At 62.1% G+C, this 230686-nt stretch carries 208 protein-coding genes and 7 pseudogenes (2 of these 215 cut by a window edge); 97 read left to right on the top strand and 118 right to left on the bottom strand.

Features of this window, described 5'->3' with window-relative positions; all coding sequences use genetic code 11:
- The 12 genes from NUH86_RS02775 to rimP all read right to left on the bottom strand — a co-directional run.
- Window position 1, bottom strand: partial view of a sensor histidine kinase gene (locus tag NUH86_RS02775; RefSeq protein WP_267251165.1) — a 1-nt sliver only. Its footprint begins 1013 nt before the window's first position; only 1 of the gene's 1014 nt is visible here; its start codon straddles the left edge of the window (only 1 of its three bases is visible, at window position 1); its stop codon lies beyond the left edge, outside the window.
- 142 nt (window positions 2–143) lie between these two features.
- Window positions 144–2492, bottom strand: a complete 2349-nt coding sequence (pnp, locus tag NUH86_RS02770; protein WP_267251164.1) for a polyribonucleotide nucleotidyltransferase — start codon at window positions 2490–2492, stop codon at window positions 144–146.
- A 247-nt stretch (window positions 2493–2739) separates the two neighbouring features.
- Window positions 2740–3009, bottom strand: coding sequence for a 30S ribosomal protein S15 (gene rpsO / locus NUH86_RS02765; RefSeq protein ID WP_022681215.1), 270 nt, complete (start codon window positions 3007–3009; stop codon window positions 2740–2742).
- Between the two features lie 15 nt (window positions 3010–3024).
- Window positions 3025–3975, bottom strand: coding sequence for a tRNA pseudouridine(55) synthase TruB (gene truB, locus NUH86_RS02760; RefSeq protein WP_267251163.1), 951 nt, complete (start codon window positions 3973–3975; stop codon window positions 3025–3027).
- Between the two features lie 71 nt (window positions 3976–4046).
- Window positions 4047–4628 carry a thymidine kinase gene (locus NUH86_RS02755; RefSeq protein ID WP_267251162.1) on the bottom strand — a complete coding sequence of 194 codons (582 nt, stop codon included), beginning with the start codon at window positions 4626–4628 and terminating at the stop codon, window positions 4047–4049.
- 11 nt (window positions 4629–4639) lie between these two features.
- Window positions 4640–5533: an alpha/beta hydrolase gene (locus tag NUH86_RS02750; protein WP_267251161.1), complete on the bottom strand. Its 894-nt coding sequence runs from the start codon at window positions 5531–5533 to the stop codon at window positions 4640–4642.
- A 123-nt stretch (window positions 5534–5656) separates the two neighbouring features.
- Window positions 5657–6064: a 30S ribosome-binding factor RbfA gene (gene rbfA, locus NUH86_RS02745; RefSeq protein WP_267251160.1), complete on the bottom strand. Its 408-nt coding sequence runs from the start codon at window positions 6062–6064 to the stop codon at window positions 5657–5659.
- A gap of 150 nt (window positions 6065–6214) precedes the next feature.
- A complete protein-coding gene (infB, locus tag NUH86_RS02740) occupies window positions 6215–8815 on the bottom strand; it encodes a translation initiation factor IF-2 (RefSeq protein ID WP_267251158.1) in 2601 nt (866 codons plus the stop codon).
- Between the two features lie 71 nt (window positions 8816–8886).
- Window positions 8887–9543, bottom strand: coding sequence for a DUF448 domain-containing protein (locus NUH86_RS02735; protein WP_267251157.1), 657 nt, complete (start codon window positions 9541–9543; stop codon window positions 8887–8889).
- Window positions 9544–9690: 147 nt separating this feature from the next.
- Window positions 9691–9924, bottom strand: coding sequence for a tautomerase family protein (locus tag NUH86_RS02730; RefSeq protein WP_267251156.1), 234 nt, complete (start codon window positions 9922–9924; stop codon window positions 9691–9693).
- A gap of 6 nt (window positions 9925–9930) precedes the next feature.
- Window positions 9931–11502: a transcription termination factor NusA gene (gene nusA, locus NUH86_RS02725; protein ID WP_267251155.1), complete on the bottom strand. Its 1572-nt coding sequence runs from the start codon at window positions 11500–11502 to the stop codon at window positions 9931–9933.
- A gap of 13 nt (window positions 11503–11515) precedes the next feature.
- Window positions 11516–12040, bottom strand: coding sequence for a ribosome maturation protein RimP (gene rimP, locus NUH86_RS02720; protein ID WP_267251154.1), 525 nt, complete (start codon window positions 12038–12040; stop codon window positions 11516–11518).
- Between the two features lie 168 nt (window positions 12041–12208).
- Between rimP and NUH86_RS02715 the strand changes: the two genes are divergently transcribed.
- Window positions 12209–13339: a PQQ-dependent sugar dehydrogenase gene (locus NUH86_RS02715; protein WP_267251153.1), complete on the top strand. Its 1131-nt coding sequence runs from the start codon at window positions 12209–12211 to the stop codon at window positions 13337–13339.
- Window positions 13340–13429: 90 nt separating this feature from the next.
- On the opposite strand, the gene NUH86_RS02710 is transcribed toward NUH86_RS02715, so the two are convergent.
- From NUH86_RS02710 to tpiA, 3 genes are all read right to left on the bottom strand, one after another.
- Window positions 13430–15064: a CTP synthase gene (locus NUH86_RS02710; protein WP_267251152.1), complete on the bottom strand. Its 1635-nt coding sequence runs from the start codon at window positions 15062–15064 to the stop codon at window positions 13430–13432.
- Between the two features lie 91 nt (window positions 15065–15155).
- On the bottom strand, window positions 15156–15527 hold the full coding sequence (gene secG / locus NUH86_RS02705) for a preprotein translocase subunit SecG (protein ID WP_267251150.1): 372 nt from the start codon (window positions 15525–15527) through the stop codon (window positions 15156–15158).
- A gap of 115 nt (window positions 15528–15642) precedes the next feature.
- Window positions 15643–16383: a triose-phosphate isomerase gene (gene tpiA / locus NUH86_RS02700; RefSeq protein WP_267251149.1), complete on the bottom strand. Its 741-nt coding sequence runs from the start codon at window positions 16381–16383 to the stop codon at window positions 15643–15645.
- A gap of 192 nt (window positions 16384–16575) precedes the next feature.
- On the opposite strand from tpiA, the gene NUH86_RS02695 reads away from it, so the two are divergent.
- Both NUH86_RS02695 and trpE read left to right on the top strand, forming a co-directional pair.
- Complete coding sequence (locus tag NUH86_RS02695; protein ID WP_267251148.1) at window positions 16576–18525, top strand: peptidylprolyl isomerase; 1950 nt, start codon at window positions 16576–16578, stop codon at window positions 18523–18525.
- Window positions 18512–20041, top strand: coding sequence for an anthranilate synthase component I (gene trpE / locus NUH86_RS02690; protein ID WP_416365338.1), 1530 nt, complete (start codon window positions 18512–18514; stop codon window positions 20039–20041). Before NUH86_RS02695 ends, trpE begins: the two co-directional genes overlap by 14 nt.
- Window positions 20042–20082: 41 nt before the next feature.
- On the opposite strand, the gene trxB is transcribed toward trpE, so the two are convergent.
- The 6 genes from trxB to NUH86_RS02660 form a co-directional block, all read right to left on the bottom strand.
- The gene (gene trxB / locus NUH86_RS02685; RefSeq protein WP_267251147.1) at window positions 20083–21045 is read right to left on the bottom strand and encodes a thioredoxin-disulfide reductase; all 963 of its coding nucleotides are present in this window, start codon (window positions 21043–21045) and stop codon (window positions 20083–20085) included.
- Between the two features lie 226 nt (window positions 21046–21271).
- The gene (locus tag NUH86_RS02680; RefSeq protein WP_267251146.1) at window positions 21272–22009 is read right to left on the bottom strand and encodes a peptidase; all 738 of its coding nucleotides are present in this window, start codon (window positions 22007–22009) and stop codon (window positions 21272–21274) included.
- Between the two features lie 24 nt (window positions 22010–22033).
- Window positions 22034–22903, bottom strand: coding sequence for a transglutaminase family protein (locus tag NUH86_RS02675; RefSeq protein WP_267251145.1), 870 nt, complete (start codon window positions 22901–22903; stop codon window positions 22034–22036).
- Between the two features lie 14 nt (window positions 22904–22917).
- Entirely contained in the window at window positions 22918–23850 is a 933-nt protein-coding gene (locus NUH86_RS02670) for an alpha-E domain-containing protein (RefSeq protein WP_267251144.1), read from the bottom strand.
- Between the two features lie 4 nt (window positions 23851–23854).
- Window positions 23855–25264, bottom strand: coding sequence for a circularly permuted type 2 ATP-grasp protein (locus NUH86_RS02665; protein ID WP_267251143.1), 1410 nt, complete (start codon window positions 25262–25264; stop codon window positions 23855–23857).
- Window positions 25265–25630: 366 nt separating this feature from the next.
- Complete coding sequence (locus NUH86_RS02660; RefSeq protein WP_217988781.1) at window positions 25631–26845, bottom strand: MFS transporter; 1215 nt, start codon at window positions 26843–26845, stop codon at window positions 25631–25633.
- A gap of 130 nt (window positions 26846–26975) precedes the next feature.
- On the opposite strand from NUH86_RS02660, the gene NUH86_RS02655 reads away from it, so the two are divergent.
- Complete coding sequence (locus tag NUH86_RS02655; RefSeq protein ID WP_096061629.1) at window positions 26976–27845, top strand: nickel/cobalt efflux transporter; 870 nt, start codon at window positions 26976–26978, stop codon at window positions 27843–27845.
- A gap of 13 nt (window positions 27846–27858) precedes the next feature.
- Complete coding sequence (locus NUH86_RS02650) at window positions 27859–28125, top strand: metal-sensing transcriptional repressor (RefSeq protein ID WP_096061628.1); 267 nt, start codon at window positions 27859–27861, stop codon at window positions 28123–28125.
- 136 nt (window positions 28126–28261) lie between these two features.
- Here NUH86_RS02650 and NUH86_RS02645 read toward each other — a convergent pair whose 3' ends face one another.
- Together NUH86_RS02645 and NUH86_RS02640 are read right to left on the bottom strand one after the other, a co-directional pair.
- Window positions 28262–28627: a hypothetical protein gene (locus tag NUH86_RS02645; RefSeq protein WP_096061627.1), complete on the bottom strand. Its 366-nt coding sequence runs from the start codon at window positions 28625–28627 to the stop codon at window positions 28262–28264.
- A 117-nt stretch (window positions 28628–28744) separates the two neighbouring features.
- Complete coding sequence (locus NUH86_RS02640) at window positions 28745–28960, bottom strand: hypothetical protein (RefSeq protein WP_255245629.1); 216 nt, start codon at window positions 28958–28960, stop codon at window positions 28745–28747.
- Between the two features lie 501 nt (window positions 28961–29461).
- Here NUH86_RS02640 and NUH86_RS02635 point away from each other — a divergent pair.
- From NUH86_RS02635 to NUH86_RS02620, 4 genes are read left to right on the top strand one after another with little or no spacing between them, the layout of a single operon-like run.
- Window positions 29462–30763, top strand: coding sequence for a TolC family protein (locus NUH86_RS02635; RefSeq protein WP_096061626.1), 1302 nt, complete (start codon window positions 29462–29464; stop codon window positions 30761–30763).
- Entirely contained in the window at window positions 30760–32013 is a 1254-nt protein-coding gene (locus tag NUH86_RS02630) for an efflux RND transporter periplasmic adaptor subunit (protein ID WP_096061625.1), read from the top strand. The genes NUH86_RS02635 and NUH86_RS02630 overlap by 4 nt, the downstream gene beginning before the upstream one ends.
- Window positions 32010–35432: an efflux RND transporter permease subunit gene (locus tag NUH86_RS02625; RefSeq protein WP_267251140.1), complete on the top strand. Its 3423-nt coding sequence runs from the start codon at window positions 32010–32012 to the stop codon at window positions 35430–35432. The genes NUH86_RS02630 and NUH86_RS02625 overlap by 4 nt, the downstream gene beginning before the upstream one ends.
- Window positions 35432–37852: a cation-translocating P-type ATPase gene (locus NUH86_RS02620; RefSeq protein ID WP_096061623.1), complete on the top strand. Its 2421-nt coding sequence runs from the start codon at window positions 35432–35434 to the stop codon at window positions 37850–37852. Before NUH86_RS02625 ends, NUH86_RS02620 begins: the two co-directional genes overlap by 1 nt.
- A gap of 119 nt (window positions 37853–37971) precedes the next feature.
- Here the strand turns inward: NUH86_RS02620 and NUH86_RS02615 are convergent, their stop codons facing one another.
- The 4 genes from NUH86_RS02615 to NUH86_RS02600 all read right to left on the bottom strand — a co-directional run bounded on the left by NUH86_RS02615 (window position 37972) and on the right by NUH86_RS02600 (window position 42243).
- On the bottom strand, window positions 37972–38865 hold the full coding sequence (locus tag NUH86_RS02615) for a ribose-phosphate pyrophosphokinase (RefSeq protein WP_096061622.1): 894 nt from the start codon (window positions 38863–38865) through the stop codon (window positions 37972–37974).
- Window positions 38862–40403: a thymidine phosphorylase family protein gene (locus tag NUH86_RS02610; protein ID WP_096061621.1), complete on the bottom strand. Its 1542-nt coding sequence runs from the start codon at window positions 40401–40403 to the stop codon at window positions 38862–38864. The genes NUH86_RS02615 and NUH86_RS02610 overlap by 4 nt, the downstream gene beginning before the upstream one ends.
- Window positions 40400–41812, bottom strand: a complete 1413-nt coding sequence (locus NUH86_RS02605; protein WP_267251139.1) for an MBL fold metallo-hydrolase RNA specificity domain-containing protein — start codon at window positions 41810–41812, stop codon at window positions 40400–40402. The genes NUH86_RS02610 and NUH86_RS02605 overlap by 4 nt, the downstream gene beginning before the upstream one ends.
- A gap of 131 nt (window positions 41813–41943) precedes the next feature.
- Window positions 41944–42243: a DUF411 domain-containing protein gene (locus NUH86_RS02600; protein WP_323749001.1), complete on the bottom strand. Its 300-nt coding sequence runs from the start codon at window positions 42241–42243 to the stop codon at window positions 41944–41946.
- On the opposite strand from NUH86_RS02600, the gene NUH86_RS24705 reads away from it, so the two are divergent.
- On the top strand, window positions 42136–42372 hold the full coding sequence (locus NUH86_RS24705; RefSeq protein ID WP_323749026.1) for a hypothetical protein: 237 nt from the start codon (window positions 42136–42138) through the stop codon (window positions 42370–42372). The two genes, NUH86_RS02600 and NUH86_RS24705, sit on opposite strands and share 108 nt — an antisense overlap.
- Before the next feature lie 50 nt (window positions 42373–42422).
- Here NUH86_RS24705 and NUH86_RS02595 read toward each other — a convergent pair whose 3' ends face one another.
- The 6 genes from NUH86_RS02595 to NUH86_RS02570 all read right to left on the bottom strand — a co-directional run bounded on the left by NUH86_RS02595 (window position 42423) and on the right by NUH86_RS02570 (window position 47204).
- Window positions 42423–42773, bottom strand: coding sequence for a DUF305 domain-containing protein (locus NUH86_RS02595; protein WP_267251137.1), 351 nt, complete (start codon window positions 42771–42773; stop codon window positions 42423–42425).
- A 306-nt stretch (window positions 42774–43079) separates the two neighbouring features.
- Window positions 43080–44081: a copper resistance protein B gene (locus tag NUH86_RS02590; protein ID WP_267251136.1), complete on the bottom strand. Its 1002-nt coding sequence runs from the start codon at window positions 44079–44081 to the stop codon at window positions 43080–43082.
- Entirely contained in the window at window positions 44078–45874 is a 1797-nt protein-coding gene (locus tag NUH86_RS02585; protein WP_267251135.1) for a copper resistance system multicopper oxidase, read from the bottom strand. The genes NUH86_RS02590 and NUH86_RS02585 overlap by 4 nt, the downstream gene beginning before the upstream one ends.
- Before the next feature lie 51 nt (window positions 45875–45925).
- A complete protein-coding gene (locus tag NUH86_RS02580) occupies window positions 45926–46489 on the bottom strand; it encodes an RNA polymerase sigma factor (protein WP_096061615.1) in 564 nt (187 codons plus the stop codon).
- Entirely contained in the window at window positions 46486–46926 is a 441-nt protein-coding gene (locus NUH86_RS02575) for a periplasmic heavy metal sensor (protein WP_096061614.1), read from the bottom strand. Before NUH86_RS02575 ends, NUH86_RS02580 begins: the two co-directional genes overlap by 4 nt.
- On the bottom strand, window positions 46923–47204 hold the full coding sequence (locus NUH86_RS02570) for a hypothetical protein (RefSeq protein ID WP_141249473.1): 282 nt from the start codon (window positions 47202–47204) through the stop codon (window positions 46923–46925). Before NUH86_RS02570 ends, NUH86_RS02575 begins: the two co-directional genes overlap by 4 nt.
- Window positions 47205–47332: 128 nt before the next feature.
- Between NUH86_RS02570 and copC the strand changes: the two genes are divergently transcribed.
- The 12 genes from copC to NUH86_RS02510 all read left to right on the top strand — a co-directional run bounded on the left by copC (window position 47333) and on the right by NUH86_RS02510 (window position 61885).
- On the top strand, window positions 47333–47728 hold the full coding sequence (gene copC / locus NUH86_RS02565) for a copper homeostasis periplasmic binding protein CopC (RefSeq protein ID WP_096061613.1): 396 nt from the start codon (window positions 47333–47335) through the stop codon (window positions 47726–47728).
- A gap of 5 nt (window positions 47729–47733) precedes the next feature.
- Window positions 47734–48645, top strand: a complete 912-nt coding sequence (gene copD, locus NUH86_RS02560) for a copper homeostasis membrane protein CopD (protein ID WP_267251134.1) — start codon at window positions 47734–47736, stop codon at window positions 48643–48645.
- Window positions 48646–48747: 102 nt separating this feature from the next.
- Window positions 48748–48963 (top strand): DUF2933 domain-containing protein, encoded by a 216-nt coding sequence (locus tag NUH86_RS02555; RefSeq protein ID WP_267251133.1) that lies wholly within the window; start codon window positions 48748–48750, stop codon window positions 48961–48963.
- An 11-nt stretch (window positions 48964–48974) separates the two neighbouring features.
- Window positions 48975–49625: a methyltransferase family protein gene (locus NUH86_RS02550; RefSeq protein WP_267251132.1), complete on the top strand. Its 651-nt coding sequence runs from the start codon at window positions 48975–48977 to the stop codon at window positions 49623–49625.
- Window positions 49626–49712: 87 nt separating this feature from the next.
- Window positions 49713–52073: a heavy metal translocating P-type ATPase gene (locus NUH86_RS02545; RefSeq protein ID WP_323749000.1), complete on the top strand. Its 2361-nt coding sequence runs from the start codon at window positions 49713–49715 to the stop codon at window positions 52071–52073.
- Window positions 52070–53293, top strand: a complete 1224-nt coding sequence (locus NUH86_RS02540) for an acetate/propionate family kinase (RefSeq protein ID WP_267251131.1) — start codon at window positions 52070–52072, stop codon at window positions 53291–53293. Before NUH86_RS02545 ends, NUH86_RS02540 begins: the two co-directional genes overlap by 4 nt.
- 4 nt (window positions 53294–53297) lie before the next feature.
- Window positions 53298–55682, top strand: coding sequence for a phosphoketolase (locus NUH86_RS02535; protein WP_267251130.1), 2385 nt, complete (start codon window positions 53298–53300; stop codon window positions 55680–55682).
- A complete protein-coding gene (locus NUH86_RS02530; RefSeq protein ID WP_267251129.1) occupies window positions 55679–56290 on the top strand; it encodes a histidine phosphatase family protein in 612 nt (203 codons plus the stop codon). The genes NUH86_RS02535 and NUH86_RS02530 overlap by 4 nt, the downstream gene beginning before the upstream one ends.
- A 225-nt stretch (window positions 56291–56515) precedes the next feature.
- Entirely contained in the window at window positions 56516–57892 is a 1377-nt protein-coding gene (locus tag NUH86_RS02525; RefSeq protein ID WP_267251128.1) for a hypothetical protein, read from the top strand.
- Between the two features lie 70 nt (window positions 57893–57962).
- Window positions 57963–60386, top strand: a complete 2424-nt coding sequence (locus NUH86_RS02520; RefSeq protein ID WP_267251127.1) for a heavy metal translocating P-type ATPase — start codon at window positions 57963–57965, stop codon at window positions 60384–60386.
- A gap of 63 nt (window positions 60387–60449) precedes the next feature.
- Window positions 60450–61403: a phospholipase D-like domain-containing protein gene (locus tag NUH86_RS02515; RefSeq protein ID WP_267251126.1), complete on the top strand. Its 954-nt coding sequence runs from the start codon at window positions 60450–60452 to the stop codon at window positions 61401–61403.
- Window positions 61292–61885, top strand: a complete 594-nt coding sequence (locus tag NUH86_RS02510; RefSeq protein ID WP_323749011.1) for a phospholipase D-like domain-containing protein — start codon at window positions 61292–61294, stop codon at window positions 61883–61885. The genes NUH86_RS02515 and NUH86_RS02510 overlap by 112 nt, the downstream gene beginning before the upstream one ends.
- Before the next feature lie 169 nt (window positions 61886–62054).
- Here NUH86_RS02510 and NUH86_RS02505 read toward each other — a convergent pair whose 3' ends face one another.
- The gene (locus NUH86_RS02505; RefSeq protein WP_267251124.1) at window positions 62055–63212 is read right to left on the bottom strand and encodes a glycoside hydrolase family 130 protein; all 1158 of its coding nucleotides are present in this window, start codon (window positions 63210–63212) and stop codon (window positions 62055–62057) included.
- A gap of 95 nt (window positions 63213–63307) precedes the next feature.
- On the opposite strand from NUH86_RS02505, the gene istA (NUH86_RS02500) reads away from it, so the two are divergent.
- On the top strand, window positions 63308–64822 hold the full coding sequence (gene istA / locus NUH86_RS02500) for an IS21 family transposase (RefSeq protein WP_267251123.1): 1515 nt from the start codon (window positions 63308–63310) through the stop codon (window positions 64820–64822).
- Window positions 64809–65240, top strand: a pseudogene (locus NUH86_RS02495) (ATP-binding protein); the annotation flags it as partial. The gene istA (NUH86_RS02500) and the pseudogene NUH86_RS02495, both read left to right, overlap by 14 nt.
- Before the next feature lie 46 nt (window positions 65241–65286).
- Here NUH86_RS02495 and istB read toward each other — a convergent pair.
- Window positions 65287–66147 (bottom strand): IS21-like element helper ATPase IstB, encoded by an 861-nt coding sequence (gene istB, locus NUH86_RS02490; RefSeq protein ID WP_067739292.1) that lies wholly within the window; start codon window positions 66145–66147, stop codon window positions 65287–65289.
- Entirely contained in the window at window positions 66144–67406 is a 1263-nt protein-coding gene (istA, locus tag NUH86_RS02485; RefSeq protein ID WP_067739295.1) for an IS21 family transposase, read from the bottom strand. Before istA (NUH86_RS02485) ends, istB begins: the two co-directional genes overlap by 4 nt.
- Before the next feature lie 149 nt (window positions 67407–67555).
- Here istA (NUH86_RS02485) and NUH86_RS02480 point away from each other — a divergent pair.
- A pseudogene (locus tag NUH86_RS02480) lies at window positions 67556–67888 on the top strand (ATP-binding protein); the annotation flags it as partial.
- A 342-nt stretch (window positions 67889–68230) separates the two neighbouring features.
- Window positions 68231–68677, top strand: a complete 447-nt coding sequence (gene trxC / locus NUH86_RS02475) for a thioredoxin TrxC (protein ID WP_267251122.1) — start codon at window positions 68231–68233, stop codon at window positions 68675–68677.
- Window positions 68678–68762: 85 nt separating this feature from the next.
- Here trxC and NUH86_RS02470 read toward each other — a convergent pair whose 3' ends face one another.
- The 3 genes from NUH86_RS02470 to NUH86_RS02460 form a co-directional block, all read right to left on the bottom strand.
- On the bottom strand, window positions 68763–69167 hold the full coding sequence (locus tag NUH86_RS02470) for a DUF302 domain-containing protein (protein ID WP_267251121.1): 405 nt from the start codon (window positions 69165–69167) through the stop codon (window positions 68763–68765).
- Window positions 69168–69286: 119 nt separating this feature from the next.
- A complete protein-coding gene (locus tag NUH86_RS02465; protein ID WP_267251120.1) occupies window positions 69287–69988 on the bottom strand; it encodes a VIT1/CCC1 transporter family protein in 702 nt (233 codons plus the stop codon).
- 172 nt (window positions 69989–70160) lie between these two features.
- Window positions 70161–71333, bottom strand: a complete 1173-nt coding sequence (locus NUH86_RS02460) for an MFS transporter (RefSeq protein WP_267251119.1) — start codon at window positions 71331–71333, stop codon at window positions 70161–70163.
- A 155-nt stretch (window positions 71334–71488) separates the two neighbouring features.
- Between NUH86_RS02460 and NUH86_RS02455 the strand changes: the two genes are divergently transcribed.
- The 4 genes from NUH86_RS02455 (at window position 71489) to NUH86_RS02440 (ending at window position 74692) form a co-directional block, all read left to right on the top strand.
- Window positions 71489–72361 (top strand): nickel/cobalt efflux transporter, encoded by an 873-nt coding sequence (locus NUH86_RS02455; protein WP_267251118.1) that lies wholly within the window; start codon window positions 71489–71491, stop codon window positions 72359–72361.
- Window positions 72362–72374: 13 nt separating this feature from the next.
- Window positions 72375–72641: a metal-sensing transcriptional repressor gene (locus NUH86_RS02450; RefSeq protein WP_267251117.1), complete on the top strand. Its 267-nt coding sequence runs from the start codon at window positions 72375–72377 to the stop codon at window positions 72639–72641.
- Window positions 72642–72872: 231 nt separating this feature from the next.
- Window positions 72873–73454: a TMEM165/GDT1 family protein gene (locus NUH86_RS02445; protein WP_267251116.1), complete on the top strand. Its 582-nt coding sequence runs from the start codon at window positions 72873–72875 to the stop codon at window positions 73452–73454.
- A 155-nt stretch (window positions 73455–73609) separates the two neighbouring features.
- Window positions 73610–74692, top strand: coding sequence for a site-2 protease family protein (locus NUH86_RS02440; protein WP_267251115.1), 1083 nt, complete (start codon window positions 73610–73612; stop codon window positions 74690–74692).
- A gap of 46 nt (window positions 74693–74738) precedes the next feature.
- Here NUH86_RS02440 and NUH86_RS02435 read toward each other — a convergent pair.
- Both NUH86_RS02435 and NUH86_RS02430 read right to left on the bottom strand, forming a co-directional pair.
- Window positions 74739–77412 (bottom strand): annotated as a pseudogene (locus NUH86_RS02435) (cation-translocating P-type ATPase).
- A gap of 26 nt (window positions 77413–77438) precedes the next feature.
- Complete coding sequence (locus NUH86_RS02430; RefSeq protein WP_267251114.1) at window positions 77439–78503, bottom strand: NAD(P)-dependent alcohol dehydrogenase; 1065 nt, start codon at window positions 78501–78503, stop codon at window positions 77439–77441.
- 246 nt (window positions 78504–78749) lie between these two features.
- Between NUH86_RS02430 and NUH86_RS02425 the strand changes: the two genes are divergently transcribed.
- From NUH86_RS02425 to NUH86_RS02415, 3 genes are all read left to right on the top strand, one after another.
- On the top strand, window positions 78750–79331 hold the full coding sequence (locus tag NUH86_RS02425; protein ID WP_267251113.1) for a hypothetical protein: 582 nt from the start codon (window positions 78750–78752) through the stop codon (window positions 79329–79331).
- 72 nt (window positions 79332–79403) lie between these two features.
- On the top strand, window positions 79404–80246 hold the full coding sequence (locus NUH86_RS02420) for a universal stress protein (protein ID WP_267251112.1): 843 nt from the start codon (window positions 79404–79406) through the stop codon (window positions 80244–80246).
- 67 nt (window positions 80247–80313) lie between these two features.
- The gene (locus tag NUH86_RS02415; protein ID WP_267251111.1) at window positions 80314–81141 is read left to right on the top strand and encodes a universal stress protein; all 828 of its coding nucleotides are present in this window, start codon (window positions 80314–80316) and stop codon (window positions 81139–81141) included.
- A gap of 56 nt (window positions 81142–81197) precedes the next feature.
- Here NUH86_RS02415 and NUH86_RS02410 read toward each other — a convergent pair whose 3' ends face one another.
- Together NUH86_RS02410 and NUH86_RS02405 are read right to left on the bottom strand one after the other, a co-directional pair.
- Entirely contained in the window at window positions 81198–83276 is a 2079-nt protein-coding gene (locus tag NUH86_RS02410) for a TonB-dependent receptor (RefSeq protein ID WP_267251110.1), read from the bottom strand.
- Between the two features lie 275 nt (window positions 83277–83551).
- Window positions 83552–84007, bottom strand: coding sequence for a ferritin-like domain-containing protein (locus tag NUH86_RS02405; RefSeq protein ID WP_267251109.1), 456 nt, complete (start codon window positions 84005–84007; stop codon window positions 83552–83554).
- A 276-nt stretch (window positions 84008–84283) separates the two neighbouring features.
- Between NUH86_RS02405 and NUH86_RS02400 the strand changes: the two genes are divergently transcribed.
- Both NUH86_RS02400 and NUH86_RS02395 read left to right on the top strand, forming a co-directional pair.
- Window positions 84284–84598, top strand: a complete 315-nt coding sequence (locus tag NUH86_RS02400; protein WP_267251108.1) for a TraR/DksA family transcriptional regulator — start codon at window positions 84284–84286, stop codon at window positions 84596–84598.
- Window positions 84599–84833: 235 nt separating this feature from the next.
- Window positions 84834–86141 carry an acetyl-CoA hydrolase/transferase family protein gene (locus NUH86_RS02395; protein WP_267251107.1) on the top strand — a complete coding sequence of 436 codons (1308 nt, stop codon included), beginning with the start codon at window positions 84834–84836 and terminating at the stop codon, window positions 86139–86141.
- A 137-nt stretch (window positions 86142–86278) separates the two neighbouring features.
- Here the strand turns inward: NUH86_RS02395 and NUH86_RS02390 are convergent, their stop codons facing one another.
- The 7 genes and pseudogenes from NUH86_RS02390 to NUH86_RS02360 all read right to left on the bottom strand — a co-directional run.
- The gene (locus NUH86_RS02390; RefSeq protein ID WP_267251106.1) at window positions 86279–87103 is read right to left on the bottom strand and encodes a universal stress protein; all 825 of its coding nucleotides are present in this window, start codon (window positions 87101–87103) and stop codon (window positions 86279–86281) included.
- Between the two features lie 297 nt (window positions 87104–87400).
- A complete protein-coding gene (locus NUH86_RS02385) occupies window positions 87401–88327 on the bottom strand; it encodes a cation diffusion facilitator family transporter (RefSeq protein WP_267252010.1) in 927 nt (308 codons plus the stop codon).
- 2 nt (window positions 88328–88329) lie between these two features.
- Window positions 88330–90240, bottom strand: coding sequence for a heavy metal translocating P-type ATPase (locus NUH86_RS02380; RefSeq protein ID WP_267251105.1), 1911 nt, complete (start codon window positions 90238–90240; stop codon window positions 88330–88332).
- A gap of 31 nt (window positions 90241–90271) precedes the next feature.
- On the bottom strand, window positions 90272–90571 hold the full coding sequence (locus NUH86_RS02375; protein WP_267251104.1) for a zf-TFIIB domain-containing protein: 300 nt from the start codon (window positions 90569–90571) through the stop codon (window positions 90272–90274).
- A 14-nt stretch (window positions 90572–90585) separates the two neighbouring features.
- Window positions 90586–93840, bottom strand: coding sequence for an efflux RND transporter permease subunit (locus tag NUH86_RS02370; RefSeq protein ID WP_267251103.1), 3255 nt, complete (start codon window positions 93838–93840; stop codon window positions 90586–90588).
- Between the two features lies 1 nt (window position 93841).
- Window positions 93842–95020: an efflux RND transporter periplasmic adaptor subunit gene (locus NUH86_RS02365; protein WP_267251102.1), complete on the bottom strand. Its 1179-nt coding sequence runs from the start codon at window positions 95018–95020 to the stop codon at window positions 93842–93844.
- Between the two features lie 11 nt (window positions 95021–95031).
- Window positions 95032–95331: pseudogene (locus NUH86_RS02360) on the bottom strand (TolC family protein); the annotation flags it as partial.
- Between the two features lie 69 nt (window positions 95332–95400).
- Here NUH86_RS02360 and NUH86_RS02355 point away from each other — a divergent pair.
- Entirely contained in the window at window positions 95401–96624 is a 1224-nt protein-coding gene (locus NUH86_RS02355) for an IS256 family transposase (RefSeq protein WP_267251101.1), read from the top strand.
- Here the strand turns inward: NUH86_RS02355 and NUH86_RS02350 are convergent.
- Window positions 96605–97570: a TolC family protein gene (locus tag NUH86_RS02350; protein WP_267251100.1), complete on the bottom strand. Its 966-nt coding sequence runs from the start codon at window positions 97568–97570 to the stop codon at window positions 96605–96607. The two genes, NUH86_RS02355 and NUH86_RS02350, sit on opposite strands and share 20 nt — an antisense overlap.
- Before the next feature lie 654 nt (window positions 97571–98224).
- Between NUH86_RS02350 and NUH86_RS02345 the strand changes: the two genes are divergently transcribed.
- Window positions 98225–98668, top strand: a complete 444-nt coding sequence (locus NUH86_RS02345) for an SRPBCC domain-containing protein (RefSeq protein ID WP_184081751.1) — start codon at window positions 98225–98227, stop codon at window positions 98666–98668.
- A gap of 6 nt (window positions 98669–98674) precedes the next feature.
- Here NUH86_RS02345 and NUH86_RS02340 read toward each other — a convergent pair whose 3' ends face one another.
- On the bottom strand, window positions 98675–99028 hold the full coding sequence (locus NUH86_RS02340) for a DUF3703 domain-containing protein (protein ID WP_267251099.1): 354 nt from the start codon (window positions 99026–99028) through the stop codon (window positions 98675–98677).
- Window positions 99025–99632 (bottom strand): annotated as a pseudogene (locus tag NUH86_RS02335) (cation transporter). The gene NUH86_RS02340 and the pseudogene NUH86_RS02335 overlap by 4 nt, the downstream one beginning before the upstream one ends.
- 338 nt (window positions 99633–99970) lie before the next feature.
- On the opposite strand from NUH86_RS02335, the gene NUH86_RS02330 reads away from it, so the two are divergent.
- From NUH86_RS02330 to NUH86_RS02305, 6 genes are all read left to right on the top strand, one after another.
- Window positions 99971–100813 carry a universal stress protein gene (locus NUH86_RS02330; protein ID WP_267251098.1) on the top strand — a complete coding sequence of 281 codons (843 nt, stop codon included), beginning with the start codon at window positions 99971–99973 and terminating at the stop codon, window positions 100811–100813.
- Between the two features lie 300 nt (window positions 100814–101113).
- Complete coding sequence (locus tag NUH86_RS02325; protein ID WP_267251096.1) at window positions 101114–101665, top strand: TorF family putative porin; 552 nt, start codon at window positions 101114–101116, stop codon at window positions 101663–101665.
- 59 nt (window positions 101666–101724) lie between these two features.
- A complete protein-coding gene (tnpA, locus tag NUH86_RS02320) occupies window positions 101725–102060 on the top strand; it encodes an IS66-like element accessory protein TnpA (protein ID WP_267251095.1) in 336 nt (111 codons plus the stop codon).
- The gene (gene tnpB / locus NUH86_RS02315) at window positions 102057–102404 is read left to right on the top strand and encodes an IS66 family insertion sequence element accessory protein TnpB (RefSeq protein ID WP_030541462.1); all 348 of its coding nucleotides are present in this window, start codon (window positions 102057–102059) and stop codon (window positions 102402–102404) included. The genes tnpA and tnpB overlap by 4 nt, the downstream gene beginning before the upstream one ends.
- A gap of 59 nt (window positions 102405–102463) precedes the next feature.
- Window positions 102464–104077 carry an IS66 family transposase gene (gene tnpC, locus NUH86_RS02310; RefSeq protein WP_267251094.1) on the top strand — a complete coding sequence of 538 codons (1614 nt, stop codon included), beginning with the start codon at window positions 102464–102466 and terminating at the stop codon, window positions 104075–104077.
- Window positions 103980–104342, top strand: a complete 363-nt coding sequence (locus tag NUH86_RS02305; protein ID WP_267251093.1) for a TorF family putative porin — start codon at window positions 103980–103982, stop codon at window positions 104340–104342. The genes tnpC and NUH86_RS02305 overlap by 98 nt, the downstream gene beginning before the upstream one ends.
- Before the next feature lie 154 nt (window positions 104343–104496).
- Here NUH86_RS02305 and NUH86_RS02300 read toward each other — a convergent pair whose 3' ends face one another.
- The 3 genes from NUH86_RS02300 to NUH86_RS02290 all read right to left on the bottom strand — a co-directional run bounded on the left by NUH86_RS02300 (window position 104497) and on the right by NUH86_RS02290 (window position 108631).
- Window positions 104497–105768, bottom strand: a complete 1272-nt coding sequence (locus tag NUH86_RS02300) for an XRE family transcriptional regulator (protein WP_267251092.1) — start codon at window positions 105766–105768, stop codon at window positions 104497–104499.
- A 223-nt stretch (window positions 105769–105991) separates the two neighbouring features.
- Window positions 105992–106630, bottom strand: a complete 639-nt coding sequence (locus NUH86_RS02295) for a cation transporter (RefSeq protein WP_267251091.1) — start codon at window positions 106628–106630, stop codon at window positions 105992–105994.
- 3 nt (window positions 106631–106633) lie between these two features.
- Window positions 106634–108631, bottom strand: coding sequence for a cytochrome c/FTR1 family iron permease (locus NUH86_RS02290; protein ID WP_267251089.1), 1998 nt, complete (start codon window positions 108629–108631; stop codon window positions 106634–106636).
- 75 nt (window positions 108632–108706) lie between these two features.
- On the opposite strand from NUH86_RS02290, the gene NUH86_RS02285 reads away from it, so the two are divergent.
- The 4 genes from NUH86_RS02285 to NUH86_RS02270 all read left to right on the top strand — a co-directional run bounded on the left by NUH86_RS02285 (window position 108707) and on the right by NUH86_RS02270 (window position 110523).
- Window positions 108707–109129 carry a MerR family transcriptional regulator gene (locus NUH86_RS02285; RefSeq protein WP_267251088.1) on the top strand — a complete coding sequence of 141 codons (423 nt, stop codon included), beginning with the start codon at window positions 108707–108709 and terminating at the stop codon, window positions 109127–109129.
- Window positions 109130–109337: 208 nt separating this feature from the next.
- Window positions 109338–109841 carry a hypothetical protein gene (locus NUH86_RS02280; protein ID WP_267251087.1) on the top strand — a complete coding sequence of 168 codons (504 nt, stop codon included), beginning with the start codon at window positions 109338–109340 and terminating at the stop codon, window positions 109839–109841.
- Window positions 109841–110107 (top strand): SHOCT domain-containing protein, encoded by a 267-nt coding sequence (locus tag NUH86_RS02275; RefSeq protein WP_267251086.1) that lies wholly within the window; start codon window positions 109841–109843, stop codon window positions 110105–110107. The genes NUH86_RS02280 and NUH86_RS02275 overlap by 1 nt, the downstream gene beginning before the upstream one ends.
- Before the next feature lie 29 nt (window positions 110108–110136).
- The gene (locus NUH86_RS02270) at window positions 110137–110523 is read left to right on the top strand and encodes a DUF302 domain-containing protein (protein ID WP_267251085.1); all 387 of its coding nucleotides are present in this window, start codon (window positions 110137–110139) and stop codon (window positions 110521–110523) included.
- Window positions 110524–110588: 65 nt separating this feature from the next.
- Here the strand turns inward: NUH86_RS02270 and NUH86_RS02265 are convergent, their stop codons facing one another.
- The 4 genes from NUH86_RS02265 to NUH86_RS02250 form a co-directional block, all read right to left on the bottom strand.
- Window positions 110589–111497, bottom strand: a complete 909-nt coding sequence (locus NUH86_RS02265; RefSeq protein ID WP_416365355.1) for a ribose-phosphate pyrophosphokinase — start codon at window positions 111495–111497, stop codon at window positions 110589–110591.
- A 136-nt stretch (window positions 111498–111633) separates the two neighbouring features.
- On the bottom strand, window positions 111634–113766 hold the full coding sequence (locus NUH86_RS02260; protein WP_267251083.1) for a heavy metal translocating P-type ATPase: 2133 nt from the start codon (window positions 113764–113766) through the stop codon (window positions 111634–111636).
- Window positions 113767–114105: 339 nt separating this feature from the next.
- Window positions 114106–115608 carry a thymidine phosphorylase family protein gene (locus tag NUH86_RS02255; protein ID WP_267251082.1) on the bottom strand — a complete coding sequence of 501 codons (1503 nt, stop codon included), beginning with the start codon at window positions 115606–115608 and terminating at the stop codon, window positions 114106–114108.
- A 50-nt stretch (window positions 115609–115658) separates the two neighbouring features.
- Entirely contained in the window at window positions 115659–117071 is a 1413-nt protein-coding gene (locus NUH86_RS02250) for an MBL fold metallo-hydrolase RNA specificity domain-containing protein (protein ID WP_267251080.1), read from the bottom strand.
- Window positions 117072–117341: 270 nt separating this feature from the next.
- On the opposite strand from NUH86_RS02250, the gene NUH86_RS02245 reads away from it, so the two are divergent.
- From NUH86_RS02245 to NUH86_RS02190, 12 genes are all read left to right on the top strand, one after another.
- The gene (locus tag NUH86_RS02245) at window positions 117342–118952 is read left to right on the top strand and encodes an efflux transporter outer membrane subunit (protein ID WP_267252009.1); all 1611 of its coding nucleotides are present in this window, start codon (window positions 117342–117344) and stop codon (window positions 118950–118952) included.
- A complete protein-coding gene (locus tag NUH86_RS02240) occupies window positions 118949–120022 on the top strand; it encodes an HlyD family secretion protein (protein WP_267251079.1) in 1074 nt (357 codons plus the stop codon). Before NUH86_RS02245 ends, NUH86_RS02240 begins: the two co-directional genes overlap by 4 nt.
- On the top strand, window positions 120019–122796 hold the full coding sequence (gene rbbA, locus NUH86_RS02235) for a ribosome-associated ATPase/putative transporter RbbA (RefSeq protein WP_267251078.1): 2778 nt from the start codon (window positions 120019–120021) through the stop codon (window positions 122794–122796). Before NUH86_RS02240 ends, rbbA begins: the two co-directional genes overlap by 4 nt.
- Before the next feature lie 2 nt (window positions 122797–122798).
- The gene (locus tag NUH86_RS02230) at window positions 122799–123920 is read left to right on the top strand and encodes an ABC transporter permease (RefSeq protein WP_267251077.1); all 1122 of its coding nucleotides are present in this window, start codon (window positions 122799–122801) and stop codon (window positions 123918–123920) included.
- A gap of 157 nt (window positions 123921–124077) precedes the next feature.
- Entirely contained in the window at window positions 124078–126423 is a 2346-nt protein-coding gene (locus tag NUH86_RS02225) for a heavy metal translocating P-type ATPase (RefSeq protein ID WP_416365337.1), read from the top strand.
- Window positions 126420–126623, top strand: a complete 204-nt coding sequence (locus NUH86_RS02220; protein ID WP_267251076.1) for a DUF2933 domain-containing protein — start codon at window positions 126420–126422, stop codon at window positions 126621–126623. Before NUH86_RS02225 ends, NUH86_RS02220 begins: the two co-directional genes overlap by 4 nt.
- On the top strand, window positions 126620–127066 hold the full coding sequence (cueR, locus tag NUH86_RS02215; RefSeq protein ID WP_267251075.1) for a Cu(I)-responsive transcriptional regulator: 447 nt from the start codon (window positions 126620–126622) through the stop codon (window positions 127064–127066). Before NUH86_RS02220 ends, cueR begins: the two co-directional genes overlap by 4 nt.
- Window positions 127063–127437: a hypothetical protein gene (locus NUH86_RS02210; protein WP_267251074.1), complete on the top strand. Its 375-nt coding sequence runs from the start codon at window positions 127063–127065 to the stop codon at window positions 127435–127437. Before cueR ends, NUH86_RS02210 begins: the two co-directional genes overlap by 4 nt.
- A gap of 77 nt (window positions 127438–127514) precedes the next feature.
- Window positions 127515–128765, top strand: a complete 1251-nt coding sequence (locus NUH86_RS02205) for a TolC family protein (protein ID WP_416365354.1) — start codon at window positions 127515–127517, stop codon at window positions 128763–128765.
- Window positions 128762–130000 (top strand): efflux RND transporter periplasmic adaptor subunit, encoded by a 1239-nt coding sequence (locus tag NUH86_RS02200; RefSeq protein ID WP_267251072.1) that lies wholly within the window; start codon window positions 128762–128764, stop codon window positions 129998–130000. Before NUH86_RS02205 ends, NUH86_RS02200 begins: the two co-directional genes overlap by 4 nt.
- The gene (locus NUH86_RS02195; RefSeq protein ID WP_267251071.1) at window positions 129997–133131 is read left to right on the top strand and encodes an efflux RND transporter permease subunit; all 3135 of its coding nucleotides are present in this window, start codon (window positions 129997–129999) and stop codon (window positions 133129–133131) included. The genes NUH86_RS02200 and NUH86_RS02195 overlap by 4 nt, the downstream gene beginning before the upstream one ends.
- A complete protein-coding gene (locus tag NUH86_RS02190; protein ID WP_267251070.1) occupies window positions 133128–133502 on the top strand; it encodes a copper-binding protein in 375 nt (124 codons plus the stop codon). The genes NUH86_RS02195 and NUH86_RS02190 overlap by 4 nt, the downstream gene beginning before the upstream one ends.
- A 129-nt stretch (window positions 133503–133631) precedes the next feature.
- On the opposite strand, the gene NUH86_RS02185 is transcribed toward NUH86_RS02190, so the two are convergent.
- A complete protein-coding gene (locus NUH86_RS02185; RefSeq protein WP_416365353.1) occupies window positions 133632–133889 on the bottom strand; it encodes an AlpA family transcriptional regulator in 258 nt (85 codons plus the stop codon).
- A 56-nt stretch (window positions 133890–133945) separates the two neighbouring features.
- Complete coding sequence (locus tag NUH86_RS02180; protein WP_267251068.1) at window positions 133946–134407, bottom strand: helix-turn-helix domain-containing protein; 462 nt, start codon at window positions 134405–134407, stop codon at window positions 133946–133948.
- Between the two features lie 350 nt (window positions 134408–134757).
- Between NUH86_RS02180 and NUH86_RS02175 the strand changes: the two genes are divergently transcribed.
- From NUH86_RS02175 to NUH86_RS02090, 18 genes are read left to right on the top strand one after another with little or no spacing between them, the layout of a single operon-like run.
- Window positions 134758–135087, top strand: coding sequence for a hypothetical protein (locus NUH86_RS02175; RefSeq protein WP_267251067.1), 330 nt, complete (start codon window positions 134758–134760; stop codon window positions 135085–135087).
- 29 nt (window positions 135088–135116) lie between these two features.
- Window positions 135117–135404: a type IV conjugative transfer system protein TraL gene (gene traL / locus NUH86_RS02170; protein WP_267251066.1), complete on the top strand. Its 288-nt coding sequence runs from the start codon at window positions 135117–135119 to the stop codon at window positions 135402–135404.
- Between the two features lie 12 nt (window positions 135405–135416).
- On the top strand, window positions 135417–135989 hold the full coding sequence (locus NUH86_RS02165; RefSeq protein WP_096061604.1) for a type IV conjugative transfer system protein TraE: 573 nt from the start codon (window positions 135417–135419) through the stop codon (window positions 135987–135989).
- A gap of 8 nt (window positions 135990–135997) precedes the next feature.
- Window positions 135998–136738, top strand: a complete 741-nt coding sequence (locus NUH86_RS02160) for a type-F conjugative transfer system secretin TraK (protein WP_267252007.1) — start codon at window positions 135998–136000, stop codon at window positions 136736–136738.
- Window positions 136731–138074 (top strand): TrbI/VirB10 family protein, encoded by a 1344-nt coding sequence (locus NUH86_RS02155; protein ID WP_267251065.1) that lies wholly within the window; start codon window positions 136731–136733, stop codon window positions 138072–138074. The genes NUH86_RS02160 and NUH86_RS02155 overlap by 8 nt, the downstream gene beginning before the upstream one ends.
- Entirely contained in the window at window positions 138071–138937 is an 867-nt protein-coding gene (locus tag NUH86_RS02150) for a DsbC family protein (protein ID WP_267251064.1), read from the top strand. The genes NUH86_RS02155 and NUH86_RS02150 overlap by 4 nt, the downstream gene beginning before the upstream one ends.
- 5 nt (window positions 138938–138942) lie before the next feature.
- Complete coding sequence (locus tag NUH86_RS02145) at window positions 138943–139737, top strand: conjugal transfer protein TraV (RefSeq protein ID WP_267251063.1); 795 nt, start codon at window positions 138943–138945, stop codon at window positions 139735–139737.
- The gene (gene traC / locus NUH86_RS02140; RefSeq protein WP_267251062.1) at window positions 139737–142283 is read left to right on the top strand and encodes a type IV secretion system protein TraC; all 2547 of its coding nucleotides are present in this window, start codon (window positions 139737–139739) and stop codon (window positions 142281–142283) included. The genes NUH86_RS02145 and traC overlap by 1 nt, the downstream gene beginning before the upstream one ends.
- 25 nt (window positions 142284–142308) lie before the next feature.
- A complete protein-coding gene (locus tag NUH86_RS02135; protein WP_267251061.1) occupies window positions 142309–142713 on the top strand; it encodes a hypothetical protein in 405 nt (134 codons plus the stop codon).
- A complete protein-coding gene (locus NUH86_RS02130) occupies window positions 142710–143117 on the top strand; it encodes a TrbI F-type domain-containing protein (RefSeq protein ID WP_267251060.1) in 408 nt (135 codons plus the stop codon). The genes NUH86_RS02135 and NUH86_RS02130 overlap by 4 nt, the downstream gene beginning before the upstream one ends.
- Window positions 143104–143643, top strand: a complete 540-nt coding sequence (locus NUH86_RS02125) for a S26 family signal peptidase (RefSeq protein WP_267251059.1) — start codon at window positions 143104–143106, stop codon at window positions 143641–143643. The genes NUH86_RS02130 and NUH86_RS02125 overlap by 14 nt, the downstream gene beginning before the upstream one ends.
- A gap of 17 nt (window positions 143644–143660) precedes the next feature.
- The gene (traW, locus tag NUH86_RS02120; RefSeq protein ID WP_267252006.1) at window positions 143661–144302 is read left to right on the top strand and encodes a type-F conjugative transfer system protein TraW; all 642 of its coding nucleotides are present in this window, start codon (window positions 143661–143663) and stop codon (window positions 144300–144302) included.
- Entirely contained in the window at window positions 144299–145330 is a 1032-nt protein-coding gene (traU, locus tag NUH86_RS02115; protein ID WP_267251058.1) for a conjugal transfer pilus assembly protein TraU, read from the top strand. Before traW ends, traU begins: the two co-directional genes overlap by 4 nt.
- On the top strand, window positions 145327–146088 hold the full coding sequence (gene trbC, locus NUH86_RS02110; protein ID WP_267251057.1) for a type-F conjugative transfer system pilin assembly protein TrbC: 762 nt from the start codon (window positions 145327–145329) through the stop codon (window positions 146086–146088). The genes traU and trbC overlap by 4 nt, the downstream gene beginning before the upstream one ends.
- Window positions 146085–147809: a conjugal transfer protein TraN gene (locus NUH86_RS02105; protein ID WP_416365336.1), complete on the top strand. Its 1725-nt coding sequence runs from the start codon at window positions 146085–146087 to the stop codon at window positions 147807–147809. Before trbC ends, NUH86_RS02105 begins: the two co-directional genes overlap by 4 nt.
- A complete protein-coding gene (locus NUH86_RS02100; protein ID WP_267251056.1) occupies window positions 147790–148626 on the top strand; it encodes a conjugal transfer protein TraF in 837 nt (278 codons plus the stop codon). Before NUH86_RS02105 ends, NUH86_RS02100 begins: the two co-directional genes overlap by 20 nt.
- Window position 148627: 1 nt before the next feature.
- Window positions 148628–150064, top strand: a complete 1437-nt coding sequence (locus NUH86_RS02095; protein WP_267251055.1) for a conjugal transfer protein TraH — start codon at window positions 148628–148630, stop codon at window positions 150062–150064.
- 39 nt (window positions 150065–150103) lie between these two features.
- Window positions 150104–152806, top strand: a complete 2703-nt coding sequence (locus NUH86_RS02090) for a conjugal transfer protein TraG N-terminal domain-containing protein (RefSeq protein ID WP_267251053.1) — start codon at window positions 150104–150106, stop codon at window positions 152804–152806.
- A gap of 12 nt (window positions 152807–152818) precedes the next feature.
- Here NUH86_RS02090 and NUH86_RS02085 read toward each other — a convergent pair whose 3' ends face one another.
- The 6 genes from NUH86_RS02085 to NUH86_RS02060 form a co-directional block, all read right to left on the bottom strand.
- Window positions 152819–153052, bottom strand: a complete 234-nt coding sequence (locus tag NUH86_RS02085) for a hypothetical protein (RefSeq protein ID WP_267251051.1) — start codon at window positions 153050–153052, stop codon at window positions 152819–152821.
- Window positions 153053–153247: 195 nt separating this feature from the next.
- Window positions 153248–156547: a DUF499 domain-containing protein gene (locus NUH86_RS02080; protein WP_267251050.1), complete on the bottom strand. Its 3300-nt coding sequence runs from the start codon at window positions 156545–156547 to the stop codon at window positions 153248–153250.
- Window positions 156548–156560: 13 nt separating this feature from the next.
- Window positions 156561–158810, bottom strand: a complete 2250-nt coding sequence (locus tag NUH86_RS02075; protein WP_267251049.1) for a DUF1156 domain-containing protein — start codon at window positions 158808–158810, stop codon at window positions 156561–156563.
- A gap of 60 nt (window positions 158811–158870) precedes the next feature.
- A complete protein-coding gene (locus NUH86_RS02070) occupies window positions 158871–159350 on the bottom strand; it encodes a DUF1156 domain-containing protein (protein WP_267251048.1) in 480 nt (159 codons plus the stop codon).
- Complete coding sequence (locus NUH86_RS02065) at window positions 159347–159793, bottom strand: hypothetical protein (RefSeq protein WP_267251047.1); 447 nt, start codon at window positions 159791–159793, stop codon at window positions 159347–159349. Before NUH86_RS02065 ends, NUH86_RS02070 begins: the two co-directional genes overlap by 4 nt.
- The gene (locus NUH86_RS02060) at window positions 159790–162753 is read right to left on the bottom strand and encodes a protein NO VEIN domain-containing protein (RefSeq protein ID WP_267251046.1); all 2964 of its coding nucleotides are present in this window, start codon (window positions 162751–162753) and stop codon (window positions 159790–159792) included. The genes NUH86_RS02065 and NUH86_RS02060 overlap by 4 nt, the downstream gene beginning before the upstream one ends.
- Before the next feature lie 105 nt (window positions 162754–162858).
- Here NUH86_RS02060 and NUH86_RS02055 point away from each other — a divergent pair, with 105 nt between their 5' ends.
- Window positions 162859–163956: an IS630 family transposase gene (locus NUH86_RS02055; RefSeq protein WP_267251045.1), complete on the top strand. Its 1098-nt coding sequence runs from the start codon at window positions 162859–162861 to the stop codon at window positions 163954–163956.
- Here the strand turns inward: NUH86_RS02055 and NUH86_RS02050 are convergent.
- Window positions 163954–164466: pseudogene (locus tag NUH86_RS02050) on the bottom strand (SNF2-related protein); the annotation flags it as partial. The gene NUH86_RS02055 and the pseudogene NUH86_RS02050 sit on opposite strands and share 3 nt — an antisense overlap.
- Window positions 164467–164499: 33 nt before the next feature.
- On the bottom strand, window positions 164500–165384 hold the full coding sequence (locus NUH86_RS02045) for a helix-turn-helix transcriptional regulator (RefSeq protein WP_267251044.1): 885 nt from the start codon (window positions 165382–165384) through the stop codon (window positions 164500–164502).
- A gap of 126 nt (window positions 165385–165510) precedes the next feature.
- Here NUH86_RS02045 and NUH86_RS02040 point away from each other — a divergent pair, with 126 nt between their 5' ends.
- The 7 genes from NUH86_RS02040 (at window position 165511) to NUH86_RS02010 (ending at window position 169856) form a co-directional block, all read left to right on the top strand.
- Window positions 165511–165657, top strand: coding sequence for a hypothetical protein (locus NUH86_RS02040; RefSeq protein WP_267251043.1), 147 nt, complete (start codon window positions 165511–165513; stop codon window positions 165655–165657).
- 18 nt (window positions 165658–165675) lie between these two features.
- Window positions 165676–166539 (top strand): hypothetical protein, encoded by an 864-nt coding sequence (locus tag NUH86_RS02035; protein WP_267251042.1) that lies wholly within the window; start codon window positions 165676–165678, stop codon window positions 166537–166539.
- On the top strand, window positions 166536–167981 hold the full coding sequence (locus NUH86_RS02030) for an SMODS domain-containing nucleotidyltransferase (RefSeq protein ID WP_267251041.1): 1446 nt from the start codon (window positions 166536–166538) through the stop codon (window positions 167979–167981). The genes NUH86_RS02035 and NUH86_RS02030 overlap by 4 nt, the downstream gene beginning before the upstream one ends.
- 286 nt (window positions 167982–168267) lie before the next feature.
- Window positions 168268–168915, top strand: coding sequence for a S24 family peptidase (locus NUH86_RS02025; protein ID WP_267251040.1), 648 nt, complete (start codon window positions 168268–168270; stop codon window positions 168913–168915).
- 9 nt (window positions 168916–168924) lie between these two features.
- A complete protein-coding gene (locus NUH86_RS02020) occupies window positions 168925–169350 on the top strand; it encodes a thermonuclease family protein (protein WP_267251039.1) in 426 nt (141 codons plus the stop codon).
- A complete protein-coding gene (locus NUH86_RS02015; protein WP_267251038.1) occupies window positions 169341–169544 on the top strand; it encodes a DUF6961 family protein in 204 nt (67 codons plus the stop codon). The genes NUH86_RS02020 and NUH86_RS02015 overlap by 10 nt, the downstream gene beginning before the upstream one ends.
- Before the next feature lie 15 nt (window positions 169545–169559).
- Window positions 169560–169856: a hypothetical protein gene (locus tag NUH86_RS02010; RefSeq protein WP_267251037.1), complete on the top strand. Its 297-nt coding sequence runs from the start codon at window positions 169560–169562 to the stop codon at window positions 169854–169856.
- A 52-nt stretch (window positions 169857–169908) separates the two neighbouring features.
- On the opposite strand, the gene mobF is transcribed toward NUH86_RS02010, so the two are convergent.
- The 3 genes from mobF to NUH86_RS01995 are packed head-to-tail and all read right to left on the bottom strand — an operon-like array spanning window position 169909 to window position 175578.
- Window positions 169909–172845 (bottom strand): MobF family relaxase, encoded by a 2937-nt coding sequence (gene mobF, locus NUH86_RS02005; protein WP_267251036.1) that lies wholly within the window; start codon window positions 172843–172845, stop codon window positions 169909–169911.
- Window positions 172846–172880: 35 nt separating this feature from the next.
- Entirely contained in the window at window positions 172881–175256 is a 2376-nt protein-coding gene (locus NUH86_RS02000) for a type IV secretion system DNA-binding domain-containing protein (protein ID WP_267251035.1), read from the bottom strand.
- Entirely contained in the window at window positions 175246–175578 is a 333-nt protein-coding gene (locus NUH86_RS01995) for a hypothetical protein (protein ID WP_267251034.1), read from the bottom strand. Before NUH86_RS01995 ends, NUH86_RS02000 begins: the two co-directional genes overlap by 11 nt.
- A 439-nt stretch (window positions 175579–176017) precedes the next feature.
- Here NUH86_RS01995 and NUH86_RS01990 point away from each other — a divergent pair, with 439 nt between their 5' ends.
- Window positions 176018–176212, top strand: a complete 195-nt coding sequence (locus NUH86_RS01990) for a hypothetical protein (protein ID WP_267251033.1) — start codon at window positions 176018–176020, stop codon at window positions 176210–176212.
- Window positions 176213–176317: 105 nt separating this feature from the next.
- Here NUH86_RS01990 and NUH86_RS01985 read toward each other — a convergent pair whose 3' ends face one another.
- Entirely contained in the window at window positions 176318–176554 is a 237-nt protein-coding gene (locus NUH86_RS01985) for a hypothetical protein (RefSeq protein ID WP_267251032.1), read from the bottom strand.
- A gap of 325 nt (window positions 176555–176879) precedes the next feature.
- Between NUH86_RS01985 and NUH86_RS01980 the strand changes: the two genes are divergently transcribed.
- Window positions 176880–177113 (top strand): DUF6437 family protein, encoded by a 234-nt coding sequence (locus NUH86_RS01980; RefSeq protein ID WP_267251031.1) that lies wholly within the window; start codon window positions 176880–176882, stop codon window positions 177111–177113.
- Window positions 177114–177226: 113 nt separating this feature from the next.
- Here the strand turns inward: NUH86_RS01980 and NUH86_RS01975 are convergent, their stop codons facing one another.
- The 6 genes from NUH86_RS01975 to NUH86_RS01950 form a co-directional block, all read right to left on the bottom strand.
- Entirely contained in the window at window positions 177227–177616 is a 390-nt protein-coding gene (locus NUH86_RS01975; protein WP_267251030.1) for a single-stranded DNA-binding protein, read from the bottom strand.
- A 291-nt stretch (window positions 177617–177907) separates the two neighbouring features.
- Window positions 177908–178339: a DUF6915 family protein gene (locus NUH86_RS01970; RefSeq protein ID WP_267251029.1), complete on the bottom strand. Its 432-nt coding sequence runs from the start codon at window positions 178337–178339 to the stop codon at window positions 177908–177910.
- Between the two features lie 11 nt (window positions 178340–178350).
- Window positions 178351–178812, bottom strand: coding sequence for a DUF6878 family protein (locus NUH86_RS01965; RefSeq protein ID WP_267251028.1), 462 nt, complete (start codon window positions 178810–178812; stop codon window positions 178351–178353).
- A 127-nt stretch (window positions 178813–178939) separates the two neighbouring features.
- The gene (locus NUH86_RS01960) at window positions 178940–179893 is read right to left on the bottom strand and encodes a DUF2493 domain-containing protein (protein ID WP_267251027.1); all 954 of its coding nucleotides are present in this window, start codon (window positions 179891–179893) and stop codon (window positions 178940–178942) included.
- A 298-nt stretch (window positions 179894–180191) separates the two neighbouring features.
- Window positions 180192–180614: a hypothetical protein gene (locus NUH86_RS01955; RefSeq protein ID WP_267251026.1), complete on the bottom strand. Its 423-nt coding sequence runs from the start codon at window positions 180612–180614 to the stop codon at window positions 180192–180194.
- Between the two features lie 11 nt (window positions 180615–180625).
- Window positions 180626–181561, bottom strand: coding sequence for an ArdC family protein (locus NUH86_RS01950; RefSeq protein WP_267251025.1), 936 nt, complete (start codon window positions 181559–181561; stop codon window positions 180626–180628).
- A gap of 433 nt (window positions 181562–181994) precedes the next feature.
- Between NUH86_RS01950 and NUH86_RS01945 the strand changes: the two genes are divergently transcribed.
- The 4 genes from NUH86_RS01945 to NUH86_RS01930 all read left to right on the top strand — a co-directional run bounded on the left by NUH86_RS01945 (window position 181995) and on the right by NUH86_RS01930 (window position 188874).
- Entirely contained in the window at window positions 181995–183284 is a 1290-nt protein-coding gene (locus tag NUH86_RS01945; protein ID WP_267251024.1) for an EVE domain-containing protein, read from the top strand.
- Between the two features lie 74 nt (window positions 183285–183358).
- Window positions 183359–184243 carry an aminotransferase gene (locus NUH86_RS01940; RefSeq protein ID WP_267251023.1) on the top strand — a complete coding sequence of 295 codons (885 nt, stop codon included), beginning with the start codon at window positions 183359–183361 and terminating at the stop codon, window positions 184241–184243.
- On the top strand, window positions 184243–187944 hold the full coding sequence (locus NUH86_RS01935; protein WP_267251022.1) for a DEAD/DEAH box helicase: 3702 nt from the start codon (window positions 184243–184245) through the stop codon (window positions 187942–187944). Before NUH86_RS01940 ends, NUH86_RS01935 begins: the two co-directional genes overlap by 1 nt.
- A gap of 6 nt (window positions 187945–187950) precedes the next feature.
- The gene (locus tag NUH86_RS01930; RefSeq protein WP_267251021.1) at window positions 187951–188874 is read left to right on the top strand and encodes a DUF2726 domain-containing protein; all 924 of its coding nucleotides are present in this window, start codon (window positions 187951–187953) and stop codon (window positions 188872–188874) included.
- Between the two features lie 416 nt (window positions 188875–189290).
- Here NUH86_RS01930 and NUH86_RS01925 read toward each other — a convergent pair whose 3' ends face one another.
- Both NUH86_RS01925 and NUH86_RS01920 read right to left on the bottom strand, forming a co-directional pair.
- Window positions 189291–190493: an IS256 family transposase gene (locus NUH86_RS01925; RefSeq protein WP_267251019.1), complete on the bottom strand. Its 1203-nt coding sequence runs from the start codon at window positions 190491–190493 to the stop codon at window positions 189291–189293.
- Between the two features lie 170 nt (window positions 190494–190663).
- Window positions 190664–192664 (bottom strand): ParB/RepB/Spo0J family partition protein, encoded by a 2001-nt coding sequence (locus NUH86_RS01920; protein ID WP_267252004.1) that lies wholly within the window; start codon window positions 192662–192664, stop codon window positions 190664–190666.
- Window positions 192665–192980: 316 nt separating this feature from the next.
- Between NUH86_RS01920 and NUH86_RS01915 the strand changes: the two genes are divergently transcribed.
- Both NUH86_RS01915 and NUH86_RS01910 read left to right on the top strand, forming a co-directional pair.
- Window positions 192981–193268 carry a type II toxin-antitoxin system RelE/ParE family toxin gene (locus NUH86_RS01915; RefSeq protein WP_267251018.1) on the top strand — a complete coding sequence of 96 codons (288 nt, stop codon included), beginning with the start codon at window positions 192981–192983 and terminating at the stop codon, window positions 193266–193268.
- Window positions 193268–193564 carry a HigA family addiction module antitoxin gene (locus NUH86_RS01910; RefSeq protein ID WP_096061549.1) on the top strand — a complete coding sequence of 99 codons (297 nt, stop codon included), beginning with the start codon at window positions 193268–193270 and terminating at the stop codon, window positions 193562–193564. The genes NUH86_RS01915 and NUH86_RS01910 overlap by 1 nt, the downstream gene beginning before the upstream one ends.
- A gap of 18 nt (window positions 193565–193582) precedes the next feature.
- Here NUH86_RS01910 and NUH86_RS01905 read toward each other — a convergent pair whose 3' ends face one another.
- The 10 genes and pseudogenes from NUH86_RS01905 to NUH86_RS01860 form a co-directional block, all read right to left on the bottom strand.
- Window positions 193583–195268, bottom strand: a complete 1686-nt coding sequence (locus NUH86_RS01905; protein ID WP_323749010.1) for a strawberry notch C-terminal domain-containing protein — start codon at window positions 195266–195268, stop codon at window positions 193583–193585.
- 202 nt (window positions 195269–195470) lie between these two features.
- The gene (locus NUH86_RS01900; protein ID WP_267251016.1) at window positions 195471–196475 is read right to left on the bottom strand and encodes a tyrosine-type recombinase/integrase; all 1005 of its coding nucleotides are present in this window, start codon (window positions 196473–196475) and stop codon (window positions 195471–195473) included.
- Window positions 196472–197383, bottom strand: coding sequence for a tyrosine-type recombinase/integrase (locus NUH86_RS01895; RefSeq protein ID WP_267251015.1), 912 nt, complete (start codon window positions 197381–197383; stop codon window positions 196472–196474). Before NUH86_RS01895 ends, NUH86_RS01900 begins: the two co-directional genes overlap by 4 nt.
- The gene (locus NUH86_RS01890; protein WP_267251014.1) at window positions 197377–198924 is read right to left on the bottom strand and encodes a tyrosine-type recombinase/integrase; all 1548 of its coding nucleotides are present in this window, start codon (window positions 198922–198924) and stop codon (window positions 197377–197379) included. The genes NUH86_RS01895 and NUH86_RS01890 overlap by 7 nt, the downstream gene beginning before the upstream one ends.
- Before the next feature lie 145 nt (window positions 198925–199069).
- Window positions 199070–199396 (bottom strand): annotated as a pseudogene (locus tag NUH86_RS24800) (methylase); the annotation flags it as partial.
- A gap of 84 nt (window positions 199397–199480) precedes the next feature.
- Window positions 199481–200485 carry a site-specific integrase gene (locus NUH86_RS01880; RefSeq protein ID WP_009823939.1) on the bottom strand — a complete coding sequence of 335 codons (1005 nt, stop codon included), beginning with the start codon at window positions 200483–200485 and terminating at the stop codon, window positions 199481–199483.
- Window positions 200482–201837: a tyrosine-type recombinase/integrase gene (locus NUH86_RS01875; protein WP_009823940.1), complete on the bottom strand. Its 1356-nt coding sequence runs from the start codon at window positions 201835–201837 to the stop codon at window positions 200482–200484. Before NUH86_RS01875 ends, NUH86_RS01880 begins: the two co-directional genes overlap by 4 nt.
- Complete coding sequence (locus tag NUH86_RS01870) at window positions 201834–203066, bottom strand: site-specific integrase (protein ID WP_007015824.1); 1233 nt, start codon at window positions 203064–203066, stop codon at window positions 201834–201836. Before NUH86_RS01870 ends, NUH86_RS01875 begins: the two co-directional genes overlap by 4 nt.
- Before the next feature lie 90 nt (window positions 203067–203156).
- Complete coding sequence (locus NUH86_RS01865) at window positions 203157–205373, bottom strand: strawberry notch-like NTP hydrolase domain-containing protein (RefSeq protein WP_267251012.1); 2217 nt, start codon at window positions 205371–205373, stop codon at window positions 203157–203159.
- Window positions 205374–205445: 72 nt separating this feature from the next.
- Window positions 205446–206342 carry a toprim domain-containing protein gene (locus tag NUH86_RS01860; protein ID WP_267251011.1) on the bottom strand — a complete coding sequence of 299 codons (897 nt, stop codon included), beginning with the start codon at window positions 206340–206342 and terminating at the stop codon, window positions 205446–205448.
- Window positions 206343–206467: 125 nt separating this feature from the next.
- Here NUH86_RS01860 and NUH86_RS01855 point away from each other — a divergent pair, with 125 nt between their 5' ends.
- Both NUH86_RS01855 and NUH86_RS01850 read left to right on the top strand, forming a co-directional pair.
- On the top strand, window positions 206468–207127 hold the full coding sequence (locus NUH86_RS01855; protein WP_267251010.1) for a lytic transglycosylase domain-containing protein: 660 nt from the start codon (window positions 206468–206470) through the stop codon (window positions 207125–207127).
- Between the two features lie 2 nt (window positions 207128–207129).
- Window positions 207130–207342 (top strand): DUF5818 domain-containing protein, encoded by a 213-nt coding sequence (locus NUH86_RS01850; RefSeq protein WP_267251009.1) that lies wholly within the window; start codon window positions 207130–207132, stop codon window positions 207340–207342.
- A 21-nt stretch (window positions 207343–207363) separates the two neighbouring features.
- On the opposite strand, the gene NUH86_RS01845 is transcribed toward NUH86_RS01850, so the two are convergent.
- Window positions 207364–208617, bottom strand: a complete 1254-nt coding sequence (locus NUH86_RS01845) for a tyrosine-type recombinase/integrase (protein WP_267251006.1) — start codon at window positions 208615–208617, stop codon at window positions 207364–207366.
- Window positions 208618–208938: 321 nt separating this feature from the next.
- Here NUH86_RS01845 and NUH86_RS01840 point away from each other — a divergent pair, with 321 nt between their 5' ends.
- Window positions 208939–209109 (top strand): hypothetical protein, encoded by a 171-nt coding sequence (locus NUH86_RS01840; RefSeq protein ID WP_267251005.1) that lies wholly within the window; start codon window positions 208939–208941, stop codon window positions 209107–209109.
- Window positions 209110–209129: 20 nt separating this feature from the next.
- Complete coding sequence (locus tag NUH86_RS01835; RefSeq protein ID WP_267251004.1) at window positions 209130–209432, top strand: hypothetical protein; 303 nt, start codon at window positions 209130–209132, stop codon at window positions 209430–209432.
- A gap of 59 nt (window positions 209433–209491) precedes the next feature.
- Here NUH86_RS01835 and NUH86_RS01830 read toward each other — a convergent pair whose 3' ends face one another.
- The 25 genes from NUH86_RS01830 to NUH86_RS01710 all read right to left on the bottom strand — a co-directional run.
- Window positions 209492–210523, bottom strand: a complete 1032-nt coding sequence (locus NUH86_RS01830) for a hypothetical protein (protein ID WP_267251003.1) — start codon at window positions 210521–210523, stop codon at window positions 209492–209494.
- Window positions 210524–210643: 120 nt separating this feature from the next.
- Window positions 210644–211021, bottom strand: a complete 378-nt coding sequence (locus NUH86_RS01825) for a hypothetical protein (RefSeq protein ID WP_267251002.1) — start codon at window positions 211019–211021, stop codon at window positions 210644–210646.
- A 44-nt stretch (window positions 211022–211065) separates the two neighbouring features.
- Window positions 211066–211386: a hypothetical protein gene (locus tag NUH86_RS01820; RefSeq protein ID WP_267251001.1), complete on the bottom strand. Its 321-nt coding sequence runs from the start codon at window positions 211384–211386 to the stop codon at window positions 211066–211068.
- Window positions 211383–211898 carry a TIGR02594 family protein gene (locus tag NUH86_RS01815; protein ID WP_267251000.1) on the bottom strand — a complete coding sequence of 172 codons (516 nt, stop codon included), beginning with the start codon at window positions 211896–211898 and terminating at the stop codon, window positions 211383–211385. The genes NUH86_RS01820 and NUH86_RS01815 overlap by 4 nt, the downstream gene beginning before the upstream one ends.
- A gap of 59 nt (window positions 211899–211957) precedes the next feature.
- On the bottom strand, window positions 211958–212392 hold the full coding sequence (locus NUH86_RS01810) for a hypothetical protein (protein WP_267250999.1): 435 nt from the start codon (window positions 212390–212392) through the stop codon (window positions 211958–211960).
- Window positions 212393–212409: 17 nt separating this feature from the next.
- A complete protein-coding gene (locus tag NUH86_RS01805; RefSeq protein WP_267250998.1) occupies window positions 212410–212598 on the bottom strand; it encodes a hypothetical protein in 189 nt (62 codons plus the stop codon).
- Window positions 212595–213611: a hypothetical protein gene (locus tag NUH86_RS01800; RefSeq protein ID WP_267250997.1), complete on the bottom strand. Its 1017-nt coding sequence runs from the start codon at window positions 213609–213611 to the stop codon at window positions 212595–212597. Before NUH86_RS01800 ends, NUH86_RS01805 begins: the two co-directional genes overlap by 4 nt.
- Window positions 213611–214330: a DUF2793 domain-containing protein gene (locus NUH86_RS01795; protein WP_267250995.1), complete on the bottom strand. Its 720-nt coding sequence runs from the start codon at window positions 214328–214330 to the stop codon at window positions 213611–213613. The genes NUH86_RS01800 and NUH86_RS01795 overlap by 1 nt, the downstream gene beginning before the upstream one ends.
- 11 nt (window positions 214331–214341) lie before the next feature.
- Window positions 214342–217602 (bottom strand): phage tail protein, encoded by a 3261-nt coding sequence (locus tag NUH86_RS01790; RefSeq protein ID WP_267250994.1) that lies wholly within the window; start codon window positions 217600–217602, stop codon window positions 214342–214344.
- A complete protein-coding gene (locus NUH86_RS01785) occupies window positions 217595–218047 on the bottom strand; it encodes an NlpC/P60 family protein (RefSeq protein WP_267250993.1) in 453 nt (150 codons plus the stop codon). Before NUH86_RS01785 ends, NUH86_RS01790 begins: the two co-directional genes overlap by 8 nt.
- Window positions 218047–219117: a DUF2163 domain-containing protein gene (locus NUH86_RS01780; protein WP_267250992.1), complete on the bottom strand. Its 1071-nt coding sequence runs from the start codon at window positions 219115–219117 to the stop codon at window positions 218047–218049. Before NUH86_RS01780 ends, NUH86_RS01785 begins: the two co-directional genes overlap by 1 nt.
- Window positions 219114–219740, bottom strand: a complete 627-nt coding sequence (locus NUH86_RS01775; RefSeq protein WP_267250991.1) for a DUF2460 domain-containing protein — start codon at window positions 219738–219740, stop codon at window positions 219114–219116. The genes NUH86_RS01780 and NUH86_RS01775 overlap by 4 nt, the downstream gene beginning before the upstream one ends.
- Entirely contained in the window at window positions 219737–222490 is a 2754-nt protein-coding gene (locus NUH86_RS01770) for a hypothetical protein (protein WP_267250990.1), read from the bottom strand. Before NUH86_RS01770 ends, NUH86_RS01775 begins: the two co-directional genes overlap by 4 nt.
- Window positions 222491–222494: 4 nt before the next feature.
- Entirely contained in the window at window positions 222495–222743 is a 249-nt protein-coding gene (locus NUH86_RS01765; protein WP_267250989.1) for a hypothetical protein, read from the bottom strand.
- A 71-nt stretch (window positions 222744–222814) separates the two neighbouring features.
- Window positions 222815–223441 carry a hypothetical protein gene (locus NUH86_RS01760; protein ID WP_267250988.1) on the bottom strand — a complete coding sequence of 209 codons (627 nt, stop codon included), beginning with the start codon at window positions 223439–223441 and terminating at the stop codon, window positions 222815–222817.
- A 7-nt stretch (window positions 223442–223448) separates the two neighbouring features.
- Complete coding sequence (locus NUH86_RS01755; protein ID WP_267250987.1) at window positions 223449–224612, bottom strand: hypothetical protein; 1164 nt, start codon at window positions 224610–224612, stop codon at window positions 223449–223451.
- Window positions 224613–224644: 32 nt separating this feature from the next.
- Window positions 224645–224860 (bottom strand): hypothetical protein, encoded by a 216-nt coding sequence (locus tag NUH86_RS01750; protein WP_267250986.1) that lies wholly within the window; start codon window positions 224858–224860, stop codon window positions 224645–224647.
- Window positions 224861–224877: 17 nt separating this feature from the next.
- Entirely contained in the window at window positions 224878–225351 is a 474-nt protein-coding gene (locus tag NUH86_RS01745) for a hypothetical protein (RefSeq protein ID WP_267250985.1), read from the bottom strand.
- A complete protein-coding gene (locus tag NUH86_RS01740) occupies window positions 225348–226070 on the bottom strand; it encodes a hypothetical protein (RefSeq protein ID WP_267250984.1) in 723 nt (240 codons plus the stop codon). Before NUH86_RS01740 ends, NUH86_RS01745 begins: the two co-directional genes overlap by 4 nt.
- Window positions 226071–226074: 4 nt before the next feature.
- Window positions 226075–226428, bottom strand: a complete 354-nt coding sequence (locus tag NUH86_RS01735; RefSeq protein ID WP_267250983.1) for a head-tail joining protein — start codon at window positions 226426–226428, stop codon at window positions 226075–226077.
- A gap of 3 nt (window positions 226429–226431) precedes the next feature.
- Window positions 226432–226776 carry a hypothetical protein gene (locus tag NUH86_RS01730; protein WP_267250982.1) on the bottom strand — a complete coding sequence of 115 codons (345 nt, stop codon included), beginning with the start codon at window positions 226774–226776 and terminating at the stop codon, window positions 226432–226434.
- Window positions 226777–226854: 78 nt separating this feature from the next.
- Window positions 226855–227889 carry a major capsid protein gene (locus NUH86_RS01725; RefSeq protein ID WP_267250981.1) on the bottom strand — a complete coding sequence of 345 codons (1035 nt, stop codon included), beginning with the start codon at window positions 227887–227889 and terminating at the stop codon, window positions 226855–226857.
- Between the two features lie 86 nt (window positions 227890–227975).
- Window positions 227976–228644 carry a head decoration protein gene (locus tag NUH86_RS01720; RefSeq protein ID WP_267250980.1) on the bottom strand — a complete coding sequence of 223 codons (669 nt, stop codon included), beginning with the start codon at window positions 228642–228644 and terminating at the stop codon, window positions 227976–227978.
- 89 nt (window positions 228645–228733) lie between these two features.
- Window positions 228734–230131 (bottom strand): S49 family peptidase, encoded by a 1398-nt coding sequence (locus NUH86_RS01715; protein WP_267250979.1) that lies wholly within the window; start codon window positions 230129–230131, stop codon window positions 228734–228736.
- Between the two features lie 2 nt (window positions 230132–230133).
- On the bottom strand, window positions 230134–230686 hold the end of the coding sequence (locus tag NUH86_RS01710; protein ID WP_267250978.1) for a phage portal protein. Its footprint extends 1127 nt past the window's final position; only the last 553 of its 1680 coding nucleotides appear in the window; the start codon falls outside the window, past its right edge; it ends in the stop codon at window positions 230134–230136.

Below are 230686 nucleotides of genomic sequence, written 5' to 3'. Positions count from 1 at the left end.
TACATCCCCCCAACCGTGTCGTTACAGTAGCATAACTTTCACGTCCGCCAATTGATTGAGATCAGGAAATAGCCGGTCCCAAGAAAAAGGGCGCCCGGATGGTCCGGACGCCCTTCTTTTTTCTTTCGGCTTATGGGCCGCGATCAGTCCTGGGTCAGGAAGTCGGGCAGACCGGCGTTGGAGCCGTCGTCGTCGCCCCCATTGCCCTTGCCGCCTTCGCTGCGCGGGCCACGGTCACGGCGAGGACCACGATCGCCGCCGCGATCGCCGCCGCGGCCGCCACGGTCTCCGCCGTCACGACGCGGGCCACGGCCACGGTCGCCCCGATCACCACGGTCTCCGCGATCACCACGGGGTTCGCGGGCTTCGCGGGGCGGACGGGTGTCTTCCAGTTCTTCGCCGGTTTCCTGATCGACGACGCGCATCGACAGGCGAACCTTGCCGCGCGGGTCGATCTCCAGAACCTTGACCTTCACTTCCTGGCCTTCCGACACGACGTCGGTCGGCTTTTCGACGCGCTCATTCTTCATTTCGGAGACGTGGACGAGACCGTCCTTGCCGCCCATGAAGTTCACGAACGCACCGAAATCGACGATGTTGACGACCTTGCCGGTGTAGACCTTGCCGACTTCCGCTTCCTCGACGATGCCGAGAATCCACTTCTTGGCGGCTTCGATCTGGGCGGTGTCGGACGAGCTGATCTTGATGATGCCCTCGTCATCGATGTCCACCTTCGCGCCGGTTTCCGCGACGATTTCGCGGATGACCTTGCCGCCGGTGCCGATGACGTCGCGGATCTTCGACTTGTCGATCTGGATCGTCTCGATGCGCGGAGCATGAGCGCTCAGTTCGGTGCGGGTCGAGGACAGGGCCTTGCTCATCTCACCCAGGATATGGGCGCGGCCTTCCTTCGCCTGGCGCAGCGCGACTTCGAAGATTTCCTGCGTGATGCCGGCGACCTTGATGTCCATCTGCATGGTGGTGATGCCCGCTTCCGTGCCCGCCACCTTGAAGTCCATGTCGCCGAGGTGATCCTCATCGCCCAGAATGTCGCTGAGGACAGCGAAATTCTTGCCTTCCAGGATCAGGCCCATGGCGATGCCCGACACCGGACGCTTCAGCGGAACGCCCGCGTCCATCATGGACAGCGAACCGCCGCAGACCGTCGCCATCGAGGACGAGCCGTTGGACTCGGTGATGTCGCTCAGCACGCGGATGGTGTAGGGGAACTCGTCCTTGCTGGGCAGGACCGGGTGCAGGGCGCGCCATGCCAGCTTGCCATGGCCGACTTCGCGACGGCCCGGCGCGCCGAAGCGGCCGACTTCACCGACCGAATAGGGCGGGAAGTTATAGTGCAGCATGAAGTTTTCATAATAGACGCCGTTCAGGCCGTCGATCATCTGCTCGGCGTCCTTGGTGCCCAGCGTGGTGGTGCAGATCGACTGCGTCTCGCCACGGGTGAACAGCGCCGAACCATGGGTGCGCGGCAGGAAGCCCACCATCGCCTCGATCGGACGGATCTGCGTGGTGGTGCGGCCGTCGATGCGCTTGCCGTCCTTCAGGATGGCGCCGCGAACGATTTCCGCTTCCAGCTTCTTGGTCAGCTTGATGCCGGCCATGACGGTCTGGGCGTCCAGGCCATCGGCGACGAACTGGGCCTTCGCCTTGGCGCGGGCTTCGTTCAGCGCGTTCGAGCGGGCCGACTTGTCGGTCAGCTTGTAGGCGGCGGTGATGTCCTTGCCGATCAGCTTCTTGAGCTTCTTCTTCAGATCTTCCAGATCGTCGCCCTTGGCGACGTCCCACGGATCCTTCGCGGCCTTTTCAGCGAGGTCGATGATCGCGTTGACGATCTTCTTCGACGCTTCATGCGCGAACAGGACGGCGCCGAGCATGACGTCTTCCGACAGTTCCCTGGCTTCGGATTCGACCATCATCACGGCGTTGCCGGTGGCGGCGACGACCAGGTCGAGTTCGCCGGTCTTCACTTCGTCCAGCGACGGGTTGAGCTGATATTCGCCATCCTTGTAACCGACGCGGGCGGCGCCGATCGGGCCCAGGAAGGGCACGCCGGAAAGCGTCAGCGCGGCCGAGGCGGCGATCATCGCCACGATATCCGGCTCGCTTTCGCCGTCGAAGCTCAGCACCTGGGCGATGACGTTGATTTCGTTATAGAAACCTTCGGGGAACAGCGGACGGATCGGGCGGTCGATCAGGCGGGAAACCAGCGTTTCCTTTTCCGTCGCGCCGCGCTCACGCTTGAAGAAGCCGCCCGGAATGCGACCGGCGGCCGAATATTTTTCCTGATAGTGGACGGTCAGCGGGAAGAAGTCCTGCCCTTCCTTCACCGACTTGGCGGCGGTCACGGCGCACAGCACCACCGTCTCGCCATAGGTCGCCAGCACGGCGGCGTCGGCCTGACGCGCAATGCGGCCGGTTTCGAGCGTGAGGGTTTTGCCGCCCAGCTCGATTGATACCTTCTTTACATCGAACATAGATTTTTCCTTCGCCCGCCTGGCCCTATTGCCGGGCGGGGCCTTTGGTGGGCCGGGAGGCCCATGAGTGGAGAGCCTATCTCTCCTCCGTTCGCCCTCTTCAAAAAGAAGGAGTGGCTTCGACTTCGCTCAGCCCGAACGGTGTGGGGGAGGTTCCCCCGGATCATGGCGCCGTGCCGGATTGCCCGGAGCCATGTTGTCAGAATCGGAAACGGCCCCGACTGGGGCCGTTCCTTCTTTAGCAGCCTTACTTGCGCAGGCCCAGCTTGGCGATGAGGTCGGTGTACCGCGCCCCATCCTTTTTCTTCAGATAGTCCAGCAGCGAACGGCGCTTGTTGACCAGCATCAGCAGGCCGCGACGGCTGTGGTTATCCTTGTGGTGACCCTTGAAATGCTCGGTCAGGTTCGAAATGCGCTCCGAGAGGATCGCAACCTGGACTTCCGGCGAACCGGTGTCGCCTTCGGCGCGGGCATGTTCCTTGATCAGCGCTTCCTTGCGCTCGGCAGTAATCGACATCGGCTTCCTTTCATTTTAGAGATTAAAGCCGCGCACCACCCGGATTTCCGGGCCACTGGCCTCCACCAGCGCGACGGGCGTATCGCCCTCCATCGCCAGCATGAGACCGGTATGCGGTTTCCCCACGAGCACCTTCCCCTGTCGGAGAGCCAGCGCATCGTCGGGAGAGACTGCGAGAGCCGGGATGTCGTCCAGCCCTGCGGTCAACGGCAGCATAAGCTGCGCGATGCCGCCGCCCCTAGCAGCTTCGTCCAATTTGTCCAGCGAAATCGCGGTTTCCAGGGTGAACGGGCCTGCCTTCACGCGGCGAAGCATGGTGACATGGCCGACCGTGCCAAGGGCCAGCGCGATGTCGCGGGCCAGGGAGCGGATATAGGTGCCCTTGGAGACATGGGCGGTGAGGGTGATTTCGTTGATCTTCTCTGCGGCAGCCTCCTCTCCAAGCTTCGCTAGCCCGCTTTGCGGGCAAGCTGTGCTATCCTCTCCCCGTTGGGGCGAGGAGATGGCGAGGTTGTGGATGGTGATGGCGCGGGTCTTCATTTCCACGTCCTGCCCGGCACGCGCCAGGTCGTAGGCGCGCTGGCCGTCGATCAGGATGGCGGAATAGGCCGGTGGGGCCTGTTCGATCGGGCCGGTGAAGCGTGGCAACACCCCCTCCACATCCGCCAGCGTGGGGCGATGGCCGCTGGCGGCGATTTCCTTGCCCTCCAGGTCCAGCGTGTCGGTCTGGACGCCGAAGCCTATGGTGAAATCGTATATCTTGTCGCTGTCCAGCATCCGCCCGGCCAGCTTGGTCGCCTCCCCCACCGCCACCGGCAGCACGCCGGTCGCCAGCGGATCGAGCGTGCCGCCATGGCCGACCTTCCACTTGCCCGCGCCGCTTTGCCGCAGGGCGCGCTTCACCGCGCTCACCGCCTGGGTGGAGCCTAGCCCCAAGGGCTTGTCGAGGATGATCCAACCGTGCATGGCGGCGCGCTCTAGCCCTCCTATGGCCTGTTGTCAGCCCTTGTCGGGCGGTCGCGACATTTGAGGCCCGGTCAGTGGCCGGAGCGCCGTTCCACGAAATGGCGGCGGCAGAGCGCCACATAACGGTCATTGCCGCCGATTTCCGTCTGTTCGCCCTCGCGGATGGAGCGCCCGTCCCCATCGACGCGCAGGTTCATGATCGCCTTTCGGCCGCATTCGCAGATCGTCTTGATCTCCGTCAGCGTGTCGGCAAGGCCCAGCAGCGCGGCGCTGCCTTCGAACAACCGCCCCTGAAAATCCGTGCGGATGCCATAGCAGAGGACGGGGACGCCCAGCCGGTCGGCCACGGCCGCAAGCTGCCAGACCTGGACCATGTTCAGGAACTGCGCTTCATCGACCAGCACGCAGGACAAGGGCGTTCGGGCATGCTGCGTGGAGATGGCCGCGAACAGGTCCGTCACCGCGTCGAACAGATGCGCCTTCGCCTCCAGCCCTATGCGAGAGACGATCAGCCCCTGTTCGTAGCGGTCGTCTATCGCGGCGGTCCAGAGCATGGTTTCCATGCCGCGCTCGCGATAGTTGAAGCTGGATTGCAGCAGGGTGGTCGATTTGCCCGCATTCATCGAGCTATAGTAGAAATAGAGCTTGGCCATCGGCGCGACTTTCAACGCGCCAGGGGCGCTACGCCCTTGAGGAAGCGCACCAGCGCGTCCGCCAGGGCAATGCGCTTGTCGGAGAAGCTGTGGTCGGTCGGCCAGACCGTCAGCCGCGTGTCGGGATTGGCCGATTGCGCGTCGGCGGCGACCTTGCGCGCCATGGCGCCGATGCCCCGTTCCGCGCCGATGATGGAAAGCGGGCGGCGGCCATAGCCGACCAGCCGACGGCCGAGGTCGAATTTCTGGCCGTTGCCGCGAATGTCATTCGTCAGGCTGTCGTAGCTGGCGCCTTGCAGCGGCGGCAGGTCGCTGGCCACTTCGGCCTTCCAGGCGGCCTCGCCCTGCGGCGTGGCGAGCGCGGCGACGGTTTCGGCCGGATCCCACGGGTCGATCAGGAACAGGCCCGCGACGCGGGGTTCGGCGGCGGCGACATCGGCGGCCATGAAGCCGCCCATGCTGTGGCCCGCGACGACGATGGCGCTGGTGTCGATGCGATATTTGGCGACGGTCGCGGACTGCTGGAGAAATTGCAGGGCGTTCCAGGCATCTTCCGAGGCGTGGGTGAAGGAGAAGTTGCCGGGGCTGCCCCAACTGCCGCGATAATGGAGCGTCAGGACATTCCATCCGGCGCGGCGGGCGGCCTGGGCGAGGTCCAGATTCTGTTCGTTGCCGGGGAAGCCGTGGAGCAGCAGCAGGGTCGGGTGCAGGCCAGATCCGGCGGCGGTGTACAGGACCGCATTCAGCGCGCCGTCTTCGGAGGGGATGGTGAAGGCGCTCATGCCGGCGGGATAGGCGGCGTCGGGCGTGGGATCGGTGATGACGGCGGGGTGGATCGGCGCTTCCTTGGCGGTGGCCGGTGCGGCGAGCGTCAGTGCGACTGCCAATATGCCGATCTTTTTCATGCGCCTCTGCCCCTTTTGCTCCTGCGGGAAAGACGCTGTTAGCGGGGCTGCGCCGTTGCGTCGACGGGGAAGAAGAGTTTCAATCGAGCACAACATGCTCCCGCGAAGGCAGGAGCACGGTGCCTATTCCTGCTCGGCTTCGGGCTGGTCCAGGTCGCGGGCGACTTTCGGGTCGCGGAGCAGCTTGTCGATATGGGTGCCTTCGTCGAAGCTTTCGTCCGCGAGGAATTTGAGCTTGGCCGCATATTTGAGGCGGATACGGGTCGCGACCTCGCGCTGAAGATAGGCGGTGTTGGTGCGCAGCGCCTTCAGCACGGCGGCCTCATCCTGCCCCAGCAGCGATTTGATGAAGACCGTCGCGTGGCGCAGGTCGGGAGACATGCGGACTTCGGTGACGCTCACCACATGGCGGGCGAGGACATCGTCATGCACGTCGCCGCGCTGGAGGATGTCGGACAGGACGTGGCGCACCTGCTCGCCCACGCGGAGGAGGCGAACGGAGGGGCCTTCGGATTGGTTCTGATGTGCCATGCACAAATCTCCCCCCTCCCTTCCAGGGAGGGGTCGGGGGTGGGTGCGAGCGAAGCGAGCGCTGCTCCGTTACGATAGGGCAGAAGCGATTGCCGATGCAATCGCACCCACCCCAACCCCTCCCTGGAAGGGAGGGGCCAGTGTGCGCTATTACAGCGTGCGGGCGCGTTCCTCGACCTCGAACAGTTCCAGCGTATCGCCGGGCTTGATGTCGTTGGTGTCCTGAAGCACCGCGCCGCATTCCATGCCCGCGCGGACTTCGGACACGTCGTCCTTGAAGCGGCGGAGCGAGGCGATGTGAGTGCGCGACACGATGACATCGTCGCGGGTGAGGCGCGCGGACAGACCCTTGCGGATGATGCCGTCCAGGACGAGCAGACCTGCCGCCTTGTCCTTCTTGCCCGCCGGGAACACCTGAAGCACCTCGGCCCGGCCGACGATGGTTTCGATGCGTTCGGGAGCCAACTGGCCGGCCATTTCGCCGCGAACTTCCTCCAGCAGGTCGTAGATCACGTCATAATAGCGCAGCGAGATCTTCTCGCGCTCCGCCAACTGACGCGCCTTGGCATTGGGACGGACGTTGAAGCCGATCAGCGGCGCGCGGCTGGCGGCGGCCAGCGTGACGTCGCTTTCGGTGATCGCGCCGACGCCCGAATGCAGGATGCGGACCTTGATCTCATCGGTCGAGATGCGGTTCAGCGACGATACGATCGCTTCGACCGAACCCTGCACGTCGCCCTTCACCACCACCGGATATTCGATGACGGTCGTGTTGAGCGCGGAGAACATATGTTCGAAGCTGGTCGGCGCGGTCGTGGTGCGCTTCTTGGTCGCCTGTTCCTGACGGTAGGCGGCGACTTCGCGGGCGCGGGCTTCATTTTCGACCACGGTGAGCTGATCGCCCGCCATCGGCACGCCGGACAGGCCCAGAATCTCGACCGGGGTCGAGGGACCGGCGGTCTTCACATTCTGGCCCTTGTCGTTGATGAGGGCGCGGACCTTGCCGCTTTCCGCACCGATGACGAAGGTGTCGCCGACCTTCAGCGTGCCCTTGCGGACCAGCACGGTCGCGACCGCGCCGCGGCCCTTGTCGAGCTGCGCCTCGATCACATTGCCTTCGGCGGCGCGATCGGGGTTGGCGGTCAGTTCCATGACTTCGGCCTGGAGCAGGATCTTTTCGATCAGTTCGTCCAGACCGGTCTTCTTGAGCGCCGAAACCTGCACGTCCTGCACTTCGCCGCCCATATCCTCGACGACGATCTCATGTTCCAGCAGGCGTTCGCGCACCTTTTGCGGATTCGCTTCGGGCTTGTCGCACTTGTTGATCGCCACGATCATCGGGACGCCAGCCGCCTTGGTATGGTTGATGGCTTCGATGGTCTGCGGCATCAGGCCGTCGTCCGCCGCCACCACCAGGATGACGATGTCGGTGACGTTGGCGCCGCGAGCGCGCATTTCGGAGAAAGCCTCGTGGCCCGGCGTGTCGAGGAAGGTGATGACGTCGCCACCCTTGGTCGTCACCTGATAGGCGCCGATATGCTGGGTGATGCCGCCGCTTTCGCCCGCGACCACATCGGTCCCGCGCAGCGCGTCCAGCAGCGAGGTCTTGCCGTGGTCGACATGGCCCATGATGGTCACGACCGGCGCGCGCGACTGCAGCGTTTCGGGCGCGTCAACCTCGCCCTCTATGCCGATTTCGACGTCGGCGTCAGACACGCGCTGGATGCGGTGGCCGAATTCCTCGACCAGCAGTTCCGCCGTATCCTGATCGATCGGCTGGTTGAGCGTGACGGCGGTGCCCATCTTGAACAGGGCCTTCACCAGGTCCGCGCCCTTTTCGGCCATGCGGTTGGCGAGTTCCTGAACGGTGATGCTTTCGGGCACGACCACGTCGCGGCTCTGCTTTTCGCGCTGCTGGGCGCCGCCCGAATAATGGGCGCGGCGTTCCTTCTCGCGAGCGCGCTTCAGCGCGGCGAGGCTGCGGGCGCGGGCGCTGTCGTCATCCGCCAGAGCGCGGGTGACGGTAAGCTTGCCTGCCTGGCGGCGATTGTCGTCGCCGCGCTTGGCGCGGTCCGGCTTGGCCGGTTCGGGGCGCTTGACCGGCGCGACCGGGGTGAAGCGGCGCGGCGGCGGCATGGCCGAACCGGCGGGCTTCTGCTCGGCGGCGGGCGCATCCGCTTCGGGCGCGGGCGTTGCCGTCTCGACCGGGTCGGGCGCGGCCGGAGCCTGGGCGACGTCGTCGGCGGCCCTGGCCTGTTCCTCGGCCTGACGCGCGGCTTGCGTCTCGGCGAGTTCGGCGGCAACGCGATTTTCCTCGGCGCGGCGCTTTTCGTCCTCGTTCGCGGCGAGGCGCTGGGCGTCCTCACGGCGGCGGGCGTCCTCCAGCGCGGTCATGCGGGCTTCCTCCGCCTCGCGCAGCAGCTTCGCCTGCAATTCCTGACGCGACATCAGGCTTTGCGGCGGCGCATGGCGCACGGGGGCGGCGGGCTGCGGCGCGCGGGTCTGCTGCGGCGCGGGGGCGGACGCTGCCGGAGCGGCGGCGGGCGCGGGCGCGGGGTCGGCCTGCTGCTCAGGCGCAGCGTGACCGGCCTCGCCCGGCTTGCCCAGGATGCGGCGCCGCTTCACCTCGACCACGACCGTATTCTTGCGGCCATGGCTGAACTGCTGCTGCACCTGACCGGACTCGACCGTGCGCTTGATCCCCAGCGGCTTGCGGCCCAGAACCGGCTTGTCTTCCTTGCTGTCACTCATACGACTGAACTATACCCTTCACTTCAAGTCCGACCGGTAAGGCCCGTCGGCGCCTTCAATTCCAAACCGCTTCAGACGCCCGGCGCACCTGTGGAGTCCTGCTCCCCATGCACCGGCGCTCCGTTAGCGCAACCCAGATAGCTTTCCAAGCGGCCTATGGCGCCGCGCAGACGTGACGCCGCACGCGAGTCGGTTACCGCGATATGGACGACATTGTCCCGCCCCATTGCCATAGATAGGGCGTGTCGGTCCACAGGCAAGACGATGCCCGCCAAATCCGTGCCTTCGGCTTCCTGTCCGACGCGCAGGGCCTGGTCCAGCTTGCGGTTGCCGTCGGCGGCCGCGTCGGCGGCGTGGAGCAGCATCGTGACGTCGCCCTTGCGGCAGGCGACGTCGATCTTTTCGGAGCCGGTCAGGACCATGGAAGCCTTCGCCTCCAGCCCCAGGCGGTCCAGCAACGCCTTGCGCAAGCCGTCCTCGATGAGGGCGGGCAGCGTGTCGGTTATTTGCAGGTCGCCGGTCTTGAAGGCGCGGGCGAGCGCGCCCTTGAGCTTGCCCTTGGCGAGGGCCTGTTCGAGTTCCGGGCGGGATACGCCGATCCAGGCGCCGCGACCGGGGGCCTTGGCGCGGATGTCGGGCAGGATTTCGCCATTGGGGCCGCAGGCGAGGCGGACGAGCATGTCCGGGTCTGCGCGGTCGCCCGACAGGATGCATTTGCGTTCGGTCATGGGCGCGCCTCCTTTGTTGGGGAGGCGTTGCTGGCGATTGCTGCGCAATCGCACCCACCCTTGATCGGAGGCACGTGACTCCGATCAACCCCTCCCTGGAAGGGAGGGGAATAAGAGGAGATAACGCTATATGGTGGCGTCAGGCTCTCATTGGGAAGTGACCGCGGCATTGGCGTCCTCCCCTGCTTTGGGCGCGTCGCGGTCAGCTATGAGCTGGCCGCCTGCGCCGTAATTTTCCGTCGAAATCTCCGAAATCACCACCTGCACGGCGGCAGGCGACTTGCCCAGACGCTCGACAAGCGACCGGGTGACGTCGGCGACGATGGCCGCCTTCTGCTCGCGGGTGGCGTTTCCGGCCAGACGGATGTCTACGAAGGGCATCTGCGCTTACGCTTCCTCGCCTTCGAACCAGTGAGCGCGGGCGGCCATGATGATCTCATTGCCCTGCTCTTCGCTCAGGCCATATTCGGCCAGGATGCCGCCCTTGTCCTCTTCCTTGTTCTCGCGGCGGCGGCGCTGGTCGACGCGCTTCTTGGCGACCAGTTCGTCGGTGGCGAGGTCGGCCAGATCGTCCAGCGTCTTGATGCCCGCCTTGCCCAGCGTCACCAGCATGGCTTCGGTGAGGTGCGGCATGTCGGCCAGCGCGTCCTCTACGCCCAGCGCCTGGCGCTCTTCACGGGCGGCGGCTTCGCGACGGTCCAGCGCTTCCTGGGCGCGGCTCTGGAGTTCGGCGGCAAGGTCTTCGTCGAAGCCCTCGATCGCGGCCAGTTCCTCTACGCCGACATAGGCGACCTCTTCCAGTTCGCCGAAGCCCTCGGCCACCAGAAGCTGCGAGAGGGTTTCGTCCACGTCCAGTTCGTTCTGGAACAATTCGGAGCGGGCGACGAATTCCTTCTGACGCTTTTCGGATGCGTCGGCCTCGGTCATGATGTCGATGGCCTTGCCGGTCAACTGGCTGGCGAGGCGGACATTCTGGCCGCGGCGGCCGATGGCGAGCGAAAGCTGATCGTCGGGAACGACGACTTCGATGCGCTCTTCCTCTTCATCGATGACCACGCGGGCGACCTGCGCGGGCTGGAGCGCGTTGACGACGAAGGTCGCGGTGTCCTCGCTCCAGGGGATGATGTCGATCTTTTCGCCCTGCATTTCCTGCACGACGGCCTGCACGCGGCTGCCCTTCATGCCGACGCAGGCGCCGACCGGGTCGATGCTGGAATCGCGGCTGATGACGCCGATCTTGGCGCGGCTGCCCGGATCGCGGGCGGCGGCCTTGATCTCGATCACGCCGTCGTAGATTTCGGGCACTTCCTGCGCGAACAGCTTCTTCATGAATTCGGGGTGCGCGCGGCTGAGGAAAATCTGCGGCCCGCGATTTTCGCGGCGCACGTTCAGGATCACCGAGCGGATGCGGTCGCCGACGCGGACGACTTCGCGGGGAATCTGCTGGTCGCGGCGGATGACGCCCTCGGCGCGACCGAGGTTCACGACCACATGGCCGAATTCGACGGATTTCACGACGCCGGTGATGATCTCACCCACGCGGTCCTTGAATTCCTCATGCTGGCGCTCGCGCTCGGCGTCGCGGACCTTCTGGAAGATCACCTGCTTGGCCGACTGGGCGTCGATGCGGCCCAGGTCGATGGGGGGCAGCGGATCGACGATGAAGTCGCCGATCACGGCGTCATTCTTCAGCTTCTGCGCCTGGCGCAGGTCGACCTGCTTGAAATAATCGTCCACGGCCTCGACCACTTCGACGACTCTCCAGAGACGAAGGTCGCCGGTTTCCGGGTCCAATTTCGCACGAATGTCGTTTTCCGCGCCGTAGCGGGCGCGGGCGGCGCGCTGGATCGCGTCTTCCATCGCCTCGATGACGATGGCCTTGTCGATCATCTTTTCGCTGGCGACGCTGTTGGCGATCGCGAGCAACTCGGCCTTGTTGGCGGAAATGGCGTTGGCCATGATCGTTAAACCCTTACTCTTCGGTTTCGAACTCGTCCGCCCCATCGGAGGAGAGCGGCATACTAGCAGCAATCAGCGCATCGGTCAGTATCAGCTTGGCATCGCCGACCAGCGCGAAGGGAATGACCACATCGCCGGCCTTGGCGTCGGTGAAGAGGATATCGTCACCCTCCACGCCATTCAGGACACCGCGAAAGCTCTTGCGGCCCGATACGGTTTCGGTGGCGGCGATCTTCGCCTCATGCCCCGTCCATTCGAGGAAATCGGTGAGGCGGGTCAACGGACGGTCTATGCCCGGCGAACTGACTTCCAGGCGATAGGCCTCCTCGATCGGGTCGGCTTCGTCCAGCACGTCCGAGAGGCGGCGGGAGATGGTGGCGCAATCCTCTATGACGAGCTGCTTCGTTTCCGGGCGCTCGGCCATGATCTGAAGCGTATGATCATCGCCCGACCCGAACAGCTTGATGCGCACGAGGGCAAAGCCCAAGGCCTTCACCTCCGGTTCTATCAAGGCTGTCAGTTCGGCGATGTCCGCCATGAAGTCTCCAGAAGCAAATGTGCAGCCTCCCTGTTGCCGCAGGCTTTCCGCCCGCGACCCCGACATGTTTGACGATGTAAGGAAGCAAGGGCGATATAGGCAGGATGGCGCAAAGCTGCAACAACATTTGTTGCGGGGCATTTTCAGCGTCCGACGAGGAGGAAAAAGATGCGCCATTTCGCCCTGACCGCCCTGCCGCTGGTGCTGATCGCCTGTTCGGCGGACAATGCCACCGGGCAGAATGCCGCGACGGAGAAGCCGTTCAAGACGTCGGTCATCGGCGACTTCGATTCTCCCTGGGCGATGACCTTCCTGCCTGACGGGCGGATGCTGATCACCGAAAAGGCGGGCGACATGATCCTGTTCGATCCGAAGAACGGGACGAAAATCCCCGTCGCGGGAATGCCGAAGGTCGACAGCGCCGGACAGGGCGCGCTGATGGATGTGATGCCGGCGCCCGGATTCGCGCAGAACAGGACGGTCTATTTCAGCTTTTCCGAGGCTGGGCCGAGCGGCAAGGGCGTGGCGCTCGCCACGGGCGTTTTTCATCAGGCGAGCGATGGGACAACCAGGCTGGACGGCGTGAAGGTGATTTTCCGCGCCAGCCAATATGTCGACGGGAACGGCCATTATTCCGGACGCATCGCCTTTTCGCCGGATGGGAAATATCTGTTCTTCACCAATGGCGAGCGGCAGAAATTCGATCCGGCGCAGGATCCGAAATCGACATTGGGGAAGGTGTTGCGATTGAATCTGGATGGAACGGCGGCGGCGGGAAATCCTTTGGCGGCGAAGGGGTTTCATCCGGCGGTCTGGTCCTATGGGCATCGCAACCTGCTGGGGATCGCCTTCGACAAGGATGGGCGGCTTTGGGAGCAGGAGATGGGGCCGAAGGGCGGCGATGAGGTCAACCTCATCAAGCCGGGGTTGAACTATGGCTATCCTCTCGCCTCGAATGGCGATCATTATGATGGGCGGGACATTCCCGATCATAGGGCGGGGGACGGGTTCGAGGCGCCGAAGCTCTGGTGGAATCCGGTGATTTCGCCGGGTGGGCTTGTCTATTATTCGGGCGATCTGTTTCCGCAGTGGAAGGATTCGCTGTTCATCGGCGGGCTGTCGAGCCAATCGCTGGTGCGGGTGAAGCTGGACGGGGAGAATGCCGCCAAGGCCGACCAATGGGACATGGGCGCGCGAATCCGGGAGGTGGAGCAAGGGCCGGATGGCGCGCTCTGGCTGCTGGAGGATGGGAAGGACGGATCGCAGGGGCGGTTGTTGAAGTTGACGCCTGCTGCATGACCGTCATCCCGGCAAAGGCTGGGGTCTCATGCGGCTATGCCGTGCCCTATGGCCTGAGACCCCAGCTTGCGCTGGGGTGACGGATTTGGATCAAACCAACCGGCTTTGCTTGACCGCAGCCTCGATGAAGCTGGCGAACAGCGGATGCGGGTCGAAGGGTTTGGACTTGAGTTCCGGGTGGAACTGCACGCCGACGAACCAGGGATGGTCCGGCCGTTCGACGATCTCCGGCAACATGCCGTCGGGCGACATGCCGGAGAAGATCAGGCCGCCCTTTTCCAGCGGTTCGCGATAGCCCGCATTGACCTCATAGCGATGGCGGTGGCGTTCGCTGATCTCGCTCGCGCCGTAGATGCCCGCGACGACGCTGTTGCCGGTGAGCTTGGCGGGATAGGCGCCCAGGCGCATGGTGCCGCCCAGATCGGTCTCCGCGGTGCGCCTTTGCAGGCCTTCCTTGCTCATCCATTCGGTGATGAGGCCGACGACCGGCTCGCTGGTTTCGCCGAATTCGGTGGTCGAGGCATTTTCGATGCCCGCCGTGTTCCGCGCGCCCTCGATACAGGCCATCTGCATGCCGAGACAAATGCCGAAGAAGGGCACGTTGCGCTCGCGGGCGAATTTGACCGAGGCGATCTTCCCCTCCGACCCGCGCACGCCGAAGCCGCCGGGGACGAGGATGCCGTGCATCGGTTCCAGGCGGGCGGCGATGTCCGCGCCCTCCTCCTCGAACAGTTCGGCATCCAGCCATTTGATGTTGACCTTCACCCGGTTGGCGAAGCCGCCATGGGTCAGCGCCTCGTAGAGCGACTTGTACGCATCGGGCAGGCCGACATATTTGCCGACGACGCCGATGGTGACTTCGCCCTCCGGATTCTGCTGGCGGTCCATGATGTCGTGCCAGCGGTCGAGCTTCGGCTCGGGCGCGCCCTGCATGCCGAAAGCGCGCAGCACTTCGTCGTCCAGCCCCTCGGCATGATATTGCGTCGGCACGGCATAGATGCTGCTGGCGTCGAGCGCGGGGATGACCGCTTCGGGGCGGACGTTGCAGAACAGGGCGATCTTGCGCCGCTCGCTTTCGGGCAGCGGGTGTTCGCAGCGGCACAGCAATATGTCGGGCTGGATGCCGAGCGAAGTCAGTTCGCGCACGCTGTGCTGGGTCGGCTTGGTCTTCAGCTCGCCCGCCGCGGCGATATAGGGGACCAGCGTCACGTGGACGAAGATCGACTGGCTGCGCCCCAGATCGTTATGAAGCTGGCGGATCGCCTCCATGAAGGGGAGCGATTCGATGTCGCCCACCGTGCCACCGATCTCGCACAGCACGAAATCCAGATCGTCGGCTTCGGCCAGGGCGAAGGCCTTGATCTCATCGGTGACGTGCGGGATGACCTGCACCGTCGCGCCCAGATAGTCGCCGCGCCGTTCGCGCTGGATGATGGTTTGATAGACGCGGCCCTGCGTCACATTGTCCGACTGCCGCGCCGAAACGCCGGTGAAGCGCTCATAATGGCCCAGATCGAGGTCGGTTTCCGCCCCGTCGTCGGTCACATAGACCTCCCCATGCTGATACGGGCTCATCGTGCCCGGATCGACGTTGAGATAGGGATCGAATTTCCGAATGCGCACACGGAAACCTCGCGCCTGCAGCAATGCGGCAAGCGAAGCGGCCATAAGGCCCTTGCCAAGCGAGGAGACCACGCCGCCGGTGATGAAAATATACCGCGCCATGGGAGAGGAGGCTTAGCCTTTTACAAACAAGTTGGGCAAGCGCGCAAATCATCGCGCGCGCGAAAAAAGATCGAAATGATCGTCAGGTGGCTTAGTTCGCGAGCGGAACCGCGCCGTTGCTGCCCGCCGCGCCCGCCAGCGGATCGCTGCCGGTCGCCGGGGCGGGAGCGGTCGCCGGAGCGCCGGCCGGAGTCTGGGGCGCCTGCTTCACCAGCGACGTGTCGATGTCGCTGGGCCGATGCTGGACCGAAGCGATCACCGCCAGCACGACCGACAAAGTCACGAAGATACCGGCGAGAATCGTGGTCGAGCGGGTCAGGAAATCGGCCGCGCCGCGGGCCGACATGAACCCCGCCGGGCTGCCGCCGACGCCCAGGCCGCCGCCTTCCGACTTCTGCATCAGGATGACGGTGACCAACAGAGCGGCGACAATGGCCTGCACGACGAGGATGAAGGTGAACATGGGGGCGAACTCTGTCCGGTAATGGGGTGCGTTGCCGCGCACATAGCGACGATGGGGCGCGGGGGCAACTGCCCCTGTCCTATCCCCTCCCGCAGACGGGAGGGGTTATTTTTGTTCAGGCCGCTGCGGCGATCACCGGAGCGAATTTTTCCGCCGTCAGGCTGGCGCCGCCGATCAGGCCGCCGTCGACGTCGGCAATCGCGAGCAGCTCCGCCGCATTGTCGCCGTTCATCGATCCGCCGTAGAGGATTCGCATCGCATCGGCATCCGCCCCGATCCGGCTGGCCAGGGCGGCGCGCAGGGCCGCGTGCATGGCGGCGACCGCTTCCATGGTGGGGATTCGGCCCGTGCCGATGGCCCAGATCGGCTCATAGGCGATCGCCAGCCAGTCCGCCGCCGCGCCTTCCGGCAGGGAGGCGAGCAGTTGCGCGGAGACCACCGCTTCCGCATTGCCCGCATCCCGGACGTCCAGGCTCTCGCCCACGCAGAGGATGACCTTCAGCCCCGCCGCCTTCGCCGCCAGCGCCTTGGCCGCGATGTCGGCATCGGTTTCGCCCTGGTCCTGCCGCCGCTCGCTATGGCCGACGATGGTCCAGCCTGCCCCGGCTTCCGCCAGCATGGCGGCGGACAGGCAGCCGGTGTGCGCGCCGCTGGCCTTCATATGGCAGTCCTGCGCGCCGATGAACGCCGCGCCCTTCACGCCGTCCGCCGCCGCGATCAGCGTCGCGGGCAGGCACAGGCCGACCTGCGCCGCCGGATAATCCTGCGCCAGGCGACCGATAGCCTCCACCTCGCCCAATTGGGCGCGAAGGCCGTTCATCTTCCAGTTGCCGACAACCAGCTTGCGCCTGCCCATCGATCTTTCCCCTTGTGGTCATTGCTGCACGGTCCCCACCGGCAGCGCTCTCCAACGCGAACAGCAGGGTTGGCGGAGCCGATGAACGGCGAACGCGCATTTGTCCAGCCTTGGAACCCGTGCGCCCTTGCCCGCGCGACGATCCGCCCTTAAAGCGGGCCGCCATCAAAGCCGCTTTACGGACTTTCCTCCATGCTTTCAGTCTTTCGCCGTTTCATCCGCTCCAAATTCGGGGCCTTTGTGGCCCTGATCTTCCTGGGGATCATCGCGGCCGCCTTCATCATGGGGGACATCACCAGCGGCAAATTGGGATCGGCCATGGGCAGCGGGGAAACCGTTGCGAAGGCAGGCGGGTCGCGCCTCACCCTGGCGGAGTTGCAGGACCGGGTGCAGCGCGTATTCGAAACTGCGCGCCGGTCCAATCCGGGCCTGCAGATCGGCGATTTCCTGGCGCAGGGCGGCGCGGCGCAGGTTTATGATCAGCTTGTCGCGTCGATGACGCTGAAGGAATATGCAAAGGACCAGCAGGTCCATATTTCCAAGCGGCTGGTCGATGCGCAGATCGCGCAAATCCCTGCATTTCAGGATGCGGCAGGCAATTTCAGCCAGGAGAATTTCCGGCAGTTGCTGCTGCGCGAGCGGATCACCGAGCAGGCTCTGCGCGACGACATCAGCCGCGAGATATTGGAGCGGCAGATGCTGGCCCCGCTGGGTCTGGGCGTGAAGCTGACCGATTCCATGGTCCTGCCCTATGCCTCGCTGCTGCTGGAAGCGCGTCAGGGCACCATCGCCATCATTCCCGCCACCGCGTTCAAGGACATTGGCGACCCGACCGACGCGCAGCTTGGCGACTTCTACAAGAAGACTGCCGCGCGCTACACGATCCCGGAACAGCGCCGCATCCGCTATGCGGTGATCGACGTCGAGCGTTTCGCCCAGGCGGCGCAGCCGACCGATGCGGAGATCGCAAGCTATTACAACCAGAACAAGGCCGCCTATGCCGCCAGGGAAAGCCGCAGCTTCGAGCAGTTGATCCTGCCGACGCAGGCGGCCGCCAAGGCGATTGCCGATCAGGTGAAGGGCGGCAAGTCGCTGGCCGCCGCGGCGCAGGGCGCGGGCCTTTCCGTGTCCGAACTGACGGACCAGAGCCGCGAGGGGCTGACCTCCGCCGCTTCGGCCGCCGTGGCCAATGCGGGCTTCGCGGCGAAGCAGGGCGAACTGGTCGGGCCGCTGCGCGGTTCGCTGGGCTGGGTGCTGCTGCGCGTCACGGCGGTCAAGTCGACCCCGGCCCGTCCGCTGGACGCCGTGCGGAGCGAAATCGTCGCCACGCTGCGGACGCAGAAGGAAAAGAAGCTGCTGAGCGACTTCACCGGCAAGATCGAGGATCAGGTCGCCAATGGCGGCAGCTTCGAGGAAGTGGTGAAGGATAATGGCCTGAAGCTGGAAACCACGCCCTTCCTCGTCTCCTCCGGCAAGCAGGTCGAGGACGTGGCCTATCAGCTTCCGGCGGATGTGCAGCCCCTGCTCACCCCCGTCTTCGCGATGAGCCAGGATGACGATGCGCAGTTGATCCCCATCGCCGCCGACAAGCGTTATGCGCTCGCCGCGCCGGGCGACATCCAGGCCGCCGCGCCGCCGCCGCTGGCCAAGGTGAAGGCGCTGGTGGCGATGCAGTACAAGCTGGCCCAGGGCAATGAGAAGGCGAAGGCATTGGCCGAACAGATCCGCGCCAAGGTCGCCAAGGGCATGAAGCTGGACGAGGCGGTCGCCGCCGCCGGCGTGCCCCTGCCCAGGCCGCAGGTCGTGGGCGGACGCCGCGCCGACATCATGCGCGAGGGACAGCGCCCGCCAGCGGAGATCATGATGCTCTTCGCCATGGCCGCCAACAGCGTGAAGACGCTGCCCGCCGGGCAGGATCGCGGCTATTTCGTGGTGCAGTTGAACGGCATCAAGAGCGGCGACGCAGGGAGCGACAAGGCGCTGGTCAATCAGGTTCGCGACCAGCTCAGCGATGTCGTCGGCCAGGAATATGGCCAGCAGTTCGAGCGGGCGGTCGAGAAGCAACTGGGCGTCAAGCGCAACGCCAATGCGGTGGCGGGCGTTCAGCGCGCCCTTACCAGCGCCAATAATGGCGGTCAGTAAGATGGCTGCGGGGACGGACGGCATCGAAACCGCGCGCAAGGCGCTGGCGGCGGGGCAATCCGCGCTGGTGTGGCGACGCCAGATCGCCGACACCGACACGCCGATTTCCGCCGCCCTGAAATTGTTCGAGGCTGATCGCGGCGACTTCCTGCTGGAATCGGTGGAGGGCGGCGCGGTGCGGGGCCGATACAGCCTGATCGGGCTGGCCCCCGACCTGGTTTTCCGGGCGCAGGGCCATGCGGCGGAGATCAACCGCCAATGGGCGACCGACCGGGACGCCTTCGTCGCCGAAGGCGTGGACGCGCTCGACGCGCTGCGGGCGCTGGTGGCGGAATGCCGGGCGGAGCTTGACCCGGCGCTGCCCCCTGCCCTGGCCTGCCTGGTCGGCTATTTCGGTTATGAGACGGTCGGGCTGGTCGAAAAACTGCCCCGTCCCGCTGAAAATCCGATTGCGCTGCCCGACATGCTGTTCGTGCGGCCGACGGTGATGTTGGTGTTCGACCGGCTGGCCGACGCGCTCTATCTGGTCGCGCCGGTGTGGAAGGGCGGCTTTGCCGACGCCGACAGCGCGGTGGCCCAGGCGCTGGAGCGGATCGACGCCGTCGCGGCGCGGCTGGCGGCGCCCCTGCCCGCGCAGGCCGCCACCGCCGAGATTGCCGATGTCGCGGTGACGCCAGTGCTGGGTCCGGGGCGCTATGCCGCCATGGTCGAGAAGGCGAAGGATTATATCGTCGCAGGCGATATCTTTCAGGTGGTGCTGGCGCAGCGCTTCACCAGCCCCTTCACCCTGCCCCCCATCGCGCTTTATCGCGCCTTGCGGCGGATCAATCCGTCGCCCTTCCTCTATTATCTGGACCTGCCCGGTTTTGCGCTGATCGGGTCCAGCCCGGAAATCCTGGTCCGGGCGCGGGACGGCGAAGTCACCATCCGGCCCATTGCGGGCACCCGTCCGCGTGGGAAAAATGCCGTCGAGGATGCCGCCAATCGCGAAAGCCTGTTGGCCGATCCCAAGGAACGGGCGGAGCATCTGATGCTGCTCGACCTGGGCCGCAACGATGTGGGCCGGGTGGCGGCGGCGGGCACGGTTACGGTGACGGACAGCTATGCCGTCGAATTTTACAGCCATGTCATGCACATCGTTTCCAACGTCGTGGGACGGCTGGCGCCGGAAAAGGATGCGCTGGACGCCCTGTTCGCGGGCTTTCCGGCGGGCACGGTTTCGGGCGCGCCCAAGGTGCGGGCCTGCGAGATCATCGCGGAACTGGAGCCGGAGACGCGGGGCGCTTATGCGGGCGGCGTGGGCTATTTCGGGCCGGACGGCAATATGGACAGTTGCATCGTCCTGCGCACCGCCGTCCTCAAGGACGGGGTGATGCATGTGCAGGCGGGCGCGGGCATCGTCGCGGACTCGACGCCGGAATATGAACAGCGCGAATGCGAGGCGAAGAGCGGCGCGCTGCTCGCGGCGGCGCGGGAAGCCGTGGCGCTGGCAAGGGAAGCCGGGTTCGGGCAATAAAGCTGGGGAGCGGCCAGCGACCGGTGCGGTCGCTGCTCTCCTTATTCCGCCGCGATGGCTTCGAAATCGGCTTCGGCCAGGAATTTCTCGACATCCAGGGCCGCCATGCAGCCCATGCCAGCTGCCGTCACCGCCTGACGATAGACCTTGTCGCTGACATCGCCCGCCGCGAACACGCCCGGAATGGCGGTCTTCGTCGTGCCCTTCTCGACCAGCAGATAGCCCTCGTCCATCGGCAGCTTGTCGACGAACAATTCGGTAGCGGGCTGATGGCCGATGGCGACGAAAGCGCCGTCCGTCTCGATATGCGACTTGTGGCCCGTCACCGTGTCGATCAGGTCGACGCCGACCAGTCCTTCCGGATTGCCGCCGCCGACGAAGCGTTCGATTGCCTGATTCCACAGCACCTTGATATTGGGATGCGCGAACAGGCGCTGCTGAAGAATCTTCTCCGCCCGCAGCGAATCGCGGCGGTGGATCAGCGTGACGTCCTGGCTGTGGTTGGTGAGGTAGAGCGCCTCCTCGACCGCGGTATTGCCGCCACCGATCACCACCACCTTCTTGCCGCGATAGAAGAAGCCGTCGCAGGTCGCGCAGGCAGACACGCCCTTGCCCTGCAACAGTTGTTCGCCTTCCGCGCCCAGCCATTTGGCCTGCGCGCCGGTCGCGATCACCAGGCTGTCAGCATAATAGAGCGTGCCGCTGTCGCCCTTCAGCCTGAAGGGCCGATTGGACAGGTCTACGTCGACAATCTGGTCGTACACCATCTGCGCGCCGACATGTTCGGCCTGCGCCTGCATCTGCTCCATCAGCCAGGGGCCCTGGATGACGTCGCGGAAGCCGGGGTAATTTTCCACATCGGTGGTGATGGTCAATTGCCCGCCCGGCTGCATGCCCTGCACCACGATCGGCGCCAAGCCCGCGCGTGCGCCATAAATGGCGGCGGACAGACCGGCCGGGCCGGAACCGAGGATCAGCATGCGGGTCGAATGGGTGGCAGTCATGAAAGTCTTTCCGGCTACGATTCGTCTGTCGCGATGAGATAGGCCAAGCGGGCGGGCGCGCAAGCGATGGATTTGCTTGATGGGCGAGAAGCTGAGCCTCGCCGTTCCCCTCCCCTAACTTCTGTCATCCCAGCGAAAGCTGGGATCTCAGGCAACGAGGGCACCACATAGCCGCACCAGATCCCAGCTTTCGCTGGGATGACGAATGGGGGAGTGACGGGCGAACTCAGTCGAGCACGTTCGGCAAATCCTCGAAACCCTTCCGCAACGCCGCCGACCAGCTATGCGAGAGAAGCTGGAATTCCTCATTATCCGCCTCGATCCGGGTGCGCACGCGGAAGTGGAACGCATCCCGCTCTATCACCGTCAGGTCCAGCGGCATGCCGACCGACAGATTCGACCGCAGCGTCGAATCCATCGACACCAGCACCGCCTTGGTCGCGTCCTCCAGGCTGGTTTCGCGTTTGATGATGCGGTCCAGGATGGGCTTGCCATATTTATGCTCGCCGATCTGGAAGAAGGGCGTGTCCTCCGTCGCCTCGATGAAATTGCCCGCCGAGTAAATGAGGTAGAGGCGCGGCTTCCCGCCCTTGCGCTGCCCGGCGATCAGGATGGAGGCGTCGGCGCCCGATCCCTGCATCTCTATCGTGCTGCGATAGCGCCCCTGCATGGCGCACATCGCATCGCCCACGATCTGCGCGGCGCGGTGCATGGTGGGGCAGTTGAGGATCGTCTCGACAGCCGGATCGAGCGCCGAATCCTTGATCGCCCGGCCCAGCATGGCCTTCACCCCTTGCGTGATCGACAGATTGCCCGAACACATCATGGTGATCGCCCGCTCACCCGGCACGCCGTAGGTGAAGCTTTTCCGGTAGCGCGCGATATTGTCCATCCCCGCATTGGTGCGGGTGTCGGACAGCATGACCAGTCCCTGGTCGACGCGCACCGCCACACAATAAGTCATGGCCCAAAGGGCTCCTATAGTCGTTCAACCCTGCGCGGTGGCTTGCGTGCCTTGTTGTTGCTGCCGTTGCAATTGCCGCTCTTCCACCCCGTCCACCGCCTGCGCGATCCGGACGTCCGCGTCAATCCAGATATCGCCCGCCACCGTCACGGAGCCGCGAATCGGGGCAGCATCGTCCGCATCCAGCCCGCAGGCAAGACGCAGATAGCGCTCCGTCACGCAGACCCGGTTGGACGGGTCGAACCCCACCCAGCCCAGTTCCGGCACCAGCGCCTCCGCCCAGCCATGGGTTTCGTGCAGCACATTGCCCTCATCGGCCAGCAGGTAGCCCGACACGTAACGCGCCGGAATTCCCAAGGCCCGCGCCCCGGCGATGAAGACCTGCGCATGGTCCTGACAGACCCCCGCCCCCAGGGCGAAGGCCTCCGCCGCCGTGGTGCTGGCGGTCGTCACGCCGCCGCGATAGGCCACGGCATCGCTTACCGCCGCGGACAGGGCATGGAGGCGCGCCAGTGTCCCGTCCTCATCGGGCAGGCGGAGCGCCATGTCGCGCATCGCGGGGGACGCCGCAGTCAGCCGCGTCTCCCGCAGGAAATAGCGCGGATCGACCCGGCCACCCAGCCAGCCCAGAACGCCATGGCTCTCCCGCGTCTCGACCAGTCCTTCGGCAACGATCACGGCATTGTCCGTCCGGTCGTGCCGGACCCAGATCGCCTCCATCTCGCCATAGCTGTTGGGGCGGAAGCTGTTCAGCGGCTCGTCATTGACGCTGACCTGCCAGTCGAGCACCTTCTGAACGGGCGTATCGACGGGCATCAGCTTCAGCCGCATCGCCACCCGTCCCGCCACAGCCGCATAGCGGTAGACCGTCTGGTGGCGGACGAGCAGTTTCACGCGCGCCCTCCCTCTCAGCCGAAATGATAGGCCTGGGCGATCTCCACACCCAGGCGGTTGGTGCTCATCAGGCCGTTCTGCACCGTTTCATGCAGGCCGGCCCTGAAAATCTCGCCACTGTCGAGTTTCTCCAGGTTCGCCACCATCTCCCGCACCGTATCATGACAGGCCGCCCGTGCATCATGCCACCCCGCCAGCCGGTTGAGCCGATAGGCCAACTGGTCGTAGCAATAGGCTATGCTGCGCGGGAACAGCCGGTTCAGCACCAGGAAATCCGTGATCTGCCAGGGCGTGTAGGTGCCGCCATAAATATGGTGAAAGGCCCGCGCACCCGACAGCGCGTAAAGCACCGACGTCCATTGATAATGGTCGCGATTGCCGCCCACCACCTCCGTCTCCGGCAGCAGCACATAATATTTGACGTCCAGCAGGCGCAGCGTCATCTGCGCCCGCTCCAGCGCCGATCCGGTGCGCAGGAAATCATGCCCCTCGTTGCGGAGCTGCCCCGAATGGGCCGCGCCGCGGAAGGTCATCACCCGCGTCTTCACCCAGTCGATCAGCGCGGGAAGCTGTTGCCGCGCTTCGGCCACGTCATAGCTGTCGAGCTTGCGCCAGCCTTCGTTCAGCGCCTCCCACATGTCCTGCGTCAGCATGGTCCGGGCCGACTTGGCGTTGGCGCGGGCCTTGAGCAAACAGGACCGGATGGAGGAGGGGTTGTCGACATCCAGCATCAGGAAAGCGATCGCGTCGCTCTCCGTCACTTGCGCGCCTTCGGGGAAATGGTTGAGCGCGCCCGTCGCCCGCACCACCGAGCGCCATTCGTCGCGATGATGCGCGCCCGGCAGGATCGCCATGCGCTGGCCCATGGTCAGCAGGCGCGCCGTGGCCTCGGCCCGCTCCATATAGCGCGCCATCCAGAAGAGATTTTCAGCGGTCCGGCTCAGCATCCGTTCAGTCCTGCAAAACCCAGGTGTCCTTGACTCCGCCGCCCTGGCTGGAGTTCACCACCAACGATCCTTCGGTCAACGCCACCCGCGTCAACCCGCCCGGCACCAGCCTGATCTGCTTGCCCACCAGGCAGTAGGGCCGGAAATCCGCATGCCGCCCGACCACCGCCGCCGGGCCGAGCGTGGGCACGGTCGACAGGTCCAGCGTCGGCTGGGCGATGAATTCACCGGGATTGGCCCTGATCCGATCGGCATAGGCAGCGATCTCATCCTTGGTCGATTTCGGTCCGATCAACATGCCGTAACCACCCGAACCATGCACTTCCTTGGCCACCAGGTCGTGCAGGTTTTCCAGCACATAGGCGCATTCATCGGGCTTGCCGCATTGCCAGGTCTGGATATTGTCCAGGATCGGCTGTTCGCCCAGATAAAATCGGATCATCTCCGGCACATAGATGTACACGGCCTTGTCGTCGGCGATTCCCGATCCGGGCGCGGACGCCAGCGTCACCCCGCCATTGCGATAGACGTTGAAGATGCCCGGCACGCCCAGCAGGCTGTCCGGCCGGAATACCAGCGGGTCGATATATTCGTCGTCGATGCGCCGGTAGATGACGTCCACCGCCTTCGGCCCCAGCGTGGTCTTCATCCACACCCGGTCATTGTCGACGAACAGGTCCGCAGGCTCCACCAGTTCCACGCCCATCAGGTCGGCAAGGAAGCTGTGCTCATAATAAGCGCTGTTGAGCGACCCCGGCGTCAACACCACCACCACCGGATCGCCCTTGCAGGCAGGGGGAGCGACTTCCTTCAGGCTCTTCAGCAATTCCGCCGGATAATCGTCGACCGGCGCCACTATTCCCTGCGCGAACAGTTCCGGGAACATGCGCGTCATGATCTCGCGATTTTCAAGCATGTAGGAGACGCCCGATGGCGTGCGGCAATTATCCTCCAGCACCTCGAACCGGGTCGGCCCCGTCCGCACGATGTCGATGCCGACGATATGGCTGTACACCTTGCCCGGCGGCGTGAAGTCCGCCATTTCCGCCAGATAGGCGCTGTTCCGATAGATGATGTCAGCAGGCATGACCCCCGCCTTCACAATCTCCCCACGATGATAGACGTCGTGGAGAAAGGCGTTCAGCGCCCGCGCCCGCTGGCGGATGCCCTTGTCCAGAACGCGCCATTCCTGCCCGGTGAAGATGCGCGGCAACAGGTCGAAGGGGATCAGCCGTTCCGGATCGCCGCCCTCGCCATAGACGGCGAAGGTGATGCCGATGCGCCGGAAAATCGCCTCCGCCTCATCCATCCGACGATTGAGCCCGGCAATGCCGGTCCGCTCCACCCAATTCTGCACCTCGGCATAGCAGGGGCGTATCGAACCGTCCGGCTCAAACATTTCATGGAAGGGCAAAGTGTCGATCCTCCCTCAGCCGGCATTCGGCTAGTTGTGCGTTGCAACATTAGTGCAACAGGGAAAAACGAATGCAAGCGGAAAATCCGCCTATGCCTAACAGGATCGAAAGCAATGGTAGCGGAGGAGGGACCAACGGAATACATCTATCTAATTGATATATAGTATTTAATCTCACGTGCGTTATAGAAATACCCCCCACAATACCCCCAATTCCGGCCCCTGCGATGAAACGACTCCTGCGTGCGGCAGACCGACTTTGCCGGCGTGTTCACCTCTCCACTGGGCACTGATTTTGACGTTTCTCATCAGAATCATCCGTTCGGGAGGAGGGCCATGACCTGTCGGCGTTGGCCGTCGTCGCACTCACCTGATACCGCCTCGACGCCGTGATGACACGATTTGGCGGCACCAGATCAACAAGGCTGCAAGTCCTGCAAACCCACCGCCTGCGATGAATGTTGCCGACGGTCCGGCATGATCCCACAATACCCCTGCGAGCACGCTGGCGGCAAGCATCGTGATACCAGTGGCAAGATTGAATATGCCAAAGGCCGATCCCCGCAATGCCTCGGGCGCGCGTTCGGCGACAAGCTGAGCCAGCAATCCCTGGGTCAGCGCCATATGACCGCCCCATAGCGCGATCCCGGTAAAGGTGCCGACCATGCCCAGCCGCGATGCCAGGAACATGTCGGCGGCGACAAGGCAGGCAAGGCCGTAGAACAATGGCCGTTGCGCTCCCCCATCGTCGGCGAATGCTCCAGCGGGATAGGCGCCGAGTGAATAAACGACGTTCATGACGACCAGAACGAGCGGCGCAAGCGCCAGAGGCAAGCCGTCTTCATTGGCCTTCAGGATCAGGAATGCTTCGCTGAACCGAGCCATTGTGAACATCACACCGATGCAGACCACCAGCCAGAAGCCGCGTTCCAGCTTTCTCAGATTCGCTATCCGCAATGGTACACGCGCGTCGGCGGGTGCCAATTTGTCGCGGTGCCCCTCAATACCGAAAATGACGAGCAGAACGGCGATAAGTCCTGGAATGACGGCAACCCAGAACACGGCTCGCATGTCGTCGGAAAAAATGGCCATGAGGCCGATCGCCGCAAGTGGGCCAGCAAATGCGCCGACGGTATCAAGCGCTTGGCGTAGACCGTAGGCCCTGCCCCGGATCTCGAGCGGAGTGACATCGGCAACCAATGCGTCGCGAGGCGCACCGCGCAGCCCCTTGCCGATCCGGTCGATCAATCGGGCTCCGAGAACCGGCACTGGGCCCGCGGCGAGCGCGAACAACGGCTTGGACAATGCGCCAAGTCCATATCCCAAAAGAATCAGCGGCTTTCGGCGTCCGATCCGATCGGACAGATATCCTGAGAACACCTTGGAAATGGATGCGGTCGCCTCGGCGATACCATCGATTACTCCAACCAGCGCCACGCTGGTGCCCAGGGTCACGGTCAGAAACAGCGGCAGCAGCGCATGGACGATCTCCGACGAGATATCCATGAACATGCTGACCAAGCCGAGCGTCCAGACCGTTCGGGAAATCTTCGGCAAATCTGCGTTCTTGGGCAGTGCCAATCTGCTTCCTTCCGATCCGCATAGGTACGCTGTCATCAGCACCATCTGCTGTCCATAGCGCACTTGATCGCGCCCGGATCACGCATTTTTCAACCGTTGTTATATCCCCCCAGGGGGATACAGGAGCCTCATGACCGACTTCACTTATTTGCTCCAGCAGGGCGGCGCTCATGCGTGGCTGTTCATCCCCAGTGCGATCCTCCTGGGGGCATTGCACGGGCTCGAGCCCGGCCACTCCAAGACCATGATGGCGGCGTTTATTATCGCCGTGCGAGGAACTGTCCGGCAGGCGGTCCTGCTAGGGCTGGCGGCCACCCTATCACATACGGCCGTCGTCTGGTTGGTCGCGCTGGCTGGCATGTGGGCATTCGAAGGCCTGCGCGCAGAAGATACCGAGCCCTATTTTCAGCTGGCATCGGGCCTGATCATCATCGCCCTGGCTGTCTGGATGTTGTGGCGCACGCGCCGCGAGCAACAGGAAGCCAGCCACTTCCACCACGAGCATGAAGGGCACCACCTAGGTCACGATCATGATCATGGCTACAATCACCGCCATAACGATCATCACGAGCCCAGCGATGAGGAAGTCCCCGCCATCGAACTGGCAACTGGCGGCTACGTCGACGCCCATGAAATGGAACACGCTGAAGACATCCGCCGCCGTTTTGCCAATCGCGAGGTGACCACTGGCCAGATCGCCCTGTTCGGCCTGACGGGCGGCCTTATCCCCTGCCCCGGCGCGATAACCGTGCTCATGCTGTGTCTGCAATTGAAAAAGGTCGCCTTGGGCGCGGTTGTCGTCGTCAGTTTCAGCGTCGGCTTGGCCCTGACCATGGTGGCATCAGGCGTGCTGGCGGCGCTCAGCGTGAAACACATGGCGCAGCGCTGGTCGGGGTTTGGCGAGATCGTCCGCAAGGCACCTTACGTGTCGGGCGTTATCATACTGCTTGTTGGTGCCTACGTCGGGATCAGCGGGTGGCTGCATCTGCTCGCGGCATGATAGAGAGAGTGCAATGAGCCACGCTGCAAACAAGGAACTGATCAATCGCCTGAAACGTGCACACGGTCATTTGGCGACGATTGTCAGGATGATCGAGGAAAATCGCGACGCGCTGGAAACGGCGCAGCAGTTGCAGGCAGTCGTAAGTGCTCTGAACAAGGCCAAGACAGTGCTGGTTGCCGATCATATCGAGCATCATCTTGAAGAAGCGATTGGTCCCTTGTCGCCTGAGACCCGCGAGCAGCTCGGCAAACTAACGGAACTGGCGAAATACCTTTGATCGAATGATCGAAGATGTGCCTGCAGTCGTTCACAAGGACAGCCCCAATTCTGATGATGCAGAACTGTGGCAACTGCTTATCGGAATAGCGCAGCCGAACCGGGGATGTTTGGAGGGATCCCGGCCAATGAAGAACTCAATCCTGAGCGGGGCGCTGCAATTCTACGATATCATGCTTTTTGGGGCGGCCATCAACGACCGTAACATGAGCAAAATGGTCGTCGAAGACATGCGAAATCTGGACATGCCCGACCAGTTCGCGCGTGTAATTGCTCACCACGCCCTTTGAAGGGCCTGGACGGTAGGTAACGCGATAAACGTCGAGAGTCTGACCAACTTCAGCCCCATCAGCGCGGCCAATGCATACCACGATCCCGCCAGTATCGGACCCAACGATGGAGCCACGCATGAAGAATGTGTGCCCAATACCCTGTGCGAGCACCGGCGCCGCCGTGAAGATCGAGGCTGCGACCAAAGCAGTCGAAAATGTTCTTCTCAGCATTTCGAGATTTCCCCAATCCGACCTGTGGAGCGAAGGTGAGTGTAAATTTGACGCGAGCGTATTACCCGCACCCCGGAGACGAACAACAGACTGTCGACTCCGGGGATGCGTGTCAGATCAATTTTTCAGAATCTGCATGCACCGGGCATGGGAGAGGTTCATCGGATTGATGCCACGTCCCTTCATCTCATTATGATCGTGGACCTGTCCGACACCCATTTCAGCTTCCATCTTCTGGCAGCTTTCGATTTCCGCACTGGTCGGCGGAATGGTCGCGCAGGCACCAAGAAGCGCAAATGGCGCGAGGCCCAGAATCGGCAAATATTTCATCATAATTCCCCTTTCTCAATGAGTTCACTCCTGCGAACACTGCCGTTCTAATGTCGGCTTGAGTTCAGAAAACACATAGAGACACCGCACAAGCTACCCGCCGGGAACGAAACAAACAACCCCTACGGCAATGCCATGTCGACAAACCAAAGACCATTCGAATGCAGGTCTCGAGCTTCCTTTCGGTACATACGCACTGCCCGGACATAGCCCTCAAAAAAAATTAGCGGCAATGAGGGGGAACGGCCGCAGCAGCGTATAAGGTTACAGGGCAACGGAGGGGGCTATGAGGCATTCCGGTTTAGACCAGACAAACGAAATTCAAATTTCGGGGTTAGAGATCGCTGCATTTAAAACGGCCAGCAAGAGCGTGGCTCTCGCGCTGCCGTTACCTTGGTACGTCCGGTTGGGTCATGGCGCAGGTCGCCATGCGGCAACCAAACGACGCGACCGGATGTTCGATCAAACTTTCCCGCGTATTCACCCATCAGGATACATGGCCTCATGCTAAACCGTATCTGGGTAGCTGCGCCCCTCGTGCTTTCGGTATGTGTGCCGCACGAAAGCAAAGCACAAAACATCGCTGAAACTGCAGCTGTGCGCGAGGAAACCTCCAGCCTCCGCTCGCCTTTGCGCCTATCGGACGTGGCGGCCATTGCTCTGCAGAACCGGGCCGAAATAGCGGCGGCAAAAGCCCGTGCCGATGCTCTTGCTCAGCGCCCCGCCATCGTGTCTTCCCTCCAGGATCCAATGGTGTCGGTTTCGGTCGACCACTACCCATTCAGCGCGATGATGGATGGTGGACGGCGTTACGATCGAAGTATCAGTGTCGAACAGCAATTCCCGCTATCGGGTGTTCTTTCCCATCGGCGCTCCGCCGCCATTGCCGAGGCAGAGCGAGCAACGGCGCTTACGGGCGTGACCGAGTTGGATGTTGTACTCAATGCCCAGCGCGGATTCTTCATGTTATTGGAACGCCGCAGGATGCGGCCCGTAATCGACGAACAGATCACGTTGGCCAGTTTGCTCGTCGATGTGGCCGCAAGTCGCTATGCGAGCGGCGGTGGCGCACAAGCCGACATCCTCAGGGCCGAGGCCGAGGTCGCCCGCCTGCAGGCGAAACGGCAGTCCCTCGCCGCCCAGATCCGCGGCGCCGAAGCGATGCTTAACGCGGGCCTCGGCCTGCCTGTGGATGCTTCAGTTCCGGAACTGGCTTATCAGCCCAGCCTTGCCGAGCCGGCGTCAATTGCAGAAGTGCTCGAACTGGCCACGGACAACCGGCCCGAGCTCGCGGTGGGAACCGCAGAGGTAAAGCGCGCTGGCGCAGAAACTCGCGCGATGCGCTCGATGTACAAACCCATGGCGACCGTAAAAGCTGGGTATGCCGAGACCATGGCCGAGGGTCCCGGAGCGATGCTGATGGTCGGCATCAGCGTTCCCATATGGCGGCGACGCCTGAGTAGCGGAGTCGCAGAGGCACAGGCCATGGAGCGCATGGCAGACGCCGATCTGGAAGCCATGCGCCGGATGGTCGCTGGCGAAACCCTTGCAGCGCGCGAAGACGTGATTGCAGCCCAGGTGCAGGTCAACCTGTTGCGCCAGGATGTGCTGCCTCGATCAAAATTAGCGATGGATGCGGCGCTTGGCAGCTATTCGTCGGGGCAAGGGTCCCTCATCGCGGTCGTCGAGGCCGCTCGGGCGCTTTGGCAGGCACAGGGGGATGAAGTCATGGCCGAAAGTGCATTGGGCGAAGCCTGGTCCAAGTTCGAACGGGCGACCGGGGACAGCCAGCGGAGGCGCCAGTGAAAACCTACTCACCCCGCGCGCTCATTGCTAGCGCCGTCATTCCCGTTGGGGTCTTGATCGCAATCCTCGCTTTTCAGGCACAACGCGAGAAATGGCCCTTTGCACCACAGCACCCGTCCAGCGAAGTTGCCGGTCGCGTAAAAACTGCGCCGGGGACGGCGGTAGCGGCGAGCACCGCTGCAGCGCGGGCGCCGGTTGAGTTGACTGCGAAGCAAGTGGATATGCTTGGCGTTCAAATGGAGGCTGCCGAGGTCCGAAAACTTGAGGAAACTGTCCCAGGCGTCGCAACTGCGGTGATCGACGAATCCCGTATCGTCGAGGTGCATCCGCGAGTTTCAGGCTGGCTGGAGCAGCTTTACGTGCGGACTACCGGCCAGAATGTCCGGGCCGGACAGGCGCTCGGAGCGGTTTTCTCGCAGGAGTTGTACGCATCACAGCTGGAATATCTGGCAGCCTTGCGGCGCGCGAACACCGCGCCTGCAAGCGTCGTACTCGCAGCGGGCAGGACCCGGCTGAAGGTGCTCGGAATGAGCGATGGTGAAATCAGGCAGATTGAAAGGACCCGACAGGCCAATCGGCTCGTGACCATTGTGGCCCCGCGAAGCGGGTTCGTACTGGATCGCGGCGCGACCCAGGGGATTACCGTCGACCCCTCCACCAATATTCTGTCGATCGCCGATGTGTCGCAGCTCTGGATCATCGTCGAAGTCGCGGAAGCTGGTGCCGGACGGATCCAGGTCGGTTCGCCCACTTCGCTGACATTCCCTCTGTCAGGACGACCTCCCTTCATCGCGCGGGTCGAATTCATCTATCCAATGCTCACGGAAAGAACGCGATCAATTCGGGTTCGAATGTCCGTGCCCAACATTGGCGGTGCCCTGCGCCCGGGCATGTACGGCAGCGCCCAGATTTCGGCAGCACCACGTAATGCCCTCACTATCGGCCGCGATGCGGTGGTTGATACCGGTATAACGCAGCACGTCTTTGTCCGGAGTGGTGACAATCGGTTCGAACCTCGCACGATCAAACTCGGTGCGAAGGTTGGAGACCGGGTGGAAGTCCTGGATGGACTTGCGGCTGGAGAACTCGTCGTTTCCGCTGGAGTGTTCCTCATCGACTCTGAAAGCCGCCTGCGAGCATCGGGGGCGACCGGACATGGAGGGCACGGAGGTTCTCCTCAACCGGCACCGGCGGGACAACAGACTGCGCCAGCTGCTGCCGCGCCTGCGCAACATGAGCATCAACCATGATCGAGCACATCATCGAATGGTGCGCCAAGCGGCGGTGGGTGGTGTTGGCGATCGCGCTCGTCCTATCGGCCTGGGCGGTCGACTCAATGCGCAAGACGCCTCTGGATGCACTTCCGGACCTTTCCGATCCGCAAGTGATCGTATTTACCGACTGGATGGGTCGCAGTCCCAACCTGGTAGAAGACCAGATTACCTATCCGCTGGTGCGAGCCCTGCAAAGTACACCCGGTGTCCGCACTGTTCGCGGATATTCGATGTTCGGGATGAGCTTTGTCTACGCAATCTTCGGTGACGACACAGACATCTACTGGGCCCGCACCCGAGTGTTCGAGCAGATTGGTCGTGTGCAGCAGCAACTGCCTGCGGGCGTAGTCCCGACGCTCGGTCCCGATGCAAGCGGCGTGGGCTGGATATATCAATATGTTCTCGAGGACACCTCAGGACGCTTGAATGCCGCTGAGTTGCGGGCGCTGCAGGACTTCACAGTGCGCCCAGCGCTCCAAGGTGTGAAAGGCGTCGCGGAAGTCGCCTCAATGGGGGGCTTCGAGCGGCAATACCAGATTTTGCTGAACCCAAACAAACTTGCGGCCTTCGGCATCACCCCAGCGGACGTTTCGCGCGCCGTGCGCGACGCAAACTCCGAAGTCGGTGCCCGCGTCCTCGAAATGAGCGGACGGGAGTATGTCCTGCGCGGACGCGGTTATGCCAAGACCCTGCAGGATCTCGAGCAAAGCGTCGTTACTGTTGCCGATGGTGGCACACCGATCCGCGTGCGCGACGTCGCCAGCGTGCAATTCGGTCCGGAGATTCGCCGCGGGACTGCAGACCTTGATGGCAAGGGTGAAGCCGTCGGCGGCATTGTGGTGATGCGATTGGGCTCAAACGCCCAGGAAGTGATCGAGGCGCTCAAAGGTCAGATTGGCCAGCTTGCATTGCCACCCGGAGTGCGCATCAAAACGACGCATGACCGTTCGGAACTAATTACCGGATCCATCGAGACATTGACGGATACGCTGATGATCGAAGGGGCTATCATTGCGATCATCTGCCTCATCTTCCTGATGCACGGCGGATCGGCGCTGGTTGCCCTCATCATCCTTCCGATGTCTGTGCTCCTGTCATTCATTGGCATGCGCTATCTTGGCATTTCAGCCAATATCATGTCCCTTGGCGGAATTGCGATTGCGGTCGGTGAATTGAGTGACGCCGCGATCGTGATGATCGAAAATGCGCACAAGCGACTGGCCGAGAATGCAAAACCGGAGGAACGCATTCGTGTCATCGTCGATTCCGCAAAAGAAGTCGGCAAACCGATCTTCTATTCCCTCCTCCTCATAACAGTCAGCTTTCTACCGATCTTCACGCTGACCGGGCAGGCCGGAAAGCTCTTCATGCCGCTGGCCTATACGAAGACGCTGGCCATGTTCTTTGCAGCAATCCTCTCGATCACGCTCGCACCGCCGCTGATGATCTGGCTACTGCGTGGCAGGTTCCGCACTGAAACAGAGAACCCGCTCAACCGCATACTCGGCAGTTTCTATCGCCCCATCGCACGATTCATCATCCAATGGCGCCTCGCCGTGGTCGGCGTCGCGGCACTCGTGATGGCCGCAACTGTGCCTGTTTTCATGCGTCTCGGCTCTGAATTCATGCCCCCGCTGGACGAGGGATCGTTGCTGGTGATGCCCACGACCTTCCCCGGCATCTCAATAGAAGAAGCCCGGCGCGCGCTGAACACGCAGCATCGGATCATCATGACCTTCGGTGAAGTTAAGATGGTCCATGGCAAAGCAGGGCGCGCGGAAACCGCCACTGATCCAGCCCAGTTGGACATGAGCGAATCGGTGATCACACTCAAACCCCATGACGACTGGCCGACAATTCCCGTCACACGTTGGTATAGCGATACGGCCCCATCGTGGGTTCAGGGAGGCCTGAGAACAATCTGGCCGGATCGCCGACAGCGTACCGTTTCGGAGCTATCGCGCGATCTTGATGCGGCCTTGCGCATGCCGGGTTACCAGATGGCGATTGCACCGCCCATCCGCACACGGATTGACATGCTCACAACCGGGGTGCGGACCCCGGTAGGCGTCAAGGTGTTTGGTCCCGATCTCGCAGGCATCGAGCGCTTGAGCGTAGCTCTTGAGGGGGCGTTGCGGACAGTTCCGGGAACGCGCAGCACCTTCGCCGAGCGTCAGAGCGGACGGGAGTACATCGACATTGAACCAAGGCGAGATGCGATAGCCCGATATGGTTTGACCGTGCGGGACGTTCAGGATCTGGTCGAGGCTGCGATCGGGGGCATGCCAGTGTCCACTGTCATTGATGGCAGAGCCCGATATTCCGTAAACGTCCGCTACGCGGCCGACTTCAGGGCCGACCCGCAGGCTCTGAACGAACTGCTCGTCCCGATCCCGGCACCCAAGACTTTGTCGTTCACCGAAGGCCGAACGGCAGGTGGCGGGTCATCGCCGGCGGGACAAAGCCAGGTTCAATCAGGCGCCGGGATGGACGCCATGGGCGGCGGCATGGGTAGCGGGGCCTCCGGCGGCAGTGGCACGAACAAGAATGCCGGGCCGATGAATGGAGCCGGCCGCACCGGTGCGGAGTGGAGCAATGGGCAGCAGGCCGGCTCCGTCGTACCCTTGGCGGCACTCGCGGACGTGAAAGTCGTCACCGGGCCGCCAATGATCAAGAACGAAAACGGCATACTGGTGGGCTACGTTTTCGCGGATATCGACACATCACAGCGCGACCTTGGCGGATGGGTGGATGATGCCAAAAGCGTCGTAGCAGATCGGATCGAAGTTCCACCTGGCTATCGCTTGCAGTGGACCGGACAGTATGAATTCATGGCGGAACTGACTTCGCGTTTGCGGACAGTGGTTCCCCTCACGGTCGTTCTGGTTGGCATATTGCTGTATCTGTCCATGGGAGGCTGGCAGCAAACCTTGCTGGTTATGCTGAGCTTGCCCTTTGCTATTGCCGGCAGCATCTGGCTCTTGGCACTCCTTGACTACAACCTTTCAACCGCTGTGTGGGTCGGATTGATCGCCGTCGGGGGGGTCGCGGCCCAGACCGGCACGGTGGTCGTGGTGTACCTCGACCAGGCTTATGCGGAAGCGGTGAAACAGGATCGGTTACGCACTGGGGACGATATCGATGCTGCTGTGATGGAGGGCGCTTCCCGGTGCCTTCGCCCGATGCTCATGACGGTCGCAACCACGGTGTTCGGGCTCATGCCACTGCTTTGGGAATCGGGCGTGGGCGCCGATCTTTCGGCGCGCACTGCCGCCCCCGTGGTTGGCGGCCTCTGGTTCTGCATGTTCCTGACTTTGCTCGTCATACCGGCCGCATATGCCCTGTGGCGTCACTCCCAGCTAAAGGCGTCCGGGACAGTACGGAGCGACGCGTAATGGCCCTGGAAGCGGTTCGATCGTCATCAACTGTCGGCCTGACGAGTGCAATTGCGGCCCGCCTTCTCGTGGAGGCGGGACCAAACGAATTGGGAGTGAAGTCGGCACGGCCAGCATGGCGCCTTCTCCTCGCCCAGTTCAACAGTCCCGTCATTTGGTTGCTGTTGGTGGCCTGTGTCGTCTCCGCGTTGGTCGGCGAAATCATTGATGCTGCCGCAATCGGGACGATTGTAATTGTCAATGGACTGGTAGGCTTCTTTCAGGAGTACCGAGCGGAAAAAGCCGTCCTCGCGCTGAGGGCGATGACCGCTCCGCGCGCGCGCGTCATCCGCGATGGCCGGACGCAGGTGATTGCCGCTGCTGCTGTCGTGCCCGGCGATCTGTTGGCACTTGAGGCAGGAGACGTTGTCGCCGCCGATGCCCGGCTGTTGGAGGCAAATGTCCTGACGGCTATGGAGGCCGCGCTTACCGGAGAGAGCACACCGGTAACCAAGACTGCGAAGCCGGGAGATCCGGCTGCCCCCCTGGCCCAGCGCAGTGACCATGTATTTGCCGGAACGCATATCGGAACGGGGACAGGTCTGGCAGAGATCATTGCCACCGGGATGCGGACGGAGCTCGGTCGCATTGCCGAAATGCTGACTGCGGCAACCGACGAGGCCACACCGCTCCAGGCACGCCTCGCGGTGCTTAGCCGTCGGCTGATGCTCATCTGTCTGGGAATCGTCGTTGCCGTAACCATACTCGGCTGGCGCCAAGGCCTGACCGGCCTCGATCTGCTTTTGCCCGCCATCTCCCTCGCGGTTGCGGCAGTGCCTGAAGGCCTGCCAGCCATCGTTACCATAGCCCTTGCGGTCGGCATGCAAAGGATGGCCGCGCGCCACGCACTCCTGCGGCGGCTCACAGCTGTCGAAACACTTGGTTGCGCAACGGTCATCTGCACGGACAAGACAGGAACATTGACGACGGGAGTTATGGCCGTCCGCGAAATCTGGGGCCAGGATCACCAGCGTGTGCTCGACACGGCGGCGGCCTGTTCGGACGCAGAGCTGTCAGCCGACGAACAAGGCGGCGTTGGCGACCCGACCGAGGTTGCCATCATTGTGGCCGCAGCGCAGCGCGATATCCGGCGAGATGCGATCGAAGCGGAACGCCCGCGTGTGTCGGTGTACCCGTTCGATGCAGACCGCAAATGCATGTCCATCTACCGCACGGACGGCCTTCTCTATGCAAAGGGCGCCGTCGAGGCGATCTCTGCACGATCGACGACTATTCCCGATGGCACCGAGGAGGCCGCCAGCGACATGGCCGCCCGCGGATTGAGGGTTCTGGCTATCGCCATGGGTCGCGCCGACAGTGAAGCAGATCTCGAGTTGGTCGGCCTGCTCGGCATTGCGGATCCTCCTCGAACAGAAGCGATCGATGCAATCGCGCTGGCGCAGGCAGCTGGTATCCGCACGGTGATGATCACAGGCGATCACAAGCTGACAGCCCATGCAATTGCCCAGGAAATGGGCATCCTGAAACCGGGGCAAAGTGCGGACGATATAGTGCACGCTCGCGCGACCCCGGAAGACAAGCTGCGAATAGTAAGAGAATGGAAGTCCCGCGGCGAGATCGTCGCCATGACCGGTGACGGCGTCAATGACGCACCGGCCTTGCGGGAAGCCCATATCGGCATCGCAATGGGCCAGACTGGAACGGAGGTCACGCGCGGTGCGGCAGACATCGTGTTGGCCGACGACAATTACGCGACGATTGTAGCGGCGGTTGAAGAAGGTCGAGGGATCTTCGAAAACATCCGCAAGTCCACGGCTTACCTAGTCGCAGGCAACATGGCCGAACTGGCGGTTGTGTTTGTCGGTGCTGCTTTGGGTTTTCCGACCATCCTGCTGCCGATTCACCTGCTTTGGATCAATCTGGTGACCGATGGACTTCCCGCTCTTGCACTGGTGACGGACCGCGGAAATTCCAGCTTGATGACCCGTCCGCCCCGGTCGGCAAGCGAGCAGATACTGGGTCGTCCCGAATGGCGCCGTATCCTTCTGGCAGCCGCAATACAGACGGTCTGTGTAATGGGGGTGTTCCTGTGGGCACGCGATGCCCGAAACCTCGAAGAAGCACGCAATCTTGCCTTCTCCGTGCTCGTTTTTGGCGAATTGCTGCGCGCCTTTTCTGCTCGGGACCCGGACCGGCCTTTCTGGGAAGTGGGGTTGTTCAGCAACATGAAGCTGGTGCTGATTGTCGTGGTGTCGCTGCTGGCTCAACTTGCCATCCACCATATGCCCACGACCCAGGAAGTTTTCCGGATCGGCCCGCTCTCACTGGCAGACTGCGCGCTGTCGCTCGGCGTTGGCGCGGTACCGTTGCTCATTCTGGAGTTGGAGAAGCTGGCAAGACGCCGGGCCAATGCAAGATAAAACGACCGGACGACGCCGAGAACCAATGCTAAAACGCCACCATTGCCAAGCTGAACTTCAACTGCGCGTCAATGCACCGGGCCAACGAAATGCCGGGACGAGGCGAACAGCGGCCTTGCTCATCGAGCACATAACCGAACCACTGCGCTGGCAATGTCCTCGGCGAGGCAGATGCCATTTGTGACATGTGGCACGGTGTCGCAGCTTATGACCGCTGCCGCCACTTGCTGGATTTCGGGATACGCATCGCCAGCGAAAAGTGGGTGAACGACAAGGCAAATGGGATCGACGAACCCCGCAGCCCGCAGATTTCGGGCAGCTTCGATCATGGTACGACCCGAAGACGCGATATCATCGACCAGAACAGGCTGGCAGCCGCGAAAGCCGGACAAGTTCGGCATTTCGATCCGCACGTCACGATCACCCGACCGCTGCTTTGCCAAGACCACATGCGGCGCCCCAGCGGCGCGTGCGACCTCGGTGACCCACTGCTCGCTCTCGGCATCGGGCCCAATGATCAGCGGCTTTGCAACATTGGTTTTTGCCCACGCCCCGAGCCTGGGTGCAGCATGCACCACGCTAGTCGGCATGTCGTAGATTTCGTCGAGCCCGGCGTAGCGATGTAAATGGGGGTCGACGGTAATCAGCCAGTCAAACGCCCTTGAGAGGACCTTTGCGAAGGTACGTGAGGTTATTGCTTCGCCAGGGGCAAATCGCTTGTCTTGGCGCATGTAGGCCAGATAAGGTGCGACCAGGCCGACGCGCGCGGCGCCGAGTTCCCTCGCGGCATCTGCGGCGAACAGGAGCGATGCGAGTTTGGGGTCGGGATCTGCCAAGGTGCAGGCCAGCACCACCTCGCTTCCGGCCAGGTCGGGCGGCAATCGCAAATAGCTCTCGCCATCCGGGAAACGGCGTGAGGCAATGCTTGCATGGTCACAGTTCAGGACTTGTGCCAGACGCTTTCCCGCTGTTTGTCCGTCGGGCAGTGAAAGGACCTGCAGATGCCCCGTCATTGGATCACCGTGAAGATCGCGCCATCTGCTGCCGCATAGGCAAGAGCATAATCGAGTTCGCCCCGGCTTTCCGCATGGACCGTGCAGAGCTCAGCACCGGATTCGACAATGTCGCCGCGTCTCACATGCATCTCGATACCAGCTGCCTTGGCTGCTGGCGCGCCTGCCAGTTTCGCGATCTTGGCCAGCTTGCGATTGTCCATCTCGGCGATCTTGCCGGACCGAGCGGCCGTCAGCGTGTGCCGGTGGCTCGACACAGGTGGAGTGCGCATTCCACCTTGCGCTTCGCAGATCCTCTGAAATTTGTCCCAAGCCCGCCCATCCAGCAGCGCCTCCGCGGCGAGGGCATCACCCTGCCCCGCCGGAGCCCGGCCTCCCAGCTCCAGAATAGCGCCTGCCAGTTGCACAGCACGATGACGCAAGTCGTCCGGGCCATCCTTGTTCTGCAACACGGCCAGAATGTCACGCGCCTCCAGCGCTGGCCCAATACCACGACCGATTGGTTCAAGTCCCGGCCCTTCCAGGATACGGGTCTTCAGACCAAATGCAGTCGCAACCGACAGCAGGGCGTCGCCGAGTTCGCGTGCCGCTGCTTTGCTGCGCACTTTTGCCGATGGTCCGACGGGCATGTCGATTACCAGATGGGTTGCACCCGCAGCGATCTTCTTCGAAAGCACGGAGGCGACCATCTGACCGACCGCATCGAGATCGAGCACCCGTTCAATACCTATGATGATGTCGTCTGCCGGGCTCAACCGCACGGAGCCCCCCCATACTATGCAACCGTTCTCCTGTTCGACAACCCGGCGTATGGCTGCCAGGTTGAGGTCTACCGGCGCGAGCGTCTCCATCGTGTCGGCGGTGCCGGCTGGCGACGTGATCGCCCGGGACGAGGTCTTTGGCATTACCAGACCGTGGGCAGCGATGATCGCCACGACAATGGGGGTAGTCCGGTTCCCGGGAAGGCCGCCGACACTGTGCTTGTCAACCACCACTTCCGAACCCCAGGAGAGGCGGTCGCCAACGTCCACCATTGCCCCGGTCAGACCCATCGTTTCTTCGTAATCGAGGGGAAAGGCCGAACATGCCGTGACGAAGGAGGCCAAGTGAACATCATTGTAGCGACCAGCCACGATGTCAGTCACGATCGATCGAAATGCACCTGGCGCGAGACGGTTTCCGTATACGCGGCTGCGCAGATCGCTCAGAGAGGCAATCGGCGGCGGGTGATGGACAGTCACCAGATCGCCCGGCTTTACGCCTAGGTTGACCAGAGCGTCTTCCGACAGACCAATTTCTCCCTCGGCCAGTAAATCTCCGGATGTGCGCACGATATCGGCGATGATTTCGCCGCCAGCGGAACTGATCAGCAACTCGGAACGCGCCGTGAACCCCTCTGCACGGCAGACATAGCAGTCCTCACGCATGAACACGCTCGGCTGATGCTGGGTAGTGGTCACTCCGAGGCGGCGAACCGTCAGTTGGTGCGGCGCATGTTCGCCGGACGACGCAACGAAAGACGGTCCGGCAGTGGTCATGCCAGGATCGCCCGTTCGCCCTGAACCGGGATCTTGCATTTCCAGCCCAGTTCCTTCTCGATCCGCTGTCGCAAGGCTTCCGAAGCAGTCGGTTCGCCGTGGGTGATGAAAGTCATCCGAGGCGGCTTCTTGATTGCAGAAATCCAACGCATGATCTCATCCGCGTCTGCATGGCCCGAAAGCATCGGCAAATTGGCCACCTCGGCATTGAGCGGGATCTGCTCACCGTGGATCTTGAGACTTCTGGCGCCTTCAACCATTCTTGCGCCGCGCGTTCCAGCAGCCTGGAACCCCGCGAAGAGGATCAGGTTGCGTGGGTCGGGGGCGAACTGCTTGATGTGGTGGACTACGCGGCCGCCCGTTGCCATGCCGCTGGCCGAGATGATGATCTTCGGCTCATGGCTCCGCGAAATCTGCTTCGACGTTTCGACATCGCGCACATATTGCGGTACGTCGCAGGTCTCTTCGCACTGTTCGGGGGTAAGACGATGGTCCCCCAGATGCCGGCAGAATATCTTGCTGGCACTGATGGCCATGGGACTGTCCAGATATACGGGCACCCCCCGAAGCCGTCCGGCCTTCCTGAGGCGTGACAGGTGGAAAAGCAGCGTCTGCGCGCGTCCGACAGCAAAGGCCGGGATAACCACTGTCCCGCGACGCTCAATGCATTTCTCGATGGCCTCGCCAAGGGCTTCCATCGCATCGACACGTTCATGCAGCCGGTTGCCGTAAGTAGATTCCAGAACGAGGTAGTCTGTCTCGAGGGGAACTTCGGGATCCTTCATGACCGGATCATCATAACGGCCAAGGTCACCTGAGAAAGTGACCTTCCGCGACCCGGTCGTCAATTCGATGAAGGAGGCGCCAAGGATATGCCCAGCGCGGCGAAATTTGAACCGGGTGCTGTCGGCCAGCTCCTGCTCGGTTTCGAAGTCAACCGGTGCAAAATATTCAAGGGCAGCCTTTGCATCATCTTGCGTGTATAGCGGCAGTGCCGGTTTGTGACGACTGAACCCGCGATGGTTCGAGAAATCCGCGTCCTTCTCCTGAAGGAAACCGCTGTCCGGCAACAGGAGCTGACACAGATCGGCCGTCCCGGTGGTACTGACGATCCGCCCTGCCCAACCGTTCTTGACCAGTCTCGGCAGATAGCCGGAGTGATCGATGTGCGCATGCGTGAGCAGGACCGCATCTACCGTTTCTGCCGCATGGGGAATTTCTTCCCAGTTGCGTTCACGCAGCTCGCGCCCCCCTTGGAAAAGCCCGCAGTCGACGAGCAGGCGGGTATCGGCTGCTTCAACGAGGTAACGCGACCCAGTGACCGTCCCGGCGGCGCCAAGGAAGCGGATGGAAAATTCATCAGCCGCTGGCATTGCTGTCTCTCTGGCAGTTCCTTTCGCTGCATTCATCGCTTCGCCCCTTTCTTCCTACTGCCAGTGCGAGGTCAGGATGCAGGCCTGTTCTATGCGCTAATCCGGTGACCCCAGCATTCATACTTGCCCTCTGCGAGGCACACCCTCTCGTCAGGCGGCCTGGAAACCTAGAGGCCTCTGGCTGCGTAACGGGCGTATACCCGCGTCCCGCCGGGCCCGAACGCCGTTACGACAATGGCTACGCTCCGGTTGCCGGAAACTTCCATGCCGGGCGAGCCCATGGGCATGCCCGAGACGGCAAGCCCAGTAACGCCGCGCGGTCGCTCGCGGAGAACTCGCTTCATATCGGCAATCGGCACATGCCCCTCGAAGACGAGCCCATTGATTACCGCTGTATGGCAGGACACCAGGTTCGGTGGAACGCCCAGACGGGTCTGGTAGGCATTGCGCCGGGCGTCATCGATCATCCTGATATTCTGACCGAACTGCTGCTTGACCAGCGCGAACCACTTCTCGCAGCAGCCGCAGCCTGGATCGCGGTGAACGACCCCGGTTGTGGCAGCGAGAGCAAGGGATGGAACCGCAGCGGCAAGTAAGACCGCGAGGCGTAGGGATCTTCTCATTGCGGTTCCTCGCGCTGCCGCTGTTACTGTGCGGCCTTGCCGTGCTGGCTCAGCCAGGCCTGAAGGCCGACGATGTCCCGAGTCTGTGCCGCGATATCCTGGTTCGCCAATCGCAGGACGCGGGAATCCTTGCTGCTGGCCACGACAAGCCGCGACATTGCAACCGCGCCGCGGTGATGCTCGATCATCTTGCGCACATAGGTCTCGTTCGCATCGGCGCCGGTCGCATGCATCATCGCCATGTGCATGTCCATTTCAGCCGGCGGAAACGGGTTAGCTGCCGTTGGCTGCATCATCGGCATATGCTGCATATCGCCCATGCCCGGCATCCCACCCATGCCTGGCTTGCCCTCCATTCCCTTCATGCCGCCCATTCCGGGCATGCCTTCCATCCTTTGGCCTGCCGGAGGTGCGGGCGAGGCTGGAGTTGCCTGGGGCAGTGCAGGAAGAGTGGCGACAGGCGCAGCGGTCTGGCCATGGGTATGATCGTGTTCGGCGCTCGTTGAGGGCTGAGTTTGCGCGACGGCGCTTGTCCCCGTCATGGCAAGTGCGACGGTCGTTGCGAGTGCCAAAATCTTCATGTTGCTTCTCCTGAGCCGGTCTTGAAAAGCTATACGCACGTGCCGCAATGCCCCCTCGCAACCTGAGCAAAATATTCGCGGCTCCCGGATGCTGCGCGTTCAGAACCAGAAACGGATGCCGGCAACGAAGCTCGTCGATGACGCGTTCTCGCCAGCTGCGCGTGCATAGTGCGCCGTGTCACCAAATTTGCGTTCCCACGACACACCGACATAGGGCGCGAATTCCTTGCGCAGTTCATAGCGCAGGCGCAGCCCCAGTTCGAGATTTGACAGGCCGGAGCCAATCCCACTTTCCGGAACGTCCTGCGCTGCGATATTCGCCTCGAGGCGCGGCTGCAAAATCAATTTCTGCGTGATCCGCTGGTCAACGTCGACTTTGATCCGGGCGAGGACATCGCCTTTCGTCGAGACAAACGCCGCCGTTTCGACCTCGAACCAATACGGAGCGAGCCCCTCGATGCCGATAGTGGCATAAGTCCTGTCTGGCCCCTTGCCGAAGTCCTGGCGAACACCGCCTTGCAGGTTCCAGTAGGGATCCACTGCATGGGACCAGAGCGCCTGCAACTCACCATGATGGCTCGCTTCGCCGAAGTTGCCTTCGCCTTCGGACTCGAGTGCAAGACGGTCGATGTCGCCGCCGAACCAGGCGCTGGCATCCCAGCGATACCCGTCGCGGCCATTTCGCGCCTGAAACTCGGCGATGTTGAACAGCACCTTGTGGAATTTCATACCCCCATGTTCGCCTAGCAGCGCGGATTGCGCCTCAGCCATCGCAGCGGGATCGAAGTAAGTGTCGGCAGCGCGGTCGCCTGCCACGGGCGGCGGCGAAGCGTTGCCCGGCTCCAGATCGGTGCCGGCCCTTTCTTTCGTATCCTGAGGTGCGGCTTCGGGCATCGGCATCGCTTCCATGCCGTGCATGTCATGCCCGGCATGGGCTTCAGTCTCGGCCGGCGGGGGGGATGGTGTCGCCGGGGAGGCTGGCGGGGCTGGCAAGGCGTGGCCATGATGCATCCCGTGATCCACCGGCGGGATGGTGGTCTGGGCAGACACCGCAGTAGCTAGAACGAGCGGGAACACCGCGAGCAATGTAAGCCGGGTCATGCCGCATCTCCCGCATCACGCACTTGCACCACGCGCATCATCCCTGCGTGCATGTGCAGGAACATGTGACAGTGGAAGGCCCAGTCGCCGTGGATACCGGTCACGTCGAAGCTGACCTTGCCGCCCGGTGCGACGTTTACCGTGTGCTTGCGCGGGCTGTACGCCCCGTGTCCGGTGACCAGTTCAAAGAAATGCCCGTGCAGGTGGATTGGATGATTCATCATGGTGTCGTTTATCAGGGTCACGCGCACCCGCTCATCCGTCCGGAGCGCTATCGGCGTCTTCGCCTCCGATAGCGTCTTACCGTCCATCGACCACATGTAGCGCTCCATGTTGCCGGTGAGGTGAACCTCGATTTCCCGCGCAGCCCCGCGTTCGTCTGGATTTCGCTCCAGCGCCACGAGATCGCGATAGACCAGAACCTTGTGGTCGACGTTCTCAAGGCCGACGCCGGGTTCTCCGGTTCGGTCCACAGGCATCGGCGCGATCGACTGAACACCGGGGCCAAGCACCACCTGGGGCGCATTGGCCCCGTCACGCATCGACATCGAGTGTCCGGCAGCGCCCGCCTGCCCTGCCGCGCCGCTACCGGTGGCAGGCATATCCATGCCGGCCATGTCATGCCCGGCATGTGGATCATCGGAGACAGAAGTATCCATGCCTCCCATGCCCATGTCCTTCATCGTCAGCAGCGGACGTGCGCGCAACGGCGGAACCTCAGCAGCCATCCCCGGCCGGGGAGCCAGTGTAGCGCGAGCGAGACCTGACCGGTCAGCCGCCTCACCGACGATCGTATAGGGGCGATCCGCGGTCGGCGTGACAATCACGTCGTACGTCTCGGCAATGGTCATTTGCAGTTCGTCGACCGGAACCGGACGCACCGGAAGTCCGTCGGCCGCAACCACCGTCATCCGCAAACCCGGGATGCGGACGTTGAAGATCGTCATCGCCGATGCGTTGATGAACCGCAGCCGGACGCGTTCGCCAGGCTCGAACAGCGCCGTCCAATTGTCATTCGGACCATAGCCGTTGACAACGTAGGTATAGACCGAACCGGTCACGTCGAGGATGTCGGTAGGATCCATCCGCATCCGCGCCCATTCAAGGCGCTCGGCATGGGTCTGGTCCTTGCCCTCCGCCAACCCCGCCAGCGTCTGCTTCTGCCGGTTGAAATATCCGGATTCCTGCTTGAGCTTCGTGAACAGCGTATGCGGGTGGATGAAGCTGTGGTCGGAAAAGACAACCACATGTTCGCGATCATAAGCGATCGGATCGACATCCTTGGGATCGATCACGATCGGGCCGTAATGGCCCATCGCCTCCTGCAGGCCGGAGTGGCTGTGGTACCAGTAAGTACCCGACTGCTCGAGTTGAAACTCATAAGTGAATGACGAATGCGGCTTGATCCCCGGAAAGCTGACCCCCGGCACCCCGTCCATCTGGAACGGCACAAGCAGCCCGTGCCAGTGAACCGAGGTCTCCTCATCCAGCGCGTTGTCGACCGTGATCCTGACCTTTTGCCCTTCACGTAGTCGCAGCAGCGGCGCTGGCACGGTGCCATTCATTGCAATGACGTGGGCATCACGGCCGTCGACACGAACCATCTCGTGGGCAACTCGAAGAGCAATGGTGTCGCCCGAGAGCTGCGGCACCGGTCGGGCGATGCCGCGGGAAACCGGCTGTGCCCAGGCAGGCATCCACGCGGCAAGTGCAAAGCCGCTGCCAGCGAGGCCGGCACCGCGCAGCAGCGCGCGGCGATCTATGCCCGGAACGGACGCGTAGTTGGAAGTCATGGGAAGCAGTCCTGCCTGATACCTGTTGCGTACAGATACGCAGAAGTTGCGTCAGACCCTCAAAATTTCCTGCAAGTTATTGCGTGCGCGGTGGAGCCGCGTTTCGACAGCTTTTTCGGTAATGCCCAAAAGCACGGCAGTTTCCACCTGCGAAAGCCCCTCGACCGTGCGCAGCACCATTACGTCCTTGAGCTTAGCCGGAAGTCTGCTCATTGCGCTAAGAACATTGGCCAGTTCCTCACGATCGCTGGCTTCGCGTTCAACATCGGCCGAGAGATCGACCGGATCAGGGGCGCTTTCCAATGGCGTAGCAAACGAGAAGAGCGCGCTCACCTTTCTGCGCCGTGCCCAATCACGACATTTGTTGAGCGCAATACGGGTCAGCCAGTGCCTGAGCGGCCTCGACTGATCGAAGCGCCCCAGCGCGGCAAATCCGGCAATGAAGGTCTGCTGGGCTATATCGAGAGCTGCATCGTCGTCGGCGGTATGCGCCCTGGCGAAACGGAAAATGGCATCGCGATGCCGACGCAACAATTCGGTATAGGCGGTTTGCCTTCCTCCGATCGCCAGAGCTGCCAGTTCGCCGTCCGAACACGCACCAAGATCGAGGCTCATTTTGCCTCGGCGGTCAGCGCCTTGACCACTGCGTCATCAAATTGCGCGGCCTGTTCCGGTCTCAGCACACTGCGCATGGCGAATATGTGCTCGAGCGTTGCCTTCTGGAGTTCTCCCATCGCCTGATGCGAACGGTCGATCGCTGCGCTGACTTGCGGGCCATAGCCGCGCTCGGTCTGGATAGCCTGCGCGAGGCGGGAGTTATCCGCTCGCAGTTCCAGTTCGAGCGCCTGCCGCTGGATGGCAAATTGCGCTTCAAGGGCTTCGATCTTCGTTTCCTGGCCAGAATCCAGATCGAGTTTCTCGTGGAGGAGGTGGTGAAGCTCGCTTTCAACTGGCGGGGGCGGAACAATGTAGCTGCGGCCCACAAAGACGCCTGCCAATGCCGCACCAAAGGCGATGAGGATAACCAGCAGGTAACGGGATCGATTGTTCATTCCGCACTCGTCAGCAGCGTCGACGGGGCCAGCGCCGCAGGCGCTCCCAGCGGAAACGAATTTGACGCTGCATTCGCAGGTGCACCAGGAATGGCGGAACCCAAAAGCCCGGTAACGAGTGCGACTGCGGCCGCTGTTGCAAACAGCCCGCCTGACTGACGACCGCCCGCAGCCAGTTCCCGCTGCAACCCGTCAAGTACCGCAGCATCTATCATGCTCAGGCGCGGATCAACCGGAAGGTCTCGCAATCGGGCAAGTGCGCTTTCGATATCTGTCATTTTTCCTCTCCAAACTCGTCAGCCTTCATACGCAACGGAAGGACCAATCCCTCAAATTATTTTGGGCTGGAATGTGAGGGGTCAGGGCGCGACCCGCGTATTGCCTGCAGATATCCCAGGAGTGTTGCATGAAGACCATCAGATCGATCGCCACCGCCATCGCTGCGATTGCGATGACAACGGCCGTTCCCGCGCTGGCTCATCCAAGGCTGGTATCCTCGATCCCCGCCGCGCAGTCAGCGGTACAAAATGCGCGCCAGATAACCCTTCGCTTCTCCGAACGGCTGATGCCGCAACTGACAGGTCTGGAAATTGCGCCTGCCGGTATGTCCCATGCTGATCATGCGGCTCACACGGGCATGGCTCCGTTGCCCGCGATCCGGACGAAATTTTCGTCCGACGGCAAGACACTGATCGCTACTTTTGCGAGGGCCTTGCCACGCGGGGCCTATACCGTGACCTGGCATGCGGTGTCGGCTGACACGCATCGAATCCAGGGCCAGTTCGCCTTCTCCGTCAGGTAGCAGATATGTCGGAGGGGCCGGTCATAGCCATACGCTTCGGTCTTTTTGCAGTTGAAGGACTTCAACTGGGCGTGCCGCTGTTCGGTCTTTATGCGTTGCGCCCGTCGGAACGCAGCCTGCTCCCATTCCGGGCTTGCCTGATCCTACTGGGGCTCGGCGCAGTAGCGCTGAACATTCTGGGTTTTACCCTGTGGATAGCCAGCATGTCAGGCACATCCATCGATACCATCGATCCTGACCTTGCCCGTACAATCCTGCTGACGGCTCCCGTGGGCTGGGCCTTTGCACTACGCCTTGCGGTCACCTTGCTTGCCCTCGCTCTCGTCTTGCTGGTTTCGACGAACAACACGAACGCGCTGACTGGGATTGCCGCTCTGAGCAGCATCGCTCTCGCATCACTGGCGTGGAACGGACATGGCGTTGCTACCGAAGGCGCGCTGGCGTGGCCTCACCTGATTGCCGACATTGTGCATCTGCTGGCCGCTGGCGTGTGGCTGGGCGCGATTGCCTGCCTCTTCTATATGGTGGCCCGTCCGAAGCCTTCGCTCGCTGATCTGACCGTAGCCGAACGATGCCTCAGAAATTTCGGTGTCTTAGGGTCGCTCGTTGTCGCACTGCTGATTGTCACAGGGCTAATCAACGGGTTCGCTATTCTCGGCGGCCAGCCTCTCGGTCCCGGCATCGGTTCCACCTACATTGTCCTGATGGTGGTCAAGCTGGCGCTGTTCGGTCTCATGCTTGCGCTCGCAGCGCTCCACCGGTTCCAGCTTGTTCCCGCAGTGGAACGCGCCACCGACCACTCAAACAAAGCGATGACCATTCGCCGAATAAGATCAAGTATGGTCGTCGAACTGGCTGCTGCGTTCCTGATCCTTGGCCTGGTCGCATGGCTGGGAACGCTGGAACCAGGCTGGTGACGCGTCGCATTCCATCTTCACCTGCCAGCGCAGGCCGTCAGTCATCCCCTCATTTGAAAGGACCATTCCATGTCAGAGCATGACCCCCATGGCGGTGGAAAGATGTCCGGCCTCGCCAAACTCGTCTTCGGCGGCTTCGCGATCGTGGCTGGCTACTACCTCTTCACCGAGCACACCGTGCACCTGCTGAGCGCCTTGCCGCTCCTGCTCTTCCTGTCCTGCCCGATCATGCACCTCTTCATGCATCATGGTCACAAACACGGCGGTGGTCCGCCGTCTGGCAAGACGCAGGGGGCCGGCGACGCCGGCGCACAGTGATGGAGGGCACGATGGCCATGCATCAGATGCAGGGCTTCGGCCTGTGGGGCCTCGCCTTCGTCAACTCGGTGGTGTTCATCCTGTTCGCTCTGAGCTTTTTCAAACCGCAATTGGCAAGGGACTGGCGTAGCTTCAGCGCGTTCAGCGCCTTTCTCGTCGCGCTCTTTGCCGAAATGTATGGATTCCCACTCACCATCTATCTGTTCGCCGGCTGGCTCCAGTCGCACTATCCCGGCGTCAACTGGTTCTCGCATGACGCCGGCCATCTGCTCGAGATGATGTTCGGGTGGCGGGTCAACCCCCACTTCGGCCCATTTCACATGGCCAGTTTTGTCCTGATTGGTGCTGGGTTCTGGATGATCTCGGTGGGCTGGGCTGTACTCCATGCAGCGCAACAGCGCGGCGCAATGGCGACCACCGGCATCTACGAACGGCTCCGGCACCCGCAATACGTCGGCTTCATCCTGATCCTGACCGGGTTTCTGCTGCAATGGCCAACGCTGCTGACGCTGGCCATGTATCCGGTTCTGGTCGTGATGTACGTCCGCCTCGCCCGTCATGAAGAAAAGGCCGCCATTGCCGAATTTGGCGATGCCTATCGCGGCTACATGGGGCGCACGGGTAGCTTCTTTCCAAAATGGCGAACCCGAAGCGCAGATTGAGCGGTTTCCCTTGTTACTGGCAAAATAGTCGCTTGACCCTGACATTATGTCAGACCCCACATGATGATGCGTTGAAGGAGAATCGATATGGCATCGACTGATCACAAGGCGCACCAACATGGCGCAAGCTGCGGCGGCGGCGCGAAAACAGGCGCAGAAAGCGCGACAGATCCGGTCTGCGGAATGAAGGTGGACCCTGCTGCCACCGAACACCACGCAACCCACGCGAGACAAGAATACCATTTCTGCAGCGCAGGCTGCCAAACCAAGTTCGTCGCCCATCCTGATCAGTATCTGTCTAAGAAGGTCTCACCGCCGGTGCCCGCCGGCACCGGTGACGTCATCTATACCTGTCCGATGCACCCCGAGGTCCGGCAAGTCGGCCCCGGTTCCTGTCCGATCTGCGGGATGGCGCTGGAGCCGGAAACTGTGTCGGCCGATCCCGGTCCCAATCCTGAACTCGCCGATATGACCCGCCGCTTCTGGGTGGCATTGGTGCTTACCCTGCCGGTCTTTGCCCTTGAAATGGGCGGCCACCTTACAGGCCTCATGATGCTCGTCGGCAAGCAGACATCGAACTGGATCCAGTTCGTGCTGGCGACGCCGGTTGTTCTGTGGGCGGGTTGGCCATTCTTCACACGCGGCTGGGCCTCGCTCAAGTCGCGCCACCTCAACATGTTCACGCTGATCGCCATGGGGGTCGGTGTCGCCTATCTCTACAGCCTCGTCGCGCACTTCGCGCCGTCGCTGTTCCCCCCGGCTTTCCGCGACACGATGGGCACAGTGCCCGTCTATTTCGAAGCTGCGGCCGTCATCACCGTGCTTGTCCTGCTGGGGCAAGTTCTGGAGCTGCGCGCGCGTGAGCGCACCTCCGGCGCGATCAAGGCGCTGCTCGACCTCGCACCCAAGACCGCGCGCAGGGTTACTGCTGATGGTCAGGACGAGGAAGTCACGCTCGACCTCGTCGTTGTGGGCGATCACTTGCGCGTCCGTCCGGGCGAGAAGATTCCTGTCGATGGTGTGATTGCCGAAGGGCGGGTCTCGATCGATGAATCGCTGGTCACCGGAGAATCCATGCCGGTCACAAAGGAGGCTGGGGCCAAAGTCATCGCCGGCTCGATCAACAAGACCGGCAGCTTCGTCATGGTCGCCGAGAAGGTCGGCGCCGAGACGCTGCTTGCGCGCATCGTCCAGATGGTGGCCGAGGCGCAGCGCAGCCGCGCGCCGATCCAGCGCATGGCCGATCAGGTCTCCGGCTGGTTCGTGCCGGTGGTGATTGCGGTTGCACTGATCGCTGCTGCGGCATGGGCCCTGTTCGGACCGGACCCGCGCCTGACCTATGCGCTGGTCGCAGCAGTATCCGTGCTGATCATCGCCTGCCCCTGCGCGCTGGGCCTCGCCACGCCGATGTCGATCATGGTGGGCGTCGGACGCGGCGCGCAGGCAGGTGTCCTCATAAAGAATGCCGAAGCACTCGAGCGGTTCGAGAAGATCGACACGCTGATCGTCGACAAGACCGGGACTCTGACCGATGGGCGTCCTGCAGTCACTGCTATCCGCACCGTCAGCGGATGGGATGAGAGTGAGATATTGCGCCTTGCCGCGAGCATTGAGCGCGGCAGCGAACACCCGTTGGCCGATGCCATCCTGCGCGCCGCTCAAGACCGCAAGCTGGTTCTGGAGCAGGCGAGCGACTTCGACTCTCCGGTCGGGCGCGGCGTCACCGGCACGGTGTCGGGCAAGCATGTCCTGCTCGGAGGCCCACGGTTCATGGCGGAGCAGAAAATCGATACGACTGCGCTTAACGAAGCAGCCGAAGCGATGCGCGCCGAGGGCGCAACCGCAATCTTCGCAAGCGTCGATGGGAAGATCGTCGGGCTTCTGGGCATCTCCGATCCGATCAAGGAAACCTCGGCTCAGGCAATCCGCGAGTTAAAGGCCGATGGCATCCGCGTTGTCATGATGACCGGCGACAATCGCACCACGGCGCTTGCGGTTGCAGCCCGCCTCGGCATCGACGATGTCGAGGCCGAGGTGCTTCCCGAAGACAAGGCCAGCGTCGTCCAGAAGCTCCGCGCCGAGGGCCGCAGCGTGGCCATGGCCGGGGACGGCGTCAACGATGCCCCGGCATTGGCGGCGGCCGAAGTCGGGATCGCGATGGGAGCCGGCGCGGATGTCGCCATTGAAAGCGCGGGAGTGACCTTGCTGCAAGGCGATCTGAACGGCATCGTCCGGGCGCGCCGCCTGTCGCGTGCGGTGATGCGCAACATCCGCCAGAACCTCGTGTTTGCTTTCGCCTACAACGTCGCCGGCATTCCGATCGCAGCGGGCGCGCTCTATCCTGCCTTTGGCTGGATGCTCTCGCCCGCCATCGCGGCTGCGGCCATGGCGCTGTCTTCGGTGAGCGTCATAACCAATGCCTTGCGCCTGCGGATCGTCCGGCTGTGACCGACTTGTCTCATCATGTCCTGACGATCAACGTCGGCTCGTCGAGTATCAAGTTCGCCTTGTATCAGATGGACGACCCGCCAAAGCGTGGACTACATGGCAAAGTCGACCGCATCGGCCTGCGTGGAACCACCTTCGGTTTCGATGAACCCGCCGGGAAGCGTCAGGACGATCGGGGCATCGGTGACCTCGATCACCGGTCGGCGGCCAATTTTCTGCTCGACTGGCTGGACAAGCAGGTGGGTCTCGCGTCGATCACGGCGGTGGGCCATCGCGTAGTCAACGGCGGCGGCAGTTACCGCGAGCCGCATCGCGTCACGCAGGAACTGCTGGGCGAGATGCACCGTATCAGCGCCTATGCCCCGGAGCATCTGCCTGCCGAGATCGGTCTAATTGAAATGATCCATGAGCGGATACCGGGCCTGCCGCAGGTGGTGTGTTTCGACACGTCGTTTCACCGGGATATGCCGCGTGTTGCCAAGATACTTCCCATTCCAAGGCGCTTCGCAAACAAGGGCGTCGAGCGCTACGGCTTTCACGGCCTGTCCTATGAGTTTCTTATGGGAGAGCTCGCACGCGTGGCAGGCGCCCAGGCTGCCGAAGGGCGGGTGATCCTGTGTCATCTCGGAAATGGGTCGAGCCTTGCAGCGGTCCGCAGCGGCAAGAGCGTTGACACCAGCATGGGCTTTACCCCAGCGGCAGGCGTACCCATGAGCACGCGTTCCGGCGATCTGGATCCTGGTCTGGTCTGGTACCTGGCGCAAACCGAACAAGTAACCGCGCAGCAGTTTCACAGAATGATCAACCATGAGTCGGGGTTGCTAGGCGTTTCGGAAACGAGCTCCGACCTGCGGGATTTGTTAGGCCTCGAGGCGAGCGATGTTCGGGCTGCCGAAGCCATTGCGCTGTTCTGCTACCAGGTAAAGAAGTGGATCGGAGCCTTTACCGCCGCGCTCGGCGGACTGGACACGCTCATCTTTGCGGGTGGCATCGGCGAGAACGCCCCCGCAATCCGCGCACGCATTTGTGATGGTCTCGACTATCTCGGCGTCCAGTTTGATGAGATCCGGAACGCAGCCGGAGAGGCGGTTATCTCAGCCGCTTCAAGCCAGGTCGAAGTGCGCCTGATTCGGACAGACGAAGACGTAATCATAGCAAAAGCGGTCTTCCGAATGCTTTCCGGCACCGATCCAAGCCGCATCTCTCAATCCGAGGAATAGGTCCATGAACAAACCCCTGTCGTCGGAACTCGTCGCAAATATGAACGCCTATTGGCGTGCGGCCAACTACCTCTCCGTCGGACAGATCTATTTGTACGACAACCCATTGCTGAAGACCCCCTTGACGCTCGATCACGTGAAGCCCCGGCTGCTTGGTCACTGGGGCACCACTCCTGGGTTGAACTTCATCTACGTTCATTTGAATCGCATCATCAACGAGCACGACCTGAATGTGCTTTACGTCACTGGACCGGGACACGGCGGCCCGGGGCTGGTCGCGAACACCTATCTGGAGGGCACCTACAGCGAATTCTACCCGGACATCTCGCAAGACGAACAGGGAATGAAGAAGCTGTTCACCCAGTTTTCCTTCCCCGGAGGCATTCCGAGTCACGTGGCGCCGGAAACCCCTGGCTCCATCCATGAAGGTGGTGAACTCGGCTATTCCCTGGCACACGCCTACGGCGCCGCGTTCGACAATCCTGACCTTCTTGTGGCGTGTGTGGTGGGCGATGGCGAAGCCGAAACCGGCCCGCTCGCCACCAGCTGGCACTCGAACAAATTCCTCAATCCGGTGCGGGACGGCGCGGTCCTGCCTATTCTGCATCTCAACGGCTACAAGATTGCCGGCCCCACCGTGCTTGCCCGCATTCCTCGTGACGAGCTCGAATCCCTGTTCCGCGGCTACGGCTACACGCCATACTTCGTCGAGGGCGACGACCCGATGGAGATGCACCAGCTCATGGCTGCGACGCTCGACACCGCGATCGCAAGCATCAAGGGCATCCAATGCGAGGCCCGCGCTAACGGATTCAAACAGCGCCCGCTCTGGCCCATGATCATCCTGCGCTCACCGAAAGGCTGGACGGGTCCGAAGGAAGTCGATGGCAAACCGACCGAGGGGACCTATCGTTCGCACCAAGTGCCGATGGGCGACATGAGCCACCCCGGCCATGTGAAGATCCTGGAAGAGTGGCTAGAGAGCTATCGCCCGCACGAATTGTTCGACGAGACGGGCAGGCTCCGTCCCGAACTGGCCCAACTGGCTCCGAGCGGCACCCGCCGGATGGGAGCCAACCCGCATGCCAACGGCGGTCTCCTGTTGAGCGACTTGCAGCTGCCAGATTTCCGCAATTACGCCGTGAAGATACCGAAGCCGGGCAGCGTGAGTGCCGAGTCCACGCGCGTCCAGGGTGAACTGATCCGCGACGTGGTGAAAATGAATCCGGAAACTTTCCGAGTTTTCAGTCCAGATGAGACCGCGTCAAACCGCTGGGGCGCAGTGTTCGAGGTGACGAGCCGCTGCTCGACCGCCGAAATCGTTCCGGGCGACGACCACGTCGCGCCCGATGGCCGGGTGATGGAAGTATTGAGCGAGCATCAGTGTGAAGGATGGCTCGAAGGCTACCTGCTCACAGGACGGCATGGCTTTTTTTCGTGCTACGAAGCCTTCATCCACATCATAGATTCGATGTTCAACCAGCATGCCAAGTGGCTCGACGTTGCGAACCACGTTCCATGGCGACGGCCGATTGCGTCTCTGAATTACCTGCTTTCATCACACGTATGGCGGCAGGATCACAACGGCTTCAGCCATCAAGACCCTGGCTTCATTGACCACGTCATGAGCAAGAAGCCGGAGGTCATCCGCGTCTATCTGCCGCCCGACGCCAATACCCTGCTTTCCGTGACGGACCACTGCCTGCGCAGCCGCAATTATGTGAACGTCATCGTCGCCGGCAAGCAGCCGTCGCCGCAATGGCTCGATATGGACGCTGCCATCAAACACTGCACCGCAGGGTTGGGCATCTGGGAATGGGCGAGCAGCGACGAGGGCGGCGAGCCTGATGTGGTGATGGCCTGCGCCGGGGATGTGCCGACCATGGAGACGCTGGCTGCGGTGGAGTTGCTAAGACAACATTTCCCGGCGCTCAAGATTCGCGTCATCAACGTCGTGGATCTGATGGCTCTGTACCCCCAGAGTGTGCATCCCCACGGCCTTCGTGACGAGGATTTCGATATCCTGTTCACCACGGACAAACCGATCATCTTCGCCCACCACGGGTATCCCTCTCTGATTCATAAGCTGATGTATCGTCGAACCAACCACCACAATCTGCACGTCCATGGCTTCAAGGAAGAGGGCACGACGACGACACCTTTCGACATGGCGGTACTTAACGGACTCGACCGTTTCCATCTGGCCAAGGACGTTATCGATCGCGTGCCGGAATTGGGTCCCAGCGCCGGCTACCTCGCCCAATTCATCCGCGACAAACTCCTCGAACACCAGCACTACATCCGGCAACACGGCGAGGACATGCCAGAGATTCTTAATTGGAAATGGGGAGCGAATGGTGCGGGAGCCAAGAGCGCCCAGCCCACATGAGCGACATCCTTCCCGAGGTCTATCTTGCCAGGCATGGTGAGACCGCCTGGAGCCTGAGCAGGCAGGCGACCGGCCGCACGGATATTCCGCTGACCGATCGGGGCGAGCACGATGCGCAAGAGATGGGTGCTGTGTTGCAGGGCCTGAGCTTCGTCCAGGTGCTCACCAGCCCGTTGCAGCGCGCGCAGCGAACGGCAGAATTGGCGGGCTTCGGCGATCGCGCACAGCCCGATCCCGATCTGATGGAATGGGACTACGGTACGTACGAAGGTCGGCGCACGGCGGAGATCCAGGCCGAGCGGCCCGGTTGGCGTTTGCTCGAGGATGGCTGCCCTAAAGGAGAAACGCTGCAAGCTGTGAGCGCGCGCGCGGAGCGTGTGATCGATCGGATCCGGACGCAGAGGGGCAATGTTCTCATATTCGCACATCGCGACATCATGCGCGTTCTCACCGCACGTTGGCTCGGCCTGCCGGCGGCTAATGCCCGCCACTTCTTTCTCACGACGGCATCACTCAGTATTCTTGGCTATCATCACGATCTGGGTGAGCCGGTCATTCGTCTTTGGAATGACGCCCGCCATGTCGACACGGTACAACAAACGAAATAATTTCGATCTTCGAGCATGCGCAAGAGATGAAACAAACGATTTTCGAACTCATACCGGCTAGGTCAAGGAATTCGCCGACCTGATGACTATACGGCTTCGAGAGACATTTTCAATAACCCGCTTGTCAGCAGCGCATTCATGATGACGCCAACACCAGCCGAATTTGCTTCATCTGCTTAGGTTAAGCGTTCATGCTGCCAAAAATTGATCCCAGAAAGGAATGAGGTGTCGGCCACTGCACCCCCAAACGGCTTGCTGGCTGCTACGGATGCAGTGGCAGAGCAGCTTAACTTGGGTTGCTTCTGCATCTCGCTCGACCGCAAGGAGTTGGGAAAAGCCCTGGACAGAGCGGTCCGGATAGAGGGTTTTGCGGAGCGGCTGAGTGCGTCGCATCCGACGCTGTTTTCAAGTGTTCCCGTGTTCGTGCCATCTGCCATGCTGGCCAAAATGATGCTGATAGTCGATGCCGTTGAGGGGGCAGCACAATTGCCGGCCTATCGTGCGGCAGCCTTAGCCTATGCACCACCTACTGCCAGGCTGAACTTCGGGCCGGTTGGGGCATTCATGGGCTATGACTTTCACCTCGCTCCCGACGGTCCGAAACTTATTGAGGTGAACACAAACGCTGGCGGGGCCTTCCTCAATGCGTTTCTGGCGGGGGCGCAGCACGCCTGCTGTCCGGAGGCAGAGTTCCAGGTCCGCCCCCTAACCGAAAGTGACTTTGCCGAACGCGTGACTCGCATGTTTGCAGCCGAATGGCAGCTGCAGCGGGGCAGCGGCCAGCCGGCGCTGATCGCAATTGTCGATGACCTGCCCGAGCAGCAGCATTTATACCCGGAGTTCCAGCTGGCGAAGGAGATGCTGGAAGGACAGGGCATCCCTGCAGTGATCGTTGATCCCTCAGAATTAGGATTCGACGGACAGAAACTCACAGCTAACGGGCGTACGGTCGACCTTGTCTACAACCGCCTTGTCGACTTCTCACTTGAGGAGCCGCGACATGCCGCACTCCAGGCCGCGTACCTTCAGGACGCAGTCGTCCTGACGCCGTCGCCCCACGTGCACGCGCTGTTCGCAGACAAGCGCAACCTTGCGCTGCTGTCAGAAGATGCACGGCTGGAGAAGTGGGGGCTTTCAGCCGCACGACGAGCCGTTCTGCGTAGCGGCCTGCCGCGGACCGCTGTCGTCACGGCCGCTAATAGCGGGGATCTCTGGCGCGAGCGTCGGGACCTGTTTTTCAAGCCGGCTCGCGGTCACGGCAGCAAAGCGGCGTATCGAGGTGACAAGCTCACGCGCCGGGTGTGGGATGAGATCGTCAGCGGCGAATATGTCGCGCAGGCATTCGCCGCGCCCACTGCACGCAATGCAACCCTGGCGGGCGAAAGCATCGCTCTCAAGACTGACATCCGACTATACACTTATGCTGGAGAGCTGCTGCTCGCCGCAGCACGGCTATATAAAGGCCAAACCACCAACATGCGGACTGCAGGGGGCGGCTTTGCCCCCGTACTGGAAGTGACCGGCCCTGTATCTTGCCTGGAGCAAGCTTGCGGGCAGGTCCGTCAACCATCCACACCGGGATCAACGATTAGAATGAGCTGAGATATGCGGCGGCCATGCGCTTGGAATTGATTCCCGCTGGCGACACTCAACGCAATAACGGAGGCCTGCCATGCAAACCATCACGCTCGAAACCCTCGGATTGTTCCAAGCCCTTGACCATCTTGCTGTCGAGAAACAGCTGCTGAAACTTCAGGGAGTGTCGAGCGCAGTGGCCAATCCGGCCTCCGAAGGCGTGACAGTGGTTTTCGACGAGAAAGTGACTAGCGCCGCCGATTTGCGCGAAGAAATCAACAATTGCGGCTTTCATTGCGGCGGTCGGCTGGTTCCCCGGCACGTGTGTGTGCGAGACGCAACGGTCGATCCCGACGGTCAGATCAGCCGCAACGGGTCGAGCTCTGCGCATCACAGTCATGAGGCTCACGTGGAGTCCGCACCAAAAGCGGCCGCTGGAACCGCGCGGCTGGAACCCGTTCATGACGCGGTGGCGCACGAAATGGGTCATGGCGCCGGAATGGACATGGCGGCGATGGCGCGCGACATGCGCAATCGGTTCATCATCAGCCTTATTTTCACCCTGCCAATATTCGCGCTTTCGCCGATGGGCCTGGACCGCCCGCTGTTGAGGCCAATGTTCGGACTCAGTCTCGACGTCACTCTGTTCTTGCTCGCGAGCGCGGCGATCCTCTACCCGGTCTGGCCCTTTGTGGTGGCGGCAATCCGGGCTCTGCGCAACGGCATCCTCAACATGGCTGTGCTGGTGTTGCTGAGTGTCGGCACCGGCTATTTGTTCAGCGTCGGGTCGACTTTTTTGTTCAAGGGGCAGCAATTCTTCGAAGCCTCAGCGGTCCTGCTCGTCTTCATTCTGCTGGGGCACTGGCTCGAGATGCGCGCCCGCGCGGGAGCCTCGGCGGCGATCCGCGCGCTGATGGATCTGGCCCCCCCGATGGCAACGGTGTTGCGTGACGGCAAGGAAGTTGAGTTACCGACTGCGGAGGTATTGGCCGGCGATGTCGTGCTGATCCGGCCTGGCAACAAGATCCCGGTCGATGGCGAGATTCTCGAGGGCAAGTCGGAAGTCGATGAGTCGATGCTGACGGGGGAATCGATGCCGGTGTCAAAGGCGCCCGGCGATGCCGTCATCGGCGCCACGATTAATCGCAGCGGCAGCTTCCGCTACCGTGCGACCAAGGTCGGTTCTGAGACGGCGCTCGCTCAGATCGTCAAGCTCGTCCAGGAAGCCCAGAACTCCAAGGCACCGGCCCAGTTGCTCGCGGATAGAGCCGCACAATGGCTCGTGCTCGCCGCAATCGTATTCGGGCTAGCGACCTTTGCCGTCTGGTATTGGGTATTGGGAAGCACATTGCTGTTTGCGCTTACGCTGACGATCACCGTGTTCGTGATCGCCTGCCCCGACGCGCTCGGCCTCGCCACGCCAATGGCCATCATGGTTGGCACAGGTCTTGGCGCCATGAACGGTATATTGTTCAAGAATGCTGCCGCGCTCGAGGACGCGACCAAGCTCGACGTGATCGTCTTCGACAAGACCGGAACGCTTACGATGGGCCAGCCCAAGGTAGTCGAGGTCGTCACGGCAGAAGGGTACGCCGAGGATGAAGTGCTGCGCATGGCAGGTGCAGTAGAGCGCAATTCGGAGCACCCGCTCGCGGTCGCGATCCTTGAAAAGGCAGCCGGCATCGTGCTGCCCGACGCCCGCGACTTTGCCAATCGCGAAGGTAAGGGTGCTACCGCCGAAGTCGAAGGCGCAACGGTCGTGCTCGGAAACCGGCGTGTGATGGAGGACGAGAAGATTGCGTTGGGCGAACTCACCGAACCCGCCGAGCGACTGAAAGGTGCGGGTCGTACGGTCGTTCATGTGGCGCGCGGCGGCGAAATTATGGGATTGATCGCAATCGCGGATGCGGCACGTCCAACTGCCAAGGCTACCGTCGCGGCGCTGCGCGATCGCGGGGTCAAGGTCGCGATGCTCACCGGCGACAATGCCGGCACCGCCAAGCGTATCGCCGACGAACTCGGGATCGATATCGTGCTTGCCGATGTGCTGCCCGGCCAGAAAGCCGACAAGGTCAAGGAACTACAGGCGCAAGGCCAGCGCGTCGGCATGGTCGGTGACGGCGTCAATGATGCCCCCGCCCTCACCCAGGCCGACGTTGGCTTCGCGATCGGTGCCGGCACCGACGTGGCCATGGAAAGCGCCGATGTTGTCCTGATGAAAAGCGATCCCTATGACATTGTTGGCGCCATCGCTCTTTCACGAGCGACGCTGCGCAAGATGCACCAGAATCTGTGGTGGGCGGTGGGCTACAATGTCATTGCTTTTCCGCTCGCCGCGGGTGTGCTCTACCCGGTCCTGCTCAGCCCAGAAATCGCTGCGCTCGCAATGTCAGGCAGTTCGGCGCTGGTTGCGATCAATGCGCTGATGTTGAAGTGCACCCGCCTAGTGGGGATCACCCGCAGCAGCATGACGGGCGGCAGCCCGGTAACACCTGTCGAGGTTGCTGTAGCGGCGGCTTGAAGCTCCCTTGTTGACGACCGCCGGGCCACACGAAACATCGATCAGTAGACCTGTGATCCGATCATGAACGCAATTGCCTCTGATCCATTTGCCCTCGCCTATATAGTGGTCGAGTGGACAATTCGCATCACGATGCTGGCCGTCGTACCTGTCCGACGTTCGCCTGATGCGGCGCGTGGATGGTTGCTTCTTGTCTTCTTTCTGCCGTTGCCTGGGCTCATTCTTTACCTGCTGATCGGTCGGCCCTCCTATCCGCGCTGGCGGAGGCAGCGGTTCACGGTTGCCAAGGAGCTTCTCGCGAGCGCCACGCACAAGATAACGCAATCTCAGCATTGCTGCCGGCCACAATTACCGGAACGATTCTTGCCGGCCTCGCTCCTGATCGAACAGCTTGGTCAGTTTCCTACGCTCGGCAGCAACAGCATTGAACTTCTGGCCGACTATGAGGGTGTGATCGATCGCCTGATCGCCGACATCGAGCGGGCCTCCGACCATGTCCATGTCCTCGTCTATATCTTCGCCGATGATCACACCGGCAACCGGGTGATCGAGGCGTTGCTTCGGGCAGCCGCACGCGGGGTCGCCTGCCGGGTACTGATCGATGCGCTCGGCTCCCGCCCTTGGGCGCGTCGGCTCATCCGACGCCTCGCATCCGGCGGCGTCGAGATTGAACGCGCGCTACCCGTCACCTTTTTCCGTCCGCGCTCGACGCGAGCGGATCTTCGCAATCATCGCAAGATCGCTATCATTGACGGGCGCTACGGCTACATCGGCTCACAGAATCTCATCGCGGCGAATTTCGCGCCAGAGGTGGTCAATCGCGAGATGGTTGGCGAGCCCATGGACCGGTTGTACTCGAGCTTCAGGCGGTGTTTGTTGCCGACTGGTTCCTGGAAACCGGGCGTGTGCTGGACACACCCAATCTCTTCCCGCATCATCATCGACGGGCCGGGGTTATCGCCCAGTTACTGCCCAGCGGACCCGATTATCCGGTTGCCGGTGCCGAACGGCTATTAGTGGCCCTGGTCCATGGTGCGCACCGCCGCATTGTGATCACAACCCCATATTTCATTCCCGACGAAGCGCTGCTGCAGGCGCTTCAGACGGCTGTTCTGCGCGGCGTCGAGGTTCACCTCATATTGTCCCGCATCACCGATCATCCCCTCGTCAGCCTCGCGCAGCGTTCTTATTATGACGAACTTCTGCGCGCTGGCGTAGCAATCCACCTATTCCGCGAAGGCCTGCTCCACGCCAAGCATCTCAGCATTGATGACGAGATTGCCGTCATTGGATCAAGCAACATCGATATCCGGTCATTTCTCCTGAACGGCGAGGCCAGCCTGATTCTCTATGATCCGGTCGCAACGGCCAGCCTTCTAGCCGAACAAACATCCACTATCGCCAGGAGCGATCGCCTGGTTTCGGAGGAATGGGACCAGCGGTCGCTGCCGACAAAAATTATCGAGAATATCGCGCGCTTGGTCAGCCCATTGCTCTAACGGAGTGGTTCGGCAATTGAGATTGCCTGCCTGATCCGGTCAGGACCGGATGATCGGTCGCGAGCGCTGCTGCACTGTCCGAAATCATCTTGCGCACCGCCTTGGCGGCTTCTGACCGGTAGATAGTGATGTGGCTTTCGCGGTCGAACGGCCACCGTCTCGTGAGAATCTACTCCATCACGCTGAGCAACCAATCGATCGATAGTGTTGCAAAGGTGGTGAGCGAATCCGCGACCGCATAGGGCAATACCAGCGTCCGCCCGTGCAACAGTGAGCCGCAGCTGTAGGCGACATTCGGGACATAGCCGTCTCGAGTCATGCACGTCGGGACGATCAGTGGCTCGGTAGTACGCGCGAGGAGCTTGGCCGGGTCGTCCTTGTCGAGAAGGCAGGCACCCAGGCAATAGTTTCGCACAGACCCAACGCCGTGGGTGATTACGAGCCATCCCTCGTCAATTTCAATCGGAGAGCCGCAATTGCCGAGCTGCACGAACTCCCAAGGCCACCGTGGCTTAATGATGGCGCTACCCGAATCCCAATGGTAGATTTGGTTCGACTGCAGCAGCCAGATGTTCTCATGGTCCTGGCGACCAAGCATTGCATAGTTGCCGTCAATCCTGCGCGGGAAGAGTGCCATGCCCTTTGTGGCCGCGTACCGCCCGCTTAAGGCGTTGAGCTCGAATGTTATGAAGTCGGTGGTCCTTAACAGCTCCTGTCGGATCGATTCGCCGCCGACGGCCGTATAGGTGCCGAGATAGGTGGTGGTCCCGTCATCTTCAGTGAACTGTGTGAGACGTAAGTCCTCAAGGCCATGGCGTTGCCGATAGGTGACGGGGAAGATCACCACAGCCGAGAGATCCTCATGATCCCGGCAGAACAACCGCACGCCGGGGTCATCCGGAGCTCCGCCAGGCGTTAATTCTATGTACGGCGAAATCGCAAACTCGCTGGGCGGTTCGACCTGTATTTCATCGCCAGGGCCGAACAAACCAGTGCGGAAGGTGATCGACGAGACATGTCCCTCGCCCACTGCCCGCAGCGACAGCACGAACCGGACCGATCCGTCGGGCACGCCTGACTGGTCGGGATGCGGGACCATACTCGGATTGAACAGCGCAACTGCCTCGAACGAATACTCCTCGGTGAAGTAGGCGCCAATCAAGAGCCGCTGTTCCAGCGTAGCGGAGTGCACATCCGACGCAGGATCGCAGATCTCGTGAAACCGCCGCTCCAGGACGGCTTCCATATCACGGTGACGACCGGCGAGGCTTGCTCTCACACGCTTCAACTCGTCATTTTGTTCCGCCTCGTGTGGACCGGCGTGCAAAAGGGACCCCGTTAGCGGGGTGATCGGCGTCTAAAAGGGACCCCTCATTCTGATGGTGTAGCGGGCTGCCTGGTTTTCCAGGTGGCGAGATCGGGATGTTGGTGGTGGAGACAGTCGTTCGGATTCGGCGCGAGCACGCCAGTGGGAAGGCGATCAAGGCGATAGCGCGGGATCTGCGGCTGTCGCGCAAGGTGGTGCGCAAGGCGATCCGGGCGCCGGAGGGGGCGTTCGATTACCACCGCACTGTGCAGCCGCTTCCCCGGCTTGGGCCGTTCCAGGAGCGGCTCGATACGCTGCTGACCGAGAACGAGGCGCGGCACCGGCGCGATCGGCTGCGGATGACGCGGATCCATGATCTGCTGCGCCGGGAGGGCTTCGAGGGGTCCTACGATGCGGTGCGGCGCTACGCCCGACGCTGGACGGAAGCGCGGCGCAAGGATGCGGGCGACGGCGCGCCTGCCTTCATCCCGCTGCTGTTTCAGCCCGGCGAGGCCTACCAGTTCGACTGGAGCCACGAGGACGTGGAGATCGCCGGCAAGCCGATGCGGGTGAAGGTGGCGCATATGCGGCTGTGCGCGTCGCGGGCGGTCTACGTCCGGGCCTATTCGCGCGAGACGCAGGAGATGGTGTTCGATGCCCATGCCCGGGGCTTTGCCTTCTTCGGCGGCGTTCCGCTGCATGGGGTCTACGACAACATGAAGACCGCGGTGACCTCAGTGTTCGTCGGCAAGGAGCGCTTGTTCAACCGCCGCTTCCTGGTCATGGCCGACCATTACATGGTCGAGCCCACGGCCTGCTCACCGGCGGCGGGATGGGAGAAGGGTCAGGTCGAGAACCAGGTCCAGACCATCCGGGGTCGCTTCTTCCAGCCCCGCCTGCGCTTTGCCAGTATCGAGGAGCTCAACGGATGGCTTGAGGCCGAGTGCCTGCGCTGGGCCGCGATGCACGCCCATCCCGAGCAAAAGGAGCTGACCGTTGCCGAGGCGCTGGATCTAGAGCGACCGGCCTTGCAGCCGATGCTGGCGCCGTTCGACGGCTTCCACGAGACCGCTCATGCCGTGACTGGCACTTGTCTGATCAGCTTCGACCGCAACCGGTACTCGGTCACGGCCAAGGCCGCGCGGCGGGCCGTCCAGGTCCGCGCCTATGCCGACCGCATCGTCGTACGCCTCGGTGACGAGGTCATCGCCGAACATGCCCGGCACTTCGGTCGCGATCGGACGATCTATGATCCCTGGCATTATCTCCCCGTCCTGGCCCACAAGCCCGGTGCCTTGCGGAACGGCGCACCCTTCCAGGGCTGGGACCTGCCGCCGGCACTGGCGCGGCTGCGCCGCAAGCTGGGCAGCGGCGACGAGGCAGACCGGCGCTTTGTGCGTGTGCTGGCAGCCGTGCTGACCGACGGCGTCGACCCGGTCGAAGCCGCGGTCCGCGAAGCGCTCGATGCCGGTGCCGCCAGCGACGAGGTGATCCTCAACATCCTGGCCCGATACCGCGAGCCGGCATCCGAGCGGCCCCTCGACGTGGTCGTCGATCTCAAGCTCAGCCATCCGCCGATGGCGGACTGCGCCCGCTACGACACGGTGCGAGGCCTCGATGCAGCGGCATGAGATGATCGAGGCCATGCGCGGGCTCGGCCTCAGGGGCATGGCCGGTGCGTTCGACGAGGCGGTCACCACCGGGCTGCAGCGCAAGCGCACGACCCACGAGATCCTGACCGACCTGCTGCGCGCGGAAGCGGCGCATCGCCATGCCGCCTCGATCCGTTATCGCATGACCGCGGCCAAGCTGCCCGTGGTCAAGGACATCGATGCCTTCGTGTTCGAGGGCACCCCGATCAACGAGGGACTGGTGCGTTCCCTGCACGCCGGTTCCTTCCTGCCAGGGCGGCGCAATATCGTGCTCATCGGAGGAACGGGGACGGGCAAGACCCACCTGGCGACCGCGATCACCGCCAGCGTCGTCTGTGCCGGCGCCCGCGGGCGCTACTTCAATACGTGTCAACGGGCGCCGAAGATTCCGCAAAAGTGGGCATCTAAAATTCCCTAGTTTGGCGGGACGGTTGTGTCGGTGATCAGCCGTGATGGAGATCGGGATTTTCCTTTGCTGGCGGGCGGCCACGCCGTTTGGGCAAGGGCGGCGGGTTGATGGACGGTGCCATGCGCGCATGCTCGGGCAGCAGGTCAGCGTGCTGTCGCATGCGATAGCTGGAGCCCTCGATCTGGATGACCACCGCGTGGTGAAGGAGGCGGTCGAGCAGCGCGGTGGCCACCACCGGATCGCCAAAGACATCACCCCATTCGGCAAAGCCGCGGTTGGATGTCAGGATCATAGCGCCCTTTTCGTATCGGGCATTGACGAGTTGGAAGAACAGGTTGCCACCGCCCGGCGTAACAGGGAGATACCCGATCTCGTCTACGACGAGCAGCGCGGATCGGCATAGGAAGCGGATCCTTTCGCGCAGCGTGCCCTCCCGTTCCGCCTTGGTCAGTGAAGCGATCAGATCGGCGAGCGGGATGAAGTAGACGCTCTTGCCCGCCTTCACGGCCTCGACTGCAAGAGCAGTGGCGATATGGCTTTTTCCGGTACCGGGCGGACCCAACAGATGCACCACCTCGGCCCGGTTGATGAAGTCCAGGCCAGCGAGCGCCAGGATGCGGTTCCGGTCGAGCGATGGCTGGAAGGAGAAGTCATATCCGTCCAGCGTCTTGATGATCGGCAGCCTTGCCATGCGCAGGGCCGCCTTGATCCTGCGGTTCTCCCGGAGCGATAGTTCTTCGTTCAGCAATATGTCGATGGCCTCGATGCCATCGATTTTGCCCTGCTCTATGCCGCGCAGGGTGGCGTCGAGCATCTCCAGAGCGCGTGGCATTTTGAGATGGACCAGGCTGCGGCGGATATTATCGACGCGGGATGCGGCACCCCCTTGGTTCATGGCCGTTCTCCCCGCGCCAGTTGGCTGCCGATCGCCTGATAGATGGCCAGGGAGCGCACAGCGACATGCTCGCCTATACGACCGATGGCGATTACCTCTTTGCCATGGATACGGCGCTTGGCGCCGCTGCCGCCTGTCCGATGCGCAGGATCGATCCTACACTGCCGACGCCCCTCAAGAACCGGGTGCTCGGCAATGACCTGGCCCAGGTCTACGATCCTGATCTTGTCAGGCAACTGCTGGATTTCGACGACGCGCCGAGTGCGATCGGGAACGCTGTAGTAATTGCCGCCGACAGAGACCATCCCATCATGGCTGACGCGGCGCTCCAGCTTCAGAACGGCGTCAAAGCGACCCGCCGGGAGCAGCTGCAACTCAGGCTGCTCGGCGGCGAAGGCTTCAACAATAATCCGCTGCGTCGTCCCGTGGACACGGACATTGGCGACGGTATCGAGCCAGTCGATTAGCTGGACATTGAGATCGTCCAGATTGCGGAAGCTGCGGCCCAGGAAGAAGTCCTTGCGGATATAGCTGAACGGCCGCTCGACCTTTCCCTTGGTCTTGGCCCGATAGGGACGGCAGGCGCGTGGCACGAAGCGGTAATGCCCCGCCAGGGCCAGCAATGATCGATTGTAGATGATATGGCCCTGATCATCTTCGCCGGTTACGGCGGTTTTCATGCGATCGTAGAGGATTTCGATCGGGACGCCACCGAGCGCTTCAAAGGCCTGCATATGACAGCGCAACAGAGTTTGGAGATCCTGGTGCATGACGTAGCGTGCAAACAGGAAGCGCGAATGTCCCAGCACCAAGCTGAATAGCCAGACGATCCGGCTGACGCCGGGCTCATCGGTAAATTCGACGACGAACCGGGCAAAGTCGACCTGTGCCTGCACGCCAGGCGGCGTCTCGAACCGAACCTCGAAGGGCTTGGGGCCGTTTTCCGGTCGAATCGCTGCCAGGAACCGCTTTACCGCAGTATAGGCGCCCATATACCCCAGCTCACGGATTTCCCGCGTCAGACGCGCCGCCGTCAGATCGGGAAAGGCCACCACTCGCTCACGCAAAAATTCTAGATAGGGTGCCAGTTTGTTCGGTCGACCCAGCATGCGTGGGCCGTAAACCGGGGCCTCGACACCCCGTTCGATATATTTTCGGATGGTCTTGGGATCGCGACCAGTGCGTCGGGCAATGGCGGATATCGATACGCCCTGCCGATGTAATTCGAGGATCATCATCAATTCTCCAAGTCGGATCATCGGCCCCGTCTCCGCGTCTGCAAAGGAGATGAGGACAATGTCGGCTCATCTCATTCTGCCGGGGCTAGCCCCGGCAGAATGAGATGAAGGGGCCACCAACTAGGGAATTTTCAAAGCCCACTTTTGCGGAGAATTGCATGACCGATGACAATACGGTCGACCTGGTCACCCGGCTCGAGGAGGAAGCCCGCATCGGCAAGGCGGGCGCAATGGCCGCGCAACTCAGCCGGCTCGACGTCGTGGTCCTCGATGAGTTGGGTTACCTGCCGTTCGCCCGCTCAGGCGGGCAGCTACTGTTCCACCTGATCAGCAAGCTCTACGAGAAGACCTCGGTCATCATCACCACCAACCTGGCCTTTGGCGAATGGCCCACCGTCTTTGGCGATCCCAAGATGACCACAGCACTGCTCGACCGCATCACGCACCATTGCGATATCGTCGAGACCGGCAACGACAGCTGGCGCTTCAAGCACCGCAGCTGAACCGAGCCGACCCCGAAAAACGATCTTCGCGCTGCTGCCGCCTCCGGTCGGGCTACGCCCTCCCTACACCGCCAGCAGCGCGAAACCTGCGCCCAGCATCAACCGATCCACATAACCGCAAGGGGGTCCCTTTTGCGCGCCGATAGGGGGTCCCGATTGGACGCCGATTGACAAATTGACGACGAACCGAGGGTCGAAGTCGTTTTATTGGACCTGATGCCGTCGAGATATGACGCAACCCATCATCCAAGAGTCGACCCAGACCGACATTTTCAAATCTGCCCGCTTTGTGCCTTAACCCATTACGTATGCGTACCCATCTCAGCAGCACGAGGTGATCAAATGCCAACTCAAGATGCGATGCTCATCATTTGCCCATCTTGCTCGACGGCAAACCGGGTTCCGAGGGATAAGCTTCTCGCGGGTGGAAAGTGTGGCCGGTGCGGATCACTGCTCTTCCTTGGGCAACCCGTGATCCTCACCGCAGCCAATTTCGATGCACATGCCGTAAAAAGCGACATTCCCCTGCTCGTTGACTTCTGGGCGTCCTGGTGCGGTCCCTGCCAGCAGATGGCTCCCGCCTTCAATGCCGCCGCCGGTCAACTCGAACCCAATGTGCGTCTAGGCAAGGTGGACACGGAAGCCGAAAAGGCCGTTGCCGCCCGCTACGGCATTCGTTCGATCCCGACGTTGATCCTTTTCTCAAAGGGGCGGGAGGTCGCCCGCCAGTCTGGCGCGATGCCAACTACTGCCATTGTCTCTTGGGTGAGGCAGGTCCTCTCCGCTTAGGTATATCCCTGAACGCGGCGAGCAGACGAGAGACGCGGTGCAACGGTGTTTTGGATCGAACTTTCTTTGGTGTTAGGCCCAAGGCTCATGAAGCTGCGGGTTCAGATAATCGCCCGATTGCCCGTGCGAGCTTTTCACGAACGACCTGCGCGGCCTTCGTCAATTCAGGATTGTCGATCGCCTGCATCGAGGCCACCGGGTCAATCGCGGCCACTTCAACCTCGCCAGAGTCGGACTGCTGAACAATCACATTGCAGGGCAGCATCAGCCCCACCTTGTCTTCCAGCTGTAATGCCTCATGGGCCAGGCCCGGATTGCATGCCCCAAGGATCGTATATGGCCGGAAGTCCACGTCGATCTTCGATTTGAGGGTCTGCTGGATGTCGATCCGGCTGATGACACCAAACCCCTCTGTCTTGAGTGCTGCCTCGGTGCGCGCGATGGCATCATCGAACGGAACCCGAAGCTTGGCGGCCATATAGTAGGTCATCGTTGATCCTCTCATATCCGAAATCCCGGCATTGTCGGACTTAGTCTGTTTTACGAGCCCTGACATGTTGCGCGTACTGTGAGACGTAGTCACCTCACCCGACGTAAAAATGCCGGTCATCATACGACTGTGCCGAAGATCGCCCCAATACCCGCGGTCAGTGCCATGGCGAGAGCGCCCCAGAAGGTTACGCGCAAAGTAGCTCTGAAAACGTTGGCACCGCCGGCCTGTGCCCCGATGCCTCCGAGCAAAGCGAGGAAAACCAGCGAGGCGATTGAGACACCCGCAACCAGTAAAGCGCGTGGCATCAGCAATACCATAGCAAGGGGCATCGCGGCGCCAACCGCGAATGTTGCCGCCGAAGTCAGGGCCGCCTGGATCGGGCGCGCGGCGGTGACTTCCGAAATGCCGAGTTCGTCCCGCGCATGGGCGCCGAGCGCATCTTTCGCCATCAGTTGGTCGGCGACCTGCCGCGCAAGGTCAGGCTCGACGCCACGCTCCGTGTAGAGACGGGTCAGTTCTTGACGTTCGAATTCCGGCTGAGCGGACAACTCCGCCCCCTCCCGAGCGAGATCGGCTTGTTCGGTGTCCGACTGGGAACTGACGGAGACATATTCACCCGCCGCCATCGACATGGCCCCAGCAACAAGGCCAGCGACGCCTGCGATTAGAACCTCGGAGGTAGCGGCGGATGCTGCTGCCACGCCTACGATCAGGCTGGCGGTCGAAACGATCCCGTCATTGGCCCCGAGAACGGCCGCCCGCAGCCAACCTATACGAGAGACGAGATGGCTTTCCGGATGTTTGTGAAGGCGGGACACCGGCATTTCTCCTGGTAATGACTTCGAACTACATCACAAACGAATGATCTGGAGCGGGTTGCCAGAATCATGCGCATTCAGAACAATCTGCAGGGCAAGGCCAAGGCTAAATAGGGCATCATGGTCCCATATCGCTCGCCTTGCTTCTGAATTGGTGCCTCCCGGCAACTGTTTACTTCCTCGACGCCATTCGTCGGAATAGGATCAGTAAAGCAGCGATTCCTGCAAACCCGCCACCCGCGATAAATGTTGCCGACGGTCCGGCATAATCCCACAACACTCCCGCGAGCACACTGGCGGCCAGCATCGTGATACCGGTTGCAAGATTGAATATGCCAAAAGCCGATCCTCGCAACGCCTCCGGCGCACGCTCGGCGACAAGCTGGGCCAACAAACCTTGAGTCAGTGCCATGTGCCCGCCCCACAGCGCGATCCCGGCAAAGGTACCGACAAGCCCCAGCCGCGATGCCAGAAATATATCTGCGACGACAAGGCAGGCTAGGCCGCAGAGCAAAGGCCGTTGCGTCCCCCCATTGTCGGCCAAGGCTCCGGCGGGATAGGCGCCGAGCGAATAAACGAGGTTCATGACGACCAGGACGAGCGGTGCCAGCGCCAGCGGCAAGCCATCATTATTGGCCTTCAGAATGAGGAATGCTTCGCTGAATCGGGCCATTGTGAACATCACGCCGATGCCGACTACCGCCCAGAACCCGCGATCCAGATTTCTCAGATCCCCTATTCGCAAAGGCACATGCACTTTGACATTCGGCAATTCGCTGCGTCGGCCCTCGATACCGAAGATGACCAGAAGCACGGCAATAAGACCCGGAAAAACCGCGACCCAGAAGACAGCTCGCATGTTGTCGGAAAAGATGGCCATCAGGCCAATTGCAGCAAGTGGGCCGGCGAATGCTCCAACGGTATCCAGGGCTTGCCGTAGGCCGTAAGCCCTGCCCCGAATTTCGAGCGGAGTGACATCAGCAACCAACGCGTCACGAGGCGCACCGCGCAGTCCCTTGCCGATCCGATCGATGAACCGGGCTCCAAGTACGGGCATGGGCCCGGCGGCAAGCGCGAACAACGGCTTGGACAGCGCACCAAGGCCGTAACCCAAAAGGATCATCGGCTTTCGACGCCCAATTCGATCGGACAGATAACCTGAGAACATCTTGGAGATAGAGGCCGTCGCCTCTGCGATGCCATCAATCACACCAACCAGCGCCACACTGGTGCCCAAGGTCACCGTCAGGAACAAGGGCAGCAGCGCGTGGACGATCTCCGACGAGATGTCCATGAACATGCTGACCAAGCCGAGTGTCCAGACAGTTCGGGAAATCTTCGGCAAATTTGCGTTCTTAAACGATGCCACCGTGCTTCCTTCCTAGGCGCTTAGCCACGCCGCCGTCAGCATCATACCCCGTCCTATACCGCACATAATTACTGCCAATAGCACCATTGTTCTGCCGTTGCCATATCCTCCCCAGGGGGATACAGAAGCTTATGACCGACTTCACCTACCTCCTGCAGCAGGGCGGCGCTCACGCGTGGCTGTTCATCCCCAGCGCCATCCTTTTGGGTGCACTGCACGGGCTCGAGCCCGGCCACTCCAAGACTATGATGGCTGCCTTCATCATCGCCGTGCGGGGTACGGTCAGGCAGGCGGTCCTGCTGGGACTGGCCGCGACATTGTCGCATACGGCCGTCGTGTGGCTGGTCGCGCTGGTTGGCATGTGGGTATTCGGCGGTCTGCGCGCCGAAGATACCGAGCCCTATTTTCAGCTGGTGTCGGGCCTGATCATCATCGGCCTTGCCATCTGGATGCTATGGCGCACGCGCCGCGAACAACAAGCGGCCAGCCACTTCCACCATGAGCACGATGGCCATCATCATGACCATGACCATGGCCATCACCATCATGGCCATGATCACGCCCATGATCATGAACCGACCGACGAGGAAGTCCATGCCATCGAACTGGCAACCGGCGGCTACGTCGATGCCCACGAAATGGAACACGCCGAGGACATCCGCCGCCGCTTTGCCAATCGCGAGGTGACGACAGGCCAGATCGCCCTGTTCGGGCTGACGGGCGGGCTTATTCCGTGTCCCGGCGCAATCACCGTGCTGATGCTGTGCCTGCAGTTGCAGAAGGTCGCCTTGGGCGCGGTCCTGGTGGTCAGTTTCAGCGTCGGCCTTGCCCTGACCATGGTGGCATCGGGTGTGCTGGCAGCGCTCAGTGTCAAGCACATGGCGCAGCGCTGGTCAGGCTTTGGCGAGATCGTGCGCAGGGCCCCTTACGTGTCAGGCATTATCATCCTGGCAGTCGGCGCCTATGTCGGACTCAGTGGCTGGATGCATCTCGCCGCCACATGATCAGGAAGCAACGATGAGCCACGCCTTTAACAAAGACCTGATCAATCGGTTGAAACGCGCGCACGGGCATCTTGCGACGATTGTCCGAATGATCGAGGACAACCGCGATGCACTGGAAACTGCCCAGCAGCTTCAGGCTGTGGTAAGCGCGCTCGACAAGGCGAAGAAGGTCCTGGTGGCCGACCATATCGAGCATCATCTTGAAGAAGCGATCGGTCCACTGTCGCCAGAGACGCGCGAAAAACTCGGCAAGCTGACGGAACTCGCCAAGTATCTCTAGCTGATCTTGCCAGGCGCACGTCCATCGTCTAGGGAACCAGCGTCATCTGGGGAGTAGCCAGTCGCCTGCCAGGGCGAGCCTTCGTGTCAACATACTCGGTCGAGAGGCCGTGGTGCGAAGGAAGCGGAACACCGCTTGGGCGAGACCAATGGCACCGAATCTCCGCTCAGGGTTGGGCGGCGAGATCGGTGTCCGTTGGATCTGAAACGCCGCCCGACCCAGAGACTGTCCATGGAAGCCCTTCTGACCTCTACCGCCGTGGTCGCCCTCGCCGAAATCGGCGACAAGACCCAGTTGCTCGCCATCGTGCTGGCTACCCGCTTTCAGCGGCCCTTGCCGATCGTGGCCGGGATTTTCGTTGCCACGATTGCAAACCATTTTCTTGCAGCCCTGGTGGGCTCGCAAGTTGCCTCGATCCTTGATGGCCAGTGGTTCCGCTACGCCATCGCCGCCTCGTTCATTGTAATGGCTGCCTGGACGCTGATCCCCGACAAGCTGGACGATGACGAGCACAAGCCAGCGCGCTTTGGTGCTTTCATCACGACCCTGATCGCCTTTTTCCTCGTCGAAATGGGTGACAAGACCCAGATCGCGACCGTGGCGTTGGGTGCGCGTTTCCACGATGTCCTGCCGGTGACGATGGGCACGACGCTTGGCATGATGATCGCCAATGTGCCGGCCGTGTTCGTCGGTCACGAACTGCTCAAGTACGTGCCGCTCAACATTGTCCGGATGATCGCTGCGGTCCTGTTCCTGGTAATCGGCCTGTGGGTGATCGCGCAGACGGCGGGGTGGACTGCTGGCCTCATTTAACGCCGACCTGGCGACGGAGGCTTGGACGTCGGTTGGACGGCCGGGCCTCCGACCAAGTGCTTGGTGACACCAGTCTGCCTGCTGCTATTGAAACATTCACCTAATGTGCGCCCATTACGGCACGCTAAGAGTTAAAGAGATCATACGGAGAATCGATGGGCTGGTCCTTTTCTATTGGTAAGATCAGCGGAATCCACATCCGGATCCACCTGACATTCGTACTCTTCCTCATCTGGATCGGGGTCGTTTTCTGGAATGAAGGCGGAAGGCCAGCCATGACCAATGGCCTGGTCTACATCCTGTTGCTGTTCGCATGTGTCGTCCTTCATGAGTTCGGCCACATCCTGACCGCCCGGCGTTATGGATCGCAGACGCTCGACGTGGTCCTGCTGCCAATCGGCGGAGTCGCTCGAATGAAGAGCATTCCGGAAAAACCTGCCCAAGAACTGGCGGTGGCGCTTGCTGGTCCATGCGTAAACTTTGTGATTGCTGCTGCGCTGTTCATGGTGCTGGGATCGCAAACGATCCTGCAGGATGTCACCCGGTCCGCAAAGGACATCCCCATTTTATCTCAACTGGCCATCGCGAACATCGCACTGGCCGTGTTCAACCTTGTGCCCGCGTTTCCGATGGATGGTGGACGGGCATTGCGGGCGCTGCTTTCCTACCGGATGGACCGCGCGGCGGCGACAGCGCTGGCGACGCGGATCGGCCATGTCCTGGCAATCGGCTTTGGCGTGTTGGGCTTCATCGCCGGCCACCCCTTGCTGATGCTGGTTGCCTTATTCATCTTCCTCGGAGCCACCGCCGAAAACAACAATACGCAGCTCCACCAGCTGGCCCGGCGATTGAAAGTGTCGGATGGGATGATCACCCAGTTCTCGACATTGCCGGTAACGAGCCGCGTCGCAGACGCAGTATCGCTCCTGATCCACTCGACGCAGCATGACATTCCGATCGTCGATGGCGTGGGCAAGATGATCGGCCTGCTGACACGCGACCGGCTCTTGCGCGCGGTTCACGATCTTGGAGCGGACGCTTCGGTCGCAGATGTCATGCGCACCGATGTCCCGACCGTTTCCGACCGAGCAGAACTGGAAGACGCACTGCGGGTCATGGACGAAGAGAATCTCCCGGCGGTCGCTGTCGCGGACCAACGCGGTCACTTGGTCGGACTGGTGACACTGGAAAATCTGGGACAGATGTTGCTGCTCGCGCGTTTGCGCCCCGATGCATAAGCAATGAGGCTGACCGCTCACCCCGGACAAGCGAGGAACGAACTGGTCAGCGGCGGCAAAGCCTGACAACCAGCTTGCGCCCTTCGTCCAGGAACAGAATGGACGAGGCTACTGCGACCGCCAGAGCCAGGTCCTGCCAGGTCAAAGCAACGGTGCCGAAGATCTGCGAGGCGGGTCGCCAATATATGGCCAGCGCCTGCAGGATCAGCACGCCGCCCAGCGATGACCACAGCAGCCGGTTGTCGAAGAACCGGCGATTGAAAGTGGTGCCCTGTTCAACGCGGGCGTTGAACACATTGAATACCTGGAAAAGAACGAATGTCGTGAAGGCTAGGGTCAGGCCATAGCCGCGCGAAACCTCCTGCATGCCGTAGGACAGCATTCCAAGCGTTCCGATCGTCATGATGCTGCCATAGACCATGAGCCTTGCCAGTCGGCGCAGCGACATGCTCATCGGCTTTCCTCGGCGGTTCGCTCATCAGGCCTGGTCGCGGCGAATCCAGCGCAAGGGCGACAGCTGGCGGGCCGTCCATGATCATCGCCACCCAGAGGATCTGCACCGGCGTCAAGGGATCGGGTAGCCCGAGCAAAGGGGCGAGGAACACCGTCATGATCGCGCCGATCGTTGTCGACAGCTGGAAACGAACGAACTTGATGATGTTGTCGTAGAGCGCCCGGCCCTCGCGAACAGCCCTGACAATCGTGGCGAAATTGTCGTCGGTCAGGATCATCGCGGCTGCCTCCTTGGCAACGTCTGACCCTTTGCGTCCCATTGCGACGCCGATGTCGGCGCACTTCAGAGCTGGCGCGTCATTGACCCCGTCCCCCGTCATGGCGACTATGTGACCCTGGGCCTGGAGCGCCTCGACAATCCGCACTTTGTGTTCGGGCGCAACTCTGGCGAATACGGCGGTCTGCGCCACTGTTCGAGCGAGCTCGGCGGGCGCCAGCGCGGTCAGCTGCGCTCCGGTGAGCACGCCGCCGGTCAGCCCCAGATCACGCCCGATGGCGGCGGCCGTGTCGGGATGATCGCCAGTGATCATCTTGACATCGATCCCGGCGCGCCGGCACCGTTCAATGGCATCGCGCGCCTCGGGCCGGGGAGGATCGACGATCCCGACGATGCCGAGAACGCGCAGCCCGCTCAGATTCTCGACCTCCAGCTGCCCGGCGCTGAACTCGGCCTCGGGGACGATCGCATCGGCCAGCAGCAGCCCGCGCATGCCCTGCCCGGCGAACTGCCGGTAATGTTCCGACATGAGGTCGCACTCGGTGCTGTCCATGCAGTTGACGTCTGCCGCCAGGTTGCCGTTACAGCGGCTCAGCAGCACATCCGGCGCGCCCTTGACGAAGATATGGATGTTGCCGCCGTCGCGGTGAGCCGTCGCCATGAACTTGTGCGCAGAATCAAAGGGCAGTTCGGCCACCCGGGGATATTGGCTGCGGAGTTCGGTAGGTTCCAATCCTGCCTTGCTGGCCAGCACAAGAAGCGCGCCCTCGGTCGGATCACCGATGACCATGCCGTCGCGCAACTGGCTGTCGTTGCACAGGACAGCGGCCTGGAGAAACAGCTCGAAAGTGCCAACCTGATCTGCCGTGCGGATCGGCGTGATCTCGCCGCGCGTCGCATAGCCTTCGCCCGAGACAGCAAAGCTGTCGGCCCCGAGGGCAAACGCCCTGACCGTCATCTCGTTGACCGTCAGCGTGCCCGTCTTGTCGGAACAGATGACCGTCGCGCACCCGAGGGTTTCGACGCTGGCCAGGCGTTTTATCAGCGCCTGATGGCGGGCCATGCGCCGCATGCCCAGCGCCAGTGTTATAGTCACGACCGCCGGGAGGCCTTCGGGAATGGCGGCAACCGCCAACGAGATGGATTCCAGGACGACGTGCGCCAGGGCCTCTCCGCGGGCGATCGAGAAGGCAAAGAGCACAGCCACGAGCACGACAGCGATCATGCCGAGCCGACGTCCGGCCTCGTCCAGTTGCCGTTGCAGCGGACTGCGAGCTTCCCTGGCCTGCTCGAGAGACTGCGAGAGGTGCCCCATAACCGTGGCCATGCCGGTTGCGGTCACCACGAGTTCGCCGCGGCCTCGCGTCACCACGGTGTTCATGAACGCGCAGTTGGTGCGATCCGCAACGGGCGTTTCCGCCGTCAGACAGGCCGTTTCGTCCTTGGCGACGGGCGCGGATTCGCCGGTCAGCCCGGACTCGTCGACCTGGAGCCCGGCTGCCAGCAGTATCCGTGCATCGGCGGCGACCCGGTCGCCTGCCTCAACCATCAGAATGTCCCCGGGAACAACCTCACGGGCCGGGATTTCATGGATCTGGCCGCTACGCCAGACGTGCGCCGTCCTAGGCAACATGCGGCGGAGTGCGAGGAGACTGTGTTCGGCCCGGTACTCCTGGTAGAAGCCGAGCAGGGCATTCAGCACTACGACGGCAAGAATGATCAGGGCATCCCTGAGGTCGCCGGTGGCGCCCGCTACGATCGCGGCAATCAACAGCACCAGGGTAAAGACGCTGCGAAACTGGGCCATCAAGACGGCTATTGCCGTGCGGGGTGGAGCTTCGCTTAATGCGTTCTCGCCCACCTTCGCTAACCGGCGCGCAGCCTCCGCATCGCTCAGGCCGGCTTCGCGCGCGACCCCAAATGCCTCGAGCAGTTCATCGGGCAACAGGACGTGTGCGCTGCCGGCCGAGCCAGGCCAGGGATCATGCATGGGGGTTCCTGTTCGCGCCAGCGGCGTCACGGGGTGATTGCGACTTTGAGCACGCCGTCGCGCTGGTTCGCGAACAGATCATAGGCCGCTTCAATATCGTCGAGCGCAAAACGATGCGTGACCAGCGGACGGGTATCGACCCTGCCAGAGGCGATCACGTCCATCAGCCGCCGCATCCGCTCCTTGCCCCCGGGGCACAAGGTGGTCCGGATCGTATGGTCGCCCAGCCCGGCAAGAAACGCATCGAGCGGGATATGGAGGTCTTCCGAATAGACCCCCAGCGATGAAAGCGTTCCGCCCGGGCGCAAGACCCGCATCGCCCCTTCGATGGTTGCCTGCCGTCCCAGTGCTTCGATGGCGACATCGACGCCGCGTCCGCCGGTCAGCCGCATAATTTCGGCCACCGGGTCGCCCCGGCTGAAATCGACCACGTGGTCGGCCCCCATGCGTCGCGCCATGTCCATCCGGGCCGGAACGCTATCGACCGCGATGATGGTCGTCGCGCCCATGAGCCGGGCGCCTGCGGTCGCGCACAGGCCGATCGGGCCCTGGGCGAAAATGGCAACGGTATCGCCAATCCGGATAGCACCGCTCTCCGCACCTGACAGTCCGGTTGACATGATATCCGGGCACATCAGCACCTGTTCGTCCGACAGGCCTTCGGGCACCAGCGCCAGATTGGCCATCGCGTCGGGCACGAGCACGTATTCCGCCTGGGTACCATCGATCGTGTTGCCGAATTTCCAGCCCCCCAGCGGTTTCCATCCGTGCGGGGTGCCGGGGCCATCCTGCGAATGACAGCCGCACAGCGCGGCGTGGCTGTGTCCCGAAGTGCAGATGGCGCCGGCAATGACCCGCTGCCCTTCCGCGTAACCCTCGACCGCCGAACCGAGCTTCTCGATGATGCCGACGGGCTCGTGACCGATGGTCAGTCCCTTCGCTACGGGATATTCGCCCTTCAGGATATGCACGTCGGTTCCGCAGATCGTGGTCGTGGTGATGCGCACGAGCGCATCGAGCGGACCAACGTCGGGGATCGGCTTATCATCGAGGACGATACGGCCCGGCTCGACGAAGATCGCGGCTCTCATTTTTGGCATGATGTCCTCCAGGGCGGAACTTGGGTCAGCAGCGGCCTTGAACGAAGCGATTCTCGTCCAGTCGCCATCTTCGCCAACTATAGCGCGCTTGCGCGAAGAAAGAACGACACTGTCGGCTCACCAAAACAAACCGCATTTCCTAGCGAACAGGAAATCAGACTTCGAAGCCTTCGCCGCGCTAAAACACCTGTGCTAGAAATGCGGCGAACAAGCCAAGGTCGCGAAGGGGAAGTACCAATGCTCAGACCACCGCCGAGTCCGGATCCCGGACTGATCGGACTGAGCGTCGCCAACCCGAACGACCTGTTCCATGCCTTCGATCCCTCCCCCATGGTCGGGCGCGACCTCGACGACGAAGTCGAACAATATATTCTGGAAAGCGCACTCGAAGCGCCGCAGACTCGATACCAACTCCTGATCCATGCCCCGGAGGACAAGATCGGCCTGGCGGAAACCGCCCAGATACCGGACGCGATCCGGCAATATTTTCTCTACAAGCTCGAGGTCTACCAGCGGCACCTGCGCATCAGGATGCTCGACGGGCACCGATCGCTTTTCACGGGCCTGCTTTTTCTGGCGATCTGCTGGGGCCTGGGAATGGTGGCGATGAACCAGATCCCGGAACCTTACGGTGATTTCTTCAGGGAGGGACTGCTGATCATCGGATGGGTTGCGAACTGGAAGCCCATCGAATTCTTCCTTTACGACCGGCGCCCGATGGTCAGGCAGCGCAATGTCCTCAAGGCCCTGTCCGAAATGGCAATCTCGATCCGCCATGCAGACCAGAATAGTCAGAGCGACGCAGCGGCGCGGCCGTAAGGCAGAATGCGATAGATCAAGGCTGCTTGCACATGGGATGATATCTATCGCTCGTGAGAGAGGCAAAATCCAATGATGACCGATATTCGCGACATCCTGCTTTTCATGGTCAGCTACCCTTACCGCACGCCTGGCTGGGCACTCGATGCCTCGCTGTCACTAGCCGAGCGGTTTGACGCGCGCCTTTCCGGGGTTGTGTGCCAGACGCATATTCCGGCGGTGGGAAACTGGCTGGCGGACAAACTCGTGCACGCCAATGCACTGATTGCTGGCGAGAACGTGCGGAGCCGCGAGGCGACCACCGACCTCCTCAACGAGTTGACAAAGTTGGTAGGCGAGGAACGACGCGGCGAGCAATTTCTCGTGGAGTGCGGACCGCTGGTCAATCCCATGGAGCCCGCGCGCATCGCCCGCACGCACGATCTGACGGTGGTGCCGGTCGAAACCAATGTCGAATTCCAAGTCGCCGCGGAAGCGCTGGTTTTCGACTCCGGTCGCCCCGTGCTTCTGCTTCCCCGCCCGCGATCGGAAGGCCTCGCCTTTCAGGACATCGTCATCGGTTGGGACGGCAGCCGCGCAGCGGCCCGCAGTCTGACGGCGTCGCTGCCGTTCTGCCGCGCTGCCCGTTCGGTCCGCCTTGTGGCGATCTCGGGCGACAAGCCGTTCGCAGCGCAGCACGTGCTGGAAGAAGCCCGGCGTCATCTGGCGCTGCATGACATCGCTGCCCGCCTTGAGGAAGTGGAGGCTACGGGGCGCGATGCCGGCAAGGCTCTCCTCGATCACGGCAGTAGCAGCGGCGCGGACTTGCTCGTGATGGGGGCTTATGGGCATTCGAAAGCCCGGGAATTCCTGCTTGGCGGTGCAACGCGTTCTATCCTGGATGACCCACAATTGCCGGTCCTGCTGGCCCATTAGGCCGGCTCGCTGCGCGACCACCAGGTTGTCCGGACGCAGCTGAAATTGATTCTTGGAAGGATAACGCATGACAAGTCCCGCTACGCCTGTCCTCGTCGCAACAGACCTCGGGGCGCGGTCGGATCGCGCGGTCGATCGTGCCTGCCTCCTGGCCCAGACCTGGGGCGCTCCGCTCAAGGTGCTGCACGCCGTCGAACCGGGATCGTGGGCTGACAGGAACCCTGCTCTTGCGATGGATGGGGTGCGCGCGGTGCTGCCGGATCCATCTCTGGCCGCGGAAATTCTCCTGGCCCATGAACCGGCGCCACAGGCTATTGTCCGGGCAGCGCAGGAGACCGGCTGCGGGTTGATCGTTGCCGGCGTTGCACGGTTCAATCAGGTCGGCGACTTCCTGATCGGGACGACGGTTGATCATGCGGTCCGAAACGCCGAGGTTCCGGTCCTTGTGGTCAAGCAACGCGTGCATGGCGCCTATCGCTCGCTTCTGGTCGCGACGGACTTCTCAACTTGTTCGCGCTTGGCCCTGACAAAGGCGGCCAACATGTTTCCGGACGCGGCCCTGCATGTCCTGCATGTCTTCGATGTCCCGCTCGACGGATGGCCGGGATCGGAGCGTAAAAGCCCGGGCCTGGAAGAGCAGGCGCGGCGCGAACTCGAAGCATTTCTCGATCACCCGGACTTTTCGCAGACCATGCGAAACAGGATCTCGATGCACTTTGGGCACGGCGTGATGGATGCTGCCGTCGAACAGACCGCACGGGACGTAAACGCTGATCTTCTCGTGCTCGGGACACACGGCGAGACCGGGTTTCTCCAGTTCGTCGTCGGCAGCAGGGCGGAATCCCTGCTGTTCTGGAGCAGGACCGACACCCTGATGGTTCGCGAGGTTCCGTAAAGCACGATTGCTTCACGGCAGGAGGAGGCGAGCTACGCCTCCCCTGCCGCGAGCGATCAGAATTTCACGCGCGCCGTGAAGCGTGCATTGATCGGCGCGCCCGGCGTGATGTTGTTGTTGTTATGTGCGTCGGAGAAATACGCCTCATCGAGCAGGTTCTCGACGTTGACCTGGAATTCGAGCCTGTCGCTGGCCTTGAAGAATAGGGCCGCATCGACACGCGTGAAGTCAGGCAGGCGGGTCGTCGTGGCAGTGGTGCGGATCGCGGCAAACTGGCTCGACTGGTGAACGACACCCAGGCCGACGCCGACGCTGCGATTGAAATCGTAGCGGTTCCACAGCGCAAACTGGTGTTTGGGCACCTGGGCGAGGCGCACGAAGTCGTTCCCGCGCAGCTTGGCGTCCTGATAGGTGTAACCGCCGCTCATCTGCCAGTTCGGCGTGATCCGTCCGGTCAGCGCCAGTTCCAGCCCCTTGGTGCGGGTTTCCCCGACATTGATCGTGGCGGTGACATTGTTCGGGTCCGGCGTCGTCGCATTGGTCCGATCAAGCTGGAACAGGGCCAGCGTGACGTTCAGATCGGGACGAATGTCCCACTTGGCGCCGACCTCATAGTTGGTGAACTTTTCCGGGGCGAGGTTCTGCTGGGTTGCGCTCATCGTCAGGAACTGGTCGCCTGATCGCGGCAGGAACGACTGGCTATAGCTGCCGTAGATCGAGATGCTTTCCTGCGGCTTGAAGATCACACCGACGCGCGGCGAAACCTTCTCGTCGGTGCGCGCGAACGGACGCGGCGTTCCGATCCGGTCGGTTCCCTTGATCTCGAAGCGGTCGTAACGCAGGCCGACCACCAGATCGAGATGCTCGCCGAAGCTGATCTGGTCCTGGGCATAGGCCGAGAAGAACTGGACATTGGACACGGTATCGCGCGCGAGCGCGCCGAAGGTGACGCTCGGATAGACGATATTAGCAAGGTTCAGCGTCGTGTTCGACAGAGTACCGTTGCGACGCTGGTTGGCTGAATCCTGGTCGCCATATTCAAGCCCCATCAGGATCTTGTTGCCAACCGGGCCGAGATTGACATCCCAGACGAGGTTGGTCTGGGCGATGAAGTTCTGCCGCTTGTTCGGGTCGATGTAGCTCGACAGCGCCACGGTGCCCGTCTGGCCGGTAGCAGCGCCATTGGCGAAGACGTTGGTATAGTACTTGTCGTAGTCGCCGTAGAGCACGGTGGTCGACCAATCGAGATTGTCGGTCAATTCGCCGTCGAGCCGCGCCTTGACGATGTGCGCCTCGAGACCCGTGCGATTGACGCCCGGCACGCCAAAGAATGTATCGCGGTGGCCGCTGAGCGGCCGGTTCGGTTCGTTCGCGGCTGTCGCGATCGAAGGGACGCCGCGATCGGTGACGCGATCGTCGTGGACATATTCATAGGACAAGCCGGCTTTCCAGCCGCCGCCTAGATCCACTGCGACATAGGGATTGATCGCATACCGTTCGCCCTCGAAGTAATCGCGGTGATTGTCGAGGCTTTCGTAGGTTCCGTTAAGACGGAACGCGGCATTGCTACCGAGCGGAGCGTTGATGTCGGCAGACGCATCCCATGATCCGAACGTATTGACGCTGGCCGATCCGCCGATTTTCAGAGCGTCGGCTGACGGCGTCTTCTGGACCCGGTTGATGATGCCGCCGCTACCGCCCCGGCCGAAGATCAGCGCAAAGGGTCCCTTGAGCACCTCGACCCGTTCGATATTGTAGAGACTGCGGTAGTACTGGACATCGTCCCGTACGCCGTCGAGGAAGAAGTCCGCGCTGGTGTTCTGGCCGCGCAGGGTGATCTGGTCACGATTGCCCTCGCCTTGGCCGACGGTGGTGCCCGGCACATAGCGCAGGACATCGGCCATGCTGCGCAGTGCCTGATCATCGAGCCGTTCGCGGGTCACAACCGTGACAGACTGCGGCACGTCGATCAGCGGCGTATCCGTCTTGGTTGCCGTGACGGAGTCGTCTGCCAGATAGCCGACCGCCTTGCCGGTGACGATGATCGTGCGGCCATCATCGCCATCAGCCTCGGATGCTAGTGCCAGACCGGGCACCGCGATCAGCGCGGTGGAAAAGAGCAACAGCTTCTTCAAGAAAACCCCCTGTAAGTGAATCATCATTGGTCAGCCGCTAATGCTATTGCGACCTATTTGCAATAATTGTTTGTGCGGATGGAACCCTCGGTCATGCCGGGGAGCTTGGCGCAACCAGCTAGCGGCTCGTCGAGGGCCGGTATTTGATCTTCGTCAGTCTCACGCAGCGTGGGAAAAAAGATGCCTACGGCCAGCCCCATCATCGAGGGGAAACCGTCGGGACTAAACCGCGCGTTCGCCCGGCGCCTTCAAATCCAAGAGGCCCGGCCGCCAGATCAGTCGTGGAATGCTGCAACTTCGCCCGGCTTGCGCAGCATCTTGTCGACCTCGTCGAGATGCAGCTCCTCAAGCATGATCATCTCGCGTGCGTACTCCTCAAGCAAAACCGACGTGTCGGAAGCGAGCTTGAGCAGTTCGTAATAGAGGCCGAGCGTCAACTTCTCGTGCTCCAGGCTTTCACGCAGGATGTCGCCGATGTCATGCTTGGTCGTCTCCAGCAGCGGGCCGATCTGGAGCGACGGGTGACCACCCAGCAGCGTGACCAGCTCACCCGCCTTGCGGGCATGGGCCAGTCCTTCGGACGCGTTCCCCTCCAGCCACGAAACGATGGGGATGCGGTTGTAACCGTAAACCATCAGGGCATAGTGGGTGTAGCGGACGACGCCCGCCAGTTCGGCTTCCATGATGCGGTTGAGAACAGCAATTGCGGCTGTTTTATCGTTGTCGGTCATCGCGGGCCTCCTACATTCGCCAAGGCGCCGCCTCGCTGAAAATGGCGGACGTCGCCGTGGCGGCTATGGTACCGCATCTTCGTGCTGCCCGCGATTGAAACAGGCTGCCGCTTTGCGGGTGATCCTGCTGGGCGGTCATTTGAAAATGCACTGCCCAAGATTCCTTCGAATTGTGCGGACTATCGATGTACGTCCGAAATCGACCAGGAATTGTCCATGTGCTTCAGATCGGCATAAGGTCGATCGAACAGACCAAAAATAATGGAGTTGATAATCATGAAGAACCATGAGCCCTTGATCGTTGCTTTGAACTCACGCCTCCGGGAGTTGATTAATCGCGCCGATATAATCGAGGACGAGCTTCGCCACCCTCTGGATGCCGACTCCTCTGAACAGGCCATCGACCTTGCCGACGACGAGACTCTCGCTGCGCTCGACGCCGGATTCAAAGAGGAAGTCGCGCAAATCCAAGCCGCTTTGTCGCGCATCGAGAACGGGACCTATGGCACCTGTACCAAATGCGGCGTCAGCATCGACCCCAAGCGCCTCGAAGCCCTCCCTACTGCCGCCATGTGCATCAACTGCGCGTGACGTAACGGAGACCGGCTGCTTCGCGGCCACTTGCATTACGCGAAGTATCGAATTCCGTTGTCGCTCGGCTCCCGTATTGATGAAGACGCAACTGCCGTTGGAGGCCAGTACACCGAGGCCGTAGCATGTCTCGAAGAACGCGGGCGCTTTGCTTCTCTCGCTTGCCGCATCTGCGGCCCACGGGCGCCTCGCATAGCCCAAGGGACCGGCATAATCTTAGCTTCAAGGACCGCCAATGACCGCCCATCAGGACGCCTACCGCGAAAAACTGACCACGGCCGAGGACGCATTGGCGTTCATTGACTCGGGCATGAATCTGGCGATGGGGATGGCGGTCGCCGAACCGCCAGCGCTGCTCGAAGCCCTGGCAGGCCGGATCGAAACCTCCAAGCTTGCCGATTTGCGCTTGTGGTATTTCCATTCCCTCGATGCCGCCGGCAAAACGGTCCTGCGACGCGACCTCCTAGATCGGGTGCGACCGCACTGTATGTTTCTGAGCAGTGTCGAGCGGGCGCTGATCAGAGCGGATCCATCCCCAGCTCCTTATGGGCCAATCGAGTTCGTGCCGGTGGCATTCAGCCAATCGCCGCAACTCTTGTCCGAGCGCGTCGATCTTGACGCCTGCATCACCACCGTCTCGCCGATGGATCGCCACGGTTGGTTCACCTTCGGAACCAGCAACGATTACACGTCGACTGCCGCACGCAGTGCCCGCAGGCTCATAGTGGAAGTCAATCCGGCCATGCCGCGCGTATTTGGAGACTCGCTGCTGCACGTGTCCGAGGTCGATTCAATCGTTGAAAATCGCTGCCCCCTGCCGGAAATATCGTGCGGGAAACCAAGCCCTGAAGAACGGACCATCGCCCGAATCATTGCCGGAATGATCGACGATGGCGCCTGCCTGCAAATGGGAATCGGCACGCTCCCCGCGGCAGTCTGCGCGCTACTCGAAGATCGCAAGGATCTGGGGATCCACACGGAGTTGTTGACCCCGGCCCTGACACAACTGATCCGGTGCGGTGCAGTCACCAACAAGGCCAAGGCGACCTACCCGGGTCGCAGCGTCTTCACTTTCGCGATGGGTGATGCTGCCTTCTACGATTTCATTGACGACAATCCGGCCATCCATTCCCTGCCCGTGAACATTGTCAACGATCCGCGGCATATCGCGAAGAACGACAATGTCGTTTCGGTAAACGGGACATTGCAGTTCGACCTGGGCGGCGCCTGCAATTCCGAACACCTCCTTGGGCGGCAGTACAGCGGATCGGGCGGACAGCTCGATTTCGTCAGGGGCGCAACGGCGTCGAAGGGTGGAAAATCCATCATTGCCTGCGAGTCCACCGCCCGCAACGGCACCGTTTCCCGGATTGTCCCCGTCCTAGACGGTCCCGTCACAACGCCGCGCAACGACACGCATATCATAGTCACGGAATTCGGCTGGGTTGATTTGAAGGGTAAATCAATGAGTCAACGAGCCGATGCTCTTATCGCCCTGGCTCACCCCAGATTTCGCGAAAAGTTGGCCCAAGATTTTAGATAGATACTGTGTCCTTATTGGTAAAATGATCCTGGGACTTTACCGATCCACGTTACCTCGTCGCGCCCGCCGGAGAAGACTTATATTTGCACTGATCTGCCGAGCAAGTGGAACGGCAGTCGCTCGCATGCGCGTTCAGTTCAATGAGCCATGAACCAGGAAATCTCGGGATTGCCGAGCAAGTCTCTGGTCACGCCTCCCAACACTCGCTCCCTTAAGGAACCCCGGCTGAAAACCCCGGCAACAATGAGACTGGCATCGACACGTTGAGCCTCGGCCAGCAGGTCCTCACCGATTTTACCGTGAGTGCGGGGAATATGCAGATGTTCCGCAGTCACGCCATGGCGGCGCAAATGATCAGCAACCATTTCCAGGCGTTCGATCGCCACTTCGTCACCGACACCGACGACCGTCACCTTCCCGGTACGCTGGAGGATCGGTAGTGCATCATGCACAGCGCGGCGTGCTTGCGAGCAATCCTTCCATGCGACTAGCACATTGGCAAAGCTGGCTTCCGGCATTTTCGTGCCAAGACGCAGAATGGGCGCGCCCGATCGCAAGGCAAGGTCGGCAGCGTTCAGCGGAGCGCACGTCTTGCTTTCAGATGCGCTGGTGATGAGCAGGTCTGCGGTCCACAGATGATCTCGCAGCACAACATTCGGCTCAGCAACGCCGGAGCACCACTCGGCTTCAACCGCGTTGTCGTCAAAGACAGTGCCGAATGCGCTGCGAGCGGTATCCAACGCATCTATCATCTCCCGCTCTTGCAACTGAGCGGATAATGCGTTTCCGACCAGCGGACGCATGCCAGAATATCGCGGCCAAGCATAAGATACCACTGATAGCCTCGCCCCGGTTTCGAGAGCCAATTTTCGCGCAAATTCGAGCGGCAGCTGGACGTCCTTCTTGGGGCAAGCATCGACGACGATGTCACAATAGCTCATGATTTTTGAGTCCACTTCCACCCGATCACCGGAATCCTGGCAATCTTAACGTCCATTTGCTTCAGCCCCATTTCCATTGGCCTTTCGGGTAATAGCGGCGAAGCGCGGAATCAAGGAAGCCCGACCTTGCAGCCACGGCAGCCAACTTCTCGGTCATTGTGACACTTGCCTGGGTACAAGCATACGCTTGGGCGTGCACATTTTCGCCGGAGGCGCGGCAGGGGTAATGCCTCGCCTCCGGCGGGGCCGCTCTTTCCGACATGTCCGGGGTCTCGCTTGGTGGAGACAATTTCCTTCCAACACGCGGGGCGGCCAATCTCAAGCATGGAGCGCAGCTTCATCATCACAGGGAACGACTTCGGCCTGGATCGTCGAATGATGGATGCCAAACCTGCCCTCAAGCATCGCTGCGACTGCGGCGCGCGTTGCGAACGGCTCCGCGCCCGCAGCCAGGACCACATGTGCGGTCAGACTGGCATCGTCGCCAGCGACGGACCAGACATGAAGGTCGTGTGTGCTATCGACGCCGGCCACGTCATTGACCGCCTTTCGAATCTCTTCGAGGTCCATCCCGCTCGGCACACCTTGCAACAGGATGTGCGTCGTGTCCTTTAGCAGCATCCAGGTCCGAGGAAGCACCCACAGTCCTATGGCTATGGCGACGATGGCATCGATCCAGGTGAGCCTTGTGAAGTAGATAGCAACAGCCGCCCCAATAACGCCGAGCGAGCCCAACATGTCGGCCCAGACTTCGAGATAGGCGCCCTTTACATTGAGACTGCTATCTTTGCCGGCCACGAGCACGCGCATGGCCACGAAATTGGCAAGGAGTCCGAATGTTGCGACAACGAGCATACCGAGCGAGGCCACTGGCTCGGGGTCGATAAGCCGATTGATGCCTTCCCAAAGAATATAGCCCGCGACAGCAAAGAGCAGCAACGCGTTGAACGATGCGGCGAGAATTTCGAACCGGCGGTAGCCATAGGTGCGTTGCTTGTCGGCCGGCCTCTGCCCTACCTTGATTGCAACGAGCGCAATTGCAAGCGCGGCCGCATCGGTGAACATGTGCGCCGCATCGGAAAGCAGCGCGAGACTGTTGAAGACAAACGAGCCGACAAGCTCGGCAACGAGAAACGTGCTGGTGATCGCCAAGGCAATGGTCAGGTTTCTGCCATTCGCCCCCGCGCCGTGACTATGCCCCGGTGTTCCATGTCCGGCGTCAGCGTGGCTATGTCCTGCGCCCATGTTCAAGCCCTCGTGCTGGCGGTGTGACCTTCTTCCACCTCCGTTGGCTGGAACGTCCAGAACAGCAGCAGTGCATTGAACGTAACCAGAATCGTCGCCCCTGTATCGGCAATGATGGCGGTCCACAGATTGGTGATGCCGAACACGGCAAGCACCAGGAACACGAGTTTAAGCCCGACCGCGATGACAATGTTGGTGAGGATCGTGCTGCGGGTCTTGCGGGCCAGCCGGATGGCATCTGGGACGCCCCACAAACGATCCTTGAGCAGGCCGACATCGGCAGTCTCTATCGCGACATCGGTGCCGCCGCCCATGGCCAGGCCAAGCGTAGCGGTGGCAAGCGCGGGAGCATCGTTGACGCCGTCACCCACCATCAGGACCGGCGCTTCGGCCTTGAGGGCTTCGATCCGTTTGAGCTTGTCGGCTGGCATCAACTCGCCCTCGGCCTCCATCCCTAGCCCCTGCGCGACGGCCGTTGCCGTCCGCTGATTGTCGCCACTGAGCATTAGCGAGCGAATGCCAAGCGCGTTGAGCGCGGCAATGGCGGGTCTGGCATCGTCGCGTGCTTCATCGCGAACCGCGATATGACCCTGATATTTACCGTCCACCAGCAACACCGCAACCGTCTTGCCCGCGCGTTCGAGCGTATCGATGCTCGCTGCAACATCGGTTTCGAGCGATCCCGCCGCGCGCGGGCTGAACAGCGCCACCTGCTTGCCGCCAACCATGCCCACCGCACCCTGACCCTGCTTTATGGTGACGTCCGTCGATTTGGGCACGGCTACTTTCAGCCGCTCTGCTTCTGTAACGATCGCCTTGGCTACTGGATGCGTCAATCCGGTCTCGATAGCCGCGGCCAGTTTGAGCGTGTCCTGGCCTGCGACATCGGTGACCACAGGATGTCCGCGCGTCAGCGTGCCGGTCTTGTCAAAGGCGGCGATGCCGATCTTGGCGAGCTGTTCCAGCGCTTCGCCGCTCTTGATCAAGATGCCGCTGCGTGCTGCAGTTGCGATGCCGGTGGCAATCGCGGCAGGCGTTGAAAGCACCAGCGCACAGGGGCAGGCAATCAGCAGCACCGTCAACGCGCGATAGGTCCAGGTGGCCCATTCGCCGCCAAAGGCCAGCGGTGGCACCAAAGCGATCAGCGTCGCCAGGATGATCGCGGCGGGTGTATACCAGCTGCTGAAATTGTCGATGAAGCGGGCGGTAGGTCCGGTTGACGCCTGAGCCTGCGCCACGAGATCACCGATCCTGGCGACCACGCTGTTCGATGCGTCCTTGGTCACTTCGACTTTCAGCGTGCCATCGCCGTTGATCGATCCGGCAAAGACATCGGCACCAACCGTCTTTTCCACGGGACGCGATTCTCCCGTGATCGCTGCTTCGTCGAGCGCGGAGCTGCCATTGATGATGCGGCCATCGGCGGCGATTCGGTCTCCCGCCGAGACCAGCATGATCGCCCCAATGTTGAGCGTTGTGACATCCACAGTGCGCCGCTCACCATCGACCTCGATGACGGCTTGCGATGGCAACAGCTTGGCCAGCGCGCTCAATCCCGAACGCGCGCGGGCTGCGGCAAAACCTTCAAGCAGTTCGCCCAGCGAGAACAGCGCCACCACGACAACGGCTTCGGCCCCGGCGTCGATGGGAATCGCGCCCAGCACCGCCACTGTGACCAGTGTTTCGATGCTGAACGGGCGGCCCTTCAGCGCCTTGGTGAATGCCGTTCGGGCGAAGGGCGCCACCGAAAGGACTGCGCCCACGCCATAAGCCCATCGCGACCATTCGGGCTGCAACCACGAAACGCCATAGGCAATGGCGGCAATGGCGCAGGCAAACAGAAATATCCGCAGGCCTGTGCTTTCGCCGTGGCCGTGCGCGTGGCCGTCATCGTCACTGTGTTCAGACCCCATGCGCACTCTCCTTCGACCGGCCATCAGCCGATCAGTCGAACAACTCGGCGAGAAAACTCTTGCGGGGCTTGCCACCATGATGTCCCGACCGACGATAATCGTCATAGCCGCGCTCGCCGTTTTCGGGACGTACACCGGCAGCAGGTGCCGATGCCGGCGGGGCAGCCCGTTCGGATCGCTCGATTATCTTGTCGAGTTCTCCACGATCTAGCCAGACCCCGCGGCATTGCGGGCAAAAGTCGATTTCGACTCCTTGTCGATCCGACATTGAAAGCGGCACGCGGCACGCGGGGCAAAGCATGGCCTGTTGCGAAACTGTTGGCTGGTTCATGTTGCGTTTTCTCCTTATTTATCGACGATGGGCTCACCGAGCACCGAGACATCGCTGTAATCCCCAGGAACGTGCTTCTTGTGGCGACCACGCAGCAGCAGATGACTGATCGCAGGAAGCACGAAGAGCGTCAGCAGGGTCGAGGTAATCAGCCCGCCGATCACCACGATCGCCAACGGCTTCTGCACCTCGGCACCGGTGCCCGTCGCAATCGCCATGGGCACGAAGCCGATGGCCGGGACGATTCCGGTCATCAACACCGCGCGAACGCGCTCCATCGTGCCTTCCGCGATCGCTTCATCGACCGGCTTGCCCGCATCCAATCGCGTGTTGATGCTGGTCATCACGACCAGGCCGTTGAGAACGGTGACGCCCGACAACACGATGAAACCGACCGCCGCCGACACCGAGAACGGCAAACCGGTCAGCAGCAGCGAGAATACACCGCCCGCCAGCGCCAGCGGAATTGCCGAATAGACCGCGATCGATTGCCTGACCCCGCCCAGCGCCAGGAACAGGATGCCGAAGATCGCGGCGAAGATGATCGGGATGACCACGGACAGCGTCTGCGACGCGGCTTGCAGGTTCTTGAACTGCCCGCCCCATTCGATGAAGGCGCCCGTCGGCAATTTGACCTGAGCATTCACCTTCTGCTGGGCTTCGGCAACAAACGAACCCAAATCGTTGCCGCGCACGTTCGCCTGAACTACCACGCGCCGCTTGCCGTTTTCGCGGCTGACCTGATTTAGTCCTTCCGAGAAATTGAACCTGGCTACCTCGCGAAGCGGCACCGACACCCGGTCCACATCCTCGCCGGGCAGCATCACCGGCAAAGCCCCGACCGCATCGAGATCGTTGCGGGTCAGGTTGTCGAGCCGGACGACGATGTCGTAGCGCCGGTCACCCTCGAACACGATCCCAGCCTCACGTCCCCCCATGGCGGCCGCCACGGTATCGCTGACGTCCTGGAGACTCAGCCCATAGCGCGCGATTGCATCGCGATCGAACTGGACGTCGAGCACTGGAAAGCCCGCCGTCTGTTCGACCTTGACGTCTGCCGCGCCCTTGACGGTTTTCAGAACGCTCGCGATCTGCTGAGCCGACTTGCCCATCGCGTCGAGATCGTCACCATAGACCTTGATGGCGATGTCACCGCGCACCCCGGCGATCAGTTCGTTAAAACGAAGCTGGATCGGCTGGCTAATCTCGACCTGATTTCCAACCAGCGGCTCGAGCTGCTTTTCGACGCGCGCGATGACATCGTCCTTGGTCTCGACACCGGCCGGCCAATCGTCTTTCGGTTTGAGGATGATAAAGGTGTCCGATGCGTTGGGCGGCATCGGGTCGCTGGCGACCTCTGCGGTGCCGGTCTTCGAATAGACGAACGCCACTTCGGGTAGCTTGGCGACACTTACCTCGACTTGCCGCTGCATTTCCGTTGATTTTGCCAACGACGTCGAAGGAATGCGCAAAGCCTGCATCGCAAGATTGCCCTCGCCGAGAACGGGAAGGAATTCGCTGCCGAGCATCAGGAAGACGAGGATCGCAGCACCGAACGTACCGGCACCCGCGCCGACCCACGGCCAGGGGCGATCGATCACGCGCTTGAGTATTGGCTCGTAGCGGTCCTTGACCCAGGCGACCGCCTTGACTTCCTTCTCCGCAACTTCGCCCCGGATCAGCAGTGCAACCATAGCTGGAACGAAGGTGAGCGACGCGACGAATGCCCCGGCCAACGCCAGCATGACCGTGATTGCCATTGGCGAGAAGGTCTTGCCCTCGACACCGGTGAAGGTCAGCAGTGGCACGAAGACGAGGAAGATGATTGCCTGGCCGTAAAGCGTCGGCTTGACCATCTCGCGCGATGCTTCGAACACCTCGTGCAGCCGTTCGTTGAGGTTGAGCACCCGGCCCAGCTGTTGCTGGCGGTGCGCCAGCCGTTGCAGACAGTTTTCGATGATGATGATCGAGCCATCGACGATCAGCCCGAAATCGAGCGCACCAAGGCTCATCAGATTGCCCGAGGTGCCGGTGATGTTCATCCCCGTTCCCATCACGAGGAACGAGATCGGGATAACGAGCGTGGCGATCACCGCAGCGCGGAAATTGCCGAGCAGCCAGAACAGCACCGCAGCAACCAGCAGAGCGCCTTCGACGAGGTTCTTTTCGACTGTGCCGATCGTGGCATCGACCAGTTCGGACCGATCCAGTACTGTCTTGACGGTAACGCCCGGTGGTAGCGACTTGGCGACTGTGTCAAGTCGATCGGCAACCGATTTCGCGACGATACGGCTGTTGCCGCCCGCCAGCATAAGAGCCGTACCGACGACAACTTCCTTGCCGTTCTGCGTTGCCGCGCCTGTCCGCAGGTCGCCGCCGATGCGGACTGTCGCGACATCGCGGACCATGACCGGAACGCCCCCACGGGAATCGATCGATGCACGCGCAATCTCGTCGAGCGTGCGGATGCGGCCATCGGCGCGGACGAGGAACGCCTCGCCCCCGCGTTCGACAAAGTTCGCGCCGACCGAAATGTTGGACTTTTCGAGCGCGTCGGCAAGTTCGGTAAACGAGATGCCATAAGTCGACATCTTCGCGACGTCGGGTGTCACCACGAACTGCTTTTCATAGCCGCCGATGGAATCGATCCCCGCGACGCCCGAAACCGTCTTGAGTTGCGGACGGATCACCCAGTCCTGCACCGAACGAAGATAGCCTTCCTTGGCGATGGCATCGGTCAGCAACTCGCCCGCAGGCGTCATGTATGACCCATCGGGCTGCGGACCGGGCTTGCCCGCGACTTTGGGATTGGTCTTTGTGCCGGACGGCGCAAAATCGACGACATACATCAGCACTTCGCCAAGCCCGGTCGAAACCGGCCCCATCGATGGTTCCACGCCTTCAGGCAGCGTGCCTTTGGCCTGGTTGAGCCGTTCGGCAACCTGCTGGCGGGCGAAATAGAGGTCGGTGTGATCCTCGAAGACGACCGTGACCTGCGAAAACCCGTTGCGCGAGATCGAGCGCGAACTTTCCAGCCCCGGTATCCCTGCCATTGCGGTTTCGACCGGGAAGGTGACGAGCCGCTCCATGTCGAGCGGGCCGAGGTTCGGCGCGACGGTGTTGATCTGCACCTGCTTGTTGGTGATGTCCGGAACGGCATCGATCGGCAGCTTCAAGAGCTGGAAGACACCATAAGCGGAAACGATTAGCGTCAGGATGACCACGCCCCAGCGGAAGCGGATCGACGCATCGAGAAGTTTTTCAATCATCTCAGTGCTCCGCCTCGCCCTTGCCGAGTTCGGCTTTGAGCAGGAACGCGCCCTTGGTCGCGACGACCGCGCCCGGTTTCAGCCCGTCGATGATTTCGATCCGTCCCCCGCCGCGCTTGCCGGTGACCACATTTGTCGCCTGGAACCCCTTTGCGGTTCGCACGAACACGACATCGCGTCCCTCGAATGACTGCACGGCCTCCTCAGGTAGCGCGATGGCGCTGCCTGAGGAGGCCCCGCGCGGCGTAATCCGCACGCGCAATCCCTGACCCTGAGTCAGACCGCCAACGCCCTGCGGCTGGAGCACGACCGTCGCCGACTTGCTTTCGGGATCGAGGCTGGGCGTGGTCGAGCGGACCACGGCGCTCATGGTCTCGCCTCCAAGCAATTCGATTACCGCCGTATCGCCCGGCTGGATGCGCCGGGCATCGGCGGCCAGCACCGAGGCGTTGATCTGGATACGATTGGGGTCGGATACGCGGAACAGTTCGGCCCCGGCGAGCACATAGGCACCAAGCTTGGCATCGGACCTGGTGACGCGGCCCGAAATCAGGCTGACCACGGCAAGCGTCCGTCCGTCGCCGCTCACTTTCGATGCCGCTGCGGCAGATTGGCTGCGCCGCGCTTCGGCTTCAGCTTCTGATAGCGCAGCCTGCGCGCCCTCGAGATCCTGTCGCGCAGTGACGCGCGCGTCGAACAGGCGCTTTTCACGCGCATAGGTCGAGCGCGCCAGGGCGAGTTTGGCCTGTGCCGTGCTGCGCTCCGACGCGATGCTTGCCGCGTCGCGGCTTTCCATCGTCGCAATCGACTGGCCAGCCTGGACATAATCACCGAGGCGGCGATTGATGGCGGTAATCGCTCCATCGGCGCGCGCTGTCAGCACCGCTTCGCCTTCGGGTGTCGCGGCAACGACGCCTTGTGCGAGGATTTCCGAGCCGAGGCCTCCGGACTGCACCGTTTCGGTAACGATCCCCGCGCCTTGTGCACGGGCAGAATCCATTTCGACGAAGCCCTCGGGGCCATGGTTTTCCTCTGCCTTCTCATCCGGCGCGGCGGCCTCGGTAGGAGCAGCATCGGGTGCGAGCAGCGTGCGGCCCAGCATGACACCGCCACCGGCGAGAACCAATGCGCCTGCCGCCACCGTGGCGATCAGGGCTTTTCTGTTTTCTGCAAATTCCATGGGATAATTCCTTACTGCGCGTTCGCGCGAGCCAGCGCGGCGAGCGCGCGGGCGCGATCCAGTTGCGCTTCGATGATGGCGAGACGAGTGCTGGTGAGCGCTTGCTGCGCGTCGATCAGTTCGAGCAGCGAGAACTTGCCCGCCCGGTAGCCGATGCCAGCGAGACGTTCGGCTTCGCTGGCCTGACGCAGGCCAGGACCAGTGAGAGCCGCAAGCCGCTCGTTTGCCGCCGACAATAAGGTCTGCGCCTCCTGTCGGGTGAAGCTGGTGTCGAGGCGGGTCTGGGCAAACATTGCCTCTGCGGCATCGCTGTCTGCCCTTGCGGGACTGTCAGGATTTCCGTGTGTGGCCGGGCTTAATGGGTAACAAGGAGTCCCACTATGTCACGACGCAAAGAATCCGTTATTCCCAATGCGCTTCTCGACGAGCTTTTGGCCGGAGGCGCTGCCAGTGCGGCATTTGAACAAGGTGGCTTGCTGGATTCGCTGAAGAAGGCGCTGACGGAGCGCGCGTTAAACGCGGAGATGGATCACCATCTTGCGACAGGCGAAGGTGCCGGCAACACGCGCAACGGCTATGGCCGGAAGACCGTAATGACCGAGACCGGCAAGCTGGAGATTGATGTCCCGCGCGACCGCCAGTCTAGCTTCGACCCGCAGCTGATAGCCAAGTATCAGCGCCGCTTTCCGGGCTTCGATGAGAAGATTGTGTCGATGTATGCGCGGGGCATGAGCACGCGGGAGATCACCGGGCACCTGCGCGATCTGTACGGTATCGACGTATCGCCGGATCTGATCAGCACGGTGACCGATGCTGTCCTCGACGAAGTTGCCACCTGGCAGCAAAGGCCGCTCGACCCGGTTTATCCGTTGGTTTTCTTCGACGCGATCCGGGTCAAGATCCGCGATGAAGGCATGGTCCGCAACAAGGCGATCCATATCGCGCTGGGCGTCCGTGCTGATGGCACCAAGGAGGTTCTGGGCCTGTGGCTGGAGCAAAACGAAGGCGCCAAGTTCTGGCTGCGGGTGATGAACGAACTGCGGAACCGCGGCGTCGAAGATATCCTTCTCGCTGTCGTCGATGGCTTGAAGGGCTTCCCTGATGCGATCACCGCCGTGTTCCCGGAGGCAATTGTTCAAACGTGCATTGTCCATCTGCTGCGCAACTCCATGGACTTCGTATCCTGGAAAGACCGCAAAGGGCTGGCAACCGCGCTCAAGGAGATTTACCGCGCCACAGATGCTGACGCTGCCGAAAAGGCGCTGACGGCGTTCGAGGCCAGTCCCTGGGGCCAGCGCTATCCCGCGATCGGCCAGAGCTGGCGGCGTGCCTGGGGTGAGGTCATCCCGTTCTTCGCCTTCCCAGACGACGTGCGGCGGATCATTTACACGACGAACGCGATCGAGGCGCTGAACTCGAAGCTCAGGCGCGCGGTCCGGGCCAGGGGCCACTTCCCCAGCGACGAAGCTGCCACCAAATTGCTCTATCTGATCTTGAACAGGTCGGAAAAAGAGTGGAAAATGCCGCCACGTGAGTGGACCATGGCCAAGGCCCAGTTCGCCGTAATCTTCGGTGAGCGCTTCATCAGGGCCATGGCGGCGTAATGTTCAACCGCCCGGCCGCACACGGAAATCCTGACAGTCCCGCCCTTGCCGCCGCCACACCGCTGCGGCCGCGATTGTTGAATGGCAAGGGAACCGAAAGACCCATCACAACGGCCGTCGCCCCGCTCTCCCGGAAACTGCGAAAACCACCCGACGCTGTGACGTTTGGCACAGCCTCTGCCCGCGCCAGCGTGATGCCAGCCGAGGCGGCATCGCGCTCGGCCGCAGCCAGTCGTTCATCGAGACTCGCGGTGCCCGGGGGTAGAGGCACGGTCGGGACCGGGTCTCCACCGATCGCCGACAGGTCTGGGTCTTCACTGCCGATGAAGAGACCCAGCTTCCTTCTTGCAGTCAGCAACAGCCCGAAGGAGCGCAGACTCTCGGCCTCGGCCTCGGCCAGCAAAGCGTCGGCGCGCAACTTGCGCAGCGGCGGATCACGCCCGGCATCGACAAGGGCTCCGGCGATCCGCGCCAGTTCCTGCGCGCGGGTCAAATTGCCACGGGCGAGCACCGCCCGGTCGTCCGCCGCGCGCAATTCCGCATGAGCGACCGCAATATCATAGGAGAGATCGGCGGCCGCCCTGCTCAGCGACAGCCGGGCAAACTCGCGTTCGGCTCCCGCCACGGCCTTGCGCGCCCGCCGCTCGCCGCCCAGCTCGAACTCCTGACTGACCGCGACCGTGACTTCGCTCTGGCGAAACGAGCGATAAGGACCGGTGCCGCTGAAATTCTCGACTTCAACCCCGATCGTGGGGTTTGGCCGCAGCCCGGCCCGCACCGCACGCGCTTCGGCGGCCCTTAACTCCGCCTCGGCACGGGTTATGCGCGGGGAGACTTCACGGCCCTTGGCAAGCGCATCATCCAAGGTCACCGGCTCGGCCCATGCCGGGCCGGCCTGTATCACCAGCGCACCGGCCATCAGCAGGGCGCGCAATCGTATTGGCATGAAAAACTCCTGATCAATGCAAGATGGCGCGGGCAATGCGTGCCCGCGTCAGGCAAAGATCAGGCTGAGGGCGGTTGTGTGGGGGGGGCTGTAGACCAGGAGTTGAGGCTGGCTTGCCTGTCTGCCGGACGTGGCTGACCGGCCTTCAGGCACGGCTGCTGCGATATGTCTGCTGGCTCGGCCAAACTCGCAGTACAATGTCCATGCGCCATGTGCCCGACCGCACCAGTCTGTGACTTACCTGACTCATCGCTGTCCTGCGAGCTATCCTCGCTTGAGACTTGGCTTGAGACTTGCGCAAAGCCTGCGACTTCCACTACCGGATTGGCGAGCAATGGCGAGCCCGCGATGTCGCACGCGAGCACCGACAGCATCATTATCAGACAAGATACCCAGCGAGCCATGGCCGGGCCTATATCAGTCGCATTCTGGCGTTGCAACAGCTTTTCTGGCAACATGTTGCAAATAAGAAAATTTGCCATTCTTATGTGACAATATCACCTGTTGCGACTCCCTGTTACACTATTCTAATTTGTTCGCCAACTTGGTATTTTTCGACATAACAACTTTGCACTTCTATTTTTACTTGCGGACGATGTGTAAGTGCGCGCATCGAAAAAATTAATACGCAAAATGATGATCGCGAGGCTTTGAATGAGCGTTTTCAGAGAGACCTTAATTGCCGCGCCTCCCGAGCAGGTCTGGGCGGCGCTTGTTTCCTTTGACGACTATGCGAAGTGGCATCCCATGGCTCGGATCGAGGGCGAACCCGGAGTGGATGCACCGTTGCGCTACTCGATCAGGACTGACTACCGAAATCCGAAATTCATGACGGTCGATGCGCAGATTGTGACCTTCGAACCGCAGCGCGTTCTCGCCTTTCGCTATGGCCTCGGGATGCTGCTATCGATCCATGAGCAATTTTCAGTTGAAACGCATGGCAAGGCGGCGACGCGCCTCGTGCACCGGTATGACATAAGCGGCATGGCGGCATGGTTGGCAATGTCGCGTGCAAAACGAAATCTGACGACCCTGACAGAAGCCGTGGGGTCGGCTCTGAAGCCCTATCTGGAACAAGCAGCACGACGGAAACGGTAGGGCGCGTCACCTGGCACCTTCCTCGATGACATCGCGCAAGTCGTCAGGTATCGGCATTGGCGCAAAAGCGCTGACGTTTGAGCGGCCGGTATTTCCCTTCGGGATGCGCCCGGTAAGCGTACCAAGCGGTGCAAGAACTAAGCGTGCGAGCTGACCACTAATCTCCCGGGCGTCGTGAACTGCCACCGCGAATTTCAGCATTTCCCAGTGACTGTTCAGGTGCAGCCCAATATGGAGTTGCGAAATGATGTGGGCGCGTTCGAGCGCGCGCCATGCCTTCTCGATGCTCCCCTCGATCCGCGCATTCCGGAACACGGCCATCTCGTTTGCAACAAGCAAAATTGCCTTGACCCGGTTCATTCTGCGACCAACCGCAACTCACCCAGCGCCTGCCGCAGCACCTGCCGCAGCACCTGTGCGCCTCCGGTCAGCGCCAGTGCGGCCATAACGCTCGCAACGATCAGGTCAGGCCAAGCGTTACCGGTGCCGAATACGCCAACGGCCGCCAGCATAACCGCGACATTGCCAATCGCGTCATTACGCGAGCATATCCAGACCGAACGCATGTTCGCGTCGCCCGTCCGGTAGCGATAGAGCAACAACGCAACCCCGACATTGGCTGCAAGCGCCAGCGCGCCGACTGCGCCCATCGTCGCCGGGTCAGGTGCGGTGCCATTTACAAATGCTAGGATCGCACTGCTAAAGACCCAGGCAGCGCCGCCCGTGCGCGCGATGCCAGCGCCATGCCGACCACGGCAAGGCTGACGGCGTAGTTGGCGGCATCACCCAGAAAATCGAGTGCGTCTGCCTGAAGCGCGCGGCTGTCCGCGGCCGCGCCTGCCACCATCTCGACGAAAAACATCGCCGCATTGACGATTAGCGCCACCCATAGCACCCGCCGCCAGCGCGGATCGGCCTTTGCCTTCTCACTGCCGCAGGCGCTCGCGCAGCAATCGTCAGCCATGTCCGGTAGTCCCCTTCGCGGCCCGCCCGCCGAAGCCGAACAACGATACTACGCCATGCTGGACGACACACCCATGGCTGCGTAATTTAATCCAAATGGCCTCCGACAATCCCGGGGCGGTTCAGTCCCACCAATGTTTGCCGGTCCAGATCGACAATTTCAAGGGGCCCAACGCCGCCTTTAATGGACAAACACACCATAGAAACAATCCGGGGATGATGATGACCTCTCACAGTCGATGTGTCGCTAGATTGTTGAGCATACTAAAGACAGATAAACGCATGCCGTTTACAGGATACTTCTCTGGTCATACGTCAGCCAAGTAAGGAGATTATCATATGACCACGGCCATCCGGGACATCCTGTTATACATGGAAACCTATCCCAATCGCACGCCGCGTTGGGCTCTCGACGAAGCGGTGCGGCTTGCCGACCAATTTGGAGCACGTCTTTCCGGAATCCTTTGCGAGACCCACATCCCGGCAGTCGGCAATTGGCTTTCGGATAAATTCGCACATACCAACGCGCTAGTCGCCACCGAAAATATCCGAAGCCGCGAGGCCGCTCAGGAACTTCTGGACGAATTCTCTTTGCTCGTCAGCGAAGACCGGCGTGGCGAGCAATTCCTTGTCGAATGCGGCCTGATCGGTAATCCCACCGAGCCAGCGCGCCTAGCTCGCACGCATGACCTCGCCGTGGTTCCGGTCGAAACAAATGTCGAATACCAGGTCGCCGCTGAGGGCCTGATATTCGATTCGGGTCGCCCTGTCCTGCTTCTCCCCCAGCCCGTATCCAGCGGGCGCCGATTCGATAATGTCATCATCGGGTGGGACGGTGGTCGATCGGCCGCTAGGGCGCTGGCAGAGGCGCTGCCGATCTGCCGCACCGCCCGGTCCATTCGTGTGCTTGCGATAACGGGAGAGAAGGCGCTTGACGCGGCACTGATCCTCAAGGAGGTTCATCGTCACTTGGTTTGCCATGACTTAACCAGTAGCATGGAGGAAGTGCCTGCTGATGGATGCGATGCAGGTACGGCCCTCTTGAAACGCGGCGTTGAGACCGGTGCAGACCTTCTGATCATGGGGGCATATGGTCACTCGAGAACACGGGAGTTCGTGCTCGGAGGCGCGACACGGTCTGTCATTCATGATCCTCGATTACCGGTCCTACTTTGCCACTAAGCGAAGCGGCAGCGGCGCAATTCTCCAACCATCTAGGCCAACAACGGCTTTGATCGATTCAACCTAGCTGAGTTTTCCACCAGCCTCCGCACGCTCTGCAATGCCGAAACGCCGGCGCCTATGACTGTTGCTGTAATGCCACACCCCCGGAAGAAATGTGCCGTGACTGGCAGCAGGATTTGTGCAGTGCACCATTCCAAGTTAAGGGGAAATGCCTCTCGATAATACGCCCCATTCCCACGAGGGCTAGCCGAGAGGCCGCAGGATGAACGAATTTCGGATCAATAAGGAAATTCGCTCATGAAGAAGACTGTTCCAATCGCTGTGGCGGCCTTTGTGGTTGTCCTATCTTCGCCCGCGTGGGCTGACGAAACCGACCCCCCTGCCAGCGATGTTACGATTTCGGGCGGTGCGACGCTCGTCAGCGACTATCGATTCCGCGGCATTTCCCAGACGGATAAAAACTTCGCCGTCCAAGGAACCTTTACTGTCAGCCATTCCTCCGGATTCTACGCTTCCGTTTGGGGTTCTTCGGTCAGCGACTACATCGCCAGCAACAGCCAGGAAATCGATTTCGTTGGCGGCTACAAGCACTCCTTCGGCGCCACCACCGTCGATGTTGGCGCGACCTACTATTATTATCCCGGTTCAGCTTTGCCCTTTTCGGACTTCATCGAACCCTATGTCGCCGTTTCGCACACACTGGGCCCTGTCACCGGCAAAGTCAGCCTGCTCTACGCTCCCAAGCAACAGGCTCTTTCCGTCAACGGCGTCACGAAGGATGACAATCTCTATCTTGCGGCGGATCTTTCGTATCGCTCCGGTGAGGGCCGCCTTGCGGTGATCGGCTGATATTTCGAGATGGCATCGGTGCAAGCGTCGGTGTTTGCACCGATACTAAGGACGGTGCGATGAGCCAGATCACAGTAATTTCGGGGCCGGAGCGGCGGCGGGTATGGACCGACGAACAGAAGCGGCAGTTGGTCGCGGCGATTGCGGCGCCTGGGGCGAACGTGGCGGAGATCGCCCGCCGTGCTGATCTGCGGCCGAACCAGATTTACAGGTGGCGGCGACAGATAGAGCAGGCAGCGCGGGGCTTTGCCGAGGTGCAGGTGCAGGTGCACCCTGATCCGGCGCCGGCCATGGGATCGGCGATAACCGTCGAGTTCGAGCGGGCGATTGTGCGCATTCCCGCTGGTGCCTCGCCTGGACTGGTGTCGGCGGTGCTGCGGTCGGTCAAGCCGTGATCCCAGTTCCCTCTGGCGTTCGGATATGGATCGCAACGGGGCACACGGACATGCGGCGCGGCATGCGCAGCCTGGCCCTGCAAGTGCAGCAGAGTTTCGGCCGCGATCCCTTTGCCGGCGATCTCTACATTTTCAGAGGACGGCGCGGCGATCTTTGCAAGATCATCTGGCATGACGGCGTTGGCATGTCGCTTTATGCCAAGCGCTTGGAGCGCGGGAAGTACATCTGGCCCTCGGCCGTGGACGGCGTGATCGCCATTTCCCCCTCGCAGATGGCCTGCATGCTGGAGGCGATCGACTGGCGTAATCCGCAAGCCACATGGCGCCCGACATTGGCCGGATAGAAGGTCAAGATTGCCTAAAAAGCTAGGGATTCCGGCGCTTTTCTGCTATACGCGCCGGCATGGGGGACGAGGCGCAAGCACAGATCAATAGCCTTCGCGAGCGGCTCGCCGCTGCGGAAGCTGTTGCCGCTGAAGTCGCCCGCATCAAGGCGATCAACGCCGACCTGGAAGCCCGTAACGCCCTTCTCGAACTGCAGAACGAGAAGATGCGCCGCACCCTTTTCGGCCAGCGATCGGAACGCACGCGCCATCTGCTCGATCAGATGGAACTGGCCTTCGAGGAGTGCGAGACCGCTGCCAGCGAAGATGAGCTCTTGGCTGCGCTGGCAGCAGCGAAGACCAACGTCGTGCCTTTCGAGCGCAAGCGGCCCGCCCGCAAGCCCTTGCCCGAACATCTGCCACGCGAACGCGTCGTCATCGCCGCGCCCGAGGCCTGCCCCTGCTGCGGCTCGGATCGGCTGTGCAAGCTGGGCGAGGATATCACCGAGACGCTTGAGGTCGTGCCGCGCCAGTGGAAGGTGGTCCAGACCGTTCGGGAGAAGTTCTCCTGCCGCGATTGCGAGAAGATCACCCAACCGCCAGCGCCGTTCCATGTGACGCCCCGCGGGCTCTTTGGACCCAGCTTCCTGGCGATGCTGCTGTTCGAGAAGTTCGGCGCGCATCAACCGCTTAACCGCCAGCGTGATCGCTATGCCCGGGAAGGCGTGGACCTGAGCCTTTCCACTCTGGCCGATCAGGTCGGCACCTGCACCGCCGCGCTGATGCCGCTCTACCTACTGATCGAGGCCCACGTTTTGGCCGCGGAGCGGTTGCATGGCGACGATACGACGGTGCCAGTGCTGGCCAAGACCAAGACCGATACGGGCCGGATCTGGACCTATGTCCGTGATGACCGGCCTTTTGGCGGACCAGCGCCGCCAGCGGCGATCTTTCATTATTCCCGTGACCGCCGGGGCGAACATCCTGTGGGCCATCTGCGCAGTTGGAGAGGCATCCTTCAGGCTGATGCATATGCTGGCTACAACACGTTGTTCCATGCCGACCGCCTGCCGGCGCCGCTGACGCGTGCTTTATGCTGGAGCCACGCGCGCCGCTATTTCTTCGAGCTGGCCGATATCGCCGCGCAGCTCAAGAAGCGCCGCAAAAAGGCCGTCATCTCGCCACTGGCAGTCGAGGCGGTCCGCCGTATCGACGCGATCTTCGACATCGAGCGCGCCATCAACGGCAGACCGGCACAGGAGCGTCTCGCCCTTCGGCAGGAACTCAGCGCACCGCTGGTTACCGATCTGGAAGAATGGATGCGCGACAGCCGGTCGAAGCTATCGAAGAACAGCGATGTGGCCGAGGCCATGGATTACATGCTCAAGGCATGGCCCGCCTTCGCAGCCTTCCTCGACGACGGCCGTATCTGCCTCTCGAACAACGCGGCGGAACGGGCGCTCAGAGGCATAGCATTGGGAAGAAAATCCTGGCTCTTCGCTGGTTCAGATCGCGGAGGTCAGCGCACCGCCTTCATGCTGAGCCTCATTGCCACGGCGAAGCTCAACGACATCGATCCGCAGGCCTGGCTCGCCGATGTGCTCAGCCGCATCGCCGACATCCCCCAGAACCGTCTCCACGAATTGCTGCCATGGAATTGGCGCGCCGCCGAAGATCAACGCGAAGCCGCCTGATCCGCGGCCTTCACCGAATGCCTACGATCTTTCTGCAGGCATTCCTGACACGCCAATCAGCCTTTCGGCGCATATTGGCCACAATTTCAGCCCAAGCTACATCACGTTCGGCAACAAATATACGGACTGGAGCATCGGCGCGACTTACACTTGGAAAAATCTGTCGCTCGGGGTTTCTTACGTCGATACCGACAAGGACATGATAGTGGGAACGCGCAATGAAACCAAGGCAGGTGTTGTCGGGACCTTGGGAGTCGCTTTCTAGTTCGGCGATAAAATGGGTGAAGGGCCGCAAATGAAGGGCGGCCCTTCGCAGGTTCGAGCAGACCCTCGGGATGAGCCGAATCGCGCAAGGCTTCGGTGTTGGTTCGGAACGCCTGCTGGAGAGACTGTTGCGGGAAAGGAGCACCTTTCGCCGCTCAGCCCTCGGTGTCGTTGCCGAGTTGTCGCCGAACGTCTCTGTCGCGAATCACCCCGCTTGGCATGCGCTTGTCGGGAAACAGTTCTCGCGCACGAGCTACCACCACACTCGGATCGATACGCAAGCGCTCCGCATCCTCCAGGATCGTGCCATGCGTAAAGGCATCCTTTGACTTGCAGGACTGCCATTGCGCGCTTGGAATCAGAGCTTCGCGAGCATAAACATCGGCATCCTCATCGATTGCCGACATCGCGGGAGCTGCGATCTCATCGAAGATCCCATCATATTCGCCTGGCGCAATATGGAGAACGAGATGGCCAAGCTCGTACATGAGCGCAAGCCAGAACCATTCAAGTCGATAATCCCGCAAAGTCAACGCAACGATCATCTGGCCGGCCGGAGTACGAATGGCGCCTCCATCGATCTGCATGCCTGGCAAAGGCGACTCGATTATGAAATGGATGCCAATGTCATTCAGGTGGTTCTTGATGCGTCTGACGCCGCCCCGGATCGCGCTGAACCGAGCCATGGTACGCACCCATGCGGGATTGACCTTCGCAGGGTCGAAGGCAGTTTCGAGCGGTCCTGCGTCGGCTAGGCTTATCACTCTGGCTTCCCATGCCGATATGGCTCCCTCATGTGGAACCCCCTTCGACCTGACGTGACGGTTACGTGATGCGGGATTTGATCCGTAGGCCTTGGCCAAGAATCGTTCGAGACGCCCCGGAGCTTCTTTGGCAGCGTCGATCGCGCCACCATCCCACGGCCCGATCCATCCCCGTGTGTACATCTCGCCTATTGGAAAACGGGCTGTCTTCGTCGCATCGACAGGACCCATCGTCCGATTTCCCATCAGGTTCCCTGCCTGATGTATCTTGACGCCCAACGCTTCTGCAATCGTGATAAGGCGCCATAAGCTGGTCGCCCGATAGCGATCCTCCTCATATTGTTGGATTTGCTGCATTTTGTACCCCAAGAATTTGGCTAAATCCATTTGGGTCATGCCGCGCGCGATTCGGGCCGCAATCAGGGTTTCGGGGAGATCTGCCAGACTTTCGGATGGCAGGAGAGTATCGTCGCTGATCTGCAAGCGGTCGTGGAGTTCGATATCCTTTTCAAGCTGGCCAATTTCGGCGATAAGCTTTGCCCGAAACTCCTCATTGGATGGCGTCTCGCCCCTGCTGTAGGCGCCATTCAGTTGATCGAGTTTCCCCTTGAGCTCCTCGACCCGCCCGCGCGCCATCTTTACTTGCATGCTTGATTTCAACATGACTTAAGCATTCCGTTCAATTTCCCTCTTAACTCGGGAATATAATGAACCTGGGTCTACCGTGGTTGGTATCATCTGATCTGGGCGCCGATTTCGGTTCAGGACCACTCGCCACCTCGGCAATGTTCCTCGTGCGGCGACGAATGGCAATGAAGCGATGGAATGCCATCATGATGAATGCCACGAGGGCGAGGAAGCTAACGGCCGAAGACATGCGTTACCCCTACAACGCCCCTTCCGCCCGCAGTTCGTTCAGTTCGATGGTCGCCTGCCGAACGATCTGCCAGCCTCCGCTGATCCCGAGCAATGCCATGACGAAAGCGACCAACTGGTCGGGGATGCCGCTGCTGCTCCACATCACGGCGAGTCCCGCGCCGATCACCAGAAGATTGTTGATTGCATCGTTGCGCGAACATATCCACACCGAGCGCATGTTAGAGTCACCGGTCCGGTAACGATAAAGCATTAGCGCGACCGATACATTCACTACCAGCGCCATGAAACCGACGACACCCATCGCCAGTGGATCGGGCGTCACGCCTTCGATCAAGCCCCAGACAGCCGACGCCAGAACAGCCAGCCCGAACAGCAGGATTGTAAGACCCTTCACAAGGGCCGCGCGAGCGCGCCATGCCAGCGCCATCCCTGCGACGCCCAGACTGATCGCATAGTTTGCCGAGTCGCCCAGAAAGTCGAGAGCATCGGCCTGAAGCGAACGTGATCCCGTAACGATACTGGCAATGATCTCGACCGCGAACATTGTCGCATTGAGACCAAGTGCGATCCACAGCACCTTGCGCCAACGCGGATCGTTGAGTGTGTCCTTGCGGCCGCAAGCGCTGGCGCAACATTGATCAGCCATCGCTCACGCTCCTCCCGGCCTCGTTGTTTCCCGTGTTGCCGCTCGCCGTTCGTTATACCAAATGCCCCAGATGACGGTGACAAGCGCCGCCACTTGTGCCAGCACGGATTGCCAGGACGGGAACAGGCCAAGGACCGAAATTCGCGGGACCTGGCTGAGCGGGCTGATGCCGATCATCCCGGCCTCCTGCAGGCCGGCAACCCCCTTTCCGGCAAGCACCACGGCGAGAACCGCGATGAGCGCCGAACTGTATTTGAAGAACTGGCTCACCGGCAATCTGGCGCTGTATCGCAGCATGATCCAGGCCAAAACCGCGAGAAGGAGCGTCGCAGAGCCAGCCCCGGCTAGTACGACCGCACCGTTACCCTGAGCTGTCAGTGCGGCATAGAACAGGATGGTCTCGAACACCTCGCGATAGACCACGATGAAGGCCAGTCCGAACAGAAACCAGGCCGACTGCCGCGATAGAGCGCGATTCAGTGTTTCGTGAACGTAGCGCTGCCACTCGCCGGCCTGGGACTTGCCGTGCATCCATATGCCAACGGACAGCAGGACGATGGCCGCAAAAAGCGAGCCAAACCCTTCGGTGAGTTCCCGGCTTGCCCCGCTCACCCCGATGAAAAACGTGGCCACGGCCCAGGTTGCGGCGCCAGCCACCAATGCTGCGATCCACCCGGCATGAACATGGCGCAGCAGTTCGGGGCGGTCCGCCTTGCGCAGGAAAGCGATCATGGCCACCACGATCAGGAGCGCTTCAACACCTTCACGCAACAGGATCGTGAACGAGCCGATGAAGGTCGAGACAGAGCTCTCCGCTTGTGGTGAGATCGCCTCTTCGGCATCGGCAAACAATGTATCGAGGGCCGCAACCTGTTCCTTGACTGCCGGGACAGGCTCACCGCGACCGATCATCGCGCGCAATTTGCCCATCTCGCTTTCGATCTGGCCCATGAGAGACGCATTGCGGGTCGCGAGAACCGCTTCGACCGGTTCGAACCCGTCAAGGTAAGCCGAGAGCGCCAGCTTGGCGGCGTTATCGCGGTCGCCTCGCTCATAAGCTGCGAGGCTTTGTGACAAGCGGTCGCGCGACAGTTTCAACGATCCCGCTGGTGCGGCTTGCAATGCCTCGGGGTGCGCGCGCAGATAGGCCATGACCGCATCGGCTTTTCCCTCACCGATCCCATCGGCAAGGGCAGCAGGCGTCATGCCTGCCAGCGTTGCCATATCGGGGACGCGCTTGCGCAATGCCGGATCGTTCGACCACAGGGCTTGACCGCGGTCGCTGCCTGCAAAGGCAAATCTCGAGACATAGAAAGCCAGGTTCCATCGGTCTTGGACTGGCAGTTCGCTGAAGCCGCGCATCGCCGTGCCGTCGAGACCCTGGTCAATAACCTGGGCGAGCGCGAAGACGCTCCGCTCCCGCGCGCGCACTTTGTCGGTAAACGCCACCGGTCGGGGATCCAGTTTGGCTGCATCCGTGCCTTGGCCGTCTCCATTGAGGCCGTGGCAACTCGCGCAATTCTCCGCATAGAGCGCGGCGCCGCGCTTCAGATCCGGCATCTTGTCCGGCGTCAACGGTACTGGATACGCCTCCAGCAGATGAGCGCTCAGTGCACGCGCCGATGTCGCCACGGCAGCAGGGTCGGCCTTGCGCGCGACGGACGCCTTGAACTCTCGGGCTTCGGAAAGCAGGGCCCCGCGCCTAGGCGACGCCGGAAGGGCTGATATTTTAGCTTCGACCGATTGCGAGAATTCGATCATCTCGGCGAATTCCTGCGGATTCTTGATGGTCCCGTGCTCGACTGCGCCGCGATAGTCGACGGCAACGTAGTCAAGCAGTCGCCAGGCCGTCCGCACATCTTCATCTGAGGCGCGGGCCACACCCGGCAATGCCAAAGTCAGGAAAATCGCGGGAACAATTCGCCGAAATGCGAACGCCGATTGACGGTAAGCTGCAAGGGCGCGCCAGGGTGCGCGCAAAATCGATTCGACGTGGTCCATCCCTTGAGGATAGAACCTCCAGTGACTGTAGAAGCAAGGCTTTTCTTGCAAGTCATTCGCAATATGGAGGTGAGCATGGCCTATCAGGATCGAATGCCGATCGGCGAACTCGCCAGGCTGACTGGCACCAAGGTCAACACTATCCGGTTTTACGAGACCGAAGGAGTATTGCACCAGCCGCTACGGACGGCCGCTGGCCGCCGTGTCTACAATGGTGCAGATGTCCGGCGTCTGACATTCATTCGCAAAGGCCGCAGTCTTGGCTTTTCCCTCGACACTGTCCGGGAAATGCTGGCCCTTGCCGATCACCCTGACCAGTCCTGCAAGGCGGTCGATGGGATTGCCCGCGAACAGATCGCTGCGATCGACCAGAAGATCACCGATCTGACCAATCTTCGCGGCGAACTCGATCGCATAATAAAAGCTTGTGAAAACGGCATAGTCGCCGACTGCAAGATACTCGATGCATTGACGCTGCCCACGGAAAGGCTGGCCTGAGCATTTTCCGCGATGCTGCTCGCACAGAGGTGCACGAAGCAATAATCGACCTGAGCCGGCCGATGGTAACCGATCAACCTGAGGTCAATGGCTTCGGAAGGCTTTTGATATCTGTCAAAGCGCGTTCCAGAGACTCGGCCTACCAACACAGCAACATAATCTGCAGCGAGTTGTTGCTCCTCTAGCTACTGGAGGCTGTATATTTGAAATGGCCGACTCAGCCGGCTCCACAACGAGGAGTAATGATATGCGTAGGGCAGGTAATATCGTTCAATTCGGGTTTGCGTTCGCCGCAGGCTCGGCTCTTCTCGCGGGTGCCGCTGTCGCTCAGGCTCAAGCCGCGCCTGCGACCCCGCCGGTCGCGACAACCTGTGGTGGCTACATGATGCAGGGTGGCGGACCCGGCATGATGGGAATGATGGGCCCCGGGATGATGATGGGTCCCGGCATGATGGGGCCAGGGATGATGGGGCCCGGCATGATGTGGGGCTATAATTCCCCCTCGGCCAACCTCAATCTCTCCGTGGACGATGCAAAGGCCTATCTCGAACGCTGGATCGCAGCGATGGGCAATCCGCGTCTCAAGCCCGGACGAGTGGCAGCCAAGGACAACGACACGATTACGGCAGACGTCGTGACGGTCGAAAAGGAGGCTTTGGTTCAGCGCTTCAACGTCAACCGCCATTCCGGTTGTTGGCAGCAGGTGCCTTGATGCCCATGTGGTCGAATGGCGCCTGCCGGGACGCGATGTGGGGCGGATGGATGCCGTTTCAGGGCATCTTCTTCCTGTTGCTTATCGTGCTTGCCATCATCGGGCTTGTGGCGCTCGCCCGTTCAATCTTTCGGTCGAGCACGCATGGGGTCGACGAACGACGCGGATCGTCCAGCCTTGAGATACTGGAGCAGCGCTACGCCAAGGGCGAACTGGAGCGAGAGGAATATCTCCAGAAGAAGACGGACCTGACTGCGCAGTCCTGATCCAGTGACCGGTTCGAGATGGAGTGACTATGAGCTACTATTTCAGCAAGATCATGCCGCTTGATTTCGACCGCGCGGTTGAGGCGGTCGTCGAAGCGCTTAAAACCGAGGGTTTCGGCGTCGTGACTGAGATCGACATCAAGGCGACGCTCAAGCGCAAGATCGGCGTCGACTTCCGCAATTACCGGATTCTTGGCGCCTGCAATCCGGCCCTCGCTTACGAGGCGCTCAAGCTCGAGGACAAGGTTGGGACGATGCTGCCTTGCAATGTCATCGTCCAGGAAGTGGACGATTGTCACAGCGAAGTGGCCGCGATCGATCCGCTTGCCTCGATGCAGGCGATCGACAATCAGGAACTCAAGTTAGCCGCGCATCAGGTCGGCGAGAAACTGAAGCGAGTCATCGACCAGCTTTGAGATCAGAGGAGCATGACGCGCCCCGAACCGGATGTGCTGGTCATGACCTCCGGTGAAGCAAAACCCTATCCGCCAGATTGGCTCGGTGGCTCCAACTTATCGAGTATCCGGACGATTTCGGCCGCAAGAAGTCCAGCAACAGAGATGGTGTTGCTTTCATGTGGTACAGTGTCGGTGCTGACGATCCTCGAACTCAATTGACTGAGTGAAGCAAAAGAATCACCAACGAATAATGGATGAATGATGGCGCAAACGGGGCGAGCCATTCCCAGTTCATGGAGACGCTTTGCCGCCTCGATCATTGTCCTGCCCGATGATGCGATATCGTCGATGAGGATCGGCCACCGACCGGCAAAGGGGCTCATATCAGGAAAGTCAATTCTTACGCTGCGGTCGCCCAGCCGCTGCTTATTGAGCACGACATAGGAGGCTTGGATGACATTCGCCAATTCCGCCACCCATTGTTCGCTTTCTGAATCCGGGCCGATGAGCAGGGGTCGCTCGACATGGGTGCCGATCCAGGCGCCAAGCAGGGGAGCTGCGTGAACAACATTGGCGGGAATCGTATAGATTGCATCTAGCGAGTCATGACGATGCAGGTGCGGATCGACCGTCACGAGCCAGTCGAAGGCTGCAGATAGCATTTTCGCGAAACTGCGCGATGTTACTGCCTCGCCCGGAGAAAACCGTGTATCCTGCCGCATATAGGCGAGGTAGGGTGCTGCCAAACCAACAGTCGCCGCTCCCAATTCGCGCGCGGCGTCCGCAGCGAAGACTATCGGCCCAAGTTTCGAATCGGGATTCGCAAGCGTGCAATTCAGGATTACAGACCTGTCGCGCAGATCCGGTGGCAGCCTTAAATAACTTTCACCATCTGGAAAACGGCGGACTTCAATGACCGCATGCTCAGCCACAAGCGCCCCTGCAAGCTTCAATCCGAATGCCTGACATTCGGGTAGCGACAGGACAATCATGGAGCGGTCCGCCTTGTCATAGTCATCTGGTCCGACATTCTGGCAGTCCGGCCGACCATTTCCCATTCGAGCGCGATCGCGAAGCCAGTCGATGCGGTCCAAACGGAGCAACCTTCAGCGTGCTGGACGATGGTTCTCATGCGGCGTCTATTCCGGCCGCACGCAACATCCGCAGGCCAGATGCGATGACCACAAATTCGCTGATTTCATGCGCCACGACAACGAGGGGAAGTGAGAATATCCCGGCGACAGCGCCGATGATCAGCGCGCCGATCACGACAGTAGACAAGACTAGGTTCTGGCGGACAACAGCTTGGGTGCGCCGGGCCAGTCTCAAGCCAAACACGAGCTTTTCAAGATCGTCGCCCATCAACGCCACGTCAGCGGTCTCCAAGGCGACATCGGTCCCGGCAGCGCCCATAGCGACGCCAACCGACGCCTCGGCGAGCGCAGGGGCATCGTTCACCCCGTCTCCGACCATGGCGACATGGCCACGCTCCCTCGCCAGGGCACGCACTCTTGCGACCTTGTCCGCCGGTTTCAAGTCTGCAAAGGCTTCGTCGATCCCGGCTTCCCTCGCGATCGCTTGGGCGGTGCGTTGATTGTCGCCCGTGAGCATTACAACATGCCCCACTCCGGCGGCGTGGAGCGCCGCGATTGCCTTGCGGGCGTTCGGTCGAAGGTCGTCACGTAGCGCAAGCAGTCCCCAAACCGTCCGGTGATCGCCTATCAGGATGACCGTCTTGCCGTCATCCTGAAGCCGGACAATTTCGGGCCTCATTTCGGCAATATCGATATTGAGCCGATCCTCGAACATGGCTGGACTGCCGATGTGGACATGCCGTCCGTCGATTTTAGCGACGGCGCCCGCGCCGGTCGTAGACTGAAAGTCGATTGCTGACGGGATTGGCAGCGCCGCCTGTTCCGCATGGCGCACGATAGCGCGGGCGAGCGGATGCTCGCTCTGCCGCTCCACGCCCGCCGCCATCGACAACAGCGCCTCTTCGGTTTCGGGACCACCACCGTCGGCTGGGCCCAGCAGAATGTCGGTGACCTGCGGCTCCCCACGCGTAAGCGTGCCGGTCTTGTCAAAAGCAACAACCCGCACCCGGCCAAGCGCTTCGATGTACATGCCGCCCTTGATCAGCACACCGTTGCGGGCCGCCGTTCCCAACGCCGCCACCATGGTGATCGGGATCGAAATCACGAGCGCGCAAGGCGCCGCCGCGACAATGAAGATTGTCGCTCGCACCATGGCGTCGTGCCACGACAGGCCCATCAGCAGTGGAAGTGCGATCGCCAGGGCAATGCCGAGACCGAGTACGGCCGGGCTGTACCAGGCTCCGAAGCGTTCGATGAAGCGTTGACTCTGGCCGCGCCGCTCTTGGGCTTCCTCGACCATATGCACGATTCTGGCGAGAGTGTTGTCAGCGTGCGTGCGAGTAGCCCTGACTTCGAGCGCTGCTTCGCCGTTGATGGTGCCAGCGAACACCTCGTCGCCCGGGCGCTTTTCCACGGGAATGCTTTCACCTGTGACCGGTGCCTCATTTACGCTCGAAGAACCGCTCAGGATTTCTCCGTCCGTCGGCATCGATTGTCCCGGCCGGGCGATAAACACGTCTCCGACGACCAGTTCCTCGACTGGAATCTCGATCTCGTCGCCATCGCGGCGCACCAATGCAATCTTGGGGGCTAGCGCCATCAACGCCTTGATCGCCGAGCGCGTCTTTTCCTCCGTATAGCCTTCAGCCGCCTCGGAAATGGAATAGAGGAATACCAGCGCCGCACCTTCGGCCGGTTGCCCCAGTGCTGCCGCGACAATCGCCGCGATACTCATCAGCATCTGAATGCCGATCCTGCGCTCGAAAACAAACTCCTCGATCGCATCCCGCCCGAAAAAATATCCGCCGATGACAATGGCCGCCACATTGAGAGGCAATGCTGCGGCAGCCATTGACGGCGCTGCGCTCACCAGCCAGCCGGTCAGCAACAGCAGCCCGGATGTCAGCGAGGCGAGCACTTTGGGATTGCGCCACGGCTTCGGCTGTGCCGGAAGTTCGGCACCTTCGACAACCGGAAAGCCGATCTCTCTCAGCTTGTCCCGAAGACGGGCCGGAGAAATCTGAGCAACGTCGATGCTCACCTTGATCTTGGCTGACTTGGGAAGGACGTCGATATCGGCAATGCCGGGGCAACCAGCCAATCCGCGACTCAGCGCCGCCGCGTCATGCTCGCAGTCCAAATTGGCCACCCGCCAATTAACGCTCATGATTGTGCTCATCGATTGAAGCTAGCACCTGAAGCTACTGGAGGATCAAGCACTATTACAGACTGATCCCCTCGAGCGGTTCCGGAGCAGAGATCGCGCAGCCTCGTATCTGAACCCGGGGCAGATCGAACGCCTCGCGCGCCTCCGCCATGCAGCGCGCTTTGGGACTGCTGCCCCGCTGGGTCGCGCCCTTGATATCTTGTGCAAATGTCTCCCGCCCGGTCGCGAGTAGGGAGGTTCGCGCAAACGACCTATTCCACCGTGGGCAACCTCACTCGAAGGCCGAACCGCTGCCCGAACCACCAGCCGCCGCCAACCGCAGGTATGTGTCCGCCGCAGTCAGGAAATCGGCGCTTCTTGTTCTGTCACCGAGAAGATTGCGCCGTCAGACTCGGCAAAAGCGAGCGCATATTCCAGTTCTCCCCGATTCTCCGCGTGCACCGTGCAGAATGGCGTCCCGTGGTCGACCAGATTTCCTAGCCGCACATGCATCTCGACACCCGCTGCCTTGGCCACGGGGGCTCCGGCCAACTTCGCCAGCTTGGCAAGCTTACGGTTGTCGAGATACGATATCCGACCAGGCCGGGAAGCCGTCAGCGTGTGCCTGTGGCTTGACGTCGGAGGAACCCTCATGCCGCCCTGCGCTTCGCAAATCCGCTGAAATTTGTCCCACGCATGACCTTTGGCCAGTGTCAGTTCCGCCTGGGCTTCGCCCTGGCCCTCGGGAACCCGTCCGCCAAGTTCCAGTATCGCGCCGGCCAATTGTATCGCGCGGCGGCGCAAGTCCTCGGGGGGAGAAACGCCTGTGAGAACGGCAAGAACGTCTCGGGCCTCCAATGCCGGACCAATACCACGGCCAATGGGCTCCGCCCCCGGTCCTTCCATGATCCGGGTGCACAAACCGAATTCTGCGGCAACCGAGGTAAGCGCATTGGACAAGGCTTCAGCGGCCGCGGCGGACCGCACTTTCGCTGATGGGCCTATCGGAAGGTCGATGACAAGATGTGTCGAGCCCGCAGCGACCTTTTTGGACAAGATCGATGCGACAAGTTGGCCAACCGCATCGAGATCAAGAACCCTTTCCACGCCGATGATGATATCATCGGCCGGACTCAGACGGACCGAGCCGCCCCAGACGATGCAGCCGTTCTCTTGTTCGACGACCCGGCGGATGGCTGCCAGGTCAAGATCGACCGGCGCCAGGGTTTCCATGGTGTCGGCCGTTCCAGCAGGCGAGGTAATGGCGCGGGACGAAGTCTTTGGCATGACAAGGCCATTTGCCGCGATAATGGCCACGATAATCGGTGTCGTTCGATTTCCGGGCAGCCCGCCAACGCTATGCTTGTCGACAATAAGGTCTGAGCCCCAGGAAAGCCGATCGCCGGAAGCGACCATGGCTCTGGTCAACGCAACCGTCTCAGCCAGATCAAGTGGGAACGCCGAGCAGGCCGTAACAAATGAAGCCAGAAGGACGTCGTTGTACCGCCCGGCAACGATATCAGTGATGATCGACCGGAATGCATTTTCGCCTAGTCGGTTGCCATAGACACGACTGCGTAACTCACCAAGCGATGCAACCGGTGCCGGATGACGAATGGTAACCGAATCGTTCGGCTGAGCACCAAGCATGGCCCAGGCCGCCTCCGACATACCCAGTTCGTCGGGGGCGAGCGCGTCGGACGAGGTGTGGAAGAGTGTCGCGACAATTTGCCTGCCCCCAATGCTTACCAAAATTGCTGGACGAGACAGCAAGCCTTCAGAGCGGCAGACGGAGCAATCCTCCCGCATGAATACGACAGGCTCATATTGGCTGGTCGTGATTCCCATGCGCCGCGCACGCATGAGGTGTGGCTCATGCTCCGGGTGCTGCGACTCCTTCGGAACCTGAGAGATCATGCCAGATTGACCAGTTCTCCCTGGACCGGCACGCGGCAAGGCCAGCCAAGTTCCTTTTCGATGCGCGCTCGCAGGGTTTCCGATGCTCCTTGTTCGCCATGAGTGATGAAGGTCATGCGCGGCGGCGTCCGGATCGCCGCAAGCCAGCGCATGATTTCGTCGGCGTCGGCATGGGCCGACAACATCGTCAGGTTGGCGACTTCGGCGCGCACGGGGACAAGTTCCCCGTGGATTTTGACAGAGCGCGCACCCGCCACCATCTTGGCTCCACGTGTCCCGGCAGACTGGAAACCGGCAAACAGGATCAGATTCCGGTGATCGGGAGCAAACTGCTTGAGGTGGTGGAGCACCCGCCCGCCAGTCGCCATTCCGCTGGCTGAGATGATGATCTTCGGGTTGGTGTCACGGGACAGGCGCTTCGACATCTCGACGTCGCGAACATACTCGGCAACGCTACATGCCTCTTCGCACTGTTCCGGCGTCAGACGGTGATCGTCGCGGTGGCGGCAATAGATTTCCCTGGCGTCGATCGCCATGGGGCTATCCAGATATACCGGGATCGAGGTCAGGCGCCCTGAAGCCTTGAGCCGGGAGAGATGGAAAAGAAGGGAATGGGCGCGGCCTACCGCAAATGCCGGTATGATCACGCTTCCGCCTCGCTGCACACACTTCTCTACCAGCGCACCCAGCACCTCCTCCGGATCCACGCGTTCGTGCAGGCGATCGCCGTAGGTCGATTCAACGACCAGATAGTCTGTTTCGCCAGGCAACTCCGGATCGCACATGACGGGATCTCCGAAACGGCCGAGGTCGCCAGAAAAAATGATCTTGCGGCCCCGGGTCGTCAGTTCGACGCTCGATGCACCGAGGATGTGACCTGCACGCCGGAAGCAGACGCTTGTGTCATCGTCAAGAACATGAGGCGTCTCAAAATCAACAGGGGTAAAATACTCAAGGACTGTCCGTGCATCCTCTTCGGTGTAGAGCGGCAGTGCAGGCTGGTGACGCGAGAAGCCATGACGGTTCGAGAAGTCGGCGTCTTTCTCTTGCAGGAAGGCGCTGTCGCGGAGGAGAAGACGGCAGAGATCCGCAGTTCCGGCAGTGCTCAGTACTCGACCGGACCAACCGTTATGAGCAAGCCTAGGCAGGTAGCCTGAATGGTCGATATGGGCATGGGTCAGAACGACTGTTTCGACTGTCTCGGCCCCACCGGGCATTTCTTCCCAATTGCGCTCGCGCAGTTCCCTGCCACCCTGAAACAGCCCACAGTCAACCAGCAGCCGGGTATGAGGCCCTTCGACGAGATAGCGAGACCCGGTAACCGTCCCGGCCGCACCAAGAAACCGGATAGATAAAGCGACAGCAACGGCTGTGCGCGGTGATTTCCCATTTCGGCTTTGCGCGCTCATAATTACCCCCTCAAGTTCTTGATGCACTTGGTCGACAAAGTTGCGACATATCCTTTTTTCCTGCGATACTGGGTAGACAAACCGGTCGCCAGCCCAAATTCGATTCCGTCACCTGTCTCGCACAGATGGACTTCGAAGCATCATACCAGTTACACCAAACCGCCGCCTGTCCTCCTACGTTCGCGAAGCGTCGTCCATCGATCAATATCCTGCCGCCAGCAGCAAGACAGCGCTTGCTTCTACAGTAACTGGAGGTGTTAAGTGTTGGCGATGATCCGCAACAAAGGAAATCCCCGCGCGACATTCTCCGGAAAACTGCGCAGTTTTGGAGTGGGATATTCCTGCCGGGACCGAGGTTGGCTGAAGCAAACGAATTGCGCGGATCAACTTATCAGTCAAATGCCCTCCGCATCCGGCCGGCCAAAGTCGACGACGGATCGGGAACGGATGTCACCGGCCGCTTGCGCAGCTTTTTTCGCTCTGGTCGTGCTTGGCGGCTGTTCGTTCGCGCCCAAGCACGTCCGGCCCGATACGCCAGTGCCGGCAAGCTTCGGCGCTCAGGCCCCTCAGTCCGGCTCGATCGCCCGGATCGGCTGGAGTGACTTCTTCGAGGAACCGCAGCTTCGGCAACTGATCGTCGAAGCCTTGAAGAACAACCGGGACATTCGCATCGCGGCCGGGCGCGTCGAGGAAGCGCGTGCCGCTTTCAGGATAAGGGGTTCAGCACTCTACCCGCAACTGGACGGCGTTTTGACGGGATCTCGGCGGCGCACTCCGGCTGACCTGTCGTTCACGGGCCAGGCGGCGGAACGCACGCAGCTCTATTCGCAGCTCAGCGTCGGCTGGCAGATCGATTTCTGGGGGCGGCTGCGCAATCTTCGCGAAGCCGCACGCGAGCAATATCTGGCGACCGAAGAGGGACGGCGCGGCGTTTCCGCAAGTCTTGTTGCTCAGGTGGCGGCAACTTACCTGTTTGCCCAGGAACTCGATGCGCGCATCGCTATCGCGCGCGACAGCGTCGCCACGCGCGCGGAATCCTTGCGGATCCTGCGCCGCCGCTATGAGGTAGGCTCGGGATCGAACCTCGAAGTGACACAGGCGCAGACGCTGCTGTCCGCCGCAAGAACCACGCTTGCCGCGCTCGAACAGGAGCGCGGCACTAACAGCAATGCGCTGGCTCTCCTGATCGGACATTCGGTCGAGCTGGTGCCCGGAACGCTGCGACTTGCCGAGGAGACCCCTCGCCAGGACTTGCCGGCAGGATTGCCTTCGGAACTGCTCGAAAGCCGTCCTGACATCATCGCGGCGGAGCATCGATTGCGCGCGGCCGAGGCCGATATCGGCGCAGCACGAGCGGCGTTCTTTCCGAATATTTCGCTGACCGGCGACCTCGGCACCGCGAGCGCCGAACTCGGGGGACTGTTCAAGAGCGGGAGCAATTCGTGGGGTTTTACCCCGACTCTTGTAGTGCCGATCTTCAATGCGGGCCGCAACGCCGCCGCTCTCGATCTCGCAAAGGCGCGCCAAAGCATCGCAGTCGCCGAATATGAGCGGACGGTTCAGGAGGCCTTTCGCGATGTCTCCGATGCGCTTGTCGCACGCAAGCAGCTTGCCGAGCAGATCGTAGCCACGCAAGAGATGCTCGCCGCGCTCACCGAACGCGCACGCCTAGCACAATTGCGCTTCGACAACGGGCGCTCCGCCTATCTCGAAGTGCTCGACGCGCAGCGTGACCTCTTTTCGGTCCGGCAATCGCTGATCCAGTTGCGCAGCGGTTATTTCGCCAGCGGTATTGCACTTTACGCGGCGCTTGGCGGCGGCTTTCCCGCCGACGCGGATCAGGGGCAGGCTTTGACGCACACCAAGGAAACGGAACAATGAAGCCAATGGGCAGGGCTTGGCTTATTAGGGGCGTCGTTGCCGCTGTGGTAGCCGTGGCAATTTATGTCGTCTGGCAAATGCTGAAGGTCGAAGACCTTCCTGCCGGAATCGTAGGGGGGAATGGCCGCATCGAGGCGGTCGAAATCGACATCTCCGCAAAGACGCCGGGTCGTATTCGTGACATCCTTGTTGACGAGGGCGATACCGTCAGGGCCGGCCAGATCGTCGCACATATGGATACCGACGCGCTGCTGGCGCAACGGGCAGAGGCGGTTGCTCAACTCGCGCAAACCTTGAGTGCGATCCAGTTCGCGGAGAGCCAGGTTGAGCAGCGGCAGAGCGAGCGCGCGGCGGCTCTAGCCACGGTCAGGCAGCGCGCCGCCGAATTGAATGTCGCACGCAAACGTCTTGCGCGCTCCACAACGCTCGCTCGCGAAGGCGCAACACCGGTGCAGGAGCGCGATGACGATCAGGCGCGGGTGGAGGGCGCGCAAGCAGCCGCTGAGGCAGCCCGGGCGCAATTCGCGGCCATCGGTTCCGCGGTCGAGACCGCCCGCAGCCAGATGATCGGTGCACGCGCAAATGTCGAAGCAGCGCGGGCCAGAATCCGCCGGCTGGATGTCGAGATCGCCGACAGTGATCTGAGGGCGCCAAGTTCGGGCCGTATCCAATACCGGATTGCCCAGCCCGGCGAGGTTGTCGCTGGCGGAGGCAAAGTGCTCAACCTCGTCAACCTCTCGGACGTCTTCATAACCTTCTTTTTGCCGGAAACGGTCGCGGGCCGTGTGGGGTTGGGTAGCGAAGTCCGGATCGTCCTCGATGCAATGCCCGAAATCGTCATCCCGGCGAAAGTCTCTTTTGTCGCCGATGTCGCCCAATTCACCCCGAAGACGGTCGAAACCGAGAGCGAACGGCAAAAGCTGATGTTCCGGGTCAAGGCCCGCATCGATCCGGCGGTGCTGCAGCGCTATACTCGGCAGGTGAAGACCGGCGTCCCCGGCATGGCCTATGTGCGCGTTGATCCCAATGTGGCTTGGCCTGCCAAGCTTTCAATCAGAACGCCGCGATGACGGCCGAGCCAGTGCAACCCACCCTCGGCCCGGTCGCACGCCTTGCCGGGGTGAGCCTGCATTATGGCAAGACCTCTGCGCTGGATAGCGTCGATCTGGAAATTCCTGCTGGCCGGATGGTGGCGTTGATAGGCCCTGACGGAGTCGGCAAGTCCAGCCTGTTTTCGCTGATAGCCGGCGCAAGAAAGATCCAAGACGGTCTGGTCGAGGTGTTTGACGGAGACATGGCCGACCGCCGCCACCGCGATAAATCCTTTCCGCGCATAGCCTACATGCCTCAGGGCCTCGGCAGGAATCTCTACCCATCGCTTTCGGTGTTCGAAAATCTCGATTTCTTCGGCCGCCTCTTCGGGCAGGACACCGGTGAAAGGGAGAGGCGGATTACGGACCTGCTCGAAAGCACCGGACTTGCCCCCTTCCGCGACCGCCCCGCCGGAAAGCTGTCGGGCGGTATGAAGCAGAAGCTGGGGCTGTGCTGCGCGCTGATTCACGATCCGGACCTGCTCTTGCTCGACGAGCCGACCACCGGCGTCGATCCGCTTTCACGCGTGCAATTCTGGGAGCTGATCGACCGCATACGCACTGAACGCCCCGGTATGAGCGTGCTGATCTCGACCGCCTATATGGACGAAGCGGCGCGGTTTGACTGGCTCATCGTCCTGGATGGTGGCCGCATCCTTGCTACCGGCACGCCCGCCGATATCCACCGGCTGACGGGACGGTCGAATCTTGAGGAGGCGTTCATCTCCTTGCTGCCCGAGAGCCGGCGGCACGGACACCAGCCCATCATACTATCGCCGCGAACTGGTGACGGCGCCAAAGAAATCGCGATCGAAGCCCAGGGGCTGACGCTGCGTTTCGGCGACTTCACCGCCGTCGATCGCGTCGATTTCCGCATCGAGCGCGGCGAAATCTTCGGATTTCTGGGATCGAACGGCTGTGGCAAGACAACCACGATGAAGATGCTGACCGGACTGCTGCCGGCCAGCGAGGGGCAAGCTTGGCTCTTCGGCCATCCGGTCGACAGCAGGGATCTCTCGACCCGGCGGCGCGTCGGCTACATGTCCCAATCCTTCTCGCTTTATTCGGAACTGACCGTCCGGCAGAATCTCGAACTGCATGCTCAGCTGTTCACCGTGCCCGCCGAAGAGATGGATGGGCGGGTTCTTGAATTGGCGCAGCGCTTCGGCCTCGCCGATCTCATGGATGCCTTGCCTCCGGCACTTCCGCTTGGTCTGCGACAGCGCCTGTCATTGGCAGTCGCCATGATCCACAAGCCCGAGTTGCTGATCCTCGACGAGCCGACCTCCGGCGTCGATCCGATCGCACGGGATCAGTTCTGGCAGATCATGCTCGACCTGTCGCGCAACGACAGAGTGACGATCTTCATCTCCACCCACTTCATGAATGAAGCCGAACGCTGCGACCGCATCTCCCTGATGCATGCGGGCAAAGTGCTGGTCAGCGAAACACCCCGGAAGATCATCGAGCAGGCTGGGGCAACATCGCTCGAAAATGCGTTCGTCACGCATTTGCAAGCCGCCGCCGGCGAGACGACGCACCTTGTCCAGAGCGTCCGGGAGGATCATTCGAACCCTGCATCGCCTGCCCCGGCCCATTCCGTACCCAAGAGCGTCTGGTCCCGCATATTCAGTACGCGCCGCATGATGAGCTATTCATACCGCGAAATGCTCGAGCTGCGCAGAGATCCGATCAGGGCGACGCTCGCGCTACTTGGCACGGTCTTCCTGCTGATTGTCATGGGCTATGGTATCAGCATGGATGTCGAAGATCTTCCCTTCGCCATCCTCGATCGCGACGGTACAACAACCAGCCAAGACTATGCCTTCAATATTGCGGGTTCGCGATATTTCGTCGAACGCCCCCCGATCCGCGATTACGCAGAACTCGATCGCCGGATGCGCACCGGCGAACTCAGCGTCGCGCTGGAAATACCACCTGGCTTCGCGCGCGATCTGCGCCGGGGACGGCCGGTCGAGATCGGCGTCTGGATCGACGGCGCAATGCCGCAGCGGGCAGAAACCGTGCGCGGCTACCTGCAGGCGATGCACGGGCAGTGGCTGATTGAAGCCGTCATGCAAGAGCGGGGTGTCCGACCTATGGCCGGCGCGATCAATGTCGAGACGCGATACCGCTACAATCCCGACGTCAAAAGCCGGGTTTCCATTGCCCCGGGAATGATACCCGTCATTCTCATGCTGATACCGGCCATATTAACTGCTGTCAGCGTAGTGCGCGAAAAGGAGCTCGGTTCGATCATAAATTATTACGTGACACCGATCACGCGAATCGAGTTTCTGCTTGGCAAGCAGCTACCTTATGTCCTTCTATCCATGATAAACTATCTTCTAATGGTAATTGTTGTTCTATTTTTATTCAGAATTCCAATTACCGGAAATCCGCTAGCTATGACTTTAGGCGCGCTTCTTTATGCTTTTTCGGCCACCGCGATAGGGCTGCTGTTCTCTATCTTCATGCGCAGCCAGATCGCCGCGCTGTTTGCCACAGCGATCGGCTCGATATTGCCGGCAGTGGAATTCTCGGGCCTTTCCAATCCAGTGTCCTCCCTGGAGGGTCCGGCAGCCTATATCGGCGCGGTCTACCCGACCACGCATTTCATCACGATTTCCCGCGGAGTCTTTGCCAAGGGTCTCGGATTTTCGGATCTCGCGTCGCCGCTTCTGGCACTGGCAATTTCGGTTCCGATCCTGTTGACGGCCTGCGCGCTGTTGCTCCCCAAACAGGAGAAATAGAGATGCAGGCAGCGAACATTCTGCGGCTTGGGGTCAAGGAATTGCGCAGTCTCTGGCGCGATCCGACCATGATGGTGCTGATCGTCTACGCATTTTCGCTCGCCATCTACATGGGCGCGACCGCGTTTCCCGAGACGCTGCAGAATGCACCGATCGCAATCGTCGATGAGGATCGGTCGCCCCTTTCGACACGCATGACCGCCGCCTTCTATCCGCCCCATTTCACCAGTCCGTCACTGATCGAGCGGGGCGCCATGGATCCTGGTCTTGATGCCGGCCGGTTTACTTTCGCAGTCAACATTCCGCCCAATTTCCAGCGCGACTTGCTGGCCGGGCGCCGGCCTGCCATCCAGCTCAACATCGACGCTACACGCATGAGCCAGGCATTCGCGGGAAATGCCTATATCCAGGAAATCCTGCAGGCCGAAGCGGCCGAATTCCTGCAGCATTATCGTGGCTCCACCCAACCTCCCGTGACATTGGCAGTGCGCGCCCGTTACAATCAGACGCTGGCCGAGGGATGGTTCGGCGCGGTGATGGAAGTGATCAACAATGTCACCATGCTTTCCATTGTGCTGACCGGCGCGGCCTTGATCCGCGAACGTGAACACGGGACGATCGAGCATCTGCTGGTGATGCCGGTGACCCCTTTCGAGATTATGGCGAGCAAGGTCTGGGCGATGGGACTGGTCGTACTCATCGCCTGCGCGTTCGCCATCATGATCGTACTCAAAGGCGTGCTCGCAATCGGAATTCAAGGTTCGGTGCCGCTATTTCTGGCCGGAGCGGGCCTCCAGATCTTTGCAACAACCTCGCTCGGCATTTTCCTTGGAACCATTGCCCGATCGATGCAGCAATTCGGTTTGCTGCTCATGATGGTTCTATTGCCGCTCGAACTCCTGTCGGGCGGCATGACGCCTCGCGAGAGCATGCCCGAAACGGTCCGGATTTTCATGGAAGCCGCGCCGACTACTCATTTCGTCAAGCTTGCACAGAGCATTCTGTTTCGTGGGGCCGGCTTCGACGTGGTTTGGCCGCAATTCCTCGCGATCGCGGCGATTGGCGGGGCGTTTTTCCTGATCGCGTTGGCCCGCTTCCGCAAAACGATCGGCACAATGGCATGAACGAGAAGGCCCCTGAGCGCGCTCTTTCCCGACGGTGAATGCGCCAATCCAACGCAGGTGTAAACGAAGGTGCGCTCAATCTGCCACTAGTCGCCAAACCGCTTGACCCTGACATGATGTCAAGGTTCATGGAGTAGCGACTGAAGGAGCAACTGGCATGACCGAGTCGCATCACGATCATACCCACTGCGCCCGTTCCGGACCTTCGACACCGGGAATGGCCACCGACCCCGTCTGCGGGATGAGCGTCGATCCCACGACAACGCCGCATATCGCCACCCATGCCGGCGCGCATCACTACTTCTGCAGCGCGGGCTGCCATGCAAAGTTCAATGCCGATCCGACGCGCTATGCGGACGATGTGCCGCGTCCATCAGAGCCGGCGCCCGCAGGCGCAATTTGGACCTGCCCGATGCATCCGGAGGTCCAGCGGCCGGGTCCGGGAAGCTGCCCGATCTGCGGCATGGCGCTGGAGCCGATGACCCCGACGCTCAGCGATGGGCCTTCAGCCGAATATGTAGACATGAAAAGGCGCTTAGGGGTCGGGCTCATTCTGACCTTGCCGGTGGTGGCGCTCGAAATGGGCGGGCACCTTCTCGGGCTCAATCGTCTGATTGGCCAGCAGTGGTCGAACTGGCTGCAAATGGCTCTGGCGACGCCCGTGGTGCTGTGGGCGGGTTGGCCGTTTTTCGAACGGGGCTGGGCCTCTGTGAAGAGCCACCACTTCAACATGTTCACGTTGATTGCGATGGGAACGGGCGTTGCCTGGGCCTACAGCATGGTGGCCGCGCTCCTGCCTAGCGTGTTCCCGACTGCATTCCGGACAGCGCATGGTGCTGTTCCCGCCTATTTCGAGGCGGCCGCGGTGATAACCGTGCTGGTCCTGCTCGGCCAATTACTTGAACTGCGCGCACGCGAGACGACAAGCGGTGCGATCCGTGCGTTGCTCGATCTGTCGCCCAAATTTGCACGCCGGGTCCGTGCAGACGGATCGGATGAGGAAGTGCTGCTCGAAGAGGTTGTGGTCGGCGACACCTTGCGCGTCCGCCCCGGCGAGAAGGTGCCGGTTGACGGTGTGGTTCTCGATGGTCGCGGCACGGTCGATGAATCGATGGTGACCGGCGAGTCCATGCCGGTGACCAAGGAAGCGGCGTCAAAGCTGATCGGCGGCACGATCAACCAGACCGGCGGCCTTGTCATGCGTGCCGAGAAGATCGGGCGCGACACCATGCTCGCGCGCATCGTCCAGATGGTCGCCGATGCCCAGCGCAGCCGCGCGCCGATCCAGCGGCTTGCCGACACGGTGTCCGCCTGGTTCGTGCCGGCCGTGATCGCGGTCGCGGCTCTGGCTTTCGTCGTCTGGTCGCTGGTCGGCCCCTCCCCTGCGATGGGCTATGGCCTGATCGCGGGGGTCGCTGTGCTGATCATCGCCTGTCCCTGCGCGCTTGGGCTTGCCACCCCGATGTCGATCATGGTCGGTGTCGGTCGCGGCGCGCAGGCAGGCATCCTCATCAAGAACGCCGAGGCGCTGGAGCGTATGGAAAAGATCGATACGCTCGTCGTCGACAAGACCGGCACGCTTACCGAAGGCAAGCCCGCGGTGGTAGCCATCGAAACTTCTGACGGCTTCGACAAGGACGACGTTCTGCGCCTTGCCGCCAGCCTTGAACGCAGCAGCGAACACCCCCTGGCTCTCGCGATCATCAGGGAAGCCGAAGCCAGAGGTCTCGCGATCAGCGAACCGGGCGACGTCGATCAGCCCGTCGGCAAAGGCATCACTGGCACTGTCGATGGTCATCGGCTTCACGCCGGCAACGCCCGTTTTCTCGATGAACAAGGCATCTCCATCGAGCCACTGGCTGAACGAGCCGACCGTCTGCGGGGCGAAGGTGCAACTGCAATTTTCCTAAGCATCAATGGCAAGGTTGCTGGTGCGATCGGCGTCGCCGATCCGGTCAAGAAAACGACGCCCGCCGCGCTTCTGGCGCTCGCCGAGGCGGGCATCCATGTTATCATGTTGACCGGCGATAATCGCGTCACGGCCGAAGCCATCGCCCGCCGACTGGGCATCGCGGACATCGAGGCCGATGTCTTGCCCGACCAGAAGAGCAACATCGTCAAGCGCCTGAGGGAACAGGGCCGGATCGTCGCCATGGCCGGCGACGGCGTGAACGATGCCCCCGCGCTGGCCGCCGCCGACGTCGGCATCGCCATGGGATCGGGCACCGATGTAGCGATCGAGAGCGCAGGCATCACGCTGCTTAAGGGCGATCTCACCGGCATCGCCCGGGCCCGCCACCTCAGTCATGCGACCATGACGAACATCCGGCAAAACCTGTTCTTCGCCTTTGCCTACAACGTCGCGGGTATCCCGGTGGCGGCGGGCGCGCTTTACCCTCTGTTCGGCCTCATGCTCTCGCCCATCATCGCCGCGGCGGCGATGGCGTTGTCTTCTGTCAGCGTCATCGGCAATTCGCTGCGCCTGAGGAGGATCACGCTATGAATCTTTCCAGCAAACGGGCCTGGCTGCTCGCGGCTGTATCGACAGGCCTTATCGCGGGCTACCTGTTCTACCCGGAGCATCGGCAGCACCTGTTCGGCCTTTTACCCTACGCCTTCCTGTTCGCCTGTCCGTTGCTGCACTTCTTTCACGGCGGCCACCATCATGGCCAGCACCGGCGATCAGGCGAGCAACGTCCATGAACATCGGACAGGTATCAAAGTCGACGAGCGTGTCGCAACGGATGATCCGCCACTACGAGGGTATCGGACTGATGCCGCCGCCGGACCGGCGCGACAACGGCTATCGGGACTATCCCCCACGTTCGGTCGAGCGCCTGCGTTTCATCGCCAATGCCCGCGACCTCGGGTTCTCGATCGAAGAGATAAGCGCGCTTCTCAGCCTCTGGGACGACCGCGAAAGGGCCAGCAGCGAGGTCAAGGCCATAGCCCTTGGTCATGCCGAGGATCTTGCCCGAAAAGCGGCAGCGCTCGAAGCCATGCGCCGCACCCTCCTTGATCTGGCCGACGGCTGTAGCGGCGATGCGCGGCCTGACTGCCCAATCCTTGCCGGACTTGCTGAAACCCGGCAGAATCCGGCCCGAGAATTGACAGTGGCAAATTGCAAGCCGAAAGACGAAGCGTGAAGCGCTGGTTTTCCTTGGCTCTGCTCTTGGGAGCAATACTTGGCCTCCTGGGTCAGGAGGCTGCCTTTGCGCAAGTCATGCCGGTCGAGAAGGCCGAGCAGACTGCGACGGTCGCGCAGATGAACGCGGATTGTGCGGAGATGATGGGGCTCGCAAAGCCGCAGCCTCAACCTGCGAAGCAGCCATGCCAGGGGATGACGCCCGACTGCATCGCCAAGATGGGCTGCGCAGTGCCCTTGGCGCTGATTCCGCCGCTCGCCTTCGACCTGGTGCCGCAGTTCCGCGCTGGTGCGCCATTGCAGACACCTGTCACCCCGCTTGTCGGGCGTGACACGGGTCCAGAACCAGAACCACCCGCACGCTTTGGCTGAACGCTTGGCGCGCGTGACGAACCCCCGGGTTCGCCGTGCGCCATCGCAAAGTTCAACCAGGGATGCTTCACATGAAGATGATTATTGCGCCCGCCACTGCCGTGGCGGCTCTCGCGACCCTATCGGTTGCGGTCGTTCCAAGCGCAGCTCCGGCCGAGCCGCTGACGTTCGGTGCCGCGCTCCAGCGTGCCGCAAACGAGGCGCCATCGCTTAAGGCGAGCGCGTCCGGTGTCGATGCCGCACGTTCTGCCGAGACTGCGTCAGGACGGCTACCCGACCCGACCCTGTCTGTTGGCATCGACAACTTCCCCGTTTCAGGCCCTCCCGCCTTCAGCTTCACCCGCGAAAGCATGACGATGGCGCGCATCGGTGTGGAGCAGGCTATTCCCAATCCGGCAAAACGCCGCGCTGAGCGGACCCGCGCCCAGGCGGGCATCGGCGTCGCCGAAGCTGTCCTTGCGGTCGAGGCGCAGAATGTCCGCCGTGAGACCGCGCTCGCATGGGTGGATCTCTATTATGCCAAGCGGCGGCTCGCGCAGTTGCAGGTTCTGGATCACAGCCTCGGCGACCTCCAGGCGACGGTCTCTGCTAGACTGGCTTCCGGTTCGGCGCGGCCCAGCGCAGCGCTCGAACCCGATCAGTTGCGGGCTGCGGTTAACGACCGCCGCAGCGAACTTACAGCCGATGTCGCCAAGGCGCAGGCGAGGCTGGCGCGCTTTACCGGCGATCCCCTGGCCGACGTGTCGGGCGATCCGCCTGTCCTTGAGGTCGATCGTGCCCGGCTGGTGGCGGGGTTGGCTTCGCTTCCCAGTCTGCAGGCACTCGACGCCGACGTAAGCGCGGCGGATGCAGAAACCGGACTTGCCCGCGCCGACAAGCGCCCCGATTGGCGTGTCAGCACCTCCTATGGTCGCCGCGACCCCGCCTATGGTGACATGGTATCGGTTGGAGTCAGCATCGATCTGCCGCTGTTCGCCAAACGCCGGCAGGATCCCATTATTGCCGCGCGAGCGAGCGAAGCGGAACGGGCAAGGCTGCTGCGCACGGCCGGGGAACGCGAATTCGCGGCCGCGCTTGAAGGCGATCTTGCGGACCATACCATGCACCATCAGCGGCTTATGAATGCGCGGAATACACTTGTGCCTCTCGCCAAGCGCCGGGCTGAACTCGACATGGCAAGTTACGCTGCGGGCAAGCTGGACCTCGGCAACGCGCTGCTCTCGAGCCTGGCGCTCGCGGAAGCCGAAGTTGATGCCTTGGCGCGCGAGGCCGACGTCGCACGCGACGCGATCCGGATCAATTTTACCTATGGAGAAATGCGGCCATGAACATGGAGGTTTCAACGGCGGCGCGCTGGCGCGCCGGGATACTGGCAGCTGTTCTGATCGCGGGTGGCGGCGGATATTGGCTCGGACAGCGGGGGAATGGCGAAGCGGCACCAGCGACGGCGAGCGAAGGTGCGCGCAAGGCGCTCTATTATTACGACCCGATGTTTCCGAACCAGAAGTTCGACAAGCCCGGCAAGTCGCCTTTCATGGATATGCAGCTTGTCCCCAAGTATGCCGATGAAGGGGCAGGCGGGACGGCGGCACAGGGGGTCAGCATCGACCCGGCGGCGATGCAGAATCTGGGTATCCGGGTTGTCGCCGCCGAGATGGGCAATCTCTCCGCCACGCTCATTGCGACCGGCAATATCGACTTCAACCAGCGCGATGTGGCGATCGTTCAGGCGCGTTCGGGCGGCTTCGTCTCGCGCGTCTATGGCCGCGCGCCCGGCGATGTGATCGGCGCGGGCGCACCCATCGCCGATGTGCAATTGCCCGAGTGGGGCGGTGCTCAAACCGAGTTCCTCAGTGTCAAGCGGCTCGGCAAGCCTGAACTATTGGCAGCCGCGCGGCAGCGGTTGCGGCTGATGGGCATGTCCGACAACCTGATCACTCAGGTTGAGCGGACAGGCCGCACCAATGGCACAGTGACGATCACCTCGCCGATCACAGGCGTAATCCAATCGCTCGATGCCCGGCAAGGTGTGACCCTGGCGCAGGGACAGACGCTCGCGCAAGTCACTGGCATCGGGACTGTCTGGCTCAATGCCGCCGTTCCCGAAGCGCAGGCCGGGAGCGTCAGGGTCGGGCAAAATGCGGCAGCGGCACTCACCGCTTTCCCGGGTGAGAACTTTGGCGGGCGGGTGATTGCCATTCTGCCTACCACGCAGACCGACAGTCGCACGCTGACAGTGCGTATCGAGCTTGCCAATCGGGGTGGCCGCCTGCGCCCCGGTATGTTCGCTCAGGTTACGCTGGGCGGGGACGCAAAGCCTGCACTGCTGGTGCCGAGCGAAGCGGTTATCCGCACCGGCACGCGAAACATCGTCATGCTGGCGACGGGCGACGGCCGCTATCATCCGGCGGAAGTCAGGACAGGCCGTGAAGGCAGCGGCAAGACCGAGGTGCTTGCCGGACTTGGCACTGGCGAGAAGGTCGTCGCATCAGGGCAGTTCCTGCTCGATTCCGAAGCGAGCCTGACCGGTATCGCCGTGCGGCCGCTGGAGGGTGGCCGATGATCGCCAGGATCATTCGCGCCTCGGTTGCGGCGCGCGGGCTGGTGCTCGCGGCCGCACTGGTGCTGACGATCATCGGGGTGGCGGCCGTCAGGAGCACTCCGGTCGATGCCCTGCCCGATCTCTCCGATGTGCAGGTCATCATCCGCACCACCTACCCAGGGCAAGCCCCGCAAATTGTCGAGAACCAGGTCACCTATCCGATCACCTCGACGATGCTCTCGGTTCCCGGCGCACGCGTTGTGCGCGGCTATTCCTTCGTCGGCGACAGCTTCGTCTATGTCCTGTTCGACGACGGCACCGACCTCTACTGGGCGCGCAGCCGCGTGCTCGAATATCTGAGCCAGGTGCAGAGCCGTCTGCCCGAAGGGGCCAAAGCCTCGCTTGGGCCGGACGCAACGGGCGTGGGCTGGATTTACGAATATGCACTGGTCGACAAGACCGGACGGCACGATCTGGCGCAAATGCGTTCGATCCAGGACTGGTTCCTGCGCTACGAGTTGAAGGCTGTTCCCGGTGTCGCCGAGGTCGCCAGCATCGGCGGCATGGTCAGGCAGTATCAGGTCGTGGTCGATCCGCAGAAGCTGGCGGCTTATGGCGTCACGGCGACGGAAGTGGCCGATGCCTTGAAGCGCGCCAATCAGGAAACCGGCGGCGCCACGGTCGAAATGGCCGAGGCCGAATATACCGTTCGGGCCAGCGGCTACCTGAAGACACTCGACGATTTCCGCAGCGTGCCCATCCGCACGGCCGCGGGCGGCATTCCGGTGATGCTGGGGGATGTGGCGACGGTCCAGATCGGCCCCGACATGCGGCGCGGGATCGCCGAACTTAATGGCCAGGGCGAGGTCGCGGGCGGCGTCATAGTCATGCGGCAGGGCAAGAATGCCCGTGAAGTGATCGAGGGCGTCAAGACCAGGCTCGACGAACTCAAGAAAAGCCTCCCGGCCGGCGTCGAGGTCGTCACGACTTACGACCGCTCCGGCCTGATCGACCGCGCGGTGGAAAACCTCACCAGCAAGCTGATCGAAGAGTTCATCATCGTCGCGCTCGTCTGTGCGCTGTTCCTGTGGCACGCGCGCTCGGCGCTGGTTGCGATTCTCACCCTGCCGCTGGGTATCCTCATCGCCTTTATCGTCATGCGGGCGCAGGGATTGAACGCCAATATCCTCTCATTGGGCGGCATTGCCATTGCCGTCGGCGCGATGGTCGATGCGGCAGTGGTGATGATCGAGAATGCCCACAAGCATCTCGAACGCTGGCACCATGACCATCCTGGCAGCGAGCCGGATAACCCGACGCGCTGGCGGATCATCACCGATGCCGCGGCGGAAGTCGGCCCGGCGCTGTTCCTCAGCCTGCTGATCATCACCTTCTCGTTCATTCCGATTTTCTCGTTGCAGGGCCAGGAGGGCCGGCTGTTCTCGCCGCTCGCCTTCACCAAGACCTATGCGATGGCAGCGGCAGCATTGCTGTCGATCACGCTGATCCCGGTGCTGATGGGCCTGATGATCCGCGGGAAAATCCCCAGCGAAGACGCCAATCCGGCCAACCGCTGGCTGACCCGCGCCTACCGCCCTGCGCTGGATTGGGTACTCGATCGGCCAAAGAAGGCACTGGTGATCGCCGTCCTGATCTTTGCCACGAGCCTGTGGCCGATGACCCGGCTTGGCGGCGAGTTCATGCCGCAGATGAATGAGGGCGATTTGCTCTACATGCCTTCGGCACTCCCCGGCATTTCGGCGGCCAAGGCATCGCTGCTGCTCCAGCAGACCGACCGGCTGATCAAGACCGTGCCCGAAGTCGAGAGCGTGTTCGGCAAGGCTGGCCGCGCCGATACCGCTACCGACCCCGCTCCGCTCGAGATGTTCGAGACGACCATCCGGTTCAAGCCGCAATCCGAGTGGCGACCCGGCATGACGCAGGAGAAGCTGATCGAGGAGCTGGATGCGAGGGTCAAAGTGCCCGGCCTCGCCAACTTCTGGATCCCGCCGATCCGCAATCGCATCGACATGCTGGCCACAGGCATCAAGAGCCCGGTGGGAATCAAGGTGGCAGGCTCCGACCTGGCCGAGATTGATCGCACCTCGAAGCGGATCGAACAGGTGGTCAAGACCGTGCCGGGGGTCGCCTCGGCGCTGGCCGAGCGGCTCACCGGCGGACGCTATATCGATGTCGACATCAATCGCGCGGCGGCGGCACGTTACGGCCTCAATGTCGCTGATGTTCAGGCGGTGGTCTCAGGCGCGATCGGCGGCGAGAGCATTGGGCAGACGGTCGAGGGGCTGGCGCGTTTTCCGATCAGCGTGCGCTATCCCCGCGAAATCCGCGACAGTCTTGATGACATCATCAATCTGCCGGTGCTCACGCCCTCACGTCAACAGATCACCCTCGGCACTGTTGCCGATGTGCGGATCAGCGATGGTCCGCCGATGCTCAGGAGCGAAAACGGAAGACCGGTTACCTGGATCTATGTCGATGGGCGCGGGCGCGATCTTCAAACTCTGGTAGGGGACATGCAGACGGCAATCGCGCGCCAAGTCAAACTCCCGCCCGGCATCAGCGTATCGTACACCGGCCAGTTCGAGTTCCTCGTGCGCGCGACCGAGCGGATGAAGATCGTCGTACCCGTCACGCTGGCGATCATCTTCGCGCTGCTTTACCTGACGTTTCGCCGCTGGGACGAGGCTTTGCTCATCATGGGCACGTTGCCGTTTGCGCTGACCGGCGGGCTGTGGCTGCTCTATCTGCTCGGCTATAACCAGTCGGTCGCAAGCGGCGTGGGGTTCATCGCGCTGGCGGGCGTGGCCGCCGAGTTCGGCGTGGTGATGTTGATCTATCTGAAACACGCGCTTGTTGACCGTCAGGACGGCGATGTCGCTGCCGCCGTCCGAGAAGGCGCGCTGCTGCGTGTCCGGCCCAAAGCGATGACGGTCGCGGTGATCCTCGCGGGGCTCTTCCCGATCCTGGTCGGCACCGGCACCGGGTCCGAAGTGATGAGCCGGATCGCCGCACCCGTGGTCGGCGGAATGCTGACCGCGCCATTGCTTTCGATGCTCATTATCCCGGCAGCCTATCTGCTGATGCGCCGCAAATCCCAAACCCCCATTCAACCCGAAGGAGAAGTGAAGTGAAGAAATCGCTTATTGTTGCGTCCAGCCTCTTGGCTGTGGTGTCACTCGCCGCGTGCAAGAAGGAAGCAGAAGCGCCAAAATCGCCAGAAATCGCCGCTGCCAGTTCCGGCAGCATGGCCGAAATGCCGATGGCGGCCGAAATGAAGCACGGCATGGGCGTCGGGACTGTGACCGAGATCGACGCGGCCAAGGGCATGGTGACGCTCGATCACGGCGACATCGCGGAACTTCAGTGGCCTGCCATGAAGATGGGCTTTGCCATAAAGCCGGAACTGCTCGCGGGCATCAAGGTCGGCGACAAGGTCAACTTCGAGATCGACTGGGATGGCAAGGCGGGAACCGTCACTAGGATCGAGAAGGCCGGTTCCTGATCCTTAAGCTCCAGGGCGGAAATATATTGGGGCGTGGTTGTGTTTGAACCCAGCCACGCCTCTGCCTTTTAAGCCTGAAAAACCGCTCGCTGGCGGAACTGCAACTTCCTTCCTGCCAGCAGCGCGCTCTCACGGATGGTTGCCAAACCTGACCACCTGATCAATCCATTCCTCGATTTCCTTCTCGACCCAGACGGCACATTTGGGGCCAAGCGAACGGGATTTCGGAAATCGACCTTCGCTCATCCGTTGGTAAATCGCTGAACGTTTCATTCCGACACGCGCCATCACTTCGGGCAGGCGAATGAGCCGCGGCGCAGGCGGAGCCGGGATGATGTCCGGTGCAAGCGAAGCTGACGAGTCAGTATTCAATTGAGTGGGAGCCATGAGAAAATCCTTGGACAAAGCAATCGTCGGGTTCCCCTCCGATCGTTGCCTCCCCCTCACCTGCCGATCGCGAGCGACAGGTCGCGATCGGCAAATTCATCGATATGCTTGGACAACATGCGCGCAACCAGGCGCGAAGTGCCTATCGCCCAACGCGGTCTCAAATCACCAATCCTGTCGCCGAGCGCTTCGTGCAACTCGCCTGGCAGCACGGAGAAGAACTCGTCGAGGAAGGCTCCCATCTCATGGTGCATCCACTGCGCGGCGAGCGCTTCATGCCCAGCGAGTACGAGCGCCAGAGTGGCGCGCACAGGAGCGCCGCAAGCCACAAGGATCCGGGCTGCCTCATCCAGTGTGATCGGGCGTTCGCCGCGGATGACACGCAGGAGCGTGTCCTTGTGCATACCGGCCTCGCGGGCAATCTGGTGTCGCGGCTTGCCCGCTCCATCCACTGCGCAGCACAGCGTGCGTGCAAGGCGCTCATTGGCCGCGTCTGGCATGGAAGGCAGGTTGGGCATCGTCGCGTCACTCCATCACGATCGCATGATTCGCAGGCATATCGCAGCCTCCTACCTGTAGGAAACAGAAAAGAACAATAATAGAACATCTAGGTTCTAGGCCATTTGAAATGAGACATGGCCACGCCGCGATTCGCCGTCGCACTCCGCCGATTCCAGCGTCGATATATTGGCTATAATGCGTCTATCCCGCCGCTTTCAGTCACCTCCCCACATTCTTTTTGTCCATATGCATCCGCAATTCGGTCCCATCACACATTCACACTTTCCTACGATCTTTTCCTAGATGCATGAAGAACACACAGCGAACGCAAGACGCTGTGTCCAACCCTCCAACCGGAGCTTTCTTCATGCCTGCACTTGCCCTCCCCCGGCGCCTCAGCGCCCCTCGCTTCACCCAGGCTGCCAGCCTCGTTCTCCCGGTCGCGGTGGCTGCGCTTGCAGCGAGCGCCGCTTATGCCGGCGCGGACACCACCTTCGCCCCGGCACTGACCAAGTTCACCGACTTTCTCGAAGGCTCGGGCGGCAAGATCATCACCGTGCTGAGCCTCGCGGGCGGACTCATCGGCCTCGCCTCGGGCCGGTTCACCCTGTCGCAGATCGCGGTCCCGGTTGGCGTCGGCATCGGCGTCGGCACGGGCGTGCCAATCGTCACTTCGGTCGTCACCGCCGTCATCTGACGGCGGCGGACAGGAGGGCGCGCGTCATCATGAACGATCGGTACATCATTCCCCGTCGGCTCGACGATCCGGAGCTTATCGGCTTCTGGACCCTCGACGAGTTCGCGGGGATGATCATCCCCTTCACCTGGGGAATCCTCGCACAGCATATCTTTATCGGCATCGGGCTCTCGTTTGGCGCCTGGTTCGCACTGCGAAAGGCGAAAGCAGGACGCGCTAGCTCCTGGGTTTTGCATGCCGCCTACTGGTATCTGCCTGCGGGGCTCACCGGCCTCAGGATGACGCCGCCCTCCCATTGCCGGCTGCTGGCCGGTTGAGGGGAGAGGCTCATGCTTGCCCAGTTTTCTCATGAACGCAGCCAGGCGCTGCTCAGGCAGCGTAACATGTTCGCGCTGACGAGTGCCGGTCTCGCCCTTGCGGTCGTCGTCACCGGCGGACTTGCTGCCACACGCGACCGCGAGGTTGTATTGCTCCCGACGTTGCGCGCGCCGCTGACAGTATCGAGCGCCGGCGCCAGCGCCGATTACCTCGAGTTTGTCACCCGCGATGCGGCGCTGATGCTGCTCAATCGCAGCCCTGAAGGCCTCGACTACTGGATGGCGGCGATCCTCGACCTTGCCGATCCGGCAAGCCACGGCCGCCTGAAGGCCGACCTGGTGCGGATTGTCGAGGAACAGCGCGGTTCCGATGTGACCCAGGCCTTCGTCATCAAGTCGATGACGGTTGATCCCAAAGGGCTGACTTCGGAGGTCAAGGGCACGCTCAAGACCTTTGTCGGTGCCCAGGTGATTGCCAGCGACGACCGGCGCTTCCGTTTCACCTGGACTTACCGGGGCCTCCGCCTCGCGCTGGCCGGGTTTGCCCAGCTTCCCACCGACGACAAACCCAAGGAGAGCCAGTGATGGAACTCATGCCCCAGCTGCGGCGAACGGCCGCAGCCCTCCCCCTGCTCGCGGCCCTGCTCGCCAGTCCGGCGCAAGCCGACCAGTTCAAGCAGACCGCCGATGGCGGCACGATCGAATGCTCGGTCTCGGCGCACGAACTGACCCGGTTTGCGCTAGTCGGCGACCAGTTTGCCAGCGTGTCGAAGCTCTCGACCGGTTATCCCTACAACGACTTTGCCGTCACCAACGAGCCGGTGCGCGGGGACATCTATGTCTCCGTCCCCGAGACTTACGCGGCGGCCAAGATCAGCTTCTTCGCCACGACGAAGAAGGGCTACGTCTACAAGCTCGCCTGCCCGGTCGAACGGATCGAGGCCCAACAGGTCTTCATCACCAATCCAGCGATCGCCAGGAATGATGCGGCCCGCTGGGAAAGCGAGACCCCACTGGGCGAAACCGCGGTGCGCCTCGTCCAGGCCATGGCGAACAACGCCGCGATCGACGGCTACCGGATCCGCCAGTCGGCTGCACTTCCAGCGCGCGTCGGTTCCCTCGAAGTGCAGTTGATCGCCGATTACCGCGGCGCGGCACTCACCGGCAAGGTCATCCATCTCACCAATCGCGGCAACCGGCCGATGACCATCACCGAGCAGGATCTGGCCCCGCGCGACGCGCTGGCCGTGGCGATCGCCAATCCCACCCTCGAACCCGGTGCCAGCACGACCGCCTATGTCGTCGGCCCCAATGGGGAGCAGACCCATGACTGATACGAACCGCGAGGCGGCATCCCCCGAAACCGGCGCGCAGCCGGACGAACACGAAGGCAGCAATCTCGTTCGCCTCAATGCCCGGACCGCAAGGCGCCAGCAGCTGCTTCTGGCCGGTGTCGGCGCTGTCCTGCTCGTCGGCGGGAGCTGGTTCATCTTCGGATCGGACGATCCCAAGCAGGATGGCAAGGCAGGCGGCGGCGAGACGATCGACACGGCGGGCCTCGTCAACCGCGACCTGTCCCAGCGCGAATTCGTGGCGGTCTATGGCAATCGACTCGATGCCGTCTCCCGCGAGCAGAAGGCGCTCAAGGACGCCCAGCTTCCGCGCGAACAAGTCGAAGCCGAGCTCGCAGCGCTCAAGGCCGAAAACCAGGCCATGCGCACCGACGGGCAGGCCGCGATCGATGCTATCACTGCCGAGAACACCCGGTTGAAGGAACAAGCCACAGCCGGGCCAGCCGCCCCTCAACCAGCGGCTCCGCTGCCCGCCTATGGCCCGCAGGCGGGAGGCTACGATGCACGCGGCCGTGCGCCGGTTCCGCCGGGGCTCGGCGGCCAGGCTGCCAGTCCGCCCGACAGTGCCGCACCCGGAGAAGTGAAGCTGATGAGCTTTACCGGGGACAAGGGCAATGCTGCCGGTCTCAAGGTATCGCGGCCCGACGCCCCGCCGCTGGTGGTCGAGGACTCGCCCGACTTCCTGCCCCCCAACTCCTATGCCTCGGCGCGTGTCATTGTCGGCGTCGATGCCTCGGCAGGGGTTGCGAGCCAGACCGACCCGCTGCCGGTGGTCCTGCGGATCACCGGTGCGGCACGCTCGGTCCTGCAGAACGGCAAGGTGCTCACCACCCGTATCCAGGGCTGCATCGTCAACGGAGCCGCGCGCGGCGATCTCTCATCGGAGAAGGTCTATGTGAAGCTGGCCCGCATGACCTGCGACCAGCCGGGCGGCCGCGTCGCGGTCTCCGAGGTCAAGGGCTTCATCAGCTTTGCCGGCAAGTCGGGGGTGCGCGGCCGCGTCGTCAGCCGCGAAGGCAATCTGGTCACCCAGGCGCTGCTCGCCGGCATCGTCGGCGGCTTCGGGCGGGGGTTCTCCGCCAATGCCAACAGCACGTTTTCAGGCGTCACCACCAATGCCGATGGCACCCGCTCGAAGCTCTCGCCCGGAGACATTCTCGGCGGCGGCCTCGGGCAGGGCGCGGCCGATGCCGCCGATACGGTCAGCAAATACCTGATCGAGCGGGCTGAACAATACCAGCCCGTCGTCGAGATGCCGACCGGCATCGATGTCGAGATCGTCTTCCTGGACGGCGTCTATGTGAGGAATTCCCAATGATCGAAGAAACGCAAACGCGGCCCCGCCGCTGGGCAAGAGTTGCACTCGGCCTTGTCGCACTGACCACGCTTTCGGCGGGAACCGGCTGGGGCGCGGCACATCTCGCGAGCCCTGCCAATACCGCGCCCGACCTTGCCAAGGTACGCGCTGCGCTGAAGCTCCGGCTGCCCAAGACGCCGATCGATGCGATCAACTGCTCAGGGCTTGGCGGCCTGTGCGAGGTCGCCTCGAAGTCGACGCTCTTTTACGTCGATGCCCACGCCAAGTATCTTGTGATCGGGCGCATCTACGACATGGAGGCGCGCCAGGATCTCACGGCAGCGCGGCTTCTCGCGCTCAACCCCGACCTGCTCGCGGCGGGGGCCGCGCGGCGCCAAGGCGACAGCGACGAGGCTCCGCCGCAGCGACCGGCGGCACCCAAAACGGTCTCGCTCGCCGGACTTCCCGCCAATGGCGCGATCCACTGGGGACCGGCGAACGGCCCCCGGGTCGTGGTCTTCTCCGACTTCCACTGCAGCTACTGCAAGAAGTTGAAGGAGGAGCTGAGGGCGATCGGCGCGCGGGTGGAGGAACGCCCGATTTCGATCTTCGGCGCACAAAGCCGCAAGGACTCCGAGCGGGTGCTGTGTTCACCGCGTCCCGAAGTGGCGCTGAACGCAGCCTACTCGGGCCTCGCCCTCGCTAAACCGGGGCCCTGCGACACCAGCGGGCTCGATGCCAACGAGGCCTTTGCCAAGGCACACGGCTTCGGCGGGACACCCGTCATCGTTCGCCCGTCCGATGGCGCGGTGATCGAGGGCTACCGCCCGGCCGCTGCGCTTCGCGCCTTCCTGACGGCCGCGCCGTCCAACCCGAAAGGCTGATCGCCATGACTTCCCACGTCCGTTTCGTCCCGCTCGCCGCGCTTGTCCTCGTCTCGAGCGGCTGCGTGGGCCTCGGCACCAACATCGAAGGCGACTTCACCTGCCGCGCGCCCAAGGGCGATTGCGCACCCTCCCATGTGATCGACCAGCGCGCGACCGCCGAACTCGGGCACTTGCCGTCCACCGGCTTTGAGACGGCACGGGTGCGCGCCGGGATCGCGAGCGGCGATGTGGCCCGCACGGCCGAGCGCACGATCCGCATCGTGTTTCCCGCGCATGTCGATGAAGCCGGCACGCTCCACGACGAAGCCGTGGCCTGGGCGGTTGTCGAAAACCCGCAATGGGCCGGTGCGCTGCGGCGCAAGGACGGCGCGGAAGCACCCGAGCTGATGCGTCAGCTGCGCAAGCAACTGAAAGCCGCGCAGAATGCTGCCTCCGATGCCGATACTTCGAGCCCGGCCCCCATCACCCCGGATGGCACCGCCGACACCAATGCGCCGCTGATAACCGGCGACACTTCCCCCTTCCCGCTTGCCTCGCCGCTGGCCCTCCCCTCCACAGCGGCCGAGGCAATCGCCGGTGCTCAGGCACCGGCGGTCGAGGGGTTCGACATGTCCTCTCCCCCGCATGATCGGACCCCTCGGCCACACTCTTCCCTGCCCGGCCTGCAGTTCCCGAGCCTCGAAGCACTCGCGGCCGCGAAGACGAAAAAGGCCAAGGCCCAGGAAAGCGCGCCGGACAACAGCGCAGCCGGTCCCGTCAGCAAGGCTGCGGACGCATCTCCTGAAGGGAAGAAGTGATGGCCGTCTCGATCGGAACCCTGTGCGACCGGCTGCTGACCGGGCTGCTTGGCGACGCCGAACATGCCGAGGACGCGCGTCCGCGGCTGATGCTCGACATGCTGTCGGACTGGCTACCCTACCGGGTTTATGACCCGCAGAGCCGGCTCTATGTGAACGCACGATCGAAGGGCTTCGTCCTGGCGGTCACGCCGCTCATTGGCGCCGACGAGCGCACCGGCGAAATCCTGGGGCAGTTCTTCTCCGAAGGACTGCCGCCGGGAGCCTGCCTCCAGGTCCTGCACCTTGCATCCCCGCGCATCAGCCGGATCATCGCTCCGTGGTTTGCGCCGCGCTATCTCCAGGGCGGCGTTTATGAGGCCATCGCCCGCCACCGGGCACGCCGCCTCTATGGCATGGTCTGGCACTCGGCCTCGGACGACGCACCGTTCCACGCACGTCACCACCAGGTGATCATTTCGGTGGGCGTGCCGGCAGCCAAGGCTGTCCCCAATGAGGAGCTGGTCCAGACCCGCGAAGGCCTCATCGCCATGCTGAAGTCGCTCAATCTCGGCGTCGCCGAAGTCGAGCCGCAGGGCCTGATCGCGCTGATCGACGATCTCACATCGCCGACCACCGCGCCGCAGGACGATGCCGTGCCGTATAACCCCAATGACCCGATTGCCGACCAAGCGATCCGGCGCGACATCGAACTCATCGTCCATGAGGACCGGATGCACCTCAAGACCGAGCGCTTCCGCGCGACCGGCGCGCTCAACGACGGCGTGCCCGAAATCGGCACGGTCTATCCCGACACCTTCGATGTACGGCATTTTGGCGCGCGCAACATGCCGCCGCGCTGGGCGCCTTGGGAGTGTGCACGCCTGATCGGCGACCTGTTTACCGACAAGCTGCGTTTTCCTTGTCCCACCGCGACCATGCTGTGCCTTGTCTACCCCGACCAGGAAGCCGCCGCGGCCAAGGCCGGGTTCAAATTCATGCGCACGACCAGCCTGGCGGGAACGCGCAGCGCGCGCTTCCTGCCGCGTCTGGCTGAGCAGTCGGCCGAATGGCAGCACGTCCAGGCCGAACTCCAGGAAGGCCGCCGTCTGGTCAGGGTCTTCTATGGCCTCACGACCTTTTCCCCGGCCGGGCTTGGTGACCGCCACGAACGCGCGGTGAAGTCGATCTACAAGGCTGCGGGCTGGGATCTTGCCGACGAGCGGTATCTCCAGATTCAGGGTCTGCTCGCCGCCATGCCGCTGACACTCGCCGATGGGCTCGCTGTCGACATGGAACGCCTCAAGCGCTTCCGCACGCTGCTCTCGACCACGGCGGCCAATATCGCGCCGATGCAGGGCGAATATCTCGGCAGCGAGCATCCGCACATGCTGTTCATTGGCCGGCGGGGGCAGCCCTTCTTCTGGTCGCCGTTCGAGAACGAGGCCGGCAACCACAATGTCGCGATCTGCGGCAAGTCGGGGTCGGGCAAGTCGGTGCTCCTGCAGGAGATGTGCGCAGCGCTGCGCGGAGCCGGCGCCAAGGTCGTCGTGATCGACGACGGGCGCAGTTTCGAGCACTCGGTCAAGCTCCAGGGCGGCCGGTTTGTCGAGTTCACGATGAAGGCGGGCTTCTGCCTCAATCCCTTCTCGATGATCGATGCCGCCCGCGCCGACGAGGACGACGATTACCGCCTCGACTGCTTTGGCATGGTCAAGGCTATCGTCGGGCAGATGGCGCGGCATTCCGCCGCGCTCACCGATACCGAGCGCGGGCTCATCGACCGGGCTGTGAACACGGTGTGGAGCGAGCTCGGCACCCAGGCGACCATCACCGCGATCGGCGAGGCGCTGGCCAGCTCCGGCCACGACACTGCGGCCGACCTGGCGACCGCGCTTGGCCCGTTCATGGCGGGCGGCACGTACGGCGCCTTCTTCGAGGGCCAGGCCAGCCTCGACCTGACCAGCGACTTCACCGTTTTCGAGATGTCGGATCTCGCGGCCCGCGAGGAACTACGCTCGGTGGTCCTCTCGGCGATCATGTTCATGACCAGCCAGGCGATGACGCGAAGCCCACGCTCGGTGAGGAAGTTGCTGCTCATCGACGAGGCCTGGTCGATGCTGAAAGGCGGCTCGATGGGTGAGTTCGTCGAAACCTATGCCCGCACCTGCCGCAAATACGGCGGCGCGCTCGCCACCGCGACCCAGTCCTTGAACGACTACTACAAGTCCGATGGTGCGACGGCGGCACTCGAGAACAGCGACTGGATGCTGATCCTCCAGCAGAAGCCCGAGACGATCGCCGATTTCAAGGCCAGCAAACGCCTCGACATGGACGACCGCACCGAGACGTTGATCCGCAGCCTCAAGCGGCAGGGCAACTCCTATTCCGAGGTCTTCATCAAAGGACCGGAAACCGAGACAATCGGCCGGCTCGTGCTCGACGACTATTCGGCCACGCTGTTCTCCAGCTCGCCCCAGACCTTCGCGGCGATCGATGCCGAGATCGCGCGCGGCCACCAGCTTGCCGATGCGATCGAGCGCATCGCCTTTCCCGACCACGACTGAATCCAGCCAACCAAAGGACCTTTCCATGCCCCTTCACCTTGTCTCGCCGTTCGACCGCGAAGTGGAAACGCCGCCCGGCGACAACCCGCCCGGCCCCATCAGCACCCGGCACTGGCGGCAGCCGCTGCGCGATATCTGCTTCATCCTGATCAAGGCGGGAGCTTACCTTGGCTCGATCTACCTCGCGGTCCTCGGACTGCCGCTGCTCTTCTTCCTGCTGCTGGCGGGCGGCGACCTTGGCCTGTTCTTCATGCACCTCGGCAATCTCGCCGCGCACTACCTCGCGGCCGATCCCGCGGCCCAGGCAGGCTTCATCAATGAACTGAAGCTCGGCCTGTTCGGCGTGGCCACGCTCATCGTGATCTGGCGCCTGCCGCGCTTCCTCGACGATGTCTCGGCCGCCCTTGCTCCCCGAAAGGAAGTCCCGTGAGGAACATTCTGGCAACATCAACCGCACCACGCCGCTTCGCCGGTATCTCGCTCGGCGCGCTCGCAATCACGGCCAGCCTGATTGGTTCGACGCTCTGGGGTGCCTGGGCAACCCACAAGATCGTCACGCTCGAGCGCCGCGAGGTGGTCACAGTCCAGCTCAGCCAGATCATGGGTGACTTTGTCGAGGCCGAGGCGCGTTCGGGCAGGCCGCCCGAAGCGATGAAGGTGCGTGTCGAGACCTATTTGAAGGCGGTCGAAGCCTCGGTCGCAAAGCTCGGAAAGCAAGGCCGCACCGTCCTGGTCGCCGAAGCCGTGGTCGCCGGGACCGTGCCGGATCTGACCGCCGAAGTGCGCGCCGACGTTGCGCGCCGGATGGGGGCCGTCGCCCATGCCAGCCGCTGATGTTCCCTCGCCCCGCGCTGGCCGGCTCCGCACGGGCTGGCCGCGGCTTGCCCTCTGGACCGGGCTTGGCACTGCTACGCTCGCGCTCGGCGCGACGACGAACTTCGCGCAGACCCATGCACTGATGATCAATGCCAGCCCGTCACTGCCGTACTGGGCAATCTGGCTTGACCGCAGCGCAGTGCCCGCACGCGGCGACTTGATCCTGTTCGATCCGCCGCCATCGGCGCTGCTGACCCGGCATTTCGGGAATGCCCCCCAGCCCTTCGGCAAGCGCGTCATGGGGATCGCCGGTGACGTGGTCACGGAAAAGGGTCGCACCTTCTTTGTGGGCGGCAAGGCGGTTGCTATCGCCAAGGTCGCCAGCCGGCTGGGCGAACCGCTGGCATTGGGGCCGACCGGCATCATCCCCAAGGGCTGCTATTTTGTGGCGACCGATCACAAGGACGGGTTCGACAGCCGTTACGCCGCGATTGGCTGGATCTGCGCCAGATCCGTGCTCGGGGTCGGGAGGCCGGTGTTGTGAAGGCGCTCAGCTTTCCCCTGTGCGTCACTGCGCTGACGCTGGTTCTCGGCGGTCAGATTTTCGCAGGGCAGGCAGAGGCCCGCGACTACGGCCAGCAAGGCGCCGTCTGGCCGGTGATCGAGCCCGATCTCCTCCAGCAGATCCATGCGCGCCTCCAGCACCTCGAAAAAACCGGCGAGACGGCCCGGCTTAACGAGGATTTGAAGCGGCGGACCATCGCGCGGGTCAAGCGCCCGGCACCGGTCGCGGGAATCGTGACGGCATCGGCCATGCGGCGCTGGAACTTCGATCCGACCATCACGGTCGAAGCCGACATCCGCGATGACAAGGGCCGGGTCATCATGGCGCGCGGCACCCGGGTCAATCCGCTCGATACGGTGCCGCTGCGCGCGCCGTTGGTCTTCCTCAATGGCGACGATGCCGCACAGGTTGACTGGGCCGCCAGGCGCTACGCCGGAACGACGGCCAAGTTCATCCTGGTGAACGGCGCCCCGCTCGATCTGATGAAGGCACGCCAGCGGCGTTTCTATTTCGACCAGGGCGGCAAGCTTGTCGAACGCTTCGGCATCCGCGCGGTGCCGGCAACGGTCGAGCAGCAGGGCCGCGTCCTCCTCGTCACCGAACAGGCCATCAGGCCCAAGCCTGGACAACAGCCATGATCTGGAAATCTCGCCCAGCAGCAAGGCACTGCTTTGCGCTTCTCGCCTCGCTGCTCCTGGCTTTTGCCAGCAGTTCGCCAGCGTCCGCTTCGGCGGGGCCGGGCCGCTGCACCGGCAAGTTCGTCAACCCGATCACCGATATCTGCTGGTCGTGCCTGTTCCCGATCTCGATCGGTGGCCTGAAGATCTGGCCATCGGGGCGACCAGACCCCGACAATCCGGCGTTGCCGGTGTGCCTGTGCGGGCTGCGCCCTGGCATTGCCATGGGGTTCTGGGAGCCGGTGCGGCTTGCCGACGTCAGCATGAAGCCCTGGTGCTTCGTCAACCTCGGCGGAATGAAGCTCGACCCCGGCTTCGACATTGGCTTCAAGTCGATGGCAGGTCCCTCGGCGGTCGGCGGCGCGACGCAGTACAACTCGCAGTGGCACGTCCACTGGTATGCGTACCCGCTGATCTACTGGATGGAGATCGTCGCTGATTTCCTCTGCCTTGAATCGGGCTCGATCGACATTCTCTACATCACAGAGATCGACCCACTCTGGCAGGACAGCGAGCTCACTGCGATCATCAACCCCGAGGCCGTGCTGTTCGCCAATCCGCTGGCGCTGGCGGCATGCGCTGCCGACTGCGTCCTCGCGACAGCCAAGCTGCCGTCGGACGCGCTGTTCTGGTGCGCGGGCTGCCAAGGCACGATGTATCCGCTCAACGGCAACGTCTCGGCAACGATCGGCCATGTCCAGGCCTCGCGGCTTGCCCTCGCCCGCTTTGCCTACAAGCTCCACCGCGAACTCGTCGCCTGGGGCACGATGGGCGGCAAGGGCCTGTGCGGCAAGTATCTGATGCCGGTGATGCGCAAGCAGCAATACCGCTTCCAGGCCACCAATCCCAATCCGCAGACCAAGGGCCGCTACGCCTGCGCGCCCATTGGCGCTTCCACCACCTTCATGTCGGCAGGCCAGGTCTACCCCGCCATCGGCGAGGACATGGGCTATCTGGTCTGGCGCAAGCGGAACTGTTGCGCGCTATGAAAACCTCTCTCCACCATATTGTGCTGGCAGCAATTGCGAGCACGGCGGCCCTCGGCGGCGCGCTTGCCCAGAGCACCGCCCCGGACATCGATCTCGAGGCGATCCGCGCGCGAGCGGCAAGCGAAGCCGGTGAGGCCGATGCACTCGCGGCCCAGGCCCGCTCGCGGGCCAGCGCGGTCACGGCCGAAGCCACTGCAAGCGCTGAAGCCGGCAAGACCAACGGTCGGCGCTATGCGAACGAACCCAAGCCGCGAGGGCAATCCGGCGATCCGACATTCGACTTCGACCGAATGGTTGTCGATGCCGGCGACCTGGCCAAGCAAGGCATGGGCGAGGCCCCCCGCTTCATTGCCTTTGCGTCGCTGTCGATGCCGGCCACCGCCCTTCGGCAGATGATGGATGACGTGACGCGCGCCGGCGGCGTGGTCGTGTTCCGCGGGCTTACGCAAGGCTCGGCCAAAGTCATGACCGATGCCTTGTCGCGTGTCCTGAAGCCCGGCGAGCAGATGGATGGTGTCGGGATCGACCCGCGTCTGTTCCGCGCCTTCGACATCGAAGCCGTGCCTGCCTACGTCGTCACCTCGAGCGACTTCGACCTGTGCGACGGGTTCGATTGCACCACCGCCGTCCCGCCCTTCGATCGCATGAGCGGCAACGTGACCACGGCCCATGCGCTCACGACCTTTGCGCAAGGCAGCGGCCCAGGCGCGAAGCTCGCCGCCCAGCATCTCGCCCGACTTGAAAGGCAAAGGCCATGAAAGGCACCTTCTTCGCGAGCATCGCGCTCGCACTCATGTGCCCCACCCTCGCCCACGCTCAGGCCCAGGGCACCATGGACGCCGCCAAGGCCGACGGGAAAGCTTTCGGCAAGGACAAGGCCGGGACGGCGCAAAATGCCGCGACGGTCCAGCCCGATGCCAGCCGGGTGCCCAATTTCGGCGGGGTGCCGAGCCAATCGGGCTACTTCGACGACCCCGACCGGATGAGCCGCGAAGCGGCCAGTCAGACGAGCACCAGCACCGGCTATCGCACGATGAAGGATTCAATGGATCGGCGCGCACGCTTCGCGCCGCAGGATCTCGATGCGACTATTGCGCGCAGCAAGGTCATTAGTGACGATCCGCTCTCCTATACGAGCGGTATGGCGATCGGCGGCACGCAAGGCCGCTGCGTCCCCCTGCCTCCGGGAACCGGCAGCGCCGCACGCTACATGGCCACCTGCAACACCGGCTATACAGCGACCCAGGAGATGAAGAACTGCCCGGTGACGCTCACCGTCAGGGTCGAGCAGCGGCAGGTCTACGGCTATTATTGCGTTGGCGGCAGCGGGGTCGATCCAGCTACGGTCTACAACTGCAACCGCTATCCAGCGCCGCAATGCACGGTCACGCAGTCGTACCCGATCAACCTGTGCGATCCCTATCTGGGCATCTACTGGGGTTGCAACTCGGGCGACCTCCGGGTCGATCTGGTCAGCTGCACGTCACCGGTCGATGGCGCGACGCCCTATACGGTGACTGGCGAGAATGTCGTCACGGCGACCCGCGACGAAAGCCAGTGCGCCAGCCTCGCCGGTGACAGCACCTGCCAGAAGGATACCGAGACTTGCGCCGACAGCGATCCGGTGACGCGCATCGTCGATGGCGTGGCCGTCACCCAGCCCTGCTGGGCCTGGTCGCGCAGCTACGCTTGCGCGACCTATACCGAGGCGCAGGACTGCCAGACGCTGGAGAGCACGCCCGGCTGCAAACTGGTGCGCGAAGATTGCCTGACAGACGAGCCATGCCGGACCTGGGAGCGGGTTTATGACTGCCCGGTTCCCGACCAGCCGGCGAGCACAAACCAGTTCATCTGCGACGGCGACGTCTACTGCATCGACGGCTCGTGCGAGACGATCGAGCGCGAGGCCAATGACGAGTTCAAGGATGCCGCGGTTGCCCTCAATGCGATGGGGCAGGCACGCCGCGAGTTCGATCCCGACACCCTCAGCCTGTTCAAGGGCACCCGCGAAACCTGTTCGTCCAAGGTCTTCGGCATTCTCAATTGCTGCAAGGGCAAGGGCTTCCCGCTCATCCCGGGGATCCAGTTGCTCGTGGCGCTGGGGTGCAGCCGCGAGGAGATGCTGCTCCACGAGCGCGATGTGCAAGGCCTGTGCGCCTATGTCGGGACCTATTGCTCGTCCTCGTTCCTCGGCGTCTGCCTGACCAAGAAGAAGGTCTACTGCTGCTTCGAATCCAAGCTCTCGCGTATCCTCCAGGAGCAGGGCCGCCAGCAGCTCGGCAGGCCCTGGGGCAAGCCCAAGACCGAGCAGTGCCTTGGCTTCACTATCGACGAGTTCGCCCGGCTCGACCTCTCGAAGATGGATTTCAGCGAGGTCTATGCCGAGTTCACCGATGCCGCCCGCCTGCCTGACGAACTGCAGGCTGCCACCGAAATCCAGCAGAAAATCGAGGACTACTATGCCCGCGCACGCCAGTAAGGTCAGGCGGCGGCTTCTGGCCGCCTGCCTCACGCTCATCGCCTCCTGCCCGCTTCCAGCCGCCCCGGCGTCGGCCGAGGAGCCGCCGCTTGTTACGACCAGCGAAAAGCAGGACAGCTTCTACTGCGAGCAGCGCAGGCTCGGATACTGGTTCTACTGCACCAGGCCCAGGCAGCCCGAGCAGGACGCGGCCATTCCGGCCCCGAGTGCCAGCGCGACCAGCCAGCTCGACGCGGTCACGGCGACCTTGCGCGAACTCAAGGCCAAGGCGATCCTGGAGCCGACCCCCGCCAATGTGACGGCCTATATCCGGTTCCAGCGCGAACAGCTCGACCGCGCCTCGCTGTTCAGCGATGTCTGGCAGCGGGCGATCTGGCAGGACCCCGACCTCGACTATACGCTGCAACGCCCCGTCTCGACGCTGGGCAAACGCCAATGGCAGGACGCGCGGACTTCCGAGCGCGACACGGTCATGGGCAATCTCTCGCAGCGATACGGCCTGTTCTACTTCTTCGCGCAGAGCTGCGGCGCCTGCGAGGTCATGTCGCCGATCGTCCAAGGCGTTGCATCGACCTGGCACATCACAGTGCGCGCGATCTCGACCGACGGCGGCCCCTCACGGCATTTCCCGAGCTACACCGTCGAGACCAACCAGCGCACCCGCATGGGGCTCGAGCCCAAGGTCACGCCGGCGGTTGTGCTGTGGGACGCCGCCAAGGGCCGCGCAATCCCGGTCGGCTACGGCGTGATGTCCGCCGACGAACTTCAGGACCGCATTTACCTCCTCACATCGAAGGAAGCCGGACGTGACTACTAGGATGAAACGCCCAAAGACAGTGCTGCTCGCCGCGCTCCTCGCGGCCACCATCCCTCTCAGCAGCGTCTCGGCTGACGTCGGCAGTTCGATGGACTCGTTCCTGAACGATGTCGGCGGCGCGGCCAATGTGAACGGCCCGACCGCGTTCCAGGGCCAGTCGGCAGGTTATTACAGCCTCGGCAACGTCTGGACGCGCTTCCCCCAAAAGACGACCAACATCGCCAACCTGCAACTGCCGCGCGCGCGCGCCGGCTGCGGCGGTATCGATATCTTCGCCGGCTCATTCAGCTTCATCAATGCCAGCGAGATCGTCGCGATGCTGAAAGCGGTCGCCAACAATGCGGTCGGTTTTGCCTTCAGCCTCGCGATCGACACGGTCTGCCCGGAATGTTCGAAGATCATGCAGGAGTTCAGCCAGAAGGCTCAGCTCATGAACAACCTCAACATCAACAGCTGCGAGATGGCCCAGGGTCTGGTCGGCGGCATCTGGCCCAAGGGCGACCTTGCCGACAAGGCGATCTGCGAGGCGATCGGAAACTCTGAAGGCATCTTCACCGACTATGCTGCCGCCAAACATGGCTGCGGCACCAAGGGCCAGCGCGCCAGCACTACGGCGCAAGGGTCGGGCAAGTACGATGACGTCAATCCCGGGGTGGCTCGGAACTACACCTGGACCATCCTCAAGAAGTCGGCATTCTTCTCACCCGGCGGGACGTTCGACCGCGAACTGGCCGAATATGCGATGACGCTCATCGGCACGATCATCTATGTGCCGCCCAAGGACGACGAGCCGGGCAAGTTCGTGCCGATCGCCGGCGAAGCCTCCTCGACGCTCGTGACCTCGCTGCTCGATGGGACCGGGGCCAACCGTGTCCTCATTTTCAACTGCGATGAGACCGACAAGTGCCTCGATCCCGGCTTCAAGTCGTTCGCGCTGCCAGCGTCGAAGGCGCTGCGGCCGCGGGTCGCGGCGCTCATCGACGGCATGGTCCAGGCGATCCACGACGACACCCCGATCACCGATGCGCAGAAGGAACTGCTCCAGGTCGCCTCGATCCCGCTCTACAAGATCCTGACCGTCCAGGCCGCCTATGGCCGCGGTATGCCGACCGATGACCGCGAAACGCTGGCGGAGATCGCCAGTGTCGATCTGCTGTTCGCGGTCCTGGACCGGATCGTCAGCGAAGCGGGCCGGTCGATGTCGAGCTTCATCGGCGCCGACGAAGCCAAGATTGCCATGTGGCAGGGCCAGGTGAACGTGGTGCGCCAGGCGCTCGCCGACCGGCAGGCGAACACGCATCTGCGCGTCACCGCGATCATGCAGATCATCGAGAAGACAGCGTTCATCGAGAACGTGCTCGCGACCCAGATGTCGCCGGGCATGGCTGCCGCGCTCGACTGGTCGCGCGGGGTCCAGAGCCGCGCCCTCACCCACTGACGCTTCCCTTCTTCCCCCTCTTCGCAGGATGCGAATGCAATGGTCGAGATTTTCACGGTTGGCGGCGGCGACTACCTGGTCAACGTGTTCCAGGCAGTCGCGGCATGGACCGGCAACGGCGGCTACAAGAGCCTGCTCCAGGTGGTGATGGTAATGGGGCTGGCGCTCTCAGCGCTGACCCTCGCCTTCAACCAGGACTGGCGCGCGTGGATCAACTGGTTCCTCGGCGCGACGCTCATGTATTCCTGCCTGATGGTGCCGCGCATCGACGTGCATGTGACCGACCGGCTGAACCCCAGCCTGGCACCGGCCAATGTCAGCAATGTGCCTCTGGGCCTCGCGCTGATGGCGAGCTTCACCAGCCAGGTCGGCGACTATCTCACCGGCTCGGCCGAGGTCGTGTTCGGCCTGCCCGGCGATCTCAACTATTCGCGCAACGGCATGATCTACGGCGCACGGCTCTACGATGCGACACGGTCCTTGCGCATCTCCGACCCCGAATTCGCCGCCAATCTCGACGAGCATTTCCGGCAATGCGTGTTCTACGACGTGCTGCTTGGCCGCTATTCGATGAAGGAACTGGCCGAGACGAACGACATCTGGGCGACGATTGCGCCGGGGAGCCAGGCCCGGGCACAGCGCTTCCTGACCCGCGACGCCGCTTCGGGCCAGGTCACCTCGACGATCATCACCTGCCGCGAAGCATTCGATGCCCTGAATGCCCAGTGGACCGGCCTCATCGACGGCATGGGAACCGTCTTCGGCCGTCAGCTTTACCCCAATCAAACCGCAGCACTCGCCAAGGCCAAACTGTTCTCAGACCTGCCGGTCGCTTACCAGTACCTCGCCGGTGTGTCGGCCAGTGCGACCGACATTTTCAAGCAGACCCTGACGATCAATGCGATGAGCCAGGCGATGCATTCGCTTAGCGGCGCCAGCGGCGCGGGCAATGTCGACGTCTATGCCCAGACCCGTGCCGACATCCAGACCGAGCGCACCTATGGCTCGATCGCCAGCAATGCGATGAAATGGGTGCCGCTCCTAAATGTCGTGTTGACGGTCCTGTTTTACGCCCTCTTCCCGGTGCTGTTTCCGCTGTTCCTGCTGCCCAAGACCGGCCCGCTGGCGCTCAAAGGCTATGTCACCGGATTCTTCTATCTCGCTGCTTGGGGTCCGCTGTTCGTGATCCTGCACATGATGCTGATGTTCAAGGGCGCGGCAGACATGAGCGCCGTTGCCGGCAGCAATGGCCTCAGCCTTGCCAGCTTCACCGGCATGGCCGACGTCAACAGCGATATCGGCCTGCTTGCCGGTTACCTGATCGCTTCGGTGCCGTTCCTGGCGGGCGGCGTCGCCAAGGGCGCGATGGCGATCTCGCACCACGCGACCAGCTACCTCAACCCCAGCCAGAATGCCGCCGAGGAAGCCGCTCGCGAAGCCAGCACGGGCAATGTGGCGCTGGGCAACACGAGCCTAGAGAATTCGAGCGTGATGACCCGGCAGTTCGCGCAAGGCACGATTGCGCCAAGCTTCACCTATGGTGCGGCGCAGACCCGCACGCTCAGCGACACGGGCACGACGACAACGAGCTTCCCCGAAGCCAGCTACGACCAGCTCCCGAACTCCAGCTATCCGTTCACGCCGACGCTCGGCCAGGAGTTCACCTCGCGCCTGTCCACCATGGCCTCGCAGGCCCGCTCGAACAGCGAGACCTATGCGAACGTCGCTACGGAATCTACCGCAAGCGCCGTCTCTCAATTCCGCGAACTGCGCAACCAGTTCAGCCGCGGCAGCGCATTCGAGAGCGCAACCGGCACCTCAAACTCCGACAGCATCCAGACCGCATTCAGCGAGGTCGATCAGGCCTCGACCAACCTGCAGCGCCAGTTCGGCCTCTCGCGCCGCGCCGCCGACGACATTACAACCGCATGGTTCCTCGGCGGTGAGGCCGGCGCTAGCGCTGGCGTCACAAATGGCGTCGCATCTGCAAACGTCGGCTTGAAAGGCGGAGGTAATCGAACCTGGACTGACAGTGACATCGGCATTGCCTCGGAAGATCGCTCGCGCATCTTCGGTAGCCTTGCGCAGATGTCGGACAGCCGCAACTGGTCGAGCACACGCGACGGGTTTGTTCGTTCCGTCAGCACTTCATCCAGCTCCTCGGTAACAACCACGGCCAGCGGCATGAATGCGTCTCTGACCGAAGCACAAAGTTACAGCCGCGAGGCTCGGCGGGCCGAGGAACTTGCGAACAGACTGGAAAGCCAGGCTGCATTCGTCGAGGGCAGCAGTGCCGCCGGTAGCCTCAACCTGTCTCAGGCATACCGGGAATGGGGCCTCGCCGAGATCGAGCGCAACCGCGACTACTATGGGAACGTAAGGTTCGACGACGTGACCTTCCAACTCAGTCCCGAAGGGCAGGCTTTGCAAGGCAAATTCATTGAGAGCTACGCGGAACAGCTTCGCGATGGCATCGACGATCGTCTGGTGCTTACGCCGGGAGAACCGGTATCCCGTCCCACAATGTCTGGCCCTGCGGCTGTTCGCGGTCGCGCCTCGATCAGTGGCGGCGCGCCGTCCAACGTACCGCAGGTGGCTCCCAGCAACGTCCACGATGAGGTCCAACGCGTTCAGGCAGCCGGCCGCCAGCGAATCGGGGCATCCAGAGGGCGTCTCGATGCGGTCACCAAGGGGGCGCAAGGGGCGAGCTCCGAGGCTGCCGATGATGTGAAGGAGTGGTAATCTACTGGTAGATCACCAAAGTCCGAATGACGCCCCCACCAGGAACGAAAAACCAGCAACAATTACCGCCAGCGCGGTTAGTGTGAGTTTCCGCCCCCAGGGATCCGCCCACGACTTCTTGATCCGGTATTCCATCAGGCGGTTCTCGCGGATCGCCTGATCGATTTCGGATAACCCCTCCCATTTGGATGAGGAGCGGTGGATGTCGGCGCTATCGAGGTCAAAGTTGGACATCAGGGCATTCATCTCGCATCTCCATGGAACATAGCAGAAACGTGCGCGATGGGTAGAAAATTCTCCCACCCATCACCAAGCCCTCTCTCCTCCGATGAGACCAAGGCCCTTCCTGCCAGCCCGGCAAGACATGCAAACCGAATATCCGACGCCATTCCCAGCCGAGGGCATTCTTCAGCAGGCAGGTCGTCCCTAAAGCTGCCTCGCTTATTCAACAGATTTGTCTATGAACCCGAGGGTGTTCGCATTTTCAATCAACGTCCGGACCTTGGCTCGGTCTAAACCTGATGGAACGTCGGCGTCGATTTCGAGCTTGAGCGAAACTACGCTGCCGGGGATCGTCGTGAGTTGCTCTACGATACCTTCGACGATTTGATGAATTTCCCGCGCCGGTCGCTCGGCCGAGATCATGACGGTTCCTAGGAACCGGGTCGGCTTGCGCTCCGGCGGCGGGGTATCCGGCGTTCCATCTGCGGGACCGGCGATCGGTGGCGCACCTTCTGGACTGGCGGGAGCGCCTGGGACGGTGGGCGAACCGGGCTGCACCGGCGCCGCGCGATGCGCTTCAGCCACGTCAGGCTTGATGATGACACTGTCGCTATCGATCACAACGGCGGCGTTGGTGGCGCGCTCGATCGCCAGTCCTAGATAGGTGTCGGTCTTGTCGTCCCACCGCTCCGCAAAACCAAACGGCCCGGGCAGCATCCCCGCAATGGCGGCCTGCACCGTCTTCACCAGCACAGCCTGGTTCTTAAGCCGGGGCAGGTAGGTGTAGCGGTTCAGATATTCCCACAGATCCTTGAGCGAGAGATGCGGCTTGCCGTTCCAGATGTATTTCTGGAGATCCCGGTCAAGGCGAGTGGGGCCAAGCTCGGGGAGCAACCCCTCCTCCGCCACCAGCTTCTTGCTCGCCCGCGCAAGAAGACCGTCCTGGGCTGGCACCTTGCCCGAAACCCACTCGACTTCGGCCTGCGCGCTCTCCTGGACCGGATAGTGAAGATAGCACCACGCTTCTTTCAGGCGTGTCTTGACGGTCTCGTTCGCCTCGGTGAGCTTCGCTTTGGCCAGCGCGCTGTCGCTCTGGGTCAGGTTGAGCCGATCCGTATCGCGGACGATCTCGCCCCAGGCCAAGGCCGAGCGGACGGCATCCTTGAGGTTGTCGAGCTGACGTGCCTCCGCAGCGATGAAAACCAGCATATTACGATAGACGCGCGGCGTGCTGCCGCGCTGGATCAATATCTCCTTGGCCTCGGTCAGCGCCTCGGATCCGTCGCGTCCGGTATGGGGATGGGCGACACCCAGCACGACAGCGCGAACGCCACCTGCCTCATCGGGCACCTCCGCGGAGGTCGAGGGCGCCACCTGCACGGCGTCGAAATGACCACGGTCAGCGATGCCGTTGATGTATTTCGTCAGCTCATTGTCGATGGTCATCAGGACCAGCGCGCTTTCAAGCTGCGCGGCACGATCCGCCGCGATGCGGTTGAGGCTGGCCGACATCGAGTACCAGTAGCGCCCCAGATCGGCGTGCATGAACTTGGCTTGATTGGTCAGCCGCCGCAGCGCGTCGCCAAAGATGGCAGGGCGCTCGCCGGGCTGGACGACGCCCAGATTGATCTGCTTGTCGTCGAGGCCCGTATTCTGCTGCTGATGCGTCGGTGCCGTACCCATGAAGATCGCCCGGGCCACGCGCCGCGTCGCTGAGTAGCGATTGAGGTTCGGCGCGGACTGATCGACTTTGTACGGCGTGGCGGCCGTGCCATCGACGTCAGCCGCGATGATCGACTGCCAACTGACATCGAGGTAGTGCAGCAGTTCGGGTTCCACCCGCGGCGAACTGACTGAGACGCTGCCAGGCATGATCATCACGGACGGGTCACCGTTCATCCACAATTCGTGGATGACCTGCGCCATAAGCCGCAGAACGCCACGCGTACGCTGAAATTTTTCCAGCGAGCCCCAGCTCGTGTAGAGCTGATCGAACAGCTCCGGATGGATGGGATAGGCCTTCTCCAGCTTTCGACGATAATCTTCGTCGGCGCAGCCCTGCGGGAAGTCGTTCGAGTTCTCGCGATAAAGCTTGGCGAACTGCTTGAGCGTATTATCGCGGTGATGGAATTTATCGCCGGGGATCTGCTTGAAGAGCCGACGGCGAACGATTTCGTAGCTCTCTTCCTGCGAAGCCGGACGCCATGACGATTCCACGCGACTAAAGGTCTGCTTCAGCCGAGCCAGAGCTTCCTGGCCACCTTCGCCGCCGACTTCGATCTGCGACGCGGGCAGCGACGCCACCAGCAATGTGCCCGGGCTCGCCTTCACGGCTTCGGTCAGCGACTGGACGAACGACAGGTTGGCGTCAAATGAGCCGGACGGGAGACCTTCGACCCGGTAGATTTGGCGCAGATAGGCGACCCATTCGTCGATCAGGATCAGGCACGGCGAGTATTTGTTGAAGATTTCCTCGAGGAGGTTCGACCCAGGCGCGATGCCCTTCGCGTCATTCTCCGCGATCATGTCGAAGGCGTCTTCGCCACCGAGCTGCCATGCCAGCTCGCCCCAGGTCGTGCGGATTTTCCTGTCGCCAGTGGCGTTGAGAACGTCCTGCGGCCCGCGCGACGTTCCGACCAGAACGGCGCGATTTATCTTGGCCGGGACCGCCAGACCATGCTCATCGAGCAGTTGATCGAGACCCGACAGATCCTGCGCCGGCGTACCGCCAGCCATATGATAGAGCGCCAGCATCGAGTGGGTCTTGCCGCCGCCAAAGTTGGTTTGCAGCTCGACAACCGGATCACCGCCACCGCCCGACAGGCGTTTGGCGGCACCTACAAGCAGCGTACTTAAGCCTTCGGTCAGATAGGTCCGGCTGAAGAATTGCTGCGGATCACGGTATTCTGCCGGAGCGCTGCCCGTATGAACCTTGCCGAGGTCGGCCGCGAATTCGGCCTGCTGGAACTCGCCGGTGGCTACGTCCTGGTGGGGCTCGACCACCTCGCGCCAGGGAAGCAGGCCAGCAACGGTCTCGACGGAGATATCCAGCCGCTGCGTCTTGCGACGCTCCTCATTGCGCTGAAGCTCGGTGAATTTCGTGCGCAGGATCGTATCGCGCATCCTGGAGAGCTGCTCGGCCGTCTCGCCAGCGCTGATCGCCTCCATCAGACGGCGCATGGAGTCCAGCGCGCGCTCGGCGTCATCGTAAGTGAAGGTCTCGTTGTGCGAGAGCTTGTTGCGGACGTCGACCAACTCATTGACCAAAGATCGCTCGGCGCGACCCAGCACGGCCTTGAACGCGTCCATCCAGAAGCGGTCCATGGCGTTGAAGAGGGCGGCCTGATCCCAGCCCACTTCGCCTTTGCCGTTGGGGCGCAGGCCGGGCAGCTTCTCCAGCACCTGGACCTGCCAATGCCCCTTAAGCGAACTCTCCAGCCGCTTTTCCACAAAAGGGATCAGCGCCTCGGGCAGCAGCTCCATACCTTCAAACACTTGCTGGCGCGTACTTTTGGCCATTTACTCGTACCCCTCAGAGATCCAACCGGGTCTGGCGATCGCCACCCGTGTCGTGGATTGCCGCCGCCTGCCGGGTAAGCTCGGTCCAGACGGCGATCAATGCATTGTAAGAAGTGGCTTCCTTGGCATCGGCTCGCTTCTCGCAGATGCCGTACAAGCAATAGGCCAGATCCTTGACGGCTTCTGCCATCTCCGATCCCAGCTTCTTCAAGAGCAACGCTGCACTGGCTTCACCGTCATTCTCGAGCGCGCGAACGAGATGCTGGCACGCCTCCCAGACTGTCAGATGGCCATCTGCTGCAGGGTCCCAGGTGTCGTCCAACTCGTCGCGCGCGAGGATGCGAACTTTGCCGGCTTGACCTTCAACGATCCCAGCATGGCGGACACTTTCGACCGACACACCGCGTGCTTGAGCGATGGAGTTCGCGGTGCCGTAATCACCTGCCTTCAAACCGTTTTGCTCAAACCATGTAATCGCAAAGCGGGTGTCGGGATCAAATTCGCCTTGGATGCCGCCAAGGTATTCATCCAGCTCACGATTGATGAGCTGCAAGGCGACTTTGACGGTCATTGGCGTATCATCCGACTCCAAGACGGCGCCATAACGAGAGAAAATCCCCATGCCGGGGCCGATCGCCGACTGCGGCATGTCCGCAGGCGCGATGCTCACGGATTGCAATTCAGAAATTGCGGGCGGTAGCTCCCGCTTCAACGCGCGGATGAATTCGGCTCTCGTGATCGCCTCTGCAGCAATGTCTCTCTTACGACAGACCAGCACCACTGAGTTAGCGAGCGCGTTAGTTCCAACGGCGATCATCCGCCCCGGCTTCTCGGTCCGAAGTGGCCATGTTCCCACCACTGCGTAGCCAGCCTCGACGATAGACTGAATGAACGTGGCCCAACCAGTAGAGCTTATACCCTCCTGCTCCACCTCACTCTGCTTGAAGGCATAATATATGGTCGTCGGGAAATCAGCCGACGTCTGCTGAGCCATAGTCGTAATTGCCCGCCTCATTCCCTGCAAAAAGAATGTGTCAGCGGCCTCGCGACCACCATGCCGATAAGGGGTGGCAACAAGCTCATCAGCCTTCGGTGTGACGAGGAGCCCAAAAAGATCGGGATACACTTCCTTCAGAGACGGCTTCATCCAACAGAAAAAGAAGTCTGACAGATCGGCATAAGCAATATTGTCGTAATAAGGCGGATCGGTGGAGACGACTGTTCCCGCATTGTACGATAGGCTCTGTGCATCGGCCTGAGTTACACATGCTTGCTGCACGCCGGCACCAATGGCCTCAAACCCCTTCACCATACGGCTGAAGAGGCTGTGATAGCTGCCGCTTGAGGTGCTAAATACATTAACTTCGGCAAAATCCCAAGTCATCGGGATAGCCTGGCGGGCGAAGGTCGAGCGCATTTGCTGATTGGGCGCGTTCCACCCGCATATGGTTGAACAATGATTGGCAAGTTGGCCGGTAAGGAAGCCTAGGTAAACAGCCACCGCCTCTGCATACGCCTTAGCGCCTTTGCCGCTGTCGGCTAAACGCGCGTGGTCATCTAGCATTCCGGATGCCAAGGCATCCTTCTCGATAATAGCCCGTACATCGTGAACTAGATCGCTAAATGTTGTCAGGGCTACAAGCTGGCGATCTGTGAACAGATCACCAAAAGTCGTTAGACCGTAATCGACAGTCCAGAAATTTCTTGGATCATTGGGTAGATTTGTTGTCGGCTTCCATTTCGGTTTGGCCGCGAAGGCAGCATTAACCTGTTCAGGCGTCGGAGCTGCATAAGCTCGACCATTTTTGCCTTCCGCGACGATCGCCATTAGCACTTGGCCCATGCGACCGGCACGTCCGATGCTCTTCACATAATCGGGCGTGATTGCAGTATCAGAGAGCAAGCACCGGAAATTGGCACCTCGCCCGGCCTTTGTGCCTTCCTTCGCCCTGGCCAGCTCGGTCTTGGTTCCACCGCGCCTGATTTCATAGGAGATGGTCATCGAGGCCTTATCGACGACAGGCTGAATCCAAACTTCCTTCCCCGGCTTAGCGCTCAAGAGAAACGATGAGGCGATCGGAACCTGGGCACCGGAGAAGGCGGGGTCAGGGCTCGGCACCGTTCGCGACCATATCCATGCGATTGGGATGGCCTCGCCACCACCGTATGCATCGGGCAACGTCACGTTGGGATAGAGATGACCGATCCGCTGAAAAGCAAGATCCCGCAGACGCTCACCGTAATAACGCACGTCTTCCGCCAAGCCTTCAGCGTTTCGGTAATAAATGCGGTCTTGAGGTCCGGGATGGATCGGGCCTTGCCCTTAGAATAGCGAGGGCAGCTCGACCAACGCCTTTCCGATCATCACCGCGACCGGATTGAGATCAGAGCCCTGCGCTGGCAGACCAAGCCGCTGCGCCTCTAGCGTGATCGAGCCGCCCCCTGAGAAAGGATCATAAATTTGCGGCAGACGGCCATCACAGCTTCGCCGAATCTCGATCCTCGCCCGTTCAAGCACCTCTTCGTTGGCGGAGTTTTCCCACACAACGAGATCTTCAATGATCCGGAACAGGCGTGCCCGCTCCACGTCGACCGCGGCTTCCGTCGTGAAAACCTCAGGATGGCTGGACGGATCGTCGACCAACTGTGCGAATAGCACCGCCCGGCAAGCCGCCAACGGGCGCCGCGCCCACCACAGGTGTAGGGTGGAGGGATGCCCGTGTCGTATCGACTTCTCGCGGGCCGACGCAGCATTGATTGCTTCGAGGGGCAACGCCACCTCGATAAGCTTCTTTACGGTCAACGCCCCATCTCCACTAACATTTGCTCATCTTGTGCGCTCAGATTTTGGAAGTTCTGAGGTGGCGAAAAGACCATCCTGCTCGAAATATCGTCCGCGCTAACTGGATGATTGAAGAACTCGAAGCTTTCCATATAGATCGCGCCAACGGAATCTCTGCCAGCGAGATATTTAGCGAGTTCGACTTCGGGTATGCAGCCTCGGGCGGCGAGGGTGAGCGCCTGACTTGCGCTTACACGCTCTATCTTCGTTACTTTCGCACTGCCTACGACTGCCATGACGGGTGCGCCAATGTAGAAGTAGACCCGGTCAGGCAGCTTCGACGGAAAGCGCTTTCGAAAGAAGACATGGACCTTCCCCGATTTCAGTGGCGCTTCCCACCTGTTGAAAAAGGAATACACGACAGAATGGCCGCGCGGCTCTTGGGTCAAATTCTCTTCACTCATAAGGGCAGTCCTGATCGGGAGAGTAGCTTTGCGAGGTCGAACTGTATTGCAGTTGCCTCAAACGAAGGCTCATGGTCCGATAACGGGCCATGTAGATAGCGCGGCGCCTGCGCAATTCCATTCTCAACCTGAACAATAGCGAGGATATATTTTTCCGGCTCATGGAGCGAGGTGATTACCTCCTGTCGGGTGATCATCACGCTATCGGCGCCGTGGATACGGCCCTTGACCTCGATGAAGCGCAGATGTTTCGTCGCGGGATCGTAGGACGCGATATCATAGCCCACCTTCTGCGCGGACACATCGCTGGGCACGTTGCCCAGCGCCCGCTCCGTCGCAATTACCGCTTCCATCGCAGCCAGCTCGATGACGCGACGCGCCTCGGCATCGGCCGAGAACGGAGGTGGCGCTCCCTTGGCAGGGTCTGTGCCTGGAATGGCGCGCGCGTCTAGAAGGCCGCGCGGGAGTACAACCATCCCGCCCCGCACCCTGGGAGGCTGCGATGAAATGAACCGCTCCTGTTCGAGCTGATCCATGCGCCGCTTTTGGCGCTCGGCTAGGTCCTCGGCGCGCCGTTGGGCGTTTTGCCAGCTCAAGCGCGTCTTCTTACCGGCCTTCTCTTCTTCCTTCAGTTCGAACGCCCGCGAGTCCCAGTAGTTGATCTCCTTCTTGAGGCGGGCGCGCACCTCGCGCTCGACCTTCTCAATCTCGGGCAAGCGGCGCGCCTTGACCTCGGCCACATGAGCCTGCGCCAGTTCGACCGTCGCGAACCGCACGGCCGTCTTTTCCAGCTCGGTGGTCAGCCAGTCTTCGTGGAGGACGTCCTGAACGCAGGCGATCTCCTCAGGGGTCGCAGGGCGCAGGTTGAGGTGCGGCGCGATGCCGGCGTTGACGGCCTCCCCGGCCTTGTTGATCGAGGCGAATTGAAGCTTCTGAGACACCACATGCGGCTTGCCCGCGCTGGTCGCCCGGCCATCCTGAATACTGTGCTCAAGAAGAAACACCGCGGACAGGTCAGTCCCCGCATCAAGGTCGTCGACGAGTATCGCGCCCTGACGCATGATCTGCTCATATTGCTCGCGCACGATACTGATCACCGCTTCGAGCAATGGATGCCCCGGGCACACGAATGTCGCGACCGGTTGCTGGTTGATCCGGCCCTTTTCGAAACAGATGCGCTCATACTTCTTCTGGATCGGCGCGCCGGTCCCGATCTGGCGATCCCGCTCGCGGATCCGGACCGGAACATGGGTGATTTCCCAACGCCCCTCCTCCCGGCGCTTCATCTTGCCGCCCAGATGCTGGAAAGCTTCGACGAAGAAGCTCTGGACATGGTGCGGTTGAAGCCGCTGGGCTTCGGCGCGCTCCATCTCCAGGCGCAGCTCCTCGACCTTGGCCTCGGGCATGGTGTCGTTGGTCAGCGCGCGCCGCTGGAGCAACTCAAGCAGGTGACCTTGATCGACCGCGCCATCGACCTGACGGAATAGCCTGGCTTTGACGTCCTCCTGCTCGCCATACTGGATGGCCTGAAACAGGAGATCCTTGAGCGCGACGCCCTCGAAAAGTTCGCCCAGGACATCATAAACGCGGCCGCCCAAGGCTTCGCGCGCCGCCTCGAGCTTTTCAAGAAGCCGGGCATACACTTCGCCTTCGCGGGTATCGGCCGCCACCAGATTCCACAGGTGGCAGACTTCGGTCTGGCCGATCCGGTGGATACGGCCGAAACGCTGTTCGATCTTGTTGGGATTCCAGGGCAAGTCGTAGTTGACCATGAGATGGCCGCGCTGAAGGTTCACACCTTCGCCGGCCGCATCGTTGGCGATGAGCACCAGCATGTCGCGATCCTGCATGAACCGCTCGATGACCTTGCGCCGCTCTTCCCGCGACACGCCGCCGTGAATCACATCGACCGCATCAGGATTGCCGAGCCGAGCGCGGACCTTGTCCACCAGATAATGGAGCGTGTCCTTGGGCTCGGTGAAGATGATCAGCTTGCGACGATTGCCGTCGGCATCGACCATCAGATCATCGTCGAGGATACGATTGAGCTGCGTCCATTTGGCGTCGAGGCCGGAACGCAGGACGCCAAGCGCCATGGTCTCCAGGCCTTTGAGCGTCTCAACTTCCAGCGCGAGCTGCTCAACCGTCTCTGCAGTCGTCGCGCCGGTCGCGATCAGGTCTTCGAGGTCGTCGATCTCGTCCTGGCCATATTCCTCGATATTCTTGAGGATGTCGGCGTTTACGTCCGGCGCGGTAAAGCCCGCACGGCGGCCCTTGGCGGCAAGGCGCGCTTCCCCGAGTTCGTTTTCAAGCCGCTCGCGCCGGCGCTTGAGCGACTGGTAGATAGCCGCCGGCGATGAGGCGAGGCGCCGCTGGAGAATCTGCAGGGCGAAGCCGACATTGTTGCGCTTCTTTCCGTCTCCTTCGGCGAAGCGCTGCACCCGATTCATCTCGGTTCGCACATACTCGGTGACGGCGGTATAGAGCGCCGCCTCCAGCTCGGAGAGCTGATATTTGACGGTGTACGCCCGGCGTTCCGGAAACAGCGGTCGACCGTCGAAGCGGAGCAGTTCCTCCTTGGTGAGGCGGCGCATCATGTCGGCGGTGTCGGCGTAGTGAACGCCGTCGCGGAAGCGTCCCTCAAAACGGTCCCCGTCGAGGAGCGCCATGAAAAGCTGGAAATCCTCCTCCTTGCCGTTGTGCGGCGTGGCCGACATCAGCAGCAGGTGGCGACACGCTTCGCCGAGCTTTTGACCGACTTGGTAGCGTTTGGTGTATTTGACGTCACCGCCAAAATAGGTCGCCGACATGCGATGCGCTTCGTCGCAGATGATGAGATCCCACTCGCGGGCGCTCGCCAGTTTTTCTTGCAACTCCTCGTTCCTGGCCAGGACATCGAGGCGCACGATCAGCCGGTTTCGGTCCTCGAACGGGTTACCTGACCGTGACGTCTCGATCATGTCACGGGTGAGGATGTCGAATTCGAGATTGAACTTCTGACCTAGTCACCTGGAACTGAAATAAGTTACATTGTATATGCTTCTTGGTGGTGGCAGGAGGCATGGATGGTTGGTCGTCAGGCGGACGTGTTGGCATTGAGTGCCGCTGAACGCACGTTTCTGGAATCGCAGGTGCGGCGTCACAAGGCACCTCGCTCGTTATCGGACCGCTGCCGGATGGTCCTGCTTTGCGCGGACGGGCTGCAGAGCAAGGAGGTTGCCGAGCGGCTTGGGGTTCACGAGCACACGGTCGGCAAGTGGCGTCGTCGTTTTGCGCAAGCCGGCGTTGAAGGGCTGACCGACGAGTATCGGGCGGGTCGGCCGCGCACGGTGAGCGATGCGCAAGTCGCGCAAGTAATCGAGCGCACGCTGAACACCACGCCCAAGGATGCTACGCATTGGTCGATCCGTTCGATGGCGGCGGAGGCTGGTCTGTCGCACACGACGATCCGCCGTATCTGGGTCGCATTCGGCCTGCAGCCGCACCGCTCGGAGACGTTCAAACTGTCGAGTGATCCACTGTTCGTCGACAAGGTGCAGGACATCGTCGGGCTGTACCTGTCACCTCCGAACCGTGCGGTGGTGCTATGCGTGGACGAGAAATCGCAAATCCAGGCACTCGATCGCGAACAGCCGGTATTGCCGATGGCGCCCGGCATACCCGAGCGACGCACCCATACCTACGTCCGCAACGGCACGACATCGCTGTTCGCCGCGCTCGACATTGCCACGGGCGCCGTGATCGGAAAATGCTACAAGCGGCATCGCGCGACAGAGTTCCTCGATTTTCTCAAGCAGATCGATGCGGCAATGCCCAAAGGCCCCGAGGTCCACCTTGTGATGGACAACTACGCCACCCACAAGACGCCCCGGATCAAGGCCTGGCTCGCCCGTCGTCCGCACTGGCACGTGCACTTCACGCCGACGTCAGCATCGTGGATCAATCAGGTCGAACGCTGGTTCGCCGAGTTGACGCGCAAGCAATTGCAGCGAGCCGTCCACCGCTCAACGGCCGAACTCGAAGCCGATATCGCCGCCTTCATCGCCGCTCACAACGAAAAACCCAAGCCCTACAAATGGGTCAAATCCGCCGACGATATCCTCGCCTCGGTCAGACGCTTCTGCCAAAAAACAATGAGCCGAACTTCGGATTCAGGTGACTAGCTCGTCCTGCCATTGCTCGACCAAGCTGCCCGGCGCGACCACCAGACAGCGCTCGAGATCACTGCGCGCGATCAACTCCTTGATCAGCAGGCCGGCCATGATCGTCTTGCCCGCACCAGGATCGTCGGCCAGCAGGAAGCGTAGTGGCTGACGCGGAAGCATCTCGCCATAAACCGCCGAAATCTGGTGCGGCAGCGGATCGACAAGGCTGGTGTGGATCGCGAGATAAGGGTCGAAATAATGCGCCAGCTTGATCCGATTAGCCTCGGTGACCAGGCGCAGCAATGCGCCATCTCCGTCGAACGACCAAGGCCGCCCGTTGACCTCGACTTCAAGCCGATATTCGTCGTCGCGATAGAGCACGGCCTCAGCCACGGCGCCGTTCAGATCGCGGTAGACGACATTGATCGCCTGATCCCCGATCCAGTCTACGGAAAGGATCTGGGCCGCCTGGGGCGAGGCGATGCCCCGCACCGACGCGCCGTTTCGAATCTCTTCAAGCCTTGCCATATCTACCTTTACTGACCGCAGCCGCACCGATGCTCACACCGCAAAGTCTGCTTTCTCCAAAGCCGCCTCGGTCTCGGCTTGATTGACGACAACGATATGCTGGCTTCGGGCCGGCAGCTTGGCGGCGTCCCCCAACAGGCCGAGCCGTTTGAGAACATAGAAGAGCATCGCGTAGCGCACGGTGAGGACCGCCGAGCCCTTCTCCATCCCATAGTCTTTGGCGACGACCGCTTTCTGGCTGGCGGTTAGATCCGGGTGAGGCCCGATCTCTACCCCGAACCGCTCTTGCCACAGCGCATCCTGATCAGAGGCCGCGCCAGGCTCGCCGAGGGTGCCGATCCCGAGAACCCGCGGCAGAAGGAAATCTTTGAACTTGTCGGTGACGTGACAATAGCCGCGGACGTGCCAGCGGAACCCGTCGTAACCAAAGGCGTGGGGCGTTATCCGCCGCCAGATCGAGTCAGGCCGATCCTTGCTCATCGACTGATAATGAATGTCCACCGAGCGGTGATCGCGCACTGCGCTGAGAACCGTGCGCAGGACCGCTGCGTCGACATCCCTTCGTGGCGTCAAGGCTATGTCAGTTTCAGGAACCTGGGTGATCCAAGATTCCGACAAGTCGATCAGCCCTTCAGCAACCGACCGAAGGCGCGACAGGTAGCCGTCCGGGTCGGGTTTGAGAAAATGGGGCTCGAAAAGGTCGCTCGCGACGTACCGCTTGGCGCTCTTGTCATAGAGGGCGTTGTGTGGAGCTCGCTCCTGGTAGAGCGTCAGATCCTTCGATGCCTGCGGCACGGAGACATCGAACATATCGATGATGTCCGAACGATTGACCCCGCCCTCCCAGAACAGGCGAAACTCGATGAACTCGAGGCGACGCTCCACGCCCCACTTCAATGTCGTCAGGCTTTCCGCCATCCGAATCTTCCTCCAAACCGGATGCAGATAAAAACTATATGGACACATCTGCACGACGTGTGTAGTTTCTATTCCCATCACGGGAGTCGCGTCAAGCAAAACCGTGTCGGGCAACAGGAGGACCACATGGCCAAGACACCTTCGAAGAGTGAAGTTACGAGCAAAAAGGTCGCGACTGCGGCCTCGAAGGTGCTGCGCGATCCCAAGTCGAGCACCGCAGCCAAATCGGCCGCTGCGTCGGCGTTGACGCAGCGCCCGAACAAGAAGAAGTGAACTTGGAGGTTATTTACAATGTCCATTTCCGCCAACGATCTCGTCGGCTATCTCAGGGCCGAATTTGATAAGGCATCGAAGTGGCGCCTCATTCTCTTGGTTGTCCAATTTCTTGCCGTCGTGCCAACTGCTTTATCCGTGGTGATCGCTGGCGAAACACTACTCTATTTGCTCGCCATAGTCGGACCCATTCTGATTGTCGTTTGGTGGATCGTCCGAGGCGTATATCGGCGCGCTAGGTCCGCCGCCCATTCCGCGCGCAGAGCCAGCCTGATCCTCGGTGGTCTTGGCGCCGAGTTCTCGCCTGAAGAATATCAGCGCCTTCGGCAGGTCTTCACCGTCGATGAAGGGCTTGCCGAAGCCAAGATCAACCCAGATTACTATGCGAGTGGAGCCCCTCCCGGCTACCGGCGGCTTGGCGAGCTGCTCGAAGAATCGGCCTTCTATTCGAAGGATATCCATCGAATGAGCGGAAACGCGATGGGCGCGTTGTTCGTCGGCTTCATCGCGCTCGCGGTCGCAGCCGCATTGGCTAGCGTGCCTTTCACGGACCGTGTGACAGCTATCACCGGCATCAAGGTCGTTCTCGCGATCCTCGTTTTCCTGCTCTCGTCCGATGTATTCGGCGCCATGACCGAGCATCGAGAGGCGTTCAGGGAAGCCGAGTCCGTCCAGAGCCGCATGGCTGCTGCACATGCCAAAGGCTTTCCTCAAGGCGACGTCCTGCTCGCGATGACCGATTACAACAACGCGATGGAGAGTGCTCCTGAAGCCGTCCCAGGCGTGTTCGCGAGTATGGAGAACCGGCTCAACCGAAGATGGGCTGAATATAAGCGCGACCGCGACGAAGCACGTGCAGCTACCGGGAGCGCTGGCGCATGAAGCACACCGCACTGTTTAAGAATTTCATGGATGGCGTCGTTGACTTGAACACGACACGGCTCGGCCAACTGGAATCGAGCGTCGAAGCCATTAAGACTTTTATCCGCGACTCCAATTGGGAGCCCCGCTTGCGAAGCTTCCTTGCGCAGGGATCGTGGGCCCAAAGGACAATCATAAAGCCAATCGCCGGAAGCCCGTTTGACGCCGACATTCTGGTGCGCGTCTCGCACGTCGATGGTTGGGAGCCAAGGGACTACATCAACACACTCCGGCAGGTATTCCGCGAAAGTGCCACCTATAGGGACAAGGTCTCTAGCTACTCACATTGTGTGACAATAACCTACGCCGGCGAACGAAAAATCGACGTTGCGCCGCTCGTAGTCGGTCGAGACGGCAACGGGTCTGAAGAAGTATGCAACCGGATAACCAACGCATTTGAAAGCAGCGACCCCCAGCGCTACACTGAGTGGTTCAATGAGCGGAACGGCTATTCAGGGAGCAACAGCTTCCGCAAGGTCACGCGTCTTCTAAAATACCTGCGGGGCATCAAGAAGACATTTAAGTGCCCCTCAGTGCTTCTGACCACATTGCTGGGCTACCGAATTACTTGGCTGGACAAAAATACGACCGCATTCGAGGACACCCCATCCGCGCTGCAGACAGTGATGGGAAGGCTGGACGACTACCTTCAAGCGAATGCAACGCGGCCGTTGGTTTCCAATCCGTCTCAGGCTGACGAGGACTTCGGCACCCTCCTCACCGATGAAGAGTACTCGAACTTCCGTTCGTTTGTGAACAAATATCGAGGCTGGATCGATGACGCCATTGCCGAGGAAGACTTCAGCAAGAGCATATCTGCCTGGCAGCGAATTTTTGGAGAGGAATTCGGTAAGGGCGCTCTCGCCAAGATTGCAGCGACCATTGACGAGGCGACCATCACCGTTGGATCCTTGCTAAGCAGTGTGGCGCACCATCCCGATCGTTTGGTTGAGGCAGTTCGCGATTTCGGAACCAGGATACTTCCGTCGTGGTTTTACCGCCCTCCACACCTTCATGACCCCCAGTGGGTTCGTGGATCTGGGGCGCCGGTCCACGTCAATGTAACGGCCACATACCATCCTCACCGACGCTCATCAGATGAAAGGCGGGTCGCGTCTGGTGACACCCTTCCTGCTCATGGAGGCCTCTGGTTTGAGGCACGCCTGTGGGGCGGTGCACCGATCGATTCCAGTTATCGTGTTGAGTGGCGCGTCACCAATACAGGCTATGCCGCGCTTTCCCGTCATCAGGGACGTGGTGATTTTTACGCACCGTCCGTTGGTGCCAGACGCTGGGAGGAACTCAGTTGGCGGGGTGTACATTTTGTCGAAGCATTCCTGATACGCCGCGCCGATGATACATTGGTAGGACAGAGTGCTCCATTTGACGTCGTAATCTTGTGACCTATTTCCGCTATTGCAATGGACAAATATTCCTTCACCCGTTCATGCGTTTTCCGCCTCGGCCTACGACCAGAACGCAAATCTTCCACGAACCGCGGATCTCCCACTGCCATGCGCCCGAACTTGCTCGGCGGTGTATTCGTCCGCACCAGAAAGGTCTCGATCTGCTCCAGTAGCTCCATCGCCGTCCGACTCGCTTTGCTCTTGCGTTCTTGTTATGTTCATATTAGGAAGGCGTCCTAGAGTCTAGGATGATTTTTCCTAGCATTCGTGACAGGACAGTGTGATGGACGAAGCACGACAGGCTCTCGACGAGCTCATCTCATCCCGCAAGGGCTGCACCTACTCGGGAATTTCCCGGCTCCTCGGTCGCAATGTCTCTTACATCCAGCAGTACATCCGCAAAGGCAGCCCGCGGTATCTGGACGAGAGCGATCGCAACATTCTCGCGCGCTTCTTTGGCGTGGATGAGCGCGTGCTGGGCGCCCCCTCTCATCGCAGCGCACCTGTTGTCGAACTGGTGCAGATCCCGGTTCTGGACGTTGAAGCCTCCGCCGGTCACGGCGCGCTCGCCGAAATGGAAAGCAAAAGCGGACAATTCGGTTTCGACGAAGTTTGGCTCCGCAAGCTCACCCCAAGCAAGGCTTCAAGTCTGTCGATCATCCATGTTCATGGCGACTCGATGGAACCCACGCTCAACGACAGCGACGAGGTCATGGTCGACCTCGGTGACGGCCAATCACGGCTTCGCGACGGCATCTATGTCCTGCGCATGGATGACGCGCTCAGCGTCAAGCGGATCGCCATCGAACCCCAGGGACGGCGGATTTCGGTGGTGAGCGACAATGCCGCCTATCCAAGCTGGCACGGGCTCGAACGCCGCGCCATCAACATCGTCGGCCGGGTGCTCTGGTTCGGCCGCAAACTACAGTAGAGTTTCAAAATGTTCCTGACACTTGCAGCCGCCGTCGTCGCGGCAGGACAAAGCTTCACCTGTACCCCGACCCATGTCTGGGACGGCGATGGACCGATCTGGTGCGCGGAGGGCCCGCATATCCGTATTTCGGGTATTGCAGCGCGCGAGATGGACGGCACCTGCCGGACCAACCAGCCCTGCCCGCCCGCCACTGCGCTCGAAGCGCGCGACCGCCTCGTTTCGCTCTTCGGCGGCTCACGCGGGACAATCCCGACAGGGCATGTGATCGTTTTTGCCCCGGCCATGCACTGCCGCTCTGAAGGTTCGGCCGGTGGCTCGCGGACAGCGGCCTGGTGCACCCTTGCCTCGGGCGCCGATCTATCCTGTGCGATGGTCCGCACCGGAACGGTGCTGCGGTGGGACCGCTACTGGAAGAACCACCGTTGCCGCTGAGCGACTGGGAGCTCTGGGCCTGCGCCAACCAGGTTCTCACAACCCATGGGCATGATGCCCGGCGCCATGTGGCCGAGCAGATCGGCGCTCTTGCCCTCGCCGGTGATCAGGAAGGTGTCCGCACCTGGCAAGAGATCGCAAGACGAATTGCCGACCTGGCAGACCTCAGGGATGCGCCGACGTCCCGGCACTGACCGATACGTCTTCAAGTGGTCGACAGCGCCCTGTGGCACTGCTCAACCGATCGGCGAAAAATCGCCCAGGAAGAGACAGGCCTGCCCTTCGCCGCGCATACCGCCTTCGCCTTCGATTACGAACCCGCGCATGCGCTCGACCAGATGCCGCGCGAGATCGACCCGGGCGTTCCGCTGCTGGCGCGGGTCGTCGGCATTGAGTCCGCAGAGAACTGGCTCGGGGGCTACCGCAAGCGCCACTTCCAGATGGGTGAGCAGAATATCGTCAGCGATTCGGGGCATGGCCGCATTGAGAACAAATTAGGAACATAAAGTCAATCTGCATGCCTTTGAACTCAGGCGACGAGCCCTCTTGCGACTGCTGTCAGATGCCGATTTCGAAGGGTTTGACGATCGAGCGGTCACGCTCGGGTGGCTCGCGACCGGGCGCTTGTACCTTATCCATCTGATCGCCCTTTGCTTGCCCCTGGGCCGCCGCATCGCGGAGCAGATCGACGGTTTCGAGCGCCGAGCGCTTCATGCCGGTGTTGCGCCCGACCGCAGCTTCGAGCCGTGACGCATTGTCGACGAAGAGCGTGAGTCCGTCACGCAAACGGGTGATTGTCACCAGGAACGTCTGCTGGTTCGACAGATTGCGCTCCCGGCTGTCCATGACCGCGATCCCTCGGTCCGAGGTCAATCCCTGCGCCATGTGGGCATTGAGCGCGTAGGCGAGGTCTAGCCTCCGCAACATCGGATCCTCCCTTGCCAGCTCATGCGCGATGCCCATCGATGTAGTCAGTTTAACGGACTTGCTGTCGATCCCGGTAATCCGGGCTTGATCGGCATTGATCAGGCCGCGCTTGTGGTCCGTGTCCGTCCAGCGGATGCGGTCGCCGGCATGGAGTTCAAGAGGCTTCAGCTCGTAGAGCCGCAGGGGGGCATGCTCGCCTTGCGGCCGGAGCTTCCCTGGTCTGAATTCGAAGTGCTTGCCCTGCCCGTTCTCGAGGGTGACACGCTCGCGTTTCGGGTCGCTTTCAACCACCCGGTAGGTTCCGCGCGTGAGGCCTTGGGCGCGCTTGTCGCGGTCGACTTCAACCACCATGCCGCGAACATAGGTGCCCGTATACCGCAGTTCCTCGCGTGTCGTATTGACGCGCGCAAGCACGTCGAGCTTGAGCGCAGGCTGCCCCAATTCGCCATTTGCCTTGAGACCTGTCTGCACGGCCTCGTTTACCTCGCTGCGCAGTGTGCGCCCCGACGCATAGATGGCGGTCCGCTCACGCTCGGCGGGTGCAAGCGCCAGCCATGCTGCGGCGGCCTCGATAGCCGCCCCTTCCCCGACCTCGACGACATTCGATCCGAGGTGGCGCAAGGCTTCTTCGATCTGCCCGCCTTGTGCGGCATGCTGGGCAGCCCGCAGTGCCCGGTCACGACCGCGCAAGTTGATGTTCATGGTCGCTGTCTCGACGCCAGCCTTCTGCATGACCTCAAAGGGTTTGCCGGCATCGACCGCACCCAATTGCTTCCTGTCGCCGATACTGGCGAAGCGCGAAAGCTCGAGAAGGTTCGCCAGCCGGACCAGCTTTTCCTTGTCGGTATTGCCGACCATCGAGGCTTCGTCGAGGAGGACTACGGTGCCGTGCAGTTCGCTGCGCGCCGACGCAAGGGCCGCTTTGTCTCCGCCTTCGAGCAGCGCGGCATGGCGCTTCAGGAACCGCGCCACGGTCATTGATGGGATCCCGGTGTCGCGTTCCAGCATCTGCACGAGCGTGTTCTGGACGGCGAGCCCGAGTACGGATTTGCCTTCCTCCCGCAAAATGTCGGCGACGGGTTGGAGCACGGTGCTCTTGCCTGCCCCCGCCACCCCCTGGATGGCCACAATGCGGTTGCTGGAGCCAAGGAGAAGCCTTCCTGCGGCCTCCTGCCCCTGGTTGAGGGTGATCCCATATTTGAGCTGGGAAAGCGCCTGTAGGCGTGCGCCTGCCTCGGCTGGATCGACGATGGGCGGTGCCATCCCGCGCCCTGCTTCAACGGCCGCGACAATCCGCTGCTCGGTCGCAATGGCCCCCACCGTTGTGACAAGTCCCCGGTCCGCCCCTTTGCCGCGCGCGAGTTCGCCCTGTCGCAGCAATTGCCCCACCCTGCGCTCGATCTCCGGCATGGCCACCGGCAATCCGAACCCCAGGGCCACCTTGTAAATGTCGGTGCGGGCAAAGGCTGCTTCGCGTTCAGAGAGGTGGCGCACAGCCGAAGCAACCGCATGGACAGCGGCAATCTCCTGCGGCGATTTTCTGGCCAGATCGCGCGGGACCAGTGGATCGCCAGCGCGCAGTCCCAATCGCTCGGCAAATGCCTGAGCGATGCCCCGACCGTGCTCGACCACGTCGCGAACGAACCCGCCGAGCGTTGGCACCCCGCCGATGTCCATGGCAGCCCGGCCATTGGCCCTAGCGATAACCTCGGCGGGGTCAAAACCGATCCGTGCTGCCTGGTCGCGCCACTGCTGACCAAGCGAACTGCGATCCTCGATCGTCTGCTTTGCCGCGCGCGTCATGAGGTTGGCGGCATTGCGCGCGGCCAGCCCCTTGCCGTTCATCCCTTCAAGCGCAGCAACGATTTCGGCGCGGCGGGTACTGAAGGCATCGCGGATGTGCCGGGGCACCCCCGCCGCTTCAAAATTGCCATGCTTGCCGATCTCGCCGATTTCGTAGCCGAGCTTTTCAACCGAGAGCCGGAAGCGCGCCATCGTCATCGCATTGAGGAGCGTATTGTGCTCCCAGAGCTTGTCATTGCGAAGCGCTCGCCACTTGCCGTCAGGCCCTTGGGTCACGTTGGCGACAACGGCATGGATATGGGCGCCCGGCTCCTGGTTGCGGTTGGTGTCGTGCTGGAACAGCGCGACGAGCAAGTTGCCGGTCTGGGCGATCTTCTCACGTCCGCGCACTTCCATGCGGGTTTCAGCGAGGTTCTTTTCCGCCCAGGCGAGCGTCTCCTTCACGGCTGCGGCATAGGCATCAATGATCCGCTTGTCGCCGCCGACAAGCGCGAGAAGCGACCAGCTCTTGGGCATGGAAAACGTGAGATCGGTCCCGGCACGATGCTCGCGCCCATCGCTGCCAACCCGGCTGCCATCGGGCAGCATTCCCTTGAGTACAGCTTCGAACTGTCGCGCATCGACTCGGCCCTCGAGGCCCTGACGCTCCGCGCCCTTGCCGAACCATTCGCCGGACCGGTCGGCATCGGCGCGGGTGTAGTAGTTGTCCGAAGCGAAGTAATTGGCGGCGCCGCTGGCGGTGCGCACATTGGCTACGGAAAGCATGGTGTGGGCTCCTTGTGCGGCGCCGCCGTCAGTGGTCAGATATCCATGTCGACATCGCCGAAACCGCGATCATCTTTGGCAGACGGATCAGGCTCGGTGAGGCCGTCTTCAAGCATCAGTCTGCGCGCTTCCGCCGCCGCATTGGGTGCACGCTGGCGTTCCTCAGGAGCCTGCCCGGACTGCCTCGCCATATGGCTAGGCGCATCGCTACGCACGCCATCGGTCTTGGCCGGCTCCTGACCATCGGCCGCCCCGGCCTTGAGCACGCCGTCCTTGGGCATGGCAGGGGCGGTTTCCCGGACTTTTGCCGTGTCCGGCTGCTCCGCCTGCGCGGGCCCTTCGGGGGCATCAGGCACACCGGTTCCGGTCCGCATGTCGCGGTCGGCAACGCTGCCGGGTGCGGTTGCTTGGGCTGGCAATACCGGTGCCTCGTCCTGCACGGGCTTTGCTTTGGCAGAGCGTTCGAGCGCCAGTTCGCCCTGCTTGGGGACGACCCTTTTGCCCGCCCCGTCGTCGTTCGACGAAGGCTGCTCGGAGGCGGAGTTTCCGTCGTCAGGGAGCCATGGCTTCAGAGGGACCACGGGTGTCCCGCCGCCTTCCGGTCCGCCATCATCGCCGGCCCTGCGAATGAACGGCTCGGCTCGTCTGCGCCGTGTGACGGGCGTCAACTTTACCGGTGCCGCCGGGAATCCGTCGGGGAACTTGATGTAACCCGAAAGACGCGCGAGGTTCATCAACTGGTCGGGCAGCAGCAGCGGCTCGATGTGCTTGCGCGAGGTCAGGCTGACCGCATCGCGCGCGTTGTTGTAGCCGTAGGTGTAACCCTCCTCCATGTCGCGCACCTGGGTGTGCCCGATGAAATCGGAACACCATGTGGCGGTCTCGCGGTCGGCTGTGCCGAGGATCAGCTTGGTCCTGGCAAGCGATGACAGCGTCATCGCCATGTTCTCGCCGTAGACCTCTTTGAGCTTGGCATAGGCATGGATGCCGGTGACGATCGCGCCGCCGAAATTGCGCGCCGTCTGGAGCCCCTTCTCGAGCGCTGGCAGCCGGTGCAATGCTCCGAGCTCATCGACGAAGAACCAGATGCGCAAGTCCCTGGTCCGGTCGAGTGTCATCAGCGTGTTCATCGCCAGATCGAGCCAGACGGTGAGTAGCTGCGAACACACGCTCATGTCGACATATCGTGCGGAGATGAACACCATCGAGCCCGAACCATCGTCCTGCTCGACCCATTGCCGCAGCGAGAAGCGGCGCCCGTTTTGCGGCAAGAGCTTCAGTGCCTTGGCATTGGCGTTGAACACGGCACGGATCGATTCCGCCATGCGCGCGGCTTCGGGGGCAGTGAGCGGGTCGGCGATCGTACCGCGCATTAGCCGGTGCACTGATGCAAGGTCTGCCGTCATCAGTTCTGACGCCAGCGCCTCGTTCGTCCCCTGCCCGCGCGCGCGCAGCTTCAGGCACATTTCGACGAACAACAGGCGCGCGGCGAGTACCCAGAACTGCTCTGACCCACCACCATCGTGCGGCACGAGCGCTTCGGCGGCAGCGGTGAGCTCGGCCTCGTCACGGCACTCGTCGAACACGCTCCATCGCGGACAGCGCGCATCGAGCGGGTTGAGGATGACGTCCCGGCTGCTGTCGTAGAAATGCTCGATGAAAGTGCCGGTCAAATCGAAGATCACCGCGCGCTGGCCGCGACTGCGCGCTTCCTCGATCATGTCCGACAGGGCCACCGTCTTGCCCATGCCGGTCGTGCCGATAAGCATCGCATGGCTCTGCTCGAGCCGCCAGGGATAGCTGACCTTAGCGAGCTTCGACGGGCGGTAGGGAAAGACCCTAGCGAGTTCGCTCGGCATACAGAGCCGCCAACGCCATCCCATCGCCTGGGTCAGATCCTTCGCCCGTTCGGCGAGGTTGTGGACACGGATTTCCTCGACCAGTTCGGGCAAGGTCGCCAGCATGGCGCCGCGCTCGTGCTTGCGCTCTTTGGACTTGCGGCCAAAGCGCGCAGCGAACCAGTAGAACAGGGCGAAGGCTGGCAGGAGGGCGAGCGCCGAGCGCCACAAGACGCCTTGGAGAATGTCCACCATGTGGCCCCATGCACGTACCACCGGCGGGAAAGTTTCGACCATCGCGATGGGGAACTGGACGGTCCCGCCAAAGCCTGTTTCGAGCGCCACCTGCTTGGCGGGATCGAACTCCATGAAGCCGTAGGCAGAGGCATATAGCCGCATCCACACGAGGTAGGTTTCGTGGTCGGTGAGCCCGCCCGAAAGCATCCACCAAGACATCGAGGAGATGACGGCAAGGGCAATGAGCAGGGGCCCCTTGAGGCCGGCGGCGAACATGAAACCGAAGTGGCCGAGGAGCTGGCTGCCGCGCGTGAAGTTGACGAGGTTACGCTTCATGGGAGCCTCCCTCGTCGGGGCTGGCGGTGAGGCCGGCCTGCTTGCATTTGATGGCAAAGGCCTGGTGGACCCGCTCGCGCAAGGCGTGATCCTTGTGCCCGGCTAGGAGGGCATCGACCCCCACCATGGAGAACAGGGACTGGCGATAGAGCCGGCGCAGGAGACCGCGATCGCTCGTTACGGAGATTTCGTCTTCGCAGGCTCGAAAGATGACCGAACGCAGCCATTCGCTGACCGCCAGACCATCGGCGGCAGCAGCAATCCGAACCCGCGCAGCGAGTTCGGAAGTAACATAGACTTGCAGAGATATTGGTCGTGACATTGACCGACTCCTTCAAACGAGGAGCCTGGTCGCACTGCGAAAGTGCTTTCCCGGTTAAATCACAATGAAGAACATGTCAAGAACGAATGGACTCAGCAATTCCGCCCCTTTCCGCCTCCCCGCCAATCACTTCAAATTGCATAAATTCCATTATATCAATGTGATTGAGAAGTGACCGAACCTATTTTCTAGGTATAGTTCATTGGTATCAGGGACTAAATGACCGGCGACATGTCGCGTACGGTGTGCTTGAATTCCCCCCTTCCCAATAGCTGATCCAGGTGCGGTTCCAGATAATGGATGGAGGGCAAGATGTGCCGTTCCGGCGGGATGGCCTGGCCGCATTCGGCCGCGAATTCACGGCGGTTGCCGCGCTGGCCCGCGCCCCAATCCGATGGTATGACAGTCCAGCATTTAAGCCCGAATGGGGGTGCAGCGAATGTCCAGCGTAACACTGTCCGCAACGCCCAAGGGCAATGGCTTCCAGGCAACCATCACCTACGCGAACGGTGTCGGGATCAGTTCAGCCGAGTCCTACCCAACGAAAGCCGAAGCCATTTCGGCGGCGGCCATGAAGCTGCTCGATATGCCCGAGCGCCTCGAAGCGTTCGATGCTGCCGACGCGGACATTTGATGCTGCAGTCACGTGTTCACCCGAACGCCGGTTACGAGACTGCCTTTGGAGCCGAGCAAAAAGAAAGGAGGAAGCCCATGCGTGGACTTCCTCCTCCCGGTAGCGTCAGAATTCATCGTTGAGTTTGCCCGGAACCGTGTCGATCACCCGGTCCATCATGCCCTGCGGCAATGCCCCGTAATCTCCCTCGTCGATAGCGACATAACCCGCCTCTTCATCGGTCAGGATGTACTGTGTGAAGTAGCTGTGAAAGGCCCGGGCATGGGCCTGATCCAGTGCGGCAACATAGGCCGACTGGTCAGCGCGGAAACCGGAATACGAAAGGGCAGCGTTAGCGTTCATGTCAAACCTCCTGATGGTTGATGCTTCGCATCGGGAAGTGTGAGGATGTGGGCGACGGGCCGGGTCAGGGACCGCGTGGCACACGCGGCCGCGAAGCGGCGATGGGGGCAACGATTTTTTCCGGGCTTGCCCGGTAAAAATGGTGGGGCCCCGTCGTCCTTGACGCGGCCCCAAAGCCCGCATCACCATTGGACTTCTGCGAGAGAGACCTCTCCCAACGCTTGCGGGTGCCACCAGGACCTGCCCCACAAACCGTTTTCCTACAGGGCTTCGGGCTGGCAAATGTCACCTCGGAGGGGACCAACGGCCACGAAAAGGAACCCCTATGGCCAGGTCCAAACCGAGTGCGCTCGATGCACTCAAACGACTGCGCGAACAGCGCGAGGAACTTGCCCAGCGTGAAATCAAGCTGCGCGAGGATGCCGCAGGCGAACTCGGCAAGCTGCTGATTGAATGCAGCGCGGAAACGCTCGATCCGGGCAAGTTACGCCAGCTCGTGCGGGCGACGATGGCGATCGGGATCGATGCTGCGCTTGAACGAGTATCAGCGGGCAAGTGATACCAGGCGGCGGCACGGGGCTCGATGCCGCGTGCCGCCGCTTTCGCCAGCCAACACAAAAATGGCCCCGGTGGCTCGCGCCATCGGGGCCATATTGCGGGGGAGCGCCGGGTTCAGTCTTCGTCGATCGGCGGCGCATCTTCGTTGTTGCCCGAGCGCGGCTTCGAGAGGAAGTCGACCTTGTCGGCGATGATCTCGCAGCCGTAGCGCTTGGCTCCGTCCTTGTCCTCCCACTGGGTGTAGTGGATGCGCCCCTCGACGGTCACCATCTGCCCCTTGTCGCAATACTTGGCGACATTCTGGCCGAGACCGTTGAAGCAGGTGACGCGGTGGAATTCGCTGTCCTTGGCGGTGTAGCCGTTCTCGTCCTTGTAGGTCTTGCCATCCTTGCGGGCGGGCCGGTCGGTCACGACCGAGATCGAGGTGATGGTGGTGCCGCCAGTGGTGGTGCGGGTTTCGGGATCGCGGGCGATACGGCCGACGAGGATAACGAGATTGGTCATGGGTTTTCTCCTGATCGAGCATTCCGGGTCCATCCCGGCTGCGAACTGACAGAAGAAGCGGCCACCGGGCGATCGCACCGAAGGGGAACCCGGATCCGGTTCGGGTGGTGCGGGCAGCCGGGCAAAGCCCGGCAACACGGCCGGACCTGATCCGGGTTGCGAACGACAGGGGGTTGATTCAAGGAAGGTTCGCGAAGAGCCGGTATGGCGCCTGGATGAATGGGCAGACACCATGCTCAAGTCTGTGGCTTCAGCCCTGCTTCGCTGTCCCTTACCGCCCCGGACCGACGGTCAGATTTCGACCCTGAGCGACTTTCCCGCAGCAGGATGTGACCCAGCGACGGGCGGCTCACTGCCGAGTTCAGACTGGTCCCCTGGCGCTGCCAAGGGATCGTTGAAATGGTGCCCCCTGAGCATCCAGGCCTGCGGTGCAATGAGGCGCGCCCAATCGGCAAAGGAGGGGATAAAGCCAAGATCGTCACGAACGTGCTGCTCGCCGATGAGGCGGACCGGAACAGTCCGGCCGTCAGCATTGACGATCGTCGCCCCGAACAGGACTTCGAGCATGAAGATGCCCTCGGCATGGTGCCGCAGCGCGCGGTGCCGGGGGTCCGCGAGAATGGCCTTCGACTGGTCGAACCACTGGTGCAGCGGTAGATAGTCGTCGGGCGTGCCGCCCCATTTCCGCACTGAAGACAGGGCGTGATAGTAGCAATGTGCCATGACGCCCTCCCTCACAACTCAGTGCAGTGCTGGTTGTAGTCGGTGAAGCGCACGTTGCATTCGAGCACGAAGCTCGCTTCCTCGACATCGATTTCGAGATGTCCGCCCGCACCATCGTTGTTTTCCCATCCTGGATGATGGCGTTCGAGGGCAAGATAGGCGAGCGATTCCAGAGCCGCTGGCAGCAGCACGGGATCGGCGAGATCCGCTTCATCCGGTCGGTCATTCGGGATCGGATCGAGCACCGTTTCGGGACAAGCCAGCGCGCTATCGGCGGCATCAAGGCAGACGATCTCCTCGACCGCGCCGCTGTCTCCGGACCCGTCGAACCGGATCTCGACTTTCGCGATCCCGGCCTGTCGTAAGGCTGGAATGACCGCCAGCTTGAGGTGCTGTAACTCGATCTGAGCCTTCGCTTCGCGCTCGGCCTGGCGCGCTGAAAATTCAGCCAAGGCTACTTTGAAGTCGGTCATGGATAATCCTCCTGTGCTGTGCAGCCATGCGATCAATCCGCATGACCCGCTGACAAAGGCGCTTGCCTCCCCTCTTCAGCAGCAACGCCAGCGCCGATGAGGCGCTGGCGCGGATGGGCTTGCGGCCTCATTCGCTGCTTGGGGGAACAGCCTTGGGGCTGGTGCCCAGCGGCCCGCGGCGGTCGACGACAGTGATCCGGCGCGTCTTGGCCTCGATTACCAGTCGTTCAAGGACACCATTGCCCGGGAATGCGATGACGTAACGCGGGTCGAGCGAAAGCATGCGCTCGTTGCGCTTGAAGCCCGCACGGGCACCTAGCCGCATATCGAGCGAGAACGTGACCTGAGGGACCTGTCGGCGCTCAGCCCACGACGATGCCAGGCGATCGACGCCCTTGGTGTCGCCGCCATGGACCAGCACCATGTCCGCGACGCGCTCGCGAACCTTGTCGAGGGTTGCCCAGACGTTGTTGGCAAAGGTCAGTGCCTCGTCCTCGGTCGCGTGGCGGATACGGCCACCAGCGAAGACGACCGGCATGCCCTCGGGCATGGCCGCACGGCGCTTGGCCTCGGCCCGGGCGCGCATGAAATCACGCCCTTCGACCAGCGCGGAAGTGAGCATGGCACCATGGTTGAACCGCGAGCTGGAAACGGGCTTCCAGGACGAACCGAATTCGTTGAGGTAGAGGGCCGCGGCGACCTCGCGCATCTCTTCAAGTGCCAGCATGGCGCTCTCAGCGCACTGGGCGCGTTCGACCTGGGTTTCGAGTTCATGCGTGTGGATTTCCGATCCGTCTGCGGTGGCGACGAGTGCACGGACCTCGTCGGTGGCACGATCAAGGGACGTCGACTTGCGCTGCGCGGAACGGTGGAACAAATTGACGAAGGCCCAACCGAGATCCTCGGCATCGACTTCGAGCGCGGTGCCAGAGAACAGCGCGAACAGATCGGACCAGACGCCTTCGAGCGTCTGAACGACGGCTTCGCGGACTGGAAAATCTGTGCTGGTGACGGGGGCTGGACCGATCGAAAAACCGGCAAGATCGAGACCTGCGAGTTGGTCGAAAAATGACGTGTGCATGGGATGTCCTCCTGACTGGTGTGACGCCGACGCCTCCATCCATGGCTGCGCCAGCGAGAGCCCGTCAGGGCCAGCATTCAGGTGGAGCCCCGCACCGCAGGGGAACCCGCTTTGGCAGGCCGGCGCGGGCAGGCTTGGCCCAAAGCCAAGCCAACACGGGCCTGCCAAAGCCGGGTTGCGGGGACCGCCGGCTGGCCCAGGGCCTCTCTCGCATGGAGCAGGCCATGAGCGGCACCATTCGGATCACTCGCGTCAGGAACGACTGCTGATCATGTCGTGCTGACCGTCTCTGGGCAGATCAGGCAGCCCGTTTGCGGTAGACGCCTTCACCATTCGACATGTGCCCGAGGCAGTCATAGGCGCCGAATAGCGCATCGAAGCGGGGTGCAATCTGCTGGAGCCAGCGCTGCGTCCGGGGCGAACGGACGGTGCGCCATTCGGCATCCCAATAGGATCCATCGTCCCGTTCGGCGGTCCAGACGGCAACAAGGCTTCCGTAGATCGAGACACCGAAATCGGCATAGGCGTTGCGCATGAGGATGCGATCCTCTCGTCCGCGCCATCCATCGTGCGCCACCAGCGACGGAAAGGCACCGGCAGCGCGTTCCCTGAGATCGTCCAGCAACCACTCATACTCGAATTCCCAGTCATCGGAATCCTCGACCTCAAGCACGGTGAATGCGACTATGCTGCCCGAAGGGTAGCTGACCGAGCGGCCCATAGCGCCCTCCCTCAAGCAGCCAGCGCGGCGACGCTGGCCTCGTCGATGACGGCGATGCCACGGCCGCCTAGCTTGAGCAGCAAGCTGGAGGCCTCCTCGGCCTTGGCGGCAGCCGTAAGGATGGCGCGGTCGTCTTCCTTCAGCAGCTTGAGCCAATGGCCAATATAGCTGGCGTGGCTGTCGAGATGTGCAACCGGAAGACCAAGTTCAGCACCCAGCATCGCGCTTGAAAGCTCGGCGATCAGTTCCTCGGCCGCATAGGCAGCGGTGCCGAAACGGTTCTTGAGATCGCGGTCCAAACGGCTGGCATGGCCGGTCCAGTGCGAAAGCTCGTGCGCAAGAGTCGCATAGTAATGATCGAAGCCGGAAAACAGGTGCGCAGGCGGCATGGTGATGCGGTCGGCAGTCGGCTCGTAGTAAGCCTCATCCCCCTGATGACGGAGCACTGCCGGGAGCGCTCCAAAGAAAGCGTCGAGTTCCAGCTCGCGGCCTTCGGGCTCTACCAGGTCAAGCGTTGCGGCAGGGTGGAAGCGCTCCGGAAGATTCTCGACCTGGTCAGCGTTGAAGACCGGATAGGCCTTCAGGACGCGGCGGGCTTCCTCGCTGGTTTCTCCCGTATCGGGGGCTTCGACCTCCTTGGTATAGCTCTTGTAGAAGATGGCGATGGTCGACTTCTCGCCCTTGCGGACCTGCGCACCGAGCTTCTGCGCCTGGTTGTAGGTCATCCAGTAAGAAGACGCGTAGCCGCACATGTCGGCGACCATCCACAACCAGAACACGTTCATGCCGCGATAGGGTGTTCCGCAAGCACGCAAGGGGCGTGAAACAGGGACGCCGCGCCATGGCTTGATCCAAGGCTTCGTGCCTGCCTCGAGGCGCGCAACGATTTCCTGCGTAATGCGGGTTGCAGGCGATTGGGCATCACCGCGAAATCTCTGTCTGGTCATGTCGGGCTCCTTATATGGCCGACGGGCATCGATGCTCCATCAGTCCACGAACAGGGCGCAGCCTCTTCTCTCCGCCCCTTTTCGGAAGCGGGCGAAATTCGCGACGAAGTGTTGGTGAGTCCATTTGTTCTGTTTACGTCGACCGCCAACACATCTCGGCGGCGCTATGACGAACATTTTGGACAGTCCGGAAAGGCGGCTAACGGGAAGCTGCACCTGAAAAGCGGCCGCTCGTTCTATTTATCGTTTAATGGTAGTGCGCCTATGGCATCAGTGGGGCTCTGCGCCCTTTCAAGCATAACCTCTGCTCGAGGCGCAGACTAAGAATGGCCTGCGCACTGCCGCTCGGTTGTCACGCCGACGCAGAGCCAGAATCGGAAACAAAAAACACAACGTCGGCAAGGCAATCGCGACAAGATTAACTGAAGACACTATGGTGATCGTTTGGCGCAGGGTTGCCCATAGCAATCAGATTTTGGCGGGGGATATGCAAGAAGACGCCTATAGAGCCTGGCTAGCGACCCTGACGATCGTCAATAAAACTACTGGCAACCAGATCTCGCGCATCCACCGCTTGGAAATAGCATTCGGCGACCTCGATATCGCCTTCGATGCCGATGGGATGGCGACGGTGATCGCTGCGCTCCAATATTCCTCCAAGGACGGCGCGGCGAAAAAGCCGCTCCCACCGGGCATTGTGTCGAAAGGCGATTACTACCGAACGATGTCGACGCTGCGTCATGCCGCCGGCAAATATCGCTCGTTTCGCATTTGGCAGGCGGGAAATCAGCCCGTCATGGCGGTTCCCGAGACCTTCGCGCCGTTGGCACAACCGAAATCTGCTGCAGGCCGATCGGTCCCACCGACGGGATACTGGATTTTCCAGGCCAATCCCACGCGGTGGGATGCCGATGCGTGGACATCATCGGGCGAGAGGTCGTTGCTCTATTATGTGACTCCGCATGATCGCGATTTGATCCAGCTCGGCGATCTTGGCGTGATCCGCCGAACGGCTCATCGGGGAACTCCGGCTGCGATCGTAGCGCTGGTCGAAGTCGTGGAGGCGACCAGGCAGCAGCCTGAGCCGGATCCCAAATTCTTTATCGATCCAGTGCTTGGCGCAAAGCCAGAATATCGCGTGCGCCTCGAGCGGCTCGCCACATTCGATGAGCCTGTCATCGCGAAAGACCTACCCGCCGACGAATCCTTCGACCTGCTGCGCAAAGGCCTGCAATGGGCCTCGACGCCATTTCCGGCAGCCGGCTTCGCCCATCTGGCGCAACATGCTGAGTTCACACCGCTCGACCTGGCGGCGATCCGAGGCTCGCGCTCCCATGCAGGGCTGAAGGCGTTGCAAGCGATGGCCGCAAGCCTTCCTCCGAAACGGCGCGTCGTGGTCAGCCGTCGGATCGAGCGCGGGCTGATCGGCGATATGGTGAAAGCCGCGCGCAAGCACCGCTGCCAGGTCTGCGAAGCGCTGGGGCGCGACGCGGTCGCGTTCGTCAAAAGCAGCGGTGAACCTTATGCTGAAGCGCATCATGTGATCCTGGTGAGCACGCTGCAGGCTGGTGTGCTCGAAGCAAGCAATGTCATGGTGCTGTGCCCCAATCATCATCGCCAGGCGCATTATGGTGTGTTCGAGGTACTCGCGGCCGATGGCGCAGGTTGGATCCTCCTAGTCGATGGGAAGACGTTGACCATCCCTCAAACCGCGATCTGGTGAGGGTCGATACGATGCTCCACAATTGTCCCCCACCAATGCCCCTCCTCAACCGCTGGCTTCGCGGCGTTGCACGGGTGAACGGCAATTACGGACATCTGCTGTTCGAGCAGGCGGAGCCGATGGATGATGGAATGGTCGCCGAGCTGCGACCCTATTTCGAGTCCGCGCACCTCGACGCGCGTGATGTGTTTCACCGCGCCGCCCGGATCGACTTGCATCCCGATGCCGACGGACCGGGCGGCAATGCGCAATATCCCAATTGTCTTCCGGCGACTGCCAAAAAGGGTCTATTCGGCGAAGTGATGGCCGGGCTGATGACTCAGGCTTACCAGTTCGTCGGCGGCCACCAATGGTCGATTCCGATCTTCCTGTTCCGCTACCATGCCGAGGTCGAGGCCTATATCTTCGATCTGGCGCGGGATCCGGCGCGCGTTCGGGAAATCTCCGGCCGCCATGGCAACGATTTTATCGCGCTCGGGATCGATCCAGCCACCGGCCAAGTGGTGCGTTTCATTGCCGGTGAGGCCAAGTGGCGCGCTTCGCTCACGCCAAGCGTGATGGACGAGATGATGCTCGGCGGCTGGACCGGCCCACCGGAAGCGCGGGTCCGCTCTAATGATGGCGTCTGGAACGAGCTCAACCGCGGTCTGACTGCGCCGCAGGGCCTGGAGCAGATGCACCGACTGCTGTGCGAGAAGGCACGCGAGCAGTATGCTGAGGCGATCGTGTCGCTCGATCGCGCTCTTTTGATCGGCGGCGCCCCGCTTCCGCGAACCGATTTGATCTTCGTGGCCGGGAACAAAGCCGCCCGACGGAACCCTGGCGAGACCTACTTGCCGGGTGCCGCGCCACCAGTGGAATATACCGCAGGGCGGTCGCTCCAAGTCGTCGAACTCGTTGTCGAGGGTGGCGTCGATCTCATCGAGCGGCTCTATCGCTCGCTCTGGGTCAACCCGTGATGGCGCGGCTCGATGAGCAGCGCCGCGCGTTGGCGATGAACATACGCTTCAATCGCGCCGCCGAGAATGAGTTGACGCCCGCGCAGGCTCGTTTGTTCGTTCGAAGTTTGCAAACCTCGTGGCAGGTGCCGCCGATCGCGTGGGGGCCGCGAGAATCGCATGAGCAGTTCGATGACGCGCGGCGGCTTCTGCATGCGGCAGGAATCTTCCGCGAGATCGACGGCGAAGGCTCGCCGGAATCGCTCGGCTGCTATCGACGCGCGGCAGAGCTGCTCGAGTGGCTCGCACGATCCTCCGATCCCGTGACGCGCGACGTGCCCGTTGGCTTGCTCGCGGCGGGTGCGTACCAGATGGCAGGATTGCCGGCGATGGCGACGAGTCTGCTGCGCCAGGGTCGCTACGGCGGCGGCGTCGCCGAGATCTTCGCCGCCTTCCTCGGCGCGGACTTCGAGCGGCTGCTCGCGCGCACCGCAGCTTTTTGGAGCGACCACGCAGCGCTGACCGGCCGCGACGGCTCGGGGCCATTATTGGCCGTCGAAGACGACGCGGATACCGAGACGGACGATCCTGCCGAGGACGATGCTCAAGCCGCTTTCGTGGCAGGCGAACCGGATGTGGGCGTGGTGCCACGCGCGGACAGCAAGATCGGCTGGTATGTGGTGGTCGAGCTGGTGAGGGCCGTTGGCCTCATCGGCGACAGCCTGCGTCGGGGCAATGATGGCAGGCTCGAACAGGCGATCGACAAATTGTCTGGGCTCAGCGCGCTGGCGACCCGCCTGTCCAGCGATGAGCTATGGATCCTGATCAACCTTGTCGAGGCGACCGCGAGGCGCTTTGCGGCCAACAGCCTTCATGGCCGCGTCGCGCGGCTGGCCGCACGCGCGCCAGAGCAGCAGCTTCGTATGTGGCGGTTCGCCCGCGAGCAATTCGCCCGTGGTCGGGGCGTCTTGTGGACGTCGCAGGTCCAGGGTCTCGAGCGTCTGATCGCGAGCGACAGCTTTGCCCTCTGTACGCCGACCGGATCGGGAAAGACGCTTGTCGCCAATCTCGCGATCGTGAAGGAGCTGCTCCTCGTCGATGCGCCACCAGGGCAGGCGCCGCTGGCGCTGTATCTCGTGCCATCGCGGGCCTTGGCGAGCGAGGTGGAAGCAAAGCTGACGGCCGAACTTGGCAGCGACCTGATCGTGACGGGCCTCTACGGTGGGGCTGACTGGGGCATCACCGACTATTGGCTGACCGCCGATCGCCCTGTGGTGCTGATCGCGACCGTCGAGAAGGCCGAGGCGCTAATGCGCTATATCGGCCACTTACTCGTCCAACGGCTGCGCCTTCTCATCATCGACGAGGCGCATCAGGTGGTTAGCGAGAACGACGCCGGGGCGCAGGAAGCGCTTGCCTCACACAGTAGCCGCGCGATGCGGCTCGAGGCGATGGTATCACGGCTCCTGGCAATCAAGCCCGACATGGCGCGGATCGCGTTGACTGCGGTCGCTGGCGGCGCCGCGCTCCCCGTTGCCCAGTGGATTGAAGGTCGGATGGATGCGACGCCTGTTGGGCTCAGCTATCGCAGCAGCCGGCAGCTGATCGGCGGGCTGCGGGTCGATTCCCGGCGCGCGCCGGAAGCCGTGCTTGACATCATGAACGGGCAGACACTGTATGTTCGCGGGCGTGACGCACCGGTCTACCTGCCGCTGCGCATCCCGGCAATGCCGCTTCCCGCCGCGATCATCCGAAACAGCTTGCCGCACTACAATCAGCTCTATGTGCTTTGGACCGCGCTGCATCTGCTCGAGGGCAATCGGCGGGTGCTGATATCTGTGGCGCAGTCGCCCGAAAGGCTGATGAAGCGCTATGCGGAGGCGTTTGACCTCCCCGGCTGGCAGAATGTGCCACCGTTCGTGCCCCCGGCAGATCTCGATGGACAAGCGCGCTATCAGGAGACCAGCGCGGCCTGCGTCGATTATTGCGGTGAACAATCGTTCGAGGTGCGACTGCTCGATCACGGTATCGCCACAAGCCATGGCCAGATGCCGCAACGTCTACGGCGGCTCATGACGGATCTGATCGATCGCAGAATCTGTCCGGTCACGTTGGCGACGGCGACATTGACGGAAGGTGTGAACCTGCCGTTCGACATTATCTTCCTCACCAGTCTGGAACGGCGAAGCTTTGACACGCAGGCGCAACAGCCGATTGTCGTGCCGATGTCGACTGCGGAATTCCGCAACCTGGCGGGCCGGGCCGGACGGCCGGGCGCCGCCGAATCAATCGAGGGCATCACGCTGGTAGCAGTACCCGAGGCACCCTCAACCACAGCGCCGGGACAGCGCAACGAGCAGTTGAATCAAATCCAGCGGGCGGCGCGGGACTACAACAATCTGCTGGGTCGGCTTCAGGCAGAAGACGCCGGTGGTGTCGTTCACAGTCCGCTGGTCGTGTTGTTACGCTCGATCTGGCAAAAGGCGGCGGCTCAGCTCGGCCTGCAGACACTGGAGCAGTTCCTGGCCTGGCTGGAAGCGACGCTGCCCGAAGCGGCCGGTGCCAATCTCGGCGTCGGCTCGCGAACAATGGCTGATCAGCTTGGCGACAGCCTTGATGAACTTGACGGGTTTCTTCTCGCCGCCAGCGAGGAACTGACGCGGATTGATCTGGTGGGATTAGATGGTGCTCGAACCGAAGCGTTCCTGCGCACCCTTTGGCAGCGCACATTCGCCAGGGTTGCCGCTGCCGAGGAAGCGTGGCTGGAAGCTAGTTTCATCAAGCGGGGGCGAGCCTTTGTCGAGAGGCTCTACCCGGATCCCCAGCAACGGCGGCGGCTCTACCAATATGGTTTCACACCCTATATCGGCCGCCGCTTTGAGCTGGTCGCCCCGCAGCTGATCGCCGAGCTTCGAGCTGCGGGCGAATATGGCACATGGACGGCTGAGCAGCGCTTCGCTTTGCTCGTCCGGCTGGGTGAGCGGGTGCGCGCGGAGCCAGGGATCGGCTTTCGCGTCCGCGACACGGTCGGCGACCAACTTGTTCTAGCCAACTGGCGCGGCGTCGTTGGATGGTGGATGCAACTGCCAGACGCCGTTGCACCGGACGCCGAGCGCCTTCGCGCGTGGCAAAGGTTTGTCACCGAGAATGTCGAGTTCAAACTTGGGGTCGCGGTTGGCGCGGCGGTGGCGCAGGCCTGGGGTCAGAATGCCGGCGCGCTGGAAACGCCCACACTCGAAACTTGGTGCGCAACCAGCGGGCTGCCTTGGGTCGGGTTCTGGTTCCGTGAGCTGCTGCGTTGGGGAACCCTCGATCCCTTCATCGCCTTCGCGCTTGCGCAAGGGTTGGCGCGAACACGTGAGGAAGCCGCCGCTCGGCGTCCAGAGTTCGAAGCCTGGCTTGCCCAGGAGGGATTCGATCGCGCCCCGGAGACGTTGATAGATCCGCAACGCTTCCTGGCGTGGCAGAGGTCGCTCGCGGCAGATAGAGATGCCGCCGATGTAGTACGGGCGAGCGTTGCACAGCTCACGCAAGTGGATGGGCGGCGCGGATCCTATGATGTGCGCCCCGTTGTCCGCGACGACGGGATCGACTGGATCGATGCGGCGGGATACTCGGTCGCCCGCTCGCCTTACTCCGCAGCATTGTTGACCGGCCGCCCCGACCGCCACGATTTCAGGGTGACTGCCTGGCCAGCGGTCGAAGTGACCCGGATTTACTGACGCGCCATGAAGAAGCGCCTTTCAAACCTCAGCGAGCAGCGCCTGTACGAGGAAGTCATCGGTACGGTTGGCCATTACCGCGCGGAGATCTACCGCAAGGTCCGTGTCGCGGATGTCGTCGATATCAACGCCCTCCCGACACGTGCCACTGGGACGTACGCGCTGCAGGCGCATTTCGACATCTGCGTCTGTGACGAGGATCAGATACCCGAGTTTGTTATCGAGTTCGACGGTGGCGGACATGATCCGCGGCATGACATGAAAAAAGACGCGATCGCTGTCGCAGCTAATCTTGCCATGTTCCGGATTGACGAGACCCTGCTCAACCGCGCCCAGCTAGGCATGACTTTCCTCCAATATCTAGTCCACACATGGTTTCTGGCCGGAGAGTTTCGGCGCATGCGTGAGAATGGCGAGGTTTCTGCGGACGAGCCATTCGTCATGAGCGGCTTCCTCAAGCCCGACGCCAAGAATATCTTCGATTCCGAGTTTGATTTCAGGATGCCCGCCGTTGGCAAGCTAAGCCGCATCATGAAGAGCGCAGGGTATTGGACTGATCCCCTCGACCATCTTCGCATGTCGTCTCTTATCATGGGACGTGATGATTCCAGCTTCATCGGGTTCGCCGCCGTTCCGCTTGGCGCCGCGATAGCCTGCGGTCGCGCGCGGATCGACGTTGGAACACCCTGCCTCGGAGGTCTTGAGGAGCTGCCGTTCGGCTGGTCGGCGCTCTCCGACTTTTGCGAAGGTCTCGTGGTTGAAGATCTCTGCGACAGTGTCGAGATTACGCTGATGGGCGGCGGCCATGCTGCTCTGCGCCACGATGATATGCTTGGCGAAATTAGTGACCTGCGGGCCAAGGGTTATCGCCTTATGCGCGGCATGAGCGGCCCGGAATCACCGTTGTTAGAGCTTGCGAAACGGCCCTAGGCTGGGCTTCCTTCAGCGCATCGAGGGTGGCAGTTCACCAATTTCCAAGCCGGCGATCCAGCTCTCAGCCGTATCTGATTGCGGTGGGAATATCACTTAAGAGCACGGGTTCTCACATTGGCCGAGGCCATCCATTGGCGGCGTGCGAGGAAAACGAGATCGATACTGAAACCTACCTTGGAGCCATATGAACGAGTGACCGCTATCGGGCAGGGCAAAAACGGTCTCGAATGGGAGAGATGTCAGCGGAATCTGACACCTCCTCAAAATTACCGGAATGTCAGCTGCTGTTGTTCATGCGCCCAAGACAGAACTGTGTGTCAACGGCCCAATTCAAAAAAAGAAGCGGGATGATGTCCCCGGACGTGGTGTAGCTGGGTTCGTCCCCCGCGTTTTCCGGCCTCAGTCCGGGCCAGTCATGTTTCGGGCACAGCCGAGAGCATGATGATGGGATTATCGCTGAGCGGTGCCATGGTTTCAAGCGTCATGTAGCGGGCGCGCTGGACGGCCCACTCGTCGCTCTGTTCCATGAGGATGGCGCCGACGAGCCGGGTGATGGCCGCTTCGTTGGGGAAGATGCCGACGACGTCGGTGCGGCGCTTGATCTCGCCATTGAGCCGCTCGATCGGGTTGGTGCTGTGGAGCTTGGCGCGGTGCTCCTTTGGGAAGGTCATATAGGCGAGCACGTCGGGCTCGGCCTCGTCCATCAGCGCGGCCAGCTTGGGCAGTTTGGGCCGCATCTGGTCGGCGACGGCGCGCCATTGCTGACTGGCCGCTTCGGCGGTCTCCTGGGCGAAAGCGGTGCCGATAAAGGCCGATACGACCCGCCTGCCGCTTTTGCCGGCGTGGGCCAGGATGTTGCGCATGAAGTGCACCCGGCAGCGCTGCCATGTTGCGCACAGCAGCTTGGAGACCGCTGCCTTGATGCCTTCATGGGCATCGGAGATGACTAGCTTCACGCCCCGCAAGCCGCGTCGGGCGAGCTTGCGCAGGAAGGCGGTCCAGAAGGGTTCTGCTTCCGAAGGGCCGATATCCATGCCGAGCACTTCGCGCCGTCCATCGCTGTTGACGCCGACCGCGACGATCACCGCGACCGAGACGATCCGACTGTTCTGGCGGACCTTCACATAGGTGGCGTCGATCCACAGGTACGGCCAGTCGCCCTCGATCGGCCGGTCGAGGAAGGCATGAACGCGCTCGTCGATATCTTCGCACAAGCGGCTGACCTGGCTCTTGGAGATGCCGTCCATGCCCAGCGCTTTGACCAGATCATCGACCGAGCGGGTCGAGATGCCCTGGATGTAAGCCTCCTGGATCACCGCTGTCAGCGCCTTCTCCGCCATCCGGCGCGGTTCGAGAAAGCCGGGGAAGTAACTGCCCTTCCGCAGCTTCGGGATACGCAGCTCGACAGTCCCGGCGCGCGTCTGCCAGTCACGTTCGCGGTGGCCATTGCGCTGGACGAGCCGCGCGGGCGACTTCTCGCCGTAAGCCGCACCGGTCAGGCCGCCGACTTCCATCTCCATCAGCCGCTCGGCGGCAAACGAGATCATGTCGCGCAAAATATCGGCGTCGGGGGTCTGTTCCACCAGCGAGCGCAGGTGCATCATGGTATCGGTCATCGTGGTCCCTTCCTTCAGGTTCGAGTCTTCCAACCCAAACCTATCCGGAAATCACGGTGACCACCTCAACACCCAGCTACACCACGATGTGGGACATCATCAGAAGCGGCCCCTCCCGAGATGGGAGGGACCGCTTCAGGGGTTGAGACGACTAACCTGTCAGGAGGAAGTCAGGCAGCCATCTCACGGGGGGCCGGGCAATCATCGTTGGCACTGCCAATAAGCGTCACGTGTTCAGCGTCGAGTTCGTCTTGTTCGGCTGGCATGATCTCCACAGGATCGGCGAAGCGCATCACCTCCGGAACCCAGCCTATCGCACGGTCCCGCACCTCGGCTTCGGTAATGTAGGTCCCGGCGAACACTCGCTCGGCGCTCATCGCCAGGTCAGTCTTCTTGACCGATGCGAACCTTGCCGAGAGTTCCGGTCCGCCGACGTCAGCGAGCGCATCAAGAATGACCTGCTTCGACACGCGGTCGAAGTAGTTCGCCGCCGTCGGGCGCCACCATTGGGCCATGTCGATGCCGATCTGGCGGCCCAAGCGATCCTGGAGGGCAATGTGCCGGTCACCCGCCATGTTGAGACTGGCCTCGAACGTCCGACCGACAACGAACCCAAGCCAGGCTGCACGAGTGTCGTCGCCGAGGCTGCGGAACCGATCAAAACGGGTGGCGACATCCTCCCCGGCACGCCAGCTTTCGTCGAGGCCACTCTTCAGGTCAGCCAGCGCCGCACTCGCAGGCGCATCCTTCGCTTCGAACCCGACGATTGGCCCTGCTGGCACGCCGCCACGAATTGTGGTCGCCGAGCGCGAACGCCAGTCGAGCGTATCGCCATCGGCCAGCGTGAAGACAAGCAGGTCCAGCGCAAGGCCGGGATCGGACGCGACATGGAGGGCAAGGACATCGCGGCGTTGCATCGCCAGTTCGTCGACCAGGCGCTTGGACAGGGCTGCGCGGCGCGGACCGTTGTCGCCGCTTCCAGTGATGACCTCGATTCCATCATCGTCACCCGGACCTTCGGACTGACGCTCACCATAGAAGACCGGCTGGAGCACCGGCGTACCGTCGCGTGACAACGTCAGGATCATGCCCGCGTCGCCCTTGAGTTCCGGCGACAGCACGGGCGGCCGGCTGCGGATATCCTGGCATTCGCGCTCGATCGCCTCGATCGCAGCCTCGGCAGCAGCCACCGCTTCCTCGGCGCTGTCCTCATCTTCGAGGATCGCCGCGTACTCGTCATAGGACACGTCGAGTTCATCAAGCCGCGCGAGTTCGGCCTCAGTCAGCGGCGCGGGTTCGGCCGGGAGACGAACCAAACCATCGACCAGATCGTGGCTGGCATAAGGATCCAGCGTCGGCTTGACCCAGGCGAGCCCTTGTTCAGCAGCGAGCGCCTTGGCCTGTTCATCCATCTTCGCCGCAGCGAGATTTTCGAGCAATGCAATGTCGGCCCAGGCCTCGCTGTCATCGTCGTCGAAAAGCTCCCGCTCGATGCGTCCACCGGCAGCGAGATAGGCGTCGCGCCCGACCAGACGTGCCCGGGGATCGTTGCCCCGGACCGTGCCTGAGAGGACCATGCGCCGGACGCTGTCCGGGTTGGGGGCGTAATAGGCCGAGGATACCTGCTCGAAGACCTGCGCCTGGATCGCCTGATCCGAAGTCGCACCAAAGGCCTTGGCCAGGTCGAGCGTGATCTCACCACCGGCGAGCGCCTCGAAGACAACCGGCGCGAGCTTGGCGAGGCGCAGGCGTCCTTCGACGAAGCGAACGGTGAGCCCGAAGCGGCGAGCGACGTCTTCGATGGAGGCGCCGCCTTCGATCAGCGAAGCGAAGGCAACGGCTTCGTCGGCAGGGTTCATCGCGAGGCGGTGGAAGTTTTCGGCAAGGCTGGTCTCGACCGCAGCTTCCGCCGTGTCTTCAAGGACCAGGCAGGTCACCTGGTGATCGCGCGGCAGCACATTGTCGTCGGCGAGCGCAAGCATCGCCCGGCGGCGGCGTTCACCCGCCTCGACCTCGAACTTACCCTTGGCGCCAGGCCGGACAATGAGGTTCTGCAAGAGGCCGAGCGCGGCGATGCTCGCTGCGAGTTCGGCATCGGCTGCGGCGTCGGAATGCTTGCGAACGTTGCGGGGGGACTGGACGAGCTTGTTCAACGGGATCGTTCGGATCATGGCACATACTCCTGATTGCGAGCCCGGCAGACCGACCATCGGCGCCCAATCGGCTCATCAAAGCAAAGCCCCCTCCCCTCTCTTCTTGCGTATCGGGATTGTCTGCTAACGACCCGTCCAAGGCCGCTGTCTGTTTGAGCCGCTATGCCGCTTCAAAGGGGCGATTACAGGATTGTAACTGGACAGGCCGAGCGCTCCGAAATCCCGATTCGGCCACGCATGATGGGGTCAATTCGCTCCGAATCGCGAAGTTTCAGAGAAATTCAATCTGACAAGCGACACTTGACGCTTGGCAGAAATTTGCGTATCAAGCGGCGTGGAAATCGAGAGCATCTCGCACAAGGCGCTGCGAAGCTTTGCCGAAACCGGCAAGGCCAAGGGACTGTCAGGAAATCTGGTGGCGCGCCTTCGCAATATGCTCGCCTGGCTGTCGGTAATCGAGATGGCTGACGAACTTCTGGTGCCGCCAAATTTTGGCGCGCATCTGCTGAGCGGGGACAGGTCTGGCACCTGGTCCCTGACCGTAACGCGCAACTGGCGAATGACATTCCGGATCAACGCGGCGAACGCCATCGAAGATCTGGATCTGGAGGACTATCACTGATGGCTATCAAGCTTCACCCCAGCTTTGCGGTTCATGCCGGTGTCTGGCTGCGCACTGAGATCGTCGAGCCGCATGGCCTCACCGTTTCGGCCGCAGCCGAGAAGCTCGGTGTCTCGCGCCAGGCGATGAGCAGCCTGCTCAATGGCCGGGCCGGCATATCGGCCGAGATGGCGATCCGGTTTGAAAAGGCGTTTGGCCTCAGGGCAGACAGTCTGCTGCGGATGCAGGCGGCGCACGACCTTGCCGAGGCTCGCCGCCACGAAAAGGACATCAAGGTCGAAAAGATCGCCGCCTGATCCGTCATCACAGCGGATCTACCGGGTCAGACGGGCCAAGATCGCGTTCGCCTGGTCAGTGGGCACAAACAGGCGCGTCTGATACCGGATGATTTCCGTAAAGCAGCCCTGCGCCTTGTACCAGTCGAGCCGAGCGGCCGACCAACCAGCAAGCTCAAGTCGCTGCGCGCCGTTGACGAGGCTTCGCTTGAGGGTCAGCGCCTCCCTGCCCCGCACTTCCATCGGGCGACCCGATCGCATGACAGCCTGCACGATATCTTCGGCAGACAAGACGCTGGCCTCCTCAAGGCCAAGCGAACGGCACAGGTCGGGCACACTATGGACCGGCACTTCTCGGCCAAGGAGCGAACTCCCATCCTTTGCCGCGATCCGGCTGACCCGGACGTAGTCCGAAGGCAGCTTGTCCCAGACAGGCAGGAGCAGTCCGGTAGCCAAGTGAAGCCGTTCACGCTTGCAGCTTGACGTCGCCTCATCGACCTCGGCCTGCCACAGGCGTTCGAACTCCGGCTGTTCGATCACCTCCCAGCTGCTCTCGGCGAGTTGCTCTGCGGGAATATGCGTGCGCTTGAGCGGGCGGATCATCTCAAAACGAGCGATGCGTGTGCCCTCGTCAGAGAGCAGGCTGCGCGCCGGGACCAGCAGAGCGACACGGCCGGACCGGGCGTTATGCATCAGGCGATGCCGCGCGGTGTCGAGACCAAAGTGTTCGCCGAGCCGTTTGAGCGTCAGCGGCTTCAGAGCCCGGGCAATCTCCAGCTCCAGCAGATGCGTGGTCGCTCCGGACGTGGCATCGGTTCGCAGCAGCGTATCGGACATGACTTCGAAGCTTTCGACGGCGATCGTCTCAACGCCAAGATCGAGGGTTCCAGCTTGTCGTGCGGCATCGACCCGTGCCTCAACCAGGGAGATGAACTCGTCGAAGATCGCGTTTTGCAGCGCAATCGGCAGCGCCAGGATGCGATTGAGCCAGCGCTGGATCGACGGCAGATCGTCTACCAAACTCCCGACAACACCCTCAATCCTCAGCCCGGTCAGGTCCTGAAACCTGGAAAGGCCGACAGCCTCGAGTTTGCCCATGAACAGAAGCCCGAACCAGCGGTTCAGCGCCTCCTTGGCATATGTGCTTTCGAGGTTGTCGGCGGGATCGAAGAGGTTTTGACCGCCAGTCTGGCGTTGGCCACGGGTCAGCGCACCAAGGCTGTCAAGCCGCCGGGCAATCGTCGAGATGAACCGGCGTTCGCCGCGAACGTCGGTCGTGACCGGCCGGAACAAGGGCGCAGAAGCCTGATTTGTGCGGTTGGTGCGACCAAGCCCCTGGATGGCGGCATCCGCCCTCCAGCCAGGCTCCAGAAGGAAATGGACGCGCCGTGCCTGGTTCCGGACGGAAAGGTCAGCATGGTAGCTGCGCCCCGTGCCACCGGCATCGGAAAAGACCAGGATGCGCTTGCTGCCATCCATGAAGGCCTGGGTCTCGGCGATGTTGGCGCGCGGACTGCGCGACTGGAGCTTCTGCCGACCATCACGTCCAATGATAAGTCGCCGGCTGCGGCCGGTCACTTCGGCGACCGCATCGACCCCGAAGCGCTCAATGATCGCATCGAGCGCAGTTGCGATCGGCGGGAGAGCGCACAGCTGCTCGATCATCCGGTCGCGCGCGGCAAGTGCAGAGCGGCACAGGACCGGCTGCCCCTGCTCGTCGACCATGGGTTCGGAACGGGGATTGCCATTCTCGTCGGTGAACACCGCCATAAGCCGCACGGGGAAGCTCTTGGCGAGATAATCGATCACGTATTCTTTGCAGTCATATTTTATGTCGAGTGCCGCTGCCGGAGGCACGGATTTGCGTCGCTTCGTCATGATTTTACTCCAGATAATATGGGCGTCGGCGGAATGGTCCGGGGACGAGCTACGCCCGCCTCCGAACATCGGTGAGCATTGTGATCAAGGCGTCTGAGGGCGGCTTGAAGCGCCCAGGTTTGATCGCCGGCGCGCCATGGGCCGCGAGAATCTGCAGCTTTTCGTCGGGATCGGCGCGCAGATAGCTCTCGGTGCTCTGGATGCTTGCGTGACCAAGCCAGAGCGCGACCTTCCTGATGTCTCCGGTCGCCGCGAGCGTATGCATCGCGCAGGAATGGCGCAGCACGTGCGGCGTTACGCGCTTACCAAGGATCGACGGCTGCTTTGCTGCCGCAGTCTTGACGTGTTCGTCCAGTCGGAATGCAAACCCATCGCGGGTCATGCGTTGCCCGTTGGCGTTGAGGAATATCTCGGGTGCCTCGGCTTTGGGGCGGATCGCCAGCCAGGCGCGCAAGGCGGCCTGTGTCTCCTTCCAGAGCGGCAGAACCCGTTGGCGACGGCCCTTGCCCATGATGTGCACGGTGGAAAGTGAGCGGTCCGGGAAATCGTTCAATTGCACCGACACGAGTTCCGACACTCTGAGTCCGCAGGCATACGCCAGATGCAGCATGGCGCGATCGCGGGTGCCGAGGCGTGTCCGGGGATCCGGGGCATCGAGCAATGCCTTGATCTCTGTCCGATCCAGGTAGTCGATCAGCGCCATGTCTGTCTTCTTGCTGGGGATTGATCGAACGCGAAGCGCCTGGTCTAGGCAGGCCGGAACCCGAAACTCGATGTAACGGAAGAAGGACCGGATCGCGGCGAGCCGGCCATTGCGGGTCCGTACGCAGCTGCCGCGCCCGGTCTCGACATGGTCAAGAAAGTCCAAGATCATCTCGGTGCCGAGATCTTCTACCTCGAGATCGGTCGGCCGGCGCTTCAGCCGATCGGCAGCAAACTGGACGAGGATGACGAAGCAGTTGGCATAGGTCTTCACCGTGTGCGGGCTGACGGCACGATCCCGTGGGAGATGTTCACGCAAGTATGCCGAGAGGTGGGGAGCGAGCGCCGTCATGCCGCTTCTCCCAGGTAAAAGTGCTCGCTCTCGGCCGCGATGTCGCGCAGCAAAACCGGGGTAGCTTCGAGATACCAATACGTGTTGGCGACCGACACGTGCCCCAGATAGACACTGAGCCCGGCCATGTGGTGCGCAATGGCTTCCCTGTCGGCCGGGCAGGACTCAAGAGAGCGTACGGCAAATGTATGCCTTAAGTCATGGAGCCTCATGCCTGAGGTGCCGGTCGGTCCGCGATAACCGAGTTGACGGGCCAGCCTTACAAAAACAACGTGAGCCCTGGTCTTGGTGGGTGCTCGTCCCCGGATGGAAACGAACAGATCGCTGCCCTTGGCCCCGAGCCTGTCGCGGATAACAAGGTAGGCTTCAAGCGCTTGGCGGGTCGATGGCTGCAAAGCGATCAGGCGCTGCTTGCCGAACTTGCCATTGCGGACGATCAGGCCATCCTCGACAAGGTCGGTGCATTGTAACGCCAGAGCTTCGGATATCCGCAGGCCCGTCGCCGCGAGCAAGCCGAACAGGTAATGGTACGTGTGGGGGCTGATCATGTCCTGCGGCGGAACGTCCAACGCCGCCCTCATGATCGCCCGCACCTGGTCCGGTTCGATGATGGTAGGCGTCGGACGAGGTCTCTTGCCTCGACCGAAGACACCCGCGGGGGGAACCTCGTAACCTGCATCTTCGGCTTGGGCAAAAAGGCTGAAGTTGCGCACAGTGTCGAACCGGTGTCGGGCCACATTCTGCGAAGATGATGTGCGGCACCAATCGTAGATCCGCTGAATGTTGGTGTACCGATCACCGAAGCCTGCGGCGAAATCCGCGTAGAGGCGGAGCAGCCGGTCCTGTGCGGAGAACTTCCGTCCCAGGCTGCGATGGAGCGCAACGTATCTCGAAATCATGTTCAGCATGGCAAGTCTCCTGGCCAGGGCTGGGCGATCTTTGTGAGCATCGGCAGATCGACCTTGGCGTAGATGGCTGTGCTCTCAGGCGAGCTGTGCCGCAGGACGGTCCCCACGGACTCCAGACCCGCACCCGCGCGCAGCATGTTGGTGGCGAGCGAATGCCGGAATATGTGCGATCCGGTCGGCAATCCCTCGATCCCGCCGCGCTCTCGCGTGCGTGCGACTATCCCAGCGATCTCGGCGGACGACCGGAACGACCGGAACGGAGCTTGCGAGCGCAAGAAGACGTGCTGATCGACAGCCTTGGGGCGGGCCGTGACGATGTAAGCCAGGATCGCGTCGCCGACATCTTGAGGCAAGGGCAGTCGGTCTGGCCGACGTGTCTTGCCCTTCACCTTCAGATGACCTGACCGCCAGTCGATGTCGTCGAGGCGCAAATCCCGAATATCACCGGCGCGCAGGCCAAGCCTGGCGAGCAGGAGAATGATGGCCTTATCCCGGACTTCCACCGGACGATCTGTGGGGCAGGCCGCAATGATCTGCTCGATCGTTGCGGGGTCGACATAACGGGGCAACGTTGAAAGGCGGTACCGCGTCACTGATGGAATGGCGTGCAACAATGCCGGTCGGCAATCGCCTTGCACTATCAGAAACCCAATGTAGCTCTTCATTATCGTGACGAGCAGAGACGCGGAACCCGGCGTCTCCTTGCTTCGTCGTTGGAGCGCGCGCCTGAGAGCAGCCGCATCCCATTGTGAAGGCTCGCCCAGCATGGGCATCATCCGCGCGATGTCGGCCCGGTAACGCCGGATCGTCTCGTCGCTGGCACCGCGATGTTGCTTGAGCCATGTCAGATAAGCCGACATGTGCCGGTCATCGTCTGCCACCGGCTCAACCGACGGGATGACGCCCCGACCTCGCAGAAACTCGACCAAGTGCCGAGCGCATCGCCGTCGCCGCTTCGTGCCCGTGGCGACCAGCTTGCCTCGCTTACGCCAGACCGGACAGCGGCAATCGTGTGTGGCGTAGTGGTCGATGATCGTATCGTCGATATCGGCCCACGATCGGCGCGTAATGCGAAGCCAAGCCGCGAAGTGCTCCGCCTCCGATCTGTAGGCTTGCGACACCCCCTTGGCGAACTGGAGGCCGTCGATTACATCCGAATAGTCGGCGAGGTGACGTCCGAAATCGTCGATCCCATCGGCTACGGCGATGAAGCCCTGGTCTTCGAGAAACCTGACAAAACGCCTGACACGCGCTGCAATATCAGCCTTGTAGGCAGGCACCTGCGCTGAATACCCCGGACACCGGCATCGATGCTTCTCAAACCGGCGTGTGATGTGATCGTCGACCGCGCCGATCGAAATACTGCGCAGTCTCAGCCAACACAGAAAATGCCGGACCGCCGCGCCGAACAGGACCGCACAGGCTGTGCCCTCGTCGACCGACAGAGAGGAGAGGAATGCGGTGAGCAAGGCGTCGTGACTGGGCGGATCTTCGATCGTGCACGGCACACGCCGAAACGACACAAATGATCTTGTTGGCATGGTGGATCCTTCGACTTGTTGAGGTCGAAGAACCTGTAATTATCTGGAGTAAAATCATGACGAAACGACGTAAATCCGCGCCCCCGGCGGCGGCACTCGACATAAAATATGACTGCAAAGAGTATGTCTAATCTTGAGATCCAGATTAGACATAGTCGCGGGGACTGAGATCGATTTCGAGGTCTTCGCGTTCCTCATCGGAAAGATCAGCAAGGCGGCGATCGAGCATGGCCTCAGCGGTCGAAACAAGTTGGACGACCGCGGCATGTCCATCCGCTAGCGCCGCGTCGATTGCCGGTATCAGGCTCGGCAATTTCATCGAGAGGAGGAGCTGGGCAAAGAAGCGCTGCTTGGTTCCCTCGAAAATCGACAGCGCGGCCGACTTGGCACCGCTGTTGAGCGTGTTGCCGCTGTCCTGATCGACGATGCGAGTTTCCTCGAGCGCCTCGCGCAGATTGGTATGGATAACCGCTTATCGCGAGGAAGCGGTAATGCGGAGGAACGCGGCGTAGTCCTGCAAAGCTGCGGAACATTTCGCCACGTCCTTCACATTATTCTATAGGGTGTCGAGCCATCCCATCAGATTGGCATCTCGCTTCCACGAAGGTGGCACGTTGCTCGCCGCCGGGGCGCCAACCTGTTCCAGCGCCTTTCGTTTGGTCTCCAGATTGGCCTGAGCATAGTGATTGGTCGTATCGAGACTGACGTGCCCGAGCCAACTGCGGATGACGGTGATATCGACCCCGGCGGCAACGAGGTGGACGGCGGTCGCGTGCCGGAAGCTGTGAGGCGTAACGTGTTTTGACTGGAGGGTCAGCGTCGATTTCGCGGCTTGTTCCACGTAGGCGTTGAGCTTGAACCGCACCCCTGACGCCCCTAGCGGTTCACCGTATCGATTGACGAAGATCCGCTCATCGGGCGCACGCGGCTGTCGCTCCAGTAGCTTCCTGAGCAATGCCACGGTTTCTGGCCAGAGCGGGCAGATGCGTTCCTTGCGCCCCTTGCCGTAAAGACGCACGAAGTTCGGTGCATCGAACCGGATTGCTTCGGGACAGAGGTCAAGCGCCTCTTGGATTCGCGCGCCACTGTTATAGAGGAACGAGAGCAGTACATGGTCGCGCAGCCCTTCGAGTGTCGATCGGTTGGGCTGGGCGAGGATGGCCTCGACCTCCTCGGGCTCGAGGTAGCACGGCGCGGAGGTGGGCTCCCGCTTCAACGGAACAGCCAGGACCTCTGAGCACTGCGCGATGTATTCCGGATTCTTGTCCGCCACGAAGCTGAAGAAGCTGCGGATGGCGGCCAGTCGGCAGTTCCGCGTGCCGATCGTGGTCTTGCGGCCATGCTCGGTATGATGAAGGAACGCGCGCACCTCGCCGGCCGAGACGTCGGTGAGCGTCAGCCGCGCGACCCCGCAGCCTTTTCGCTCCGCGACGAACCGAAGCAGCAGCCGCCAGGTGTCGCGATAAGAGCGGATCGTGTGGATTGACGCGCTGCGCTGCTCGGCCAGCCACTCCTGGAAGAACGCCCGCAACAACGCGGGCAATGGATTGCCTTTCCTCATGGCCGCGCCTCCGTGACAAGGCACGGGGCGCCGAGCGCGCGGAACCGTTCACTGGCTTCCTGCAACAGATCCTGCGTGACGGTGATGTAGACCAGCGTGGAGTGGAGATCCCGGTGCCCCATGTAGGTCGAGAGGAAGTGCAGTTTTTCCTGAGGGTTAATGCCGGACCGGTACCACTGGAGGATGCGGTTCACCACCATCGAGTGACGAAGGTCATGGACCCGCGGCCCGGTCCGGCCCGAAGCGGGCTTGAGCCCAGCACGGCGCATGACGTTGGTAATCATTGTCGTAACCGCCTCGGGCCTGTAGCGGTCATTTAAGTGGGCATGCCAGAACAGCCCTGATTTCGGGTTCTGTGGGCCGCCAGCGCGCCGCCTCGCATCGATGTACGCGCGCAGTTCGACCGCGACACTGTCGGATAGAGGCAAGATCCTGGTCTTGTAGAACTTCGTTTCCCGGATCGTGATCGTGCTTGATTGCAGGTCCACGTCACCAAGATCGAGCCATGCCAGCTCGCTTCGCCGTAGCCCGGCACAATAGGCCAGCATGATCATGGTGTAGAGGGTCAACGGCCGCAGCGGAGCGTCCGGCGACGGATAAGTCCGTGCGGTATCGAGCATACGCCGAACGTCAGCCGGGCTGAAGATATGCGGTTGCCGATGCTCCCGCGCTACTTCCCGCTCTGGCCGGGGATTGAAGCGCTTTGGCGGGATAGTCGGATCGAGGCGGAACCGCGCCTTGGTCAGGATGCGCGCCAGCTTCTGGCATTCAGCCGCGTGGTTGCGGGTCGGCTTGGCAGCCGCCCAGCTCGCAATCATTGCCTCAAGTGGTTGCTCCGCGAGGTCGGGACGGGCCTGAAGGAACCGATCGAACCGCAGCAGCCAGTGAGCCTGCGCTTCATATTGATATCCCCGGCTGCGCATCAGCATGACATGGTCTTGCATGAAGTCACCCAGCACGCTGCCGAAGGGCGCAGGCCGTCGTAACGCGGCCAAGGATTCGTCGGGATTCGGGGAAGCCAAGGCCCGCCAGATCGGCTTGCTTTGCTTGACGTTGTACCGACGGCGAAGTGCAGCAACAGGGTTGTCGGCGATCAGCCCGATTTCGACGAGGTGGTCGAGGAAGCGGTCGACAATGCAGACCTGATTGAGCAGCGTCGACAATCGCCAACGTTTTTGCATCTCCTTCAGCCAGGCGTCGAGCATCTGCCGGTCCACCGCCGGATGCCGGCGGGCAACATCTTCGAAGGTGCAAAGGAACCAGCGATATGTCGGTACGCTTCCCGGCCGGAACTGCGATTTTACCAGGAAGGCGTCGACGACGGTGCGATCGGGATCGTGCCAGGCGCTCATGACAGCACCTCCATTCCAGGCACCTCGAGTGCCACGGCTCGGAGATCATCTGTTGCCAGTTTGAGATAAGTATTGGTGGATTCGGTGGATCGATGCCCGAGCACGTCGCCGATGATCTTTTGCGGGACCGATGCCCGCAGCATTTCGACCGCACGTGCGTGGCGGAAGACATGCGGCCCCCGCTTTCCTGCTGGCACTACGCCTGCGGCGGCCAACCGACCGCGGATCATGCCGTACAGGTTCGTCATTGCGATATAGGGTGCGCAGGATCGGACGAAGATTTCCCGCACTTCAACCTGGGGCCGCCCAAGGCGCAGATAATCCAGCAGCGCTTCACCAACAGTCACCATTAGCGGCATGTACGAGTACGCGTTGGTCTTGGTGTGGCAGATCCGGAGGGATTCTGCGCGCCAGTCCACGTCATCGAGCCGAAGGCGGCATATCTCACCTTCGCGCAGCCCATACGTGGCAAGCAGCTGAAGTATCGCATAATCGCGTAGTCCGCGTGGCGATCTGTCCTCCTGCGTTGTCGCCAGAACCGCGGCGATTTGGCTCCTTTCCAGCGTCGACGGCACATCTTCGTAGGCATAGAGCATGGGGCCGATGATGTGTGGCGTCAGATCGGTCGGGATGCGACCCGTCCGATGCAGATGGCGAACCACCGAACGGAGACGCTCAGCGACATCGGCCAATGATTTGCGCCGTAAACCAGGCGCGCGCATGTCCATGTAGAGATCGATGTCCACGATGCTCAACGTTTCGAGGCTGGCGGCACCGGCCCGGTCGAACTGCCATCGCAGGAAGTTTCGCGCCTCCCACATCAGCGCCGCAATGGACGCGCTTGCCAAACCGCGCTCCTCGCGCAGCCATGCCTCGTATTCGCGGCAAATTTCATGTCGATGCTCGTCATCGGGACCGATCATTTCTGCGTCCGGGGGCCAATTGCCTTGAGCAAGCCGGAGGAGCTTGGCGATCGCGGTGCGGGGCAACATGTGCCAACGCGCACTGGGAGGCCGACCGTACTGGATCTCAAAATCCTGAACCGCATAGCCAAAATACTGATCGACCTGCTGCGGCGTCACAGTCTCGACCTGTATATCGCACTCGGCCAGATAATCGAGAAACGCGCGGGCGTAGAGACGGTGGTTCGCCACGACCACGGGATTGTAATTCTGTGTGGTGAGCGAATTCGAGAGTTCGGTGATCAACTCGTCATGCAACTTCAACATGATTGCCTCCTCAGCTGGTCCAGGGACCGCCGAGGTTCGCAACCAATATAATGCGCAGCAACTGCGCACACTATCATGGGAATTCGCCGGTTACGCCGCGCTCCTCCGCATTACCGCTTCCTCGCGATAAGGCATCTTATGCGCAGCTCGCCATAAGATCGCCCAGGCCTCGGCGTAGGCATCGTAGACCTCGATCTGGTCCTCTGTGAGGCAATGCTCGAGAATGTCGTATTCGACGCCCGCGAAAGACAAGGCGCGCGCCGTGTAGAGGCCGAGTGACTTGAGATCGCGCGCGACCAGTTCCATTGCAGCGATACCGCCATCACGGATATCGGCCACGAAAGTTTCGCGGTTGGCAAAGGCAGTCTCCGGCCCCCAGAGTCCCAGGCGCGTGGCATAGGCGAGGTTGTTGACGTCCGAGGCACCGGTCGCCGAGGCGTAGAGCACTCGGGCGCGGGGCAGCAGGTTCTGCAGGCGCACGCCGGCGATGCCCTGTTCTGAACCTTTGACACGGCCACGCGAACCCTCACCCCCAGCGGCATTGGCCATGGCGTGCGCTTCATCGAAGACGATCAGCCCGTCGAAATGTTCACCCGCCCATTCGATGATCTGGTCGAGACGGGTGGCATCGCTCCTGCCGGAGCGCAGGGTCGGATAGGTGACGAATAGAATACCCTCCCGCATCGAAACCTGCGTGCCGAGCTTCCATTGACCGAGCGGCTGAATGTCGATGGGCAGGCCTCCCAGGGCCAACCAGTCGCGCCGTGCATCCTCCAACAGGGCTTCGTTCTTGGATATCCAGATATGGCGTTTCTCACTGCGCACCCAGCGGTCGAGAATGACGCTGGCGACCTGGCGCCCCTTCCCAGCCCCGGTGCCGTCGCCGAGGAAGTATCCCATACGATAGGCATGACCTTCGGCGCTGGGTTTGAGGATGCAGCCTTTGTCTTCCGGCGCGAACCTGCCCGGAAGATCGCGCGCATGAGCATTGGCCGCATAGATCAGTGTTTCCGCCTGCGCCGAAGAGAGCAGTCCCTTGGCGATGAGGCCAGAAGGCAGCAAAGGCACTTGTGTCGGGATTGGCGCGGTGATCGAACCCATGGCTACGGACTCGACCAAGGGCGTTGGATGATCGGCGGCATCCGGGATCAAAATGCGACTTGGCCGATAGGGCAGATAATGCCCGACCTGCTCGGCGATCGGCGCGGGTTCGGCCAACGCCTCGAAGGTGCACGGGACAAAGCCCGTCGAGACGCCTGCGCGAGCAGGTGGCACAGGACGCAGCCTGCTCCCCGCAGTTACAAGGCTCAGCAGAGCTCCCTGCGGCCTCGTAGCCATCGCCGCCGGGAATTGGGCAGCCTCCCTCAGCGGAAGGGTATCGATGAGATCACACAGCTCGGAAAGCGTGGATGTGGTCGCGGCAACGGGATCGTTGCTCGGCAGGGTCTTGTCGAGGACGATAAGCCTGGTCGTGATCGAGGTGCCCGAACGCACGAAAGCGCGTTCGATCCGGGCATTGAGGCGCACAGCGATAGGACCGGCCGCGCCTGAAACAAAGCGATGCAGATCGAACCACTCTGGCATCACAGCAACGAGCCTGCCGCCTGCCGTTAGCCGCTTCCAGGCCGAGCGCAGGTGCCGACCGCCCGTTCGCCCATCAGCCCCGCGCTCCACCCCATGGGAATAGGGCGGGTTCATGAGGACGACGCTGGGGGCAAGATTGGGATCGAGCAATTCGTCGATCAGCTCGCCATCATGGCCGGAAAGCGTGGCTTGCGGAAACAGGTTGGCAAGGCATTCACGGCGCAGCGGCGAGATTTCATTCAAGGCAAGACGGGCACCAGCGGCCTCGGCCCACACCGCCAGCATCCCCGTGCCAGCAGATGGTTCGAGCGCCACCTCGGATGCGCCGAAGGCGCAAGCGCGTGCGGCAAGCCAGGCGAGGTTTGGCGGTGTGGCAAACTGTTGCAACTCGATTTGCTCTTCGCTTCGCACAGTCTGGCTCGGCAACTGGGCTCCAAGCCGGTCAAACACGTCCCTGGCTGTTTCGGGCGGTGATGACAGCCTGAGCTGCGGGCTATTCTGCAACCAGAGGACTTGCGCGAGTTCGAGCGCGGCATGGGCATCGCGGACCGACCAGCGGGCATCGGCATCGCTGCCGCCGAACTGCTCGGCCAGCACGGTGTTGAGAATGGGACGCGTGATGACCTCGCCAGCATCAAGGCGGGCTGCGAGCGATCTTGCTGCCGAAAGGACCAAAGGCTCGGGAGAGATTGGAAAGGCAAGCGCGGGCGATAAATTGGACATGGAACCTCCTGACGAGACCCAATCCGTTTGCAGGCCTCAAAAGGCCCAAAGCCCTCTCTCCTCTGCACTTGCTCAGGCGCCAGCCTTGGTGCGCGCCGTCAGGACATCGTTCCAGTCTTCGCCGTCCCGCACGGGGCGCCTCGGTACGATGCGGCGGCCATCGCAATGATAGGCCTCGCGAGCGCGCTCTTCGGCAAGGTTGCCACCGGCATCGTGATCGATGAACAGGTGGAGTTCGCGCACGCTTTCAGGAATGGTCACCAGCCCAAACCGCTCATTGCCGAGAGTCGCCCAACACGGGATCCCAAAGAGCTGCTGGGCTGAAAGTGCGCTTTCGATGCCCTCAGCAAGGCCGAGCCTGCCGCCGCGCGGCATGGCCAACCGCACCGTGCCCGAGCCAAGGCTGCCCAGCGCGCGCTTGGGGCCATCGAAACGCGCCAAGCTGGAAGTTTTCGGCTCAAGGAATGTCCGGTGAAGTGCCAGTATGCCCTCGTCGTTGCGAACAGCGGCGAGCATGGCAGGCAGAAACCGAACCGATCCCTTGGGGCCAAGCGGTGTACGAGCGTGGTAGCGTAGGTCGGGCGACGATATCCTGATCTGGCGGCCCGCAAGATAGGCTTGTGCCGGGCCATCCGTCAGGGCCGAGGCTGCCCGCCACAGCCTGAGGGCGTTCTGGTTTACAACGTCGTCCCTGGTCCGCGCCGCAATCGGCTCCCCTCTGCCGTCGAAGAGTTCGGCAGCTTTGACACCGATCCGGCCCAGGCTCGCCAGGACCGCCTCATTCGAGCACCCGGCAAAGCAGTGGAACAGGATCGCGCGGACGCCGATGGTGACGCTCAGCGACGGCGTCCGATCGTCATGTGCAGGGCAGCAGCACATGCCGCGTGACCGCGACCAGGTGCCATCAAGGGCTTCGACAATTTCTCGGGCACGCTTTTCCAGGCGTTCCTGCACTCGGGTACGGGGCATGGGCTATCTCCAGTCCAACATGCCTCCACCGCGCAGCCTCCGCTCTGCGCCCATTACAATGCGTTTTCCTACAACCTATGTTCTTTATATGTTCTCACGCGATTCGGCTAGAGAAGGAATCGACGATGAGACTGAAATTCGTTGGCTTGGCCATGGTGGCAGCATGCGTATGCAGCGGGCCACCTGCGTTTGCCCAGGAGCAAATAGCCGCCCCGCCCGAAAACCAGGAACTACAAACCACGGGTTTTCGCGTGGAGGAAAAGCCCGACGGTTTTCAACTGGTGACGCATGGAGTGTGGAAAGCCCCGGCATCCGAACAAGCCGTTGCGATGGCTCCTTCTATCGGACCTAACCCATTCTATGCGACCAAGCCGATCCGCGGTTCGGCCAAACAGGCGACAAGCTTCAGGAGGGCGGTGTACTTGCCGCACGTCTATGCCGCTGAGGCACAGTTTTCTCTGCCTTCGGGGCTGCTCGACGCGCTCATCTGGACCGAATCGCGGTATAATCCTGTCGCCGTCAGTAGAGCTGGAGCGGCTGGCCTTGGGCAACTGATGCCTGGCACCGCGCGTGACCTCGGAGTCTCGAACCGGTTCGACCCGAAGGAAAACCTCCTGGGAGCCGCGCGCTACCTGCGGCAGATGCTCGACAAGTTTGGGGTGGTTCACCTCGCGGTGGCCGCCTACAACGCTGGCCCCGGCGCCGTGGAACGCTCCGGAGGCATCCCGCTCAACGGCGAAACTCCTGGCTACGTCCGGGATGTGCTCAACCGTTGGCGATTCTGACAATGAAGAGGTCTGATTTGAGTGGCTCACGCAAACGCGTGGTCGGTATTTTGAGCCACGGCCAACGCGGCTTGATCCTGACCACAAACGAGGATGAAGTATGGATCCTCGAGCGCGACGAATGCGGCGATGACCTTGTCGGGAGCAAGGTCATCGTGGAAGGGGTAGTCACCGGCTTCGATCGTCTGCGCGTTGACTGGATTGGCAGCGCATAGCGGCCAATGGCGAACGCTGGCTCAAGCAGCCTTCTTGCGTGTTTGCGACGAACCCATTTTCTCCTGATCGGCGAGAAAGTCAGCCCAGTCCTGCATCATCCTGCGCCGTGGGACCAAATACTCGGCAGCATTGTAGGCCCCGCGCACCTCATTGTCCTCTGAGTGGGCCAGTTGCATTTCGACCCAGTCCTCGTGATACCTTCGTATCCACATGGCCGGTTTGCCGAATTCAACCAGTTGCTCGTTTGCCCACGTGCTCGCAAGTCCCCTGAAGCCATGCACAGTCTGCCTCGAATGATATCCGAGGCGATACAAAGCATAGATCATGGTATTCTCGGACAGCGGCTTCTTCGGCGCCACCCCGGGAAACAGGAATTCGCCGGTACTGGCGATAATCATGCGCTGGGCGATCGTTGCAGCCTGCTTTGAGAGCGGCACAAAGTGCTCGCGGCCCATCTTCATCCGTTCAGCGGGAATCCGCCAAACCGGCGCTTTGCCGTCCAGGTCTTCAAACTCGGATCTCACAGCGAACCGAAGCTCCTTGGTTCTGACCCAAGTCAGGAGCGCAAACGTCACAGCGTCGCGAGTGATCGCAGACCGCCGGTCTCCCTCCTCCTCATACTTTTTGAGCTTCAGCAAGAACTGAGGCAACTCAGTCAGCGGCAGCCGGCTCATATGCTTGACGCGCGGACGAGGCTTCAAGGCGCCCCGCAGGTGGGTAGTCGGATCGGAAGATACCAATCCACAAGCGATCGCGAATTGGAAGATCTGACCGACACCCTGCTTGGCCCGACGGCTGATATCCAGAGCTCCCCGCGCCTCAATCTTACGGATCATCTCAAGCACGTCTGGCGGAGTGATCTCATGCATCATCTTGCTCCCCAAGGCGGGGAACACATCGCGTTCTAGCCGTGACCAGACGCGCTGCGAATGGGCAGCATCGAGGCTTGATTCTCGGTTCTCGTGCCAGCGTTGAGCAACGGACAAGAATGTAGCCGCGCCTTCAGGCATCATGTCCGCCTTGTTGGCCATCGGATCCTTGCTCTGGGCGAGCAACTGTTTGGCCGCACAACGTTTTTCGCGCGCAGCAGAAATCCCCAGATCAGGATAGGCACCGAACGACAGCAGCTTCTCCTTGCCGCCGAACCGGTACTTCATACGCCAAAGCTTTGAACCGTTTGGCTGCACCAGGAGGAACAATCCCTCACTGTCGGCCAGTTTATAGGCACGGTCTTTTGGCTTGGCGTTTTTGGCTTCCAACTCTTTGAGAGGCATTGGGGGTATCGCTCCATTTGCGTACCCCGAGAAAATACCCCCAAAATACCCCCACGCCAAATCTGGCTGCATGCGGAAGCGCTCGGCTGCACATGGACGCGAATCACCCGCAACCCCTAGGAATTCTGCGATTTTCCGGAAGAATCCGGAAGTCTGTGGAAGCTTCCGGAAAAGGGGATGGTAGCGGAGGAACGTTACCGCCTAGACAGTCCGCTCAAGAAATTCCGGGTCTGACCGGCCAAACACCTTCCAATCGTTGCGCCCATGAGGCTTGACCGACTCGCCATATGTTCTTCATACGTTCACGCATTGGAGGACATCATGGAACGCATAGAGGACGTGCGCGACGCGGTCGCGTGCGCGCTGGAGGCGCGCGGGTTGAGCAACCGGCAGTTCATTTCAGAGATCAGGGAGGGGAAGCGGGACGACGGTCCCTTTATGCTGGGCGCGCTTGCGTGGGCGCAGCGTGAGGCTCGCCCGCCGGCCGAGTAATGGCCCGCTACAAGGATGGCATGAAGCTCGCCACCTGCCTGTTCGAGGCGGCGGCATGGCACTATGGCGTGAAGGCCATCTGCCAGTGCGGCCATGCGGCGATCTTCGATCCGCATGGCCTTTGGTATCACTTTCATCGCCACGGCATGGACGAACGTCTCGGCCGCGTCCGCGAAAAGCTGTGGTGCCGGGAATGCGGCCGGCGCCATGGAAAGCGGGTTCGACCCGTCAAGCTGGAGATGGTCCGCGAAATGCCGTCCATCACCCTCCCCCTACCCGACCAACGGGAATGGAAAAGGGTCGTCAATCGGTTCAGGGGCTAGTCAGGCTGTGAGATTGCAGGACCCGCCGGCTATTCCAAGGAATTGTAATTGCAAAAGCCCTAGATTGGGCATCTCGGCATACTGGTCGTCACAGCAGGACTGTTTAGTGACCCGGTGCCGCGATAGTCACTGCCTACTACCAGACACCATCCCGAAGGCGTGTCCGCTCGGCGCTTCATCGGGCCACCATAAGCCGAGACCAGAACGGGTTGATTGGCTGGGATAGCCAGTGCCTTTGGCACCGCGATGGCCTTGACGGTTTGAACCATCGGCTGGCCCGGGCTGGGTGACACGGCAGGAACCGGCGCCGTGGCCGGTGCCGGATCGCGGTACACCGTCGTGAAGGTCGGCGCAGGCGTGCCCATCTTCACCACCTGGAACTCGAACGGATAGGTCTCACCGTTCATGCTGACCATGATCCGGACGCGCTTGGGCAGCCGCTTGTCCCGCAGCTTCGCCAGCACCACCTTGCCTGCGTAGCTGTTGCCGGGATCGACCGTCGTCAACTGCATGACATTCTCGCCCAGCGCATCGGTCGTGCGGTCGAGCTGGTCCTGGACGGCGTTGATCGCGAAGCCTGTCATGGCTCCAATCTCGGCCGCTCTATAGGCGGCATAGGGGCTGTAATAGCGGCTGGTATAAGTCGAGGTGCCCCAGGGGGAACTGTAGGTACTATGATAGGTCGTCGGCTGCGAGGCACTATACGCGGCAAGACCGCCCAGAAATGCCAGACCGATTTTCTGCCACCGCGCTCGATCCTGCTCCTTCTTGATCAGCTCCTCGACCGTCATGACCTTGTAGGGACTGCCGTCGACCGCCGCCGTCACATTTTCGATGCCGACATTCACCGGCGCACCGGCCCGATTAAAGACCGCGACGGTGAAGACAAGGCTCCCGCGATCGATGGTGAAGGGTGAGACCTGCACCGATCCAAGCTGCTGATGCAGGTCCAGAGTGGGCTTGCCCTTATAGTAGCGGACCGACTCCTCTCCAGTCTGGATTGCCTGAATAAGAACCGGGCTACCCGCGGTCGCGGGCACTATCGGCGCGGCAACAGCCGCCAGCGCCACAATAAGCTTCAAATTCCGCATGTCGCTCCACCCCCAATGCAACAATCTGCCAGTGCGACTCGGTTTTATTTCAGGGGGATAGTGGCCAAGCGGCTGCGCAAGCGGAATATATCCAAGGTGATAGTTAAATTGCCCGCTCTGTCAGCCCAAGCCCACCAGCCTGAGGATCGCCTTTGCGAGCTTGCCTGCGGCGTTCCACTTGAAATCGTTGAATATGCTTTGGACCAGAGCACGACCAATGTCCTCGACCTCATCGAGCGCCGCGTTCAGTCCTCCATCGGTGAGAAATTCGACGACCAGCGGTATAGTGTTGGAAAGGACCGCCTCGAACTTTTCCGCGCCGGTCATGCTCTTGGAGGACATCGCCTCGATGTCGATGGCAACCGCCTCTCCTATTTTCGTCTGCTTGAGCGCCAGCACCGCCTTGGCGGTTTCCGTCGGCACGATCGCCATGGCGACCGCCGCGGCGGCCTTCAGTTCATTGAGCTTCGATTTTGAGATGATGCGGATTCCGAACATGGCACTGCTCCTCATGATGAAAAGGGATGGAGGGGACCGGAGCGCTACGGCTGCTCCGCGGCTTTCTGGATCGCGTCGACCGTATCTTCGCCCAGGCTCTCAACGGTGTTGCCGCCCAGCTTCAGCTTGAAGGTGCGCCGGCCGAGGATCGCGGAGAGGCCCGTCAGGACGATGCCGATCAGCACCAGGCAGCCATAGCCGAAATAGGCAGCAGGCCATGGGCTGGAGGACTTTTCCGCGATGACGGTGAGCGCGCTCCCGGCGATGACCGTGCAGGCAACGCCGCCCGCGCCGAGGAAGACGATCCCGATCAGGCGGCGCCAGTCGCTGGCTGACCAGTCGGACGTATCCGGCAGCAGGGTCATGCCTCATTCCTCGACACAGGCGCGCTGGAAACGCCGAGACGGACAGGGCCGCCGACAACGGGGACGCCACGGGGCCAGCGCCGGGCGATGCAGCGGCTCTTGGCCAGTCGCATGATGCTGACCCGGTCCCCCTGATTGCCGCCGATGACATGATAATGGGTGGCATCCTCCCCCACATAGAAGGCGACATGGCCACCCCCTTCGCGTTCGAAGACAAGGATCGCCCCCGGCGAAAGGAAATCAGCCGCCAGATTGGCGCCCCACATGGCCCATGCCTTCGCACGTACCCCGACCTTCATGCCGGAAAGATCGACGCCGCCAGCGCGCAGGCAGTGCGCCACGAACAGGCCGCACCAGGGCACGCTGTCGGCGTTGTAGACGATGCCCAGCACCTTCAGGCCCAGCAGCTTGGCCCAGCCGAGGATCGTCGCACTGTTCGCGATCCCGGCCGCCTCGCGCGTACCGAGAAGTTGCCGCGCAGCCACGAGCCATGCGGGATCTGTCGAACCCATAGCATTCTCCCATAAAAAAAGGCGCCCATGGCGCCCTGCATGTCGATGATGTGCGAACTCTATCGGCCGTCGGCCGCGTCGATCCGGCCGAGCGCCGCCGCCATGTCGTCGGGCACGGTCAGGCTGACCGGGAAGGCTTCCGCGAGAATCTTCTGAGCCTGCATCAGCGCCGTTGATTGGGGATGCCGCTGGAGCAGTTCGGCGGCGACGAGGTGGAAGGCCATGCGCCACTTATCGAGCGCGGCCGTGTGCTGGGCCACCTGCCGCTCCAAGCTCTCCATGCGGTCCTCCAGCTTGGCGTCGAGTTCCTTCTCGCGCCGCTCCAACTCATCGTGCCATTTGTCGAGCTTCGCCGTCCGCGTGTTCGCCCGCGCGTCACGCCAGTTCAGCAGCCAGCCAAGTCCCTTCCCGATCGCGACCGCCGCCGCGACCAAGCCGGCGACGACACCCCCGACCTCGCCCGACGATATTCCACCTGCCCCCGGATCAGGCATAGCCGCCCCCTTTTTTTTCAGCTTATGACGATCTGCCGCCGCCGCCCGGTCGGCGGGGTCTCATCGATCAGGGCGAGGTAGGCAGTCTGCGCCGTCACCTCCATCCGCACCGACGTGATCGCCAGGTACACGGTCTCCGTCGATACGACTGCGCCGGGCTGGGCGAGCGCCAGATAGGCGGCCTGGCTGGCTACCGTGTCCGTCACGCGGCGCTCTCATATCCAGCCTCGGCCGCGTTCCAGCCCGACTGCGTCCAGGGCGAGCTGGTCGCCGGGTCATTGTCATAGCGCATGCCGATCGCGCCGAAACTGGTGCCGATTCCCGAAAGATTGCCCGATGAATAGTCGGTGCTGGCCGACCGGAGCGTCGATTTGATGTTGGATGGCGACGATCCGTCATTCTTGGCGCGCAGGAAGTGAAACACAGCCTTGATCGCGAAGCCGGTCGGCACCGTTACGTCGCCCATCGCATAGGTCTGCTTTACGCCCGCCGATGTCGTGCTGTCGACCGTCGCGTCGGAGTTCACCGCCTCGTTGACGTTGGTATAGGCGCCCGTCCACCCGCTGTTGGTCCCGGCGCCGCTCGCCCGCGAATATTTGACCTTGCCGTTGATGGTCGAGATGCCGCGCGACGCCATCAACTGGCTGATGCGCGTATTGAAGGATGTTGTATGGCCCGTATGCCGGACCGATCGCACCGAGGTCAGGCTGGCCTGGGTGAAGGTCACGGGTCCGGCAACCAGGCTGTTGTCCAGCGACACCTCGGCGGAATGGGGAGAGCCAAGCGTATATTTCAAGTCATATTTATACCGCACGGTCGATGACACCGACCATGCGCTGCCCAACAGCGTCCAGACGGGCGAAGCACCCGTGCCGCTGTTGTAATAGAGGCCGTGGGAATCCGCCGCCACCGCGCGGATCGCCAGCCAGGGGAAGCCGGAACTGTCGTAAAGGCCCGCGATGATCGCGCCGGTCGAGACGGTGCCGCCGGTCTTATAGAATTCGAAGTGCACATAACCGGTCTCGCCGGTGACCACATCCGTGTCGGCGAAGGAGGAATTCTTGAAATTGTAGCTGATCGTGACCGCCGACGACATGAAGAGCGAGCAGTCGGCATAGGTGCTGTCGAACGAACCGGCGGTCGTGTCTTCGGTGGGGGTGCCTGCGACGAGGGTCACGCTGTCGAGCCTGCCGCCGGCAAAGAGGATTTCATTCGCCATCAGAATGTTCCCTTCAGGGTAAAGGTGTATCCGACCGCGCCCGAGTCCGGCGTCGCCGATCCGAACACCTCCAGAATGTCGGTCCCGCCGATGATCGACACCGTCGTGCCGCTGGTCGCAAAGGTGATCGTCCCGCTGGTCGAAATGGCGATGCTGCCGACCGAAGCCCCGTTTTTCTTGACGTCCATCGTATAGGTCGACGCAGGATTGGATGAGCCCGCGCTCGTTTTCTTGTATGTCGCCCCTGCAAAATCGTCGGCGAAGAGGACGGTTTCCCCAGCGGCGGGCGTCCAGGCGAGCAACAGTTCGCTGAGCGTCGGGGCGGACCCGACAACCTGGAAGGATACGGCACGCACATTCGAGGCCACCGGCACGACATCCCAGCCGGCACCGTCATGATAGATCGTCAGATCCTCATCCCGCACGTAGAGGTGAACGCCCTCGACGGCGACGTCGATGAAAATCCAGCCGTTGCTGGCATCCTCGCCCTTGGCGACCGCCAGCATGCCCGCCTCGCCCGACCATGCGCCGGTGGGCGAGGTCGCCACCAGATAGCATGCGCCGTCGTCGCAGGCGCCGGGCGGCGCCGTCAGGTTCCGGTCTTCTATGATCGCCCGGGTGGCAAAGGCATCCAGGCCGCGCATGGTCGGATTGACGGTGTTCCATGGCGTGGCCTGCGCCTCCGCCCATTCGGAGCCGCCTGTGCGTGGCAGGTTCATGCTTTGTCCTTTTAGGCTGTGATCGAGAGGGGAAAGCCGCGCAGAGAAAGCACCGGCGACACCTGGTAGAGGTTGACGCTCAGACTGGTCTGGGGCGCCCCGAAGTCGGCCGTCTGCTGTGCGCTGCTATAACCCAGCGGCAGACTGCTGCCGGTGATGGTCCGTACCACCGCCGCACCATCCAATATATCGCAGGACCAGCTCTCGCTTGTTTCGCCCAGCGGCACGTCCTGGCCATCGATATTGGCGCCGCCGATGCGGGTGCGACGAACCGCGTCGATCGACCAGTCGCCGGTCCCGGTGTCGAGCAGCAGTTCGCCATGGACGGGAGAATAGGGCTTCTGCGCTGCGGCCGTGAAGGTGCGCCATTCCGCCCGCGCCGTTTCCTCCTCGCGCCCCTGACTAACCGTCTTGTAATAGTCGGTGTCGCCAATCTCCGACGCGCCCATCGTCTTTTTGACCAACGCCGTGTCGATCAGCAGGAAAGGCGCGCCTGCGAGCTGCGTTCCGATCTGCTGTTCCGTCCCCCGGCGCCCCCGGAGGAAGCCGGAGAGCGTGTAGGTTCCGTCCCCCTCCAGCGTAGCGGTCGCGAACTGGACATATTCGGAGCCGATCAGCGCGAGGTTGAGCGTCGCATCGTTCAACAGTTGATCCATGGTGACGCTGGTCAGCAGGCCGTTCTGAACGGCGACGTTCACGCTGTTGCCGTTGTCCGGCACCCATGGCAGCGCATCTCCCAGCGAACCGTTGCAGTAGCCCCAGGTCGCCGCGCTCTGGTAGGAGATATAAGCCCAGTCCGGCTCATATTCGTCCTCGTCGCCGGTGTCGCTGACATAGACGGTTGCGCCGGTCCAGAAGACGCCGGAGGAATAGGGCGCGGCTGCCACCAGCATGAAGGGCGTCGGATCGTCCGCCGCATCGGTGGGCAGCGGCACGTCGAGGATGAAGCCTTTGGAAATCGAGGGCACCTGGATGCGCTCGGCCGTGCGCGAATCCAGCGCCGCCCCTCGGCCAGCGCTGCGGCCGGCCAGAGATGGATTGTCGCGGACCCATCGGGTCTCGGTCACGCGGTCGGCGCCGATGCGGGTGGAGACGCAACGACCGATCCGAGTCAGATCGTCGAGATTGAGCGTATAGACGCTTCCCGGCGTGATCCTGCGAAACCTGTCTGACAGGGAAAGGTCGTAGCTTTCCTTTTCCGCATGCTGCCGCCGCATGAAGCGGTCGACCAAATGGCGGGCGTTATCCGCATCGGTTGCCATGTTCCGCATGTCGATCGGCGTGATCCGCTTCGTCCTCACCGCGTCGGCGGCGCGGGCCGAGACGGCGAGATTATCCTGCTGATCCTTGTCGACATCAGCAAAGGTCATGGTGACCTGCAACGGCAGATCCTCATCCTTCGCCTGGTTGACGGCAAACCGGGATTCCCCCGTTGGTACGATCTTTCCCGACGGAACGTCACCCTCGACCGTCCCGCTCCGGGGACGGAACCGAACGATGAAGTCTTCCGAGACGGGATCGATGTCATGCGCCTCCAGCAGCGGCGAAAGGATGGACTTCGCCACCCCTGCCGTGAAACTGAACCCATCGATCGTGTCGGTGCACAGCGCGGCGTTGTAATCGTCAGATCCGGCATCTGCCATTCCGCTGACCATGTCGATGCAGGCCGCAATCGTCACGCCATCACCGTTGATTCGGTCCAGATAGCGCCAGGTGATCACCAGAGAGAACTGCGGGAAGCAGATAAGGGCATGGTTCAATGGATCATAGATGACCCCATCCGCATCCTCCGCCTTCCAATCGGCAAATGTGACGGTACGGACGACCTGCAAGGTTGAAAGGGAAACCTCCGCGCCGTTCAGCCAGATCGTGGGCGAGCCGGGGAACAGGTTAGCCCATTGCTTCGGGGTGTTGTAGGGATCGCCGCCGCGGGCAACCGAATCCACGATAGTCAGGGTCTCGTCTTCAATCTTGACCAGCAGGGCATTGTTCCAGTGAACGATGAAATGCCCGTCATAGTGCGCGATTTCCGCTGGCGCGCCATTGGCGAAGGCGCCGACATTGAGGTGCGCGAAGCCAAGCGAACCTGGTCGCGCACCGCTATCCACGACCCGGTAAAGAAACAGATCGTCCCAGCTTCCGAAGAAACCAGCCCTGCTGCCGACCACCCAGATGTCTCCATAGCTGTCAGTGCAGGCCCCCCGCGTCGTCCAGGAACTGCCGTCACCGATCGACGGCGTGGAAATTGTCACGACGCCGCCCACCCCGCTGATCGAGCAGGTGAAGAAGTAGGAAATAAAGGCGGATCCCATGGTGACCACATGCTCGCCGCCATTGCCGTCCTGAAGGACCCTCAATCCATCCTGGAAAGGCGCAGCACCGACCGTGGCCACGCCGGCGAAGTCAGGATTGAAGGCGACGATGCTGCCGCCGCTCAGCGCGTACACGGCGCCGTTGTTCGTGACCCCGAACACATCCTGCACGCCGACGTCGACCGCCAGGGTTCCCGCGATCATCCGCGCCCTTGCCGCCACATCCCACAATTCGAATGAGGAATCCTGCGCCCACATCATGATCGAGCGATCAGGTGAATAGGTAAATCCCCACAAGCGGTTACCGGGAACCGAAACCTCGAAGGTTTCCCATGGATAGGCGGGCACGGGATTGCAGGTCGCCTCAATCGTCGGCTGTGGCAGTCGATTGCCGAACTTCTCCAGCGGGATGTCCTTCAGCACCACCATCGCCTGCCCGCGATAGGCGGGACAACTGCCCTCACCGTGAAGCGCCTCTACGGTTTGCAACATGCGAGGGTCCGGCTCCTGGTCCTCCCCGCCAAGATAGAAGGTGAAATAGGGATTGTTGACCGTTGCCTGCCCACCAACCGCAAAGGCAGTACGTGACGAAACGAAAGGCATGATCGGTCCAGCGCCGGTGACATCGAACACCAGATGCTTGTCGAGCCAGATGCGGGTCACCCCGTCGATAGGATGATCGGCAATGTGGTTTGCCCAAGTGCCGTAATATTTATACTCGGTATATTTGCCCCCCTTGGTCTTCCGCCTCTTCTTCACCTCATGCAGGTCTTCCGCGAATAGAAAGCTGCAACTTTCGAACCGGCGCGTTCCCAGAAAATAATTCTTACTGTCCCCCGGATCGCCAAGGCTGACGGTCCGGTCGTCGAGACGCGGACCTTCGATCTTTCGAGAAGCCTGAAGGCCCATCTGCCCCGCCGTGAGGACAAGGGTGAAACCCAGCGAGACCGGATCAGCCATACACAGCCTCCTCGGCGGCTAGCAGCGAGGGGAAAGCCCACGCCGAATCCAGTTCCCGCTGCGCCCTGCCCACGGTCCAGGCAGCCGAAACGACCTGTTGCATTCCCGCGCCCCAACAATGAACCATTCGACCGCCCTCGACCATCAAACCCAAATGCTGGGGCTTCCCGCGGACGCGCAGCAGCAGCACATCGCCCGGGCGCGGAATGGCGACCTGCCTCAGCTCGCTTTCAAGTCCACGCCGCAACAGCGCGACGTCCACGCGCGGGCCATAATTGGCGAGACAGGCATGGAATCCCTCTGCCTCGGGCAATCCGCAGGCCCGCGCGACGCCGACCACCAGCCCCTTGCAGTCGCAACCGCGACCCCGGACGCTCGCCTGCTCATGATAGGGCGTCCCGATCCAACGCCGCGCTTCCGCCACGATTTCCGCTCTGGTGACCATCACGCCCCTCCCGTCGGGCCGCGCAGCACCTGGTCGCTGCCCCGCTGATCCGGCTCGCCCCGGAAGTTCCAGGTGTTCGCCCAATCATCCCGGCAAAAGGTGCGCGTGTTCTGGCATGGCCGCCGAATCACCAGCGTGTCGCCGGGCGAAGGCAGCGTCGCCATGCCCGCATAGAGGGCGACGGTGCGGGTGGTGGCGATCCAGTCGAAAATCTCGATCTCGGGATCGGACGCCAGCGCCCCGCTGGTGAAAGCGACCCGGCCATAATTCAGTTCATCGTTCACGGTGCCGATCGGCAACACGGCCAAGGTGAAAGTCAGATCATCGGAGACCGTCGCGACCACGGCCTCAATCGTGGCCGCCTTGATGCAGGTCCATTCCGCGCTGCCATCCGCGACCGTGGCGCCCAGCGTCGTGGGCCATGTCGGCTCCGATGCGCCGGTGGTGCCCGCCGCCGAACAGACATAATGGAAGCCATTGAACGTCGTCGGCCGAACGAAACTTCCGACCCCGGCATCCCATGCGCCGCGCTCCTCGACGGCGAGGGATGCGGCCCATGGCGCCGGCAGCAACGGATATTTGCAACGGGAATCGCCAAAGGTGGCCGAACAGTAGGGCGAGGTCACCCGGCCGATTTCCTGATTATAGCTAGCCGTGTGACCCAGCCCTTCCAGGGAGAAGGAGCGGCCCTTGACCATCGGCTGACCCAGCTTCCCGCCGAGAATCTTGATGACGCCCGATGTGAGCGACCTGTGGTTCACCTCAAAAAGCCTGAAGCGCGCCTTATTCCAGCGCCCTCCTAGAATATCTTCCGCCGTAAAGAGCGGCCCCAAAGGTCCGCTCGCCTGAAAATTATCGGCCCCCATTCCGGCGGAAAGCACGACCTCGGACATGGTGAGGCCGCCTGAATAGGCCAGCATCCCGTCACCGATGTCGATCGACAGAGTGCGATCATGTGTCGTCAACCCGACGCTCGCGCCGTTTGCCGCGTCAATCCGCAGGCACCAGGCCAATGATCGCGACGAAGAGGCGAGATGCGAGATCAACTCCGCCGGAATCGTCCTGCTCATGCGCGCACTTCCTCCAGCGGCACGCTGCCGGCGCTGCGGCTGTTGATCGTGTCCCAGCTGATGCGGAGCAGATCATCCTCGAAATGCACGGGCACATCGAACTGGAAGCCGGCGGTGATGGCCACGCCGAGAGCCGGAGCCGAGGTGAAGGTGACGATCCCGGTCCCCCGGTTGACCGACCAGCCGGTGGGCGCGGCCACGCCATTCTTGGCGATGAGCAAGGTCCCCGCGACCGGCCAGAGCACCGGCACGTCGATCGGGCTGACGGCATCGGCATAGCGCTTCACGAGCTGGAAGGCGGTGGTCACGCCATCACCGGTGCCCAAAGGCTGATCGGTCATGGCCGCTGCGGAATTGCCATCCGCCTTGGAGGTATAGTCGATCCAGTCCTTGAACAGGAACGACCGGGACGCCCCGCGCCGCGCCGCATGGAAAGCGCGCAGCAAGGCAATGTCCTCGATCGTTTTCACATTATGGGAGATTTCATAGCGGCGAAGCGGGAACGCCCAATTCTCGTTCCGCTCCGTTCCGCCATCGTCGGTCTTCACAGACTCGGTCGAGAATTCAAAGCCGCCATTGGACCCTTTCGACCACTTCTCCGGCAAGCGCACATCGTCCGTCATGCCAAGCCCCTCCGACGATAATCATCCTGTTGCTCGGCCTGCCGCCGCGCGACTTCCGCGCCAGTCCGGCGACGGTCCGGCGTGGCGGGCATGTTCCAATTGTTGACGATCGTCGGACCGCCGCCGCCGCTTTCCTGCCGCCGCGGCGAACCGCCGCGCAGCAGCGTGCGGAAGGCGCGGGCCTGCGAGCGGTCGAGCACTTCCTCGTCGAGCTGAAGCACGGCGGCGAACTCGTCGTTGCGCAGCGTGCCGTTATGCAGGCGCGGCAATGCGCCCATGTCGAACGGCATAACCCGCTGCTTGCCGCCGGGTCGCACCGTGCCGCCATCGTGATAGATGCCGCCCAGCGTCCCGCCATAGACAGCATCGGTGCCGGCGCTGGTCACGGGTCCGCCGCCGATAGCCGGTGCCACCAGCTTGGCGCCCAGGCCGAGGACCGTGCCGAGGAAGCCACCGCCGCCCGACACCGACCCACCGGCCGCCATCGCAATCAGGCTGTTGAAGGCGGAGCCGAGCTGCGCGGACTGGCCGCTGATGGCGTTCATGCCCTCCGCCGCCTTGGCTGCTTCGGTGCCGACATCGGCCAGCGGATCGACCACGGGCGACCCACCGGCCACCGCCACGCGAGTCAGCGCATCGGCAGCCATGCCGGCCGCGGTCGTCAGCCGCATGAATTCCGGCTCCGCCTGGATACCGAGCTGCTGCGGCAGTCCCGGCAGAATGTCGGTCTTCGCCTTGGCGACATTCTTCTCGACATCGTTGCCGGTCAGGCCGTCGACGAATTTTGCGATCGGCGCCTCGACATTCTGCGCCAGCAGCCGCTCCAGCGGCAGCCGGATCAACTCCATCAGCACGTCGCGGGCCGTCCCGCCGTTCAGCACGATATCGCTCAGCGTGCGCCCTACGTCATGGCCGAAACCTTCCCACACCCGGCTGCCCATCCTGCCGGTGTCGACATAGTCCTGGGCAAGCTGCTTCATCCGGCGACTGAAGGTAAAGGCGCTGATGGCGCCGCTATCGAACGCCGCCTGCACATTGGCGACCTCCTGCGCGATTCGCTCCAGCGGCGTGCGGGTTTCGTCGAATAGCTGATTGGCGATGCGCTGCCGTTCCTGAAACAACTTCTGCGCCTGCGCCGCGTCATATTCTGCGGCGGCATATTGCCGCACCGCATCGGTCTGCTGGTTGACGATCGCCGTCGCTTCGGCGCGGGCCTGGGCTTCGTCGAACTGTCCTTTCGCCGCCAGCTTGCGCGCCGTGACTTCCTTTTCGACCAGATCCATCGATATGCGGCGCGCCGCGGCGTCGATCGTCTGTTGACGGACGACCGCTTCCAGCGCGTCACCCTCCAGCCCCAGCCGGGCCTGCGCCTCATCGGCCCGCTGCTTGTAGCTGGCGATCACCTCATCGTTCGACTGCTTGATGCGGTCCGCCGCCTGCCGGGCCTGCTCCGCTTCGCGGGCGCGTCGTTCGGCTTCCCGCTCCGCGTCGGACTTGCCGCCTCTGCCAGATCGGGAAGGCCGGTCCGGTTTCGCCATCAGCGCCCGCGCGGCGGCATCGGTCGCAAGGCCCTGCGCCTGCCGCCCCATGGCCAGCATGTTGTCGATCGGCGTCGCGAAGGGAGAACGGATTTCCTGTTCCTGCTGCTGCCCTCGCGCCCAGCGGTAGAAGTTGGCGACACGCGTGCCGAAGTTTGCGACGCGGTCCGCGGTCCGGTCGATGGCGTTGGCGATCCCATCAAATAGACTGATCAGCCCGCTGGTGACGCCGGAACTGTCACCGATCCGGGTCAGCATGCGGTCCCACGCCTCGCCCACCGACTGCGCCGATTCGTCCAGGCCGCCCGACCCACTGGCCGCCCGCGCGAGGCCCTGAATATAGGCCTTCTGCGCCTCCGCAGTCTTGCCCGCTTCCGCAAGACGCATGACGGTGATCTGCAATTCGGGATTGGTATCGGCCAAGGCGGTGCGCAACGCCTCTATATCGTCGCGGGCGAGCGCGCTCAGCACGCTTCCCATTTTCTCAGCCCATTGGGTGATCGCCTCCGGATCATCCCCCAGATCGCCGGCGACGCTCAGCGCTTCGTTCAGCGTCTCGCGGGCAAGACCCGGCACCTTCGCCAGAGTGGCCGCAGCCTGGAGTGCGGTCTTTTCCGTGGCAATGCTGGTGCGCGCCGCCTTGTCCGCGAACTGCTCCAGTTCTTCGGACGTTGCCGCAGACACGTTACCGGTGAGTTCGATCTGCCGGTTGAAGGCTTCGAGGGCCTTGTGGTGCTCGTCAGAGGCGTCGGCCACCTTATAGGTCGCGACCCCAAGCGCAACGATGGCCACGCCGGCGAGGCCCGCGGCGCGCCCCAACGCCACCAACCGCGCCTCAGCAGCAGCCGAACGGGTTGCCAGATTCTCCAGCGCCTGCGCACCCTGCGCATCGTCGATCGCGGCTTCAGCTTTCGATACGGCGTCGGCCACATAGCGGCGCCGCTGCTGCCGCACCGATGACGGCGAATCACTGCCATTGGGGAACAAGGCCCGCGCTTCCGACCGGGCGGTGCGGCGGCGCTCCGCAACCAGCGCGGCGGACTTCTCGGCGTTCGTGAGGCGGATAACCGCCTTCTCCGCGTCCAGCGCTTCCTGGCTGATGTCGCGGAACGCCTTGCCGCCCGCGTCGCCCACCCGTTTGAAGTCGCGCTCCGCATCGGTAATCCCGACGATGCGCAGCGCCAGGTTCACGGCGCGGGAAGGAGGAGCCATGCGGTCAATCCTTTCGGGTCTTCCGATCGCGGGCGGCCTGGAGATCGGCCCAGGCCTTCAGCACGATGCTGACGGCCGCGACGGTCCAAGCCGATTGCGCGAGCGCCCCGCCCTCTTCGGGCAGCACGCCGTCGCGCCACAGCCGGGCAAGCCGCACGATCAGCGCGACTTCGTCGTCGACCAGATATTCGGGATGCACATGCAGCCAGCGGACGCCCGCCGGCTCCTGCGCGATGAAGGAGTCGCCGCGCAAGGGACTGCGCGGGGTATATTCCTCGCCGCCGTCATAGGCCGCCGGGTCGAAGGCCCAGGCGGCGGCGATGATCAGTTTTTTCTTGTGACCTCATCCGGCGCCAGCAGGCCCAGCGCGAAGGTGCCCAGGTGCAGCCGGTGCTGGGCGGGGATGCTCTGATACCCCTCCTCGATCATCAGCCCGTCGGCATCGCGCGGGAACGTCCTGCCGCCAATCTCGACCAGCAGCAGGCGAACAGCGTCGATCCGGCTGATCTCCTCCCAATAGTCGGCATCCGCCTTCAGCTCCGCCCAATCGGAACTGTGACGGTCGAGATTCGCCTCGATCGCCAGCACATCGGGATAGAGCGCCGCCATTTCGGCGCGGCGTTCCGCCTGCTGCTGCTCGAACAGCCTGGCGCGCGCCTCCAGGTCCGGTTCGTCGATCTTGTCTTCATCGAGCGGCACCAGCAGGTCGTACCAGCGTTCGATGATCTCGGCCTGGCGGGTGCCCTCCACCGCATCGCCAGCGGCTTCCCCGATCCGGCGCGCGCCTTCGGCGCCGATCGTCCGATATTCCAGCAGCGAGGGGCGACGCACCCGCGCCATGCGCAGCCGCCGCCGCATCGCGGGCAGGTCGTACAGGTCAGGGCGGCGGAATGCATAGTCCACGCCGCCCAGCGTCTTCACATGGCGATGGTTGTTCAACACGGTCGTCATGCGCGCCTCACCAGAACAGCAGATAGACCCAGCTATCGGGCCCGACCGCTTCGAAGGGGAGGCCGTCTGCGGCGATGCCGTCCAGATCCTCTTCCTCATTGCCGGTATAGGCGATCGCCGGGATGAACAGGGAAATGCGGTTGCCGTCTACCTCGCCCCAATTGAGCCACAGCGGCTTGGTCGTCCCGGCCACCATGTCGCCCCAGGCATTGCGCTCCGACAGCGTCTTCATCTGCGGGTTGATCCGGCCCGTGGCCCGCCGATCGGTGACCCGCGCGACGTCATAGCCATATTGCTCGTCGGGGCAGTCGGCCTGCGTCAGCACATTGCCCCAATCGAGCGTGAAGTTGCGGAAGCAGACCCGCGTCCCGTCGAGGAAGGCGTCGGCGTCGCGCAGCGGACGCGGACGGGTGGCGTCGAACACCCCGGCCGCCGGATTCGCCACATCCTCCGGATCGCTCAGCTTGCCGCGCACCGTGAAGGTGAAGCGGCCCGTCTGACGGGTCTGGATCGCAAAGGCGCAGTTCGCGGCGCCGCCCATCAGCTTCTTCAGGATCGCGTTCCCGACGCCCGAATTCTTCTGATAGACATAGCTGGTGATGTTCTTCAGCGCTGTCGACGCCGGCACGTAGAGATTGCCCGCCTTCACCGAATAGGTGGTGGTGGCGTCCGGTGCGGTGTCCCAATCTGGATAGACCGACGCGACCTTGGTGGTGGTGTTGTACCCGGTGATGACGCGGGTCTGGCCGGAACCGACGCCGCCGGTCGTCACGATCACGAAGCCCTTGAGGTCCGTCGACGGCGCGCCCGCCGCCAGCGTGATGCTGGCCGCCGCGCCGGCCTGCGCCGTGCCGGTGCTGGCCGCCGCCAGGGTGGTGAGGCCAAGGGCTGACGCCTTCAGATAGGGGTCCATTTCCGGCGGCGTGCCGGGCGTGCCCGAACCCTTGGCGAAGATGCGCTGGCTGTGCTCGACATAGCCGCCACCGACAATCGACTGCGGGCTGTCGAGCGAACCCGTCACCTCATTGGTGCGCTCCAGCTCCATATTCGGCGCGACGCGCGGTTCCTCGCACAGCACGGCGTCGGCCGACGGGGTGGGAGAGGCATCGACGCCGGCGGTGGTTTCCACCTTCGCCAGCACCAGGCGGTTCTTGATCAGGAAATCACCCATCGGTCACAGTCCTTTCAGATTGAAACGTCGTGTCAGGACGCGGCCTTGCCGCGTCGGCCGTGCGGCAGATGACCATCGCTGCCGTCGCCCTGCGCACCCTCGCCTGTACCGGCCTGCGGCACCTCGACCATTGCGCTGTCGACGCCGCTGCGCGTCTGAGCATCGACGTTCACCACCTCGCCATCTTCCCCGATCACATGCGTGTCGCCGCTGCGCGGGGTGAAGCTCATTCCCTGCTTGTCACCCATAACTGCCTCCTTCCGTTTCACGGCCCGACCTGCGAGGCATCACCCTCGCGGGTCAGAAACCGCGCTGAAAAATCCATGACCAGGCCGCCGATGACCCGCGCGCCTTCCTTGGCGCGGCCGTAAACCGGGTCGCTGCCGCCGCGCGCTTCGATCATCTCGACCAGCCCGCCAAGCTGGATGTCGCTGGGGTCGAGCAGCGCGTTCATCACCGCGACGAAGCCCGCGTCGACCAACGCTTCCTTGCCGAGTCCGGCGGACTCCTTCTCGCGGACAAGAAGGCCGATCGAGAATTCCACCTCATCCTCCTGCACGCCGCCCGAAAGGCCGCGCGGGTCTAGAAGGCCGCCATCCTGCATGAACAGCGCGTTCAACTGGTCGTCGCCCAACGGCTCGCTCGGATTGCGCACAGCCGTTGCCCATTCCAGCGCGTCCCTGACCGCCACGATCTTGGCGAAAACCGCCTGAAAAATCTGTTCGCGGACGCTGCTCATGCTGCCGTTCCCGTCGTGCCGCTCTGCCCCAGCAGGGCGAGGAAGTTGTTTTCAAGCTCCGGTCCCGCAGCAGCGAGGATGGTTTCGATCCCGCGTAGCGACGCCGGGAAGCGCAGTTCGTCGACCAGCGTCGCCAGCAACACCACCCTGCCGCCGCGCTGGCCGCCTGCGCCGTTCTTGAAGGCCCGCATCAGGAAGGATTTGCCGTCCTCCCCCTTGCGGATGAAGATGCGGCTGCTGCCGAAATCACCGACCTGGCCCATCAGTGAACCCGGCGCCTTTCGGTTCGGGATCTTCAGCTTGCCGCCGTCGCGGGCCTCCAGCGTGCCGCCCTGTATATGCAGCACCAGGAAGTCGATGAAGCTGCCCGGTCCCTTGCCTCTGCCCCATTTGGAATAGACCAGGCCGGTATATTGCCCCTGCGTCGACAGGTCGTTGTAGAATTTCGACTGCGCCGCCGCGTTCGAAACCCGCCGATGATTATTGCCGTGCATTTCCGACCCGCGAAAATGCTGGTCGATGAAGTTGCGGATCTTGGTCTTCACGCTGTTGGTGGTGTGCTCGACCGCATCGACCGCCGCGCCTTTGATGACGATGGCGTCCTGCGCAAGAATGTCGCGCGATTCCTTCTCCGCCGCCTCGCCCGCGATCTCGATCCCGAAGCCGCGTCCGAAACCACGCTCATAGCTGGTCAGCTTGCGGCCTGGGACGAACACCATGGCGTCAGTCCACCAGCACCAGGTCGACCGCCCATAGGAAGCCGGTGTCGTCCAGCTTGGGCTTGCCGATCACCTCCAGCGTTTCGGCCCCCGGCATGGCGTCGCCATATTCATCGACGGGCACCACGATGCGCGCGCCGCGCTGGACCGACGCGACATCGTCGGCATTGATCCAGGCGGACCGTTCCGCACCGGTCGCCCCGCTTTCGCCCACCTCCATGCGGTTCTGGCCCTGCCCGCGATCGTAGATGATCGTGCAGACAGAGCCGGAGCCGCCCGACGGCGTGAACAGCGCCAGCTCCGCGAACTCACTGGTCGAGAAGAAGCTGGCGCGGTCCGCCGCCGATTCAACCGGCACGGTTCAACCGGCCTTGCTGGTCTTTATGAGCGCGATCAGGCCCGGCTTGTCGGTGCCGGGTTCGATCGCCACCTTGCGCAGCAGCAGCACCGCTTCGAGTTCGGCGCCGGACAGCAGGTCAAGGTCGCTGTCGTCGCGGTCAGGCGCCAGAGCATCCCGCTCCTCGATAGCGCCGGAAAGCTTGAGCGCTTCGATGTCGGTCGCCTTCAGGCCAAGCTTCTTGATCACCGCGCTGGTCAGGTGATCGCCCCGCCTGGCGACATGGCGCTCGACAGCGCCTTCCTTGTCCTTGGGCGGCACGCCGCCGCGCAGCTCGCGCGCTGCAACGAGAATTTTCTTCATGGCCATGCAGGCCTCCTGTGATGGAAAAAAGGGGCGACGGTCCGGCCGTCGCCCCAGGGTGCGCAGGGAGAGGATTGCCTGCGATCAGCGGACCTTGACGTAGCAGGTCGCGTTGATACGACCCGGCACGGGGATAGGCGCGGAGGCGCTTTCGAGCAGCTCGGCACCCGAGTCCATGTCGATCCAGTTTTTCGAGAAATAGGCGCCCTTCTCGAAATTGTTGAGCGCATCCTGGACCAAGCCGTAGGCCATGGTGCCCTGGACGCCGCCCTGGCTGATCAGGCAGACGCTATATTGGGGCAGCAGCTTGGCAATGCTGCCCTCATCGTCCTCATAGGTGTCGTTGTAGACATAGAACTCGACATTGCCGTCACGGCCCTTGAACACGGGAGAGCCGGGCAACTGGACGGTCAAGCCCAGCTCATAGGCAACGCTGGTCTGGCCCAGCGTCTTGTCGAGCGCCTTCTGCGCCTTGGGATCCGCGATGTAGAGTTTCCACGCATCCTTGTCCATGACGATCAGGTTGACGGCAGCGCCGCTTTCCTCGCCCACTTCGTCGATCCAGCCGTCGACATCATCATAGGGCGAAACACCGTCCTCGCCCCAGCGATCGGTGGTCAGGAGCTGCTTGGTCAGGGCCGCCGCCCGCTGGAAGTTCACGGTCACAGCCGGATATTTATTGCCGACCAGCACGAGCGATCCGGTGCGGATGATGCTCGCCGCCATCCATTCGCAGCGGCGATCGATCTTCGTGCGATGACCGTTGAGCAGGTTCAGCACGATCAGATCGCGACGCTCGCTGGCGCTCAGCTCGCCCCACGGCCTCTCGCCGGCGAGACGCTTCATGACCTGGTTCGCGGGCACCGGGTTGCGCGGCTTCACGTAGGCCGGAACGATCGATTCCTTCTGATAGCCGCGGGGCTGCTGGACCTCGCCCGGCGAATAGGGCGAAACGAGGGGCGCCATGCGCAGGTCGTCCAGCACGCGGTCGAACGACACCTGTTCGGTGTCGAACTCCATCATGCCGGGGAAAACCGCCTTCATCAGGAAGTTGCCAGGGATGAACAGCGAGTCCACCATGGGCAGCAGCTCTTCGGTGCCGTAGAGATGATCGGCCATGTCACTACCTTTCGAAAAAATGAAACCCCGGCTCCGAATGGAACCGGGGTGCGACCCATGGGGCCTGTTGACGGGGAAGGACGGCGTCAGCCGTCGATGGTGATGCCCTTGTCGCGCAGCCCGGCGCGGATGCTGTCGATCGTGTGGCCGGTACCCAGCGTCAGCGCGGTGCTGGCGAAATTGCCGGTTTCATAAGCGATGGCCTCGACATCGCCGTCGCTGGCGTCGACATCATAGGACAGGATCAGGTCAGGCGTTTCCGACCCGTCGACCGCTGCCGCGAGCGACAGCTTGTACTTGCCCGAACCGGCGGCGTAATCGACGACGATGGGGATACGATCACCGGCAACGAAGTCGGTTCCACCGTCGGCCAGGGTGAAGTTGATGGAGCCGTTATAGGCCTGACCCACTACCCCGGTGCCATCGAGAGAACCGTCGGGCTTGATCACCTCGAACGTGCCTCCATTGGCTGCCGGTTCGATGATGACGAGCAAATAGGTGCCCTCGGGGGCGCCAGCATCCGAGGTGACGGTGCCGATCGAACCGTTGCCCGGCGTGCCCGCCGGCGTTGCGGACACGGCAGCGCCGGGCGTGACGGTGACCGAACCGAGCAGGATCGCGCCAATCACCGCACCCGCGACCAGGTTCTGGCCGGAAAGGATCGTCACCTTGCGCGTGGTGTACTTGCCCGAAGCAAGCAGATGCTTCGGATTGTACGGGGTTTCCTGAGTGTAACCGGCCTGTTCGTAAGCCATGGGAAAATCCTTCCTTCACGAATACGGGCGGCCCCGGAGGGAACCGCCCGATCAATGGAACGATGGGCTTTCGCCCGATGATGGTTGCCTCAGCCCACCTTGCCGGGCAGGCCGGGAATCTTGCCGCGAAGGCGATCGACCGCCGCCTGGCCACGATTGGGCTTGGTTTCGGCGCGACCACCCGCGGGCAGTTCACCGGCCTTGGCCGCATCGGCCTTCGCCGCTTCGGCCGCCGTGGCGACCGCCGCCTTGTTCTCGCGGGCGAGGCCAATGGCATAATCGCCGGCGCTGACGCCCTCACTGATCGCCTTGGTCAGCGAAGCGGAAAGCGTGCTGTCGCTATCCAGTTCGGCCAAGGCCGTGATGCGTTCCCGCTCCGCCGTGGCGGCCGCAGTGGCGGCGGCCTGCGACGCCTCCATTTTGGCGGCGCTCATCTGCGCTTCGGTATAGACCGGCTCGTTACCCGCCGGTGCTTGCGCGTTCGGGTCCATGGTGCTTCCTTTCGTTGATCGCGCACCGGGCGCGGGACGGGCAGCACGTCCGGAATTCCCGCTGCCATTCACGCGCTGCTCGAACTCCGCCATGGAGTCGTCCCAGCTCATGATCTTGTCGACGAGACCAGCGGCAACCGCCTCCTCGCCCATGTAAATCTGGGCCTGCTGTGCCGCGATTGCCTCCGGCTTCATGCCCCTCGCCTTGCCGACATGCGCGAACAACCTGGCCGCCGTCACATCGACCGCTTTCTGGATTCGCGCTGCGACCTCGTCGGGCAATGGCTCGAACGGATTGCCGTCCGCCTTGTGCGACCCGCTGGTGAACAGGCGCACCGCAACGCCGTCCTGCTCCATGGCGCCGGAAAAGTCGGCGTGCATGGTGATGATGCCATTAGAGCCGGCACGGCCCAGCGGCTGCAATGTCACGTCGTCGGCGCAGCACGCGATGGTGTAAGCAGCAGATGCACCAAGATCGCGGATCATCGCCCGCATCGGCTTGGTCCCACGCCGCGCCATTAGGAAGTCGGCAAGCTCAAACAGGCTCGCGCATTCGCCGCCGGGACAGTCGATGTCCATCAGGAGGCCGGCCACCTCGGGATCATTGTCCGCTGCAATCACCTGGGCGCGGATCCCGTCATAGCCGGTGAAACCCGACGACGGACCAATTGCACCATCGTTCTCAGCCACCGTCTCCCCACGAATGGGAACGTGCATGACCCTGTTGTAGATGAAGCCCAACCGATTAGCGCGGTTCAGCGGTGCGACGCGGTCGACGGGACCGCGGGCATCGATCCGTTCCACTTCCGCCTTTGCACGCGCCGAGAGTTCGTCGATACCCAGAGCATCGCCAGTCGCGTTGACGAACAATTGCGATACGTCCAGCCTGGGACCGACCGCACCCAGAACGATTGCCGCTGTCTCGGGCAGCACTGCCAGCGGCGTGCCGAAGAGGCGCGTGATGATGGAGGCGCGCGACCAACTACGCATACTCATGTTCACCCTTCCCTTCCAGGATCGACACCGCCGGCGCCCGTATCGCTGCCGCCGCCCTTCGCGTTCGGAATGGGCAGGCCGCCGTCGACGAAGCGCTTGTGCTCGGCAATCCGCGTCGTGATGTTCGAATCATAATCGCCGCCGTTGAGCCCGGCAGTGATCTGCGCACCCGTCGACCAGCCATGCGCCTCATAGACCTCCAGCGCCTTGGCTTCCTGCGCAGGGTTCAGCGAAATCTTGCCGTCGCCCCGATGGCGCACCCGCGACCATGCGGCACGGCGCTTCGGGTTCGTCAGGAAGCCGGGCATCCGGTAGACGCCACGCGCCACCTGCTCGTACAGCCAGACCTGATAATTGATGTTGCACCACAGCGATGCGAGCCATTCTCGCTTCGGGAAGACGTAGGAAACGTAGAAGGTCTCCAGCGCCCCCCGGCTTGCCGAATAGCTGGCTGTGAAGTGCAGCAGCAGGATTTCATAGGGCACCTTGGTCGCGGCCGACAACTGGCGGACCATGCCGAGAAAGAAGGGATCGAACGCAGGGTTCGGCCGCCCC

Source organism: Sphingobium sp. JS3065, assembly GCF_026427355.1.
Lineage (GTDB): Bacteria > Pseudomonadota > Alphaproteobacteria > Sphingomonadales > Sphingomonadaceae > Sphingobium.
The sequence above is the reverse complement of the archived record's forward strand: the minus strand, read 5'-3'. Positions and strand labels throughout refer to the sequence as shown.

Bases quoted from the DNA above. Each gene is read 5' to 3' on its own strand.
- pnp (WP_267251164.1), bottom strand. From the start codon at position 2,492: ATGTTCGATGTAAAGAAGGTATCAATCGAGCTGGGCGGCAAAACCCTC.
- rpsO (WP_022681215.1), bottom strand. From the start codon at position 3,009: ATGTCGATTACTGCCGAGCGCAAGGAAGCGCTGATCAAGGAACATGCC.
- truB (WP_267251163.1), bottom strand. From the start codon at position 3,975: ATGCACGGTTGGATCATCCTCGACAAGCCCTTGGGGCTAGGCTCCACC.
- NUH86_RS02755 (WP_267251162.1), bottom strand. From the start codon at position 4,628: ATGGCCAAGCTCTATTTCTACTATAGCTCGATGAATGCGGGCAAATCG.
- NUH86_RS02750 (WP_267251161.1), bottom strand. From the start codon at position 5,533: ATGAAAAAGATCGGCATATTGGCAGTCGCACTGACGCTCGCCGCACCG.
- rbfA (WP_267251160.1), bottom strand. From the start codon at position 6,064: ATGGCACATCAGAACCAATCCGAAGGCCCCTCCGTTCGCCTCCTCCGC.
- infB (WP_267251158.1), bottom strand. From the start codon at position 8,815: ATGAGTGACAGCAAGGAAGACAAGCCGGTTCTGGGCCGCAAGCCGCTG.
- NUH86_RS02735 (WP_267251157.1), bottom strand. From the start codon at position 9,543: ATGACCGAACGCAAATGCATCCTGTCGGGCGACCGCGCAGACCCGGAC.
- NUH86_RS02730 (WP_267251156.1), bottom strand. From the start codon at position 9,924: ATGCCCTTCGTAGACATCCGTCTGGCCGGAAACGCCACCCGCGAGCAG.
- nusA (WP_267251155.1), bottom strand. From the start codon at position 11,502: ATGGCCAACGCCATTTCCGCCAACAAGGCCGAGTTGCTCGCGATCGCC.
- rimP (WP_267251154.1), bottom strand. From the start codon at position 12,040: ATGGCGGACATCGCCGAACTGACAGCCTTGATAGAACCGGAGGTGAAG.
- NUH86_RS02715 (WP_267251153.1), top strand. From the start codon at position 12,209: ATGCGCCATTTCGCCCTGACCGCCCTGCCGCTGGTGCTGATCGCCTGT.
- NUH86_RS02710 (WP_267251152.1), bottom strand. From the start codon at position 15,064: ATGGCGCGGTATATTTTCATCACCGGCGGCGTGGTCTCCTCGCTTGGC.
- secG (WP_267251150.1), bottom strand. From the start codon at position 15,527: ATGTTCACCTTCATCCTCGTCGTGCAGGCCATTGTCGCCGCTCTGTTG.
- tpiA (WP_267251149.1), bottom strand. From the start codon at position 16,383: ATGGGCAGGCGCAAGCTGGTTGTCGGCAACTGGAAGATGAACGGCCTT.
- NUH86_RS02695 (WP_267251148.1), top strand. From the start codon at position 16,576: ATGCTTTCAGTCTTTCGCCGTTTCATCCGCTCCAAATTCGGGGCCTTT.
- trpE (WP_416365338.1), top strand. From the start codon at position 18,512: ATGGCGGTCAGTAAGATGGCTGCGGGGACGGACGGCATCGAAACCGCG.
- trxB (WP_267251147.1), bottom strand. From the start codon at position 21,045: ATGACTGCCACCCATTCGACCCGCATGCTGATCCTCGGTTCCGGCCCG.
- NUH86_RS02680 (WP_267251146.1), bottom strand. From the start codon at position 22,009: ATGACTTATTGTGTGGCGGTGCGCGTCGACCAGGGACTGGTCATGCTG.
- NUH86_RS02670 (WP_267251144.1), bottom strand. From the start codon at position 23,850: ATGCTGAGCCGGACCGCTGAAAATCTCTTCTGGATGGCGCGCTATATG.
- NUH86_RS02655 (WP_096061629.1), top strand. From the start codon at position 26,976: ATGACCGACTTCACTTATTTGCTCCAGCAGGGCGGCGCTCATGCGTGG.
- NUH86_RS02650 (WP_096061628.1), top strand. From the start codon at position 27,859: ATGAGCCACGCTGCAAACAAGGAACTGATCAATCGCCTGAAACGTGCA.
- NUH86_RS02645 (WP_096061627.1), bottom strand. From the start codon at position 28,627: ATGCTGAGAAGAACATTTTCGACTGCTTTGGTCGCAGCCTCGATCTTC.
- NUH86_RS02640 (WP_255245629.1), bottom strand. From the start codon at position 28,960: ATGATGAAATATTTGCCGATTCTGGGCCTCGCGCCATTTGCGCTTCTT.
- NUH86_RS02635 (WP_096061626.1), top strand. From the start codon at position 29,462: ATGCTAAACCGTATCTGGGTAGCTGCGCCCCTCGTGCTTTCGGTATGT.
- NUH86_RS02625 (WP_267251140.1), top strand. From the start codon at position 32,010: ATGATCGAGCACATCATCGAATGGTGCGCCAAGCGGCGGTGGGTGGTG.
- NUH86_RS02620 (WP_096061623.1), top strand. From the start codon at position 35,432: ATGGCCCTGGAAGCGGTTCGATCGTCATCAACTGTCGGCCTGACGAGT.
- NUH86_RS02615 (WP_096061622.1), bottom strand. From the start codon at position 38,865: ATGACGGGGCATCTGCAGGTCCTTTCACTGCCCGACGGACAAACAGCG.
- NUH86_RS02610 (WP_096061621.1), bottom strand. From the start codon at position 40,403: ATGACCACTGCCGGACCGTCTTTCGTTGCGTCGTCCGGCGAACATGCG.
- NUH86_RS02605 (WP_267251139.1), bottom strand. From the start codon at position 41,812: ATGAATGCAGCGAAAGGAACTGCCAGAGAGACAGCAATGCCAGCGGCT.
- NUH86_RS24705 (WP_323749026.1), top strand. From the start codon at position 42,136: ATGCCCCTCGAAGACGAGCCCATTGATTACCGCTGTATGGCAGGACAC.
- NUH86_RS02600 (WP_323749001.1), bottom strand. From the start codon at position 42,243: ATGATCGATGACGCCCGGCGCAATGCCTACCAGACCCGTCTGGGCGTT.
- NUH86_RS02595 (WP_267251137.1), bottom strand. From the start codon at position 42,773: ATGGGCGGCATGAAGGGAATGGAGGGCAAGCCAGGCATGGGTGGGATG.
- NUH86_RS02590 (WP_267251136.1), bottom strand. From the start codon at position 44,081: ATGACCCGGCTTACATTGCTCGCGGTGTTCCCGCTCGTTCTAGCTACT.
- NUH86_RS02585 (WP_267251135.1), bottom strand. From the start codon at position 45,874: ATGACTTCCAACTACGCGTCCGTTCCGGGCATAGATCGCCGCGCGCTG.
- NUH86_RS02580 (WP_096061615.1), bottom strand. From the start codon at position 46,489: ATGAGCCTCGATCTTGGTGCGTGTTCGGACGGCGAACTGGCAGCTCTG.
- NUH86_RS02575 (WP_096061614.1), bottom strand. From the start codon at position 46,926: ATGAACAATCGATCCCGTTACCTGCTGGTTATCCTCATCGCCTTTGGT.
- NUH86_RS02570 (WP_141249473.1), bottom strand. From the start codon at position 47,204: ATGACAGATATCGAAAGCGCACTTGCCCGATTGCGAGACCTTCCGGTT.
- copC (WP_096061613.1), top strand. From the start codon at position 47,333: ATGAAGACCATCAGATCGATCGCCACCGCCATCGCTGCGATTGCGATG.
- copD (WP_267251134.1), top strand. From the start codon at position 47,734: ATGTCGGAGGGGCCGGTCATAGCCATACGCTTCGGTCTTTTTGCAGTT.
- NUH86_RS02555 (WP_267251133.1), top strand. From the start codon at position 48,748: ATGTCCGGCCTCGCCAAACTCGTCTTCGGCGGCTTCGCGATCGTGGCT.
- NUH86_RS02550 (WP_267251132.1), top strand. From the start codon at position 48,975: ATGGCCATGCATCAGATGCAGGGCTTCGGCCTGTGGGGCCTCGCCTTC.
- NUH86_RS02545 (WP_323749000.1), top strand. From the start codon at position 49,713: ATGGCATCGACTGATCACAAGGCGCACCAACATGGCGCAAGCTGCGGC.
- NUH86_RS02535 (WP_267251130.1), top strand. From the start codon at position 53,298: ATGAACAAACCCCTGTCGTCGGAACTCGTCGCAAATATGAACGCCTAT.
- NUH86_RS02530 (WP_267251129.1), top strand. From the start codon at position 55,679: ATGAGCGACATCCTTCCCGAGGTCTATCTTGCCAGGCATGGTGAGACC.
- NUH86_RS02520 (WP_267251127.1), top strand. From the start codon at position 57,963: ATGCAAACCATCACGCTCGAAACCCTCGGATTGTTCCAAGCCCTTGAC.
- NUH86_RS02515 (WP_267251126.1), top strand. From the start codon at position 60,450: ATGAACGCAATTGCCTCTGATCCATTTGCCCTCGCCTATATAGTGGTC.
- istA (WP_267251123.1), top strand. From the start codon at position 63,308: ATGTTGGTGGTGGAGACAGTCGTTCGGATTCGGCGCGAGCACGCCAGT.
- istB (WP_067739292.1), bottom strand. From the start codon at position 66,147: ATGAACCAAGGGGGTGCCGCATCCCGCGTCGATAATATCCGCCGCAGC.
- istA (WP_067739295.1), bottom strand. From the start codon at position 67,406: ATGATCCGACTTGGAGAATTGATGATGATCCTCGAATTACATCGGCAG.
- trxC (WP_267251122.1), top strand. From the start codon at position 68,231: ATGCCAACTCAAGATGCGATGCTCATCATTTGCCCATCTTGCTCGACG.
- NUH86_RS02470 (WP_267251121.1), bottom strand. From the start codon at position 69,167: ATGACCTACTATATGGCCGCCAAGCTTCGGGTTCCGTTCGATGATGCC.
- NUH86_RS02455 (WP_267251118.1), top strand. From the start codon at position 71,489: ATGACCGACTTCACCTACCTCCTGCAGCAGGGCGGCGCTCACGCGTGG.
- NUH86_RS02450 (WP_267251117.1), top strand. From the start codon at position 72,375: ATGAGCCACGCCTTTAACAAAGACCTGATCAATCGGTTGAAACGCGCG.
- NUH86_RS02445 (WP_267251116.1), top strand. From the start codon at position 72,873: ATGGAAGCCCTTCTGACCTCTACCGCCGTGGTCGCCCTCGCCGAAATC.
- NUH86_RS02440 (WP_267251115.1), top strand. From the start codon at position 73,610: ATGGGCTGGTCCTTTTCTATTGGTAAGATCAGCGGAATCCACATCCGG.
- NUH86_RS02430 (WP_267251114.1), bottom strand. From the start codon at position 78,503: ATGAGAGCCGCGATCTTCGTCGAGCCGGGCCGTATCGTCCTCGATGAT.
- NUH86_RS02425 (WP_267251113.1), top strand. From the start codon at position 78,750: ATGCTCAGACCACCGCCGAGTCCGGATCCCGGACTGATCGGACTGAGC.
- NUH86_RS02420 (WP_267251112.1), top strand. From the start codon at position 79,404: ATGATGACCGATATTCGCGACATCCTGCTTTTCATGGTCAGCTACCCT.
- NUH86_RS02415 (WP_267251111.1), top strand. From the start codon at position 80,314: ATGACAAGTCCCGCTACGCCTGTCCTCGTCGCAACAGACCTCGGGGCG.
- NUH86_RS02405 (WP_267251109.1), bottom strand. From the start codon at position 84,007: ATGACCGACAACGATAAAACAGCCGCAATTGCTGTTCTCAACCGCATC.
- NUH86_RS02400 (WP_267251108.1), top strand. From the start codon at position 84,284: ATGAAGAACCATGAGCCCTTGATCGTTGCTTTGAACTCACGCCTCCGG.
- NUH86_RS02395 (WP_267251107.1), top strand. From the start codon at position 84,834: ATGACCGCCCATCAGGACGCCTACCGCGAAAAACTGACCACGGCCGAG.
- NUH86_RS02385 (WP_267252010.1), bottom strand. From the start codon at position 88,327: ATGGGCGCAGGACATAGCCACGCTGACGCCGGACATGGAACACCGGGG.
- NUH86_RS02380 (WP_267251105.1), bottom strand. From the start codon at position 90,240: ATGGGGTCTGAACACAGTGACGATGACGGCCACGCGCACGGCCACGGC.
- NUH86_RS02375 (WP_267251104.1), bottom strand. From the start codon at position 90,571: ATGAACCAGCCAACAGTTTCGCAACAGGCCATGCTTTGCCCCGCGTGC.
- NUH86_RS02370 (WP_267251103.1), bottom strand. From the start codon at position 93,840: ATGATTGAAAAACTTCTCGATGCGTCGATCCGCTTCCGCTGGGGCGTG.
- NUH86_RS02365 (WP_267251102.1), bottom strand. From the start codon at position 95,020: ATGGAATTTGCAGAAAACAGAAAAGCCCTGATCGCCACGGTGGCGGCA.
- NUH86_RS02355 (WP_267251101.1), top strand. From the start codon at position 95,401: ATGTCACGACGCAAAGAATCCGTTATTCCCAATGCGCTTCTCGACGAG.
- NUH86_RS02350 (WP_267251100.1), bottom strand. From the start codon at position 97,570: ATGCCAATACGATTGCGCGCCCTGCTGATGGCCGGTGCGCTGGTGATA.
- NUH86_RS02345 (WP_184081751.1), top strand. From the start codon at position 98,225: ATGAGCGTTTTCAGAGAGACCTTAATTGCCGCGCCTCCCGAGCAGGTC.
- NUH86_RS02340 (WP_267251099.1), bottom strand. From the start codon at position 99,028: ATGAACCGGGTCAAGGCAATTTTGCTTGTTGCAAACGAGATGGCCGTG.
- NUH86_RS02330 (WP_267251098.1), top strand. From the start codon at position 99,971: ATGACCACGGCCATCCGGGACATCCTGTTATACATGGAAACCTATCCC.
- NUH86_RS02325 (WP_267251096.1), top strand. From the start codon at position 101,114: ATGAAGAAGACTGTTCCAATCGCTGTGGCGGCCTTTGTGGTTGTCCTA.
- tnpA (WP_267251095.1), top strand. From the start codon at position 101,725: ATGAGCCAGATCACAGTAATTTCGGGGCCGGAGCGGCGGCGGGTATGG.
- tnpC (WP_267251094.1), top strand. From the start codon at position 102,464: ATGGGGGACGAGGCGCAAGCACAGATCAATAGCCTTCGCGAGCGGCTC.
- NUH86_RS02305 (WP_267251093.1), top strand. From the start codon at position 103,980: ATGTGCTCAGCCGCATCGCCGACATCCCCCAGAACCGTCTCCACGAAT.
- NUH86_RS02300 (WP_267251092.1), bottom strand. From the start codon at position 105,768: ATGTTGAAATCAAGCATGCAAGTAAAGATGGCGCGCGGGCGGGTCGAG.
- NUH86_RS02295 (WP_267251091.1), bottom strand. From the start codon at position 106,630: ATGGCTGATCAATGTTGCGCCAGCGCTTGCGGCCGCAAGGACACACTC.
- NUH86_RS02290 (WP_267251089.1), bottom strand. From the start codon at position 108,631: ATGGACCACGTCGAATCGATTTTGCGCGCACCCTGGCGCGCCCTTGCA.
- NUH86_RS02285 (WP_267251088.1), top strand. From the start codon at position 108,707: ATGGCCTATCAGGATCGAATGCCGATCGGCGAACTCGCCAGGCTGACT.
- NUH86_RS02280 (WP_267251087.1), top strand. From the start codon at position 109,338: ATGGCCGACTCAGCCGGCTCCACAACGAGGAGTAATGATATGCGTAGG.
- NUH86_RS02275 (WP_267251086.1), top strand. From the start codon at position 109,841: ATGCCCATGTGGTCGAATGGCGCCTGCCGGGACGCGATGTGGGGCGGA.
- NUH86_RS02270 (WP_267251085.1), top strand. From the start codon at position 110,137: ATGAGCTACTATTTCAGCAAGATCATGCCGCTTGATTTCGACCGCGCG.
- NUH86_RS02265 (WP_416365355.1), bottom strand. From the start codon at position 111,497: ATGATTGTCCTGTCGCTACCCGAATGTCAGGCATTCGGATTGAAGCTT.
- NUH86_RS02260 (WP_267251083.1), bottom strand. From the start codon at position 113,766: ATGAGCGTTAATTGGCGGGTGGCCAATTTGGACTGCGAGCATGACGCG.
- NUH86_RS02255 (WP_267251082.1), bottom strand. From the start codon at position 115,608: ATGCGTGCGCGGCGCATGGGAATCACGACCAGCCAATATGAGCCTGTC.
- NUH86_RS02250 (WP_267251080.1), bottom strand. From the start codon at position 117,071: ATGAGCGCGCAAAGCCGAAATGGGAAATCACCGCGCACAGCCGTTGCT.
- NUH86_RS02245 (WP_267252009.1), top strand. From the start codon at position 117,342: ATGATCCGCAACAAAGGAAATCCCCGCGCGACATTCTCCGGAAAACTG.
- NUH86_RS02240 (WP_267251079.1), top strand. From the start codon at position 118,949: ATGAAGCCAATGGGCAGGGCTTGGCTTATTAGGGGCGTCGTTGCCGCT.
- rbbA (WP_267251078.1), top strand. From the start codon at position 120,019: ATGACGGCCGAGCCAGTGCAACCCACCCTCGGCCCGGTCGCACGCCTT.
- NUH86_RS02230 (WP_267251077.1), top strand. From the start codon at position 122,799: ATGCAGGCAGCGAACATTCTGCGGCTTGGGGTCAAGGAATTGCGCAGT.
- NUH86_RS02225 (WP_416365337.1), top strand. From the start codon at position 124,078: ATGACCGAGTCGCATCACGATCATACCCACTGCGCCCGTTCCGGACCT.
- NUH86_RS02220 (WP_267251076.1), top strand. From the start codon at position 126,420: ATGAATCTTTCCAGCAAACGGGCCTGGCTGCTCGCGGCTGTATCGACA.
- cueR (WP_267251075.1), top strand. From the start codon at position 126,620: ATGAACATCGGACAGGTATCAAAGTCGACGAGCGTGTCGCAACGGATG.
- NUH86_RS02205 (WP_416365354.1), top strand. From the start codon at position 127,515: ATGATTATTGCGCCCGCCACTGCCGTGGCGGCTCTCGCGACCCTATCG.
- NUH86_RS02200 (WP_267251072.1), top strand. From the start codon at position 128,762: ATGAACATGGAGGTTTCAACGGCGGCGCGCTGGCGCGCCGGGATACTG.
- NUH86_RS02195 (WP_267251071.1), top strand. From the start codon at position 129,997: ATGATCGCCAGGATCATTCGCGCCTCGGTTGCGGCGCGCGGGCTGGTG.
- NUH86_RS02185 (WP_416365353.1), bottom strand. From the start codon at position 133,889: ATGGCTCCCACTCAATTGAATACTGACTCGTCAGCTTCGCTTGCACCG.
- NUH86_RS02180 (WP_267251068.1), bottom strand. From the start codon at position 134,407: ATGCCCAACCTGCCTTCCATGCCAGACGCGGCCAATGAGCGCCTTGCA.
- NUH86_RS02175 (WP_267251067.1), top strand. From the start codon at position 134,758: ATGCCTGCACTTGCCCTCCCCCGGCGCCTCAGCGCCCCTCGCTTCACC.
- traL (WP_267251066.1), top strand. From the start codon at position 135,117: ATGAACGATCGGTACATCATTCCCCGTCGGCTCGACGATCCGGAGCTT.
- NUH86_RS02165 (WP_096061604.1), top strand. From the start codon at position 135,417: ATGCTTGCCCAGTTTTCTCATGAACGCAGCCAGGCGCTGCTCAGGCAG.
- NUH86_RS02160 (WP_267252007.1), top strand. From the start codon at position 135,998: ATGCCCCAGCTGCGGCGAACGGCCGCAGCCCTCCCCCTGCTCGCGGCC.
- NUH86_RS02155 (WP_267251065.1), top strand. From the start codon at position 136,731: ATGACTGATACGAACCGCGAGGCGGCATCCCCCGAAACCGGCGCGCAG.
- NUH86_RS02150 (WP_267251064.1), top strand. From the start codon at position 138,071: ATGATCGAAGAAACGCAAACGCGGCCCCGCCGCTGGGCAAGAGTTGCA.
- NUH86_RS02145 (WP_267251063.1), top strand. From the start codon at position 138,943: ATGACTTCCCACGTCCGTTTCGTCCCGCTCGCCGCGCTTGTCCTCGTC.
- traC (WP_267251062.1), top strand. From the start codon at position 139,737: ATGGCCGTCTCGATCGGAACCCTGTGCGACCGGCTGCTGACCGGGCTG.
- NUH86_RS02135 (WP_267251061.1), top strand. From the start codon at position 142,309: ATGCCCCTTCACCTTGTCTCGCCGTTCGACCGCGAAGTGGAAACGCCG.
- NUH86_RS02125 (WP_267251059.1), top strand. From the start codon at position 143,104: ATGCCAGCCGCTGATGTTCCCTCGCCCCGCGCTGGCCGGCTCCGCACG.
- traU (WP_267251058.1), top strand. From the start codon at position 144,299: ATGATCTGGAAATCTCGCCCAGCAGCAAGGCACTGCTTTGCGCTTCTC.
- trbC (WP_267251057.1), top strand. From the start codon at position 145,327: ATGAAAACCTCTCTCCACCATATTGTGCTGGCAGCAATTGCGAGCACG.
- NUH86_RS02105 (WP_416365336.1), top strand. From the start codon at position 146,085: ATGAAAGGCACCTTCTTCGCGAGCATCGCGCTCGCACTCATGTGCCCC.
- NUH86_RS02100 (WP_267251056.1), top strand. From the start codon at position 147,790: ATGCCCGCGCACGCCAGTAAGGTCAGGCGGCGGCTTCTGGCCGCCTGC.
- NUH86_RS02095 (WP_267251055.1), top strand. From the start codon at position 148,628: ATGAAACGCCCAAAGACAGTGCTGCTCGCCGCGCTCCTCGCGGCCACC.
- NUH86_RS02090 (WP_267251053.1), top strand. From the start codon at position 150,104: ATGGTCGAGATTTTCACGGTTGGCGGCGGCGACTACCTGGTCAACGTG.
- NUH86_RS02085 (WP_267251051.1), bottom strand. From the start codon at position 153,052: ATGAATGCCCTGATGTCCAACTTTGACCTCGATAGCGCCGACATCCAC.
- NUH86_RS02080 (WP_267251050.1), bottom strand. From the start codon at position 156,547: ATGGCCAAAAGTACGCGCCAGCAAGTGTTTGAAGGTATGGAGCTGCTG.
- NUH86_RS02065 (WP_267251047.1), bottom strand. From the start codon at position 159,793: ATGAGTGAAGAGAATTTGACCCAAGAGCCGCGCGGCCATTCTGTCGTG.
- NUH86_RS02060 (WP_267251046.1), bottom strand. From the start codon at position 162,753: ATGATCGAGACGTCACGGTCAGGTAACCCGTTCGAGGACCGAAACCGG.
- NUH86_RS02055 (WP_267251045.1), top strand. From the start codon at position 162,859: ATGGTTGGTCGTCAGGCGGACGTGTTGGCATTGAGTGCCGCTGAACGC.
- NUH86_RS02045 (WP_267251044.1), bottom strand. From the start codon at position 165,384: ATGGCGGAAAGCCTGACGACATTGAAGTGGGGCGTGGAGCGTCGCCTC.
- NUH86_RS02040 (WP_267251043.1), top strand. From the start codon at position 165,511: ATGGCCAAGACACCTTCGAAGAGTGAAGTTACGAGCAAAAAGGTCGCG.
- NUH86_RS02035 (WP_267251042.1), top strand. From the start codon at position 165,676: ATGTCCATTTCCGCCAACGATCTCGTCGGCTATCTCAGGGCCGAATTT.
- NUH86_RS02030 (WP_267251041.1), top strand. From the start codon at position 166,536: ATGAAGCACACCGCACTGTTTAAGAATTTCATGGATGGCGTCGTTGAC.
- NUH86_RS02025 (WP_267251040.1), top strand. From the start codon at position 168,268: ATGGACGAAGCACGACAGGCTCTCGACGAGCTCATCTCATCCCGCAAG.
- NUH86_RS02020 (WP_267251039.1), top strand. From the start codon at position 168,925: ATGTTCCTGACACTTGCAGCCGCCGTCGTCGCGGCAGGACAAAGCTTC.
- mobF (WP_267251036.1), bottom strand. From the start codon at position 172,845: ATGCTTTCCGTAGCCAATGTGCGCACCGCCAGCGGCGCCGCCAATTAC.
- NUH86_RS02000 (WP_267251035.1), bottom strand. From the start codon at position 175,256: ATGAAGCGTAACCTCGTCAACTTCACGCGCGGCAGCCAGCTCCTCGGC.
- NUH86_RS01995 (WP_267251034.1), bottom strand. From the start codon at position 175,578: ATGTCACGACCAATATCTCTGCAAGTCTATGTTACTTCCGAACTCGCT.
- NUH86_RS01990 (WP_267251033.1), top strand. From the start codon at position 176,018: ATGTCCAGCGTAACACTGTCCGCAACGCCCAAGGGCAATGGCTTCCAG.
- NUH86_RS01985 (WP_267251032.1), bottom strand. From the start codon at position 176,554: ATGAACGCTAACGCTGCCCTTTCGTATTCCGGTTTCCGCGCTGACCAG.
- NUH86_RS01980 (WP_267251031.1), top strand. From the start codon at position 176,880: ATGGCCAGGTCCAAACCGAGTGCGCTCGATGCACTCAAACGACTGCGC.
- NUH86_RS01975 (WP_267251030.1), bottom strand. From the start codon at position 177,616: ATGACCAATCTCGTTATCCTCGTCGGCCGTATCGCCCGCGATCCCGAA.
- NUH86_RS01970 (WP_267251029.1), bottom strand. From the start codon at position 178,339: ATGGCACATTGCTACTATCACGCCCTGTCTTCAGTGCGGAAATGGGGC.
- NUH86_RS01965 (WP_267251028.1), bottom strand. From the start codon at position 178,812: ATGACCGACTTCAAAGTAGCCTTGGCTGAATTTTCAGCGCGCCAGGCC.
- NUH86_RS01960 (WP_267251027.1), bottom strand. From the start codon at position 179,893: ATGCACACGTCATTTTTCGACCAACTCGCAGGTCTCGATCTTGCCGGT.
- NUH86_RS01955 (WP_267251026.1), bottom strand. From the start codon at position 180,614: ATGGGCCGCTCGGTCAGCTACCCTTCGGGCAGCATAGTCGCATTCACC.
- NUH86_RS01950 (WP_267251025.1), bottom strand. From the start codon at position 181,561: ATGACCAGACAGAGATTTCGCGGTGATGCCCAATCGCCTGCAACCCGC.
- NUH86_RS01945 (WP_267251024.1), top strand. From the start codon at position 181,995: ATGGTGATCGTTTGGCGCAGGGTTGCCCATAGCAATCAGATTTTGGCG.
- NUH86_RS01935 (WP_267251022.1), top strand. From the start codon at position 184,243: ATGGCGCGGCTCGATGAGCAGCGCCGCGCGTTGGCGATGAACATACGC.
- NUH86_RS01930 (WP_267251021.1), top strand. From the start codon at position 187,951: ATGAAGAAGCGCCTTTCAAACCTCAGCGAGCAGCGCCTGTACGAGGAA.
- NUH86_RS01925 (WP_267251019.1), bottom strand. From the start codon at position 190,493: ATGACCGATACCATGATGCACCTGCGCTCGCTGGTGGAACAGACCCCC.
- NUH86_RS01920 (WP_267252004.1), bottom strand. From the start codon at position 192,664: ATGATCCGAACGATCCCGTTGAACAAGCTCGTCCAGTCCCCCCGCAAC.
- NUH86_RS01910 (WP_096061549.1), top strand. From the start codon at position 193,268: ATGGCTATCAAGCTTCACCCCAGCTTTGCGGTTCATGCCGGTGTCTGG.
- NUH86_RS01905 (WP_323749010.1), bottom strand. From the start codon at position 195,268: ATGGTCGACGAGCAGGGGCAGCCGGTCCTGTGCCGCTCTGCACTTGCC.
- NUH86_RS01900 (WP_267251016.1), bottom strand. From the start codon at position 196,475: ATGACGGCGCTCGCTCCCCACCTCTCGGCATACTTGCGTGAACATCTC.
- NUH86_RS01895 (WP_267251015.1), bottom strand. From the start codon at position 197,383: ATGCTGAACATGATTTCGAGATACGTTGCGCTCCATCGCAGCCTGGGA.
- NUH86_RS01890 (WP_267251014.1), bottom strand. From the start codon at position 198,924: ATGCCAACAAGATCATTTGTGTCGTTTCGGCGTGTGCCGTGCACGATC.
- NUH86_RS01880 (WP_009823939.1), bottom strand. From the start codon at position 200,485: ATGAGGAAAGGCAATCCATTGCCCGCGTTGTTGCGGGCGTTCTTCCAG.
- NUH86_RS01875 (WP_009823940.1), bottom strand. From the start codon at position 201,837: ATGAGCGCCTGGCACGATCCCGATCGCACCGTCGTCGACGCCTTCCTG.
- NUH86_RS01870 (WP_007015824.1), bottom strand. From the start codon at position 203,066: ATGTTGAAGTTGCATGACGAGTTGATCACCGAACTCTCGAATTCGCTC.
- NUH86_RS01865 (WP_267251012.1), bottom strand. From the start codon at position 205,373: ATGTCCAATTTATCGCCCGCGCTTGCCTTTCCAATCTCTCCCGAGCCT.
- NUH86_RS01860 (WP_267251011.1), bottom strand. From the start codon at position 206,342: ATGCCCCGTACCCGAGTGCAGGAACGCCTGGAAAAGCGTGCCCGAGAA.
- NUH86_RS01855 (WP_267251010.1), top strand. From the start codon at position 206,468: ATGAGACTGAAATTCGTTGGCTTGGCCATGGTGGCAGCATGCGTATGC.
- NUH86_RS01850 (WP_267251009.1), top strand. From the start codon at position 207,130: ATGAAGAGGTCTGATTTGAGTGGCTCACGCAAACGCGTGGTCGGTATT.
- NUH86_RS01845 (WP_267251006.1), bottom strand. From the start codon at position 208,617: ATGCCTCTCAAAGAGTTGGAAGCCAAAAACGCCAAGCCAAAAGACCGT.
- NUH86_RS01840 (WP_267251005.1), top strand. From the start codon at position 208,939: ATGGAACGCATAGAGGACGTGCGCGACGCGGTCGCGTGCGCGCTGGAG.
- NUH86_RS01835 (WP_267251004.1), top strand. From the start codon at position 209,130: ATGAAGCTCGCCACCTGCCTGTTCGAGGCGGCGGCATGGCACTATGGC.
- NUH86_RS01830 (WP_267251003.1), bottom strand. From the start codon at position 210,523: ATGCGGAATTTGAAGCTTATTGTGGCGCTGGCGGCTGTTGCCGCGCCG.
- NUH86_RS01825 (WP_267251002.1), bottom strand. From the start codon at position 211,021: ATGTTCGGAATCCGCATCATCTCAAAATCGAAGCTCAATGAACTGAAG.
- NUH86_RS01820 (WP_267251001.1), bottom strand. From the start codon at position 211,386: ATGACCCTGCTGCCGGATACGTCCGACTGGTCAGCCAGCGACTGGCGC.
- NUH86_RS01815 (WP_267251000.1), bottom strand. From the start codon at position 211,898: ATGGGTTCGACAGATCCCGCATGGCTCGTGGCTGCGCGGCAACTTCTC.
- NUH86_RS01810 (WP_267250999.1), bottom strand. From the start codon at position 212,392: ATGCCTGATCCGGGGGCAGGTGGAATATCGTCGGGCGAGGTCGGGGGT.
- NUH86_RS01800 (WP_267250997.1), bottom strand. From the start codon at position 213,611: ATGGCGAATGAAATCCTCTTTGCCGGCGGCAGGCTCGACAGCGTGACC.
- NUH86_RS01795 (WP_267250995.1), bottom strand. From the start codon at position 214,330: ATGAACCTGCCACGCACAGGCGGCTCCGAATGGGCGGAGGCGCAGGCC.
- NUH86_RS01790 (WP_267250994.1), bottom strand. From the start codon at position 217,602: ATGGCTGATCCGGTCTCGCTGGGTTTCACCCTTGTCCTCACGGCGGGG.
- NUH86_RS01785 (WP_267250993.1), bottom strand. From the start codon at position 218,047: ATGGTCACCAGAGCGGAAATCGTGGCGGAAGCGCGGCGTTGGATCGGG.
- NUH86_RS01780 (WP_267250992.1), bottom strand. From the start codon at position 219,117: ATGAGCAGGACGATTCCGGCGGAGTTGATCTCGCATCTCGCCTCTTCG.
- NUH86_RS01775 (WP_267250991.1), bottom strand. From the start codon at position 219,740: ATGACGGACGATGTGCGCTTGCCGGAGAAGTGGTCGAAAGGGTCCAAT.
- NUH86_RS01770 (WP_267250990.1), bottom strand. From the start codon at position 222,490: ATGGCTCCTCCTTCCCGCGCCGTGAACCTGGCGCTGCGCATCGTCGGG.
- NUH86_RS01760 (WP_267250988.1), bottom strand. From the start codon at position 223,441: ATGACGACCGTGTTGAACAACCATCGCCATGTGAAGACGCTGGGCGGC.
- NUH86_RS01755 (WP_267250987.1), bottom strand. From the start codon at position 224,612: ATGGGTGATTTCCTGATCAAGAACCGCCTGGTGCTGGCGAAGGTGGAA.
- NUH86_RS01750 (WP_267250986.1), bottom strand. From the start codon at position 224,860: ATGGGTGACAAGCAGGGAATGAGCTTCACCCCGCGCAGCGGCGACACG.
- NUH86_RS01745 (WP_267250985.1), bottom strand. From the start codon at position 225,351: ATGAGCAGCGTCCGCGAACAGATTTTTCAGGCGGTTTTCGCCAAGATC.
- NUH86_RS01740 (WP_267250984.1), bottom strand. From the start codon at position 226,070: ATGGTGTTCGTCCCAGGCCGCAAGCTGACCAGCTATGAGCGTGGTTTC.
- NUH86_RS01730 (WP_267250982.1), bottom strand. From the start codon at position 226,776: ATGGCCATGAAGAAAATTCTCGTTGCAGCGCGCGAGCTGCGCGGCGGC.
- NUH86_RS01725 (WP_267250981.1), bottom strand. From the start codon at position 227,889: ATGGCCGATCATCTCTACGGCACCGAAGAGCTGCTGCCCATGGTGGAC.
- NUH86_RS01720 (WP_267250980.1), bottom strand. From the start codon at position 228,644: ATGGCTTACGAACAGGCCGGTTACACTCAGGAAACCCCGTACAATCCG.
- NUH86_RS01715 (WP_267250979.1), bottom strand. From the start codon at position 230,131: ATGAGTATGCGTAGTTGGTCGCGCGCCTCCATCATCACGCGCCTCTTC.